Source organism: Mycobacterium sp. NGS67 (assembly GCF_059812185.1).
Window position 1 is genome coordinate 1 of record NZ_JCALCF010000010.1, and the last position, 213,273, is coordinate 213,273.

Annotated in this window: 171 protein-coding genes, 1 tRNA gene, 1 other RNA gene, 3 pseudogenes and 1 riboswitch; of the genes and pseudogenes, 72 read left to right on the forward strand and 104 right to left on the reverse strand. The window is 66.5% G+C overall.

All coding sequences use genetic code 11. The annotated features are described in order from the left end of the window. Window positions 1-176 precede the first annotated feature (176 nt). Together AC5Y4D_RS11440 and AC5Y4D_RS11445 are read right to left on the reverse strand one after the other, a co-directional pair. Window positions 177-1,565: a class II 3-deoxy-7-phosphoheptulonate synthase gene (locus AC5Y4D_RS11440; RefSeq protein WP_500037173.1), complete on the reverse strand. Its 1,389-nt coding sequence runs from the start codon at window positions 1,563-1,565 to the stop codon at window positions 177-179. A gap of 49 nt (window positions 1,566-1,614) precedes the next feature. Then, the gene (locus AC5Y4D_RS11445) at window positions 1,615-2,094 is read right to left on the reverse strand and encodes a polyadenylate-specific 3'-exoribonuclease AS (RefSeq protein ID WP_499944996.1); all 480 of its coding nucleotides are present in this window, start codon (window positions 2,092-2,094) and stop codon (window positions 1,615-1,617) included. A gap of 158 nt (window positions 2,095-2,252) precedes the next feature. On the opposite strand from AC5Y4D_RS11445, the gene AC5Y4D_RS11450 reads away from it, so the two are divergent. Beyond that, on the forward strand, window positions 2,253-3,530 hold the full coding sequence (locus AC5Y4D_RS11450) for a glycosyltransferase 87 family protein (protein WP_500037174.1): 1,278 nt from the start codon (window positions 2,253-2,255) through the stop codon (window positions 3,528-3,530). A 6-nt stretch (window positions 3,531-3,536) separates the two neighbouring features. Here AC5Y4D_RS11450 and AC5Y4D_RS11455 read toward each other — a convergent pair whose 3' ends face one another. From AC5Y4D_RS11455 to AC5Y4D_RS11475, 5 genes and pseudogenes are all read right to left on the reverse strand, one after another. Then, window positions 3,537-4,286, reverse strand: coding sequence for a lysophospholipid acyltransferase family protein (locus tag AC5Y4D_RS11455; protein WP_499990300.1), 750 nt, complete (start codon window positions 4,284-4,286; stop codon window positions 3,537-3,539). A gap of 214 nt (window positions 4,287-4,500) precedes the next feature. Then, window positions 4,501-4,762 (reverse strand): annotated as a pseudogene (locus tag AC5Y4D_RS11460) (hypothetical protein); the annotation flags it as partial. Next, on the reverse strand, window positions 4,759-6,021 hold the full coding sequence (locus tag AC5Y4D_RS11465; RefSeq protein ID WP_499990476.1) for an ArsA family ATPase: 1,263 nt from the start codon (window positions 6,019-6,021) through the stop codon (window positions 4,759-4,761). The gene AC5Y4D_RS11465 and the pseudogene AC5Y4D_RS11460, both read right to left, overlap by 4 nt. Next, the gene (locus tag AC5Y4D_RS11470) at window positions 6,018-6,452 is read right to left on the reverse strand and encodes an SRPBCC family protein (protein ID WP_499990301.1); all 435 of its coding nucleotides are present in this window, start codon (window positions 6,450-6,452) and stop codon (window positions 6,018-6,020) included. The genes AC5Y4D_RS11465 and AC5Y4D_RS11470 overlap by 4 nt, the downstream gene beginning before the upstream one ends. Before the next feature lie 114 nt (window positions 6,453-6,566). Continuing rightward, entirely contained in the window at window positions 6,567-6,956 is a 390-nt protein-coding gene (locus AC5Y4D_RS11475) for a polyketide cyclase / dehydrase and lipid transport (RefSeq protein ID WP_500037175.1), read from the reverse strand. 130 nt (window positions 6,957-7,086) lie between these two features. Here AC5Y4D_RS11475 and AC5Y4D_RS11480 point away from each other — a divergent pair, with 130 nt between their 5' ends. After that, the gene (locus AC5Y4D_RS11480) at window positions 7,087-8,889 is read left to right on the forward strand and encodes an AMP-dependent synthetase/ligase (RefSeq protein ID WP_499990304.1); all 1,803 of its coding nucleotides are present in this window, start codon (window positions 7,087-7,089) and stop codon (window positions 8,887-8,889) included. 111 nt (window positions 8,890-9,000) lie between these two features. On the opposite strand, the gene pimB is transcribed toward AC5Y4D_RS11480, so the two are convergent. From pimB to AC5Y4D_RS11500, 4 genes are all read right to left on the reverse strand, one after another. After that, on the reverse strand, window positions 9,001-10,131 hold the full coding sequence (gene pimB, locus AC5Y4D_RS11485) for a GDP-mannose-dependent alpha-(1-6)-phosphatidylinositol monomannoside mannosyltransferase (protein WP_500037176.1): 1,131 nt from the start codon (window positions 10,129-10,131) through the stop codon (window positions 9,001-9,003). 48 nt (window positions 10,132-10,179) lie between these two features. Beyond that, window positions 10,180-10,890: a gluzincin family metallopeptidase gene (locus AC5Y4D_RS11490; RefSeq protein WP_499945760.1), complete on the reverse strand. Its 711-nt coding sequence runs from the start codon at window positions 10,888-10,890 to the stop codon at window positions 10,180-10,182. An 85-nt stretch (window positions 10,891-10,975) separates the two neighbouring features. Beyond that, window positions 10,976-12,139 (reverse strand): peptidoglycan hydrolase RipC, encoded by a 1,164-nt coding sequence (ripC, locus tag AC5Y4D_RS11495; protein WP_500037177.1) that lies wholly within the window; start codon window positions 12,137-12,139, stop codon window positions 10,976-10,978. 172 nt (window positions 12,140-12,311) lie between these two features. Further along, window positions 12,312-12,578, reverse strand: a complete 267-nt coding sequence (locus AC5Y4D_RS11500) for a hypothetical protein (RefSeq protein WP_500037178.1) — start codon at window positions 12,576-12,578, stop codon at window positions 12,312-12,314. Between the two features lie 126 nt (window positions 12,579-12,704). Between AC5Y4D_RS11500 and AC5Y4D_RS11505 the strand changes: the two are divergent. Next, window positions 12,705-14,525 (forward strand): annotated as a pseudogene (locus AC5Y4D_RS11505) (DEDD exonuclease domain-containing protein); the annotation flags it as partial. On the opposite strand, the gene trpD reads toward AC5Y4D_RS11505, so the two are convergent. Then, complete coding sequence (trpD, locus tag AC5Y4D_RS11510) at window positions 14,463-15,554, reverse strand: anthranilate phosphoribosyltransferase (RefSeq protein ID WP_500037179.1); 1,092 nt, start codon at window positions 15,552-15,554, stop codon at window positions 14,463-14,465. The pseudogene AC5Y4D_RS11505 and the gene trpD sit on opposite strands and share 63 nt — an antisense overlap. A gap of 113 nt (window positions 15,555-15,667) precedes the next feature. On the opposite strand from trpD, the gene ctaE reads away from it, so the two are divergent. The 4 genes from ctaE (at window position 15,668) to qcrB (ending at window position 20,052) form a co-directional block, all read left to right on the forward strand. After that, complete coding sequence (gene ctaE, locus AC5Y4D_RS11515; protein ID WP_499945745.1) at window positions 15,668-16,279, forward strand: aa3-type cytochrome oxidase subunit III; 612 nt, start codon at window positions 15,668-15,670, stop codon at window positions 16,277-16,279. Between the two features lie 37 nt (window positions 16,280-16,316). Then, window positions 16,317-17,162 (forward strand): cytochrome bc1 complex diheme cytochrome c subunit, encoded by an 846-nt coding sequence (qcrC, locus tag AC5Y4D_RS11520; protein ID WP_499945744.1) that lies wholly within the window; start codon window positions 16,317-16,319, stop codon window positions 17,160-17,162. 68 nt (window positions 17,163-17,230) lie between these two features. Continuing rightward, on the forward strand, window positions 17,231-18,391 hold the full coding sequence (gene qcrA / locus AC5Y4D_RS11525; RefSeq protein WP_499945759.1) for a cytochrome bc1 complex Rieske iron-sulfur subunit: 1,161 nt from the start codon (window positions 17,231-17,233) through the stop codon (window positions 18,389-18,391). Next, window positions 18,388-20,052: a cytochrome bc1 complex cytochrome b subunit gene (qcrB, locus tag AC5Y4D_RS11530; protein WP_500037180.1), complete on the forward strand. Its 1,665-nt coding sequence runs from the start codon at window positions 18,388-18,390 to the stop codon at window positions 20,050-20,052. The genes qcrA and qcrB overlap by 4 nt, the downstream gene beginning before the upstream one ends. Before the next feature lie 104 nt (window positions 20,053-20,156). Here the strand turns inward: qcrB and AC5Y4D_RS11535 are convergent, their stop codons facing one another. The 4 genes from AC5Y4D_RS11535 to ctaC form a co-directional block, all read right to left on the reverse strand. Then, complete coding sequence (locus AC5Y4D_RS11535) at window positions 20,157-20,807, reverse strand: DUF2561 family protein (RefSeq protein ID WP_500037181.1); 651 nt, start codon at window positions 20,805-20,807, stop codon at window positions 20,157-20,159. Further along, window positions 20,808-21,758 (reverse strand): MmpS family transport accessory protein, encoded by a 951-nt coding sequence (locus tag AC5Y4D_RS11540; protein ID WP_500037182.1) that lies wholly within the window; start codon window positions 21,756-21,758, stop codon window positions 20,808-20,810. A gap of 181 nt (window positions 21,759-21,939) precedes the next feature. After that, window positions 21,940-22,359 (reverse strand): cytochrome c oxidase subunit 4, encoded by a 420-nt coding sequence (locus AC5Y4D_RS11545; protein ID WP_499945737.1) that lies wholly within the window; start codon window positions 22,357-22,359, stop codon window positions 21,940-21,942. Window positions 22,360-22,367: 8 nt separating this feature from the next. Next, window positions 22,368-23,456 carry an aa3-type cytochrome oxidase subunit II gene (gene ctaC / locus AC5Y4D_RS11550; RefSeq protein WP_500037183.1) on the reverse strand — a complete coding sequence of 363 codons (1,089 nt, stop codon included), beginning with the start codon at window positions 23,454-23,456 and terminating at the stop codon, window positions 22,368-22,370. 191 nt (window positions 23,457-23,647) lie between these two features. Here ctaC and asnB point away from each other — a divergent pair, with 191 nt between their 5' ends. Continuing rightward, window positions 23,648-25,630, forward strand: coding sequence for an asparagine synthase (glutamine-hydrolyzing) (gene asnB / locus AC5Y4D_RS11555; protein WP_500037184.1), 1,983 nt, complete (start codon window positions 23,648-23,650; stop codon window positions 25,628-25,630). A gap of 73 nt (window positions 25,631-25,703) precedes the next feature. Here asnB and AC5Y4D_RS11560 read toward each other — a convergent pair whose 3' ends face one another. Continuing rightward, window positions 25,704-26,678 (reverse strand): carbohydrate kinase family protein, encoded by a 975-nt coding sequence (locus tag AC5Y4D_RS11560; protein WP_500037185.1) that lies wholly within the window; start codon window positions 26,676-26,678, stop codon window positions 25,704-25,706. 179 nt (window positions 26,679-26,857) lie between these two features. Between AC5Y4D_RS11560 and AC5Y4D_RS11565 the strand changes: the two genes are divergently transcribed. Then, window positions 26,858-27,514 carry an Rv0361 family membrane protein gene (locus AC5Y4D_RS11565; protein ID WP_500037186.1) on the forward strand — a complete coding sequence of 219 codons (657 nt, stop codon included), beginning with the start codon at window positions 26,858-26,860 and terminating at the stop codon, window positions 27,512-27,514. A 1-nt stretch (window position 27,515) separates the two neighbouring features. Here AC5Y4D_RS11565 and AC5Y4D_RS11570 read toward each other — a convergent pair whose 3' ends face one another. Together AC5Y4D_RS11570 and AC5Y4D_RS11575 are read right to left on the reverse strand one after the other, a co-directional pair. Next, window positions 27,516-27,872: a HesB/IscA family protein gene (locus AC5Y4D_RS11570; protein WP_499945730.1), complete on the reverse strand. Its 357-nt coding sequence runs from the start codon at window positions 27,870-27,872 to the stop codon at window positions 27,516-27,518. Between the two features lie 91 nt (window positions 27,873-27,963). After that, complete coding sequence (locus tag AC5Y4D_RS11575) at window positions 27,964-29,040, reverse strand: glycerate kinase family protein (RefSeq protein WP_500037262.1); 1,077 nt, start codon at window positions 29,038-29,040, stop codon at window positions 27,964-27,966. 157 nt (window positions 29,041-29,197) lie between these two features. On the opposite strand from AC5Y4D_RS11575, the gene AC5Y4D_RS11580 reads away from it, so the two are divergent. The 4 genes from AC5Y4D_RS11580 to AC5Y4D_RS11595 are packed head-to-tail and all read left to right on the forward strand — an operon-like array spanning window position 29,198 to window position 32,207. Beyond that, complete coding sequence (locus AC5Y4D_RS11580) at window positions 29,198-29,899, forward strand: DUF3043 domain-containing protein (RefSeq protein ID WP_500037187.1); 702 nt, start codon at window positions 29,198-29,200, stop codon at window positions 29,897-29,899. Between the two features lie 6 nt (window positions 29,900-29,905). Next, entirely contained in the window at window positions 29,906-30,436 is a 531-nt protein-coding gene (locus AC5Y4D_RS11585) for a bifunctional adenosylcobinamide kinase/adenosylcobinamide-phosphate guanylyltransferase (RefSeq protein ID WP_500037188.1), read from the forward strand. Continuing rightward, window positions 30,433-31,479, forward strand: coding sequence for a nicotinate-nucleotide--dimethylbenzimidazole phosphoribosyltransferase (gene cobT / locus AC5Y4D_RS11590; protein ID WP_500037189.1), 1,047 nt, complete (start codon window positions 30,433-30,435; stop codon window positions 31,477-31,479). The genes AC5Y4D_RS11585 and cobT overlap by 4 nt, the downstream gene beginning before the upstream one ends. Beyond that, window positions 31,476-32,207, forward strand: a complete 732-nt coding sequence (locus AC5Y4D_RS11595; RefSeq protein WP_500037190.1) for an adenosylcobinamide-GDP ribazoletransferase — start codon at window positions 31,476-31,478, stop codon at window positions 32,205-32,207. Before cobT ends, AC5Y4D_RS11595 begins: the two co-directional genes overlap by 4 nt. Before the next feature lie 65 nt (window positions 32,208-32,272). Here the strand turns inward: AC5Y4D_RS11595 and AC5Y4D_RS11600 are convergent, their stop codons facing one another. Both AC5Y4D_RS11600 and gcvT read right to left on the reverse strand, forming a co-directional pair. After that, window positions 32,273-33,379 (reverse strand): branched-chain amino acid aminotransferase, encoded by a 1,107-nt coding sequence (locus AC5Y4D_RS11600; protein WP_500037191.1) that lies wholly within the window; start codon window positions 33,377-33,379, stop codon window positions 32,273-32,275. Window positions 33,380-33,434: 55 nt separating this feature from the next. After that, window positions 33,435-34,538: a glycine cleavage system aminomethyltransferase GcvT gene (gene gcvT / locus AC5Y4D_RS11605; RefSeq protein WP_500037192.1), complete on the reverse strand. Its 1,104-nt coding sequence runs from the start codon at window positions 34,536-34,538 to the stop codon at window positions 33,435-33,437. Between the two features lie 14 nt (window positions 34,539-34,552). Here gcvT and AC5Y4D_RS11610 point away from each other — a divergent pair, with 14 nt between their 5' ends. Continuing rightward, window positions 34,553-35,683: an adenylate/guanylate cyclase domain-containing protein gene (locus AC5Y4D_RS11610; protein WP_500037193.1), complete on the forward strand. Its 1,131-nt coding sequence runs from the start codon at window positions 34,553-34,555 to the stop codon at window positions 35,681-35,683. Between the two features lie 25 nt (window positions 35,684-35,708). Next, window positions 35,709-37,253, forward strand: a complete 1,545-nt coding sequence (locus AC5Y4D_RS11615) for a leucyl aminopeptidase (protein ID WP_500037194.1) — start codon at window positions 35,709-35,711, stop codon at window positions 37,251-37,253. A gap of 106 nt (window positions 37,254-37,359) precedes the next feature. Here the strand turns inward: AC5Y4D_RS11615 and AC5Y4D_RS11620 are convergent, their stop codons facing one another. Continuing rightward, complete coding sequence (locus AC5Y4D_RS11620) at window positions 37,360-38,946, reverse strand: phytoene desaturase family protein (RefSeq protein ID WP_500037195.1); 1,587 nt, start codon at window positions 38,944-38,946, stop codon at window positions 37,360-37,362. Window positions 38,947-39,206: 260 nt separating this feature from the next. Between AC5Y4D_RS11620 and AC5Y4D_RS11625 the strand changes: the two genes are divergently transcribed. After that, window positions 39,207-39,557 (forward strand): aminopeptidase, encoded by a 351-nt coding sequence (locus AC5Y4D_RS11625; RefSeq protein ID WP_500037196.1) that lies wholly within the window; start codon window positions 39,207-39,209, stop codon window positions 39,555-39,557. Here the strand turns inward: AC5Y4D_RS11625 and AC5Y4D_RS11630 are convergent. Beyond that, complete coding sequence (locus AC5Y4D_RS11630) at window positions 39,554-41,338, reverse strand: SDR family oxidoreductase (RefSeq protein ID WP_500037197.1); 1,785 nt, start codon at window positions 41,336-41,338, stop codon at window positions 39,554-39,556. The genes AC5Y4D_RS11625 and AC5Y4D_RS11630 overlap by 4 nt on opposite strands. Before the next feature lie 223 nt (window positions 41,339-41,561). On the opposite strand from AC5Y4D_RS11630, the gene sucB reads away from it, so the two are divergent. From sucB to AC5Y4D_RS11655, 5 genes are all read left to right on the forward strand, one after another. Further along, window positions 41,562-43,460 (forward strand): 2-oxoglutarate dehydrogenase, E2 component, dihydrolipoamide succinyltransferase, encoded by a 1,899-nt coding sequence (gene sucB / locus AC5Y4D_RS11635; protein WP_500037198.1) that lies wholly within the window; start codon window positions 41,562-41,564, stop codon window positions 43,458-43,460. 15 nt (window positions 43,461-43,475) lie between these two features. Then, a complete protein-coding gene (locus tag AC5Y4D_RS11640; protein WP_499945714.1) occupies window positions 43,476-44,387 on the forward strand; it encodes a TIGR01777 family oxidoreductase in 912 nt (303 codons plus the stop codon). Between the two features lie 315 nt (window positions 44,388-44,702). After that, on the forward strand, window positions 44,703-45,392 hold the full coding sequence (gene lipB / locus AC5Y4D_RS11645; protein ID WP_500037263.1) for a lipoyl(octanoyl) transferase LipB: 690 nt from the start codon (window positions 44,703-44,705) through the stop codon (window positions 45,390-45,392). Continuing rightward, a complete protein-coding gene (lipA, locus tag AC5Y4D_RS11650; RefSeq protein WP_500037199.1) occupies window positions 45,389-46,324 on the forward strand; it encodes a lipoyl synthase in 936 nt (311 codons plus the stop codon). The genes lipB and lipA overlap by 4 nt, the downstream gene beginning before the upstream one ends. Window positions 46,325-46,350: 26 nt before the next feature. Beyond that, entirely contained in the window at window positions 46,351-47,103 is a 753-nt protein-coding gene (locus AC5Y4D_RS11655) for a DUF4191 domain-containing protein (RefSeq protein WP_499945710.1), read from the forward strand. A gap of 10 nt (window positions 47,104-47,113) precedes the next feature. On the opposite strand, the gene AC5Y4D_RS11660 is transcribed toward AC5Y4D_RS11655, so the two are convergent. Continuing rightward, window positions 47,114-47,536: an RDD family protein gene (locus AC5Y4D_RS11660; protein ID WP_499945709.1), complete on the reverse strand. Its 423-nt coding sequence runs from the start codon at window positions 47,534-47,536 to the stop codon at window positions 47,114-47,116. A gap of 228 nt (window positions 47,537-47,764) precedes the next feature. Between AC5Y4D_RS11660 and glnA (AC5Y4D_RS11665) the strand changes: the two genes are divergently transcribed. After that, window positions 47,765-49,201 (forward strand): type I glutamate--ammonia ligase, encoded by a 1,437-nt coding sequence (glnA, locus tag AC5Y4D_RS11665; RefSeq protein ID WP_499945707.1) that lies wholly within the window; start codon window positions 47,765-47,767, stop codon window positions 49,199-49,201. Window positions 49,202-49,437: 236 nt separating this feature from the next. Continuing rightward, a complete protein-coding gene (locus tag AC5Y4D_RS11670) occupies window positions 49,438-51,033 on the forward strand; it encodes a protein kinase family protein (protein WP_500037200.1) in 1,596 nt (531 codons plus the stop codon). A gap of 37 nt (window positions 51,034-51,070) precedes the next feature. On the opposite strand, the gene AC5Y4D_RS11675 is transcribed toward AC5Y4D_RS11670, so the two are convergent. The 6 genes from AC5Y4D_RS11675 to AC5Y4D_RS11700 form a co-directional block, all read right to left on the reverse strand. Next, window positions 51,071-51,931 (reverse strand): TIGR03619 family F420-dependent LLM class oxidoreductase, encoded by an 861-nt coding sequence (locus AC5Y4D_RS11675; protein ID WP_500037201.1) that lies wholly within the window; start codon window positions 51,929-51,931, stop codon window positions 51,071-51,073. Then, on the reverse strand, window positions 51,928-52,575 hold the full coding sequence (locus AC5Y4D_RS11680; RefSeq protein ID WP_500037202.1) for a PaaI family thioesterase: 648 nt from the start codon (window positions 52,573-52,575) through the stop codon (window positions 51,928-51,930). Before AC5Y4D_RS11680 ends, AC5Y4D_RS11675 begins: the two co-directional genes overlap by 4 nt. Continuing rightward, window positions 52,572-55,571, reverse strand: a complete 3,000-nt coding sequence (locus AC5Y4D_RS11685; RefSeq protein ID WP_500037203.1) for a bifunctional [glutamine synthetase] adenylyltransferase/[glutamine synthetase]-adenylyl-L-tyrosine phosphorylase — start codon at window positions 55,569-55,571, stop codon at window positions 52,572-52,574. The genes AC5Y4D_RS11680 and AC5Y4D_RS11685 overlap by 4 nt, the downstream gene beginning before the upstream one ends. Window positions 55,572-55,645: 74 nt before the next feature. Then, window positions 55,646-56,986 carry a type I glutamate--ammonia ligase gene (gene glnA / locus AC5Y4D_RS11690; protein ID WP_499945700.1) on the reverse strand — a complete coding sequence of 447 codons (1,341 nt, stop codon included), beginning with the start codon at window positions 56,984-56,986 and terminating at the stop codon, window positions 55,646-55,648. A 66-nt stretch (window positions 56,987-57,052) separates the two neighbouring features. Beyond that, window positions 57,053-58,606: an alpha/beta hydrolase gene (locus AC5Y4D_RS11695; protein ID WP_499945755.1), complete on the reverse strand. Its 1,554-nt coding sequence runs from the start codon at window positions 58,604-58,606 to the stop codon at window positions 57,053-57,055. A gap of 141 nt (window positions 58,607-58,747) precedes the next feature. Further along, a complete protein-coding gene (locus tag AC5Y4D_RS11700; RefSeq protein WP_500037204.1) occupies window positions 58,748-60,307 on the reverse strand; it encodes an alpha/beta hydrolase in 1,560 nt (519 codons plus the stop codon). A 291-nt stretch (window positions 60,308-60,598) separates the two neighbouring features. On the opposite strand from AC5Y4D_RS11700, the gene panB reads away from it, so the two are divergent. Beyond that, window positions 60,599-61,441 carry a 3-methyl-2-oxobutanoate hydroxymethyltransferase gene (gene panB / locus AC5Y4D_RS11705; RefSeq protein WP_500037205.1) on the forward strand — a complete coding sequence of 281 codons (843 nt, stop codon included), beginning with the start codon at window positions 60,599-60,601 and terminating at the stop codon, window positions 61,439-61,441. 6 nt (window positions 61,442-61,447) lie between these two features. Here the strand turns inward: panB and AC5Y4D_RS11710 are convergent, their stop codons facing one another. Beyond that, a complete protein-coding gene (locus AC5Y4D_RS11710; RefSeq protein WP_499945696.1) occupies window positions 61,448-61,669 on the reverse strand; it encodes a hypothetical protein in 222 nt (73 codons plus the stop codon). An 84-nt stretch (window positions 61,670-61,753) separates the two neighbouring features. Between AC5Y4D_RS11710 and AC5Y4D_RS11715 the strand changes: the two genes are divergently transcribed. Then, on the forward strand, window positions 61,754-63,304 hold the full coding sequence (locus AC5Y4D_RS11715; RefSeq protein WP_500037206.1) for a CYTH and CHAD domain-containing protein: 1,551 nt from the start codon (window positions 61,754-61,756) through the stop codon (window positions 63,302-63,304). A gap of 8 nt (window positions 63,305-63,312) precedes the next feature. Here AC5Y4D_RS11715 and AC5Y4D_RS11720 read toward each other — a convergent pair whose 3' ends face one another. From AC5Y4D_RS11720 to cobC, 8 genes are all read right to left on the reverse strand, one after another. Then, window positions 63,313-63,696: a type II toxin-antitoxin system VapC family toxin gene (locus AC5Y4D_RS11720; protein WP_500037207.1), complete on the reverse strand. Its 384-nt coding sequence runs from the start codon at window positions 63,694-63,696 to the stop codon at window positions 63,313-63,315. Beyond that, the gene (locus tag AC5Y4D_RS11725; protein WP_500037208.1) at window positions 63,693-63,923 is read right to left on the reverse strand and encodes a type II toxin-antitoxin system Phd/YefM family antitoxin; all 231 of its coding nucleotides are present in this window, start codon (window positions 63,921-63,923) and stop codon (window positions 63,693-63,695) included. The genes AC5Y4D_RS11720 and AC5Y4D_RS11725 overlap by 4 nt, the downstream gene beginning before the upstream one ends. A 44-nt stretch (window positions 63,924-63,967) precedes the next feature. Next, window positions 63,968-64,588 carry a DsbA family protein gene (locus AC5Y4D_RS11730; protein ID WP_500037264.1) on the reverse strand — a complete coding sequence of 207 codons (621 nt, stop codon included), beginning with the start codon at window positions 64,586-64,588 and terminating at the stop codon, window positions 63,968-63,970. A gap of 94 nt (window positions 64,589-64,682) precedes the next feature. Next, window positions 64,683-65,091, reverse strand: an RNA gene (rnpB, locus tag AC5Y4D_RS11735) — RNase P RNA component class A. Between the two features lie 283 nt (window positions 65,092-65,374). Beyond that, window positions 65,375-66,502, reverse strand: a complete 1,128-nt coding sequence (locus AC5Y4D_RS11740) for a bifunctional RNase H/acid phosphatase (protein ID WP_499945692.1) — start codon at window positions 66,500-66,502, stop codon at window positions 65,375-65,377. Then, window positions 66,499-67,236, reverse strand: coding sequence for a zinc ribbon domain-containing protein (locus AC5Y4D_RS11745; protein WP_499945691.1), 738 nt, complete (start codon window positions 67,234-67,236; stop codon window positions 66,499-66,501). The genes AC5Y4D_RS11740 and AC5Y4D_RS11745 overlap by 4 nt, the downstream gene beginning before the upstream one ends. A 22-nt stretch (window positions 67,237-67,258) precedes the next feature. After that, window positions 67,259-68,392: a Nif3-like dinuclear metal center hexameric protein gene (locus AC5Y4D_RS11750; protein WP_499945690.1), complete on the reverse strand. Its 1,134-nt coding sequence runs from the start codon at window positions 68,390-68,392 to the stop codon at window positions 67,259-67,261. Next, window positions 68,389-69,465, reverse strand: a complete 1,077-nt coding sequence (gene cobC / locus AC5Y4D_RS11755) for an Rv2231c family histidinol phosphate aminotransferase CobC (protein WP_499945689.1) — start codon at window positions 69,463-69,465, stop codon at window positions 68,389-68,391. Before cobC ends, AC5Y4D_RS11750 begins: the two co-directional genes overlap by 4 nt. A gap of 115 nt (window positions 69,466-69,580) precedes the next feature. On the opposite strand from cobC, the gene AC5Y4D_RS11760 reads away from it, so the two are divergent. Genes AC5Y4D_RS11760 through AC5Y4D_RS11780 form a run of 5 tightly spaced genes read left to right on the forward strand, consistent with a single transcriptional unit; the run spans window position 69,581 to window position 74,683 of the window. Beyond that, complete coding sequence (locus tag AC5Y4D_RS11760) at window positions 69,581-70,213, forward strand: HAD-IA family hydrolase (protein ID WP_499945752.1); 633 nt, start codon at window positions 69,581-69,583, stop codon at window positions 70,211-70,213. Then, a complete protein-coding gene (locus tag AC5Y4D_RS11765) occupies window positions 70,206-70,700 on the forward strand; it encodes a low molecular weight protein-tyrosine-phosphatase (protein ID WP_499945688.1) in 495 nt (164 codons plus the stop codon). The genes AC5Y4D_RS11760 and AC5Y4D_RS11765 overlap by 8 nt, the downstream gene beginning before the upstream one ends. After that, window positions 70,700-71,563: an SURF1 family cytochrome oxidase biogenesis protein gene (locus tag AC5Y4D_RS11770; protein WP_499945687.1), complete on the forward strand. Its 864-nt coding sequence runs from the start codon at window positions 70,700-70,702 to the stop codon at window positions 71,561-71,563. The genes AC5Y4D_RS11765 and AC5Y4D_RS11770 overlap by 1 nt, the downstream gene beginning before the upstream one ends. 25 nt (window positions 71,564-71,588) lie before the next feature. Beyond that, window positions 71,589-72,350: an ABC transporter ATP-binding protein gene (locus tag AC5Y4D_RS11775; RefSeq protein ID WP_500037209.1), complete on the forward strand. Its 762-nt coding sequence runs from the start codon at window positions 71,589-71,591 to the stop codon at window positions 72,348-72,350. Continuing rightward, complete coding sequence (locus AC5Y4D_RS11780; RefSeq protein WP_500037210.1) at window positions 72,347-74,683, forward strand: ABC transporter permease; 2,337 nt, start codon at window positions 72,347-72,349, stop codon at window positions 74,681-74,683. Before AC5Y4D_RS11775 ends, AC5Y4D_RS11780 begins: the two co-directional genes overlap by 4 nt. 15 nt (window positions 74,684-74,698) lie before the next feature. Here the strand turns inward: AC5Y4D_RS11780 and AC5Y4D_RS11785 are convergent, their stop codons facing one another. From AC5Y4D_RS11785 to AC5Y4D_RS11800, 4 genes are read right to left on the reverse strand one after another with little or no spacing between them, the layout of a single operon-like run. Continuing rightward, the gene (locus AC5Y4D_RS11785) at window positions 74,699-75,727 is read right to left on the reverse strand and encodes a Gfo/Idh/MocA family oxidoreductase (RefSeq protein WP_500037211.1); all 1,029 of its coding nucleotides are present in this window, start codon (window positions 75,725-75,727) and stop codon (window positions 74,699-74,701) included. After that, window positions 75,724-76,755, reverse strand: coding sequence for a saccharopine dehydrogenase NADP-binding domain-containing protein (locus tag AC5Y4D_RS11790; protein WP_500037212.1), 1,032 nt, complete (start codon window positions 76,753-76,755; stop codon window positions 75,724-75,726). Before AC5Y4D_RS11790 ends, AC5Y4D_RS11785 begins: the two co-directional genes overlap by 4 nt. Then, window positions 76,752-82,187: a non-ribosomal peptide synthetase gene (locus tag AC5Y4D_RS11795; RefSeq protein ID WP_500037213.1), complete on the reverse strand. Its 5,436-nt coding sequence runs from the start codon at window positions 82,185-82,187 to the stop codon at window positions 76,752-76,754. Before AC5Y4D_RS11795 ends, AC5Y4D_RS11790 begins: the two co-directional genes overlap by 4 nt. Next, the gene (locus tag AC5Y4D_RS11800; protein ID WP_499945681.1) at window positions 82,184-91,090 is read right to left on the reverse strand and encodes an amino acid adenylation domain-containing protein; all 8,907 of its coding nucleotides are present in this window, start codon (window positions 91,088-91,090) and stop codon (window positions 82,184-82,186) included. Before AC5Y4D_RS11800 ends, AC5Y4D_RS11795 begins: the two co-directional genes overlap by 4 nt. Before the next feature lie 300 nt (window positions 91,091-91,390). Between AC5Y4D_RS11800 and gjpA the strand changes: the two genes are divergently transcribed. Together gjpA and AC5Y4D_RS11810 are read left to right on the forward strand one after the other, a co-directional pair. After that, window positions 91,391-92,587, forward strand: a complete 1,197-nt coding sequence (gjpA, locus tag AC5Y4D_RS11805) for an outer membrane porin GjpA (protein ID WP_499945680.1) — start codon at window positions 91,391-91,393, stop codon at window positions 92,585-92,587. A 31-nt stretch (window positions 92,588-92,618) separates the two neighbouring features. Then, window positions 92,619-93,434: a class I SAM-dependent methyltransferase gene (locus AC5Y4D_RS11810; protein ID WP_499945679.1), complete on the forward strand. Its 816-nt coding sequence runs from the start codon at window positions 92,619-92,621 to the stop codon at window positions 93,432-93,434. On the opposite strand, the gene AC5Y4D_RS11815 is transcribed toward AC5Y4D_RS11810, so the two are convergent. Beyond that, entirely contained in the window at window positions 93,423-95,165 is a 1,743-nt protein-coding gene (locus tag AC5Y4D_RS11815) for an ABC transporter ATP-binding protein (RefSeq protein ID WP_500037214.1), read from the reverse strand. The genes AC5Y4D_RS11810 and AC5Y4D_RS11815 overlap by 12 nt on opposite strands. Continuing rightward, on the reverse strand, window positions 95,162-96,934 hold the full coding sequence (locus AC5Y4D_RS11820) for an ABC transporter ATP-binding protein (RefSeq protein WP_500037215.1): 1,773 nt from the start codon (window positions 96,932-96,934) through the stop codon (window positions 95,162-95,164). Before AC5Y4D_RS11820 ends, AC5Y4D_RS11815 begins: the two co-directional genes overlap by 4 nt. Before the next feature lie 204 nt (window positions 96,935-97,138). Beyond that, a riboswitch (cobalamin riboswitch) is annotated at window positions 97,139-97,318 on the forward strand. Between the two features lie 83 nt (window positions 97,319-97,401). On the opposite strand from AC5Y4D_RS11820, the gene AC5Y4D_RS11825 reads away from it, so the two are divergent. Together AC5Y4D_RS11825 and AC5Y4D_RS11830 are read left to right on the forward strand one after the other, a co-directional pair. Continuing rightward, a complete protein-coding gene (locus tag AC5Y4D_RS11825) occupies window positions 97,402-98,988 on the forward strand; it encodes a PPE family protein (RefSeq protein ID WP_500037216.1) in 1,587 nt (528 codons plus the stop codon). After that, entirely contained in the window at window positions 98,976-100,391 is a 1,416-nt protein-coding gene (locus AC5Y4D_RS11830) for a PE-PPE domain-containing protein (protein WP_500037217.1), read from the forward strand. The genes AC5Y4D_RS11825 and AC5Y4D_RS11830 overlap by 13 nt, the downstream gene beginning before the upstream one ends. Here the strand turns inward: AC5Y4D_RS11830 and AC5Y4D_RS11835 are convergent. Beyond that, on the reverse strand, window positions 100,312-101,310 hold the full coding sequence (locus tag AC5Y4D_RS11835) for a cobalamin biosynthesis protein (protein ID WP_500037218.1): 999 nt from the start codon (window positions 101,308-101,310) through the stop codon (window positions 100,312-100,314). The two genes, AC5Y4D_RS11830 and AC5Y4D_RS11835, sit on opposite strands and share 80 nt — an antisense overlap. A gap of 169 nt (window positions 101,311-101,479) precedes the next feature. Here AC5Y4D_RS11835 and AC5Y4D_RS11840 point away from each other — a divergent pair, with 169 nt between their 5' ends. Continuing rightward, window positions 101,480-102,295, forward strand: coding sequence for an oxygenase MpaB family protein (locus AC5Y4D_RS11840; RefSeq protein ID WP_499945414.1), 816 nt, complete (start codon window positions 101,480-101,482; stop codon window positions 102,293-102,295). 5 nt (window positions 102,296-102,300) lie between these two features. Here the strand turns inward: AC5Y4D_RS11840 and AC5Y4D_RS11845 are convergent, their stop codons facing one another. The 6 genes from AC5Y4D_RS11845 to AC5Y4D_RS11870 all read right to left on the reverse strand — a co-directional run bounded on the left by AC5Y4D_RS11845 (window position 102,301) and on the right by AC5Y4D_RS11870 (window position 107,246). Next, window positions 102,301-103,425, reverse strand: coding sequence for an epoxide hydrolase family protein (locus AC5Y4D_RS11845; protein WP_499990372.1), 1,125 nt, complete (start codon window positions 103,423-103,425; stop codon window positions 102,301-102,303). Then, window positions 103,426-103,608: a hypothetical protein gene (locus AC5Y4D_RS11850; protein ID WP_499945412.1), complete on the reverse strand. Its 183-nt coding sequence runs from the start codon at window positions 103,606-103,608 to the stop codon at window positions 103,426-103,428. A 41-nt stretch (window positions 103,609-103,649) separates the two neighbouring features. Next, on the reverse strand, window positions 103,650-105,161 hold the full coding sequence (locus AC5Y4D_RS11855; RefSeq protein WP_499990373.1) for a GMC family oxidoreductase: 1,512 nt from the start codon (window positions 105,159-105,161) through the stop codon (window positions 103,650-103,652). Between the two features lie 118 nt (window positions 105,162-105,279). Continuing rightward, window positions 105,280-105,531 carry a hypothetical protein gene (locus tag AC5Y4D_RS11860; RefSeq protein WP_499945410.1) on the reverse strand — a complete coding sequence of 84 codons (252 nt, stop codon included), beginning with the start codon at window positions 105,529-105,531 and terminating at the stop codon, window positions 105,280-105,282. A 37-nt stretch (window positions 105,532-105,568) separates the two neighbouring features. After that, window positions 105,569-106,738 (reverse strand): zinc-dependent alcohol dehydrogenase, encoded by a 1,170-nt coding sequence (locus AC5Y4D_RS11865; RefSeq protein WP_499990376.1) that lies wholly within the window; start codon window positions 106,736-106,738, stop codon window positions 105,569-105,571. A gap of 13 nt (window positions 106,739-106,751) precedes the next feature. After that, a complete protein-coding gene (locus tag AC5Y4D_RS11870) occupies window positions 106,752-107,246 on the reverse strand; it encodes an SRPBCC family protein (RefSeq protein ID WP_499990377.1) in 495 nt (164 codons plus the stop codon). A gap of 154 nt (window positions 107,247-107,400) precedes the next feature. Here AC5Y4D_RS11870 and AC5Y4D_RS11875 point away from each other — a divergent pair, with 154 nt between their 5' ends. Continuing rightward, a complete protein-coding gene (locus AC5Y4D_RS11875) occupies window positions 107,401-107,718 on the forward strand; it encodes a hypothetical protein (protein ID WP_500037219.1) in 318 nt (105 codons plus the stop codon). Window positions 107,719-107,748: 30 nt separating this feature from the next. On the opposite strand, the gene AC5Y4D_RS11880 is transcribed toward AC5Y4D_RS11875, so the two are convergent. The 3 genes from AC5Y4D_RS11880 to AC5Y4D_RS11890 all read right to left on the reverse strand — a co-directional run bounded on the left by AC5Y4D_RS11880 (window position 107,749) and on the right by AC5Y4D_RS11890 (window position 110,017). Continuing rightward, window positions 107,749-108,081: a hypothetical protein gene (locus tag AC5Y4D_RS11880; protein ID WP_500037220.1), complete on the reverse strand. Its 333-nt coding sequence runs from the start codon at window positions 108,079-108,081 to the stop codon at window positions 107,749-107,751. A gap of 184 nt (window positions 108,082-108,265) precedes the next feature. Next, a complete protein-coding gene (locus tag AC5Y4D_RS11885) occupies window positions 108,266-109,321 on the reverse strand; it encodes an IS630 family transposase (protein WP_500037221.1) in 1,056 nt (351 codons plus the stop codon). A 24-nt stretch (window positions 109,322-109,345) separates the two neighbouring features. Continuing rightward, window positions 109,346-110,017 (reverse strand): TSUP family transporter, encoded by a 672-nt coding sequence (locus AC5Y4D_RS11890; RefSeq protein ID WP_500037222.1) that lies wholly within the window; start codon window positions 110,015-110,017, stop codon window positions 109,346-109,348. A 130-nt stretch (window positions 110,018-110,147) separates the two neighbouring features. Here AC5Y4D_RS11890 and AC5Y4D_RS11895 point away from each other — a divergent pair, with 130 nt between their 5' ends. After that, a complete protein-coding gene (locus AC5Y4D_RS11895) occupies window positions 110,148-110,897 on the forward strand; it encodes an adenosylcobinamide amidohydrolase (RefSeq protein ID WP_500037223.1) in 750 nt (249 codons plus the stop codon). 59 nt (window positions 110,898-110,956) lie between these two features. On the opposite strand, the gene AC5Y4D_RS11900 is transcribed toward AC5Y4D_RS11895, so the two are convergent. Both AC5Y4D_RS11900 and AC5Y4D_RS11905 read right to left on the reverse strand, forming a co-directional pair. Beyond that, window positions 110,957-111,979 carry a DUF429 domain-containing protein gene (locus AC5Y4D_RS11900; RefSeq protein ID WP_500037224.1) on the reverse strand — a complete coding sequence of 341 codons (1,023 nt, stop codon included), beginning with the start codon at window positions 111,977-111,979 and terminating at the stop codon, window positions 110,957-110,959. Window positions 111,980-112,022: 43 nt separating this feature from the next. Then, entirely contained in the window at window positions 112,023-112,766 is a 744-nt protein-coding gene (locus AC5Y4D_RS11905; RefSeq protein WP_500037225.1) for a vWA domain-containing protein, read from the reverse strand. Window positions 112,767-112,852: 86 nt separating this feature from the next. Here AC5Y4D_RS11905 and AC5Y4D_RS11910 point away from each other — a divergent pair, with 86 nt between their 5' ends. Next, window positions 112,853-113,626 carry an NUDIX hydrolase gene (locus AC5Y4D_RS11910; protein ID WP_500037226.1) on the forward strand — a complete coding sequence of 258 codons (774 nt, stop codon included), beginning with the start codon at window positions 112,853-112,855 and terminating at the stop codon, window positions 113,624-113,626. Window positions 113,627-113,823: 197 nt separating this feature from the next. Here AC5Y4D_RS11910 and AC5Y4D_RS11915 read toward each other — a convergent pair. The 4 genes from AC5Y4D_RS11915 to AC5Y4D_RS11930 all read right to left on the reverse strand — a co-directional run bounded on the left by AC5Y4D_RS11915 (window position 113,824) and on the right by AC5Y4D_RS11930 (window position 115,534). Next, window positions 113,824-113,895 (reverse strand) — tRNA-Val (locus AC5Y4D_RS11915). A 39-nt stretch (window positions 113,896-113,934) separates the two neighbouring features. Further along, on the reverse strand, window positions 113,935-114,396 hold the full coding sequence (locus tag AC5Y4D_RS11920) for a peroxiredoxin (RefSeq protein ID WP_500037227.1): 462 nt from the start codon (window positions 114,394-114,396) through the stop codon (window positions 113,935-113,937). After that, a complete protein-coding gene (locus AC5Y4D_RS11925; RefSeq protein ID WP_499945397.1) occupies window positions 114,396-114,818 on the reverse strand; it encodes a DUF3052 domain-containing protein in 423 nt (140 codons plus the stop codon). Before AC5Y4D_RS11925 ends, AC5Y4D_RS11920 begins: the two co-directional genes overlap by 1 nt. Window positions 114,819-114,949: 131 nt before the next feature. Continuing rightward, on the reverse strand, window positions 114,950-115,534 hold the full coding sequence (locus AC5Y4D_RS11930; protein WP_499945396.1) for an Rv2240c family protein: 585 nt from the start codon (window positions 115,532-115,534) through the stop codon (window positions 114,950-114,952). A gap of 150 nt (window positions 115,535-115,684) precedes the next feature. Here AC5Y4D_RS11930 and aceE point away from each other — a divergent pair, with 150 nt between their 5' ends. Beyond that, window positions 115,685-118,471: a pyruvate dehydrogenase (acetyl-transferring), homodimeric type gene (gene aceE, locus AC5Y4D_RS11935; RefSeq protein WP_500037228.1), complete on the forward strand. Its 2,787-nt coding sequence runs from the start codon at window positions 115,685-115,687 to the stop codon at window positions 118,469-118,471. Here aceE and AC5Y4D_RS11940 read toward each other — a convergent pair. Beyond that, window positions 118,451-118,591: a hypothetical protein gene (locus AC5Y4D_RS11940; protein ID WP_500037229.1), complete on the reverse strand. Its 141-nt coding sequence runs from the start codon at window positions 118,589-118,591 to the stop codon at window positions 118,451-118,453. The two genes, aceE and AC5Y4D_RS11940, sit on opposite strands and share 21 nt — an antisense overlap. Window positions 118,592-118,643: 52 nt before the next feature. Between AC5Y4D_RS11940 and AC5Y4D_RS11945 the strand changes: the two genes are divergently transcribed. The 6 genes from AC5Y4D_RS11945 (at window position 118,644) to AC5Y4D_RS11970 (ending at window position 125,491) form a co-directional block, all read left to right on the forward strand. After that, window positions 118,644-119,951 (forward strand): PucR family transcriptional regulator, encoded by a 1,308-nt coding sequence (locus tag AC5Y4D_RS11945; protein ID WP_500037230.1) that lies wholly within the window; start codon window positions 118,644-118,646, stop codon window positions 119,949-119,951. Window positions 119,952-120,091: 140 nt separating this feature from the next. Further along, window positions 120,092-121,000, forward strand: a complete 909-nt coding sequence (locus AC5Y4D_RS11950; RefSeq protein WP_500037231.1) for an ACP S-malonyltransferase — start codon at window positions 120,092-120,094, stop codon at window positions 120,998-121,000. Between the two features lie 72 nt (window positions 121,001-121,072). After that, window positions 121,073-121,420, forward strand: coding sequence for a meromycolate extension acyl carrier protein AcpM (acpM, locus tag AC5Y4D_RS11955; RefSeq protein ID WP_500037232.1), 348 nt, complete (start codon window positions 121,073-121,075; stop codon window positions 121,418-121,420). Continuing rightward, a complete protein-coding gene (gene kasA / locus AC5Y4D_RS11960; protein WP_499945392.1) occupies window positions 121,417-122,667 on the forward strand; it encodes a 3-oxoacyl-ACP synthase KasA in 1,251 nt (416 codons plus the stop codon). The genes acpM and kasA overlap by 4 nt, the downstream gene beginning before the upstream one ends. A 79-nt stretch (window positions 122,668-122,746) precedes the next feature. Then, entirely contained in the window at window positions 122,747-124,000 is a 1,254-nt protein-coding gene (kasB, locus tag AC5Y4D_RS11965; RefSeq protein ID WP_499945391.1) for a 3-oxoacyl-ACP synthase KasB, read from the forward strand. Window positions 124,001-124,069: 69 nt separating this feature from the next. Continuing rightward, complete coding sequence (locus tag AC5Y4D_RS11970) at window positions 124,070-125,491, forward strand: acyl-CoA carboxylase subunit beta (protein WP_500037233.1); 1,422 nt, start codon at window positions 124,070-124,072, stop codon at window positions 125,489-125,491. Window positions 125,492-125,561: 70 nt separating this feature from the next. Here AC5Y4D_RS11970 and AC5Y4D_RS11975 read toward each other — a convergent pair whose 3' ends face one another. The 3 genes from AC5Y4D_RS11975 to AC5Y4D_RS11985 all read right to left on the reverse strand — a co-directional run bounded on the left by AC5Y4D_RS11975 (window position 125,562) and on the right by AC5Y4D_RS11985 (window position 129,095). Beyond that, window positions 125,562-126,878 (reverse strand): MFS transporter, encoded by a 1,317-nt coding sequence (locus AC5Y4D_RS11975; RefSeq protein ID WP_500037265.1) that lies wholly within the window; start codon window positions 126,876-126,878, stop codon window positions 125,562-125,564. Window positions 126,879-126,984: 106 nt separating this feature from the next. Next, window positions 126,985-128,523, reverse strand: a complete 1,539-nt coding sequence (locus AC5Y4D_RS11980) for a glycerol-3-phosphate dehydrogenase/oxidase (protein WP_499945388.1) — start codon at window positions 128,521-128,523, stop codon at window positions 126,985-126,987. After that, complete coding sequence (locus tag AC5Y4D_RS11985) at window positions 128,523-129,095, reverse strand: TetR/AcrR family transcriptional regulator (protein WP_499945387.1); 573 nt, start codon at window positions 129,093-129,095, stop codon at window positions 128,523-128,525. Before AC5Y4D_RS11985 ends, AC5Y4D_RS11980 begins: the two co-directional genes overlap by 1 nt. A 47-nt stretch (window positions 129,096-129,142) precedes the next feature. Here AC5Y4D_RS11985 and AC5Y4D_RS11990 point away from each other — a divergent pair, with 47 nt between their 5' ends. The 3 genes from AC5Y4D_RS11990 to AC5Y4D_RS12000 are packed head-to-tail and all read left to right on the forward strand — an operon-like array spanning window position 129,143 to window position 132,196. Continuing rightward, window positions 129,143-130,723 (forward strand): FAD-binding oxidoreductase, encoded by a 1,581-nt coding sequence (locus AC5Y4D_RS11990; RefSeq protein WP_499945419.1) that lies wholly within the window; start codon window positions 129,143-129,145, stop codon window positions 130,721-130,723. Continuing rightward, entirely contained in the window at window positions 130,720-131,664 is a 945-nt protein-coding gene (locus AC5Y4D_RS11995) for a diacylglycerol kinase (protein WP_499945386.1), read from the forward strand. Before AC5Y4D_RS11990 ends, AC5Y4D_RS11995 begins: the two co-directional genes overlap by 4 nt. 31 nt (window positions 131,665-131,695) lie before the next feature. Further along, window positions 131,696-132,196 carry an Rv2253 family sensor-like surface protein gene (locus AC5Y4D_RS12000; RefSeq protein ID WP_499945385.1) on the forward strand — a complete coding sequence of 167 codons (501 nt, stop codon included), beginning with the start codon at window positions 131,696-131,698 and terminating at the stop codon, window positions 132,194-132,196. A 72-nt stretch (window positions 132,197-132,268) separates the two neighbouring features. Here AC5Y4D_RS12000 and AC5Y4D_RS12005 read toward each other — a convergent pair whose 3' ends face one another. From AC5Y4D_RS12005 to AC5Y4D_RS12015, 3 genes are all read right to left on the reverse strand, one after another. Beyond that, window positions 132,269-132,781, reverse strand: a complete 513-nt coding sequence (locus tag AC5Y4D_RS12005; RefSeq protein ID WP_499945384.1) for a DUF3145 domain-containing protein — start codon at window positions 132,779-132,781, stop codon at window positions 132,269-132,271. A gap of 114 nt (window positions 132,782-132,895) precedes the next feature. Continuing rightward, entirely contained in the window at window positions 132,896-133,720 is an 825-nt protein-coding gene (locus AC5Y4D_RS12010) for a serine hydrolase domain-containing protein (RefSeq protein ID WP_500037234.1), read from the reverse strand. Then, a complete protein-coding gene (locus AC5Y4D_RS12015) occupies window positions 133,717-134,781 on the reverse strand; it encodes a class I SAM-dependent methyltransferase (protein ID WP_500037235.1) in 1,065 nt (354 codons plus the stop codon). The genes AC5Y4D_RS12010 and AC5Y4D_RS12015 overlap by 4 nt, the downstream gene beginning before the upstream one ends. Window positions 134,782-134,858: 77 nt before the next feature. Here AC5Y4D_RS12015 and AC5Y4D_RS12020 point away from each other — a divergent pair, with 77 nt between their 5' ends. Both AC5Y4D_RS12020 and AC5Y4D_RS12025 read left to right on the forward strand, forming a co-directional pair. Next, on the forward strand, window positions 134,859-135,944 hold the full coding sequence (locus tag AC5Y4D_RS12020; protein WP_499945380.1) for an S-(hydroxymethyl)mycothiol dehydrogenase: 1,086 nt from the start codon (window positions 134,859-134,861) through the stop codon (window positions 135,942-135,944). Further along, window positions 135,944-136,567, forward strand: a complete 624-nt coding sequence (locus AC5Y4D_RS12025; protein WP_499945379.1) for an MBL fold metallo-hydrolase — start codon at window positions 135,944-135,946, stop codon at window positions 136,565-136,567. Before AC5Y4D_RS12020 ends, AC5Y4D_RS12025 begins: the two co-directional genes overlap by 1 nt. Before the next feature lie 112 nt (window positions 136,568-136,679). Here the strand turns inward: AC5Y4D_RS12025 and AC5Y4D_RS12030 are convergent, their stop codons facing one another. Continuing rightward, window positions 136,680-137,393 carry an SHOCT domain-containing protein gene (locus AC5Y4D_RS12030; RefSeq protein WP_499945378.1) on the reverse strand — a complete coding sequence of 238 codons (714 nt, stop codon included), beginning with the start codon at window positions 137,391-137,393 and terminating at the stop codon, window positions 136,680-136,682. Window positions 137,394-137,507: 114 nt separating this feature from the next. On the opposite strand from AC5Y4D_RS12030, the gene AC5Y4D_RS12035 reads away from it, so the two are divergent. The 3 genes from AC5Y4D_RS12035 to AC5Y4D_RS12045 all read left to right on the forward strand — a co-directional run bounded on the left by AC5Y4D_RS12035 (window position 137,508) and on the right by AC5Y4D_RS12045 (window position 140,526). Then, on the forward strand, window positions 137,508-138,461 hold the full coding sequence (locus tag AC5Y4D_RS12035; RefSeq protein WP_499945376.1) for an SDR family oxidoreductase: 954 nt from the start codon (window positions 137,508-137,510) through the stop codon (window positions 138,459-138,461). Between the two features lies 1 nt (window position 138,462). Beyond that, a complete protein-coding gene (locus AC5Y4D_RS12040) occupies window positions 138,463-139,566 on the forward strand; it encodes a class I SAM-dependent methyltransferase (RefSeq protein ID WP_499945375.1) in 1,104 nt (367 codons plus the stop codon). Between the two features lie 78 nt (window positions 139,567-139,644). Next, window positions 139,645-140,526, forward strand: a complete 882-nt coding sequence (locus tag AC5Y4D_RS12045) for a hypothetical protein (protein WP_499945373.1) — start codon at window positions 139,645-139,647, stop codon at window positions 140,524-140,526. Window positions 140,527-140,739: 213 nt separating this feature from the next. On the opposite strand, the gene AC5Y4D_RS12050 is transcribed toward AC5Y4D_RS12045, so the two are convergent. Beyond that, window positions 140,740-142,551 (reverse strand): Hsp70 family protein, encoded by a 1,812-nt coding sequence (locus AC5Y4D_RS12050; protein WP_499945371.1) that lies wholly within the window; start codon window positions 142,549-142,551, stop codon window positions 140,740-140,742. 121 nt (window positions 142,552-142,672) lie between these two features. Continuing rightward, window positions 142,673-143,758, reverse strand: a complete 1,086-nt coding sequence (locus AC5Y4D_RS12055; protein WP_499945369.1) for an NAD(P)H-dependent amine dehydrogenase family protein — start codon at window positions 143,756-143,758, stop codon at window positions 142,673-142,675. Between the two features lie 95 nt (window positions 143,759-143,853). On the opposite strand from AC5Y4D_RS12055, the gene AC5Y4D_RS12060 reads away from it, so the two are divergent. Together AC5Y4D_RS12060 and AC5Y4D_RS12065 are read left to right on the forward strand one after the other, a co-directional pair. Continuing rightward, window positions 143,854-144,204, forward strand: a complete 351-nt coding sequence (locus tag AC5Y4D_RS12060; protein WP_499945367.1) for an MmpS family transport accessory protein — start codon at window positions 143,854-143,856, stop codon at window positions 144,202-144,204. Between the two features lie 93 nt (window positions 144,205-144,297). Next, entirely contained in the window at window positions 144,298-145,608 is a 1,311-nt protein-coding gene (locus tag AC5Y4D_RS12065) for a cytochrome P450 (RefSeq protein ID WP_499945365.1), read from the forward strand. A 49-nt stretch (window positions 145,609-145,657) separates the two neighbouring features. On the opposite strand, the gene AC5Y4D_RS12070 is transcribed toward AC5Y4D_RS12065, so the two are convergent. After that, the gene (locus AC5Y4D_RS12070) at window positions 145,658-146,245 is read right to left on the reverse strand and encodes a class I SAM-dependent methyltransferase (RefSeq protein ID WP_499945363.1); all 588 of its coding nucleotides are present in this window, start codon (window positions 146,243-146,245) and stop codon (window positions 145,658-145,660) included. 92 nt (window positions 146,246-146,337) lie between these two features. On the opposite strand from AC5Y4D_RS12070, the gene AC5Y4D_RS12075 reads away from it, so the two are divergent. Continuing rightward, window positions 146,338-147,606 carry an MFS transporter gene (locus tag AC5Y4D_RS12075; protein WP_499945418.1) on the forward strand — a complete coding sequence of 423 codons (1,269 nt, stop codon included), beginning with the start codon at window positions 146,338-146,340 and terminating at the stop codon, window positions 147,604-147,606. Here AC5Y4D_RS12075 and AC5Y4D_RS12080 read toward each other — a convergent pair. The 4 genes from AC5Y4D_RS12080 to AC5Y4D_RS12095 form a co-directional block, all read right to left on the reverse strand. Then, the gene (locus AC5Y4D_RS12080) at window positions 147,585-148,163 is read right to left on the reverse strand and encodes a rhodanese-like domain-containing protein (protein WP_499945361.1); all 579 of its coding nucleotides are present in this window, start codon (window positions 148,161-148,163) and stop codon (window positions 147,585-147,587) included. The genes AC5Y4D_RS12075 and AC5Y4D_RS12080 overlap by 22 nt on opposite strands. Before the next feature lie 118 nt (window positions 148,164-148,281). Beyond that, window positions 148,282-149,838 (reverse strand): serine/threonine-protein kinase, encoded by a 1,557-nt coding sequence (locus AC5Y4D_RS12085; protein ID WP_499945359.1) that lies wholly within the window; start codon window positions 149,836-149,838, stop codon window positions 148,282-148,284. Between the two features lie 47 nt (window positions 149,839-149,885). Further along, a complete protein-coding gene (locus AC5Y4D_RS12090; RefSeq protein ID WP_499945357.1) occupies window positions 149,886-150,767 on the reverse strand; it encodes a hypothetical protein in 882 nt (293 codons plus the stop codon). Window positions 150,768-150,780: 13 nt separating this feature from the next. Beyond that, window positions 150,781-151,530: an Rv3717 family N-acetylmuramoyl-L-alanine amidase gene (locus tag AC5Y4D_RS12095; protein ID WP_499945355.1), complete on the reverse strand. Its 750-nt coding sequence runs from the start codon at window positions 151,528-151,530 to the stop codon at window positions 150,781-150,783. A gap of 171 nt (window positions 151,531-151,701) precedes the next feature. On the opposite strand from AC5Y4D_RS12095, the gene AC5Y4D_RS12100 reads away from it, so the two are divergent. Next, window positions 151,702-152,124 (forward strand): DUF6636 domain-containing protein, encoded by a 423-nt coding sequence (locus AC5Y4D_RS12100; RefSeq protein ID WP_499945353.1) that lies wholly within the window; start codon window positions 151,702-151,704, stop codon window positions 152,122-152,124. A 275-nt stretch (window positions 152,125-152,399) separates the two neighbouring features. On the opposite strand, the gene AC5Y4D_RS12105 is transcribed toward AC5Y4D_RS12100, so the two are convergent. Next, window positions 152,400-153,203 (reverse strand): hypothetical protein, encoded by an 804-nt coding sequence (locus AC5Y4D_RS12105; protein ID WP_500037236.1) that lies wholly within the window; start codon window positions 153,201-153,203, stop codon window positions 152,400-152,402. A gap of 534 nt (window positions 153,204-153,737) precedes the next feature. Between AC5Y4D_RS12105 and AC5Y4D_RS12110 the strand changes: the two genes are divergently transcribed. Next, a complete protein-coding gene (locus tag AC5Y4D_RS12110) occupies window positions 153,738-155,684 on the forward strand; it encodes a serine/threonine-protein kinase PknD (RefSeq protein WP_500037237.1) in 1,947 nt (648 codons plus the stop codon). A gap of 395 nt (window positions 155,685-156,079) precedes the next feature. Next, window positions 156,080-157,654 carry a serine/threonine-protein kinase gene (locus tag AC5Y4D_RS12115; RefSeq protein ID WP_499945347.1) on the forward strand — a complete coding sequence of 525 codons (1,575 nt, stop codon included), beginning with the start codon at window positions 156,080-156,082 and terminating at the stop codon, window positions 157,652-157,654. A 177-nt stretch (window positions 157,655-157,831) separates the two neighbouring features. On the opposite strand, the gene AC5Y4D_RS12120 is transcribed toward AC5Y4D_RS12115, so the two are convergent. From AC5Y4D_RS12120 to AC5Y4D_RS12185, 14 genes are all read right to left on the reverse strand, one after another. Further along, window positions 157,832-158,392, reverse strand: a complete 561-nt coding sequence (locus tag AC5Y4D_RS12120) for a TerD family protein (RefSeq protein ID WP_499945344.1) — start codon at window positions 158,390-158,392, stop codon at window positions 157,832-157,834. Window positions 158,393-158,745: 353 nt separating this feature from the next. Beyond that, window positions 158,746-159,897, reverse strand: coding sequence for a TRAFAC clade GTPase domain-containing protein (locus tag AC5Y4D_RS12125; protein WP_499945342.1), 1,152 nt, complete (start codon window positions 159,895-159,897; stop codon window positions 158,746-158,748). Between the two features lie 5 nt (window positions 159,898-159,902). Continuing rightward, entirely contained in the window at window positions 159,903-160,736 is an 834-nt protein-coding gene (locus AC5Y4D_RS12130) for a hypothetical protein (RefSeq protein WP_499945340.1), read from the reverse strand. Between the two features lie 173 nt (window positions 160,737-160,909). Continuing rightward, the gene (locus AC5Y4D_RS12135; RefSeq protein WP_499945338.1) at window positions 160,910-163,594 is read right to left on the reverse strand and encodes a GAP1-N2 domain-containing protein; all 2,685 of its coding nucleotides are present in this window, start codon (window positions 163,592-163,594) and stop codon (window positions 160,910-160,912) included. Then, window positions 163,591-165,978: a SaeA-related protein gene (locus AC5Y4D_RS12140; RefSeq protein ID WP_499945336.1), complete on the reverse strand. Its 2,388-nt coding sequence runs from the start codon at window positions 165,976-165,978 to the stop codon at window positions 163,591-163,593. Before AC5Y4D_RS12140 ends, AC5Y4D_RS12135 begins: the two co-directional genes overlap by 4 nt. 1 nt (window position 165,979) lies before the next feature. Continuing rightward, a complete protein-coding gene (locus AC5Y4D_RS12145; protein ID WP_499945334.1) occupies window positions 165,980-168,295 on the reverse strand; it encodes a hypothetical protein in 2,316 nt (771 codons plus the stop codon). 385 nt (window positions 168,296-168,680) lie between these two features. Next, on the reverse strand, window positions 168,681-172,259 hold the full coding sequence (locus AC5Y4D_RS12150; RefSeq protein ID WP_500037238.1) for a tubulin-like doman-containing protein: 3,579 nt from the start codon (window positions 172,257-172,259) through the stop codon (window positions 168,681-168,683). 66 nt (window positions 172,260-172,325) lie between these two features. Further along, the gene (locus AC5Y4D_RS12155; RefSeq protein WP_499945329.1) at window positions 172,326-175,169 is read right to left on the reverse strand and encodes a vWA domain-containing protein; all 2,844 of its coding nucleotides are present in this window, start codon (window positions 175,167-175,169) and stop codon (window positions 172,326-172,328) included. A 5-nt stretch (window positions 175,170-175,174) separates the two neighbouring features. Then, window positions 175,175-175,588, reverse strand: a complete 414-nt coding sequence (locus tag AC5Y4D_RS12160) for a hypothetical protein (RefSeq protein ID WP_499945327.1) — start codon at window positions 175,586-175,588, stop codon at window positions 175,175-175,177. Window positions 175,589-175,752: 164 nt separating this feature from the next. Further along, the gene (locus tag AC5Y4D_RS12165; protein WP_500037239.1) at window positions 175,753-176,556 is read right to left on the reverse strand and encodes an HAD family hydrolase; all 804 of its coding nucleotides are present in this window, start codon (window positions 176,554-176,556) and stop codon (window positions 175,753-175,755) included. Continuing rightward, a complete protein-coding gene (locus AC5Y4D_RS12170) occupies window positions 176,553-177,662 on the reverse strand; it encodes a cysteine protease StiP family protein (RefSeq protein ID WP_500037240.1) in 1,110 nt (369 codons plus the stop codon). Before AC5Y4D_RS12170 ends, AC5Y4D_RS12165 begins: the two co-directional genes overlap by 4 nt. Continuing rightward, complete coding sequence (locus tag AC5Y4D_RS12175; RefSeq protein WP_500037241.1) at window positions 177,659-178,867, reverse strand: phosphoribosyltransferase family protein; 1,209 nt, start codon at window positions 178,865-178,867, stop codon at window positions 177,659-177,661. Before AC5Y4D_RS12175 ends, AC5Y4D_RS12170 begins: the two co-directional genes overlap by 4 nt. Beyond that, window positions 178,864-180,051 carry an HpcH/HpaI aldolase/citrate lyase family protein gene (locus tag AC5Y4D_RS12180; RefSeq protein ID WP_500037242.1) on the reverse strand — a complete coding sequence of 396 codons (1,188 nt, stop codon included), beginning with the start codon at window positions 180,049-180,051 and terminating at the stop codon, window positions 178,864-178,866. The genes AC5Y4D_RS12175 and AC5Y4D_RS12180 overlap by 4 nt, the downstream gene beginning before the upstream one ends. Beyond that, complete coding sequence (locus AC5Y4D_RS12185; protein ID WP_500037243.1) at window positions 180,048-181,169, reverse strand: hypothetical protein; 1,122 nt, start codon at window positions 181,167-181,169, stop codon at window positions 180,048-180,050. Before AC5Y4D_RS12185 ends, AC5Y4D_RS12180 begins: the two co-directional genes overlap by 4 nt. A 235-nt stretch (window positions 181,170-181,404) precedes the next feature. On the opposite strand from AC5Y4D_RS12185, the gene AC5Y4D_RS12190 reads away from it, so the two are divergent. The 3 genes from AC5Y4D_RS12190 to AC5Y4D_RS12200 are packed head-to-tail and all read left to right on the forward strand — an operon-like array spanning window position 181,405 to window position 183,849. Continuing rightward, complete coding sequence (locus AC5Y4D_RS12190) at window positions 181,405-181,980, forward strand: TerD family protein (protein WP_499945316.1); 576 nt, start codon at window positions 181,405-181,407, stop codon at window positions 181,978-181,980. Window position 181,981: 1 nt separating this feature from the next. Beyond that, a complete protein-coding gene (locus AC5Y4D_RS12195) occupies window positions 181,982-183,118 on the forward strand; it encodes a DUF475 domain-containing protein (protein ID WP_500037244.1) in 1,137 nt (378 codons plus the stop codon). A 29-nt stretch (window positions 183,119-183,147) separates the two neighbouring features. Beyond that, a complete protein-coding gene (locus tag AC5Y4D_RS12200) occupies window positions 183,148-183,849 on the forward strand; it encodes a TerD family protein (protein WP_500037245.1) in 702 nt (233 codons plus the stop codon). Between the two features lie 2 nt (window positions 183,850-183,851). On the opposite strand, the gene AC5Y4D_RS12205 is transcribed toward AC5Y4D_RS12200, so the two are convergent. From AC5Y4D_RS12205 to AC5Y4D_RS12215, 3 genes are read right to left on the reverse strand one after another with little or no spacing between them, the layout of a single operon-like run. Further along, the gene (locus AC5Y4D_RS12205; RefSeq protein ID WP_499945309.1) at window positions 183,852-184,622 is read right to left on the reverse strand and encodes an AIM24 family protein; all 771 of its coding nucleotides are present in this window, start codon (window positions 184,620-184,622) and stop codon (window positions 183,852-183,854) included. Further along, window positions 184,619-185,317: an AIM24 family protein gene (locus AC5Y4D_RS12210; protein ID WP_500037246.1), complete on the reverse strand. Its 699-nt coding sequence runs from the start codon at window positions 185,315-185,317 to the stop codon at window positions 184,619-184,621. Before AC5Y4D_RS12210 ends, AC5Y4D_RS12205 begins: the two co-directional genes overlap by 4 nt. A 9-nt stretch (window positions 185,318-185,326) precedes the next feature. Further along, a complete protein-coding gene (locus AC5Y4D_RS12215) occupies window positions 185,327-185,950 on the reverse strand; it encodes an AIM24 family protein (protein WP_499945305.1) in 624 nt (207 codons plus the stop codon). Between the two features lie 212 nt (window positions 185,951-186,162). On the opposite strand from AC5Y4D_RS12215, the pseudogene AC5Y4D_RS12220 reads away from it, so the two are divergent. The 7 genes and pseudogenes from AC5Y4D_RS12220 to AC5Y4D_RS12250 form a co-directional block, all read left to right on the forward strand. After that, window positions 186,163-187,347, forward strand: a pseudogene (locus AC5Y4D_RS12220) (3'-5' exonuclease); the annotation flags it as partial. Between the two features lie 339 nt (window positions 187,348-187,686). Next, entirely contained in the window at window positions 187,687-191,397 is a 3,711-nt protein-coding gene (locus tag AC5Y4D_RS12225) for a RecQ family ATP-dependent DNA helicase (RefSeq protein ID WP_500037266.1), read from the forward strand. Next, window positions 191,390-197,818 (forward strand): SNF2-related protein, encoded by a 6,429-nt coding sequence (locus AC5Y4D_RS12230; RefSeq protein ID WP_500037247.1) that lies wholly within the window; start codon window positions 191,390-191,392, stop codon window positions 197,816-197,818. The genes AC5Y4D_RS12225 and AC5Y4D_RS12230 overlap by 8 nt, the downstream gene beginning before the upstream one ends. Window positions 197,819-197,835: 17 nt before the next feature. Continuing rightward, window positions 197,836-199,155 (forward strand): hypothetical protein, encoded by a 1,320-nt coding sequence (locus tag AC5Y4D_RS12235; protein ID WP_500037248.1) that lies wholly within the window; start codon window positions 197,836-197,838, stop codon window positions 199,153-199,155. A gap of 135 nt (window positions 199,156-199,290) precedes the next feature. Next, the gene (locus tag AC5Y4D_RS12240; protein ID WP_499945304.1) at window positions 199,291-199,869 is read left to right on the forward strand and encodes a TerD family protein; all 579 of its coding nucleotides are present in this window, start codon (window positions 199,291-199,293) and stop codon (window positions 199,867-199,869) included. A 112-nt stretch (window positions 199,870-199,981) separates the two neighbouring features. Then, window positions 199,982-200,251 (forward strand): hypothetical protein, encoded by a 270-nt coding sequence (locus tag AC5Y4D_RS12245; protein ID WP_499945303.1) that lies wholly within the window; start codon window positions 199,982-199,984, stop codon window positions 200,249-200,251. Then, entirely contained in the window at window positions 200,248-200,634 is a 387-nt protein-coding gene (locus AC5Y4D_RS12250) for a type II toxin-antitoxin system VapC family toxin (RefSeq protein WP_500037249.1), read from the forward strand. The genes AC5Y4D_RS12245 and AC5Y4D_RS12250 overlap by 4 nt, the downstream gene beginning before the upstream one ends. A gap of 48 nt (window positions 200,635-200,682) precedes the next feature. Here the strand turns inward: AC5Y4D_RS12250 and AC5Y4D_RS12255 are convergent, their stop codons facing one another. Continuing rightward, the gene (locus AC5Y4D_RS12255; RefSeq protein ID WP_500037250.1) at window positions 200,683-201,117 is read right to left on the reverse strand and encodes a hypothetical protein; all 435 of its coding nucleotides are present in this window, start codon (window positions 201,115-201,117) and stop codon (window positions 200,683-200,685) included. A gap of 87 nt (window positions 201,118-201,204) precedes the next feature. Here AC5Y4D_RS12255 and AC5Y4D_RS12260 point away from each other — a divergent pair, with 87 nt between their 5' ends. Continuing rightward, window positions 201,205-202,248 carry an ERCC4 domain-containing protein gene (locus AC5Y4D_RS12260; RefSeq protein ID WP_500037251.1) on the forward strand — a complete coding sequence of 348 codons (1,044 nt, stop codon included), beginning with the start codon at window positions 201,205-201,207 and terminating at the stop codon, window positions 202,246-202,248. Here AC5Y4D_RS12260 and AC5Y4D_RS12265 read toward each other — a convergent pair. Beyond that, entirely contained in the window at window positions 202,190-203,872 is a 1,683-nt protein-coding gene (locus tag AC5Y4D_RS12265) for a nuclease-related domain-containing DEAD/DEAH box helicase (RefSeq protein ID WP_500037252.1), read from the reverse strand. The two genes, AC5Y4D_RS12260 and AC5Y4D_RS12265, sit on opposite strands and share 59 nt — an antisense overlap. 22 nt (window positions 203,873-203,894) lie before the next feature. Between AC5Y4D_RS12265 and AC5Y4D_RS12270 the strand changes: the two genes are divergently transcribed. Beyond that, entirely contained in the window at window positions 203,895-204,209 is a 315-nt protein-coding gene (locus AC5Y4D_RS12270; RefSeq protein WP_500037253.1) for a hypothetical protein, read from the forward strand. Between the two features lie 75 nt (window positions 204,210-204,284). Here the strand turns inward: AC5Y4D_RS12270 and AC5Y4D_RS12275 are convergent, their stop codons facing one another. Further along, entirely contained in the window at window positions 204,285-205,748 is a 1,464-nt protein-coding gene (locus AC5Y4D_RS12275; RefSeq protein ID WP_500037254.1) for an ADP-ribosylglycohydrolase family protein, read from the reverse strand. A 47-nt stretch (window positions 205,749-205,795) separates the two neighbouring features. Continuing rightward, window positions 205,796-206,485, reverse strand: a complete 690-nt coding sequence (locus tag AC5Y4D_RS12280; protein WP_500037255.1) for an ankyrin repeat domain-containing protein — start codon at window positions 206,483-206,485, stop codon at window positions 205,796-205,798. Between the two features lie 268 nt (window positions 206,486-206,753). Between AC5Y4D_RS12280 and AC5Y4D_RS12285 the strand changes: the two genes are divergently transcribed. After that, on the forward strand, window positions 206,754-207,377 hold the full coding sequence (locus tag AC5Y4D_RS12285; protein WP_500037256.1) for a helix-turn-helix transcriptional regulator: 624 nt from the start codon (window positions 206,754-206,756) through the stop codon (window positions 207,375-207,377). 5 nt (window positions 207,378-207,382) lie between these two features. Here AC5Y4D_RS12285 and AC5Y4D_RS12290 read toward each other — a convergent pair whose 3' ends face one another. The 6 genes from AC5Y4D_RS12290 to AC5Y4D_RS12315 form a co-directional block, all read right to left on the reverse strand. Then, window positions 207,383-207,745 carry a hypothetical protein gene (locus tag AC5Y4D_RS12290; protein WP_500037257.1) on the reverse strand — a complete coding sequence of 121 codons (363 nt, stop codon included), beginning with the start codon at window positions 207,743-207,745 and terminating at the stop codon, window positions 207,383-207,385. Next, window positions 207,742-208,716, reverse strand: a complete 975-nt coding sequence (locus tag AC5Y4D_RS12295) for an AAA family ATPase (protein WP_500037258.1) — start codon at window positions 208,714-208,716, stop codon at window positions 207,742-207,744. Before AC5Y4D_RS12295 ends, AC5Y4D_RS12290 begins: the two co-directional genes overlap by 4 nt. A gap of 690 nt (window positions 208,717-209,406) precedes the next feature. Next, window positions 209,407-210,225: an IS21-like element helper ATPase IstB gene (istB, locus tag AC5Y4D_RS12300; protein WP_500037259.1), complete on the reverse strand. Its 819-nt coding sequence runs from the start codon at window positions 210,223-210,225 to the stop codon at window positions 209,407-209,409. After that, the gene (gene istA, locus AC5Y4D_RS12305; RefSeq protein ID WP_500037267.1) at window positions 210,222-211,817 is read right to left on the reverse strand and encodes an IS21 family transposase; all 1,596 of its coding nucleotides are present in this window, start codon (window positions 211,815-211,817) and stop codon (window positions 210,222-210,224) included. Before istA ends, istB begins: the two co-directional genes overlap by 4 nt. 125 nt (window positions 211,818-211,942) lie before the next feature. Next, window positions 211,943-212,809: an AAA family ATPase gene (locus tag AC5Y4D_RS12310; RefSeq protein WP_500037260.1), complete on the reverse strand. Its 867-nt coding sequence runs from the start codon at window positions 212,807-212,809 to the stop codon at window positions 211,943-211,945. A gap of 63 nt (window positions 212,810-212,872) precedes the next feature. After that, on the reverse strand, window positions 212,873-213,273 hold a 401-nt coding region (locus tag AC5Y4D_RS12315), incomplete at its 5' end, for a DUF3427 domain-containing protein (protein ID WP_500037261.1).

The following is a 213,273-nucleotide window of genomic DNA, read 5'->3' on the forward strand; positions in this document are numbered from 1 at the left end:
GGGGTACGACGTCACTCTCGAACCACGCACCACCGTCGCCTAACCATCACCACCTAGCCACTCACCAGCCGTGGTCACCTCTATTTTCGAGTGAGACGCAAAAGCCCCCATTTCGTGCCGAAATCGGGGGCTTTTGCGTCTGCTCGCCCCGGGCTGCGGCCGGGCTGCGGGTGCGGCTAGTCGCGCAGCATCTCCGCGACCAGGAAGGCCAGCTCGAGGGACTGCTGGGTGTTCAGCCGCGGGTCGCACGCTGTCTCGTAGCGACCGGCCAGATCGTGGTCGGAGATGTCCTGCGCGCCGCCCAGGCATTCGGTCACGTTCTCGCCGGTGATCTCGACGTGGATGCCACCCGGATGGGTGCCCAAGGCGCGATGCACCTCGAAGAAGCCCTGCACCTCGTCCACGATCCGATCGAAGTGCCGGGTCTTGTACCCCGTCGACGACTCGTGGGTGTTGCCGTGCATCGGATCACACTGCCAGATCACCTGGTGACCGGCGGCCTGGACCTTCTCGATGATCGGCGGCAGCACGTCGCGCACCTTGTTGTTGCCCAGCCGGCTGACCAGGGTCAGCCTGCCCGGCTTGTTGTGCGGGTCGAGTCGCTCGACGTATTCGACGGCCAGTTCCGGCGTCATCGTCGGGCCGATCTTGACGCCGATCGGATTGGCGATCACCTCCGCGAAGGCGATGTGCGCGCCGTCGAGCTGACGGGTGCGCTCCCCGATCCACACGGTGTGCGCCGACAGGTCATAGAGCTGCGGTTGGCCGTTCTCGCCCTCGGAAAGCCGCAGCATGGACCGCTCGTAGTCGAGCACCAACGCCTCGTGGCTGGCGTAGATCTCGGCGGTCTGCAGGTTGCGGTCGGCCACCCCGCAGGCGCTCATGAACCGCAGCGCGCGGTCGATCTCGGCGGCCAGCGCCTCGTAGCGGGCTCCGGCCGGCGAGGTACGCACGAATTCGCGGTTCCAGTCGTGCGCCAGGTGCAGCGACGAGAACCCCGACGAGGTGAGCGCACGCACCAGGTTCATCGCGGCGCTGGCGTTGGCGTAGGCGCGGACCAGCCGCGACGGATCGTGGTCACGGACCGCGGCGTCGGGGGCGAAGCCGTTGATCATGTCGCCCCGGTAGGACTTCAGGCCGAGGGCGTCGATGTCGGCCGACCGGGGTTTGGCGTACTGACCGGCGATGCGGGCCACCTTGACCACCGGCATGCTGGCGCCGTAGGTCAGGACCACGGCCATCTGCAGCAGGGTGCGGATGTTGCCCCGAATATGCGGTTCGGTGTTGTCGGTGAAGGTCTCCGCGCAGTCGCCGCCCTGCAGCAGGAACGCCTCACCCCGGGCGACCTGGGCAAGTTGTTCCTGCAACCGGACGATCTCCGAGGACACCGTCACCGGCGGCACGCTCTCGAGCACCGTGCGCATCGCCGCCGCCTGGTCCTCGTCCCAGCTGGGCTGCTGCACGGCCGGCTTGGCCAGCGCCGCGTCCAGCCGGGCCCGCAGATCCGCGGGCAACGGCGGCAACGGCGGCAGCTGGTCGATCGGAATGTCGACGGTCCAGTTCATCGGTCCATCGTAACCGTGGCCGCCTGCACCCGGCTGATCAGGGCGAACGCTACTCCCCGCTGATAATTCGGAAGCGCCGCAACTGATCCCGCGCGTCCACCAGCGCGTCGTGCACGTCGCGGGAACGCGGTGGCAACCGCGGACAACCGCGGTCTTCCCACAACTGGCGCAGCTCTCGGGTGAATCGGGGTATCGCCTTCGGCAGCGCCGGCATCGCACCCCACAACTGGCACAGCGCGACGTGGTCGTAGGCGGCCACCCAGGCCCACAGCTCGATCGGGTCCGGGCCGTCGACGCGGAGGAACTCTTCCAGGTCAGCACGGATCCGACTGCGCGAACGCCACAGCTGGGAGGCCGGTGACGGCAGCTTGGGCAGGACGTTCTCCCGCACCCAGGTCCCGGCCCGCCCCGGATCGAATTCGGTGGACACCGCGTAATACTCGCGGCCGTCTTCGGCGGCCACGCCGATCGAGATCAGCTCGATGGTGCGGCCGTCCTCGATGAACTCGGTGTCGTAGAAGTACCGCACCGCCGCAGCCTAACCGCCGAGCCGGGGCACCTCCCGCTGGCGAGCAGACGCAAAAGCCCCCAAACCGGCCGGTTTGGGGGCGCTTTTGCGTCTGGTCGCGCAATCAAGTGACGCGCGCGGGCCGGAGTTGGCGCGACAACGATTAGGCTGTCCTCGACATGAGTAGATGGCGGTCGCCCGACGTGGGCAGTCGAGTCGGGCGGGCCTCGCTGTGGTGCCTGGCCTGGTTAGTGGCTGCGCTGGGGTTGGCCAGGGCGTGCCGTCAGCTGTTCACAAACGTCCCGTACCGCATCGACATCGACGTCTATCAGATGGGCGCGCAAGCCTGGCTGGACGGCCGTCCGCTCTACGACGGGAATGTGTTGTTCCACACACCGATCGTGGATCTGCCGTTCACCTATCCCCCGCTGGCCGCGATCGTGTTCAGCCCGTTCGCCTGGCTGGGCATGCCGGTCGCCAGCCACGTGATCACGGCGCTGAATCTGGTGGTGTTGCCGGTGGCGACCATGATCGTGTTGACCCGGCTGGACGTGTGGGCGGAGTCCCGCTGGTTGCCAGGTCCGGCCTGGCTGCGCCGACTGTGGCTGGCCGTGCTGGTAATCGCCCCGGCGGTGATCTGGCTGGAACCCACCAGTTCGAACTTCGCCTACGGCCAGATCAACGCGGTGCTGATGGCCCTGGTGATCGCCGACTGCTTGCCACGGCGCACGCCGTGGCCTCGGGGCCTGTTGCTGGGCGCGGGCATCGCGCTCAAACTGACCCCCGCGGTGTTCCTGCTGTATTTCCTGTTACGCAAGGACAACCGGGCCGCCCTGACCGCGCTGGCGACCTTCGCCAGCGCCACGCTGGTGGGTTTCGCGCTGGCCTGGAGCGATTCCTGGGACTACTGGACGCACACCCTGCACCACACCGACCGCATCGGCTCGGCCGCGCTGAACACCGATCAGAACATCGTCGGCTCACTGGCCCGGTTGGGACTTGATCAGCACGAACGCTTCCCGCTGTGGGTGCTGGCCAGCCTGCTGGTGCTGGGCTCGACGATCTGGGCCATGCGCCGGGTGCTGCGCGCCGACGAGCCGACTCTGGCCGTCATCTGCGTCGCCCTGTTCGGGCTGGTCGTCTCGCCGGTGTCGTGGTCGCATCACTGGGTCTGGATGTTGCCTGCGGTACTGGTCACCGGAGTGCTGGCGTGGCGCCGCCGCAACATCGCGCTGGCCGTCGTCAGCCTCACCGGCGTGGCGCTGATGAAGTGGACGCCGATCGACCTGATGCCCAAGCACCACGAGACGACGGCATCCCTGTGGCGACAGCTGGTCGGGATGTCTTACGTGTGGTGGGCGCTGGCGGTGCTCGTCGTGGCCGGCGCCACCGTCACCGCGAAGGTGACGACGGAGCGGACCGCCACGCGCGAACGCACGCCGGTCCCGGCCGCCTAACGTCCGTCAGCCGACTGCCGTCTCGGGGATTCGGGTGGCATCCGAGGAACCCCTTTTGGATCCCTCCGCATCGTCTTTGTCGGCGCTGCCGTCCTTGACGCTGGCAGCGTAGATGTCGACGTACTCCTGCTCGGACAGTCCCATCAGCTCGTACATCACCTCATCGATGACGGCGCGCTCGATGAAGTGGTTGCCGGCCAGGCCGTCGAACCGGGAGAAGTCCATCGGTTCGCCGAACCGGACGGTCACTCGGCCGAACCGCAACCGGCTGGTGCCGGGTGGGTTGACTTTGTGGGTCCCGATCATCGCCACCGGGATCACCGGGACGCCGGTCTGCAGGGCCAGGCGGGCCAGCCCGGTCTTGCCCTTGTAGAGCCGGCCGTCCGGCGACCGGGTGCCTTCGGGATACATCCCGAGCAGCTTGCCCTGACCCAATACCTGGCTTGCGGTGTCCAACGCGGCCTGCGCGGCCTCGGAATCGCTGCGGTCGATCGGCACCTGCCCGACGGCGGTGTAGAACCAGCGATTGAACCAGCCCTTGAACCCGGTACCGGTGAAGTATTCGGCCTTGGCCAGGAACGTGATTCGGCGTCGGACCACCAGCGGGAGGAAGAAGCTGTCCATCACCGCCAGGTGGTTACTGGCCAGGATCGCCGGACCGGAACTCGGAACGTGTTCCAGCCCTTCGACTTTCGGGCGGCCGAGCAGAGACAGCAAGGGGCCTAACAGGACGTACTTGAACAGGTAGTACCACATGGTTCTCCCTCATGCCCCGCACCGGACGGTGTCTGCGCCAACTGTACCCACCGAACGATGGCTCCGACCACCTCGCACCAGCCGGCTCAATCCTGCAGCGTAACCGGGATGGGCTGGTAGCGCGTTTTCGCGTTGCCATTGGTGCTCACCGGGTCCTGGCCGACGCCGGCCCCGTCGACGGACTGATCGGTATCCGACGAGTCGGTTGCCACCGTTTGGTCGATGTCGTCGACGATGGCCCGCACCACTTCCAGTAGGGCCACGCTGTGGTTGGCGATGACCGTCACCAACGGGTGCTGTTCGCCGGAGACCACCGCGGCCAGCGCGCACACCGGGCACCACACCTGCTGGCACTGGCCGGCTCCGGCACTGATCGCCATCGTGGCCGCCGCGCGCACGCCCGGGTCGATCCCGTCCAGAATCGCCTGCGCGAGCCGGCGCAGTTCGGGGCCGATATCGGTATGAGCCCTACTCACCTTGGCCATACCTCCGGATCTGGTCGAAATCGAACTGTCAGCTCACTGGACCGCAACTGGGCGTCAAGCACCGTACACCGCCGCAACACCGAGGCCAGTCGAACCCGCCTCCGCACTCCGCCCGCACTGATGACCAGGTCGTCGTCCGACCGGCCCAACGTCAGGGATCCGGGATCGAGTTGGGGCAACGCTAGCCGCAGTCGGTACACCGATTCCAGTCCCGACCCCGATTCGAGGTCGACGACGGGGCGCAGCGGGCCGGGCGGGGCATCGCCGCGCCGGTGCCGGGCGCTGTCGAGCAGTCCCGCCAGGGCCTTGGGACCGATCGGCTCACCGGCCTGGTGCGGCACCAGGACCAGCGCCACGTCCCCGATGGTGGCGTCGAGTTCTTCCAGGACGGCGCGTTGCTCCGAGATGCGCTCGGCGTACCAATAGAACGCCGGATGGTCGGGCAGGCTGCTGTACTCGTAGTTCTCGTCGCGGACGAGGACCTGGTTGACGAGCAGTTCTTCGACGCGCACTCCCATCAGGGCCAGCGACCCCAGGGTGCGGGCCGCCTCGGCGGCGACCACCCGCTCGGGGGTGAGCACCAGGTGGGCGCTGACCAGGTCACCGTCGGACAGCAACGTGCTGAGCTGATCGACGCTGTCGCTGATGCGTTCCAGCAGATCGACCACCGCCCCCGAACGGCTGTCGTCGGCGCCGACGCTGAGCCGGCGGTGCCGCGGCCAAGCGCGTTCGACGTACAGGCCGAAGGTGGCCGGCAGGGTCAGCATCCGCAACGCGTCGGCAGTGGAGGCACAGTCGACGACGATGCGGTCCCATCGTCCCGACGCGGCGAGCTCGCCCACCGCGTGCAGGCCGAGTACTTCCTGGATACCGGGCAGGGCCGAAAGTTCTTCGGGGGCAAGGCTGGTCAGGTCGGAGCCGGGAAGCTGGGCGTCGAGTGCCGCCACCACGTCGCGCCACCGGTTCTCCAGCAGCGCCAGCGTGTCCAGGGCCAGCGCGTCCAGGAAACCGCCACCGGTCTCCGGGTCGTCGGCGATGACGCGGACGGCCTCGTCGGTACCGGTCGGCGGGACGGGCACACCCAGCACGTCGCCCAGCGAGTGGGCCTGGTCGGTGGACACGATCAGCACGCGCTGACCACCGCTGGCATCGCTGACCGCGGTCGCGGATGCCAGGGTGGATTTCCCTACCCCGCCTTTGCCGACGAAAAGACTGATCCGGGCCGGGGTGAGGGCGACGGAATCACTCAGCCCTCGACTCGTTTCTTCAGATCTTTCAACGCGCCGTCGATCAGCCTGCGTTCGGCCTTGCGCTTGAGCATGCCGATCATCGGCACGGCCAGATCGACCGCCAGCTGATAAGTGACGTCAGTACCAGAACCATTGGGCGCCAAGAGGTATGAGCCTTCCAGCGACTTGAGTAGCGAGCTGGATTCCAGGGTCCAGCTCAGCGACTTCCGGTCCGCCGGCCACTGGTAGTTCATGATCAGGGTGTCTTTGAAGATGGTCGCGTCCATCAGCATCCGCGCCTTCTTCGGGTAGCCGTCGTCGTCGGCTTCGAGGACATCGACCTTCTTGTACTCGTTGATCCAGTCCGGGTAGGACTCGAGGTCGGCGATGGCCTTCATCACCTCAGCCGGATCCGCATCGATGTAGATCGTCTGCTCGGTCTTGTCCGCCACCTGGTTACTTCCCTTTCCCCGCCCGATCGTTTGCCGGAGCGCCCCAATTCTCCTGCAAAACGGTACTCTTCCATGCCGAGTTTCCAGACCGTATCGAGGCAAACCTCGACCCGGTCAAACTACCGGAGAAACGCCGACCGGACGCGACTCTTCCAGCGTCGTCTTCACTTCGAACGCCATCTTCTTGCCCGCCACCCGGCGCCGGTGCGTCACTTTCGCCAGGTTCAGCTTGGCCAGCTCCGCAGCCGAAACGCCGGTGGGCTCCGCGTGCAGGAAGTAGTGCAGCACCACCCCGTCCAGGGACGGTTCCAGCCAGACCTCCATCGTGCCCGTCAAGGCCCCGGCGACCATCCATCGGATGCCTTTCTCGGCGCGATCCTCGGTGACCTGCAGCCGCAGGTCAGGCCACCAGCGACGCCATTTGGACGGATCGGCGATGGCAGCCCCGACCAGTGCTCCGTCGGCGGCGACATATGTTTGGTCAGCGATCTGGATGCTGTTCATCGCCACAGCTTCACATACCCGCCCACGTCGAACCGGTTCGGCTCCGAAGTGCCGCAGGGACCGCACTAGGCTGGGTTACGACAAGCCGACCACCGTCAACCGCCACGTCAGGTCAAGCGAGGTAAATAGAGTGCGTCAGTACAGTGTCCCGGCCCGCTTTTCCGTCGACGAGCACGACAACGTCGCGGCCGTGGTCTTCGAACACGAACGTAACGACCCCGACTACGTGATCTACCAGCGGCAGGTCGACGGCGAGTGGACCGACGTCACCTGCGCGCAGGCCGCCGCCGAAATCCGCGCTGCCGCACTGGGTTTGATCGCTCTGGGAGTAGAGGCCGGGGACCGGGTGTCGATCTTCTCGGCCACCCGCTACGAGTGGGCGATCCTGGATCTGGCGATCCTGGCGGTGGGCGCGGTGACCGTGCCGATCTACGAGACGTCCTCGGCAGAGCAAGTGCGGTGGGTGCTGCAGAACTCCGAGGCGGTGCTGGCGTTCGCCGAAACCGATGCGCACGCCGCGACCGTCACCGAGCTCACCGGTGAACTGCCCGCGTTGCGCCGCGTGCTGCACATCGACGGATCCGGCCCCAAAGCACTCGAGCAGCTGGTGGAGGCAGGCGAATCCGTCGACGCCGCCGAGCTGACCGCGCGCCAGGAAGCACTGCGCTCCGAAGACCCCGCGACGCTGATCTACACCTCGGGCACCACCGGACGGCCCAAAGGCTGCCAACTCACCCACTCCAACCTGCTGTACGAGATTCGCGGCACCCGCGAGTGCCTGCCGACGCTGCTGTGTGAGGGGCAGAGGTTGCTGGTCTTCTTGCCGCTGGCGCACGTGCTGGCTCGGGCGCTGACGCTGTCGGCGTTCACCAGCAAAGTCACCGTAGGCTTCACCAGCGACATCAAGAATCTGCTGCCTTTGTTCGCGGAGTTCAAACCGACTGTGGTGGTGTCGGTTCCGCGTGTCTTCGAGAAGGTGTACAACACCGCCTCGCAGAACGCCTCCAACGACGGCAAAGGCGCCGTATTCAAGGCCGCGGTGCAGACGGCGGTGGACTGGAGCCGCGCCTACGACGACGGCAAGCCCGGGCTGGTGCTGCGCGCCAAGCATGCGCTGTTCGACCGGCTCGTCTACCACAAGCTGCGCGCTGCGTTGGGTGGCGACTGCCACGCCGCGGTTTCCGGCGGTGCACCGCTCGGCGCGCGGCTGGGCCACTTCTACCGCGGGGTCGGACTGACCATCTACGAGGGCTACGGCTTGACCGAGACCAGTGCCGCGATCACGGTCAACCAGATCAACGGCCTGAAGATCGGGACCGTCGGCAGCTTGCTGCCCGGCAACAGCCTCAAGATCGCCGACGACAAGGAACTGCTGGTGCGCGGCGGCGTGGTGTTCAGCGGCTACTGGCAGAACGAGCAGGCCACCGAGGAGGCATTCACCGACGGCTGGTTCCGCACCGGCGACCTGGGCTCGATCGACGAGGACGGCTTCTTGAGCATCACCGGCCGCAAGAAGGAGCTGATCGTCACCGCCGGCGGCAAGAACGTCGCACCCGCGGTGCTCGAGGACCAGTTGCGGTCGCACCCGCTGATCAGTCAGGCCATGGTGGTCGGCGACAACAAGCCGTTCATCGGCGCGCTGATCACCATCGACCCGGAGGCGTTCGACGGCTGGAAGAGCCGCAACAGCAAATCCGACGGTGCCTCGGTGGGCGACCTGGCCACCGACCCCGACCTGGTCGCCGAGGTGGACACTGCCGTCAAGCAGGCCAACCTGCAGGTGTCGAATGCCGAGTCGATCCGCAAGTTCCGGATCCTGCCGGTCGACTTCACCGAGGACACCGGTGAGTTGACGCCGACGATGAAGGTCAAGCGCAACGTGGTCGCCGAGAAGTTCGCTTCCGACATCGAGGCGATCTACGACAAGGAGTAGCCGCCTCCCCGCGCGAGCAGACGCAAAAGCCCCCATTTCGGCACGAAAATGGGGGCTTTTGCGTCTGCTCGGCACACCGAACTGCTCGCCACACCGAACTGCTCGGCACGCCTAACGCAGCAGGTCGGTGAGGCGCGCGGCCAGCGTGTCCCAGCGCCACTGTGCCGTCACCCACTCCCGGCCGGCGGCGCCCATCGCCGCCGCCCGGTCGCGGTCGGTCAGCAACCCGGTGATCGCTTCGGCGATCTGGTTCACCGAGTTGCCGTCCACCACCAATCCAGTCTCGTTGTGCTGCACCGTTTCCGGCGCGCCACCGGAGTCGCCGGCGACCACCGGCACCCCCGTCGCCGACGCCTCGAGGAAGACGATGCCCAAACCCTCCACGTCCATCCCCGCTCCGCGGGTCCGGCACGGCATCGCGAACACGTCGGCCATCGCATGGTGGGCGGGCAGGGCGTCGCCAGGGATGCCACCGGTGAACGTTACGTCGTCGGCCACGCCGTTCTCCCGGGCCAGCTTGCGCAGCGTCTCCAGGTACGGACCGCCGCCGACGATCACCAGAGCGGCACCGTCGACCTGGCGCCGGATCGACGGCAATGCACGGATCAGCATGTCCTGGCCCTTGCGCGGCACCAGCCGCGACACGCACACCACCGTCGGCCGATCACCCAGCCGATACCGCGCGCGCAATTCGGCGCGGGCAGCCGGATCCGGCCGGAACCGGTCGCTGTCCACCCCGGGTGGCAGGTATTCCAGCGAGGCCCCCGGCCCGAAGGCGGGCGCGAACCTGGATCTGGTGTAACGACTGACGAAGGTCACCACATCGGTCCCGTCACCGATCCGGCGCAGCACCGACCGCGCGACCGGCAGCATCGACCACCCCACTTCGTGACCGTGGGTACTGGCCAGCACCCTCGCCACCCCGGCCTGGCGGGCCCGCGGCGCCAACAACGCCAGTGGCGCGGCAGCACCGAACCAGACTGTGTCGATGTCGTGCTCGGCAATCAGCCGGCGCATCCGCATGTCCACCGTCGGGACCGGCAGCATCAGTGTGGTGGGATGGCGCACCACCCGGTAGCCCGCGGCTTCGTCAAACTCCCCGGCGCCCTTCCACTTTGGCGCATACACCGTGATGGTGTGCGAACCGGAGTCGACCAGGCGGTCCACGAATTCCCCCAGATACGACTGGATGCCGCCACGTCGCGGGGGAAAGTCGTTGGTTACCAGCAAGACCCGGCTCACCACGTCACGTTAGCGCGGCAGGCACGCGCGACCCGGTAGCGGCGCGGATCAGGCGCGACTGGCCATCCACTGCTGCCAGTGCGTCAGCACGCCGGGCAGATCCAGGCCGAGGACCGCGCGGACGGCGCCGGGCACATCCGCGTGCCCGACACCGCACGCCGCCACGTACAGTTCGCGCAGTTTCAAGGCCCCATAGGTATCGGCGACGAATCGCGCGAACCACCAGGACCGGTCGTATGCCAGCGAGCGCAGCGGGCCGGGGGCGTCCAGATCGTCGTCTGACGGCAATGACGTGGCAGAGCCGGCCGGCACCGCGGGCTGGGGTCGGGCGACGTAGTCGGCCACCCCTTCGGTCAGCCAGCGTGGGGCGTCCAGCGCGGTGTCGGCCCGCGCCGCGTAATGAAACAGCTCGTGGGACAGCACAATTCGCAGTGCGCTGTCGCTCATGCCGGCTGCGCCGGGGGCGAACACGATCCGGGCGTTGGCCACCGTGCGGTGCGCCGGGTCGACACGATCGGCCACCGTCACCGCCGCGATGTCCGTCCACTGTGCGGCCGGACCGCCGCCGGCCGCGACTCGGAACTGCTCGTCCGAACCGGTGGTCACCACCGGGATCTCGGGTGGCCAATCGGCACCCCAGAAGTCCACGACTGCATCCACCGCGGAACGCATGTGCACCGACACCCGCGACAGCAGACGGTCCGCGTCAGGTCCGCCGAGGTTGACCGCCCGCACCACCCGATCGTGCGTGGCCGTCATCGGATGAACCGGGAGGACGAGCGCCGCGATCAACTCAGCGAGCAGTACGCCTGCCAGCAGCAGGCGCGGCACTGCCACGCGAATCTCAGTAGCGCCGGGCGTCGTAGATCGGGCCGGAGGAGTTCATCGGCACCACCCGAACCGGCTGGCCGAAGGTGGAGGAATGCACCATCATCCCGTCGCCGATGTAGATGCCGGCGTGCGATGCGTCGGAGTAGAACGTCAGCACGTCACCGGGTTGCAGCTCGCCGAGCGACACCGGCTGGCCGCCGTGTGCCAGCGCCTGACTCGAGTGCGGCAGCGAGATGCCCGCCTGCTGGAACGCCCACATGACCAGCCCGGAGCAGTCGAACCCGCCGGGCGCAGCGCCACCCCACACGTACGGCGATCCGATCTGGGTCAACGCGGCCTGCACGACCACCGCACGGTCCCCGCCACCACCACCGCCACCGGGTTCGGTGAACGGCGCTCCGGTGAAACCGCCGGGCGGCGGCACCTGACCGGGAGCCGGCGCACCGTCTGGCGCGGGCGGCGCGCCGGGCGGCAACGCCTCGGGGGCCGGCGCACCCGGCACACCCTCCGGCGCCGGTCCGGGATTGGCCATGGCGGTGCGCTGTTCGGGCGTCAACGCCATGTATTGGGACTTCACCACGGCGATCTGCACCTGCAACTGGCTCTGCTTGTGCTGCAGGTTGGCCCGCACCGCGGCGGCCTGCTCGGCGGCGGCCTTGGCGTCGGCCGCCGATTTCGCAGACACCTGCTCGGCCTTGGCGGCCTGCTCGCCAGCGGCCTTGAAATTGGCCATCTGAGTTGACATTTGACGGGCCATCACCCGCTGTACGGCCAGACCGTCGATCAGCAGCTGCGGCGACTCCGCGGTCAGCATGGCGTCCAGCCCGTCGGTGCGACCACCCATGTAGGCGGCTGCGGCAACCTTGTTGACCGCGGTCTGGAACGAGGCCAATCGCGCCTTCGCGGCGTCCGCGGCGGCCTGGTCGTCGGCCAGCTTCCGCTCCGCGGCCTGCAAGGCGCCCAACTTGTCGTTCAAGTCGAGTTGTGCGCTGTGCATCGCCTCGGTGGTCTGCTCAGCCCGCCGGGACAGCTCGTTGAGTTTTGCCAGCGCGTCCTCGGCGGGATCGGCCATCACACCCGCGGCCGAAATGCCGGACAACACGACGAAGCTCGCTAACGAACCGAGGGCAGACCTCTTGATGACGCGCACGGTCGAATGCCAAAAGTCGAGCCTCAAGATTTGCTTCCTTAAACTGCCATCGACGCCAATGCGTCGAGCGGGTTTAGGTCTCAAACAGGTTACGAAACGATATCGGCGTTTGTCCAAAGGGAGGGCTTAAGAAATTAGGAAGATTTCTGTCATTTCTATGTGGTGCAGGGATCTTGCCGTCGTCGACCATACACGAGCCTCACGCGACCCCGGGCTCACGTCCGCGCCGGATCGGGACCAGCCGCAACCGCGGCGCCAATCCCACCTCGGCGAGCGCCTGCAACGCGACTTGTTCGTCGTAGGAAAGGGATTCGGGCACGCCGAGTAATACGCTGACCACGCACTCGCGACACCCCGGCCCGCGGACCGCGCAATCGTCGCAGTCGATGACCACCGACTCCCCGGGCCGGAGCGCCCCGGCGTCGACGGGACGGCGCTCCCTTTCAGCTCCGCTGCTGAGTGCCATCTGAGTCCTTTCGTCCGAGCTCTCATCCATAAATCGAGCTGATCCGCACGGTAACGGTCGGCACCGACAACACCGTTCGGCGTGGCAACGCCAACGGTGTCGGTGCCCCTGCTTAACGTCACGCCCATGAGTGCTACCGGTGGGAGTCAACTCAGCTTCGCCGGACTGGACGGGTGGGACGCCGGCGAAGAGCCTTCGCTGCGCGAGACCACCTTTGTGGTGGTCGACCTGGAGACCACCGGCGGGCGCGCGGTCGGGCACCCCGGCGTCGTACCCGACGCGATCACCGAGATAGGCGCGGTCAAGGTGCGCGGCGGTGTCGTGCTGGGTGAGTTCGCCACCCTGGTCGACCCGCAGCGCAGCATCCCGCCGCAGATCGTCCAGCTGACCGGGATCACCACGGCAATGGTGTGCGACGCCCCGCCCATCGACGCGGTGCTGCCGATGTTCTTCGAGTTCGCCGCCGACTCGGTGCTGGTGGCCCACAACGCCGGCTTCGACATCGGGTTCCTGCGCGCCGCCGCCGAGCGCTGTCAGCTGAACTGGCCCCGCCCCAAGGTGCTGTGCACGGTGCGGTTGGCGCGGCGGGTGCTGAGCCGCGAGGAAGCCCCCAGCGTGCGACTGGCGGAGTTGGCCCGGCTGTTCGCGGTGGCAACCCAGCCCACTCACCGCGCCCTCGACGACGCCCGCGCCACCGTGGACGTCCTGCACGCGCTCATCGAACGAGTCGGCAACCAGGGCATCCACACCTACACCGAACTGCGCTCGTATCTGCCCGACGTCACGCCCGCTCAGCGGCGCAAGCGGGTGCTGGCCGACGGACTGCCGCGCCGCCCCGGTGTCTACCTGTTCCGCGGACCGGCGTCGGAGGTGCTCTACATCGGCACCGCCGTCGACCTGCGACGTCGCGTCAGCCAATACTTCAACGGCGCCGATCCGCGGGGCCGGATGAAGGAGATGGTCGCCCTGGCCGGCGCGATCGACCACGTGGAGTGCGCGCACGCGCTGGAAGCCGGCGTGCGTGAGCTCCGGTTGCTGGTCGCTCACGGCCCGCCCTACAACCGTCGGTCGCGCTTCCCGCACCGCTGGTGGTGGCTGGTGCTCACCGACGAGGCGTTCCCGCGGTTCTCGGTGGTCCGCAACCCCGGGCATGACCGCGCCGTCGGACCGTTCCGGTCCCGCACCGAGGCCGCGGACACCGCCGCCCTGCTTGCCCGGTTCACCGGGGTACGGACCTGCACCAAAAGGCTGGCCCGGTCGGCCCGGCACGGTCCGGCGTGTGCCGAAGTCGAGATATCGCCGTGCCCGGCAGCCCGGGACGTAACCGCCGAGCACTACGCCGAGGCGGTGCGTCGTGCGACGGGGTTGATCGAGGGCACCGACAACAGCCCGCTGGCCGCGGCTGCGGCCGCGGTCACCGCGCTGGCCGAACGGCATCATTACGAGAGCGCGGCACGCCTGCGCGACCACATCGCCACCGCCGTTGAGGTGCTGTGGCGAGGCCAGCGGTTGCGGACCCTGACCGCGCTGCCCGAGTTGATCGTCGCCAAGCCGGACGGCCCCGACGGCAAGGACGGCTACCAGCTGGCCGTCATCCGGCACGGCCAACTGGCCGCCGCGGGGACCGCCGCGCGCGGTGTGCCGCCGATGCCCGTCGTCGAGACCCTTGTCGCCGGCGCCCAGGCGGTCCTGCCGGCGCCGGCACCGCTCGGCGGCGCGCTGGTCGAAGAGACCGCACTGATCGCCCGGTGGCTGGCCACGCCGGGAGTGCGGATCGTGCGCGTCAGCGGTGACGGTTGGGCCTCGCCACTGCGGGCGGCGGGCGCCTGGGCGGCGTGGGCGGCCACGGCCCGCTCGGCGCGCCTGGCCGGTGAGCAGGCCGATTCACACCTGCTGACCGAACCGCACCCAACGCGCGAGCAACTGTTCGGCCGCCCCGGTGTCGATCGTGTCGGCGGCGCGGCGCAACCCGTCTTCCCACGCCGGCAGCCATTCAGCGCGGCTGGATAATCCCGCGTGGGCCACCAGTGCCCCCGCCGCGTTGAGCACGACGGCGTCGCGCACCGGACCCTTCTCCCCGGCCAGCACGGCCCGCACCTCCGCGGCGTTGACCTGGGCGTCGCCACCGCGCAACTCGTCGATGTCGGCGCGGGCGAAACCGAACCCCGCGGGATCGAACTTCAGCTTGTCCACGGTGCCCGCCTGCACCCGCCAGATGGTGCTCGTCGTGGTGGTGGTCAGTTCGTCGAGCCCGTCGTCGCCGTGCACCACCAACACACTCGACCGGCGCGCGGCAAACACCCCGGCCATCACCTCGGCCAGATCGGCGAACGCGCAACCGATCAGGCCGGCCCGCGGCCGGGCCGGATTGGTAAGCGGCCCAAGGAGATTAAATACGGTGGGTACTCCGATTTCGCGCCGCACCGCTGACGCGTGCCGGTAGGAGGGATGGAACTGCGGCGCGAAGCAGAACCCGATCCCCAGCTCTTGAAGGCTGCGGGCGACCTGTTCGGGTTCCAGGTCGATGCGCACCCCGAGAGCTTCCAGCGTGTCGGCGCCGCCGGACAGCGACGAGGCCGCGCGGTTGCCGTGTTTGACGACGGGGACGCCGGCCGCCGCCACCACGATCGAGGCCATGGTGGACAGGTTGACGGTGTTGAACCCGTCACCTCCGGTACCGACGACATCCACAGCGTCCTCGGGCAGCGCGTCGACAGGCATGGGGCGGGCGTGGTCGAGCATGACACCGGCCAGCTCGCTGACTTCGTCGGCCGTGGGACCCTTCATCTTCAGCGCCACCGCGAACGCCGCGATCTGAGCCGGCTGCGCGTCTCCGCCCATGATCTGGTCCATGGCCCAGGCGGCATCCCCCCGCGTCAGATTCCGCCGCTCGGTCAGTCGCCCCAGCACCCGCGGCCAGGACGGTGCCGCACCGGGAAGACCCGCGGACGGAACAGCCTCAGACGACGCAGCCACGCGCCGATGGTCCCACGCGTACCCGACCGCCACCCAACCGCCGCCACGCCGAATTACGCGAAAAATGTCACCCGGGTAGTGCTCGACAACTACAAAGCGTCATACTTGCGGATGTGACGAGTGCTGTAGGGACCTCGGGTACTGCGATTACGTCGCGAGTGCATTCGCTGAACCGGCCCAATATGGTCAGTGTTGGCACCATAGTGTGGCTTTCCAGCGAGCTCATGTTCTTTGCTGGCCTGTTCGCGTTCTACTTCACGGCGCGAGCGCAGGCAGCCGGGAACTGGCCGCCGCCGCCGACCGAGCTGAACCTGTATCAGGCGGTGCCGGTGACGCTGGTGCTGATCGCTTCGTCGTTCACCTGCCAGATGGGTGTTTTCGCCGCGGAACGGGGCGACGTCTTCGGGCTGCGCCGCTGGTATCTACTCACCTTCGGGATGGGGTTGTTCTTCATCCTGGGCCAGGCCTACGAGTACGTTCACCTGGTTCAACACGGCACCACCATCCCCGGCAGCGCCTACGGCAGCGTCTTCTACCTGGCGACCGGGTTTCACGGCCTGCACGTCACCGGCGGTCTGATCGCGTTCATCTTCCTGCTGATCCGCACCAGGATGAGTAAGTTCACCCCGGCTCAGGCGACCGCCAGCATCGTCGTCTCGTACTACTGGCACTTCGTCGACATCGTGTGGATCGCGCTGTTCGCGGTCATTTATTTCATCCGATGAGCCCGCGGCTACGAATCCAGCAAAAGAGGAGTGTCGGTTGAGGAAATTGGGGTCTACCCGATCTGGTAGCGGTGAGCGTAAGGCCCGGTCCCGCCGGCGTCTGCGCCGTCGCCTGTCCGGCGGCCTGTTGCTGCTGATCGCGCTGACCATCGCCGGTGGCCTGGCAGCGGTGCTGACGCCGACGCCGCAGGTGGCCGTGGCCGACGAATCGGGCTCGGCGCTGCAGCGGACCGGCAAGCAGCTCTTCGAGACGTCCTGCGTGTCCTGCCACGGCGCCAACCTGCAGGGGGTGCCCGACCACGGGCCCAGCCTGATCGGTGTCGGCGAGGCGGCCATCTATTTCCAGGTGTCGACCGGACGCATGCCGGCGATGCGCGGTGAGGCGCAGGCCCAGCGCAAGGAACCGGTCTTCGACGAACACCAGATCGACGCGATCGGCGCCTACGTGCAAGCCAGGGGTGGCGGCCCGACCGTGCTGCGCAACCCCGACGGCAGCCTGCAGATGGAGTCGCTGCGCGGCACCGACCTCGGGCGCGGCGGCGACCTCTTCCGGCTGAACTGCGCGTCGTGCCACAACTTCACCGGCAAGGGCGGCGCGCTGTCGTCCGGGAAATACGCGCCGGACCTGGGACCGGCCAACGAGCAGCAGATCCTCACCGCCATGCTGACCGGTCCGCAGAACATGCCGAAGTTCTCCGACCGGCAGCTGTCGCTGGAAGCGAAGAAGGACATCATCGCCTACGTGCGGACCACGGCTGAGGAGCCGTCGCCGGGCGGCTACGGACTGGGCGGGTTCGGACCCGCACCCGAGGGCATGGCCGCTTGGATCATCGGCATGGTCGCTGCTATCGGGCTGGCACTGTGGATTGGGGCACGGACGTGAGCGAGGGTTCTGACGTGACGCACGACGCCGGCCGCAAGGCCAGCTCGGACACCGACACCGACACCCACCTGGGTCGCAAGGAGCCGGACGACGGCGCGCTGGCCAACATGTCGCGGCAGGAACTGCTGGACCTGGGCAGCGAGATGGACGGCGTCCAGATCGTCTACAAAGAGTCCCGCTGGCCCGTTGAGGGCACCAAAGCCGAGAAGCGTGCGGAGCGCTCGGTGGCACGCTGGCTTTTGCTGGGCGGTGGACTGGGGCTTGCCCTGCTGGTGGTTTTCCTGTTCTGGCCGTGGGAGTACAAACCGAGCGGGACGCCGGGCAACTTCTGGTACTCGCTGGCCACCCCGCTCTATGGGCTGACCTTCGGCGGCTCCATTCTGGCGATCGCCATCGGCGCGGTGCTGTACCAGAAACGCTTTATCCCACAAGAGATCACGATCCAGGACCGTCACGACGGGGCATCCCGCGAGATCGACCGCAAGACGGTGGTGGCGAACCTGGCCGACGCTTATGAAGGGTCGACGGTCGGACGCCGCAAGCTGATCGGACTTTCGTTCGGCATCGGCCTGGGTGCGTTCGGTCTGGGCACCCTGGTCGCGTTTGCCGGCGGCCTGATCAAGAACCCGTGGAAGCCGGTCGTTCCCACCGCCGAGGGCATGAAGGCGGAACTGTGGACGTCGGGCTGGACACCACGGTTCAAGGGCGAGACCATCTTCCTGGCCCGGGCCACGGGCGCCCACGACGGCCCGCCGTTCGTGAAGATGCGTCCCGAGGACATCGACGCCGGCGGGATGGAGACCGTCTTCCCCTGGCGCGAATCCGACGGCGACGGAACCACGGTGGAATCGCACGAGAAACTGTCGGAAATCGCCATGGGCATCCGTAACCCGGTGATGCTCATCCGGATCAAACCCAGCGACGTGGACCGGGTGGTCAAGCGCAAGGGTCAGGAAAGCTTCAACTTCGGGGAGTTCTTCGCCTACACGAAGGTCTGCTCGCACCTGGGCTGCCCGGCCTCGCTGTACGAGCAGCAGTCCTACCGCATCTTGTGCCCGTGCCATCAGTCGCAGTTCGACGCCCTGCACTTCGCCAAGCCGATCTTCGGTCCCGCGGCCCGTGCACTGGCGCAGCTGCCGATCACAATCGACAAGAACGGGTATCTCGTCGCCAACGGCGACTTCGTCGAACCCGTAGGACCGGCATTCTGGGAGCGCACAACCTCATGAGTCCTAAACTGAGCCCTCCGAAAATCGGTGACGTCCTGGCCGGCCAGGGCGACGCGGTCGACACTCGCTACCACCCGTCGGCGGCGGTGCGTCGTCAGCTCAACAAGGTGTTCCCGACCCACTGGTCGTTCCTGCTCGGCGAGATCGCCCTGTACAGCTTCATCGTGCTGCTGATCACAGGCGTGTACCTGACGCTGTTCTTCGACCCGTCCATGGCCGAAGTCACCTACAACGGCGTCTACCAGCCGCTGCGCGGCGTGGAGATGTCGCGCGCCTACGAGTCGGCGCTGCACATCTCCTTCGAGGTCCGCGGTGGCCTGTTCGTCCGCCAGGTCCACCACTGGGCCGCGCTGATCTTCGCGGCGGCGATCATGGTGCACCTGGCGCGCATCTTCTTCACCGCCGCATACCGCAGGCCGCGCGAGGCCAACTGGGTCATCGGTTCGCTGCTGCTGATCCTGGCCATGTTCGAGGGTTATTTCGGCTACTCGTTGCCCGACGACCTGCTCTCCGGGATCGGTCTGCGGGCGGCGCTCTCCTCGATCACGCTGGGCATGCCGGTGATCGGAACCTGGCTGCACTGGGCACTGTTCGGCGGCGACTTCCCCGGCACCATCCTGATCCCGCGGCTGTATGCCCTGCACATCCTGCTGCTGCCGGGGATCATCCTGGCCCTGATCGGCGTCCACATGGCGTTGGTGTGGTTCCAGAAGCACACCCAGTTCCCCGGTCCCGGCCGCACCGAGCACAACGTCGTCGGCGTCCGGGTCATGCCGGTGTTCGCCGTCAAATCCGGTGCGTACTTCGCCGCCATCGTCGGCGTGCTCGGCCTGATGGGCGGGCTGCTGACGATCAACCCGATCTGGAACCTCGGACCCTACAAGCCATCTCAGGTCTCCGCCGGTTCGCAGCCGGACTTCTACATGATGTGGACCGAAGGCCTGGCCCGTATCTGGCCGCCATGGGAGTTCTACTTCTTCCACCACACCATTCCGGCTTCGGTGTGGGTGGCGTTGATCATGGGCCTGATCTTCGTGCTGCTGACCATTTACCCGTTCCTGGAGAAGCGCTTCACCGGGGATTACGAGCACCACAACCTGCTGGTGCGGCCGCGGGACGCACCGGTGCGCACCGCCGTCGGCTCCATGGCGATCTCCTTTTACATGGTGCTGACGCTGGCGGCCATGAACGACATCATCGCGTTCAAGTTCCATATCTCGCTGAACGCGACCACGTGGATCGCCCGCATCGGCATGGTGATCCTGCCGCCGCTGGTCTACTTCGTCGCCTACCGCTGGGCGGTCGGCCTGCAGCGCAGCGACCGCGAGGTGCTCGAGCACGGCGTGGAGACCGGCATCATCAAGCGGCTGCCCCATGGCGCCTACATCGAGTTGCATCAGCCACTGGGCCCCGTCGACGACCACGGCCACCCGCTGCCGTTGGAGTACCAGGGTGCTCCGCTGCCCAAGAAGATGAACAAGCTGGGCTCGGCCGGCACACCCGGTAGCGGCAGTTTCCTGCGCGCGGACCCGACGACGGAAGACTCGGCGCTGCGGGAGGCGAGCCACGCTGCCGAACACCGTGTCCTCACGGCGTTGCGGGAGCACCAGGAAGGCATCAACGGCTCCGGTAACGGTTCTTCCAACGGCGAGCACCACTAGAGGCACGATCAGCGGGGCCGGGCCGGCGGCGGTGACGCGCCGCTAGTGGCCGGCGGCGGTGACGCGCCGCCAGTGGCGGGCGGCGGTGACGCGCCGCTAGGGGCCTAGTGGCCGGCTTGCCCGCTACGCAGCTGTCGCACGTAGGCCCATTCGATCGCCGGCATGCCCGCGGCGATCAGTCCGGCGAACGTGTAGCTGACCCACGAAGCCCCTTCGTGACCCGCGGCCATCAGGTAGGTCGCCAACGCGACGCCGGTCAGTGCGGCGCCGATGGCACTGGTCAGGGCGAGCGTGCCGCGCAACCAGAGCCGGTCGACGGCCTCACCGGACCACTCGTCAACGCCCCCATAGGCTTTCACCGCGTCCCGGCGCGTCGGCTCGGCCAACGCGCGCGATCCGGGGCGCCCACCCACCCGGACCGGCTGCCTGGCGGGCCCACGCCCCTGCAGCGCCCTCGACCGGACCACCGGCTCGGCCTGCGTCGTCCGCCGGGCCCGCAGCAACACCGGGATGGCGCCCGCGATGACCAGCGCGGAGACGATGATGACCGCATACAGCACCCACGTGGTGTGGGGGCTCCGCGCCATTTTGTGGAAGCCGCGGCCCAAATCCGTCAAGGCGACGGCGGCTGCCACGCTGACGCCCACCAAGACCAGCCAGATCGCGGCGCAGGCACCGATCATGACGCGGTCGATGATGTCAGGATTGACCACCGGATCCGGCCCGCGCCGGTACGCGGAATATCTGCCGACCATTCAGCAGCTCGTCTGCGGTGAGTCGTTGGTGTTGGCGGACAATACCGTCCCATCGCTAGTGATGATCGAACAGTTCAGTTTGCTGACGTGGAACAGACTGGAGGCCTCCAGCGAACCGACATCGGATTGCGAGATCGGCGTGACCGTCATCGACCACGGGATATAGACGTTGTGCTGGGTCCGGCGCCGGCCGGAGGAATCGACGTAGGTGACCGAGATGATGTCGCCCGGAGCCTTGCTGCCGGTCACCGAATAGGTGACCTGTCGCGGACCGGTCAGGGTCGTGGTCGGCGCCGGTGGCGGTGCCGCCGCGCTCGGGCTGGGTGCCGCAGGCGGCGGCGCAGTGGCCGAAGGTGACGGCGGCGGCGCAGTGGTCGAAGGTGGCGGTGGCGGCGGTGGCTCCGACGACGACGGTGGCGGCGGCGGCGGCTCCGACGACGACGGCGGCGGTGGCGGCGGTTCGGAGGACGACGGCGGCGGCTTGGTGGTGGTGATCTGGTCCTGCACCGGCGATGTCGACGACGAAGTGGTGGTATCGGGGTTGGCGAGTTGGCGGGAATCGGAATGCGTCACGAGCAGTGACACCGACGTGACCAGCGCGATCGCGGCCACGATCGCCGCGACGCCGACCACCCAGGGCCAGCGCGGAGCGGAGTCCTCGTCTCGGTCGAAGGCGTCGTAACTGTCGTAGTCGTAGAGCGCCAGATCGGCCGGGATGTACGGGCCGCTGAGGAATTGCTCGGACTCCGGCGCCGAGTACGCCCGGGAGTGGGTGTCGGTTTCTGCGGGGTCTGCTGGAACGTCCACGGCATCAAGCGAATCCGGCCCGTCACCGTGGTCTGGGTCTGACAGTTCGTAGTCGAGTGCGTCGCCACCGGAGTCCAGATCGGTGGGCTCACCGGCACGGTCGGATTCGTCAGGTTCCCATCCCGGCGGATACGGCCCGCTCATGTCTGCCTACCCTGTCCAACTACCCGACCGGCGCGCGTGACTGGGCGACTGGATCCGCGCACACGCGCTCGGTGATTTCTCATGCTGCCTCGGAAACCCTACCCAACCGGTTGGGACACAACCGCCGCGGCAAACTGGCACCGATCAACTGATGCCCTGATTGTGACCTTCTGGGCAGCGCTCAGTGCTTCTCGGGACCAACGTAGTACTCGAAGACCAGTCCGGCTACCGAGGCGAGGATGAACACCACGCCCGCGACGATCAGCCAGGGCAACCACAAGGCCATTCCAGTGGCCGTGACGGACCCGGACAGCGCGATCATGATCGGCCACCAGCTGTGCGGGCTGAAGAAACCCAATTCCCCTGCCCCGTCGCTGATCTCGGCGCCCTCGTAGTCCTCGGGCCGGGTGTCCAGACGACGGGCGACGAACCGGAAGAAGGTGGCGACGATCAACGCCAGCCCGCCCGTCAGCGCCAACGCGGTGGTGCCGGCCCACTCCACACCGCCGACGGCGAAGATGGCGGTCAGCACTCCGTAGAGGATCGTCACCACCACGAAGAACGCGGCGACGAACTCGAACAGCCTGGCTTCGATGTGCATGAGTTGTCCTAACCTCTTGGGCTCGGGGCCAATTCGCCGCGGCGGGTGTCGAACGGACGGGTCTTGATCGCCAGCGGCGGCTGGTTGATCGCCTGCAGAGCCTCGGCGTTGGTCTTACCGGCGATGCGCTGCTGCAGGAAGGCCACGAAGTCGTTGGGTTCGACCACGCGGATCTCGAAGTTCATCATCGCGTGGTAGGTGCCGCACATCTCCGCGCAGTGACCGACGAACGCGCCGGTCCGGACGATCTCGTCGACCTGGAACCGGTTGACGCTGTTGTTCGCGACCGGGTTGGGCATCACGTCGCGCTTGAACAGGAACTCCGGCACCCACCAGGCGTGGATAACATCGGCCGAAGCCTGTTGGAATTCGATGCGCTTGTGAGCCGGCAGCACCAGGACCGGGATCTCGGTGCTGGTCCCCAGGATCTCGACCTTGTCGAAGTTCAGATAGGTGCGGTCCTCGGTGTTGAGTCCGTGGACCGGTCCGACGAGCTCCTCGCCGTGCCTGTCCTTACCCTCCGGTTTGGACGTCATCGCCCGCTTCTTCGCCTCGTCGAGACCGTCGTACTTGAAGGTCTTGTCCTTGAAGTTGACGCTCTGGTAGCCGAACTTCCAGTTCCACTGGAAACCGGTGATGTCGATCACGACCTCGGGGTCGTCGGCCAGGTGGGTCATCTTCTCCTGCACCACGACCGTGAAGTAGAACAGCACCGAGATGATCAGGAACGGCGTGACGGTGAGCACCAGCTCCAACGGCATGTTGTAGCCGAACTGCCGAGGTAGCTCGGTGTCGGTCTTCTTGTGCCGGTGGAAGGCCGAAGCCCAGAAGATCAGGCCCCACACGATGATCCCGACGACGAAAGAAGCGATCACCGCGCCGATCCACAGTTGCCTGTTGGCGTGGGCCTGGGGGGTGATGCCTTCGGGCCAGCCGAGCGCCAGCGCGTCCTGCCAGGTGCAGCCACTGAGGGCGAACGCCAGCAGACCCAGAGTCGCGACCAGCAACACCGGACGCAGACGGCGGGCCAAGCCGCCAGCGCGTCCAGAACTGCACTGCGACAGGCTTTGCGAACGGTCGAGCCCGCGACGTGTCACGTTGGCGCCTCCTGTATCACAAGCTGGGCCGACCGGCCTGTCAGCCGACTCGGCTCACTCGGATGTCGAATACTACGCAGCGTAGACCACGCCCACCCGGCAGGCGACTGCCTGGTCACCCCGACCCGCCGGACGGGGCCCGGCCAGCGGCATCGCGCAGGTATCGGCCGCGTGCGGCATACTGGGGCGCCGTGTGTGGACTGCTGGCCTTCGTCGCCGCTCCGGCCGGTCAACCAGGCGCTACGGGTGCGGCCGACCCGGGGCACATCGACCGGGCCGACGACGCGATCGGCGGCGCATCGCACCTGATGCGGCACCGCGGTCCGGACGAATCCGGCACCTGGGCGGACCCGGATGCCGACGGTTCGGTGATCTTCGGGTTCAACCGGCTGTCCATCATCGACATCGCCCATTCCCATCAGCCACTGCGTTGGGGGCCGCCGGACGCGCCGGATCGCTACGTGCTGGTCTTCAACGGGGAGATCTACAACTACCTGGAACTGCGTGACGAACTGCGCGCCGAACACGGCGACGTATTCACCACCGACGGCGACGGGGAGGCGATCGTCGCCGGATTCCACTTCTGGGGCCCCGAGGTGCTCACCCGCCTGCGCGGCATGTTCGCGTTCGCCCTGTGGGACACCGTCACCCGGGAGCTGTTCTGCGCCCGCGACCCGTTCGGCATCAAACCGCTGTTCATGGCGACCGGCACCGGCGGCACCGCGGTGGCCAGCGAGAAGAAGTGCTTACTGGACCTGGCGGAATTGGTCGGCTTCGACGCTGCGGGTTCTGGGATCGACGAGCGCGCGGTGCAGCACTACACCGTGCTGCAGTACGTGCCGGAGCCCGAGACGCTGCACCGTGGGGTGCGCCGGCTCGAATCGGGCTGCTATGCCGTCATCCGCCCCGGCGCGGAACCGGACGTCACCCGTTACTTCGCGCCGCGCTTCAGGGCGGTGCCGATCACGTCGGACACCGAGCAGGCCCGCTACGACGAGATCACCGCGGTACTCGAGGATTCGGTGGCCAAGCACATGCGCGCCGACGTCACGGTCGGGTCGTTCCTGTCCGGCGGCATCGACTCCACGGCGATCGCGGCGCTGGCGATCCGGCACAACCCGCGGCTGATCACCTTCACCACCGGTTTCGAGCGCGAGGGCTTTTCCGAACTCGACGTGGCGGTGGCTTCGGCGGAGGCGATCGGCGCGCGGCACATCGCCAAGGTGGTCAGCGCCGAAGAGTTCGTCGGCGCGTTGCCCGAAATCGTCTGGTACCTCGACGAGCCGGTCGCCGACCCGGCGTTGGTCCCGCTGTTCTTCGTCGCCCGCGAGGCCCGCAAACACGTCAAGGTGGTGTTGTCCGGGGAGGGCGCCGACGAGCTGTTCGGTGGTTACACGATCTACCGGGAACCGTTGTCGCTCAAGCCTTTCGACTATCTGCCGCGGCCGCTGCGCCGGTCCATGGGCCGGGTGTCCAAGCCGCTGCCGGAAGGCATGCGCGGCAAAAGCCTGTTGCACCGTGGCTCGTTGACCCTCGAAGAGCGCTACTACGGCAACGCCCGCAGCTTCTCCGACGCGCAGTTGCGCGACGTGCTGCCCGGATTTCGGGCGGAGTGGACCCACACCGACGTCACCGCCCCGATCTATGCCGAGTCGGCCGGCTGGGATCCGGTGGCCCGGATGCAGCACCTCGACCTGTTCACCTGGCTGCGCGGCGACATCCTGGTCAAGGCCGACAAGATGACGATGGCCAACTCGCTGGAGTTGCGGGTGCCGTTCCTGGATCCCGAGGTGTTCGCCGTCGCGTCGCGGCTGCCCTATCAGGCCAAGATCACCCGCACCACCACCAAGTACGCGTTGCGGCGCGCGCTGGAGCCGATCGTGCCCGCGCACGTGCTACACCGGCCCAAATTGGGCTTTCCGGTGCCCATCCGGCACTGGCTGCGCGCCGGTGAACTGCTGGAATGGGCCTACGAGATGGTCGAGTCGTCGCAGGCCGGCCACCTGATCGACGTCGCCGCGGTACGTCGCATGCTCGACGAGCACCGTCTCGGCGCCGCCGACCACAGCCGACGACTGTGGACGCTGCTGATCTTCATGCTGTGGCACGCGATCTTCGTCGAGCACAGCGTGGTGCCCCAGATCAGCGAACCGGTCTACCCGGTCGAGCTCTGAGCGCGAACAGACACAAAAGCACCCATTTTCGGCGAGAAATGGGTGCTTTTGCGTCTCCTCGCGGGCTAACGACTCAGGCGAGCACCGCGGCGATCTCGGAGGCCGCCTCGTCGCCGAAAGCGCTGGTCAGCCTCGCGGCCGCGATCGACCGGTCCCACTCCCAGTTCTGGGTTCCGGTCGATTCCAGTACCAGCACCGCGACCAGCGAACCGAGCTGCGCCGACCGTTCCAGGCTCAGTCCGGCGCTGCGGCCGGTCAGGAACCCGGCGCGGAAGGCGTCGCCGACGCCGGTCGGGTCGGTGCGGCTGGTCTCGGGCACCACTCCGACGTGCAGCGACGTGCCGTCGCGTTCGACGATGTCGACACCCTTGGCGCCCAGCGTCGTCACCCGCAGATCGACCTGCGCCATCACGTCGGCCTCCGACCAGCCGGTCTTGGACAGCAGCAGATCCCATTCGTAGTCGTTGGTGAACAGGATCGCTGCACCGTCGATGAGCTGCTTGATCTCATCGCCCGAGAGCCGGGCCAGCTGCTGCGAGGGGTCCGCGGCGAACGCCAGCCCCAACTTGCGGCACTCGTCGGTGTGCACGACCATCGCCGCCGGGTCGTTGGCGCCGATGATCACCAACTCGGGGGTGCCGATGTTCTGCACCACCTCGGCCAGCTTGATGTCGCGGGCCTCCGACATCGCTCCGGGGTAGAACGACGCGATCTGGGCCATCTCGGTATCGGTGGTGCAGACGAACCGCGCGGTGTGGGCGGTGTTGGAAATGAGCACGTTGTCGCAGTTCACGCCGTGCGACTGCAGCCAGTCCCGGTAGTCGGCGAAGTCGTTGCCGGCCGCACCGACCAGCGCGGCGCTGCCCCCGAGCACGCCGATGGCGAAGGCGATGTTTCCGGCCACTCCCCCGCGATGCACCACCAGGTCGTCGACCAGGAAGCTCAGCGACACCTTGCTCAGGTGTTCTGGCAGCAACTGCTCGGAAAACCGACCGGGAAACCGCATCAAATGGTCGGTGGCAATGGAACCGGTTACCGCGATGGTCACTAAATCTCCGCCCTTCGTTTCTAAGGTCGTCTAGCCTCTCATGAACGCCGGCCGGACAACCAACGCTGCTGCCCGCAGCCGTTGCGCTAGCCTGCCTAGAGAACTCACCCGGTTGCCGGACTCCGGACTCGGACGGCAACCCGCTCATTCCTCTCACCCCACAGCGTAGGAGAACAACGATGGCCGGTCCGCACCCGCCGAACCTCCCGGTCGGCGACCAAGGACCTCAGCAGAGCCAGCCGTACCCCGAGACCGGCCCCAACCAGCCTGAAACCCTCGATTTCCCGCCCGACGGGGGAGGAGCGGCGCCTTATCATCCCGGGCCGCCGGCACCGGTCCCCTACCCGAAACGACGGCGTCGCCGGCTACTGCTGGGCATCCTGCTGACGATCGCACTGATAGCGGGCCTGACCACGGCCATCGTCTACGGGGTCCGCACCAACGGGTCCAACACCAGGACCACGTTCTCCGAGGCGTCCGCCAAGTCGGTCATCCAGACCTACCTCAACGCCCTGGCGCACAAAGACACCGACGTCATCGTCCGCAACGCAATGTGCGGCATCTACGACGCGGTCAAGGACAAGCGCTCCGACCAGGCGCTGGCCAAGCTCAGCAGCGACGCGTTCCGCAAGCAGTTCGCCGAGGTGGAAGTCACCTCGATCGACAAGATCGTCTACCTGTCGCAGTACCAGGCTCAGGCGCTGTTCAGCATGAACGCGACACCCAGCACCGGCGGACCGGCGCGCAAAGAGGTGCAAGGCATCGCGCAGTTGCTCTTCCAGCGCGGTCAGATCCTGGTGTGCTCCTACGTGCTGCGCACCGGTGGGCAGTACTAGCTCAGTTGAACGAGTCGCCGCACGCGCACGAACCCGTGGCGTTCGGGTTGTCGATGGTGAAGCCCTGCTTCTCGATGGTGTCGACGAAGTCGATCGAGGCACCCTGCACATAGGGCGCGCTCATCCGGTCCACCGTCAGGGTCACCCCGCCGAACTCCACGGTCAGGTCGCCATCCAGCGTCCGGTCGTCGAAGAACAGGTTGTAACGAAGGCCCGCACACCCGCCCGGCTGCACCGCGATACGCAGCGCCAGGTCGTCGCGTCCCTCCTGATCCAGCAGGGATTTCGCCTTGGCGGCGGCGGCGTCCGTCAGGATCACCCCGTGGGCCGTGGCGGTCGGCTCGTTCTGCACCGTCATTGCTTCTCCTACATGCCTGATATGTCGGGTGGATTCCGCCCGGCTCTCCCGCTCGATGTCCGGGGGACTGTTCGGGTGAAAACCCACTGGTTCAACGGTACCCCGGCGGGCCGCTATTCCCGAGTCGCGCGGCCACCTCGGACGCCAACCCCATCAGTTGATTCGCCGCGTCGGCCAGTGCCAACCGCACCGAACCTGCGTATTCGGACATCGCCAGGGCCGACATGATGCCCGACACGCGGGTGGTGGCCTTGTCCACCGACACCTGCCCGGCCAGCACGATCACCGGTATGCCCAGCGGGCGGGCGGCGGCCGCGATCTCCCCGACGACCTTGCCGTGCAGGGACTGCTCGTCGAAATGCCCCTCGCCCGTGACGATCATGTCGGCGTCTTCGAGGTCGTCGGCGAAATGGGTGAGTTCGGCCACAATGGCCGCCCCGGACTCGCAGCGACCGCCCAGCGCGAGCAGTCCGGCCCCGATGCCGCCGGCGGCACCCGCGCCGGGCTCCGCGCTCACGTCGCGTCCGGCGACGGTGTCCAACACCAGCGCCCAGGCCTCCAGCCGTACCTCCAACCTGGCGACGGTCGCCGTGTCGGCTCCCTTCTGGGGGGCGAACACGCGGGCCGCACCCCACGGGCCCAGCAGCGGGTATTCGACGTCCGACGCGGCGATCAGCTCGACACCGGCCAACCGTTTGCGCGCCAGGTCCAGCCCGCCGAGTTCGTCGACCATGCCCTGGCCGCCGTCGGTGCAGGCACTGCCGCCCAAACCGACCACGATCCGCCGGGCGCCGGACTGCAGCGCGGCGGCGATCAATTGGCCGACGCCCTTGCTGTGGGCGGTCATCGCGGTCTCCGGCGTGGGGGGACCGTCCAGTAACGCCAGCCCGCAAGCCTGCGCGCACTCCAGATAGGCGGTCGCCGAGCGTTCGTCGAACACCCAGTCGGCGACGACGTCGGTGTCCAACGGGCCACACACCCGCAGTCGACGCAGTCCGCCCATCCGGCTGGTCAATACTTCGACGAAGCCCGGCCCCCCGTCGGATTGCGGGGCGACGATGAACGAGTCGCCCGGACGTGAGCGCGTCCAGCCGGTGGCGATGGCGGCGGCCGCTTCCACCGCGGACAGACTGTCCCCGTAGCAATCGGGGGCCACCAACACCCGCATGGCGGGCAGCTGGAGGCGGCCGGGCCCGAAGTCACCGGCAGCATCATCCGACGCCTGCGAGCCGTTCATTACTGGCAGCGTAGGTCTAACCCGCCCGCCGCCGCAGGCATAACAGGCGCATTCAGCGGGCCGGGCGCGGCGAAGTAACCTGGCGGTCGTGAAGTTGTTGGGCCGCAATAGAGGCTCCGGAAAAAGCGGGGCCGAAGGTGACGACACGCCGGACTCGACCGAGCAGGAAGCCGGTTCGGCCCAGGCGCCGTCTCGCGCGTCACGCACCACCGGCCCCAAGGGACGGCCGACGCCCAAGCGCGACGAGGCCCGGCGGCAGGGCCGCAAGGGTCCGGTCGCGCCCGCGCCGATGACCGCCGCCGAGGCGCGCGCGCGGCGCAAGTCGCTGGCCGGCCCGAAGCTCAGCCGCGAGGAGCGCCGCGCCGAACGGGACGCCCGGCGAGCCCGGATGACCGAGCGTCAGGAACGCATGAAGGCCGGTGAGGAGGCCTACCTGCTGCCGCGCGACCAGGGGCCGGTCCGCCGCTACGTCCGCGACGTGGTGGACGCCCGACGCAACGTGCTCGGCCTGTTCATGCCGTCGGCGCTGTTCCTGTTGGCCGTCATGTTCGCCGTGCCACAGTTGCAGTACTACATCTCGCCGGCAATGTTGCTGCTGATGGCGTTGATGATGATCGATGGGATCGTGTTGGGCCGCAAGGTCGGCAAGCTGGTCGACGCGAAATTCCCGGACAACACCGAAAGCCATTGGAAGCTCGGTATTTACGCGGCCGGGCGGGCCTCGCAGATGCGGCGCATGCGGATGCCCCGGCCCCAGGTCGAGCGCGGCAGCCGCCCGAAAGCCGACTGACTCCCGGTGCGCACGCTGGTACTCGGCGGCATCAGATCGGGCAAGTCCCGGTGGGCGGAGCAAGCCATCGCTGAAGCACTGGCACCCGACGAGGCGGTCCGCTATCTGGCGGCGGGTCCGGTCGACGGGTCCGATCCGGAGTGGTCGCGGCGCGTCGCCGACCACCGCGATCGTCGCCCCGCTCATTGGACGACGGTGGAAACCGGCGATCTGGCCGGCGCGTTGCGTCAGTCCCCCACTACTCCGACTCTCGTCGACGACCTGGGTACCTGGTTGACCAGCACCCTGGACCGCCACGGCTGGGACGGCGGATCGGTGAACGCGCCACTCGACGAGTTGCTGTGCGCGGTCGGCACGTTCGCCTCGACACTGGTGCTGGTGAGCCCGGAGGTGGGGTTGACGGTGGTGCCGGCCAGCGCGTCCGGCCGCCGGTTCGCCGACGAACTGGGCACGCTCAACCAACGCACCGCGGCGCTGTGTGAGCGGGTGGTGCTGGTGGTGGCCGGACAGGCGCTGACGGTCAAGGCGCCGGTGTGATCGGGTTCGCGCCGGTGTCACCGCCCGACCCGGGCGCCGCGGTGGCTGCCCGCGCCCGCCAGGACACGCTGACCAAGCCGCGGGGCGCGCTGGGGCGGTTGGAGGAGCTGTCGGTGTGGGTGGCGTCCTGCCAAGGCGCTTGTCCGCCAAGGCAATTCGAGCGGGCCCGGGTGGTGGTGTTCGCCGGTGACCACGGCGTGGCGCGGTCGGGGGTGTCGGCCTATCCGCCGGAGGTGACCGCCCAGATGGTCTCCAACATCGAAGCCGGCGGGGCCGCGATCAACGCGCTGGCGCGGGTCGCCGGCGCGACGGTGCGTATCGCCGATATGGCGGTGGACTGTGCCGACGTGTTGGGCATGACCAAACAGGTCAGCGATAAGGTCCGCCGCGGCAGCGGCGACATCGCCGTCGAGGACGCCCTGACCCAGGACGAGGTCGACCGGGCGCTCGCCTCCGGTCAGCAGATCGCCGACGAGGAGGTGGACGCCGGCGCCGACCTGCTGATCGCGGGTGACATGGGCATCGGCAACACCACCCCGGCCGCGGTGCTGGTGGCGGCGCTGACCAACAGCGAGCCGGTCGCCGTGGTCGGCTCCGGCACCGGGATCGACGACGCCGCCTGGTCCCGCAAGACGGCGGCCGTCCGCGACGCCCTGTTCCGAGCCGGCTCCGACGACCCCGTCGAATTGTTGCGCCGTTGTGGCGGTGCGGATTTCGCGGCCATGGCCGGCTTCTGCGCGCAGGCCGCGATCCGGCGTACCCCGTTGTTGCTGGACGGCATGGCGGTGACGGCAGCGGCACTGGTCGCCGAGCGGTTGGCGCCCGGGGCTCGGCAGTGGTGGCAGGCCGGGCATCGGTCCACCGAACCGGGTCACACGCTGGCCCTGACGGCGCTGGAGCTGGAACCGATCGTCGACCTGCGCATGCGGCTGGGCGAGGGCACCGGCGCCGCGGTCGCGTTGCCTGTGCTGCGCGCCGCGGTGGCGGCGCTGGGCTCGATGGCGACGTTCACCGACGCGGGAGTCACCGGACCTACATCGTGATCCGTTCGGTGGCAACGGCTTTCGCGTTCGGAACGGTGCTGCCGGTCCCGGGGTCACAGGCCGCGGCGATGGGTCGCGGGGCGATGACGGCGCTACCGGTGGTCGGTGTTGCGCTGGGCGGGTTGGCGGCGGCGGTGGCCTGGGCCGGGGCCGCTGCGTTCGGTTCGGCCAGCCCGTTGTCCGGGTTGCTCGCCGTCGGAATCCTGCTGTTGGTGACGCGAGGCCTGCACATCGACGGTGTCGCCGACACGGCCGACGGGCTGGGCTGCTACGGCGAGGCGCAGCGTGCGCTCGCGGTGATGCGCGACGGGTCGACGGGGCCGTTCGGGGTGGCGGCGGTGGTCATGGTCATGGGGTTGCAGGGCTTTGCTTTTTGCGCGCTGGGCGCGGGAGCGATCGTCCTGGCCGTCTTCGCCGGTCGATGCACCGCGGTGTTGACGTGCCGACGCTCGGTGCCCGCGGCCGAGGGCAGCGCGTTGGGCGTGCAGGTCGCGGGCACCCAGCCGGTCTGGGTGGCGCTGGCCTGGCTGCTGGTTCTGCTGATCGCCGCGGTCCCGGTGGGGGCGCGGCCCTGGCAGGGGCCGATCGCGGTGCTGCTGGCGGTCGGGTGCGGGGCGCTGCTCGTTGCGCATTGCGTGCGGCGGTTCGGCGGCATCACCGGTGACGTGCTGGGCGCCGCTATCGAAGTGACCACGACGGTCACCGCGGTGGCGCTGGTCGCCTTCTGAGCGCGAGCAGACGCAGAATCGCACGCGGGAGACCCGCGGAATGCGGTTCTGCGTCTGCTCGCGCCCTAATCGAGCCGCGCCATCCAGCCGTGGGTGTCGGCGAAGGTGCCCCGCTGGATCCCCGTCAACGTGTCGCGCAGGGCCATCGTGACCTCGCCCGGCGTGCCGTCGGCGATGGTGAACTCGTCCTCGCCGTACTTGACCTGCGCCACCGGGGTGATGACGGCGGCGGTGCCGCACGCGAACACCTCGGTGATCTCACCGGACGCTGCCTTCTTCTCCCATTCGTCGACGTCGATCTTGCGTTCCTCGACCGCGAAACCGGCGTCAAGAGCCAACTGCAGCAACGAGTCTCGCGTGATGCCGGGCAGCAGCGAACCCGACAGCTCGGGGGTGACCAGTCGCGCCGACCCGCCCTTGCCGAGCACGAAGAACAGGTTCATCCCGCCCATCTCCTCGACGTAGCGGCGTTCCACGCCGTCCAGCCACACCACCTGGTCGCAGCCGTGTTCGGCGGCCTCGGCCTGCGCCAGCAACGAGGCGGCGTAGTTGCCGCCGAACTTGGCCGCACCTGTGCCGCCCGGGCTGGCCCGCACGTACTCCGTGGAAATCCAGACGGTGACCGGGCTGATGCCACCCTTGAAGTAGGCGCCGGCGGGTGAAGCGATCAGCAGATAGCGGTACTCCTTGGCCGGGCGCACCCCGAGGCCGGGTTCGGTGGCGATGATGAACGGCCGCAGGTACAGCGCCTCTTCGCCGCCGGCCTTGGGCACCCAGTCGTTGTCGACCGCGATGAGCTGGCACAGCGATTCGATGAAGAGCTCTTCGGGCAGTTCCGGGATCGCCAGTCGCCGCGCCGACGAGCGCAGCCGGGCGGCGTTGGCGTCGGGCCGGAAGGAGACCACGGAGCCGTCGGTCCAGCGGTAGGCCTTGAGTCCTTCGAACACTTCCTGCGCGTAGTGCAGCACGATCGCCGACGGATCCAGCTCGATCGGGCCGTAGCCGAGCACGCGGGCGTTGTGCCAGCCCCGACCCTCGACGTAGTCGATCGAAACCATGTGGTCGGTGTGGTACCGGCCGAAACCGGGGTCGGCCAGGATCGCCGCCCGCTCGGTCTCGCTGGCCGGGTTGGCCGCGCGCGAAACCGTGAACTCGAGGGGGGCGCCGGTCATGGGGCCGATTGTATAACCGTGCGCCAACGCATTTTCGGCACGCGAATCGCCCCGGCTACCGCGTTTTCAGCTCGACGAACGGTGGCCGCACCACCTCGCAGTCGACCGCTCGGCCGCGCACGTCGACGGTGACCTGGCCGCCGTCCTGCACCCCGGCGTCGGTGTCGATCAGCGCCAGCGCGATGCCGCGCTGCAAGGTCGGCGAGAACGTTCCCGACGTGGTGGTCCCGATCGTCGACCCGCCGTCGAGCACGTTGAGCCCGGGGCGCAGCACGCCGCGGCCGAGCATCTTCAGCCCGCGCAGCTGCCGCCGCGGACCTGCCTGCTTCTCGGCCAGCAGCGCGTCGCGGCCGAAGAAGGCGTCCTTCTTCCAGCCGATCGCCCACCCGCACCGCGCCTGCAGCGGCGAGATGTCGGGCGACAGCTCGTGCCCGTGCAGCGGATAGCCCATCTCGGTACGCAAGGTGTCGCGGGCGCCCAGACCCGCCGGCTGGCCACCGGCGTCGGAGACCGCGGCCACCAGGGCGTCGAACACGACCCCCGCGGACTCCCACGGCGGCAGCAGTTCGTAGCCGTGTTCGCCGGTGTATCCGGTGCGGCAAACCCGTACCGGCACACCGGAATACGACGAGTCCGCGTAGCCCATGTAGTCCATCTCGGTCGGCAAACCGAGCGCAGCCAGCACGTCGGAGGACTTCGGCCCCTGCACGGCGAGCACCGCGTAGTCGCGATGCAGGTTGGTGATCGTCAGCTCCGCGGGCGCGGCGGCCTGCAGCGCGTCGACGACGGCGGCGGTGTTCGCGGCGTTGGGTACCAGGAAGATCTCGTCGTCGTCGACGTAATAGGCGATCAGGTCGTCGATGACGCCACCGGATTCGTTGCAGCACAACGTGTATTGCGCCTTGCCCGGACCGACCCGGGTCAGGTCGTTGGTCAGCGCGGCGTTGACGAACTGCGCCGCGCCGGGACCGCGCACCAGCGCCTTGCCGAGATGGCTGACGTCGAACAGGCCGACCGCGGTGCGGGTCGCGTTGTGTTCGCCGACGGTCCCGGCGTACGAGACCGGCATCGACCAGCCGCCGAACTCGGCGAACGTGGCGCCCAGCTCACGATGCCGTTCTTCCAATGGGCCTTGCTGCAGATCCCGCGCCTCGCTCACGCTGTCTCACCCTAATGTCCGCCGCTGGTGGCAAACTTGGGCAGGTGTTCGATTGGGATGGCCTGGAAGCCGCCGGAATCGCGAACGCACGCGAGCGCGCCGACCTGATCAAGTATCTGGACGAGCTCGGTTTCACTGTCGAGGAGATGGCCGAAGCTGAGCGGCGCGGGCGGCTGTTCGGGCTGGCCGGGGACGTCCTGGGCTGGTCGGGACGCCCGATCTACACCGTGGCGGCCGCCGCCGAGCAGCTCGGTTTGTCGGCCGGCGAGGTGGCGCATGCCTGGGGGTTGCTGGGGCTGACCATCGCCGGTTCCGACGTGCCCGCGCTGAGCCAGGCCGACGTCGAGGCGCTCCAGACGTGGGTCGCGCTCAAGGGTGTGGTGGGCGAGGACGGCGCGTTCGGGCTGCTGCGGGTGCTGGGCGCCGCAATGGCCCGGCTCGCCGAAGCCGAGTCGACGATGATCCGCCTCGGCGCCCCCGACATCCAGATGACCCACACCCACGACGAGTTCGCCACCGCCCAGGCCTACCGCGCGATCGCCGAGTTCGTGCCGCGGATCGGGGCGTTGATCGACATCGTGCACCGTCATCACCTGACCAGTGCTCGCACCCACTTCGAGGGCGTCATCCGTGACACGTCGTCAAGCGTGGTGTGCGGCATCGGTTTTGCCGATCTCTCCGGGTTCACCGCGCTCACCCAGGCGCTGACCCCCGGGCAGTTGTCGGAACTGCTCAACGAGTTCGCCGCAGCGGTGTCGGACGTGGTGCACGCCGACGGCGGCCGGGTGGTCAAGTTCATCGGTGACGAAGTGATGTGGGTGTGCGGGTCACCCGAACAGCTCGCCACGGCGGCGCTCGATCTCGTCAACCATCCCAAGGCACGCGAGGAAGGACTGCAGGTGCGGGCCGGGCTGGCGCACGGCACGGTGCTGGCCATCAACGGCGATTACTTCGGCAACCCGGTGAACCTCGCCGCGCGACTCGTCTCGGCGGCCGTACCGGGGCAGATCCTGGTCGATTCGGCGCTGCACGGCGCATTGCCAGAGTGGCGCGGCGCCCCCGTCGGACCCTTGACGCTCAAGGGTTTCGACGCTCCGGTGCCGGCCTACGAACTGCTCGACAACCCGGCGGAGAAGCCAACCTAGGCCGCAGTGACTAGGGTGGTTGCCCGTGGCTACCACCGGTTACCAACCCCCGTCCGTCACCGTCGCGACCGCGCTGCCCAAACGCGGGGTCGGGTCCGCGGTGTTACTGGTCCCGGTCGTCTCGTCCGGTGACGACGAACAGACCGGCGCTCAGGTAGCGGCGGCCGAGACGTTGCTGCCGGCCGAGGCGGTCACCGAGATCGAGGCGGGCCTGCAGGCGCTGGGCGCCACCGGGGGCACCGAGCAGACCCACCGGCTGGTGGTGTCGTCGTTGCCGGTGGCCAGCGTGCTGACCGTCGGCTTGGGCAAGGCCCGCACCGAATGGCCGGCCGACGTGGTGCGCCGCGCGGCCGGTGTGGCCGCGCGTTCGCTGGGCAAAGCCGAGGCGGTGATCACGACGCTGGGTGAGCTGCCCGGTCAGGACGTGACGTCGGCGGTGGTCGAGGGTTTGATCCTGGGGGGTTACCGGTTCAGCGCTTTCCGCAGCGCCAAGACGGCACCGAAAGACCCTGGGCTGCGCAGGATCACCGTGCTGTCTACGGCGAAGGACGCCAAACGGCAAAGCGCGCACGGTGCGGCCGTGGCGGCCGCCGTGGCCACCGCGCGCGACTTCGTCAACACTCCGCCCAGCCACCTGTTTCCTGCCGAATTCGCCAGACGCGCCAAAGAACTCGGCGAATCGGCGGGCCTGGAGGTGGAGATCCTCGACGACAAGCAGCTGAAGAAGGCCGGGTACGGAGGGCTGATCGGTGTCGGTCAGGGTTCCTCGCGCCTGCCGCGGTTGGTGCGGCTGACCCATCGCGGCTCGCGGCTGGCCAAGAACGCCAGACAGGCCAAGAAGGTCGCGCTGGTCGGCAAGGGCGTCACGTTCGACACCGGCGGCATCTCCATCAAGCCGGCCGCCTCGATGCACCACATGACCTCGGACATGGGCGGAGCGGCCGCGGTGATCGCCACCGTGATTCTGGCCGCGCAGCGGGAGCTCCCGATCGACGTCATCGCGACCGTTCCGATGGCCGAGAACATGCCGTCGGCGACCGCGCAGCGGCCTGGGGATGTGCTGACCCAGTACGGCGGCATCACCGTCGAGGTGCAGAACACCGACGCCGAGGGCCGGCTCATCCTGGCCGACGCGATCGTGCGGGCGTGTGAGGACAACCCGGATTATCTGATCGAGACGTCCACGTTGACCGGTGCGCAGACGGTAGCGCTGGGAGCGCGCATTCCCGGGGTGATGGGCAGCGACGACTTCCGGGACCGGGTCGCCGAGATCTCGCAGCGCGTCGGCGAGAACGGCTGGCCGATGCCGCTGCCCGACGAACTCAAGGACGATTTGAAGTCCAACGTGGCCGACCTGTCCAACATCAGCGGGCAGCGGTTCGCCGGGATGCTGGTGGCGGGGGTGTTCCTGCGGGAATTCGTCGCCGACTCGGTGCAATGGGCACACATCGACGTCGCCGGCCCGGCCTACAACACCGGCAGCGCCTGGGGTTACTCACCCAAGGGCGGCACCGGCGTCCCGACCCGCACCATGTTCGCGGTGCTGGAAGACATCTGCGAAAAGGGCTGACGAGCGCCTGTCCCCGCTCTCTACGCGCCGAGCGTCAAGCTGGCGTGGCGCTCGACGGCGAATGCCGCGCCAGCGTGACGCTCGGCGACGGCTGCGCGATAAGGCGTCATTTCGTCAGCAGCGAGATCACCGCCCGGCTCAGCTTCCGCCGCGGCCAGCCGGTCACCCCGTCGGCAGCCAGCGCGGCCTTGGCCGCGTTGCGCCCGCAGGCGCCGTTCACCGAACCGCCCGGCGATGCCGACGCGCTGCCCAGGTAGAGCCGCTCGATCGGCGTCTCGGCCCGGCCCATTCCCGGCGCGGGACGAAAGATCAGCATCTGCTGCAACTGCGACGTCCCGCCGTTGACCGCGCCGCGATACAGGTTCGCGTCACTGGCTTCCAGATCCGAGGGTCGCTGCAGGTGGCGGTGGATCACCCCGGCGCAGAATCCCGGCGCATGTTCCTCGATGACCTGATCCATCGACTCGGCCAGCCGCTCCGCCGACTCATCATCGTAGATATCCCGCGGCAAATGCGTGTACGCCCAGACACTTTCGGTGCCCTCCGGTGATCTCGTCGGATCCGCCGTCGTGGTCTGACCGAGCAGCATGAACGGACGCTCGGGCACTACCCGCGTGTTCAGGTCCGCCATCCAGCGCACCAACCCGTCGCCGTCGGCGCCCAGATGGACCGTGCCGACGCTGCGCAATTGCTCCGCACGCCAGGGCACGCGGCGGTCCAACGCATAGTTGACCTTGACCACCGGCGGATCCCACTCGAAGTGCTCGAGGTCCTGTAACAGGCTGTCCGGCAACGTGTCCGGCGGCAGCATCTGGCAGAACAGTTGCGGCGCAGTCACATCGGCCACCACCGCGCGCCGCGCCCGAACCGTGCGGCCGGACGCTGTCGTCACTCCGACCGCCCGGCCGCCCTGCACCTGGATGCGGGCGACGTTCTGGTTGCACTCGACGCGTGCGCCCGCCGACGATGCGCGCTTGACCAGCGCTGCCGTCAGTTGCCCCGAGCCGCCAACGGGCACCGGCCAGCCGACGTCCTGACCAAGCATCGTCATCAGGAAGCCCATGACGCCGCTGCCCGGGGCGTCGGGCGGGATGTCGGCGTGCATTGCATTGCCCAGCAGCATGATTCGCGGCGCCTCGCCGTCGAACATCCGCTGGGCCATCGAATTAGCCGGCTGGACAAGAAGATTGGCGAGGCGTATCGCTTCGGAAGTGCCGAGCTTGCGCAGCAACTGCAGCAGAGCACCAGTCGGTGGAAACGGTGAGAGCATCGCATTGAGCAGTGGGTCTTTGACCTTGTCCCACAACTCCACTACCCGCAACCAGTTGTCGGCGTCGGCGGGCTCACGACGGCCGAACTCCGCAGCCGTCCGTGCCGGGTCAGGGTAGAGCACCGGCGGGTCGTCGTCCGCGCCGTCGCGCGGGTGTCCCACCACAGCCGGCGCGTACGACCAGCGCAGGCCGTGCTCCTCCAGCCGCAGCGCGGTGATCGCCGGCGACGCCACTGTCATCGGGTAGTAGGAACTGAACAGATCGGTGATGTAACCCGGCGTCAGTTCGGCGCTGCGCACCGCCCCACCCGGTTCGGGTTGAGCCTCCAGCACCAGCACGTCCCAGCCGGCGTCGGCCAACATCGCCGCCGCGACCAAACCGTGGTGTCCGGCCCCGATGACGACGGCGTCGACGGCTTCCATGCCTAGGCGACCTGAGCCGGGTCGAGCCGTTCGGCGAGGGCACCCAGTACGGAGGCCTCGACGTCCCGGTTCCTCGCCAGCTCCTCGGTCAACGTCATCGGCAAGTCCCTTCCTCGTTCGTCGCCTGCCGGATACCCCGACCACGCCGAATTACCGCCCCTCGGGCATCCTCGACCGAACCGATCCCGCACGCGTTTAGCGGTAGTCGAACGCGGCTAAACATCTTTTCGACGGAAAACCCTGCGCGGGAAGGGCCGATGATGACGGTGCGACGGTTGATAATCGCAGTAAGTGCTGCACTTTTGCTGGCAGGCGTGATCGGCCTGCTTGTCCCGGTGACGGTGTCCAACAGCAACGGCGGAACGATTAGCTGTGGCAATGGAATAGCCAGCGACCTGAGCGGCGCGCGGGCCGCCAACGACAGGAACGGCGCCAACATCCCGATCCTCAACCAGATCATCCCGCACACCGATTTCGTGAGCGCGTGTCAGTCGTCGGTGTCGAGCCGTCGGATGTGGATGATCCCGTTGACGGTGATCGGCATGGCCGGCATCGCCGCTGCGTTCGCCCTTCGGCGCACCGAGGGCGCACCGGTCGGCACGCAGCCTTAAATCACCTTCACGCGTGCGGTGCTGCGCAGTGCCTGCGGCAGCACCCGCGAGACGCCGTAAAGCGCATAGGCCTCGAAGGTGACCGGCCGGATCGGCTTGTTCTTCTTGACCGCGGACAGGATCGCGTTGGCCACCTTGTCCGGACCGTAGCGGCGGATGTCGAACATCTTGTCCAACTGGCCGCGCCGGCCGTCGACCCGCTCGTCGTCGATCCCGACCAACGTGTCGAACCGGGTCGTAGCGATGATGTTGGTGTCGATCACGCCCGGGCAGATGGTGGTCAGCCCGACGTCGGCGGCGTCGAGCTCGGCGCGCAGGCAGTCGGAGAACATGAATGTCGCCGCTTTCGAGGTGCAATACGCGTTCAGCGAGCCGAGCGGTGCGTAGGCGGCCATCGACGACACGTTGACAATGTGCCCGCCGGTGCCGCGCTCGGCCAGGCGGCGCCCGAAGGCCCGGCAACCGTTGACCACGCCGCCGAGATTGACGTCCAGCACCCGGTCGAACTGCTCGGCCGGGGTATGCAGGAACGCCCCGGCCTGCCCGACCCCGGCGTTGTTGACGACGATGTCGGGCAGCCCGTGCTCGGCGCACACCCGCTCGGCGAACGCCTCGACCGCGTCGGCGTCCGACACGTCCAGCACATAGGCGTGCGCGACCCCGCCGCGGTCCGCGACCAGCGCGGCGGTCTCTTTCACGGTGGCCTCGTCGATGTCGCTGATCACGATCTCGGCGCCCTCCTGGGCGAACGCGAGCGCGGTCTCGCGCCCGATGCCGCTGCCGGCGCCGGTGATCGACACCAGCGTGTCGCCGAAGTCGCCGCGCGGACGGCCCACCTGGGCGCGCAGCAGCGCGCGGCTGGCCGGCTTGCCGTCGGCGAGATCGGCGAAGTCCTGCACCGCGGCGGCCATCACCTGTGGGTGCGACATCGGGGAGAAGTGCCCAGCCCGGATGTCGCGTCGCCACAACCGCGGCACCCAGCGAGCGGTCTCGTCGTACCCGTGCGGCCGCACATACTTGTCGCGCGTGTTGACGATGAGCTGCACCGGTACGTCGACCACATGCACACCGCGGCGGCGGAAGCTGCCGGAATACGAGCGCCAGTAGTTGGCCGGGTACACCTTGACCGAGTTCGCCGCGTCGCTGGCGATGTTGTCGGAATGACGGATCTGCTCGACCGGGATGTTGTCGACGACGGCGCGCCGCACCGCCGCACTGCGAAACGCCAACCGCAGCAGCAGCGGCGCCAGCACCGGAATCGAGAAGAACGCCATGTAGGTCAGCCGCACGGCCTGGCTGACCGCTTGGGCGAATCTGCGCGGACGCCACGGTTGCCGCAGACCGCCGAAGATGAACTGGACCAGCTGGTCGTGCGCCGGCCCGGACACCGAAGTGAAGGTCGCGACCCGGTCGCCCGCGCCGGGCCGAGTCAGGTACTCCCACACCCCGACCGAACCCCAGTCGTGAGCCAGCACGTGCACCGGTTGCCCGGGACTCAACTGGCCGATGACCGCGGCGAAGTCGTCGGCGAATCGGGCCATCGTGTAGGCGGAGACCGGTTTGGGAGCCGAGGACAATCCGACGCCGCGGTTGTCGTAGCGAATGATCCGGAATCGTTGCGCCAGCAGCGGTACGACCCCGTCCCATAACACGTGCGAGTCCGGCCAGCCGTGTACCAGGACCACCGTCGGCCCTTCCCGGTTGCCCTCTTCGTACACGGCGATCCGGGTGCCGTCGACGCTATCGACGAACTGTTGTGGTGCGTGTTGTGTTGCCGGCATCGAACCTCCGCCACCTGCGACTTGCTGTCTGTACCAGTGGCCCACCGTAGCAGCGGCGCGGCGCCGGTCGGTGGATCAGTCACGCGCCCTGCATGTGCTGCGACGACCGCACGTGACAGGATGAGTTTTGACATCCACGCGGGTTTCGTACCCGGTGCACGACCATGTGGTAAGCCAGAGGTCGAGCTGTGCCGACCGACGACCGATCGAGGAGTCAACAAAGATGGCCTTCTCCGTTGAGATGCCGGCACTTGGTGAAAGCGTCACCGAGGGAACCGTGACCCGCTGGCTCAAGCAGGAAGGCGACACGGTCGAGGTCGACGAGCCCCTGGTCGAGGTCTCGACCGACAAGGTCGACACCGAGATCCCGTCGCCGGCCGCGGGCGTGCTGACCAAGATCATCGCCCAGGAAGACGACACGGTCGAGGTCGGCGGCGAGCTTGCCGTCATCGGTGACTCCGAGGATGACACCGACAGCGACGACAGCGACGACACCCAAGACAGCGCCGACACCCAAGACGACACCGACGACGGCGACGACGAGGACAGCGCGCCCGCCCAGCAGGAATCGGTTGCCGAAGAGGAAGAGCCTGCGCAGGACGACGACGAGCCCGAGCCCGAGCCGGCGAAAGACGAATCCGGTGAGGATTCCGGCGACGGGGATTCGACCCCGGTGTTGATGCCCGAACTCGGCGAGTCGGTCACCGAAGGCACCGTGACGCGCTGGCTGAAGAGCGTCGGCGACTCGGTGCAGGTCGACGACCCGCTGGTGGAGGTGTCCACCGACAAGGTCGACACCGAGATCCCGTCGCCGGTGGCCGGTGTCCTGGTCAGCATCACCGCCGAAGAGGACGACGTCGTTGAGGTCGGCGGTGAGTTGGCGCGCGTCGGCAGCAAGGACTCGGGCTCGAAACCCAAGAAGTCCGAGCCCAAGGAAGAGGCGAAGAAAGAGTCCGAGCCGAAGCAGAAGAAAGAGCCCGAGTCCGAGGAAGACGCCCAGCAAGCGCCCCCGGAAGAGGCCAAAGAAGAAGAAGCCAAGGAAGAGCCGAAAAAAGAGCCCAAAAAGGAACCGAAAAAAGAGCCGGAGGACGAATCCCAAGCGGAACCCAAGGGAAAGGCCAACGAGCCGCTCAAGGCCGAACCCGCGTCGACTCACAAAGAGCCCACCGAATCGGACGGCACCCCGTATGTCACTCCGTTAGTGCGAAAGTTGGCTTCGGAGAACAACATCGACCTGTCCGAGGTGACCGGCACGGGCGTGGGCGGCCGCATCCGCAAACAGGATGTGCTGGCGCTTGCCGAGAAGAAGACAGCGAAGAAAGACGCGCCCGCCGCCGAAGCGCCCACAGCCGCGCCGGAGAAGAAAGCCCCTGCCGCCGCGACGTCCTCGTTGGCGCACCTGCGCGGCACCACGCAGAAGGCCAGCCGGATCCGTCAGATCACCGCCAAGAAGACCCGCGAATCACTGCAACTCACGGCCCAGCTCACCCAGACCCACGAGGTCGACATGACCAGGATCGTGGCGCTGCGCGCGCGGGCCAAAGCGGCGTTCGCCGAACGCGAGGGCGTGAACCTGACCTATCTGCCGTTCATCGCACGCGCGGTCATCGACGCCCTCAAGGCACACCCCAACGTCAACGCCAGCTACAACGAAGAGAGCAAGGAGATCACCTACTACGACGCCGAGCACCTCGGGTTCGCCGTCGACACCGAGCAGGGGCTGCTCTCCCCCGTCATCCACAACGCCGGCGACCTGTCGCTGGCCGGGCTGGCCCGCGCCATCGCCGACATCGCCTCCCGGGCACGCTCGAACAAACTCAAGCCCGACGAGCTTTCCGGGGGCACGTTCACCATCACCAACATCGGCAGCCAGGGCGCGCTGTTCGACACCCCGATCCTGGTGCCGCCGCAGGCCGCCATGCTGGGCACCGGCGCCATCGTCAAGCGGCCCCGGGTGATCGTCGACGACCTGGGCAACGAGTCGATCGGGGTCCGCTCGATCAGTTATCTGCCGCTGACCTACGATCATCGCCTCATCGACGGTGCCGACGCCGGGCGCTTCCTCACCACCGTCAAGCACCGGCTCGAAGAGGGTGCCTTCGAGGCCGATCTAGGACTGTAGGGAAGCTTCCGTACTGTGGCCAAAGCCGTTGTCGCCATAGCGGGTTCATCTGGGTTGATCGGCTCGGCGTTGCGCGCGGCGCTGCGCGCGGCCGACCATGACGTGCTGCGGATCGTGCGGCGTGCGCCGGCCAATTCCGAAGAGCTGCACTGGGATCCAGAGGGCGGCGAGTTCGACCCCGACGCCCTCGTCGACGTCGACGTGGTGGTCAACCTGTGTGGCGTCAACGTCGGCCAGCGGCGGTGGTCGGGAGCGTTCAAGCAGAGCCTGCGGGACAGCCGGATCGCACCGACCGAAGTGCTGGCCGCCGCCGTCGCCGACGCGGGCGTGGGCACCCTGATCAACGCCAGCGCGGTCGGCTACTACGGCGACACCAAGGACCGCGTGGTCGACGAAAACGCCCCGGCCGGAAGGGGATTCCTGGCTCAGCTGTGTGTGGATTGGGAAGCGGCCACGCTGCCGGCCCAGTACGAGGGCACCCGGGTGGTGTTGGCCCGCACCGGCGTGGTGGTCGCTCCGTCGGGCGGCGCGCTGCGGATGATGCGGCCGGTGTTCTCGATCGGTCTGGGCGCCCGGCTCGGCAGCGGCCGCCAGTACATGTCCTGGATCAGCCTCGAAGACCAGGTGCGCGCCCTGCTGTTCGCCATCTCGCACCCCACGTTGTCCGGCCCGGTCAACATGACCGGGCCCGCGCCCGTCACCAACGCCGAGTTCACCACCGCGTTCGGGCGCGCGATCAACCGCCCGACTCCGTTGGTGCTGCCCGGCTTCGCGGTGCGCGCGGCCCTCGGTGAATTCGCCGACGAGGGACTGCTCACCGGTCAGCGGGCCATTCCGACGGCCTTGGAGCGGGCCGGTTTTCAGTTCCACCACAACACGATCGGTGAGGCGCTGCATTACGCCACCGCCCGCCGCGACGGGGATTAGCGCGCGTCTGAGCAAGGTTCGGCGGGGCTTTCTTGCAACATGCCACGAAACTTTCACAGGCACGGTTCACGCGGCAGCTTGCTCGAGCCGGTCCACGGCCTTGAGCGTGAATCCTCGGCGTTGGTTGTGAAATGACGGCTTTCGGAGTGAACCCACGGTGGGAAAATCGGCGCGATTCCGCCCAGGCTTCACTCGCGAAGCCCACGATTCACACTGAACGCCCACGATTCACACTGAACGCGACAGTGACCAAAGCCGACGCCGCGCCGTGACGCTCGGGCGGTTCCGGCCGGTAGCGTGGCGTTCGTGACCAAGGTGACGGAGTCGATCCGCGCCGCCACCAGCGCGATCGACATCCGCCAGCTGGGCAGCGTCGACTACGGTGCCGCCTGGCAGCTGCAGCGCGAGTTGGCCGACTCCCGGGTCGCCGGTGGCGCCGACACGCTGTTACTGCTGGAACACCCCGCCGTCTACACCGCCGGACGTCGCACCGAACCGCAGGAACGCCCGCTGGACGGCACTCCCGTCGTGGACACCGATCGCGGCGGCAAGATCACCTGGCATGGCCCCGGCCAGCTGGTCGGCTACCCGGTCATCGGGCTGGCCGAGCCGCTGGACGTGGTGAATTACGTGCGGCGTCTGGAAGAAGCCCTCATCCGGGTGTGCCGCGAGGTCGGGGTGGAAGCCGGGCGGGTCGAAGGACGCTCGGGGGTGTGGATCCCCGGCCGGCCGGCGCGCAAAGTCGCCGCCATCGGGGTCCGGGTGGCACGCGCGACGACGCTGCACGGGTTCGCGCTCAACTGCGACTGCGACCTGGCTGCGTTCACCGCGATCGTGCCGTGCGGCATCAGCGACGCCGGCGTGACGTCGTTGTCTGCCGAACTGCAGCGCACGGTCACCGTCGAGGAGGTACGCGGCGCCGTCGCCGACGCCGTCTGCGCCGCACTCGACGGGCTGCTTCCGGTCCGGGAACACGACATCACCCGCGTAACATCGACGTCGTGACTGTCGCACCCGAAGGCCGCAAATTGCTGCGTCTGGAGGTGCGCAACGCCCAGACACCCATCGAGCGCAAACCGCCGTGGATCAAGACGCGGGTCCGGATGGGGCCGGAGTACACCGAGCTCAAGAGCCTGGTCCGGCGCGAGGGTCTGCACACGGTCTGCGAGGAAGCCGGCTGCCCCAACATCTTCGAATGCTGGGAGGACCGGGAAGCCACCTTCCTGATCGGCGGCGACCAGTGCACCCGCCGGTGCGACTTCTGTCAGATCGACACCGGAAAGCCCGCCGACCTCGACCGCGACGAACCCCGCCGGGTCGCCGAGAGCGTCCAGACCATGGGGTTGCGGTATGCCACCGTCACCGGAGTCGCCCGCGACGACCTGCCCGACGGCGGGGCCTGGCTGTATGCGCAGACGGTGCGCGCCATCAAGGAGCTGAACCCCGACACCGGTGTCGAACTGCTGGTCCCCGACTTCAACGGCGAACCCGCCCGGCTCGCCGAGGTCTTCGAATCAAATCCAGAAGTGTTGGCGCACAACGTCGAAACCGTGCCACGCATCTTCAAGCGGATCCGGCCGGCGTTCACTTACCAGCGCAGCCTGGACGTTCTGGGCGCGGCGCGCGAGGCCGGCCTGGTCACCAAGAGCAATCTCATCCTCGGCCTGGGCGAAACTCCCGACGAGGTGCGCATCGCGCTGGCCGATCTGCACGCGGCGGGTTGCGACATCGTCACCATCACCCAGTACCTGCGCCCGTCGGCCCGACACCATCCCGTCGAACGGTGGGTCACTCCCGAGGAGTTCGTCGGCTTCGCGCAATACGCCGAGGGGTTGGGCTTCGCCGGCGTGTTGGCCGGGCCGCTGGTGCGCTCTTCGTATCGGGCCGGGCGGCTCTACGAACAGGCCCGCACCGCGCGCACCTCGACGCCCGGCTAACCGGCGCGTACGTATCCTTGGTGACTATGGCCAAACCCCGAACTGTTGCCGAGAACAAGGCCGCCAAGGCCGAGGCGACGGCCGCCCGCAAGGCGGCGTCCAGAGACCGTCGCAAGCAGCTGTGGCAGGCGTTCAACATCCAGCGCAAGCAGGACAAGCGGCTGTTGCCGTACATGATCGTCGCTTTCGTGCTGATCGCCGGCACGTCGGTGGGGGTCGGGATTTGGGCCGGCGGTCTCACCGCAATCATGATGCCGGTGTTCGGCCTGGTGCTGGGCGCGCTGGTGGCGTTCATCATCTTCGGACGCCGCGCCCAGAAGAGCATCTACCGCCAAGCCGAGGGCCAGGCCGGGGCGGCGGCATGGGTGCTGGACAACATGCGCGGGAAATGGCGGGTGACCCCCGGGGTGGCGCAGACCGGTCATTTCGACGCGGTACACCGGGTGATCGGCCGGCCGGGTGTCATCTTCGTCGGGGAAGGGTCGACGGGCCGCGTCAAGCCGCTGCTGGCGCAGGAGAAGAAGCGCACGGCGCGCATCGTGGGCGACATTCCGATCTACGACATCATCGTCGGCAACGGCGAGGGCGAGATTCCGCTGGCCAAGCTGGAGCGCCACCTGACCCGGCTGCCGGCCAACATCTCCGCCAAGCAGATGGACTCATTGGAGTCGCGGTTGGCCGCGCTGGGATCGCGGGCCGGGACCGGCATGCTGCCGAAGGGGCCGCTGCCGAACTCGGGCAAGATGCGCGGCGTCCAGCGCACCGTGCGCCGCAAATAGCCCGCGCCCGTCAGCGTCGCAGTATCGCGGTGTTGGTCAGCCTGTCCTGCAGCCCCCGCCCGTCGGCATCGGTGAACAGCGGTGGGACCACCAGGAAGATCAGCACGCCACGTGCCAAGGACCGTCCGATGCCGATCGGCAGCCGACCGTCCACGGCCGCCACTTGCAGTCCCAGCACCAGCTGACCGGGACTGACACCGAACAGTCGCACCGACACCGCACCCAGCACCAGCCAGACGACCAACTGCATCGTGGACAAGACCGTGTCCGGAATCGCACCGAGCGTCAGAGCCAGCAGCGCAAGCCCGCCCGCGATCAGCCAGTCGACCAGCAGGGCCAGCAACCGGCGCCCCATCGGGGCCAGCGAACCCGACCCGGACTGCGGCAAGCCCAGCGCCTGACCCGGATAACCGGCAGTCGATTCCTGCGTCACCGTGTTCGTCCGGTCACCACATGTCCGGGTGCCGGTACAGCGCAGTGCCGCACTGACACGTGACCGGTTACGATCTTGCGGGCCATGGCTTCAACAATAGGGCTCCGGACTTGCCCGAGCTCTGCTGCGGTGCCGTGGTACGTAACGCCCGCGCAATACGGGGTTGACGGACTTGTAACAACACGTCCCTAGCGTCGGCCGCGAATCACCGAGTAAAAGGAGCCTTCTGTGACGGATAAGACGCCCGACGACGTCTTCAAACTTGCCAAAGACGAAAACGTCGAGTTTGTCGACGTCCGTTTCTGCGACCTGCCGGGAATCATGCAGCACTTCACGATCCCGATTTCGTTCTTCGACGAGAGCGTGTTCGAGGACGGCCTGGCCTTCGACGGCTCGTCCATCCGCGGTTTCCAGTCGATCCACGAGTCCGACATGCTGCTGCTCCCGGACCCCGTCACGGCGAAGATCGACCAGTTCCGCGAAGCCAAGACGCTGAACCTGAACTTCTTCGTGCACGACCCGTTCACCCTCGAGCCCTATTCCCGCGATCCCCGTAACGTCGCCCGCAAGGCCGAGAACTATCTGATCAGCACCGGCATCGCCGACACCGCCTACTTCGGCGCCGAGGCCGAGTTCTACATCTTCGACTCGGTGAGCTTCGACTCACGCACCAACGGTTCGTTCTACGAGGTGGACGCTATCTCGGGCTGGTGGAACACCGGCGCCCCGAACGAGGCCGACGGCAGCCCCAACCGCGGGTACAAGGTCCGCCCCAAGGGTGGGTACTTCCCGGTGGCGCCCGTCGACCACTACGTCGACCTGCGCGACAAGATGCTCACCAACCTGATCAACGCCGGGTTCAGCCTGGAGAAGGGCCACCACGAGGTCGGCACCGGCGGTCAGGCCGAGATCAACTACAAGTTCAACACGCTGCTGCACGCCGCCGACGACATGCAGCTGTACAAGTACATCGTCAAGAACACCGCGTGGCAGAACGGCAAGACCGTCACGTTCATGCCCAAGCCGCTGTTCGGTGACAACGGTTCGGGCATGCACACCCACCAGTCGCTGTGGAAGGACGGCACCCCGCTGATGTACGACGAGACCGGGTACGCCGGCCTGTCGGACACCGCACGCCACTACATCGGCGGTCTGCTGCACCACGCGCCGTCGCTGTTGGCGTTCACCAACCCGACGGTGAACTCCTACAAGCGCCTGGTGCCGGGCTACGAAGCCCCGATCAACCTGGTGTACAGCCAGCGCAACCGCTCGGCGTGTGTCCGCATCCCGATCACCGGCAGCAACCCGAAGGCCAAGCGGCTGGAGTTCCGCTGCCCCGACTCGTCGGGCAACCCGTACCTGGCGTTCTCGGCCATGCTGATGGCCGGCCTGGACGGCATCAAGAACAAGATCGAGCCGCAGGCGCCGGTCGACAAGGACCTCTACGAGCTGCCGCCGGAGGAGGCCGCCAACATCCCGCAGGCTCCGACCCAGCTGTCGGCGGTGATCGACCGGCTCGAGGAGGACCACGAGTACCTCACCGAGGGTGGGGTGTTCACGACGGACCTGATCGAGACGTGGATCAACTTCAAGCGGGAGAACGAGATCCTGCCGGTCCAGATCCGGCCGACCCCGTACGAGTTCGCGCTGTACTACGACGTGTAACCCGTATCACCCCCTGCTGGACCCCTTTTTCGACGAAGCCACCCGCGCCGCAATCCGTTGCGGCAAGGGTGGTTTCGTCTTTGTCGGTCGCGGTCGGCGGCAACGAGGCAATCGGCGAGCAGCCGCGTAGGGGTTTGGGACGGCACAGGCGCGGCTATGTGAATGAGCAACCATTCACAGCATCGGTTCGCGTCCCGGGCGATGCGATCGATGCCTTGCGGGAACGAGACGAAGCGATGACCGGCAGCCAGCCCTTTGCGCCGGAGGCGACGACACGGATCTCCTATCTGTGGACCGAACCGCGTTCGCCCAGTGGAGAGCGGAACCCCCTGGTCGCGGGCGCCACCATCGCAAGCGGCCGGATCCGGTTGATGCTGTTCTACGGCGAGTCGCCGCATCTGCAATTTTGGCAAGCCGCCGACACGGTCACCGGGCAACATCTGGCGGTCACGATCGTCGATCCGGAGAATGCCCTGCCCAAAGCGGCTGTCGATGCGATCCTTGCCCGCACCGCGAGTCTGCGGGGTATCGACTCGCCCCACCTGGCAACGGTGATCGACGTGGGTCGCGACTACTGCGGCGGGGTGGTGGTCTCCGCATGGCTACGCGGTGCCACCTTGAGAGAGGTAGCCGATATCGGCCTGTCGCCCACCCGCGTCGCCGATGCCGTGTCATCTCTTGCCGAAGCCGCGGACGCCGCGCATCGGGCTGGATTGATGTTGTCCATCGACCATCCGGCTCGGATCCGGGTCAGTAGGGACGGGAGTGCCGCGTTGGCCTTTCCGGCGACGATGCCGGACGCGACCGCACGTGACGACCTCCGCGGCATCGGTGCGGTCATGTATGCCCTGCTGGTCAACCGCTGGCCCTCCAAAACCGAAGGCGTGAGCCAGGATTGGCGTCACGCCGAACTGGATGCCGAAGGTCGCATCAAGGAACCCGCAGCCTTCGACCCGCGTGTTCCGTTCCTCATCTCGTCCACCGCCGCCGGCCTGGTTCGTGACGGAGAGGGTATCCGCAGCGCCAAGACACTCACGACGTTGCTGCGCGAAGCCAGTGCCGAAGCCAAACACGCCGCGGATCCCGCCACGACTCAGGAGCTGCTTGCGGTACCCGCCCCGGGTAGCTATGCCGGCTTCCGCAATTTCGGGCCGGCCGAGCGGGCCGAACACGCGCGCCGTCAGCTCGTCAAGACGTGCCTCGGGACGGCGGCGGCGATCGTCCTGGTGCTGTTGCTCAGCTTCGCCACCACACTCAGCCGGGTGGTGGGCGTCTTGGACACCGACGTCGCGATGGACGGGCACAAGCTGGGGCTCCAGGCGACCCAGACGTCCCAGCCCTCGCCCGTGCCGACTCTGGTGGCAGCCGGCCCGGGACCGCTCAAACCGCTTCAGGCAGTGGTGTTCTCCCCCGGCGGTGCGCCGGACAGCCCGGATTCCGCAGGCCTGGCGATCGACGGCAACCCCGGCACCGCCTGGTCGACCGACACCTACTTCGACCCGCAGCCGTTCCCCAGGTTCAAAGACGGTGTGGGACTGCTTCTGCAGCTTCCGCAACCGACATCGCTCAGCAATGTCACCGTCGACCTGAACAGCACCGGCACCGTGATACAGATCCGGTCATCGGCGACGGCAACGCCCGCGAAGCTCTCCGACACCGCCGAACTCAGTCCCCCCACCGCCGTGCATCCCGGCCACAACGTCATTCCGGTAACCGCCTCCGCGCCAACGACATTCGTGTTGGTTTGGATAAGCACTCTGGGCGCCACCGGCGGCCGGAGCCATTCCGATATCGCCGAAGTCAGTCTCGAGACCGCCGTTCAGGTCAGGTGACCGACACCTCAGAGCTTCGGGCGGCGCCCGATGATCATCACCCGTCGAGACCCAGATCCTTGCGGAAGCGCCGCATGCCGTCGATCTTGTCCGACAGCGACGCATCCGGGCCGCTGTAGAACATCCACGGCATGGTGATGATGCCGGTGATGCCGGCCTCCTCGGCGCGCCGGTAGTCGGCGGCGGTGAACGCGTCGGTCAGCGGGGTCAGGACCGTGAAACCGTCCATGGACAAACCGTTTTCGGTCCGCAGCTGGCGCAGCCGGACGACGGCTTCCACGGCACGCTCGGTCTTGATCAGATCCCCGATCCAACCGTCGTGGCGGGCGGCACGGCGCAGCGCGATGTCGCTGAGGCCGCCGACGTACACCGGTATCGGCGGCGGCGTCGGCTGCATCTCCAGGCGCGGCGCCTGGTAGAACCGGCCCTCGAATTCGGTCCAGCCCGGTTGCCACAACGCCCGCATCAACTCGATCATCTCGTCGGTGCGTTTGCCGCGCGCCTCGAACTGCTCCCCCATCAGCGTGAACTCTTCGCGGCACCAGCCCACGCCGATACCCAACTCCACCCGGCCGGAGGCCAAAACGGCCGCGGTGCCAATGGCTTTGGCCGCCGAATAGGGATTGCGCATCGCCGGGATGTAGACCGTGTTGACGAATTTCAGCCGCGTGGTGACCTGTGCGAGCGCACCGATGAGAACCCAGGGATCGGGCCAGTCGGTGAACGGCTGCCAGCGTCGTTGCCCGTCCTTGGTGTACGGGTACGGGGTCTCCAGCGTCTCCAGGTTGACGACGTGGTCGGGGATGCCGATGCCGTCGTAGCCGAGTTCGTCTGCGGCCTTGGCTATTTCGATGATCTGCGGGGTGTTCAGGAACGCGCTGCTGACGTAGAACGTCACTGCCCGTTCCTCACCCAAGAAGGCTCGATGAAGACACCGTCGGCTTCGACCGTGACACCCGCGGCATCCGAAATGGTGCCCCGCGCAAACACTTTGACGCCCTCTTTGCGCTCGATCCAGGCGTCGCAACGCAGCGGCCCCAGCGGAGTGCCGCGCAGATACTTCACCGTGATGGTCCCGGTGAAGCGCGGCTTGGAGAGTCCCTCGCTGGCCGCCTCTCCGAGCATGTGGTCGAGCACCAACGCGCTGACACCGCCGTGCACCAGTGTGGGTGGACCCTCGTAGGCGCAGCCGAGGACGAATTCGGACCAGCACCTCCCACCGCCTTCGTGCTGCACGACGATCGGTGGCGCGATCGGATTGCACACGCCCACAACGGCATTGCCCAACGGCAGGGGACGGTCGCCGACGCGGTAGCTGACCCTGCCGGGCCGGGTTCGTTGCCGCAGCGACTCGGTGACCTCCGCGATCGTGGCCGTCGCCGCAGCGACGGCGTCGTCGTCTGCCTCGGTGCGGATGGTCGCGTCCAGGAGTTCCCGGACGGCCTGCGCCAGCGGCGCATACAAGGCGGTCACCCGGCCCGCCTCCGCGGCGCTCAACTCCTCGAAGTCGACGCCGCCCAGCGCCCCCATCTCCTGACTCAACTGCCGAACACCTTGCGCACCACCGCTTTCGCCCGTCGCGTCACCCGAAGATAGTTGTCCAAGAACTCTCCGCCGTCGTCGTTGTGCCACCCGGCGGCGACCGCCACGGCGTTGAGCTGACGTCCCGGTCCGGGCAGCTGGTCGGTGGGCTTGCCCCGGACCAGCACCAGCGCGTTGCGGGCGGCGGTGGCGGTCAGCCACGCCTGCCGCAACAGGTCGACCTCGTCGTGGTCGACCAGACCGGTCTCGGCGATCACGTCCAGCGACTGCAACGTCGAAGTGTTGTGCAGGGCTTCGATCTCGTGGGCGTGCTGCAGCTGCAGCAGCTGCACGGTCCACTCGATGTCGGCCAGGCCGCCGCGGCCCAGCTTGGTGTGGGTGTTCGGGTCGGCGCCGCGCGGCAACCGCTCGGACTCCACGCGCGCCTTGATCCGGCGGATCTCGTGCACCGTCTCGGCCGACACCCCGTGCGCGGGATAGCGAGTCTTGTCGATCATCAGCAGGAACCGTCTGCCCAGCTCCGGGTCGCCGGCCACCGCGTGCGCGCGCAGCAAGGCCTGCACCTCCCACGGCTGCGCCCACTGCGCGTAGTAGGCCTCGTACGAGGCCAGGGTGCGCACCAGCGGGCCGTTGCGGCCCTCCGGCCGCAGGTTGGCGTCGACCTCCAGCGGCGGATCCACGCTGGGTGTCCCCAAATGCTTGCGGACCTGCTCGGCGACCGTCGTCGCCCACTTCACCGCCTGGGAGTCCGGCACGCCCTCGGTCGGCTCGCAGACGAACATCACGTCGGCATCCGAGCCGTAGCCCAGCTCCGCGCCACCCAGCCGACCCATCCCGATGACCGCAAGCGCCGCCGGCGCGCGCCCGTCCTCGGGCAGGTTGGCGCGCACCACCGCATTGAGCGCGGCCTGCAGCACGGCGACCCAGATCGAGGTCAGCGCTGCGCACACCTCCCGGACTTCGAGCATCCCGAACAGGTCCGCCGAGCCGATGCGGGCCAGCTCGCGACGGCGCAGCGTCCGCGCGGAGCTGACGGCACGCGCCGGGTCGCTGTAGCGTCCCGCCGAGGCGACCAGCGCGCGCGCCACCGCCACCGGCTCGGTCTCGAGCAGCTTGGGCCCGGACGCGCCGTCCCCGTAGGACTGGATGACCTCCGGTGCGCGCATCAACAGGTCGGGCACGAACGCCGACGTGCCGAGCACATGCATCAGACGCCGGCCCACGGTCGGTTTGTCGCGCAGCGTCGCCAGGTACCACGTCTGGGCGGCCAGCGCCTCGCTGAGTTTGCGGTAGGCCAGCAGCCCGCCGTCGGGGTCGGGCGCGTAGGACAGCCAGTCCAGCAGTCGCGGCATCAGCACCGACTGCACCCGGCCGCGCCGGCCGCTGAGGTTGACCAGCGCCGACATGTGCTTCAGCGCGATCTGCGGCGCCTCGTAGCCCAGCGCGCCCAATTGACGCGCCGCGGCCTCCGGGGTCATGCGGCCGCCGGCGATCTCCAGTCCGGCCGGGCCGACGGACTCCAGCAGCGGCTGATAGAACAACTTGGCGTGCAGCCGGGAGACCCGGACGTTCTGGTGCTTGAGTTCCTCGCGCAACACCCCGGCCGCGTCGTGGCGTCCGTCGGGGCGGATGTGCGCCGCGCGGGCCAGCCAGCGCACCGCCTCGTCGTCGTCGGACTCGGGCAGCAGGTGGGTGCGCTTGAGCCGCTGCAGTTGCAACCGGTGCTCGAGCAGTCGCAGGAACTCGTAGGAGGCGATCATGTTCGCCGTATCCTCGCGCCCGATGTAGCCGCCCTCACCCAACGCCGTGAGCGCGTCCACCGTGGAGGCGACGTGCAGCGAGTCGTCGCTGCGGCCGTGCACCAACTGCAGCAGCTGCGCGGCGAACTCCACGTCACGCAACCCGCCGCTGCCCAGTTTGAGCTCACGGCCGCGGATGTCGGCGGGCACCAGCTGTTCCACCCGGCGCCGCATGGCCTGCACCTCGGGCACGAAATCCTCGCGCTCGCAGGCGGTCCACACCATCGGCATCAACGCTTCGAGGTATCGCTCGCCGAGTTCGGGGTCCCCGGCCGCGGGCCGGGCTTTCATCAACGCCTGGAACTCCCAGGTCTTGGCCCAACGCTGGTAGTACGCGACGTGCGACTCCAGCGTCCGGACCAGCTCACCGCTGCGACCCTCCGGGCGTAGCCCCGCGTCGACTTCGAAGAACGCCTCCGACGCCAGCCGCATCATCTCCCCGGCGACGCGGTTGCTGATCGGGTCGGCACGCTCGCCGACGAAGATCACGTCCACATCGCTGACGTAATTCAGTTCGCGCGCACCGCATTTGCCCATCGCGATGACGGCCAGTCGCGGTGATGCGCGATCGCCGCACACCGCATTCTCGGCGACGCGCAACGCGGCCGCCAGGGCGGCGTCGGCAGTGTCGGAGAGCTGCGCGGCGACCGTGGTGAACGGCAGCACCGGCTCGTCCTCCACCGTCGCGGCCAAATCCAGCGCGGCCAGCACCAACAGCTGATCGCGGTACTTCGCCCGCAACCGGTGCACGACCGTACCGGGCGCGCCCGAGGATTCCTCGGCGCATTCCAGGAACGACGCGCGCAACTCGGCGCGGGACGGCAGTTCGACCTTGCCCCGCAACAGTTTCCACGACTGCGCGTTGGCGATCAGATGATCTCCCAGCGCCAGTGAGGAACCCAGCACCGCGAACAACCGACCGCGCAGGCCGAGCTCGGTCAGCAGTGCCGCGTTCAGTTCGTCCCAGTCGGCGTCGGGATTCTCCGAGAGCCGGATCAGCGCACGCAACGCGGCGTCGGCGTCCGGCGCGCGGGACAACGACCAGAGCAGATCGACGTGCGCCTGGTCGTCGTGGCGGTCCCACCCCAGTTGGGACAGCTGGGCACCGGCTCGCGGGTCCACCAGTCCGAGGCGGCCGACGCTGGGCAGCTTGGGTCGCTGCGTCGTCGGCTTGGTCACGACACGCGCCGACGACAATGCAGGGCGAAGCGATGAGGAGTGGCGCCCACGACAATGACGGTAGCGCAGTGGGCCTGTCGGTCGCCGATCAGCTACAGCGACAGGTAGGAGCGCAGCTCGAACGGCGTGACGTGGCTGCGGTAGTTGGCCCACTCCGCGCGCTTGTTGCGCAAGAAGAAGTCAAATACGTGCTCCCCCAACGCCTCCGCGACCAGCTCGGAGGATTCCATGGCACGCAACGCGTTGTCCAGACTGGACGGCAGTTCGCGGTAGCCCATGGTGCGGCGTTCCTCGGGTGTGAGGTCCCAGACGTTGTCCTCGGCCTGCGGGCCCAGCACGTAACCCTTCTCCACGCCGCGCAGTCCGGCGGCCAGCAGCACCGCAAACGTCAGGTAGGGGTTGCACGCCGAGTCGGGGCTGCGCACCTCGACCCGCCGCGACGACGTCTTGTGCGGGGTGTACATCGGAACCCGCACCAGCGCGGAGCGGTTGGCCGCGCCCCAGGACGCCGCGGTCGGCGCCTCACCGCCGTGCACCAGCCGCTTGTAGGAGTTCACCCACTGGTTGGTGACGGCGCTGATCTCCGAGGCGTGTTCGAGTATCCCGGCGATGAAGGACTTTCCGACTTCGGACAGTTGCAGCGGGTCGTCGTCACTGTGGAAAGCGTTCACGTCGCCTTCGAACAGGCTCATGTGGGTGTGCATCGCCGAACCCGCGTGCTGTCCGAACGGCTTGGGCATGAACGACGCGCGCACGCCTTCGTCCAGCGCCACCTCTTTGATGACGTAGCGGAAGGTCATCACGTTGTCGGCCATCGACAGCGCATCGGCGAACCGCAGGTCGATCTCCTGCTGTCCGGGCGCACCTTCGTGATGGCTGAATTCCACCGAGATGCCCATGAATTCCAGCGCGTCGATCGCGTGGCGACGGAACTTCGACGCGGACTCGTGCACCGCCTGGTCGAAGTATCCGGCGTTGTCGATAGGCACCGGCTCCGACCCGTCCTCCGGACCGGGCTGCAGCAGGAAGAACTCGATCTCGGGGTGCACGTAGCAGGAGAACCCGAGGTCGTTGGCCTTCTGCAACTGGCGCCGCAGCACGTGGCGCGGGTCCGCCCAGGACGGCGAGCCGTCCGGCATGGTGATGTCGCAGAACATCCGGGCCGAGTGGTAGTGGTCGGTTTTGTCGGCCCACGGCAGCACCTGGAAGGTCGACGGGTCGGGGTGCGCGACCGTGTCGGATTCCGACACCCGGGCGAAGCCTTCGATCGACGATCCGTCGAAGCCGATGCCTTCTTCGAAGGCCCCTTCGAGTTCGGCCGGCGCTATCGCAACCGACTTGAGATACCCGAGCACGTCGGTGAACCACAGCCGGACGAAACGGATGTCGCGCTCTTCCAGCGTGCGGAGGACGAACTCCTTCTGCCGATCCATACCCGCACCCTAGGCATGCTCTGTTAAATCCGTGTTACCGATGCCTCGCCAGACGCGTTGCGGTGCTCATCCCTGGCAGCGCAAATTGGGTGGCGGCAGCGTCAGATCGAGGAAGTAGCGGACCACGGCCGCGTCCACGCAATTGTTGCCGTCGAACACCGCGGTGTGCTGGGTTCCGTCGTAGGTGATCAGTGTGCCGCCCAATTGCCGGGCCAGGTCGACGCCGGCCTGGTAGGGGGTGGCCGGGTCGTGCGTGGTCGAGACGACGACGACCTTGCCCGGCGGGGCCGGTGCCGCAGTGTGCGGCGTGGAGGTCGCCGGCACCGGCCACAACGCGCAGATGTCGCGGGGAGCGGCACCGGTGAACTGGCCGTAGCTCAAAAAGGGGGCCACCTCGCGGAGGCGCCGATCGGCCGAGACCCAGGACGCGGCGTCGGTCGGTGTCGGCGCGTCGACACATCGGATCGCGTTGAACGCATCCTGGCCGTTGTCGTAGTGCCCCTGCTTGTCCCGGCCGTTGTAGTCGTCGGCCAGCAGCAGCAGGTCTCCCGCGTCGGTGCCGCGCTGCAGTCCCAGCAGGCCGCTGGTCAGATACTTCCAGTGCTGGGGCGTGTAGAGCGCGTTGATGGTGCCGGTGGTCGCGTCGGCGTAGCTCAACCCACGCGGATCCGAAGTCTTGCCCGGCTTGGCGACGAGCGGGTCGATCAGAGCGTGGTAGCGGCTCACCCATTGGGCTGGATCGGTGCCCAACGGGCAGGCGGTCGACTTCGCGCAGTCCGCGGCGTAGTCGTTGAACGCGGTCTGAAAGCCCGCCATCTGGTTGACGGTCTGGTCGATCGGGCCGATCATCGGGTCGATGGCGCCGTCGAGCACCATCGCCCGCACGTGCGGTGCGAACCTTTCGATATAGGCGGTGCCCAGTTGGGTCCCGTAGCTGTAGCCGAGATAGTTGATCTGCTCGTCGCCCAGCGCCTGACGCACCAGGTCCATGTCGCGCGCGGCCGACGCCGTGCCGATGTTGGCCAGGAATGCCTGACCCAGCCGGTCTGCGCAGTGCTGGGCGATTTCCCGGTACAGCTGCTCGATGTGCGCGACTCCGGCGGGACTGTAGTCCACCATCGGATCACGCCGGTAGGCGTCGAACTCGGCGTCGGTGCGGCAGCGCAGTTCCGGCGTCGAGTGGCCCACCCCGCGCGGGTCGAATCCGACCAGGTCGAAATGCCGGGCGATGTCGGTGTCTTGAAGGTTGGGCGCCATGCCGGCGACCATGTCCACCGCGGACGCGCCGGGCCCGCCCGGGTTGACCAACAGCGATCCGATCCGCTGCCCGGAAGCCGGGATTCGAATCACCGCCAGTTTCGCTTGCGCCCCGGCCGGTTTGTCGTAGTCGACGGGCACCGCCACCGTGGCGCACTGCGCGGTGGGTATGTCGGTGGTGTCTCCGACGAGGTCGCGGCAGGAGCCCCAGCTCTGTTGTGGCGTCGCGGCGGGCGCCGCCGGGACCGGGGTCTGCCCGCTGTCGGGCTCGGGAGTCGCGCCGGCGACCGACTGTCCGCAGCACACCAGTCCGAACGACAACAGCGCCGAGCTCACCGTTCTCAGGCGCAACATGGCCGAAATCGTCTCACCTTCGGATACCGCGGCAGGACGCGGAATGGTCACGCCTTGATCACTTGTCGGCCTTGTGCCGAGTGGGAATCACACGACGCGACACACCGCTGTACCGTCGCGCGATTCACGCTCGCGGGGTCGGGAGAGGACTCAGCAGGTCGCGCCGCTCGGTGGTGTGGTGCCGTTGATCAGGTAGGCGGTGACGTGGTCGTCGACGCAGTTGTCGCCCTGGAACACCACCGTGTGCTGGGTCCCGTTGAAGGTCAGCAGCGCGCCTTTGAGCTGCGCGGCCAGGTCGACTCCGGCCTGGTAGGGCGTGGCCGGGTCGTGGGTGGTCGACACGACGATGGTCGGCGGCAGCCCGGGGGCCGAGACGGGGTGCGGCCGGCTGGTCGGGGGCACCGGCCAGAACGCGCAGGTGCCCAGCGGCGCGAAGCCGGTGAACTTCCCGTAGCTCATGAACGGAGCGAGCTCGCGGGCGCGGCGATCTTCTTCGACGATCTTGGCGCGGTCGGTGATCGGCGGTTGGTCGACGCAATTGATGGCCACCCGCGCGTCCGTCGAGTTGTTGTAGTGACCGTGTGAGTCGCGACGCATGTACATGTCGGCCAACGCCAGCATGGTGTCGCCGCGGTGTTCGTCGGCCAGTTCGGTCAGGCCGTCGTTGAGGTGGTGCCACAGGTTGGGCGAATACAGCGCCATGATGGTGCCGACGATGGCGTCGCTGTAGCTCAGTCCGCGTGGGTCTTTCGTCTTCGCCGGCCTACTCACGGTCAGGTTGTCCGGATCGATCAGCGGGTTCACCAGATCGTGGTAGACGTCCACGGCCTTGGCCGGGTCGTTGCCCAGCGGGCAGCCCGCATCCTTGGCGCAGTCGGCGGCGAAGTCGTCGAACGCATCTTGAAAGCCCTTGGCCTGGCGCAGATCCGCCTCGATCGGGTCGGCGTTGGGGTCCACGGCGCCGTCCAAGATCATCGCCCGCACATTCTGCGGGAACGCCTCGGCGTAGGCCGCGCCGATCCGGGTGCCATAGGAATAGCCGAGGTAGGTCAGTTTGGCGTCACCCAGCGCTTTGCGGATCGCGTCGAGGTCCTTGGCCACATCGACCGTCCCGACGTTGGCCAGAAAGCCCTTGCCCATCTTGTCCACGCAGCGCTGCACGAACTGTTTGGTCTCGTTCTCCATGCGTTCCACGCCGGCCTGGCTGTAGTCGACCTGGGGCTCGGCCCGGAGCCGGTCGTTGTCGGCGTCGGAGTTGCACCAGATCGCGGGCCGCGATCCCGCTACGCCCCGAGGGTCGAAGCCCACCAGGTCGAATCGTTCGTGGACCCGTTTGGGCAGTGTCTGGAAGATGCCCAGCGCGGCCTCGATGCCTGACTCCCCGGGCCCACCGGGATTGATCACCAGCGAGCCGATCCTGTCCCCGGTCGCCGGGAAGCGAATCAGGCCCAGCGCCGCCACCTCACCGTCGGGGTGGGCGTAGTCGACGGGCACGGCGAGCTTCCCGCACATCGCGTTGCCGGGGATCTTGGCCGCGGGATTGGAGCTACGGCACGGTGTCCACACCACCGGCTGGCCCAACCGCGGCTCCGCCATGCGTGCGCGCCCGGCGACCACGTGGACGCAGCCGGCCAGAGTCAGCACCGCGGTGGCCAGAGCGGTCCAGACCAGCAGCAGGCGCGCGAGATGGGCGCGGCGACTCAGGCACATGGCTCCCCATGCTGCCAGAGGGCATCCACGGTCCTGGTCAGCGGCCAATTGCGGGGCTCGCCTTCTGCCCCGCGAACGTGCGCAGGTGTACCGCGACACTCCGCTGGCGTTGGCGATGTGTGCATCCTCGCGCGGTGGTACCGGCGGTGCACGCAGCTCGCGCGATGGCGCTTCTCACACGCTCCGGTCGGTGCATCCGCAGGTCCCAGATGGCAGAATGGCAGGGTCAGACGAACCCGGGGACCCTGATCTGGGCCACGAGGATCGACCCGACCACCTTTTAGGACAACGATGTCTGAGAACGTCTACGGTTCGAACGCTGCCGCCGCTTCGGCGCCCCGGCCCAAGATTCGCACCGTTCACCTGCAGAAATGGAAGTCCGAAGGCCACCGCTGGGGCATGCTCACGGCCTACGACTACTCCACCGCCCGGATTTTCGACGAGGCCGGCATCCCGGTGCTGCTGGTCGGCGACTCCGCCGCCAACGTCGTGTACGGCTACGACACCACGGTGCCGATCTCGATCGACGAACTGATCCCACTGGTCCGCGGTGTGGTGCGCGGCGCCCCGCACGCCCTGGTCGTCGCCGACCTACCGTTCGGCAGCTACGAGGCCGGCCCGGCGGCGGCACTGGCCTCGGCCACCCGGTTCATGAAGGAGGGCGGCGCGCACGCCGTCAAACTCGAGGGCGGTGAGCGGGTCGCCGAGCAGATCGCGTGCCTGACCGCCGCCGGCATCCCGGTGATGGCGCACATCGGTTTCACCCCGCAAAGCGTCAACACCCTGGGCGGGTTCAAGGTCCAGGGCCGCGGTGACGCCGCCGAACAGACCGTCGCCGACGCGATCGCCGTCGCCGAGGCCGGCGCGTTCGCCGTGGTGATGGAGATGGTGCCGGCGGAGTTGGCCACCCAGATCACCGGCAAGCTGACCATCCCGACCGTCGGGATCGGCGCCGGTCCCAACTGCGACGGCCAGGTGCTGGTGTGGCAGGACATGGCCGGCATGAGCGTCGGCAAGGCCGTGCGCTTCGTCAAGCGATTCGCCGACGTCGGTGGCGAATTACGGCGCGCCGCAACGCAATACGCCGAAGAGGTGGCCAGCGGCACGTTCCCGGCGGAAGAGCACTGCTTCTAGGCGCGGTTACCCGACGGCGGGCGGAGTGCCCCACAGGTCGACGACTTCGCCGATGTTGCGCAGCATCACATAGCGGTATCCCGATGCCTCCGCTTTCGCGGTGAACTCGTCGTAGGCAGCGCGCGCACCGGCCTCGTCGCCTTCGTACACAGTGGTCGGCACCGGCGGCACGCCCGTGCTCTGCTCGTCGGCTTCGCCGATCACGACGTTCCACGACTGCTCAGTCATGGCACCCACGCTAACCTGCCGCGTAACCCCGGTGTGGCACTCTATGGTTGCCCGTCCCGCCCCGATCCTCTTACTGGAGAACAAATGCCCGGTAAAGCGCCCAAGTCGGCGCGACATCTGGAGGTCGAGCGCAAGTTCGACGTGGTGGAGTCGACGGTGTCGCCGTCCTTCGAGGGCATCGCGGCGGTGGCGCGGGTGGAGAAGTCGCCGGTCCAGGAACTGGATGCGGTCTACTTCGACACCCCGGCGCAGGACTTGGCGCGCCACAAGATCACGCTGCGCCGCCGCACCGGCGGAACTGACGCCGGCTGGCATCTGAAGTTGCCCGCCGGACCCGATTCACGCACCGAGATCCACGCCTCGTTGGACTCATCCGACGACGACACGGTGCCGCCCGAGTTGCTGGACGTGGTGCTGGCCATCGTGCGTGACCGTCCGGTCGAGCCGGTCGCGCGCATCACCACGCGACGCGAACGCCAAGTCCTCTACGACGGCGAGGGTGCGGCGCTGGCCGAGTTCAGCGACGACCACGTCACCGCCTGGTCTGCCCCTGAACGCTCCGACGGCTCGGACGACACTGAGCCCGACGAGCAGCATTGGCACGAATGGGAACTTGAGATTCTCGACACCGACGAGGCCGCCGACCAGACCGCGAACCACGAGCTACTCCACCGGCTGAGCAATCGGCTGCTGGACGCCGGGGCAGCGCCGGCCGGGCACGGGTCGAAGCTGGCGCGGGTGCTCGACAAGACTGCGCAACCGGCCAGCGCCCCGCCGCCCTCCGATCCGGTGCATAGGGCGGTTGCCAAGCACGTCGAGGAGCTGGTCGCCTGGGATCGTGCCGTGCGTGACGACGTCTACGACTCCGTGCACCAGATGCGGGTGATCACCCGCAAGATCCGCAGTCTGCTCAAGGATTCCCAGGAATTGTTCGGATTGGCCGACGGCGCATGGGTTCTCGACGAACTGCGCGAACTCGCCGGTGTGCTGGGAGTAGCACGTGACGCCGAGGTGCTCGGTGAGCGGTACGAGCAGGCGCTCAACGATTTCGATGAGTCGTTGGTGCGCGGTCCGGTGTGGGAGCGTCTCGTCGAGGGGGCCCGGCGCCGCTACCAGATCGGGCTGCGGCGCTCGCTGGTGGCGATGCGGTCCAAGAGGTACTTCCGGTTGCTCGACGCGCTCGACGCGTTGGTGGCCAAGCGGCCGGTCACCCCGTTCGGCGAGGAACCGGCGCCCGTCACCATCGACGCGGCGTACAAGCGGGTGCGCAAAGCGGTGAAGAAGGCCGAAGCCGCGGAGAAAGCCGAAGACGACGCCGGCCAGGATGCGGACGAGGCGCTGCATGTCATCCGCAAGCGCGCCAAGCGGCTGCGCTATACCGCCGCGGCCACCGGGGACGACGAGGTCGCCGCGCAGGCCAAGGCGATCCAGGCGTTGCTCGGCGACCATCAAGACAGCGCGGTCAGCCGGGAACACCTGTTAGCCCAGGCCGACGCCGCGCACGCCGCTGGCGAAGACACCTTCACCTACGGTCTGCTGTATCAGCGGGAGAGCGATCTGGCCGAGAGCAGCACCGCGCAGCTGGACCCCGCGCTGCGCAAGCTGGACCAGGCGGTGAAGCGCGCCCGGCGCTGAGCGGCTCATCAGATCCTGGCGTCGATCGCGTCGGGTACCGCCGTAAGGAGTTTCGCGTCGGCAGTCAGCAAAGTGAGCCGCTCCACGGACGCCTGGGCGACCAGGATGGCGTCGAACGGATCCTGGTGCGGTAGCCCGGTCAGCTCGCAGGCGAGGGTGTGGCGACGCGTGATGGCAAGGTCCTGTAGTCCGGAGCGGCTGATCGCCTCGTCGAGGTGGTCGGGCAGCGTCAGCTTGCCGAGCGCCGACTTGATGGCCAGCTCCCAGGTGCACGCGGCGGAGACGAAAACCGCCGGGCTTTCGGTGATGTGTTCGCGCGCGCCGATTCCCAGCCGCGGGTTGTCTTCGAGAAGCCAGATCAGGACGTGAGTGTCCAGCAAGAGCCCGGTCATTCGATGCCGAACAAGGCGTTGAGGTCGCTGTCGGTGTCATCGAAGTGGTCTGTGTCGTAACGGAATTGGCCGGTGAGCCCGCCGAAGGCGATGTCGGCACGGTAGTGAGGCACCAGATCGGCCACTGGTTTACCGGCCCGCGCGATGGTGATCTTCTCGCCGTTTTCGACGCGAGTGAGCAGCTGCGACAGATGTGTCTTCGCGTCGTGGATGTTGACCGTCGCCATGAAGACCAGCCTAGTCGACTTAGTCTAGTCGGACTAGGCTGAGCTCAGTGCGGGAGTCGGTCCAGCCAGTTGGAGTTGCCGTCGACCGATTCACCGTCGATGACGACCATGGGCACGCCGGGATGGGGCAGAGCGCGCAGCAACACGAGGTTGTTCGCGGCGATGGAGCGCGGGTCGTAGGGGACCGGCAACCCGAGCTTGATCATTGCCTGCGCTGACGGCGGCGCGCCGGCTCGTTCGGCGAGGCCGGCGAGTTGATCGTTGCTCAGATCCGTCGGACCTTCTTCTTCCGGTTGCTGATCGGCGGAGAAGATCTGCTCGATGAACCGCCAGGTGATGTCGCTCGACTGTGAGTGATCGGCGACGACGTAGGACGCGTAGATCGCGCGGCTGTCGTAAGTGCCGCTGGCCGAGTACTTTTCGAGGAAATCGACGAATCGCAGATTGACGTGGAGACGGCCGGCCTCGATGCGGCGACCGATCTCGCTGCCCTGCTCGCGGATCATCTTCCCGCTGTGGGGGCACAGCGGATCCAGATACAACTCGATCTGGCCCGGCGCTGCCGGGTCGCCGATCGACAGGATGTCACCGGCCGAGGAGGCGTCGGCCGCGTATGCGCGTCCGGGGTTGGACACCAGCAGCGCGGCCAGCAGTCCGAGCGTCATCGCGACGGCAATCGATGTTCGGGCGGGCCGACTCACGGAAGCGCTCGCTGTCATAAGCACCATCATGTCGGAAGGATCGGCGGGTGATTCTGCGCGGACGAGTTGGCCTGTAAGCCGGATTCTGTTCCCCGCCGCCGCGGGGGTAACCAACGGCGGCGCGGCGGCGACCATCCATCTGGACACACCGTTGCCGGGTGCCTCGAGCGGCCTACCCGCAGACTCGGGCGAGCAGCCCTCGAACGTCTGCGCAGCCGCACTTTCGGTGCGGCCTTCTTGGCCTTGCTTCGGGTGGGGTTTGCCTAGCCATTCCGGTCACCCGGGATGCTGGTGCGCTCTTACCGCACCGTTTCACCCTTACCATCGCGAGGATGGCGGTCTGTTCTCTGTGGCACTTTCCCGCGAGTTGCCTCGGATTGCCGTTAGCAATCACCCTGCTCTGTGAAGTCCGGACTTTCCTCGACTCGCTACCACAAGGCACGAGCCGCGGCCGCCCGGCCAACTCGTCCGCGACGAACACGGTACTCCCTTGCCGTGAAATGTGTCAGCTGTCGCCACCCGCTCTCAACACGCCGAGCGTGTCGCCACTGCGAAAAACGGGCCCCCATTGTCAAGTGGTCAAGACAACATGGCGTGGTGGTGAGCGCCGAGCGTGTCGCTGTTGCGAAATTTCGGCCTGGATTTGGCAGTGGTTACACGTTCGGCGAAGGGGACCACGGGCAGGTTCGCCGAGCGTGTCGTCACTGCGAAAAACGGGCTCGATTTTGACAGTGGCTACACGCTCGGCGACTACAGGTAGGCCGTTTGGTTGACCAGGCGCACCGAAGAGGCGCCGTCGGGGTAGAACTCGGCGATGCTCAACGACGCCAGGTCCAGATGCATGCGGTACAACATGCCCGAACCCGCGTCCAACGCCATGCGCAGCAGCAACTTGATGGGGGTGACATGGGAGACCACCAACACGTTCTCGCCACCATAGGTGGCAAGGATGCGGTCGCGTCCCCGACGGACGCGCCGCAGCACGTCGTCGAAGCTCTCCCCGCCCGGCGGGACGGTGCCGGTGTCGTAGAGCCACCGACGGTGCAACTCGGGATCGCGTTCGGCGGCCTCGGTGAAGGTCAGACCCTCCCAGACTCCGAAGTCGGTTTCGATGAGGTCGTTGTCGACGATGACCTCCACCCCCAGCGCCCTGGCCGCCGTCGTCGCGGTGTCATGTGCGCGCTGCAGCGGCGAGGAGATGACGGCGGCGATCCCGCGCCGCTGGCTGAGATACCGCGCCGCCAAACCCGCTTGACGCCAACCAACTTCGTTCAGCGGTGGATTGCCGCGTCCTGAATAGCGGCGTTGCGCCGACATCTCGGTCTGCCCGTGCCGCAACAGCAGCAGCCGGGTGGGGACGCCGCGCGCACCGGTCCATCCCGGTCCTGTGGTGATTTCGTTGGGGGTTTCCGTCGTACCTTTGCGGGCCGCTTCGGTAACGGGCACCGCGACCTTGTCGACGCGACGGTCGGTCTGGGCCGCGGCGTCCATCGCGTCGTTGGCCAGCCGGTCGGCGTAGGCGTTCTGTTCCCGCGGAATCCACGAGTAGCTGATCCGGCGGAACTGCGACGCCAGCGACCGCGCCTCGGCGTGCAGTTCCACCAGGTCGGGGTGCTTGACCTTCCACCGCCCCGACATCTGTTCGACCACCAGCTTGGAGTCCATCAGCACCGAGGCTTCGGTGGCACCCATCTTCACGGCGTCGTCCAAACCGGCGATCAGACCGCGGTATTCGGCGACGTTGTTGGTCGCGCGGCCGATGGCGTGCTTGGACTCGGCCAGCACCGTCTGGTGATCGGCGGTCCACACCACCGCGCCGTACCCGGCGGGCCCCGGGTTGCCCCGCGATCCGCCGTCCGCTTCGATGACCACCTTCATCGCTCAAAACCTTTGACTCGCAACAGGATCGCACCGCATTCCGGGCAGCGCAGCACCTCGTCTTCGGAGGCGGCCGTGATGCGGGCCAATTCGCCGCGGCCGATCTCGATCCGGCAGGCGCCGCACCGATGTCCCTGCAGCGGTCCGGCGCCCGGTCCTCCCCCGGCCCGCAACCGTTCGTAGAGTGCCGAAAGCTCGGAGTCCAGCGACGCTTTCAACACTTCGCGCCGCGATGACTGTTCGCCGCGGGTCTGGTCGATCTCGGCCACCGCCGCGTCGAGGGCCTGCTGGGCGCCGGCCAGATCAGCCTGCAGTCCCTCGATGGTCATCGCCTCGGCGGCCTGCTGCGCCTGTAACTCTTCGCGGCTTTCCATGATTTCCAGCAGCGTGTCCTCCAGGCTGGCCTGACGACGCTGCAGAGTCTCCAGCTCGTGCTGCAGGTCGGAAAGCTGCTTGACGTCGGTGGCGCCGGAGGCGAGCAATGAGCGGTCGCGGTCTTCACGTTTGCGCACCGCGTCGATCTCCGATTCCAGACGCGACACTTCGGCGTCCAGGTCCTCGATCGCAATCTGCAGCGCGGCCAGTCGGTCACTGGCCGCGGTGTGCTCGCCGTGCACCCGCTCGTAGGCCTCGCGTTGCGGCAGATGGGCGGCGCGGTGCGCGATGCGGGACAGCTCGGCATCCAACGTCGCCAGTTCCAGCAGCGAACGCTGCTGTGCCACTTCGGCTTTCATGACGGGTCTCCTGGTCTCGTTCTCAGCATTCGCCCCCACTTGCACTCAGGTTCCACGGGTCGGTGCGCAGGGTGGACACCCGCACCGGCAGCGAAGCCCCGAACCGCGACCGCAACACCGCAGCCGCCTGAGCGCACCACGGGAATTCACTTGCCCAGTGCGCGACGTCGATCAGCGCCACCGGCGAATCCCGACGGTGTTCGTCGGCCGGATGGTGTCGCAGGTCGGCCGTGACGTAAGCCTGCACATCGGCCGCGGCTACCGCGCTCAACAACGAGTCCCCCGCTCCCCCGCAGACCGCCACCCGCGACACCGGCAGGTCGGGGTCGCCCGCCGCCCGCACCCCCCACGACGTCTGCGGCAGCGCCGCGCCGACGCGGGCGACGAAGTCGCGCAGCGATTCCGGTTGTGCCAGCGTGCCGATCCGGCCCAGTCCGGTGCCGGCGGGCGGCGGCGCCAGGGCGAAGATGTCGAAGGCCGGCTCCTCGTAGGGATGCGCGGCCCGCATCGCCGCCAGCACGGCGCCGCGCGACTTGCTGGGCGCGATGACTTCAACCCTGTCCTCGGGCACCCGTTCGACGGTGCCGACGCTGCCGATCGCCGGATTGGCCCCGTCGTGCGGCAGGAACTGGCCGATGCCGGTGACGCTCCAGCTGCAATGCGAGTAGTCCCCGATGTGTCCGGCGCCGGCACCGAAGACCGCGTCGCGCACCGCGTCTGAGTTCTCCTGCGGCACGTAGATGACCCATTTGTCGAGGTCACCGACCGCCGGCGAGCGCTCCAGCACAGCCTCCACGGTGAGGCCGAGCGCGTCGGCCAGCGCGTCGGAAACCCCGGGGGCGGCCGAGTCGGCGTTGGTGTGCGCGGTGAACAACGAGCGGCCCGAGCGGATCAACCGGTGGATCAGCGCACCTTTGGGCGTGTTGGCCGCGACCGTGTCAACGCCGCGCAACAGCAGCGGATGGTGAGCCAGCAGCAGGCCCGCCTCGGGCACTTCGTCGACGACGGCCGGGGTCGCGTCGATCGCAACGGTCACCGACTCCACCGGGTCGGCCGGGTCACCGCATACCAGGCCGACGGAATCCCACGACTCGGCCAGCCGCGGCGGATACGCCTCGTCGAGCACGCCGATCACGTCGGCCAACTGCACGCTCACCGAGTACCTCCGCTGTGCGCGCAGACCGGTAGTTCGGACATGGATTCGACCAGTCTGTCGACCAAGACGGGCCATTCGGCACGCACCGCCGCCCGGAGATACGTGTCGTCCAGACCGACGAAAGTGTCGCAGCGTCGCACCGCGATTCCCTTGTCGCGCAAACTATTTCGTATCGCCTTCGCGGCGGGGCTGCGGAACAGCACAAACGGTGCCGAACCGTCGACCACCGCCACACCTGCCGACTCCAACCCGGCTACCATCGCAGCGCGCAACATCATCAGTCGCGTGGCATCGGCGGCCGCCTCGGCGACGGCCTGGGGCGCGCAGCACGCCGTGATCGCCGCCAGCTGCAGGGTGCCGACCGGCCAGTGCGGGCGCGCGGCGGTCAGCCGGGCCAGCACGTCCGGCGCGCCGAGCGCGTAGCCCACTCGCAGCCCGGCCAGCGCCCACGTCTTGGTCAGGCTGCGAAACACCAGCACGTCGGGCAGTGAGTCGCCGGCCAACGAGTGCGGCTCGTCGGGAACCGAGTCCGCGAAAGCCTCGTCGACCACCAAGATCCGTCCGGGCCGGCGCAACGCCCGCAGCTGCTCGCGGGTGTGCAGCACCGACGTCGGGTTGGTGGGGTTGCCGACCACCACCAGATCGGCGTCCTCCGGCACCCGAGCGGCGTCCAGGGTGTACGGCGGCGGTAGGACGACGTGGCGCACCGGTACACCGGCCGCGCTCAGGGCGACCTCCGGCTCGGTGAACGAGGGCGCGATCAGCGCCGCCAGGCGCGGGCGCAGGTTGGCCAGTAACGCGAACCCTTCGGCCGCGCCGGACAGCGGCAGCACCTCGTCCCGGGCCCGGCGGTGCCGCGCGGCGGCGGCGTCCTGGGCGGCGTGGAGCTCCGCGGAGCCGGGATAGCGGGCCAGGTCGGCCAGTCGCGCGCTCAACCGCTGCACCAGCCACGCCGGCGGCTGCGCGTGCCGGACATTGACGGCGAAATCCAGCATGCCCGGCACGACGTCTTGATCACCGTGATAACGCGCCAGCGCAAGCCGGCTCGACGCGCTCGGATCTGGACGTGCCATCACTGAAACCTTAGTGCGCGATCGGCCAGGCCAGACATCCGGCGCAGCCCTGCGCCACCCATCTAGGACAATGAGGGGCGTGACACGCTCGATCGCGGACGAGGCGCCGCAGCTGGTGATCTTCGATTTGGACGGCACCCTGACCGATTCGGCACTGGGCATCGTGTCCAGCTTCCGCCACGCCCTCACCCACATCGGCGCCCCCATCCCGGACGGCGACCTGGCGGCCCGCATCGTCGGGCCGCCGATGGACGAGACGTTTCACGCCATGGAACTCGACGGGCGGGCCGACGAGGCGATCGCCGCGTTTCGGGCCGAGTACGGCGCGCGGGGCTGGTCGATGAACACCCTGTTCGACGGCATCGCGGCACTGCTGGCCGACCTGCAGACAGCCGGGATCCGGCTGGCGGTGGCCACCTCCAAACTGGAGCCGACGGCTCGGCGCATCCTCGCCCATTTCGGCGTGGAGCAGCACTTCGAGATCATTGCCGGCGCCACCGCGGACGGCTCCCGCAAGTCCAAGACCGAGGTCCTGGCGCACGCCATCACCCAGTTAGAGCCGCTGCCCGAGCGGGTGCTGATGGTCGGCGACCGAAGTCACGACGTCGACGGCGCCGCCGCGCACGGCATCGACACCGTGGTGGTCGGCTGGGGTTATGGACGTGCCGACTTCCCCGACCGGATCGGTGTCACCGGCGTGACGCACGTCGCGACGGTCGACGAGTTGCGCAGGGCGCTCGGTGTCTGAGCACGAACTGCACGTGACGTTCGTGTGCACCGGCAACATCTGCCGCTCCCCGATGGCGGAGAAGATGTTCGCCCACCAGATCCAGGAGCGCGGACTGGGCGACGTCGTCCGGGTGTCCAGCGCCGGCACCGGCAACTGGCACGTCGGTGAGGGAGCCGACCGGCGGGCCAAGCGCGTACTGCGCGACCACGGCTATCCCACCGCTCACCGCGCAGCCCAAGTCGACGACGAGCATCTGCAGGCCGATCTGGTGGTGGCGTTGGGCCGCAACCATGTCCGACTGCTGCGCGATCTGGGAGTGGAGGACCAGCGGCTGCGGATGCTGCGTTCGTTCGACCCGCGGTCGGGGGCTTACGCGCTCGACGTCGAGGACCCCTACTACGGCGACCACAGCGACTTCGAGGAGGCGTTCGTGGTCATCGAGTCCGCGCTGCCCGGTCTGCACGATTGGGTCGACGAGAGACTCGCGCAGAACGGATCCGGTTGATGTCCCGCAGAGTTCCCAGCCTCGGGTTCCTGCTGCGGCCGGGATGGGTGGCGCTGTGGCTGGTGTGCATCGCATTCACCTACCTGTGCTTCACCGTGCTGGCACCGTGGCAGCTGGGCAAGAACACCAGGACGTCGCGGGAGAACCAGCAGATCGCCGATTCGCTGAACACGCCGCCAGCACCGCTGAAAACACTGTTGCCGCAACAGGATTCGTCGGCCCCCGATGCGCAGTGGCGTCAGGTGACGGCCACCGGCCATTACCTGCCGGACGTACGGGTGCTGGCCCGGCTCCGCGTCGTGGACGGCGACCAGGCGTTCGAGGTGCTGGCGCCGTTCGTCGTCGACGACGGGCCGACGGTTCTGGTCAACCGTGGTTACGTGCGGCCCGAGAGCGGCTCGCACGTGCCGCCGATTCCGCGGCCACCCGATCACACGGTGACCATCACCGCGCGCCTGCGCGATTCGGAGGCGACCCTGCCGGGCAAGGAGCCGTTCACCAGAGACGGCTACCAGCAGGTGTATTCGATCAGCACCGGCCAGGTGTCGGCGTTGACTGGGGTGCCGTTGGCCGGGTCGTATCTGCAGTTGGTGGAGGGCCAGCCCGGCGGGCTCGGCGTGATCGGGGTACCGCACCTGGATGCCGGCCCGTTTCTGTCCTACGGCATCCAGTGGATCCTGTTCGGCGTCGTGGCCCCGTCCGCGCTGGCATATTTCGTCTATGCCGAGGTCCGCGCTCGGCGCCGGGAGAGACAGGTCCGTCCGGCTCAGCCCCACGACGCACCCACCGGCGGTCCCGCGCCACCGGACCAGTCGATGACCGTCGAGCAGAAGCTCGCCGATCGGTACGGACGCCGACGCTAGCGCGGCCGGATGCCATAGTGAGCAGATGAGCGCTGGGTCAGACGTCGGCGACGCACCCGCGGCGCGCAGTTCTGCCAGACCGTTCGCGTTGCGGCTGACCGATGTCGGCAAGACCTACGGCGCCGAGCCCACCCGGGTCGTCGCCCTGCACGGGGTGAACCTGGAAATCCGGGCCGGTGAATTCGTGGTGCTGCTCGGGCCGTCCGGATCGGGAAAGACGACCCTGCTCAACATCATTGGCGGAATCGACCAGCCGACGCAGGGTCAGGTCGAGGTCGGTGGCGCCGATGTCACAAGCCTGAACCGCAAGTCGCGCACCCGGTACCGCCGCGAGCAGGTCGGGTTCGTCTTCCAGTTCTTCAACCTGGTACCCACCTTGACCGCGCGGGAGAACGTCGAATTACTCGCCGAACTGACCGGGCCCGACGCCCCCTCGCGCAGTCGCGCCGCGCTGGAACGGGTGGGTGTCGGAGACGTTGCAGATCGCTTTCCCGCTCAGCTCTCCGGCGGTCAGCAACAGCGGGTGGCCATCGCCCGGGCCATCGTCAAACAACCCCCGCTGCTGTTGTGCGACGAACCCACCGGAAGCCTGGATCTGGTCACCGGACGACACGTCCTGGCCGCGCTGGGTGACCTGGCCCGTGACGGTGGGCAGACAGTCATCGTGGTGACCCACAACTCCGAGATCGCGCGCATGGCCGACCGGGTGCTGTGGTTACACGCGGGCGCGATCAGCAAGACACAGATCGTCGAAAACCCGGTGGACGCAACGGACTTGGACTGGTGAGTCGCGCACTGCGCCGCAAACTGCGCCGGGACGTGTGGCGGGAACGATGGCGATTCGCCGCTATCGCGGTCGTGATGGCAATCGGTGTGGCCGTATTCGTCGCCGCCACCGACAGTTACCGCAATCTCGATCAATCCTTCGACCGGTCCTATTCCAGTCAACGGCTGCCGGACGCGGTCTTGTCCGGATCGGGGGCCTTTCACCTGCGCGACGCCGTCGCCGCACTGCCGGGCGGCCCGCTGGTCGAGGCGCGCCATCAAGCCGACGTCGGGATCCGGGTGGACCGGCACGCGCTCTACGGCCGCGCCGTCGGGGTACCCGAGGCGAAGCAGCCGAGCGTGTCGCTGCTCGACGTGCGGGCGGGTGCACTGCCTCGCGACGGGCATGTGCTGGTCGAACAGCATCTGGCCGACCACTATCACCTCGATCCGGGCGGAACCGTCGAGCTGCTGGGAAGTCAAGGCTGGCAGCGCTTTACCGTCTCGGGCACCGGGTTGTCGACCGAATATCTGTGGCCGGCACGCTCGGCCCAGGAAGTGCTCACCACTCCGGAGGATTTCGGTGTGGTGTTTCTGCCCGACGAGGAGTTGCAGCGCGTGCTGCCGAATGCCACCGATCAGTTGGCCGTCTACGCACGTGACCGCTCGACTGCCGCAGCCCTGACCGAGTCGGTGCGCCGGCTTGCCGGAGACGCCGGGCTGCAGTTCGTCGCACGCGAGGATCAGCCGTCCTTTCACACCTTGCGCGACGACGTCATGCAGTTCGGCAGCCTCGCCGGGATTCTGCCGTGGCTGTTCCTCGCGGCTGTCGCGCTGGGCACCTATGTGCTGCTCTTCCGTATCGTCGCCGCACAGCGGGCCGTCATCGGAACCCTGATCGCCAACGGCCTGTCCGCGGGCGCCGTGCGCCGGCACTATCTTGCCTACGGGGTGGCATGTGCGGCGATCGGCGTGCCACCCGGGCTGCTCGGCGGTTACCTGTTGGCACAGTGGATTACGTCGAAGTACACGACCGCCATCGCGCTGCCGATGCGTCTCACCGCGATTCATCCAGTGACCTACCTGGTCGCTGCCGTCGCCGCGTGCGCCGTCGCGTTGCTGGCCGCGTCGGCACCGGCCCGTGCGGCCGCGCGGATGTCACCCGCCGAAGCCATGCGGGTGGCCCCACCGCTGCAGCGTGGCCCGAGGATCAGGATCGGCTCAGGCCTTTTACTGGGACGGATACCGGCGCGGTGGCGAATGATGTTGCGGGCCATCGGTCGGAACCGTCGGCGGACGGTGCTCACCGTAACGGGTGTTGCCGTCGCGGTCGTCTTGGTGATGGTGTTCGCCGGCATGCGCGACACCCTGCCCGGCATGGTCAATCGGCAGTTCGGTCAAATCGCCAAGCAGGACGGGGAAGTCGTGCTGTCCGGGCCGGCCGATGCGGTGGTAGACGGGTTGCGCACGGACCCCGAGGTGACCGCCGCGGAGCCTTACAGCGCGCACGGTGTCACGGTCACCGCCGGCGCACACCGTTATGAAACCCAGCTGATCGGGCTGGCGCCGCAGCCCCAGATGCACACGTTCCCGGCGGAATCCGGCGCCGACCGGCTGCCGCAAGACGGGGTTCTGCTGGGGGTCGGGTTGCGCGACCTGTTGTCCACCTCGCTCGGCGACCGCATCGACATCGCGGTCCCGCAGTACGGGCTGCGATTCACCGAGCGGGTAGCGGGCTTCGTCGACGAGCCGTTCTCACCCGTCGTCTACATCTCGCTGAATCGGCTACGAGCACAAGCCGATCGGCTTCCGGTCAACGGCGTGCTGGTCAAACTCCAGCCCGGTGCCGACCAGCGCTCATTCGGGGACCGGATGGCCGCGGTACCCGGAGTCGTCGCGTACCGTTCGACGACATCGCTGGCATCGACCATGCGGAAAGCCTTCAGTCTCTACGACACCCTGGTCAGCATCATGCTCGTCTTCGCGGCCGTCATGGCGGCCGCGCTGTTGTACAACGCCATGTCCGCCAACATATCCGAGCGACTCGGCGAGCTCGGAGCGTTGCATGCCCAAGGGATGGGTGCCGGCATGTTGTCCCGGCTGATCGCCGTGGAGAATTTCAGCCTCGCTTTGCTCGCGGTCCCGTTCGGCGTGGTCGGCGGCGCGCTGCTCGCCGACGGCCTGCTGTCCACCTATCACAGTCTGGGTTACCACCTACGACTCGAGATGCGCGCGACCACGCCGGTGGTGGTGGCGGGCGTCATTCTCGTGGCCGCGGCGTTGGCCCAACTGCCGGTGGCGCGACGGGTTTACGGAATCGATCTGGCGCGGATCGGGCGCGAACGCGCGCTGTGAGCGTCAACGGCACTGTCACGGGGCCGTCAACTCCGACGCCGTGATCTCTCGCGGTGGCGTCGGATCCAGTGCGGCCGCCGGTCCGATGGCGGAGGTGAAGTCCGACCACAACCGGGCCGCGCGAATGAAGCGCTGCGAGATCAGGCCGCGAGAACGCCGGATCGACTCGATGAAGTCAGTGGCCGCCAGCCGGATTGCGTCCGGCCACAACTCGTTTCGCACCCACGCGGCGGTGGGCTGGTATGCGGTGCCGACGAGTTGGGCGATCGGCACCTCGGCCGCGCCCGCGTCGGCATGCGGGCGTCGATGCCAGTGGGTGGATCCATGGGTATGGGCCAGGACCAGTTCGCCGGCATCGGATCCGGCGGTGATGGTGTGCATCAGCCGCGCGTAGTTGTCGGGGTCATCGGCGCACAGTTCGTTCTGGATCAGCACGTCCACTGTGACGTCGCCGAGGACGACGCGGCCCGCGACGAAGGCGCTGGGCGGGCCTTCCGTGCGTTGCGGCACCGCGATCCGTGCCGGAGTGAGCGGGCCGAGGAAGGCGCTCAGGATGGTGAACAGCGGATAGGCGACGTGAACCGACGATCGGGCATGCACGTAGCGGATGGGCGACAGCCCGTCGAGACGCTGTGCCGCGGCGACGAATTGGCGCATCGGCGCGATGCGGCTGTAGAAGTCGTTGACGGCGTAGGTCGTCGAGTGCGCTTTGGCGACCCGCAGCAGCGACAGCATCTCGTCGGCGTGCACCGGTTGTTCCTGCATCACGTGGATGCCTCGGGTGAGCAATTGCGCACTGATCCGGGTGCCGTCGCCGCCCACCACACCGGCGCGCACCACCACGAACGCGACGTCGACCGGCGGCAGACTGTCCAGATCCGTATACAGACGCAGTCCCAGGCCGTCCGCCACTCGTGCGGAGCCCCCAGAGCCGTTGGACACCAAGCCGATCAGCTCGACCGGTGAACTCGGCGCCGTCAAGGCTTCGGCGTAGACCGCACCGAAGGTCGCTCCGACGACGAGTGCCCGCGGCCGCTGCGTCACAGGCAACCCTCCTCAATCAGCGGCGGTGCCCCGGCCGAGGTCAATTCCGCCTGCGGCACGGTGTCCATCATGAAATTCAGTGCCTGCCAGGGCTCCTCGATACGCCAGAACGCGCGTGCACCCGCCGGCATGTCTGCGACCCGCAGGGCCGCGAAGGCCGTCAGCGCACCCGTCACGCGGTAGCTGTCCGGACAGCTGAAGGCGACGGTGGTGGGGCCTGCGGTCGCGACGATCGCGAAATACGGTCGGCGCCCGAACAGATCCAATCTGGCCGCCGACAGCACCTCCGCCGGGCCGCATGATCGTTGGTCGTCCAGGGCCAGCAACTGCATCGCACGCGTGGTGTGCACCCCGTCGAACACGTTCAGCCAACACAGATTGCCGATGTCGAGATGCGCTGCCACGGCTAGTGTTTCGGCATCCAGATGCGGGTGGACGCTGGCCGAACCCGGAAAGAACCGCGCTGGGGCGGGCTCGCACTCGCTACGGCCGATCCGGCGGACCGCCCCGCCGCAGAGTGCGGCGCCGGGGTGGCTGTCCGTGTCGTGCAGGCTGGCCAGATATTCGAGCACCGACGCCTCGGTCAGCGGTTGCAGTCCGCCGCACCAGACGGTGACCGGTTGTCGTCCGTCGAGCAACCGCAACAACAATCCGGATAACCCGGGCTGCACACCGGTCTGCAGGAGGATGGGAACCGTTGCCGTCGTGAGCCGGTCGATCAGCGCTGAGTCACCACCCGGGTCGACATAAGGCACCCCGGCTGCGACGGCGACAGCGGCCACCTGAGCGCTGAGTTGTCGTGACGGCCCGGCGCAGTTGATCACGACATCGCACCCCGCGACGACGTCCGCCACCGCCGACAGGTCAGTGAGGTCGACCACGGCCGCGTCGACATCGGATCCCGCCTCGCGCAGCCGTCCCTCGTCTCTACCGGCGAGCAGCACCGAGGTGTCGCTGTCCCGCTTGAGGACCTTCAGGCAACTGCGGCCGACCGCGCCGGTACTGCCGAACAGCAGGACCCGTTTCACGGGCCGGGCATCGACGAGTCCACCAACATCGCGGCGACGGACCGCGCGTTGTCGCCAGTCAGACAATCGAAGTGGTTACCGTCGATGTCGCTGATGGTCAACTCGCCCAGGCAGTAGTCCGTCCAGAACGCGGTCATGTCTTCCTGCAGTGTCGGCAGGAAGTGGATGTCGCCGCGCTGCCGCAGGAAATGGATGTCGCCGAGGAACGGCTCGGCCGCTCCGTGCACGACGGCCCGCAGGCTGTGCACGAAGCTCGAGCGCAGTTCGCGCAGAGACTCGACGTCCCAGGACTCACCCAGCACGCCGGATTCGGCCAGCAGCTCGAGCCTCGGGTCACCGGCTTGCGCGCTGCGCTGCAGGCATTCCGCGAGCACGGGTTCGGCGACGCTGCGCAGGGCGCCGGCTGGTATCACGTCGACGTAGCGGGCACGGGCGCGGGCGAATGCGCCGCGGACCGCATCGTCGTCGACTTGCAGACCGAGGACTTCCGGCGCCACGCCGAGGATTTGCGCAAAACAGTAATCGAGGACGTCATCGTCCTCGACGTCCATCGGGACGCGGTAGGAGCTGACCACGGTCACGGTGCCGACGTCGATGCCCGACTCCTCCAGGCACTTGGCGATCTCGGCGGCCAGCAGCCCCCCCATGCAGTAGCCGAGCAGATGAACCTTGCGGGGTGCCAACGCGACGATCGGCGCGCAGTATCGCGCGGCCAACGTGGTGAACAACTCCGCAGGTTCGATCCTGCAGTAACCGTCCCCCGGAACCCGTTGCAGCCCATACAGATCGGTGATCCCGGCCGCGCTCAGGTGTGGAATCAGATCCTGGTAGGGGGCCAGTCCCCCGCTGCCGTCGTGCACGCACACCACCAGCTCGGTACCGCGGATGAGTCCTTGGCCCGCACCGAGGTACACCAGGGGCGAGACGGGCGACGGCTGCTCCGACGGGCTCGGCGCCAACCGCGGTGCGCGCACCGCGTCGGCGGCCGCGGCGAGGGTGGAGTCGGAGACCATCGCCCGCAGCAGATCGTCCCAGGCCAACCCGGAAGCTTCGGGGACCTCGCGACGGATCCGCGCGATCGCCTGCGCCATCAGCAGTGAGTCACCGCCCAACAGGAAGAAGTCCGAGGCCGGCGTCAGAGCTTGACGTTCCAGTCCAAGCACCGATCCCCAGATCTCCGCGATGCGAGATTGCATGCCGTCCAGGTCTTCTGGTCGTCCCGCAGTCGCCAGCCCACCGGCGCGACCCGCGGATCGAAGGGTCTCGAGTTCTGCCGTCACTGCCGTCCGGTCGATCTTCCCGTTGGCCGTGAGGGGCAATGCGGGTAGGCAGATGATCTGTTGCGGCACCAGGTAACTCGGCAGCACCTGCCTTGCCCGCTCGGTCACGTCTACCGCCCGCAGCGCGTGCGCGGTGGAGGCGGTTTCGCACCAGAAGACGTGTTGACCCAGCCAGCCGAGCGGGTGTTCCGGGGGCGGGAAGGTCTGCACTTCGCCGAACGGCGACCGGTCGAGAGCGTTGCGCCACTGCGTATATGACAGAAATGCGGCGTTGGTCCCGGCTCGCGCGTCGGTGAAGCCGTGCAGGCCCTCCTTGAATTCCATCGAGATCATCAGCGGGTGGTTGGCAGCCGTGGCGTCGATGAAGACCAGCGCTCCCCCGGGTGCCAGTAGCAGGTCGAGCCGGGCGAGAGTGTCGTCGATGTTTGTCGCGTTGTGCAGCACGTTGGCAGCGACGATGACGTCGAACGAACCGAGCGGAAAGCCTTGCTCTGCGGCCGAACGGTTGACGTCGAACATCCGGTAGTCGATGAAGTCGTGCTCGGCGAACTGCTGACCGGCGCGGACGAGGAAGAAGTTCGACACGTCGGTGAAGGTGTAGCGCACGGGGTAGGGCGCGAGCGCGGTCACCAGTCCCGCGCTGGTGCCGCCGACACCGGCCCCGACTTCCAGTACCCGCAACGGTCGCTCCGGCGTTGCACGGCTCGCGCGGCTTGCGACGCCGGACACCACCAGGCTGTTGGTGTACCGGCTGAGCAGGTTGTCGCGGTAGGCGGCCGTCGCGGTGTCAACCGTCCCCTCGCGGAACAGCAACCCGAGCGGATCGACGGTGCCCGCGAGCAACCCGGGAAGGTTCTCGACGCATTCGCCCACATATGCCAGCAGGTCGTCGCCGTAGTCCACCGCCGCACCCAACTCGCGTGCCCGCTGCCAGGCCACAGCACAGTCCGAAAGTTCTTGGAAATCTTCGAGTTCCAGGATGCATCCCGGGTGTCGCGTCACGCGTCTCTCGTCGGCGAGCGCGTCCAGCCAGCGATGGAACAGCCGCTGCAGCCGGTCGGGCACCGAGAGCCGGCGCGCCAGTTCGTCGACGGTGACCCGTTCGCGCGGGCTCATTGCGGTGGCCAGCACCGCGCACATGCTGTCCAGTGCGGCCGCTCGGGCCGACGCAGCGAACCGCAGGATCGCCCCGGTGTCCAGGTCGGCGACCTGGTGGTGGTGCGCCTTTTCCATGTCGCGCCGGATCGCCGCTGCGCGGCAACGGCGTTCGGACAACTCGTCGTCGGTTGCGGCGTCGGGGACCACTGCGGCCGCGAGGATCCGATCCTGCGGTGCCTGACCGAGCGCCGCGCTCATCGCGGTCCGCACTCCCGGCAGGTTGCACAGCGCCGAGTCCACCTCCGCCAGTTCGATGCGGTGGCCGCGAATCTTGACTTGATTGTCGCGTCGGCCGAGCAGTTCGATCACGCCGTCGTCGATGAGCCTGCCGTAGTCGCCGGTCCGGTACAGTCGCTCGCCGCTGACCGGGTGTGTGACGAACGCTGCCGCGGTGCGGGCCGGATCGCCGAGGTAGCCCTGCGCGAGACCCGTTCCGCCAATGTGTATCTCACCGACCTGCCAGAGTGCGGCCGGCTCGCCGCGGTGGGTCAGCACATGCACACTCTGGTTGCGCAGGGCGGTACCGTACGGGACGCTGCGCGCGTACCGTCGTGCCTGCATCGGGTGGCAGATCGACCAGATCGCCGCCTCGGTCGCCCCGCCGAGGCTGAGCATCGCCGCCCGCGGCGCCAACGCGGCGATCTGTTTGGGCTGGGACACCGGGATCCAGTCCCCCGACAGCATGACGTGGCGCAGCGACGGCAACGTCGTCCGCCGGTCGACGTGGTCCACTAGCAGTTGCATCTGCGCGGGAACCGAATTCCACACGGTGACACCGTGTGCCGAGATCGCGTCGAGCCAGGCTTGCGGATCGTTACCGCCGGCCGCGAACACCAGGGTGCCCCCGGCGCCCAGTATCCCGAAGATGTTGTAGACGGACAGGTCGAAGGTGTGCTGCGACACCGCGAGCACCGCATCGGTCGCGCAGATGCCCAGCCGATCGTTGACGTCGGCCACGGTGTTGAGTGCGGCGCGGTGACTCACCATGACGCCCTTGGGGATTCCGGTCGATCCCGACGTGAAGATGACGTAGGCAGTGTCGTCCGGTTGCGCCCGATCCGGTGGGGGCGCCGTCCGGGCCAGCCAGGTTGCCGGGTCGGCCAGCAACCGCTCGATCGGTCCGCCGGGTTCGCACACCACAGCGGGTGAACACTGTTCGCTGAGCTGCGCGATCCGGTGCTCCGGCCACGTCACGTCCAGCGGGACGTAGGCGGCGCCGGCCAGCATGGTGCCCAGGATCGCCGCCACCTGAGTTCGCCCTTCCGGCAAGCGGATTGCGACATGATCACCGGAGTCCACACCGGCCGCCGACAATTCGGCGGCGACCGACGAAGCGGCGGATAGCAATTGTGCGTAGGTGGTGGACTGATCCCCGTGCCTGATCGCCACCGCCTGCGGAGTCCGGGCCGCGTGCTGCAGAAACCCCGAGTGCAGCAGGGCGTTCGGCGCAGCCCGCACTGAGGTGGGCGCCGGCGCGGTTGCGGGCAGCACCGGCCGGTCCCAGGCCGGCGGGTCGGTGCTCAGGGTTTCCAGCACGGTGCGAAGGTCGGCGAACGCGCGGTCGAGCACCTCGGGGGCGATCCCGTCGTCGCGGGTGTCCCAGTTGATCTCGCAGGCACCGTCGAGCGCGAAAACCTGGCAATCCAACAGCACTTGGGGGGTCTGGCTCAGTCCCCGGCCCGGTATGGGACGCAGGAACGACGATTCGGCGCTCACGCCGGCACCCAGCGTGGAGGTGAGCACGACGGGCGAGAGTTCGCCGCGGGTTTCGTCACCGTGCGCCAGCATGCGCGCGACGTCCACCCCGCTGACACCGGCATGATCCATATCGTCGAACAACCGGCCGCCGATCACGCGCAGCAATTCGGCGAACGTGCGCTGCCCGCCGACGTCGACTTCCAGCATGCTGGTGCCGGTGAAATCCCCGACCAGTCGGCCGACCTCGGGGGTGAAGAGCTGACGAGTCATGGTCGTCAGGGTCAGCGAGAAGTGGTCGCGGTCACCGTAGCGGCCCAGCACCGAGCTGAACGCGGCGGCGATCGCGACGCTGGCGGTGCCGCCGTGTGCGGTCGCGTGCCGGGTGAAGGCAGCGAATTCGTCTGCCGGCAACCGCATCGACCGTCGCGAAAAGCTCGGCGCTACTTCGGCCTCGGGCGCGGACGGCAACAGCGGCAACGTAATCGGCGGCGGCAGCTGGTCGAGCCGGGCCCGCCAGTAGTCCAGGTCTCGTTGCCGCCGGTGCGATCCGGCGGCCGACTCACGGTAACGGATCACATTGAGCAGGTAGTCGCGGAAGCTGAAACCTGCTGCGGGGGGAGTGTATTCCGGGTCCAGCAGACAGTGCCCGAAGTCGGTCATCAAGAGGAAGATGCTGACGAAGTCGGCGATCAACAGGTCCACCGACACGTGCAGCACGGTGTCTTCCGGGCCGATCGTGACCACGACGTCATACATCGGGCCCATACCCAGCGGGTAGGTGCGCTGCGCGAGTTCGTCGGCGACACGGGCGCGTTCGCCGGCGATGTGCCGACTGTCGGTGCTCTCACGGATGGCGATGCCGTCGGCCAGGTCCGGCTGGATGACCTGGTAGCCGTCGGGGTGCACGACGCAGCGCAACATGTCGTGGGCCTCGACGACCTTGCGCCACGCGGTCCGATAGGACTCGGCGCTCGGTGTCGCGACACTGCGGTCCACGGTGAACTCCGCATAGCCGTGACAGCCGACACCACCCCACCGGAACGCCGACGTGCGGCCGACCGCATAGGCCGCCTGCACGTCGGTCAGCGGGAACGGCTCGAACCTGTCCTGCGGCGCCCGAACCACTTCCGTCTCGCTCGTCAGCGCCGCGATGACGTCGGCTTTGGCCGCGGACAGTTGCGCCTTCAGATCCGCGCCGAGGACCCCCTGGGGCGCCCGGAAACGCAGGTTCTCGCCGTCGACCCAGAGCTGTACGCCGACGCGGCGCACCCGGTCGATCAGCTCGGCAACGCTCACAGCACGCCCTCTTCGAAGTCCGCCTCGGCTGCGCTCGCCGCCAGAGCCGTCCTGAGACTGCGGGCGAAGTCCCCGATCACCGGATGCTCGAACAGCAGCCGTAGCGTCGCCGTGCCGGACACCTCCCGGCTCAACTGCTCGACCACTCGCGTGGCGGCAACCGAGTCACCGCCGAGCTGAAAGAAGTTGTCGCGCGAATCGACCCGCGGCCTGCCCAGCGCCGCAGCGCAAATCGTCAACACGCGTTCGTCGAACTCGTCGCCCGGGTCGTTCGGCGCCGACACGCCGTAGGCGCCGGCGGCCACCATGGCGCTGACCATCGCCTCGAGGTTGCGCCGCGCCACCTCCGCGGGGATCGCCTGCGTGACGAAGTCCCACGACAGTGCCAGCGATCCGGCCTTCTCCCACATCTGGAAGTCGAGCACCGTCTGCGGTGTCTGAGAGAGGCCGAATGTCATTGCGCCGAAATCGAATCCCGATGCGGCGACCGTATCGAGCAGGCCCAGTCCACTGGTGAACACGACCGGGAAGACCGCGTCCGACGGCCGGCCGTGGTGGCGCAGCAGTTCGCGCTGCAGCCATATCCCGTCCGCAACCCGGTGCGACAGATCGGTGATCAGTTGCCGCTGCAGCCGACGGGCTTGCTCCCAGATCGACAGGGTCGCATCGACATTGCATTCCACCAGCAGTAGCGAGGTGAAGTCACCGATGACGTCCTCGATCCCGGGAACACCCGGGTCGCGGTCGAACAAGGTGACGTTGACGCAGAAGTGGGTGGTGGCCGTCCACTGCGCGAGCACTCGGGCGTAATTGGCCAGCAGGAACGAGGCCGGGGTGACCTGTTCACTCCGGCAAGCCGCACCGATGCGCTGCCAGTCCGGCGCGGCCACAACGGCTTCCACTCGTTCGAACACCGGTGTGCCGACGTCGAAGAGCACCGACATGGGCGCCAAGGGGGGCGCGGGCGGCAGCGTCGGCAACCGCGCCCGCCAGTAGTCACGGCTTGCGGCCAGCTGCGGCAACGCGGTTTCGTCCGCGTCGGGCGACAACTCGGGATGGGTGCGCAGGTAGTCGGCGAAAGTCGTCTTCAACGCCGGCAATTGGTCGCTGGTGCCGCCGCGGTAGAGATAATCCAGCTGCGCAAGCGCGATCATCATGCTGGTCCCGTCGAGCATGACGTTGTCCATGCTGATACCCACGATGCTGCGCCCGCCGTTGCCCACCTGCACGCCGAAGTCGATCCCGGGTCGCGTCATTATGTCGATCACCTGGTCACGCATTCGTGCCCGCACGTCGTCGTAGTCGTGCACGACGGGTTCGATCGGCGCCGCGTGCACGATCGCCGTCGTCGCGGTTGCCACCGTGGTGCGCAGTCCGGGGTGGTGCGCGACGAGTCGACGTGCGGCGACGTCGAATCTCGGCCGGTCGAACCCGGTTGTCTCGAACTCGAAGTAACAGTGCGCCGCTACCCCGCTGAGCATGAACCCGCCCTGCCGTCCGGCCAGATATGCCCGCTGCACGGCGGTCAGCGGAAACTCGGCACCCTGGTCGGCCTGGGGCCGGGGTGTCTGCCGCACCGGTTGCGGCGCTGCGGGTACGCCGGCGTGCGCGGCGAGTTCACCGAGTACCGGGTAGTTGAACAGGTCGACGAGGGCCAGCCTTGTGAACCCGGCGGCGCGTAGCTCGGCATAGACCCGGGTCGCCACCAGGCTGTCGCCGCCGAGCAGGAAGAAGTCGTCGGTGGCGGCGGGCACCGCGGCAATGTGCAAGTGCCGCTGCCAGACCCCGGCTATCTGGGCCAGCACGGCTTCGTCAGCGCCAGTGACGGTCTTCGTGACGGCCCTTGGCTGTACCCGGTGGGCAAGGTCCGCGGCTTGCGGTCGAGGCAGCCGCGGCTGCTGGTCGGCGACGAGCGTCAGCCCCGGGCCGTCCTGCACCATTTGCGTTGGCCGCCAACGGCTTTGGGCGATGAACCGCCACCACTGGTCCGGGGCGTGCAACGAGCCCCGCGTGAGCAGCGTCGGGTTGAGCACGGCGGCGCCGGCCAGCGTCGCGGGGGTGACTTCGCAGACCTCGGCCACCCACAGCCAGCCGCCCTCGGTCACCGTGAGCGCATCGAGGATCGTCGCGGGTTCGGGCAGTTGGTGCAACGAGCCGCAGCAGAGCACGACGTCCACGGCGGGCGCGCTGCTCGGTGACGTGACGGGCACGGTCTGCAGTTCTCGGCCGGCAGCGATCTCGGCCAGCACCGGATTCGGTTCGTAGCAGAAGTATTCGTCGGCGACCGCACCGACCGACGCTGTGATTCGTCGGGTGATCAGCCCGGTCCGAGAGCCGATTTCCAGGAGGCGTAGCCGGCGGCCGAGTCGGCGGGCATGCCCGAAGATGCGTTCGGTCAGCTCGTCGAGGGCCCGTTGCAGCCGCTCGTCGGCCAGCAGCATCACCTCGGGGGCGAGTTGCGGGTCGCCGATCAGCGTCTGCGGTGACGCCGCTCCGGTGACGATATCGGCCAGTCGCCGCGACGCCCGCCGCACGTCGTGCGCCGGGTTCGGCGCGTATTCCCGCCAGCGTCGCACCAACTGCGCATACTCCGGGCGGATCCGCTCGGAGTCACACAGACCCGCTGCTTCGGCAATCACCGCAGCGGCCCAGCAGGATTCGGCGACGGCCTCTTCGACCTGACCGGCATGCCGGCGCACCGCGCGCTCGAAATGTGCAAACGCCGCCGCCAGCGGTTGATCGGCCACCATACCGGCCGCGATGTCCCAGCTGATCCGGGCACCACCCTGGTCGTCCTCGACCTGACAGTCCAACCAGATCCCGGGTGTCTGGGTCAACGAGCGGACACTCACCAGCTCTGCCCGCCCAGCCGGGATGAGGCCCAGCGTGCTGGTGAACACGACCGGATAACCGGTCGAATCGGCCGAGCGCAGCGCGGCCAGCTGGCCGGTGGCATCCGTGCTGTTGCCGACCGCACGCCACAGCTGTTGCTGCGCGGCGCTTACCGCTTCCGGCGAGCCCGGCTGAACGACGCGATAATCGGTGTCGCACAGCGCCAATCGGGTGAAGTTGCCGAGCACCTCGCGATCGGTCGGCGCATAGTCGGGTCGGTGTGAGACCGGGACGACAACGGCGAACTGCTCGCCCGCGCCGATCGAATGCAGCGCGTCGGTGAACGCTTCGAAGATCAGCGCGGTGGGGGTCACGCCCTGTTGCGCTGCCTGATCACGCAGCTCGGCGAACTCCCGCGGGCGCAGGTTGAAGCTGCGACGTTCGAAACGGGTCGCCGTGGCGGCGTCACGGCCGGTAAGCGGCAGCACCGGCGGCGCACTGAATTCCTCGGCCACAGGCATGGTTTCGGTGACGAAGCGCGCGAAGACGTCGACGGACGGATCGACCGGTCGCGGCCGCTGATCCTGTTGATAGTCGGCGACGATCGTCGCGATCACGGTGGCCAGGCTGCGGGCGTCCAGGCTCAGGTAGTTGACCAGCAGACCGACATGGCGCGACGAGCCGGACAGCGCGTAAGACCGGATCGCCGGGACCGCCCGGGGATCGGACGACTCGTCCGCCATGTGGCGCAGCAACGCGTCCGGGTCGGACCCGGCGACCGTGACCAGGGCCGCCGGTCCGACGTCGGCGTGTACGCGTTGGCTGGTGTCGGACTCCAATGCGCAGCGCAGCACCGCGAATTCGTCGATGCAGCGGCTGACGGCGGCGGCGAAGCGATCCAGCTCGACGCGGTCGGTCTCCAGAACGACGGCGAAAGAGGTTGGTGCGCGGGTACTCCCCCGCAGCCCGGCGCTGCCCAGCACATACGCCTGCTGCAGTCGGGTCAGCGGGAATTCGCTTCGGCTCGCCGCCACGTGGTCTCGGATCGGCCGTTGACCGAGAACACAGATCGAGCTGAACTCACCGAGGGTCTGCCGGCCGAGCAGCTGGGCCACGTCTGCGCCGAGCACCCCTCGTCGGCGCAGCTGCGCGGCGACTTGGGTGGCGCGCAGGCTGTCGCCGCCGCGGGCGAAGAAGTTGTCATCACGCCGGGTGATCGGGGTGCCGAGCACCTCGGACCACACGTCGGCCACCTGCTGTTCGACCGCGCTCAACCCGCTGCCCGTCGGGTCGGTCGACACCGCTGCGAAGGTCTCGACTTCCAGTGCGGCGCAACGACGGTCGACCTTGCCGTTGTCGCTGAGGGGAAGTGCGGCCCGGCAGACGAAGGACTTGGGGATCATGTACTGCGGCAGCTGGGACGCGAGGTACCGGCGCAGCGCCGCCACTTCCGCATCGGTGAATTCGGCGCTGCAGACCAGCACGGCGCCCAGCGCGGTGTTGGTGTGAATCGGCACCACCGCGGCCGCCTCGATCTGCGGGTATCCGCGCAGCACGTGCTCGATCTCGCCGCATTCCACGCGGTGGCCGTTGATCTTGACCTGTGCGTCGATGCGGCCCAGGAATTGCAATGTGCCGTCGTGCCAATAGCAGCCGAGATCACCGGTGCGGTACCAGCGCTGTCCCGCCTCGTCGGCCACGAACCGCTCGGCGGTCATTTCGGGCGCATGGTGATAGCCGCGCGCGAGACCCGCCCCGCCGATCCACAATTCTCCTGCGACGTAGTCGGGTCTGTCGCCACCCGATTCGTCGACCACCCGGAATCTCTGATTGGACAACGGATATCCGTAAGGTACGGAAACCCAGTCGGGGTCGACGTCGGACACGACGAATTCGTTCGACCAGATCGAGGCCTCGGTCGCACCGCCCATCGCGACCAGGCGGGTATCCGGCGCCGCCCGGCGCAACCGGTCCGGCATGTCCAGCGGGATCCAGTCGCCGGACAACAACACCGTCCGCAAACCGGGCATCGCCGCGGCGCGGTCCCCCGCCGCGATCAGCAGCATGTCGAGTAGGGCGGGCACGGAATTCCACACGGTGACGCCGAATTCCGTCAGCATCGCGTTCCAGCGGAACGCGTCGCGGCGGGACTTCTCCGAGATGACCACGACGGCGCCGCCACAGCTGAGCGGGCCGAAGATGTCGTAGACACTGAGGTCGAAGTCCAGCGCCGACACCGCAAGCAGTGTGTCGGTGTCCCCGATCCTGTTGCGGCGGTTGACGTCGACGACGGTGTTCAGCGCCGACGCATGCGAGATCAGCACGCCTTTGGGTGCACCGGTGGAGCCCGATGTGTAGATGACGTAGGCCGTGTCGTCCGGGTGCACGGTAACCGGCTGCACCGGAGCGGAGCGGAGCATCGACTCGATGTCCTCGGACCGAATCAGCCCCGACATACCCGACAGCGAACGGATCCGGGAGAACCTTTCGGCGGGCTGCTCCACACCGACCGGTAGGTAGCTGCAGCCGGCCATCAACACTCCGAGCACGGCGACCACCTGGGCGGGGCCCTTGGGTAATTGAATGCCGATGACGTCCCCGGGCGCGTGCCGGACGGCCAGCGCCCCGGCGACCCGTCGCGCCTGTTCGTCGAGCGCACCGTAGGACATACAGGTGGACGAGCGGGCGATCGGATCGTCGTCTGTGTCGAATTCTTCTGCGGCCCAGCGCAATGCGACCCGGTCCGGATCCCGCTCGGCCTGTTGCCGGAAGGCGTCGTGGAGCAGGCCCGGTGGCCGCGGCGCGGCGGTGGCGTTGCGTCGTCGGCGGACCAGTCGGGACCGTTGCGGCAGATCGATGGTGACCCGCGCGGACCAGTCGCGGGTGCCGAGACTTCGGAGCAGGCCGACGTAAGCGTCGAACATGTCGTCGACGACATGGGGTGGGAAGCAGCCCGCGCGGTAGTCCCACGACACGATCAGGTCCCCGCCCAGCGCGCCGATCTGGTTGTCGATGATCACCTGTGGAGTCATCGAGGTCACTTCGCCCACGGATCCCAATGTCGCCATGTCGCTTTGGCGCAGCACGGTGGTGTCGGCGGCATAGGTGAACACGACGGGTGCCAGGCCGCTGTGGCCGGTTCCCGCCCGCAGTTGAGCCTCCAGCAGTGCGGTGGATTCGGCTGCGCGCAGTGCCGCGCGCAGGCCGTGCTGGGCGCCTCGCGCGGCGGCGGCGAATGCGGTCGGCCGATCCGGTCCCGTGCGATAGAGGTGGGTCTTGGTGAAATCGCCGACCACATCGGGGATGTCGGCGGGGCGGCCGAATGTCGTCACGTTGATCAGGAAGTCGTCGGTGGCGCTCCAGTGTCCCAGCACTGTTGCATAGGCGGCCAGGAACGCCGCGGCACGGGTCACGTCGTGCCGCACGCAGGCCCGGTCGAGGGCCGCGATCTCGTCGGCGGGCACCAGGTGTTGCCGGCGGCGGAAGGAGATTGCGCGTTCGTCGGCCCGGGGCAGCTGCGGCCCCTCCGGGAGCGGCTCGACGGCACCCGACAACGCCGGCGCCGATGTTGGCACACCGAAACCGAAAGGGACGAGCGGTAATTCGTCGCCGCGGTACAGGGCCGCCAGATCGCGCAACAGAATACCGATGCTGGTCAGGTCGGCGATGATGAGATCGACGGCGAAGTGCAGGATGCACCCGTCAGGCAGGCGGGTCAGTTCCACCCGCCAGGTGTCTCCGCGCTCGACGTCGAACTTGTGGCTGCGCAATCGGTCTCGGATCTCGGCCAGCTGCGTGGCATCGGTGAGTTCGTGTACCCGCAGTGGTGGGTGGATGATGTCGGGCGCGATGCGGCATCGGGAGGCATCGGGAAAGCTGCTGCGCAGCATCGGATGCCGGCGTGCCAGTGCGCTCAGTGCGGTGTCGAGCCGGCCCGGGTCGATGGTCGCGCCGCTGAGTTCGAAGTAGGTCTGGCAGCCGACCCCGCCGAGGGGCTGCTGCGCGCCGCGGCCGATCCAGTAGGCGCGTTGCAGCGCCGTGGTAGCGAGGGTGTCGGATGCGGCAGATCGCGGCGGGGGCAAGGTGGGGGCGGTGTCGTAGATCCGTTGCCAGCTGCCCAACTTCGGTTCGGCGTACAGGGCGGCGAAGTCCAGCTGCCGGGACCGGGTCGCCGCCCATTCGACAACCTGAGCGGTCATCATCGAGGTCAGCCCCAGCCCGATCAGATCGACATCGGCGCCAAGGGTCTGCACACCAAGCAATCCCGCCACAAACCCGGCCAATTCGGACACCGGACGTTCGGCTTCCGACGACACCGAAAGCTCTTGCACGATCTCGAATTCGCCGGCGTCAAGCATGTCCAGCGTCTTGCGGCGCCTGATCTTCCCCGACGTCGTCCTGGGCAAGACGCGGGAGTGCACCCAGATGATGCGCTCCGGCGCGGTCTGGTGCACCGCGAGAATCCTGCGTCGCAGCACCCGGCTGAAATCTGCGAGATCTGCTGCGGGAACGTCGGGTTCCGCCACCAGCCACCAGTGCTCGGAGCCTTCGGGCTGTACGGCGCAGGCGCCGCCGCTCGCGATGCCGCAACGCGCCTGTTCGGCGGTCGACTCGAGGTCGTTCGGGAAGTAGTTACCGCCACCGACGATGATCAGATCCCGGTAGCGTCCGCAGATGTACAGTTCGTCGCCGCTGCGGAATCCCGCGTCACCGGTGCGCAGGTATGGCCCGCGGCCGTCGGTGGTTGTGGCGCCGAACGTTTCCGCGGTTTGTCGCGGCCGGCGCCAGTAGCCGTCCGGCAGTCCGGTGCCACTCACCCAGACTTCGCCGACTGCGCCGTCGGGCAGGACGGCGCGGCGGTCGGGGTCGACGATGCGCACCTCCCAGCCCAATGTGCTGTTGCCGCAACTGATCAGGGTGTGGGTGCGCTGGTCCGGCGCGGGCGCGGTGACCTCGACCGCCCGGCCCCGGTTCAGTTGCTCGGCATCGAAATCGGCTTGTACCCATGGACGGCGGTGGTGTGTCCCGGATACGGCCAGACCGGCCTCGGCGAGTCCGTACTGGGGCGACAGCACGTCATCGCGCAGGCCCGCCGGGCGAAACTTGGCGGCGAAGTCACGCAACGTGGCGGCACGGACGGGCTCCGCACCGCTGATCGCCAACCGCAGGCAGGACAAGTCGAGGGACTCGATCGTCGTTTCGTCGAACGCGTCCAGGCACAGCCGGTATCCGAAATCCGGTGCGGCGATCCAGTTTCCGCGTACCTCGTGGACGGTCTGCAACCAGATGCGGGGGTTGCGCACGAATTCCACCGGCGGGATCAGCGTCGCGGTCCCACCGGTGGCCAGCGCCAACAGCGTGCCCCAGAAGATGCCGAGATCGTGGTACAGCGGTAGCCAGCTGACCGTGTGGATGTCCTCGGGGTGGTTCCACAGCAGCCGCGCGATGTCGAGCTGATGCAGCATCGACTCGTGGGTGTTGACGATCCCCTTCGGCTCTCCGGTGGACCCGGACGAGTACTGCAGGAACGCGACCCGTCCGGGTCCGTCGGGCGCGCGCCTCTTGGCGTCGACGGCGGAGTCCGGAGTCCGCAGCGCCAGCCCGTCCAGCAGCGGATCGCCGGTCAGCACATCGACGAGTTCGGCGCTGGTGTAGACGGCCGAGGGCGCGCAGTCACGCAGAATGTGCCGGGCGCGCTGCAGAAACCGTTCGGGCGCGTCGACCGTCGGCAGATACAGCGGCACCGGTACCAGCCCGGCGTCCATTGCGGCCAGAAACCCGGCCACGTAGTCGGCGTCACCGGCTTGGGCCATCACCACCCGTGACCCGGCCGGAAGATCGGCGAATGCACCGTCGCGGATCCGCCGGACACGGTCCCACAGCCGCCGGTATGTCCAGACGTCGCGTCCGGTCGCGTCGACCATCCGAAGCGCGACCGCATCGGGCCGTCGCGCCGCAATGTCGGCCATCACCTCGTTCGCGCGTCGGGCCACCCCGGGGGCGCTGGACATCGGTCCGGAGGGGTCGACCGCGGTTGCCGACTGCGGGGGTCCCGTCGCCGCGAACGCCACTGTTGCACTCCTCTGGTCAGCCTCGAAGACAGACGAGCCGGCCGATTTCGGACACGTTCAGCCCTACCACACGACACCCCGCGACGCGCCTCGCGAGAGTTGACAAGCGGTAACCCTGGGTGCAAATTACTACATGCAAATCATGCGCAGGACGGGTTTCTGGGTGGCGCTGGCGACAAGTTCGAAGTTGGGCCCCACCCGGGGTGCGCTACTTCGTTGTCAGACTCGGCTCGAGCACCCCGAACACGCAGACTCGCAGTCCCGCTCTTGCCGTCCTGAGTACCCGAGGAGATCTGCCTCATGTCGTTTGTGACCGCAACAACGGAGTTGCTGCACGGCGCAACTCAGCACCTGGCAGGTCTCGGGTCGGCCCTGTCCGATGCCGCCGCGAGCGTGTCGGGTCCGACCACCGGGATCGCCGCGGCCGCCGAGGACGAGATTTCGGTGGCGATCTCTTCCTTGTTCGGCAGCTTCGGCCGGGAGTTCCAGGCCGTCAGCGTTACGGCGCAAGCCTTCCACAGCGAGTTCGTCAGGTTGCTCGGCGCGAGCGCCGGCAGCTACGCCGCGGCCGAGGCCGCCAACGCCGCGGCCGTCGCCGGCATCGACCCGCTCGCGCCGTGGCGACAGACGTTCACCACCACTGCTCGAAATGCCTTGACACTGGTCGACGCATCCCGGGAGAGCCTGAGCACCTTCGCCGGCGGTGCCGCGACTGGGTTGCGGCAGCTGACGACCAACCCCGCGGCGTTCTTCGGCAACCTGACGACCGCGGCCCAATCGGTCTTCTTGGTCGGCTCACCCCAGGACGTCGCGGAGGCGGTCATCCGCCACACCCTCGGCGGCGTCACGACCGCTACCAACGGGACCGTCATACCCCCGGAAATCGTCCCGGTCGACGATGCGCACGTCCAGGTGTACACCGGGCTGCTCGGCGACGGCTACATCCCGTCGGGTCCGGACGGTCTGTTGCTCTCGACCGTGCTCAATTTCGCCTCGTCCCCGTTCAGCGGTGTGCTGCTCGGTGCGGTCAGCCCGTTCGTCAGCCCGGGTGTGGCGTTGTGGAACAGCGCGGGCAGCATCTTCGCCGACCTCACCAACGGCAACGCGACCGCCGCCCTCGGCCACTTGATCGACACACCCGCCGGCGTCGTCAACGCCTTCTTCAACGGCGCCACCCTCAACCTCGACCCGCTGGCGCCGATCTTCAACCCGTTCGTCGAAAGCGGCTCCGCCGGTGCCGAAAAGCTCAGCGGCCTCAGCGTCGCCTTCGGCGGATTGTTCAGCCCCGGTCAGGTGGTCGACGGTCCCGGCGGACCGCTGTATCACGGGACCGGCGGCTCAGCGTTCAACGCTCTGGGACTGGATTTGGACTTCTTCCCGCCCGACGACTTCGCCGGCGGCAGAATCGAGATCCCCGCCATCGGCATCGGTCCGATCGGTGCCGCCGCGGGGTTCCTCGACCTCCTCGGACACGCCCTGGGCGGTAGCCTCCGGTAGGCGCGACGAAACGTTCACGGAAGGCGGCGCGATGAGTAAGACCGCTCCCGGCCTGGGCGACATCCAAGAGACACTGCTGATTCCGCTGTACGCGCGAGCGTGCGACGCGGCGTCGCGTCGTCCGGTGCTCGGTGACCAGCGGGCGCGCGAACTCGTCGCCGCGATCGACTACGACTTCAGCGGATTCGGCGGATCGTCGCTGTCCGGATCGGTGTATCGATCCTCGATCTTCGACGGTTGGGTGGCCCAATTCCTGCGCGAGCACCCGGCGGGCACCGTGGTCGAACTGGGCACCGGGCTGAACACCAGGTTCGACCGCCTCGACAACGGCAGCGTCCACTGGTTCGACATCGACCTTCCCGACAGCATCGCGTTGCGCCGCAGATTTTTTCGCGACAGCGACCGCTACCGGATGCTGGCCGGTTCGGTGCTCGACAGCGACTGGTTCGACACGGTCGCCGCCGCTGCGGGACCCTACCTGTTCCTGAGCGAAGCCGTGTTGATCTACCTCGACGGCGACGAGGTGCGTCGCGCTGTTGCCGAACTGTCCCAACGGTTTCCGGGCGCGCAGTTGGCTTTCGACACCGCGGGCGAACGCATGGTCGGCAACCAGGACCGCAACAAGTCGCTGGCGCAGGTGAAGGCGCGGCTGCAATGGGTCTGTGACGACCCCGGCGGCATCGAGGGTCTCGAACTGCTCGACACGCGAACACTGGCCAAACCCCAGCCCGCCGTCGCCCAAACCTGGCCCCCGCTACGGCGTTACGGGATGCCGGTCCTGGCCCGGCTGATCCCTGCGATGGTCGACACTTATAAGTTCAACCTGTTCCGGCTCTCACCGCGTTAGTTGCCAACCGCGGGCGCGCAATCGTTGCGCCCAGAACCGGGCATAGGTGCCGCCGGCGGACAGCAACTCCTCGTGGCGGCCGCGCGCGGTGATGCGGCCGTCTTCGAGGACCAGGATCTGGTCGGCGTCCATCACCGTCGAAAGTCGATGTGCGACAACGACAATTGTCCGGTCCCGAGCCAATTCCCGGATCGCCGCCGCGACCGCGGCTTCGTTGACCGCGTCGAGCGCGGCAGTGGCCTCGTCCAGCAGCACGATGGGCGCGCTCTTCAGCAGCGCACGCGCCAGGGCCGCCCGCTGCCGCTCCCCGCCCGACAGTGCCGATCCCGCCTCGCCGACGCGCGCCTCCCAGCCACCGGGCAACCGCAGGATCACCTCGTCCAGGCGCGCGATCGCGGCCACGCGATCCAACTCGGCCGCGCTGGCTTCTGGATCGGCCATCCGCAGGTTCTCGGCGATGGTGGCGTCGAACAGGTAGGCGTCTTCGAAGACGTGTGCGGTCAGGTGGGCGACCGTACCGGTGCCCAGTTCACGCACGTCGCGGCCGCCGATCGAAATGCTGCCGTCGTCGACGTCGAAGAAGCGGCCGATCAACCGCAGCAGCGTGGTCTTTCCGGCCCCGGACGGCCCGACGATCGCGGTGAGGCTGCCCGCGGGAATGCGGGCGTTCACACCACGAATCACCTCGACACCGTCGTAGCCGAAACGGACGTCCCGCAATTCGATGCCGGTGCCGGCAGGTGCCGCACCTTGCTCGGGTTCGGGCAGCGGCCGCACCGCCAGCAAGTCGCGCACCCGGACGATCGCGTCGGCGGTGACCTGGACATGGCCGGCAAGGTCGCCAAGCTGAGACAACGGGTCGATCATCCGCAGCGTGACGATCAGCAGACCGATCATGGTGGGCAGGGCGACGTCGCCGCGCAGCGTCAGAACGACGGTCAGCGCCACCACCGCGGTGACGACCAGTTGCATGGTGCCGAAGCACCCGATCAGACCCCACGCTCCGCGGATCGTGAGCCGGGATTGCGAGCGTTGTTGCCGGACAAGGGAATCCTCGATCGTGCCGAGTTCGCGGTGGCTCAACACGCCGTAGGCGCGCAGCGTGGGTTGCAGCCGGGCGTATTCGACGATCCGGGACGCGGTGACGCCGATGTCGTGCTCGTACTGGTCGTCGTTGCGGTGCACGACCGACATGAACATCCGCAACGACAGCACACACAGCACCGCGCCGAGCGTCAATGCCAACCCGATCCGCCAGTCGCTCAGGTAACTACCGAGGATCAGCGTGACCGGCGCACTCACGCCGACGACCAGGTACCGCAGCAGGTGTGCCGGGAAATCGGCGAGATCCGTCGCATCCTTGGCGACCAGACGCCCGATGGGCCCGGTCCGGTCGGCACCGAACCAGCCGATCGGCAACGCGGCCAGATGGTTTCCGATCCGATCGTGGAAATTGGTCAGCACGTCGGTGCCGACGCGATAGCCCAGCGAAGTGCTCCAGGCCAGCAACCCGTGATGGGCGACCACGGTCACGCAGATGGCCGCGATCCAGAACCACAGATCGCCCCCGCGCACCGGTCGTTCGAAGAGGACGCCGAGCAACGGAACCACGAACAGGAAACCCAGACCTTGCAGCACTCCCTGCACGGCTTGCACGACGAGCATGGTGCGCAGCTGCCGGCGGCCGCGGTCATCGAGCAGGTCGAACAGGTAACGGATGATCGTGCTCATCGCCGCGCCTCCAACTGCTCGGCGACACCACGTTCTGCCTCGCGTTCCCGTCTCCACAGTTGTGCATAGATTCCGTTGTGCCCCAACAATTCCGGGTGGCTGCCGGTTTCGGCAATGCGGCCGCCGTCGAGGACGACGATGGTGTCGGCGCCTCGGACGGTGCTGAGCCGGTGCGCGATCACCAGCACCGTCCGGTCCGCGGCGACCGCGCTCAGCGCGTCTTGGATCCGGGCCTCGTTTTCCGGGTCGGCGCTGGCGGTGGCTTCGTCGAGGACCAGGATCGGGCGGTCGGCCAGGATCGCGCGGGCGATACAGACGCGCTGCCGTTCACCACCCGAGAGCGCAGCGTCCTCGCCGACCACCGAATCGAATCCGCGCGGCAACATCTCGATCCTGGACAAGATCTGCGCCCGGCGGGCGGCCTCCCGCACGGCTTGATCGTCGGCGTCGGGACGGCCCAACCGGATATTGTCGCGAATACTCATGGCCGACAACAGGTGCGAGTCCTGAAAGACAAACGCGACGTGCCGATACAACGTCGCCGGGTCGATCCGGCGCAGGTCGACCCCGTACAGCTCGACCGCCCCGTCGCACGGATCGTCGAACCGCGGCAACAGCTTGGCCAGGGTGGACTTTCCGGAACCGGACGGACCCACCAGCGCGGTGATCGTGCCCCGCTCGAGACAGAGATCGATCCCGCTCAAGGCGACCGTGTCGCCGTAGGTGACGCGCACCCCGCGCAGCCGCACCACCGGGCCCGGTGTCGCGGGATCGAGTTCGGCCGGGCGGTGCGGCACCGGAAGTTCCGCAGTCCCAAGCATTTCCCGGATCTCGCGGGACACCTGCAACCCGGTGACCAACGGGTGTATCGACATCAGCAACGTCATCCAGTTCGACGTGATGACGGTGCCGAAGACGGCGAATGCGATGAAGTTCTGCAGCGGGAGGTCGCCGTTGGCGGTCAAGATCCCGCCGGTCGTCGCGACCGCGAGCAGGATGCTGGGCGGTGACAGCAGGATTTCGGCGGTGACGCTGGCCACGCTGGTGGATTTGGCCCAGTCGAGGAAGAAGTGCGCGAACGCGCGGGACACTTCCTGGAACCGACGACTTGCCGCGCCCGGCGTGCCGAAGGCTTTCACCACACCGATGCCGTTCACGAACTCCACGGCCGCGCTGTTGAGCCGCCTCAACCAGTCCATGTACTCCGGATACTTGGTTCCCGCACTGGCCGCCGCGCGCTGATACGCCGCCAGCCCGGCGCACACCGGTAGCAGCGTTACCAGCGCCATCCGCCAGTCCACGACGAACAGGTACCCGAAGGCCACCACGGGCGGCACCGCCGCCGCACTGACTTCCACGATCGAATGGGCCACGAGCCGATGCAGGGCCGCGACGTCGTCCTCGACGGCCTTCTTGACGATCCCGGAGTTGCGCTCGCCGAACCAGCCGAGCGGCACCCGACTCAACTTGGCCAGCAACTCCCGACGGATCCGGAACGACACCCGGATGTCGGCCAGATGTGTCATCACCCCGGCGGCCAGGACACCCAATTGCTTTGCCGCCAGCGCGATGACCGCCACCACCACGATCGGCCAGACGTCGGTGTTCCCCGCGAGGAGACGCCGGCTCACCTCTACGACGACGAACAGTGGTGCCATGCCGGCCAGTGCGCTGATCGCCGCCAGTAGCGCGCACGCGACAAGTGTTGGCCGAGCCGACCGCAGGATCGCCGGAGGGCGCCCGGGCCCCGCTGGACTGTCTCGTCGCACGCTTTTCCTCCGTCGCAAACTCTCGTGCTGCCGACCCGCGCAATACTGCTACGCCGAACACCAGCACCGAGCGGCGGCCGACTACATGCAAATTATTCGCAGGATTGTGGCAAATTGCCCGCCAAGCTGGCCCGCCAGGTTTATGGTCGGGGGAACAGGTGCTCTGCGGGGGTGACTTTGATTCTGCGAAGTGCGATCCGCCGGCCGACTCAAGTGCGACAATGTCGCCTGTACGGCGATGATGATGCAGGAAGCCGGTGCGAATCCGGCGCGGTCCCGCCACTGTCATCGGGGAGCGACCCTCACAAGCCACGGCCATTGGCTGGAAGGCGAGGCGAGCGGTGATCCGAGAGCCAGGACACTCACGTCATCGCATCCTGCTAACCCGGGGCGGAGCACCCCGGAGAGAGCTGGTGCCTCATGATGCGGCACGCCTGCGGTCGGTCCAGCGCTCGGCCTAGCCGCCGATGACGGTCTGGATGGGTTCCCCGCCGGAACTGCACTCGACGTTGCTGTCGAGCGGTCCGGGGCCGGGTCCACTCTTGGCTGCGGCCGCGGCGTGGAGCACGCTGAGCACCGAGTACGCCCAAGTGGCCGACGAGTTGACCGCGCTGTTGAGCGGGGTGCGCGGCGGCGCCTGGGAGGGCCAGAGCGCCGAGTCGTATGTGGCCGCCCACGCGCCCTACCTGGCCTGGCTGGTGCAGGCCGGCGCGGACAGCGCCGCGACCGCCGCCCGGCACGAGGCCGCGGCTACCGCCTACACCGCGGCCCTGGCCGCCATGCCTACGCTGGGCGAATTGGCAGCCAACCATGCCGTCCACGGCGTATTGGTGGCGACGAACTTCTTCGGGATCAACACCATCCCGATCACGCTGAACGAGGCCGACTACGTGCGAATGTGGATTCAGGCCGCCACCACCATGAGCGCTTATGAAGGGGTCTCGGCTGCGGCGGTGGCCGCGTCGCCGGACGCGACCGCGGCACCACAGATCGTCAAAGCAGAACCGGCCGCAGCAGCCGGAGATCCTTTTTCGACGATCACAGATTTCCTTGCCGCCGTGGAGCGAGTCTTCAACACCGTCGGCGGCGACAGTGGCGACCTGGTCTCGTATATCTTCAGCGTCCCCCCGGGCACCGACCCGATGACGTGGTTCGTCACCAAGATCGCCGACCTGTCGTCGCCGGTGAGCGGCTATCCCGCGCTGATGCAGGGACTGCTCAATGCGGCCGGTGACAACCCGCTGTTGCTGCTCGCGGCCTACGCCTTCGGTGGTGTGGCGATCGGCTACGACCTGTCCATCCAGGTCATCCAGTTTCTGGTCACCTTCCCACTGCTGGCGGCCGGACTGAGTCCGCTGCTGGTCGGCCCCACCCTCCTCGGCACCGGTGGCGCGCTGGGTATCGCCGAGGTAGCCCTCCATGTGCACGCGGGCATGGAATCAGTCCCGGGTCCCACCGACGTGCTTGCCGCGAACCCCGCCACCATGCCGGGTCCGGTTGCGACGGTGGCCGTTTCGAGCCCGGCCGTACCGGCGCAGGTTGTCGCGCCGGCCGCCCCGGTACCGGCTGCGGCTCCGATCGCATCGAGCGTTGCGGGCGCATCGCCACCGCCGGGTGCCGGTCCCGGGCAGTTTCCCTATCTCAGCGGCACGGGCAGGATGGATTCCGCGGCCGGCACCCGAACTGTCGTCAAGAAGAGGGCTTCGCGGCCGGACGTCGCGGCGGCCCCGGCCGCGGCAGCGGCTTCCGCAGCGGACAAAGCGCGGGAACGCCGTAAGCGGCGTGCCAAGGTCGACGTGAAGGGTCGCGGCTACGAATACATGGACCTCGAGCCCGTTTCCGACCCCGACGCCGCCGTCAGCTCCGATCGCGGCGCAGGTCCGCTGGGGTTCGTGGGAGCCACCCGGCGGACGGCCGGTGGTGAAGCCGCGGGGCTGGCCACGCTCACCGGTGACGCGTTCGGTGGCGGTCCGCGCGAGCCACTGATGCCCAGCACCTGGGCGCCGGACGAGTCGGGGTGCGCCGAGAAACAGGAGGGCATGTGTCAGCGCTGACCGTCGAACCCGACCTCTTGCGTTCGGCGGCAATGAATCTGGCGAGGATTCAGTCGTCGCTGGCGGAGGTGCAGGCGGCCGCCGCCAGTCCCACCACCGGATTGATTGCTGCCGCCGCCGACGAGGTGTCGACCCGGGTCGCGGCACTGTTCGCCGAGTTCGGCCAGCAGTATCAGGCGCTCAGCGCTGAGATCGCCGGGGTGCACCAACTGTTCGTTCGAACCTTGAGCACGGCGGCCGGCTCCTACCTGGCCGTCGAGGCATGGAACGCATCGGCACTCAACAGCGTTGCGCCGGAAGCTATTTCGGCACTCGCAGGCGTGAACACCCTGATCATGGGCGGCACCGGCAACCCGGTTCCGAATCCCGCTTACGTGATGAACATCTACCACACCTACATCGCGCCCATTGCTCCCACCGCCATCCCGACGGGTTTGACCACCCCGGAGCAGGGGTGGCCCCTGACCGGGCTGGGCAGCCTCACCTTCGACACGTCGATCGCGCGCGGTGTCGAGATATTGCGGCAGGCCGTCGCCGCTCAACCGCCGGGCACCCAGACCATCGTGTTCGGCTTTTCCCAAAGCGCCACCGTCGTGACCAATTACCTCAACGGCATCGCCGACGGTTCCATACCGGCACCCAACCCGGCCGATCTGAGGTTCGTCCTGGCCGGCAACCCCAACAATCCCAACGGTGGTCTCTACGAGCGCTTCACCGGTCTGTACATTCCGGGCTTCAACCAGACCTTCGGCGGAGCGACGCCGAACCTGGCCTACCCCACCGACATCCACACCATCCAGTACGACGGCTTCGCCCACTTCCCGCGCTACCCGCTGAACCTGTTGGCGTCCGCCAATGCCATCGCCGGCCTGTACTACGGGCACTTGAGCCCCACGCCCGCATACGAATACCTGACGCCGGCACAGCTCGCGTCGGCGATCGTCGCGCCGGTTTCCCCCGGGTCCACCGGCAGCACAACGTATTACCTGATTCCCAGCCAGGACCTACCGCTGCTGAGGCCGCTGAACTTGCCGCAGCCGCTGCTCAACCTGATCCAGCCGAATCTGCGGGTACTGGTAGATCTCGGCTACGGCGACATCGGCGGAGTGCACTCCGAATACGCGGATCTCCCCACCCCGGCGAGCCTGTTCCCGCTAATCGATCCGTTCGCCGTCGGGACCTATCTGCTGCAGGGCACCGCGCAAGGCGTGCAGGCCAACCTGGTGTGGGCCGGGTTGCTTCCGCCCTCGGCCATGCCGAACGCCTACCCGTTCGTGCCGTCGCCGGATCCGGGGCTCACGCTCAACTGGGGCCAGCCCAGTGTCACCGGAATCTCGTTGCTGACCAATGGGATCGGCTCGTTGCTGCGCGCTCTCCCCATCCCGCCACTCGGGGGTGGATGAGCGCGGCAACGCCGACCGCGACCAGGGTGGCCACCGCCTGCACTGCCCGCGACAGGGTCACCGCGCGGCGCAGGTCGGCCACGGTGGGTGGGCGGCCGTCGCCCAGCGTTGGCCGGATCTGCAGCTCGTGGTGGTACTGGGTGGGTCCGCCCAGCCGCACCCCCAGCGCACCGGCGAACGCCGCCTCGACGACGCCGGCGTTCGGACTGGGATGGCTGGCGGCGTCGCGCCGCCAGGCGCGCAACGCACCGAGCGCAGATCCGCCTACCAAGGGCGCGCAGATCATCACCGATCCGGCCGTCACCCGGGCGCCCACGACGTTGACGATGTCGTCCAATCGGGCTGCGGCCCAACCGAATCGGATATACCGCGGGGAGCGGTAGCCGATCATCGCGTCCAGAGTGTTCGCCGCGCGATAACCCAGCACCGCCGGAGCGCCGCCGGCCGCCGCCCACAGCAGCGGCGCAACCTGCGCGTCGGAAGTGTTCTCGGCCACCGATTCCAGCGCCGCGCGGGCCAGACCGTCCCGGTCCAGCACAGCCGGATCGCGACCGCACAACGAGGGAAGCAACGCGCGTGCGGACGCCATGTCACCGGACTCCAGCAGATCTGCCATCCGAGAACCGGTGTGCGCCAACGAAGATCCACCCAGGGAAACCCAGGTAGCCACTGCGGTCGCCGCGACCGGGCCGGTCCTGCGCTGCAGCACCACGCCCAGTAACACCGCCGCGCCCACCAGCACCCCGACATGCACTGCCCCGGCTGCCCGCGCGTCGCGGTAAGTGAGCCGTTCCAGGTTCGCAGCGGCCGTGCCGAACAGCGCCACCGGGTGTCCCCGCCGCGGGTCGCCCACCGCCAGATCGGCCAGATAACCCGTCAACACGCCGACGCTTCGAGCCGAATTCGGTGACACGAACACCTCGGCAGCGTCTCACACGACCCGGCCGGCGCTGCTAAAGCGAAGCGATCAGATCAGCCATGCCTCAACAAGCGCCCGCTATGACTCGCTCTAACCTCCGCCGCGCCGAGATTCTCGGCGCACCAAGCACCCGAACATGATGTACTCGACTCATGGGTAAGGATCCGCGATGAAGCGGCCCGTAACCAGGGTCGCCGACCTGTTGAACCCGGCGGCGACGTTGCTGCCCGCCGCGAACGTCATCATGCAGTTGTCGTTGCCGGGTGTCGGCTACGGCGTGCTGGAAAGCCCGGTAGACAGCGGCAATGTCTACAAGCACCCGTTCAAACGGGCGCGGACCACCGGCACCTACCTCGCCGTGGCGACCATCGGGACCGAATCCGACCGCAAGCTGATCCGCGACGCCGTGGACACCGCGCACCGGCAGGTTCGTTCGACGGCGTCCAGCCCGGTGTCCTACAACGCCTTCGACCCCAAATTGCAGCTCTGGGTCGCCGCCTGTCTGTACCGCTATTTCGTCGAGCAGCACGAGTACCTGCACGGCCCGCTCGACGACGCGAGCTCGGACGTGGTGTTCCAGGACGCCAAGCGGCTGGCCACCACACTGCAGGTGCCCGAGCGCATGTGGCCCGCCGACCGGGTCGCGTTCGACGAATACTGGAAGCGTTCCCTCGACGAACTGCGCATCGACCCGCCGGTGCGCGAGCACCTGCGCGGGGTGGCTTCGATGGCGTTCATGCCGTGGCCGGTGCGGATGCTGGCCGGACCGTTCAATCTGTTCGCGACGACGGGATTCCTGGCGCCGGAGTTCCGGGCGATGATGCGGCTGGACTGGTCGGAATCTCAACAGCGGCGATTCGAATGGCTGCTGGCGGCGCTGCGGTTGGCCGACCGGCTGATCCCGCACCGCGTCTGGATCCTGGGATACGAGCTGTATCTGTGGGACATGAGATCTCGGGCGCGACGGGGTCGCAGGATCGTCTGATCCCGTCAGCGCACCGTCGCGAAGAACTTCCGGAGGTCTTCGACGAACAACTCCGGCTGTTCGAACGCGGCGAAATGCCCGCCGCGCGGCATCGTCGTCCAGTGCGTCAGGTTGAAGTTCGGCTCACACCACGAGCGCGGCGCGCGCAGCACTTCTTTCGGGAAAGCCGCTACGCCCGTAGGCAATTCGACCCGCGAATTGTCCCCCCACACTTTGTAGCTCTCCCAGTACAGCCGCGCCGAGGACGCGCCGCTGCCGGTCACCCAATACATCATCACGTTGTCCAGCAACTCATCCCGCGTCAACACGTTCTCGGGGTGTCCGTCGCAGTCCATCCACGCCCAGAACTTCTCGACAATCCAGGCGAGTTGGCCCACCGGCGAATCCACCAGCCCGTAGCCCAGCGTTTGCGGTCGGGTGGACTGCTGCTTGGAATAGCCGGTCCCCGATTTGCGGTGCTCGGCAAGCGCGGCCATCGCCGCCTGCTCCTCCGGTGTCGGGTTGGCCAGCGTTTCCTTCGTCGGCGTGCCGAGCGGCATGTTCAGATGGATCCCCGCGCAGTTCCCGCCGTTGCGGCCGATCTGGGTGGTGACCGCCGCGCCCCAGTCGCCGCCTTGGGCGCCGTAACGGTCATAGCCCAGGCGACCCATCAGCTCCTCCCACACCTGCGCGATCTTCTGCACGCCCCAGCCCGTGCGGCCCGGCTTCCCGGAGAAGCCGTACCCCGGCAGCGACGGGCACACCACGTGGAAGGCGTCCTCGGCGCGGCCGCCGTGCGCGGTGGGATCGGTCAGCGGCTCGATCACCTTGTGGAACTCCACGACCGAGCCCGGCCAGCCGTGGGTGATCACCAACGGGAAAGCATCATCGTGAGGCGAGCGCTGATGGATGAAATGAATGTCCAGACCGTCGAACTGGTCGACGAACTGGTCGAACCGGTTCAGCGCCGCCTCCCGGACGCGCCAGTCGTAGTCAGCGGCCCAGTAGGCGGCCAGGTCGCGGGTGTAGCGCAACGGGACGCCCTGGCTCCAGTCGTCCACGCATTCGGCGTCCGGCCATCTGGTGCGCGCCAGCCGCGACTGCAGATCCTCCAGGACGTCGTCGGGCACGTCGATGCGAAACGGCTTCACCTACTTCTGCGCGTCCTTGATCAGCGTGCTGATCTGCTCGAGCAGCTGACGCATGTCGGCGCGCATGGCGTCCACCGCCGCGTAGAGGTCCGCCTTCGTCGCCGGTTGCTGGTCGGCCGACAACGGCCGCACCGGCGGCCCCGAGGTCTGCCTGTTGCTCTGAGAGCCAGAGAGGTCGCTCACGCCCACGACCTTGCCACACCGCGTCAGACGCGTCCAAGACATCAAGCGGGGGCGAGCAGAAAATCGGCACACCGTTCACCGATCATGATCGACGGCGCGTTGGTGTTGGCCCGCGGAATCCGCGGCAGCGCTGACGCATCGGCGACCCGTAACCCCGCCACACCCCGCACCCGCAACTGCTCGTCGAGCGCGCTGTCGGGCTCAGAACCCATCGCGACGCTGCAGGCCGGGTGCGCGGTGGTGATCACGGTCTGTCTGATGCACGCTTCGAGGTCCGCGGCCGGTCCGGGTAACACCTCCCGGTCGACGGCGGAGGCGAGCGGCTCGGTGGAGACGATCTCCCGCGACCGCTGCACCGCCCGGATCATCGCCTCCATGTCAGCGCGCTCGCGGAGCAGGTTGAGCCGGATAGCCGGCGGCCGGTCCGGATCGGCGGAGCGGATCAGCACGCTGCCGCGGCTCTGCGGGGTCCAGTAGGAGTGGATCACCGTCAACGACGGCGGGAAGGCGGCGGTCTTGATGTCGGCCAGCGCGTCGCCCGGGGTGATCACCAACTGAAAGTCGCAGGCCGGCAGATCGGGCATGGACCGGATGTGGGCGACCGCCTCGCACCCGTTGCTCGACAGCTTGCCTGTCCGGTGTAACAGCCACTGCAGCAACCACTTTGGATTGGCCGCGTCGGCCAGCCCGATATATCCGGGGGCCAGCCGCCAAATGCCGAACATGTTGGGATGGTCGGACAGGCCTTGCCCGACGTTCGGGCTGTCCACCTGTGGTGTGATCCCGACGGCACGCAGGTGATCGGCGGGTCCGATGCCCGAAAGTTGCAGCAATTGCGGGGTGCCGAATGCCCCCGCGCTCAGCACGACCTCTTGATCGGCGAAAACCTGCTGCACTCGCCGATTGCAACGGAACTCGACACCGACCGCGCGTCCGTTGCGGATGATCAACCGAAGGACGGTGGCCTTCTTCGCGATACTCAGATTCCGCTGCCCCCGCAGATATGCCCGTGCCGTCGTCCAGCGCTGCCCGTTGTAGATGGTGACCGGGCTGATGGTCGCCCCGTCGAGACCCGGTCCGCTCACGTCGTCATCCGCGGCGACGCCCGCCGCCCGCGCCGCAGCGACAAACCGGCGGGACACTTCGTCGGGCTCGGTCACCCGGGTGACGCGCATCGGCCCGTGCTCGATGCGAGCGAAGACCGGCGCCACGTCGTCCCACGTCCAGCCCGGAAGTTGCCACCCGTCGTAGTCGAGGTCGCTGCCCTTGACCCACAACATCGCGTTCATCGCGCTGGTGCCACCGAGCACCCGGCCGCGGGGTTGCTGGATGCGCCGGTCCGCGCACGCCGGCTCCGGCTCGGTTTCGTACGCCCAGTCCAGTGCGGTGCCCATCTGCCGCGGAAACGCCAGGGGCGCACGCACTGTCAGCTTCCGGTCCGAGCCGCCGGCCTCGATGAGCAGCACGGTCGCCGAGGATTCATCGGCGAGGCGTCCGGCGACCGCGCACCCGGCCGATCCGGCTCCGACCACGATGAAGTCATACGCGGCCATGCAGGAACGCCCGATTGCCGTACCGATCCAGCGACACGAACTCTTCGAGTGGCTCAGTGGTTCCTGCTGAGTCATGCCCTGATCTCAGCAACGCGCCGGCGAACAGGCAACCCCCCTGTCAGCCGCCCAAGTTGCGCACCGCCGTGTCGAGTTCCTCAGCCCGCTCAGCGAGTTCGCGGTCCGACAACTCCGCATCGCCCACGCCCTGCAGCACCTCGGCGCGCGTCGCGACCTGCAACGCGCCGCGGTAATCCGGCGATTCCAGTTCGGCCGGTGTCTTCACTTCGACCCGACCTTCGATGAGAACCAGTGCAGCGTCTGCGTCCTCGGCGTCGAGCAGGCGCCGGACGTCGTCAGCCTCGATTGTCATGCCACCAGCTATGCCCGCTGCGTAGCGCTCTAACCCCCTACGGCCGCATCGCCACCCGGATGCAGTTGTCCTCTTTGTTCTTGAACAGGTCGTAGGCGCGCACCCCTTCTTCGAGGGGCAGGTCATGGGTGATCAGCTTGGCGGGATCCAGATCACCCTGTTCGACGTAGTCGAACAACCGAGCGATGTAGCGCTGGCCGTGTTGCTGCGAGGTCTTCAGGGTCAGGCCCTTGTTGGTCAGCACACCCATCGGGAACTTGTCGGTCACTCCGTACACCCCGAGCACCGAGACCACCCCACCCTTGCGGCAGGCCAGGATCGCCTGCCGCAAGGCGGTGGCGCGGTCGGTCTCCAGCCGCAGCAGTTGCTTGGCCTTGTCGTAGAGCTGCTGGACCCCGGTGCCGTGTCCTTCCATGCCGACCGCGTCGATGCACGCATCCGGACCCCGCCCACCGGTCATCTCCCGCAGCGTCTCGTGCACGCTGTCCACGGCGGTGTAGTCGATGGTCTCCAGTTCGAATCCGTTGCGCGCCAATTGGAGTCGTTCCGGGATCCGGTCGATCACGATCGCCCGGTCGGCGCCGAGCAGCAGCGCACTGCGGGCCGCCATCAGACCCACTCCCCCGGCGCCGAAGACCGCGACGGTGTCACCGCCGGAGATGTCGCAGAAGTCCGCGCCCATGAAACCGGTAGGGACGGCGTCGGACAGGAACAGCGCCTGCTCGTCGGTGATGTCCCCGGGGATGGCAAAGCAGTTCGCGTCGCCGAACGGCACCCGCACGTACTGGGCATGCGAACCGGCGTAACCGCCGAACGGGTGCGTGTAGCCATAGATTCCGCCCGACGGGTAGCCGAGCAGCGGCTGTTGCAGTTCGGCGTTCGGGTTGGTGGTGTCGCAGCAGGCATACAACTCGTGCTCGCAGTACCAGCATCTGTCGCAGGCGATGAACGACGGCACCACCACCCGCTCACCCACTTTGGTGTCGCGCACCTCCGAGCCCGTCTCGACCACCACTCCCATGAATTCGTGGCCGAAGACGTCGCCCTGGCGCATGCCGGGCAGGTAGCCGTCGATGAAATGCAGGTCCGAGCCGCATGTGGTCGTCAGCCGGACCTGGACGATCACGTCGTGTGGGTTGAGGATCTTGGGATCGTCGACCGTCTCCACCGACAGGTCGTTGACGCCGTTCCAGCACAGTGCGCGCACGATGAACCTTTCCTTACCGCGCGGAGTTCCGCGCGCTGGGGTTGGACTGGAGGGTCGGCACCTCGCCGGTCTGCAGCAGGGCGCGCACCCGGTAGAGGACCTTGTATGCCGCCGCCCCGGACAGCAGGCCCGGCGCCGGCGTCTTGACTCGCAGCGTGACCTCGGTGCCCAGATCCCGTGGCGCGGCTTGCCAGCTCACCACGAGTTCGTTGTCGTCGGCGGTACCGACGTAGCGGATCCGGCCGGGCTCGACGACCAGCCGGGATTCCCAGCTGACGTCCGGCTGGTCCTGCAGACGCCAGCGGTAGCGATCTTCTCCCCCGGGTTCGACGTCCGCGATGTCACCGAGCACGACGGACAGCTGGTCGGTGTCACGCCAGAAGTGTTCGACACGTTCGACGGGTGCCGCGATGGTCACCGTCTGCGCCGTCGCTTTGGGTTGCTGCATGTCGACAACCTTGCTGACTGCGCTCAGCACTTGGTTTTTTGCACTGTCCAGATAACTCACGGGGCGCTCCTTCGTCGGGCCTGCGATACCCGCCTTTGCGGTCGGCAAACGCCGACGAGATGAGTCATTCCTGAAATGAGGCGCGCTGCGCTTGCCGCTGCACCAGCGCTGATCCCGCGCTGCGGGACCGGTTGCGGGAACTTATCGTTGGGTGATGCGGATTCTGGCGCCGACAGCGATGTCCCTACTGCTGTTCGGCCTCATCGGCTGTCCGGTTGCCGAAGCGGACGCGACGTTCGGGCCGGGCACCTACGCGGTGCCCGGGCAGGTTCCGCACGGCGTCTACACCGCCCGCGTCGAGGTGCGCGATCCCGCGGTGCAGCAGTGCACGTTCAGCACGTGGACCGGCGACTGGACGTTTCTCACCGGAGACAGCGTGGGGCCGGGACAAACGCTGACCGCGGACCTCTCGGCGCCTGCGGTCGGGCACTTCATCACGCATGGCTGCACCCCTTGGACCAAAGGGCGCTAAGCGCCGCCAGAACCCCGGTCGGGTCCCGGGTTATTCCTCGTCCGCGGCCTGTCGGTCCTCGGCCGCGGCGGCACGGTCGGCCGCGGCCGCCTGGCGGTGCCGCTCGGCTGCCGCGTGATGCTTGTCGGGATCTCCCACACCGGCGTGCGCGGCGTCCTCGTGGACCTGCGCGGCTCGTTCGTGCACCTGCGCCGACTCGTCGTGTCGTTCGGCCGTTTTGCGGTGCGCGAGGGCGGCCCGCTCATGGGCCTCGTCGGCCCGCTGCGCGGCCTGCTCGACGTCACGTTCGGTGACAGGTTGGTTGTGCTCCAACTGGAAATGCCGCTGGCGTAGCTCTTGGGCCCGGTCTGCCGCGTCTGCCATCTGGTCAATGTACGACCGGGAGGGTCGATATGGAGAGTTGCACGTTTGGTTCACCGGGAGCTTTGAACGACGTACAGCACCGCTGCACCGACAGCCAACGTTCCCAACAGACGTCGGAGCGCACCTTCGGATACCCACGGTTGCAACCGGGCACCGGCGTACCCGCCCAGCAGTCCACCTAGTGTCACGCGTCTGAATTTGGTTTACGGGTGTGGGGCATGATTTCGTCTGCGGTCTTGGTCCACACGAATGGGTGGCAGCGTTGGTTCCAGCCGTCGATGAATGCACCGATGGCTGCGGTGAGTTCTTTGACGCTGTTAAATGAGCCGCGGCGGATCGCCTGGCGGGTGATGATCGAGAAGAACACCTCGACCAGGTTCAGCCAGGACCCCGACGTCGGGGTGAAATGCAGTGTCACACGCGGATTCTTGGCCAACCATGCGTTGATGTCGGCGTGCTTGTGGGTGTGGTAGTTGTCGCACACCACATGCAACCGCCGCCGCGGGTAGGCCCGCGCTACCGCCTTGAGGAAGTCGAGAAACTCGGCTTTGCCGTGCCGCTCATAGCAGCGGTCGGTCACTTTTCCCGTCGCGATCTCCAAGGCGGCGAACAAGGTGGCGGTGCCGTTGCGCTGATAGTCATGGGTCGCCTTCTCTGGCAGTCCCGGACGCATCGGCAGGATCGGCTGGGTCCGATTGAGTGCTTGAATCTGGCTCTTTTCATCCACGCACAACACGATCGCGTTGTCCGGCGGGTTCAGATACAGGCCCACCACGTCACCGACCTTGGCCTCCAGTTCGGGGTCGGTGGAGAACTTGAACGTCTCCCGGCGCCATGGCTTGACCCCGTAACGTCGCCACGCCCGGGCCACCGTGGCATCCCCGACGCCAAGGTGCTTACCCAACAGTCGACTCGACCAGTGCGTTACCGCCAACGATTCCGGTGGCGGATCCAGTGTGGCCGCTAGAATCGCCGCGTCATCGACGGTCTTGGGCCGCCCACTACGCGGCTCGTCGGCAAGGCCGTCCATGCCGAACGCCGCGAACCGATCCCGCCACTTGATCACCGTCGGCCGCGACACTCTCATCTGCCGCGCCGCACCCGAGGTGCCCGCGCCATCAGCCACCGCCAACACGATCCGCGCCCGCTCGACACGCCCCGCGGACACCGTCGAGGACCGAGTCCACGACTCCAACGTCATGCGGTCTTCAGGGCTGATCACCAGTACGGATGAGGGCATACACCGATCATCCCACACTGTAAACTAATTAATGACGCACGACACTAGGCCTGCGGCGATGCCGAGGGTCCAGTCGGGAGCGATGTCGTGTCCCGGGGCGATCACGGACAACACGGTGTAGGTGGCGGCACCCGCTATCGACGTGACGAACGTCGAAACCAGTGCGGCCGGGGCAACTTCGGCAAGGGGCGCGCCGCGGCCCACCAGGATGGGGCTGAGCAACGAGCCTCCGCCGATACCGTAGATGCCGCCGACGACGCCCACACCGAGTGCGAGCGTGACGACGAAATTGTTCGACGGCCCCGGGCGCGCCCCCACGGGTAGAGACGAAGCGCGCTGCAGCCACAACCACACCCCTAACGGGAAGAGCAGCGCGGCGGCGAACAGTCTGAACGTCTGCTGGTCTGGAACCAACAACACCCGCAACACGGCGCCAACGACGACACCGGGCAGCGTACCGAGCAGCATCAAACGGGTCAGCGAACTACCCAGCGGCGCCACCCGCGCATACCGGGCCAGCGCTCCCGGGATGGAGATGACGTTGAACAGAAGGTTCGTCGGGGTCACGGCGGGATTGGGCACACCGAGGGGGCTCATCTGCAATGGCAGTAGAAACACTGCGCCTGACACTCCGACGGGTGTGGTCAAGACTGCGACGACGACGCCCGCGCCGAACCCGACGAGCGCCTCATCCACCGGCCAACTATGACAAGCGTCCGTCCGAAATGCGCACGCGGTGGGCCGACGATGTGTTGACGTCGCGCTGGGCCGATCCGACGAGGTGCCCGACGTTCGCGACGTTGCACCCCCACACGAGGATGGGACCATGCATCCCAAGTTGACGGCGCGGGTGGAACAAGCTCGGCAGATCCCGGTCCTGCTGTGGCAATTTGCCGAGCCTCGACTGTGCATCTCTTCCGGACCGCTCGGCGGCGGCATCAGCGCCCGGGACTGGGTGGTGAACGCCACCGTCCCGCTGGATTACGACCGGACCGATCCGGACGGTCACCTCACCGAGATCGGTACCGCGCTGGGCCTCGTCGGGACGGGCTGCGGGTTGCTCACCGCCGTCGACGTGACCCGCCACCACCTCGCCGCGGACGGCGGAGTGCATGCCTCCGCAACCGTCGGGCTCTCCAACCCGGCCTGGGCGGCCGCGCCCGACGGGGACTTCCGCCGCGAATTACCGTCCGGCGTGCAAACGACGCTGTTCCCCGACTACCAGTCCGTCGAGTACCGACCATTCACCAACGGCTACCAGGTGGGCACGATCAACATCGTGGTCGCGGTGCCGGCACGGCTGTCGACGGCCGCCCTGGTCAACGCGGTGGCCACCGCCACCGAAGCGAAGGTGCAGGCGTTGTACGAGACCGGGGTACGGGCCACCGGAACCGCCTCGGACGCGATCGTCGTGCATTGCCCGACGGACGGGGCTGCGGAGGCATACGGCGGACCGCGCTCGACATTCGGCGCCCGGATCGCACGAGCGGTGCACGCTGCGGTACGTGCCGGCGCCCGGTCCTGGATCTCAGAACCGCCCGGGCGGCACCGTGATCCGTGGACTCTGATGCCGTAGCGCTGGCGTCAAGGACCGTGCCGACTCGCGTTCATGTCGCGGCGTCGGCTGTCTGTCGCTCATTGCGGAGTGAATCCGTATGTCGCATCGAACCATTCGATGAAACCGAGAGTATTCCCCCATTGCTGAGCGATTCGTTGATGGAGTGCCTTTGCATCGTGACCAGGGACGAATTTGTTGGGTTTGCTGACGGGCTGCCCACATCCGCAGGGGCAAGTTGGCAGCACTGGTTTGGCCGCGTCCGAGCCGTCGATGTCGTCGGAGCGGTGAGCTTGTGATTGCGCGGCCGCGCCGGTCTCGTCGCGCGGACTCTGTCGGCGGTCGGCTTTCAGGTCGGGCGGAAGAGCCGGCGTGACGATGTAGCCGTTGTCGGGAAAGTTGCCGAACGTGGCGACTTGGTCACGTCGGCGGTTGCACAGCATCGCCACGTAAGCGCACATGACCGAGTCGAGCTGGTCTTCCGCACGATCCAATTGGATTGGCCGAGTGGCCATCTCGACGGAACGACGTAAAGTCATCCAACTGCTGTGACCGATTACCTGCATCGGCAGCGGCGCGCTAGCCAAACTCTCGATGTGATCGATCAGTCTGAGCATTTCGCTCCGCCGAGCAAGGGTTCGCTCCACGGCATTCGCCCCGCGACCGCGCTTGTATTTCAAGGTGCATCCCAACCTGAACAACACCACAATCGCGGGGTGTGGGTAGACCTCGATTGCGCGTCGCGGCGCGCTCGACATCGGATCGATGTCGAGCTTCAGCTTTTGAGTCAGCACGGCGCCACGAGGCGGATCGAACATGCCAGACGGGTGCGACTTATACGCCGGGCGCGGGCCGGCCTGGAACGCCCGAAACTGCTTGTCTAATTCGGCCTCCGCGAGTCGACGGCCGAATTCGTTGGTGACCAGCAAGGGTGCATCGATGGCAACCAAGCAGTCGCCCACAACGTAAGGCGCTACGGCAGAAAGGATTTGGTCGTCCGTTACCACTGAGGTGAGTAATTGCAGCTGGCCCGCGTCGTTGACAACCGCGATACCGGTGCGGCTGACAGCACCCCATGCGAGGTCCAAACCTACGAAATACACAGCGACAGCATGCCTTTTGCGTTGCCCTGCAAGCGCTTCAAGGTCATCGACGGGCGCCCTCTTCCTCACCTTCCTTGACTCCGCCCCAGAAGTCGTCGGCGTCGGCGAGCCGGGTACTGCGGGACTTGCCGCGCCATTCCCGCACCGACCGGTTCAACCCACGATGGGTGGTCAGCACGCCCGTCGGTGAGGCGGTGTAGTTGGACGTGTTGCCCGCACCCACGCCGATCGCCGAACCGGTGGCGTAACTGTCCTGATTGGCGCCCAGGAAGACGAAGGTCCATCCGGCCTTCCGCAGACCCGCGATGCGTTTGTGGATCGCCCGGTCCGTCCAGCGCCGGCTGGCGTTCTCAAGGCCGTCGGTGAAGATGACCACGAGTTGATCGGCCGGATCGGCGCCCGAACGCTTCAGGTGCGCCTCGGCACGGTCCAGCAACAACGCGACCGCATCGTATAGCGGCGTCATCCCACGCGGGCTGAACCGTCCGGCGATCGACTCGACCCGGTCGAGTGGTTGGGCGTCGACAAGCACGTCGTGGATGTCCTCGCCGTCGAACTGGACCAGCGTCATCGTCGCTTCGCCCTTCTCTTTGCGCTGCTCGGCGATGAACTCGTCGTAGCCCTGCACGACGTATTCGGCGATCGTGTTCATCGATCCGGACCGGTCCAGCAGGAACCAGATGTCCGCGCGTGAGGCTTCTTCCGCCGACTGCTGCGCAAGCAGGGCCTCCAATTTCGCGATCCGCGCAAGCAGTTCGTTTACGTCTGTGTCTGCGTGATTTGTCATGGCGCTCCCCTCGTCGGTCCGGTATTTGTCTGCATGACTATAACAGTTAATTGTCATTCTGACAAATATCTGCCTACGATGCCTACATGGACAGACCAGAGCACCGCGCACCGGAGGGCTACGACACCTCGGCCTACCCGTCCTTCGCGGTGACTGTCGACATCGTGATCCTGACCATGCGGGAAGGCCGTCTGCACGTGCTGTTGGTGCAGCGCGGCGGCGAGCCGTATGCCGGCATGTGGGCGCTGCCCGGCGGGTTCAAACGGCCCGGCGAGACTCTCGACGACGCGGCGTGGCGGGAATTGCGTGAAGAGACCGGTGTGATCGCACCCAAACACCTGGCGCAGTTCGGCGCCTACGGCGATCCCGGGCGCGACCCGCGCACCAATGTGGTCACCGTGGCGTACCTCGCGGTGACGCCGGACCCGGGCGAGCTGCGCGCCGGCACCGATGCGGCTGCGGCCCGCTTATGGCCGGTCACCGACGCGGTGCGGAATCTCCCGCTGGCCTTCGACCATCACCGGATCCTGTCCGACGCGGTAGACCGGGCGGCTGAACAGCTCGAGCAGACCAACTTGGCGACGGCGTTCGTCGGCGAGACGTTCGCGCTGTCGGAACTGCAGAACGTGTACGAGGAGCTGTGGCAGACCGAGATCGATCCGGCCAATTTCCGTCGCAGCCTTACCACTTCGTCGCCGACGGTCGCGAACCCGGACAACTACGTCGAGCCGACCGGTGAGCGGGCCAAAGCGAGCCCGCGCGGCGGCCGGCCACCGGAATTGTTCCGCGCCGGTGGCGCGTGGCACAGTCAGCCGCCGGTGCGGCGTCCGCGCCGACCACGAGACCTCCCTGACGCTTGAGAGTCGGCCCCGCCGAAAAGCTTTGTGTCTGAGTCGCTATCGACGGCAGATCTGCGAGACATCCTCCGGCTGAGCGCAATTAAGCGCGGAAGCCGTCCAATCCGCTTGCCTGGGACAAGCGAAGCCGCGAGCAAGCGCGTCGAAGCCAACCTGATCGAAGGTCTCGTGCAGACCGACTGATCGAGCGACTCGGAAAGTGGGCGCGGACGGTATCGAACCGCCGACCGCTGGTGTGTAAAACCAGAGCTCTACCACTGAGCTACGCGCCCTATGCCCCGGCGCAGGTTACACGCCCACACCCGAAGCACTCAAAACGACAACGCCGCCAGCGCATCCGTCCACAGTCGCCGATCGCGTGCCTCTCCGGGCTGCTTCATCTCGGCGAACCGGATAATCCCCGAGCGGTCGACCACGAAGGTGCCGCGGTTGGAGATGCCGGCCTGTTCGTTGAACACCCCGTAGGCCTGGCTGACCTCGCCGTGCGGCCAGAAGTCGGACAACACCGGAAACGTGAATCCGCTCTGCACCGCCCAGATCTTGTGGGTCGGCGGCGGCCCCACCGAGATGGCCAGCACCGCGGTGTCGTCGTTCTCGAAATCGGGCAGGTTGTCGCGCACCGCGTCCAACTCGCCCTGGCAGATCCCGGTGAAGGCCAGCGGGAAGAAGACCAAGAGCACGTTCTTGCTGTCGCGGAAGCTGCTGAGCGTGACGGGCTGGTTGTTCTGGTCGCGCAAGGTGAAGTCGGGGGCGGTGGCTCCGACGTCGAGCATCAACGCTTCCCGGTCCGCGACTTCGGCTGAACCAGGCGAGACGCACTCCAATTACCCAAATTGACCGACGAGGTCGGCATCAGGCCCGCGGTCGGCGCCGCCTCGGCGATGTCGGCGGGCAGCACGTGCCCGGGACGGCCGGTCTTAGGGGTCAGCACCCAGATCACGCCGTCTTCGGCGAGCGGGCTGATCGCGTCCATCAGGATGTCCACCAGGTCGCTGTCACCGTTGCGGTACCACAGCAGCACGACGTCGACGACCTCGTCGGTGTCCTCGTCGAGCAACTCGCTGCCGCACGCATCCTCGACGTCGGCGCGGATGTCGTCGTCGGTGTCCTCGTCCCAGCCCCACTCCTGGACGACCTGGTCCGGTTGGATGCCCAGTTTGCGAGCGTAGCTCGGGGCGTGATCCGCCGCGACCACCGTGAAACCTCCCTCAACCAACCGCACGACAAAGCCGGATGGTGGCGACCCGCTGCGCCGGCTTCGCCGCGCTTGCGATCGCCACCGCGATGGACGTTATCGTCGCACAGGCACCACCGGAGTTCATACGGCTAACCCGTGCACATTTTCAGTGCCTTGGTCTTGGTGTCATTGAGCCGATCCACCCGCCGGTTGAACTCGCCGGTCGAGGCGTGCGTGCCGATCGCGTTGGCCACCTGCCGGGCTGCGTCGTTGTAAGCGTTGAACGCGTCGCGCATCTGGCCGGGCAGGGCGTCGCTGTAGCTGTTCTCCACCGCGGTGGCGCTGGCGTTGAGTGCGTCGATGGCCGGGCCTTCGGTCGGGCCGGTGTTCTTGCCCGCATTGAACGCGGCCACGAAAGCGTTGACCTTGTCGATCGCCTCTTTGCTGGTGGTCGCGAGCGCGTCGCACGACGTGCGCATCGCCCGCGTGGTCACCGACTGCAGCCGTTGGGATTCCCTGGCGCTGGAGGACACCGCGGACTCCGAGAGCGATGCCGACACCGACGACCGGTAGGCAGGAGCGAGGTTGGTGTCGGCCGCGCCGTTGCCGTCGGTGACCTTGGTACAGCCGACGATCCCTATCGTCACCAGCGCAATACAGCCCAGAGCCAGGGCGCCTCGCCTGGGGAACTCCCCCACGTGCCTGCGAGGGACGGCACGCCATCCGATGAGCACGGCATGTGACGTTACCGCGTGGCTATCCCAATTGCCCCATGAGCATCGACTTAGGAGTGGCGGGCGGTGGGTACCCGCCAGGGACGCAAGTGCGGCACGATAGGGGGAGATCGATCAAGTAGCTACGCCGCCAACTACAGGAGTAGTGCGTTGACAACCGAGTTCGCCCGCAACGATCTGGCCAAAACATCAAGCAGCACAAGCGAACCCGATCGCGTTCGGGTCATCCGCGAGGGTGTGGCGTCCTACCTGCCCGACATCGACCCCGAGGAGACCGCGGAGTGGCTGGAGTCATTTGACGCGTTACTGGAACGTTCCGGTCCGGCCCGCGCGCGTTATCTGATGCTGCGAATGCTGGAGCGGGCCGGCGAGCAACGGGTCTCCATCCCGGCGCTCACCTCGACCGACTACGTCAACACCATCCCGACCGAGCTGGAACCTTGGTTTCCCGGCGACGAGGACGTCGAACGCCGGTATCGGACCTGGATCAGGTGGAACGCCGCGATCATGGTGCACCGCGCGCAACGGCCCGGCGTCGGTGTAGGCGGCCACATCTCGACCTATGCGTCTTCGGCCGCGCTCTACGAGGTCGGGTTCAACCACTTCTTCCGCGGCAAGTCGCACCCCGGCGGCGGCGATCACGTCTACATCCAGGGCCACGCCTCCCCCGGCATCTACGCCCGCGCGTACCTCGAAGGCCGGCTCAGCGAAGACCGCCTGGACGGCTTCCGCCAGGAACACAGCCATGCCGGCGGTGGGTTGCCGTCCTATCCGCACCCGCGATTGATGCCTGATTTCTGGGAGTTTCCCACCGTGTCGATGGGCCTGGGCCCGCTCAACGCCATCTACCAGGCACGGTTCAACCATTACCTGCACGACCGTGGCATCAAAGACACCTCCAATCAGCATGTGTGGTGCTTTCTGGGCGACGGCGAGATGGACGAGCCGGAAAGCCGCGGGCTGGCCCACGTCGGCGCGCTCGAGGGCCTGGACAACCTGACCTTCGTGATCAACTGCAACCTGCAGCGCCTGGACGGCCCCGTGCGCGGCAACGGCAAGATCATCCAGGAGCTGGAGTCGTTCTTCCGCGGTGCCGGCTGGAACGTGATCAAGGTGGTGTGGGGTCGCGAGTGGGACGCACTGCTGCACGCCGACCGGGACGGCGCGCTGGTGAACCTGATGAACAGCACCCCGGACGGCGACTACCAGACCTACAAGGCCAACGACGGCGCCTACGTGCGCGACCACTTCTTCGGCCGCGACCCGCGCACCAAGGCGTTGGTCGAGAACATGAGTGACTCCGAAATCTGGAATCTCAAGCGCGGTGGGCACGACTACCGCAAGGTCTACGCCGCCTATCACGCCGCGATGGCGCACAAGGGACAGCCCACGGTCATCCTGGCCAAGACCATCAAGGGCTATTCACTGGGCGCGCACTTCCAGGGCCGCAACGCCACCCATCAGATGAAAAAGCTTGCGCTGGAAGACCTCAAGCGTTTCCGCGACTCGATGCGGATCCCGATCAGCGACGACAAGCTGGAAGAAGACCCGTACCTGCCGCCGTACTACCACCCCGGCCCGGACGCACCCGAAATCCGTTACCTGCTGGACCGTCGCCGCACCCTGGGCGGATTCGTCCCGGAGCGCCGCACCAAGGCCAAAGCGCTGACGCTGCCCGGCCGCGACACCTACAAAGCGCTCAAGAAGGGCTCCGGCAAACAAGAGGTCGCCACCACCATGGCGCTGGTCCGGACCTTCAAAGAGTTGTTGCGCGACAAAGAGATCGGCAAGCGGATCGTGCCGATCATTCCCGACGAGGCCCGCACGTTCGGGATGGACTCGTGGTTCCCGTCGCTCAAGATCTACAACCGCAACGGCCAGCTCTACACCGCTGTGGACGCTGAACTGATGCTGGCCTATAAGGAAAGCGAAGTCGGGCAGATCCTGCACGAAGGCATCAACGAAGCCGGATCAGTGGGGTCCTTCACCGCGGCCGGCACTTCGTATGCCACCCACAACGAGCCGATGATCCCGGTCTACATCTTCTATTCGATGTTCGGGTTCCAGCGCACCGGCGACGGACTGTGGGCCGCGGCCGACCAGATGACCCGCGGGTTCGCGCTGGGCGCCACCGCCGGGCGCACCACGCTCGTCGGTGAGGGCCTGCAGCACGCTGACGGGCATTCGTTGCTGCTGGCCGCCACCAACCCCGCGGTGGTGTCCTACGACCCGGCGTTCGCCTACGAGATCGCCTACATCGTGGAGAGCGGCCTGGCGCGGATGTTCGGCGAGAACCCGGAGAACGTCTACTTCTACATCACTCTCTACAACGAGCCCTACGCGCAGCCGCCCGAGCCGGAAGACTTCGATCCCGACGGCCTGCTGCGCGGCATCTACCGTTACCGCGCCGCCAAAGAGGAGCGCGGCCATTCCGCGCACATCCTGGTGTCCGGAGTGTCGATGCCGGCCGCGCTCAAGGCGGCCGAGATGCTCGAAGAGTGGGACGTGGCCGCCGACGTGTGGTCGGTGACCAGCTGGGGCGAGTTGAACCGCGACGGTGTGGCCGTGGAGAAGGAACGGCTGCGCAACCCGGACCAGGCGCCGCGCGAGGCCTATGTCACCAAGGTGCTCGCCGGCTGCCGCGGCCCGGTGGTCGCGGTCTCGGACTGGATGCGCGCGGTGCCCGAACAGATCCGGCCGTGGGTGCCCGGCACCTACGTCACCCTCGGCACCGACGGGTTCGGGTTCTCCGACACCCGGCCCGCCGCGCGGCGTTACTTCAACACCGACGCCGAATCCCAGGTGGTGGCGGTACTCGAGGCGCTAGCCCGCGACGGGGAGATCGACCAGTCGGTGGCCGTCAAGGCGGCCCGGCAGTACAAGATCGACGACGTGCTGGCCGCGCCCGAGCAGACCTCAGACCCAGGCGTGGCCTAGCTGCTCGCCCCACGCCGCCGAGCGCGCGGCCAGCCGCACGTCGGGAGTCGAGGCCCCCACGCCGCCGAGCGTCACGCTGGAGTGGCATTCGTCGGCGAACGTCACGCCAGCGTGACCCACCCCAGCGGAGACTTTGGCGAAACCTTCCAGAAAACGGGCGTAGCTTTTAGGTGTGAACGACAACCAGTTTGCGCAGCGTGAACGCCTCCGGTCGCCGCTGGAGATGCTGGACACCGTGCCCGACTCGCTGTTGCGGAGGCTCAAGCAGTATTCCGGCCGGCTCTCCACCGAGGCCGTCTCCGCCATGCAGGAACGGTTGCCGTTCTTCGCCGACCTGGAAGCCTCGCAGCGCGCCAGCGTGGCACTGGTGGTGCAGACGGCGGTGGTCAACTTCGTGGAGTGGATGCAGGACCCGCACAGCAACGTCAGCTACACCGCCCAGGCCTTCGAACTCGTCCCCCAGGACCTGACCCGGCGCATCGCGCTGCGCCACACCGTGGACATGGTCCGGGTGACCATGGAGTTCTTCGAAGAGGTGGTGCCGTTGCTGGCCCGCTCGGAAGAGCAGTTGACCGCCCTGACAGTCGGGATCCTCAAGTACAGCCGGGATCTGGCGTTCACCGCCGCCACCGCCTACGCCGATGCCGCCGAGGCCCGCGGCGCGTGGGACAGCCGGATGGAGGCCAGCGTCGTCGACGCCGTCGTACGCGGCGACACCGGGGCCGAACTGCTGTCCCGGGCGGCCGCGCTGAACTGGGATACCACCGCGCCGGCCACCGTTGTGGTGGGCACGCCGGCACCCGGACGGGACAGCGCCGACAGCGGCCGCGCCAGCCAGGACGTCCGCGACATCGCCGCCCGACACGGTCGCGCAGCCCTCACCGACGTGCACGGCACCTGGCTGGTTGCCATCGTCTCCGGCCACCTGTCACCGACCGACAAGTTCTTGAAGGAACTGCTAACGGCCTTTTCCGACGACCCGGTGGTGATCGGCCCTACCGCGCCGATGCTCACGGCCGCGTACCACAGCGCCAGCGAAGCGATCTCCGGGATGAACGCCGTCGCCGGGTGGCGCGGGGCGCCGCGCCCCGTCCTGGCCCGCGAATTGCTGCCGGAGCGGGCCTTGATGGGGGACGCCTCGGCAATCGTGGCGCTGCATACCGACGTCATGCGCCCCCTGGCCGACGCCGGCCCGACCCTGGTCGAAACCTTGGACGCTTTCTTAGATTCTGGCGGCGCGATTGAGGCCTGTGCCAGGAAGTTGTTCGTTCATCCAAACACCGTCCGCTACCGGCTCAAGCGGATCACCGACTTCACCGGGCGCGATCCCACTCAGCCGCGTGACGCATATGTGCTGCGCGTGGCGGCGACGGTTGGTCAGCTCAACTACCCAACGCATCCCGCGAACGCCGCCAACATTGCTATCCCGCAGCTTCCGTCCCCGGTCAGAGGGGGTATCGGAGCCCCCTCGGGGAGATAGTGACTCAGATGACAGATCGCGACCCGGTATCAAACATGTAGCTTACGAGGCTATTTTGTAGAAGGTATACAAAAACCTAAGACGAGGTTCATAATCTGTTACACCCCGCAAAACCGTCTTCACAGTGTTCTCTTAGACACGTGATCGCATTGCTTGCGCCCGGACAGGGCTCCCAGAGTGAAGGAATGCTGTCGCCGTGGCTGGAACTGCCGGGTGCAGCAGACCAGATCGCCGCATGGTCACAGGCCAGCGGCCTGGACTTGGCCCGATTGGGCACCACCGCGTCGACGGAAGAGATCACTGACACCGCGATCGCCCAGCCGCTGATCGTGGCCACCACCCTGCTCGCCCACCAGGAGCTGACCAGGCGCGGCCTGCTGGCGGACCGGGACACGATCGTGGCCGGTCACTCCGTCGGCGAGATCGCCGCCTACGCGATCGCCGGGGTGCTCGCCGCCGACGACGCCGTCATGCTTGCCGCCACCCGCGGCGCCGAGATGGCCAAGGCCTGCGCCGCCGAGCCCACCGGCATGTCCGCGGTCCTGGGCGGCGACGAGGCCGAGGTCCTGACTCGTCTCGAGCAGCTCGACCTGGTCCCGGCCAACCGCAACGCCGCCGGCCAGATCGTCGCCGCCGGCCGGCTGACCGCCCTGGAGAAGCTCGCCGAGGACCCGCCGGCCAAGGCCCGGGTGCGCGCGCTGGGTGTCGCCGGGGCGTTCCACACCGAGTTCATGGCACCCGCCCTGGACGGCTACGCGGCGGCCGCGGCCGGCATCACCACCGCCGAGCCCACCACCACACTGCTGTCCAACTACGACGGGAAGCCGGTCGCCGATGCGGCCGCGGCGATGACCGCCCTGGTTTCTCAGCTGACCCGGCCGGTGCGCTGGGATCTGTGCACAGCGTTCATCCGCGAGCACACAGTCACGGCGATCGTGGAGTTCCCGCCCGCGGGCACTCTGAGCGGTATCGCCAAACGCGAACTTCGGGGGATTCCGGCGCGCGCCGTCAAGTCACCCGCAGATCTGGACGAGTTGGCGAATCTGTAACCGCCGCTGATCCAGAACCCACAAAAGTACGTCAAATCGGTTTACACACAACACATCACGAAGGGAACTACTGTGGCCGTCAGTCAGGAAGAAATCATCGCCGGTATTGCCGAGATCATCGAAGAGGTCACCGGCATCGAGCCCTCCGAGGTCACCCCGGAGAAGTCGTTCGTCGACGACCTGGACATCGACTCGCTGTCGATGGTCGAGATCGCCGTGCAGACCGAGGACAAGTACGGCGTGAAGATCCCCGACGAGGACCTGGCCGGTCTGCGCACCGTCGGTGACGTCGTCGCCTACATCCAGAAGCTCGAGGAAGAGAACCCCGAGGCCGCCGAGGCGCTGCGCGCCAAGCTGGAGACCGAGAACCCCGAGGCTGTCGCCAACGCCAAGTCCAGGCTGGAAGCGGACAGCAAGTGACCAAGCCTTCCACTGCTAATGGCGGTTACCCCAGCGTTGTGGTAACCGCCGTCGCGGCGACGACTTCGATCGCGCCGGACGTCGAGAGCACGTGGAAGGGCTTGTTGGCCGGCGAAAGCGGCATCCGCGTCCTCGAAGACGAGTTCGTCACCAAATGGGACCTACCAGCCAAGATCGGTGGGCACCTGAAGGAACCCGTCGACAACCACATGGGCCGACTGGACCTGCGGCGTATGTCCTACGTCCAGCGGCTGGCCAAGTTGCTCAGCGGGCAACTGTGGGAGACCGCAGGCGCCCCCGAGGTCGATCCCGACCGCTTCAGCGTCGTGGTCGGCACCGGACTGGGTGGCGCAGAGCGCATCGTGGAGAGCTATGACCTGATGAACGAGGGCGGCCCCCGCAAGGTGTCTCCGCTCGCCGTTCAGATGATCATGCCCAACGGCGCCGCGGCGGTGGTGGGCTTGCAGCTCGGCGCCCGCGGCGGTGTCATCACACCGGTTTCGGCCTGTTCGTCGGGCTCGGAGGCCATCGCGCACGCGTGGCGACAGATCGTCATGGGCGATGCTGACTTCGCCGTCTGCGGTGGGGTCGAAGGGCCCATCGAAGCGCTGCCGATCGCGGCGTTCTCGATGATGCGGGCCATGTCGACACGCAACGACGAGCCCGAGCGTGCGTCACGTCCGTTCGACAAGGACCGGGACGGCTTCGTGTTCGGTGAGGCCGGGGCGATGATGATCATCGAGACCGAAGAGCACGCCAAGGCCCGCGGCGCCAAGCCGTTGGCCCGGCTGATGGGCGCCGGTATCACCTCGGATGCCTTCCACATGGTGGCGCCGGACCCCAACGGCGAACGCGCCGGCAAGGCCATGACCCGTTCGATGGAGCTGGCCGGCCTGTCCCCCGGTGACATCGACCACGTCAACGCACACGGGACCGCGACGCCGATCGGCGACGCGGCCGAAGCCAACGCGATCCGGGCGGCCGGGTGCGAATCCGCCGCCGTTTATGCGCCGAAGTCGGCGCTCGGGCACTCGATCGGCGCTGTTGGCGCGCTGGAATCAGTGCTGACGGTGTTGACCCTTCGGGACGGAGTCATTCCACCGACGCTGAACTATGAGACCCCCGATCCAGAGATCGACCTCGATGTGGTCGCGGGCGAACCTCGTTCCGGCGAGTACCGCTATGCGATCAACAACTCGTTCGGTTTCGGTGGTCACAACGTGGCGCTTGCTTTCGGGCGCTACTGAGCACGGCGTCCGGCGAGACGCGGGCCCGCACACGGCCCGGTACGAGCCGGACAAGTAGGAAGGAACGTTGGCAACAACCATGACAGAGTTGGTTACCGGGAAGGCTTTCCCGAACATCGTCGTTACCGGCATTGCCATGACGACCGCTCTGGCAACCGACGCCGAGAACACATGGAAGTGCCTGCTCGACGGCCAAAGTGGAATCCGGACTCTCGAGGACGACTTCGTCGAGGAGTTCGATCTGCCGGTCAAGATCGGCGGCCATCTGTTGGAGGAGTTCGACGACCAGCTCACGCGCGTCGAGCTGCGCCGGACCGGTTATCTGCAGCGGATGTCGACCATCCTCGGCCGTCGGGTCTGGGAGAACGCCGGCTCGCCGGAGGTCGACACCAACAGGTTGATGGTGTCCGTCGGCACCGGCTTGGGGTCTGCCGAAGAGCTGGTCTTCGGCTACGACGACATGCGGGTGCGTGGCTTCCGCGCCATCTCCCCGTTGACCGTGCAGAAGTACATGCCCAACGGTGCGGCCGCGGCGATCGGCCTGGAACGGCACGCCAAAGCCGGTGTCATGACCCCGATTTCGGCGTGCGCGTCCGGTGCCGAGGGTATCGCCCACGCCTGGCAGCAGATCGCGCTCGGTGAAGCCGACATGGCGATCTGCGGTGGCGTGGAGACCAAGATCGAGGCCGTGCCGATCGCCGGTTTTGCCAACATGCGAATTGTCATGTCCACCAACAACGACGACCCCGCCGGTGCCTGTCGCCCGTTCGACAAGGACCGGGACGGGTTCGTCTTCGGTGAGGCCGCGGCGTTGATGACGATCGAAACCGAGGAGCACGCCAAGGCCCGGGGCGCCAACATCCTGGCGCGCATCATGGGTGCCAGCATCACCTCCGACGGCTTCCACATGGTTGCTCCCGACCCCAACGGAATCCGCGCCGGGCACGCGATCTCGCGGGCGATCCAGCTCGCGGGTCTGTCCCCCGACGACATCGACCACGTCAACGCCCACGCCACCGGCACTCAGGTGGGCGACGTGGCCGAGGGCCGGGCCATCAACAACGCGCTGGGCGGCAACAATCCGGCGGTGTACGCACCTAAGGGCGCCCTCGGGCACTCGGTCGGCGCGGTCGGCGCGGTGGAGTCCATCCTGACCGTGCTCGCGTTGCGCGACCAGGTGATTCCGCCGACTCTGAACCTGGTCAACCAGGACCCGGAGATCGATCTGGACGTGGTGCACGGCAAGCCGCGGAACGGCAACTACAACTACGCGATCAACAACTCGTTCGGATTCGGCGGCCACAACGTGGCCATCGCGTTCGGGCGTTACTGACGGAGCACCAAGAAAAAGCCAAGGTCCGTCGGATAAACCAGAGCAACACCCGGAACTAGGAGACCTGCGATGACAATCATGGCCCCGGAGACGGTTGGCGAGTCGCTCGACCCACGCGATCCGCTGTTGCGTCTGAACACGTTCTTCGACGACGGCAGTGTCGAGCTGCTGCACGAGCGGGACCGTTCCGGTCTGCTCGCCGCAGCCGGCACCGTCAACGGCGTGCGCACGATCGCCTTCTGCACCGACGGCACCGTGATGGGTGGCGCCATGGGCACCGAGGGTTGCCAGCACATCGTCGACGCCTACGACCTCGCCATCGAGGAGCAGAGCCCCATCGTGGGCATCTGGCACTCCGGCGGTGCCCGGCTCGCCGAGGGTGTGCGGGCACTGCACGCGGTGGGCACGGTGTTCGAGGCGATGATCCGCGCGTCGGGCTACATTCCGCAGATCTCGGTGGTCGTCGGCTTCGCGGCCGGCGGCGCCGCCTACGGTCCGGCGCTGACCGACGTCATCGTGATGGCCCCGGAGAGCCGGGTCTTCGTCACCGGTCCCGACGTGGTGCGCAGCGTCACCGGCGAGGACGTGGACATGGCCTCGCTGGGCGGTCCGGAAACACACCACAAGAAGTCCGGTGTGTGCCACATCGTTGCCGACGACGAGCTCGACGCCTACCAGCGTGGCCGCGAGTTGGTCGGATTGTTCTGCCAGCAAGGGCATTTCGACCGCAGCAAGGCCGAGGCCGGCGACACCGACATCAAGGCGCTGCTGCCCGAGTCGGCCCGCCGCGCCTACGACGTGCACCCGATCGTGACCGCGATCCTGGACGACAACGCGCCGTTCGCCGAATTCCAGGCCAAGTGGGCGCCGTCGATGGTGGTCGGGTTGGGCCGGCTCTCGGGTCGCACGGTCGGCGTGCTGGCCAACAACCCGCTGCGCCTGGGTGGCTGCCTGAACTCCGAAAGTGCCGAGAAGGCAGCACGTTTCGTGCGGTTGTGCGACGCGTTCGGTATCCCGCTGGTGGTCATCGTCGACGTGCCGGGTTACCTGCCCGGTGTCGACCAGGAGTGGGGCGGCGTGGTGCGACGCGGCGCCAAACTGCTGCACGCGTTCGGTGAGTGCACCGTTCCGCGGGTCACCCTGGTGACGCGAAAGATCTACGGCGGGGCCTACATTGCGATGAACTCCCGCTCGCTGAACGCGACCAAGGTGTTCGCCTGGCCGGACGCCGAGGTTGCGGTGATGGGCGCCAAGGCCGCGGTCGGCATCCTGCACAAGCGCAAGCTGGCCGCCGCGCCAGAGCACGAGCGCGAGGCGCTGCACAACGAGCTGGCCGCCGAGCACGAGCGCATTGCCGGTGGCGTGGACAGCGCTATCGACATCGGTGTGGTGGACGAGAAGATCGACCCGTCGCACACCCGCAGCAAGCTGACCGAGGCGCTGGCTCAGGCGCCCGCCCGCCGCGGCCGCCACAAGAACATCCCGCTGTAGGTCACCTTTGTCCCGCGAGCAGACGCAAAAGCCCCCGAAATCGTAGGATTTTGGGGGCTTTTGCGTCTGCTCACCGATCCTGGGCGGACAGTGCGTCCGCCTCTTCTTCGGTCTCGACCGAGGGACCCGACCCCGGCAGCGGCTTGCCGGCGACTTCCGGTGTGAACAGCAGTGTCACCACGCCCACCACGCCGGCGACCATCAGCATGTAGGCGGGCACCATGGTGTTGCCGGTGCTCGAAATCAGCGCTTGCGCGATCAGCGGAGTGATACCGCCGACGGTGGAAATCGACAGGTTGTAGGAGATGGCCAGCGCCCCGTAGCGCACCCGGGTCGGAAACAGCGCCGGCAACGCAGAAGGCGTCGTGCTGTCGAAGCACAGTTCCATCAGCCCGACCAGCAGCACACCGCCGAAGACCACCAGGTAAGCCCCGCCGGATCGCATCAGCAGGAACGCCGGTATCGAAGCCACGATCAGCAGAGCGCATCCCGTCCGCATGATCGGCTTCACGCCAACCCGGTCCGACAACCGCGCGACGAACACGATTGTCGCCATCAGCACGGCCAAGGTGGCCACGATCATCACCAGCGCCGCTGTCTCGCTCACTCGCACAACGGTTTTCAGATAGGTCGGCAGATATCCGGTGACCATGAAATCGGCGACCTGCGAGGTCAGCACCAGGGCAGCGCAGATCAGCATCGGCCGCCACTGCTCGACGACCGTGCGCCGAAACTGCCCACCTTCCTCAGCGGTCTCGCTCATCTGCTTGAACGCCGGTGACTCGTCGAGTCGCAGCCGCATGTACAGCGCGATCAGACCCATCGGCGCCGCCAACAGCAACGGCACCCGCCACCCCCACGCCAACCAGTCCTCCGAGGGCAGCCACGCCTGCAAACCCGTCACGAAGAATCCGGCGACGACGAATCCGATCAGATTGCCCAACGGGAGAAATCCGACGAGCATGCCGCGCTTACGATCTGGCGCCTGTTCCACCAGATACGTCATGGCCCCCACAAACTCGCCGCCGGTGGACAGGCCCTGGAACACTCGCGCGAGGACCAACAGGATCGGCGCCCACATCCCGATCGCGCTGTACCCGGGCAGCAAGCCGCTCATCGTCGTCCCGGCCGTCATCATCAGGATCGTGATCACCAGCACCCGTTTGCGTCCGATGCGGTCACCGAGCGGTCCGAAGATCATGCCGCCGAGCGGACGCACCACGAACGCCGCGGCCAGCGTGCCGAAGGTGGCGATGAGGTGGACGGCGCTGGCGCTGTTGCCGGGGTAGAACACCTGCGCGAGCGTGGTAGCGATAAAGCCGTAGATGCCGAAGTCGTACCACTCCATGATGTTTCCGATCGCGGTGCCCGCGATCGCCTGGCGCATGGCGCTGGGATCGGTGACGGTGATCTCGTCGCGCGCCCACTTCTGCGGTGAGCAGTCGGTGTTCATCGTGAGGATTCGTACCCGCACCCGGCCGAGTCGAACCGGATCACCCCACGCCCGCCAGGAACTCCGAGGCCACTGCAACCACTTGAAGGCGGTCACGCTGCACCAGACCGATGCGGGTCCGGCGATCCAGGATGTCGTCGACACTCAGGGCACCCTCGTGGGTCACTGCGTACTCGAACTCCGCCCGGGTGACGTCGATACCGTCGGCGACCGGTTCCGTCGGCCGCTCGCAGGACGCGTTGGCGACGACGGCGGACGCCTCGGATCCGTAGCGTGCCACCAGCGACTCCGGCAGCCCAGCACGCGGCGCCGACGTCGAACCCGGGTTGCCCGGCGCCCCGATCAACGGAAGGTTGCGGGTGCGGCACTCAGCGGCGCGCAACTGGCGTACTGCGACGGCGCGGTTCAGCACATCCTCGGCCATGTAGCGGTATTCGGTCAGTTTGCCGCCCACCACGCTGATGACTCCGGTCGGAGACTCGAAAACAGCGTGATCACGCGAAACGTCGGCGGTCTTGCCCCCGCCGGCATCGATGAGCGGCCGCAATCCGGCGTAGGCGCCGATCACATCCGACGGCCCGACCTTGGTCCCCAACGCGGTGTTCACCGTGTCCAACAGGAACGAGATTTCTTGCGAAGTGGGTTCTGGCACATCGGGAATCGGTCCCGGCGCGTCTTCGTCGGTCAACCCGAGGTAGATTCGGCCGAGCTGTTCGGGCATGGCGAACACAAAGCGGTTGAGCTCGCCTGGAATCGGAATCGTCAGGGCCGCAACAGGATTACCGAATGCGCTGGCGTCGAATACCAAATGTGTTCCCCGGCTTGGCCGTAACTTCAGCGCCGGATCGATGTCACCGGCCCACACCCCGGCGGCATTGATGACCGCGCCGGCCGACACGTCGAACGACTCACCGGTGCGCAGGTCGGTCAACCGCACCGAGGTGGCGGTGGCGTCGGAGGCCGCGACATAGGTGAGGATGCGGGCGCCGTGCTGGGCGGCGGTGCGGGCCACGGCGGTGACCAGTCGGGCGTCGTCGATCAACTGCCCGTCGTAGTTGAGGAATCCGCCCGCCAGTCCGTCCGGCGAAACCGTCGGGGCCATCTCCATGACGCGACGTGCCGAGATCCGGCGCGATCGGGGCAGTGTCGACGACGACGTGCCCGCCAGCACCCGTAACGCATCCCCGGCGAGAAAGCCGGCGCGCACCAGTGCGCGCTTCCCGTGATTCATCGACGGCAACAGCGGCACGAGTTGCGGCATCGCGTGCACCAGATGAGGAGCGTTGCGCGACATGAGGATTCCGCGTTCGACGGCACTGCGCCGGGCGATGCCCACGTTACCGCTCGCCAGGTAGCGCAGGCCCCCGTGCACCAGCTTCGAACTCCACCGGCTGGTGCCGAAGGCCAGATCGTGCTTCTCCACCAGCGCCGTCCGCAACCCGCGCGACGCAGCATCCAGCGCGATGCCGACGCCCGTGATACCGCCGCCGATCACTACGACGTCCAACGGCTCCCCGTCGGCCAGAGCCTCGAGGTCTGCGGTGCGGCGCGCGGCGTTCAGAGCGGTCGAGACAGCCATCAGGACAGGTATCCGTTCAGTGTGTAGGTGAGTTGAGTCGCGAGCGCTTCGTCGTCCAGGATCGGTTTGACGATGTCGGCGGATTGGATGGTGGACTGGGCAATCAACAGGATCATCGTCGCCAGCTGACGTGGATCGCCGGCCCGCACCGTGCCGGACCGTTGCGCCATCTCCAACCGCGACGCCAGTCCCTCGATCAGAAACAGCTGGCTGGTGCCCAACCGCTCGGTGATGTAGACGCGGGCCAGCTCGGAGTGCATCACCGACATGATCACGTCGTCACGCCGCAACCGGTCGGCCACCGACACCACCTGTCTGACCACGGCCTCGCGATCATTGCCGTCAAATGGCACCTCCCGCATCACGTTTCGGATGTGGTTGGTCAGCATTGTCGACATGATCGACTGTGTGTCGGGCCAGCGCCGGTAGACCGTCGGGCGGCTTACACCGGCACGACGGGCGATCTCGGCGAGCGTCACCCGATCGGCACCGTAATCCACCACGCAGCTCGCTGCCGCCGCCAGGATGCGATCCCCGGCATCCACATTCGCATCGTTACTGATTGACAGCATGTGTAATACTGTAACGCATGACGCACACCGAGGAATACCTTCCGCCGATGAAATGGAACGCGTGGGGAGATCCCGCTGCGGCCAAACCACTCTCCGACGGAATCCGTTCCCTGCTCAAACAAGTTGTGGGGCTCGAAGAATCCGACGAGGCCGAGCTCAGTCTCGACGAGGTGAAGGTGCGTCCCTCGAGTCTGTCGAAACAGGATCACGACGGGCTGGCCAAGATCGTCGGCGCCCAGTACTTCCGCACCGCCGACCGCGACCGGGTGCTGCGTGCCGGGGGCAAGTCCACTCCGGACATGCTGCGCCGCAAGGACCGCGGCGTCCAAGATGCGCCGGACGCGGTGCTACTGCCCGGCGATGACGAGACGTTGCTCGAAATATTGCGCTACTGCTCCGACCACGGCATCGCGGTCGTCCCGTTCGGCGGGGGCACCAATGTCACCGGCGGCCTGGATCCCACCCGCGGCCAGTTCAAGGCGGTGATCTCGTTGGATCTGCGCCGCTTCGACGAGTTGCATTCCCTCGACGAGATATCGGGGATCGCCGAACTGGGCGCCGGCGTCACCGGCCCGGAAGCCGAACGCCTGCTGGGCGAACACGGGTTCTCGTTGGGTCATTTCCCGCAGAGTTTCGAGTACGCCACCATCGGCGGCTTCGCCGCGACCCGGTCCTCGGGCCAGGATTCGGCGGGTTACGGCCGATTCAACGAGATGATCCTCGGCCTTCGCATGGTCACCCCGGTGGGGATCTGGGATCTGGGCCGGGTGGCCGCTTCGGCGGCGGGGCCGGACCTGCGGCAGGTCGCGATCGGCTCCGAAGGCACCCTGGGCGTCATCACCAAAGTCCGCCTCCGGGTGCACCGGGTCCCCGAGACCACCCGTTACGAGGCGTGGTCCTTCCCCGACTTCGCCACCGGTGTCGAAGCCTTGCGCGCCATCACCCAGACCGGCACCGGATCGACCATCGTGCGGCTTTCCGACGAAGCCGAGACGGGAATCAGCCTGGCCACCCACGAGACGATCGGCGAGAAGCAAGACACCGGCGGCTGCCTGGGCCTGACCCTGTTCGAGGGAACCCCGGAGCACACCGAAAGCCGGCACGCCGAGACCCGCGCCGTGCTGGAAGCTCACGGCGGCAAGTCACTTGGCGAAGAACCCGCCAAGACCTGGGAACACGGCCGGTTCAGCGCGCCCTACCTGCGCGACTCGCTGCTGGCCGCCGGTGCGCTCTGTGAGACTCTGGAGACCGCCACCGACTGGTCCAACATCCCGGCGCTCAAAGCCGCTGTCACCGAAGCACTTACGACGTCGCTGGGTGAGTCGGGTACCCCGGCGTTGGTGATGTGTCACGTGTCGCACGTCTACCCGACCGGCGCTTCGCTGTACTTCACCGTCGTCGCCGGACAGCGCGGAAACCCGCTCGAGCAGTGGTGGGCCGCGAAGAAGGCCGCGTGCGACGCGATCATGGCCACCGGCGGAACCATCACCCATCACCACGCTGTCGGCGCCGACCACCGGGCCTGGATGCGCGACGAGGTGGGCGATCTGGGCGTCGAAGTGTTGCGCGCAGTGAAAGCGACGCTCGACCCCGGCGGAATCCTCAACCCCGGCAAGCTGATTCCGTGACGCGACAGCAGCCGGCAACCGGACAGCTGGGTCGGCGCGAGATCGCGAAAGTCACCGCCCTGACCAATCCGTTGTCAGGGCACGGCGCTGCGGTCGAGGCATCGCAGCGGGCCGTCGCCCGGCTTCACCAGCGCGGTGTGGACGTCATCGAGATCGTCGGCGAGAACGCCGAGGGCGCCCGATATCTGCTCGGCGCCGCCGTCGAAAAGGGCACCGACGCAGTCATGGTCACCGGTGGCGACGGCGTCATCACCAACGCGCTGCAGGTGCTGGCGGGTACCGACGTGCCGTTGGGGATCATCCCGGCCGGCACCGGCAACGACCACGCGCGCGAATTCGGTATTCCCACAAAGGATCCCGAAGCCGCCGCGGATGTCGTTGTGGACGGGTGGGCGGAAACCATCGACCTGGGCCGCATCAAGGACACCGACGGTGTCGAAAAATGGTTCGGCACCGTGGCGGCAACCGGATTCGACTCGCTGGTCACCGACCGGGCCAACCGGATGAGGTGGCCTCATGGCCGGCTCCGGTATTACCTCGCGATGTTCGCCGAGCTTTCTCAGCTGCGCATGTTGCCGTTCCGGCTGGTGCTCGACGGAAAGCAGGAAATCGAAACAGATCTGACGATGACGGCTTTCGGCAACACTCGCAGCTACGGCGGCGGGATGCTGATCTGCCCCAACGCCGATCGCACCGACGGATTGCTCGACCTGACCATGGTCAAGTCGGAATCGCGGATGGAATTGGTCCGCTTCTTCCCTACCGCACTCAAGGGAACGCACGTGGAGCTCGATGCGGTGACCACCGCGCGAGCCAAGACGGTCGCAGTCGAATGTCCCGGCATCAACGTGTACGCCGACGGCGACTTCGCCTGCCCGTTGCCCGCCGAGATCTCCGCCGTGCCGGCGGCATTGCAGGTGTTGCGCCCCAAAAAGGTGTAACGAAAGGGTCGCTGGCCGCGACATTTCGGGCATGCCGGGTTTCCGCAGCCCCGCCTTGGTTGGGTCCGCCGCTCTCGTTGCTCTGCTGTGCCAGGTGCCGACGGCCTATGCGAGTGAAGTCGCGTCCTGGAACGGCGAGTACCTCGTCACGCTGTCGGCCAACGCAAAGAGCGGCACCAGCGTGGCGGCCAGTCAGAACGAATTCGCGCACCGCAGCAATGTCACCATCAGTTCGACCTGCGCGGCGGGTGTCTGCGTCGCCACCGTGACGAACCCGTCGCCACCCAAAAACGAATCCATGCCGCCGACAATCGAATTCACCTGGAACGGTGCGCAGTGGGTGCGGGAGATGACGTGGCAGTGGGACTGCCTGCTGCCCGACGGCACCGTCGAGTACGCGCCCGCGAAATCGATAACCGTCTACACGCCGGGGCAGTACGGGATTCTCACCGGCGTCTTCCACACCGACATCGCCAGTGGGACATGCAAAGGCAACGTCGACATTCCCGTCTCCGCGAAACCGGTCACCTAACCCGCCGAGCAGACGCAAAAGCCCCTCAATTCGGCACGAATTGGGGGCTTTTGCGTCTGCTCGCGGGGGGAACTAACCCACGCCCCGGCTGAGCCAGGTCACCTCGCCGGTGTCACCACCGTCGCGGTAGGGCTCGAGTGCGTCGTCCCACGCGGTACCCAGCACCGAATCCATCTCGGCGGCCAGGGTGTCGGCGCCTTGCGCCATCAGCATGCGCAGCCGATTCTCCCCCACCATGATGTCGCCGTTCGCGCTCATCGCCCCACTCCACAACCCGAGCTGCGGGGTGTGGCTGAACCGGTGGCCGTCGACACCGGGACTCGGGTCCTCGGTGACCTCGAACCGCAAGACCGACCAGGAGCGCAACGCGTTCGCCAACCGGGCACCGGTCCCGACCGGCCCCACCCAGTTGGTGACCGCGCGCAACTGTCCGGGCATGGCCGGTTGCGGAGTCCACACCAAGTTCGCCTTGGCCTGCAGGGTCGACGACAACGCCCACTCCACATGCGGGCACACCGCCGCTGGGGAGGCGTGCACGTACACCACACCGGCCGTCACGTCGGCAAACTGATTCGACGCACGCATCTCTTGCTCCTTCGGTTCCACGAGGGACGTCTTCCCCAACGACCTGGTGAACCCGAGCAAGCAATTTTTCGTGTGTCGTGCGTGTCTATTGTGCCCTGTGATGCCTGTGTTGCGCTAGTGTGCATTTTCCTGCTGCAGCACCGCATCGGCGAGCGCGGGCCACGGCTCCAAAGCCCAGTCGCCGAAATCGCGGTCGGTGAGCACCACCAGCGCCAGGTCCGCGTCCGGGTCCACCCAGATGAATCCACCCGACTGCCCGAAATGGCCGTAGGTGCGTGCCGAGTTGCGCGAACCGGTCCAGTGCGGCGACTTGGAGTCCCGGATCTCGAAGCCCAGCCCCCAATCGTTGGGCCGTTGGGCGCCGTACCCCGGCAACACCCCGTTCAGACCCGGGAACTGCACGCTGGTCGCGTCGCCGTGCATCTGCTCGGACACCAACGCCGGACGCAGCAGGTCGCCGGCGAACAGCGCCAGGTCGTCGACCGTCGAGGTCGCCCCGAACCCCGCCTCGGCCGCGCCGCCATCCAGCCGGGTCGATGTCATGCCCAGCGGCTCGCACACCGCCTCGACCAGGTAATCGGCGAAGCCGATCTCGGACTCCCGCTCGATCGTCTCGGCCAGCACGGCGAAGCCGTGATTGGAATAGATGCGCCGGGCGCCCGGCTTGGCCAGCACGTCACCGGAGAGCATCGCCAGTCCCGACGCATGCGCCAGCAGGTGCCGGATGGTGGATCCCGGCGGGCCTGCCGGAGTGTCGAGGTCGACCACCCCTTCTTCGACGGCGATCTGCGCGGCACGCGCGACGACCGGTTTGGTGACGGACGCCAGCGCGAACTCGCGGGCGGTGTCGCCGTGGGTGGCCAGCACGCCATCCGGGCCGACGACGGCGGCGGCGGCGTTGGAGACGGGCCAGTCGCCGAGCGCTTCGAGAGCGGTCATTTGTGCGCGATGTAGTAGTTGTTGAGCGGGTCCCCGTCGATCTCGGCCACAGTGACGTCGGCGAACCCCGCGTCCTGCAGCATCGAAACCGCCAGCTGCGTTCCCCACGCGGTGCCCAGCCCGGCGCCGTCCAGAGCCAGCGACACCGTCATGCAATGCATCAGGGATGTCGTGTAGAGGTAGACGCTCATCGGCCGGCCGATGTTCTCCTCGAGCCGGCTCGACGCCTTGATGTCGGCCATCAGCAGGACGCCGCCCGGCCGCAGCGCCCGGTGGATGTTCTCCAGCACCCGCGCCGGCTGCGCCTGGTCGTGGATGGCGTCGAAGACGGTGATCAGGTCGAACAAGGCAGAGTCATCCAGCTGCGCCAGATTGCGACTTTCGAACGCGGCGTTGGTCAGACCCAGCCGGGCCGCTTCGTCCTTGCCGACGGTGATGGCTTCGTCCGAGAAATCGATGCCGGTGAAGCGGCTCGCCGGGAACGCCTGCGCCATCACGTTGATCGCATGTCCGCTGCCGCAACCGAAGTCGGCGACGTCGATCCCGTCGCGCAACCGCTCGACGAGACCGTCGACCAGGGGCAGCACCACGTCGACCAGAGTGGCGTCGAATACGGCTCCGCTCTCCTCGGCCATCAGCTTGTGGAAGCGCGGGAACTCGCTGTAGGGCACGCCGCCGCCGTCCCGGAAGCAGCCGATGATCTGCTGCTCGACGTTGCTCAGCAGCGGCAGGAATTGCGCCACTCCGGCCAGATTGTTCGGCCCCGCCGCGCGCGTCAGTGCTTGGGCCCGGTGGTCGGGCAGCGAGTAGGTGGAAGTCGCGGGGTCGTAGTCGACGACGTGCCCAGTGGTCATGCCGCCCAACCATTCCCGGACATAGCGCTCGTCGAGTCCGGCTGCCTCGGCGATTTGCGCGCTGGTGGCGGCCGGCCGGCCGGCCATGGTGTCGAACAGGCCGGTCTGATGTCCGATGCTCAACAACAACGCGAGGCTGGCGCTGTCGATGGCGGCGACTATTCGCTCACTGAACGCCTCGCCGGTTTCGGTTTGAGAGACCGTCACGCGGGCGACGCTACACCGTGACGACCGACTAGACGGGCGGCCGCGCGATGTATGGCGACCAACAGTAGGTTGAACCCATGAGTCAGACAGTGCGAGGCGTGATTTCACGAGCCAAAGGCCAGCCCGTCGAGTTGGTCGACATCGTCATCCCCGACCCGGGACCCGGTGAAGTCGTCGTCGACATCACCGCCTGCGGCGTCTGCCATACCGACCTGACCTATCGCGAGGGCGGCATCAACGACGAATACCCGTTCCTGCTCGGACACGAGGCCGCGGGCACGGTCGAGGCGGTCGGCCCGGGCGTGACGGCCGTCGAGCCGGGTGACTTCGTCGTGCTGAACTGGCGCGCGGTCTGCGGACAGTGCCGGGCCTGCAAGCGCGGCCGGCCTCATCTGTGCTTCGACACCTTCAACGCCGAGCAGAAGATGACACTGACCGACGGCACCGAACTGACGCCCGCGCTGGGCATCGGAGCCTTCGCCGACAAGACGCTCGTCGCCGCCGGCCAATGCACGAAGGTCAAGCCCGAGGCCGATCCCGCCGTCGCCGGGTTGCTGGGCTGCGGAGTGATGGCCGGCATCGGCGCGGCCATCAACACCGGGGCCGTCATCCGCGATGACACCGTCGCGGTGATCGGCTGCGGCGGTGTCGGTGACGCCGCGATCGCCGGAGCCGCGCTCGTCGGGGCCCGCACGATCATCGCCGTCGACACCGACAACACGAAGTTGGACTGGGCCCGCAAGTTCGGCGCCACCCACACCGTCAACGCGCGCGAACTCGATGTCGTCGAGACCATCCAGGACCTGACCGACGGCTTCGGCGCCAACGTGGTGATCGACGCCGTCGGCCGACCCGAGACGTGGAAGCAGGCGTTCTACGCCCGCGACCTCGGCGGAACCGTGGTGCTGGTGGGCGTCCCGACACCCGACATGCGCCTGGACATGCCGCTGGTCGACTTCTTCTCCCGCGGCGGCTCGCTGAAGTCGTCGTGGTACGGCGACTGCCTGCCCGAGCGCGACTTCCCCACCCTGATCGACCTGTACCTGCAGGGCCGGTTGCCGTTGGAGGAGTTTGTCTCCGAGCGGATCGGGTTAGACGACATCGAGGAGGCTTTCCACAAGATGCACGACGGCAAGGTATTGCGCTCGGTGGTGATGCTGTAATGGTGGCGATCGATCGCGTGGTGACGCACGGCACCTTCGAACTCGACGGCGGCAGTTGGGAAGTCGACAACAACATCTGGCTGGTCGGCGACAACTCCAACGTCATCGTGTTCGACGCCGCTCACGACGCCGAGCCGATTATCGAAGCGGTCGGTGGTCGTCATGTGATTGCGGTGGTGTGCACGCACGGGCACAACGACCACGTGACCGTGGCACCCGAACTCGGCCGAGCGCTCGACGCGCCGGTGTTGCTTCATCCCGCCGACGAGGTGTTGTGGCGAATGACGCACCCGGACAGCGACTTTCGCGCCATTGCCGACGACGAGACAGTGAAGATCGCGGGGACTGAACTGCGCGCCCTGCACACGCCCGGCCACTCCCCCGGCTCGGTGTGCTGGTACGCCCACGATCTCGGCGTCGTGTTCAGCGGCGACACCTTGTTCTCCGGCGGCCCCGGCGCCACCGGGCGCTCCTACTCGAGTTTCCCGACCATCCTGCAGTCGATCTCGGAGCAACTCGGCAAACTGCCCGGCGACACCGTCGTGCACACCGGCCACGGTGACGACACGACGATCGGCGACGAGATCGTCAACTACGAGCAGTGGGTCAAGCGCGGACACTGAGCAGCCTCCAGCGCGACCGTCTGCCGAGGGCCCTCTGCCTTTGGCGAGCGCGCGCAAAATGCCAGTCGTAGCGGCGTGTCGGCGTACATCTGCGGACCCTCGCGCGGGAGGCCTAGAACCCGTCCAGAATGCGCCGCTTCTCGGCCTGGAACTCGTCCTCGGTCAGCGCACCCGAATCCCGCAACGCGGCAAGTGTCTTGAGCCGTTCGACTCGCACCCCCTCCCCAGAGGGCTCGTACGGCTGGAGCGCCGGAACAGAAAGAAACGGTTGACTCACCGGCAGCACCCGCCGACTCCGGCTCAGCCAGGCGATGGACACCGCCAGGTCGATCAGCCCGATCACGAAAATCGCGACGAACACCCACACCAGATACCCGTATGAACTCTGATGCCCGAAGGCCAGACGCGGGTTGATGTATCCGCCGACCTTACCGTCAGTCACCACCTGATAGGTGCCCTCCGCGGGCACCCGCACGTTCCACACCCGCACGTGTGCATCGTTGTTGATTGTTGTTGTGCTGCCGATACTTTCGGTTACTTGCGGCTGCGCCACGCCCTCGGGCGGCCGGATGGTAATGCCTAGCGGCGGTACCGGTAGGCCGCCTCCCCTTCCACCACCGGCTACCAGGGCGTGCAGGCTGACGGTCACGTCGCCGGCCGGCAGCTGCACGCTGCCGCCGCCGGGGACGGGCACCTCACCGTAGGCGTCGAAATCGTCGAGGACGAACGCGTTGAGCACCAGGGTGGTGACAAACCCGACCACCGACACCACCAACATCACGATGGCCATCACCAGCGTGATCTTGGCGACCCGTCTGCTGTTCATCCACGCAGTGTGTCACCGCGACAAGGCAACAGAAAGCAGGGTCCCGCGCGCGAACCCGACCCAGGAGGGGACACTGGTTGCACGCCCGATCCGACAACGAAAAGGAGCCCTCCGATGGCCAGCGATCTCGTCGCCTCGGTGCCCGATCTGTCCGGCAAGTTGGCGGTAGTCACCGGAGCCAACAGCGGCCTGGGGTTCGGCCTGGCCAAGCGGTTGTCGGCGGCCGGGGCCGACGTGGTGATGGCCATCCGCAACCAAGCCAAGGGTGAGGCCGCCATCGAGGAGATCCGCAGCGTGGTACCCGATGCCAAGCTGACCATCAAATCGCTCGACCTGTCGTCACTGTCCTCGGTCGCGGCCCTGGGCGAGCACCTGACCGCACTGGGCCGACCCATCGACATCCTGATCAACAACGCCGGCGTCATGACCCCACCGGAACGCGACACCACCTCGGACGGCTTCGAATTGCAGTTCGGCAGTAACCATCTGGGCCACTTCGCGCTCACCGGCCATCTGTTGCCGCTGTTGCGTGCCGCCGCCAACGCTCGGGTGGTGTCGCTGAGCAGTCTCGCCGCACGCCGGGGCCGCATCCACTTCGACGATCTGCAGTTCGAAAAGTCATACGCTCCGATGACTGCCTACGGTCAGTCCAAGCTGGCGGTCCTGATGTTCGCCCGGGAACTCGACAAGCGCAGTCGCGCCGGCGGGTGGGGCATCGTCTCCAACGCCGCGCACCCGGGATTGACCAAGACGAACCTGCAGATCAGCGGTCCCTCACGCGGTCGCGAGAAGCCTTCGCTGATGCAGCGCCTGTACACGACGTCCTGGCGCTATGCGCCGTTTATGTGGCAGGAGATCGACGAAGGGATCCTGCCGGCCCTTTACGCCGCCGCCACCCCGGCGGCCGAGGGCGGCGTGTTCTACGGGCCGCGCGGTGTGTACGAGGCGGCCGGCGGCGGTGTGACCGAGGCCAAGATCCCCGCTCGCGCCGCCGATGACGCTGACTGTCAACGACTTTGGGACATCTCCGAACGGCTCACCGGGGTGAGCTACCCGACGCAAGGCTGATATGGAACTGCCTGAGTCCAGCATCGTCGTGCGGCCAGAGCCGATGGAGAGCGCGACGTACTCGCAATCGTCGCGCCTGCAGGCGGCCGGGCTGTTGCCGGCCGTGGCGCTGTTCGAGCAGGCCGCCCACCAGGTGCCGCTGCCCAGACCTCCCCAGCCGATCGTCGTCGCCGACTACGGTGCCGCCACCGGCTACAACTCACTGAAGCCGATGGGCGCCGCGATCAAGGTGTTGCGCGCCCGCACCACCCGTCACGACCACCCAATCCTGGTGACGCACACCGATGTGCCGCAAAACGACTTCACCGCCCTGTTCCAGACACTCTCCGAAGACCCGGACAGCTATCTGCACCACGACGCGGCCAGCTTCACCTCCGCCATCGGCCGATCCTTCTACGACCAGATCCTGCCGACCTGCGCGGTCAACCTCGGCTGGACATCGTGGGCGGTCCAATGGCTGAGCCGGGTCCCAGAAGGCGCCCCGGAATTCGACGACCACGTACAGGTCGCCTTCAGCAAGAACGTCGACGCCCGCAAGGCCTTCGAGCACCAGTCCGCGGTCGACTGGAACAACTTCGTGGCGTTCCGGGGACGCGAACTGAGTCCGGGCGGACGACTGGTGGTGCTCACGATGGCCCTCGACGACGACGGCGAATTCGGCTATCGCCCGTTGAACGAGGCTCTCATGACGGCTCTGCACGAGTTGACCGATGACCACCTGCTGCGACCCGAGGAGCTACGGCGCATGGTGATTCCGGTGGTTGCCCGGACCGAGAAGGACTTTCGGGCTCCGTTCGCGCCGCGGGGTTGGTTCGAGGGCCTGCGGATCGACCAGCTCGAGATGTTCAACGCCGAGGACCGCTTCTGGGCCCGGTACCGAACCGACTCCGACGCAGAGGCTTTCGGCGCTCAGTGGGCGGCGTTCGCCCGGGCAGCCCTGTTCCCGACGTTGACGGCCGGCCTCGACGGCGGCACCGGCGACCCGCGAGCCGGCGAATTCGTCACGCAACTCGAGACCGCCGTCGCTGAGCAGTTGACCCGTGCGCCCGAGCCGATGCGCATTCCGCTGGCCTCGATCGTGCTGGTCAAGCGCGGTTCGCGGTAACGGCGCGTTTTGGTGTGACGCCGTAGTGGGTAACCCCCCAGAGCATCGGTCGCAAACGCAACTCAAAGGGGCATCAGCATGAGCGCACACGACGACGACTCGGCGGACAAGGACAGCGAGGACACCACCGACGGCGGCGGCGTGGACACTGCTGAGGAGCCGAAGGACGAAAAGAAGTCTGACGAAAAAGGCGAAAGCGGCAAGAACAGCGACGACGACGGTGGCGGGGTCGACACGTCCGGCGCACCCGAACCCGATGACGAAGCAAAGGAAAAGGCCGCCGAGATGCGGGAGGCCTACAAGTACCAGCCGACGCTGGTGCTGCCCGGGTCCGGCGGAACCATCACCGGCACGGCCGTCAACGAATGGCTCGACGACGACGGCAATCCCAAGTACGCCGACGACGAGGATTCCCCGGCCAAGAAGGCAGAAGCCGAACGCGACAAGTCGGACTCCGACGACGACGACGACTCATCGGCGAAAGACGAAGCCTCCAAGGATGATTCGGACAAAACCGAAAACGCGAAGGGCGACGGCGGCGGCAAGGAAGAAAACGCGAAGGGTGACGGCGGCGGCAAGGAAGAAAACTCGAAGGGTGACGACGGCGGCAAGGAAAAGGACCTGAACGACACCAGCGAGCGGGGCGCCGAGGCCGACCAGACCGCGGAGCTCGCGGACAAGTCCGACGAGGAGTTGCTAGAGGACGCCAAGAAAACCGCCGAAGAAAACATCGATCGCGACAAAGAGTTCAACGAAGAGATCATCAAGGTCGCGAAGGAAGACGGCAAGTTCGACGAGGACGATGAGGACGAAGGCGACTCGGACGAGGCGAAAGACAAGTCAGACGAGGCGAAAGACGAGTCCGATGAGTCCAAGGACAAGTCAGAAGAGTCCAAAGACAAGTCAGAAGAGTCCAAAGACAAGCAAGACAAGGAAGAGAAAGAAGCCGCGAACACCTGACTTGGGCTGGTCGGTCAACCGCACATTAGCGGACTTTCCATTCCACACTTCGGTGTGAATCCTTGGCTTTCATTGTGAAGAGGCGGCGTTCGGTGTGCGCCCACGGTGGGAAAATCGGCCGAAAAACCCGCCCAGGCTGCACCCGCAAAGCCAACATTTCACCCTGGAAACCAGGGACCCACACTGGAAACCCGACGGAACGCCGGGGAGCAACTAGCCCGGGCCCTGCGGCGCTCCTGGCAGCCCGGGAATCTGCGGTAACCCGGGAATCTGCGGTAACTGCGGCAGTTGCGGCGCCGCCGGAGGGGTGGTCGGCGGCGTCGGCGGCGCCGGCGGCTGAGTGGTGGCCGGCGGCTGAGTTGGAGCCGGCGGCTGTGTCGTCTGGGGAGGCGCCTGGGTAGTCGGTGGCGGAGCCTGTCGAGTCGGTTGCCGCGTCGGTTGGGGTTGCGGTGTCTCCGTCTGCGGTGCCGGTTCCGGGGTCGGGGTCTCCGACGACGGAGACGGCGTCGGCGAAGGCGACGGCGAAGACGGCGGCGGCGCCGACGAACTCGGAGCGACCGACGTTGTGCTCGCCGGCGGGGTGGTGCGCTGGTCATGAGAGTTCAGCGCGATCGTCACCGCCGCCCCCACGATCAGCACCGCCACGATTGCGCCGACGATCAGCACAGCAGGCAACCGATACCAGGGAATCGGCGACTTCTTGGCTTCCGGCTGCGGCTTGCTTTCCTGCTCGAACGCCATCTGCGGTCGCGCGGAAGTCAGCCTGGAACCGCGTGCCTCGTCTGAGGCCACCGGCATCACCCGCGATTCGTCGTCGGCGGCTTCCGACCACGCCAGCGCCGGCTGCATCAACGAGACCGGCGCGTCGGAGTTCAGTTCTGATCCGCCGTCGACGGGGCTGTCCTGAGATCGGGCCGCCAGCGCGGCGGCGGCGGCGGACGCGGCTGGGGTCAACACCGTCGCGCTGGTGTCTGCGGGACCGCGCGCTGCCCGCAACGCGCCGCCGATGGCGGCGGTCAGGTGTGGGCGAGGTGTGGTGATCACCGGCACCCCGAACCGCCCGGACAATGACGTGGTCACCGCCGGGATGGCGGCACCGCCCCCGACCGTCGCGATCGCGACCAAGTTGGATATGTGAATCCCGTTGCGGCTCAACGTTTGTCCGACAGCATCGACGAATCCATCGAGGGCGCCCCGAATGGTTTCCTCGAGTTCGTTGCGGGTCAACCGGACCTCGCCGCGCATCCCGGGAACATTGTGGGCGAGGGTGGTCACCGTGGTGGACGAGAGCCGTTCCTTGGCGTTGCGGCATTCGGTCCGCAACTGGCTCAGCGAACCGATCGCCGAGGTGGCGGCCGGATCGAACGAACCGGTCGCGGGCAACTCCGACATCACGTACGTCAACAGCGACTGGTCGATCAGGTCCCCGGACAGGTCGTGGTGCCGCAAGGTCGGGGCCACCGGCTGATAGTCGCCACCGGCGTCGACCAGCGTGATGCTGGTGCCGCTGCCGCCGAGATCGCACACCGCGACGATCCCGCGGGCCGGTATACCGGGATTGGCGCGGACCGCGAACAGTGCCGCCGCGGCATCGGGAATCAACGTCAACGGCTTGCCGGACTGCGACCACTCCGACACCCTGCTCAACGCGGCGCCCAAGGCGTCGATCGCCGAGGCGCTCCAGTGGGCCGGGTAGGTCACCGCAACGTTCTCGGGCAACGCGCGCCCACCGGTGGCGGCATAGGCCAGCGCGCGCAACCCGTCGGCCACCAGGGCTTCGCTGCGGTGCGTCGATCCGTCGGCAGCTACGATCCCCACCCGGTCGCCGACCCGATCCACGAAGTCGCTGATCACCAGGCCGGGCTGATCCAGCCTCGGATTCTCCGACGGCACCCCGACTTCGGGTGCCCGCTGCCGGAACAGGGTGAGCACGGGTTTGCGGGTGATGGCGTGGTCCGGCGTCACGGCGGCCAGGTTGGTGGCGCCGATCGACAGACCCAGCGCGAGCCTAATTCCGTCTGCCATCTGGTCCAATCCCCGTGTGCGGTGGAACGCTCTGCATTCTCACCTAACCTCAACTTTTGCGGTAAGGCCTATAGCCAATCTTTGTGTCGGCTATGCGCAAGCTGTACGGCGGCCGGGCCGGCTAGCGGATGGTGCCCGCGCCCGGTATCAGCGGCAGGTCGAGGGCGGTGACCCAGCCCGGGGAGAGTTCGTTGAGTGCGGGCACGGCGTTCAGGGCCCGCAATCCGGTGGCCAGGCAGCCGGCCGCGGCCGCGTCCCGGCCCGAGCCGTCGGTGAACCGAAACGCGGTCTCCTGAACGATGCTCGGGGTGCCTTCGATCTCGACGCGGTAGACGTCGTTGTCGTTGCCCGTCGGCCAGTCCGGCGCCGCGTCCAACCCGATGCGATTGACGTGCTCGAGTTGGATGCGCGTCTCCCCCTGGTAGATCCCGTTGATGGTGAACCGGACGGCGGCGACGTGACCGGCCTTGATCACCCCCTTGGCGGATTCACGGTCGTTGGGGGTCACCCACTTGTCCCAGGTGGTGGTCATCTCGTCGAGCATGATGCCGGCGGCGTGGGCGATCATCGGCACGGTGGCACCCCACGCGAAGATCAGCACGTCGCTGTTTTCCAGCATCGGGCTGTACTCGGGTTCGCGTCCGATGCCCATCTCCCGCTCGTAGTCACCCTCGTAGTTGGTGTAGTCCAGCAACTCCGAGGCCCGCACCTTGCGCACCTCCGAACACAACCCCATTAGGGTCATCGGGAACAGATCGTTGGCGAATCCCGGATCGATGCCGGTGGTGAAGCAGGACGACTCTCCGAGTTCACAGGAATGCGTGATCGGTTCGATCCAGTTCGGCGGGTTCTGCGGCATGGTCGGCCAGATCCACGGCGTCATCGCCGTGGAGGACACGTCGATGCCGGCCCGCAGGAATCGGCTGATCAACGAGATGTTGTCCTTGGCGTGCATCGCGGTGGGTCCGTAGTGCACCAGCGCGTCGGGCTCGAGCGCGATCAGTGCGTCGACGTCATCGGTGGCGGTGACGCCGATCGATTCGGGCAACCCGCAGATGTCGCCGACGTCGCGACCGACCTTGTCCGGGTTGCTGACCCCGACGCCGACCAACTCGAACAGCGGATGCTTGACGATTTCCGGGATCACCATCCGGCCCACGAAACCGGTGCCCCACACGACGACCCGTTTCGCGCTCTGCTTCGACATCAGCACCTCCACGTCACCCCGTCTCGGGATTCACCCTAAGTTCTGCGTCCAAAGGGTCTCGTATTCACCCCTCGGTGATGACAACATGGACAACCATGACCAGTCGTCGTGCAGCTTCGATCGTGTTCGCCGTCGGTACCGCATTCGCGGCCACCTGTGGAGTCGCCAACGCCACCCCCAAGCCGGGCGAATTTCCGCAGATTCGCTACGAGGTCAGCGGACCGGGCGTCGCCGAATACATTTCCTGGCAGTCCCGAAGCGGTCAGCAGCGCGCGGTGAACGTCGCGCTGCCGTGGTCGACAGAATTCCAGGCTTTCGGTGGGCAGGTCTTCGTGCTCAGCGCCCAGGGTCAGGGCACGATCGCCTGCAAGATCATGGTCGACGGCAATGTGGTCAACGATGCGCATTCCACCGGGACGCCCGGGCGGGCGATCTGTTCGCACTGACGGGCTGAGGAAAGCGGGCGCACCGGATCGGCCCGGAGGTCTAGGCTCGCGAGTGTGACCCCTTCAACGGCGAAGGGGGCCAAGGAGGATCGCATGGACCTCAAAGTCAGGCCGGGCTCGGCGTCGCACGGCAACCTGGTTCCGCGGGTGAACGGGACGCGACCGCCCGAGATTCCGATTTCCGAGATCGCGCTGGGTTCACTGGATTTCTGGGCCCGCGACGACGACTACCGCGACGGCGCCTTCGCCACGCTGCGACGCGAGGCGCCGATCTCGTTCTGGCCCGCGGTCGAAATGGACGGTTTCGATGCCGGCAACGGGCACTGGGCGTTGACCAGGCTGGACGATATCTTCTTCGCCAGTCGACACCCGGAGGTGTTCAGCTCGAGTCCCAGCATCACCATCAACGATCAGACACCGGAGTTGGCCGAGTATTTCGGATCGATGATCGTGATGGACGACCCGCGTCATCAACGGTTGCGTTCGATCGTCAGCCGGGCGTTCACCCCGAAGGTCGTTGCCCGCATCGAGGCCTCCGTCCGCGACCGCGCGCACCAGTTGGTGACCTCGATGATCGCCGACCATCCCGACGGGCAAGCCGACCTGGTCAGCGAACTCGCCGGGCCGCTGCCGTTGCAGATCATCTGCGACATGATGGGCATCCCCGAGGCAGACCACCAACGGATATTCCATTGGACCAACGTGATTCTCGGCTTCGGCGACCCCGACCTGACCACCGACTACGAAGAGTTCATCCAGGTGTCGATGGACATCGGCGCCTACGCCGCCGCTCTGGCTGAAGATCGCCGGGTCAACCACCACGACGACCTGACCACCGCGCTGGTCGAAGCCGAGGTGAGCGGCGAGCGGCTGTCGTCGTCGGAGATCGCGATGTTCTTCATCCTGTTGGTGGTGGCCGGCAACGAGACGACCCGCAACGCGATCAGTCACGGCGTGCTGGCGCTGTCCCGCTACCCCGAGCAGCGGGAGAAGTGGTGGGCGGACTACGAGGGACTGGAACATACCGCGGTAGAGGAGATCGTGCGCTGGGCCTCGCCGGTGATCTACATGCGCCGCACGCTGACCCGCGACTTCGAGCTCAGCGGCACCAAAATGGCTGCGGGCGACAAGGTTTCGCTGTGGTACTGCTCGGCCAACCGGGACGAGTCCAAGTTCGCCGACCCGTGGACGTTCGATGTGGCTCGCCACCCCAATCCGCACGTCGGCTTCGGCGGCGGCGGCGCGCACTTCTGCCTGGGCGCGAACCTGGCGCGCCGCGAGATCCGGGTGGTATTCGACGAACTGCGACGCGAGATACCCGACATCGTCGCCATCGAGGAACCGGCGCGGCTGCTGTCGCAGTTCATTCACGGCATCAAGAGCTTGCCGGTCGCGTGGTCCTGACCCGACCGCCGGTGATGCCGGCCTGCGCCGTCGAAACGATCCGCGGCGATCAGGGCGTCAGTTCGTAGACGAACAAGACCCGCGGGTACACGGTCAACCATTCGGGCGGCTGCGGGATGCGGGCGACGCTGATCGCGGTCGTCCGAAGCCAGGCCAGCGCCTTACGGTATTCGTCGAACCCGGCCGGGGCGAACGGGTAGCGGTGAAATCGCGCAAACGCGTGCACGTGGGCGTACAGGGCGATCTTGCCGAGCGGACCGTCGGGCATGTCCTCGAACACGATGATGCGGCGGCGCGCGACCCGTCGGCATTCGGCGGCCAAGCCGACGGGGTCGTGGCTGTGGTGCAGTACCTCGCTGAGGACGACGATGTCAAATGAGTTGTCGCCGAACGGAATCGAGGTCCCGTCGAATTCGACGAACGCGACGTCGGCCACCCGGGAATCCTTGACGTCGATGCCGGTGGGCACCGCCCCGTACATGTCGCGCAGATACGCCGAGAGGTGGCCGGTACCGCAGCCGACGTCGAGAACGCTCTCGCCCCGGCTCACCAGCCCGGCCAGCGCCTCTGCCTGGTCGCGCAGCCGCACGGCAGGTTGCATGACGTGCTGCGCTTCGGACAGTTTGCGGCGAAACATCTGAGCCGAACGTAGCAGAGGACACGGCACCCCCTGGCCGAATACGCTGACCCTCCGTGGCCCGCTACCCCAAACGCATTGCGCTGGCGTGCATGGTGGGCACGACGGTCGAGTTCTACGACTTCTACATCTACGGCGCCGCGGCGGCATTGACGTTCCCGACGGTGTTCTTTCCGGAGCTGAGCCCCGCGATGGCAACCGTTGCCTCGATGAGCGCGTTCGCGGCCGCGTTCGTGTCCAGGCCGTTGGGTGGTGCGGTGTTCGGGCACTTCGGGGACCGGCTCGGCCGCAAAGCCACGCTGGTCGCCACGATGCTGATCATGGGCGTGGCCACCGTCGCGGTGGGGCTGACGCCGAGCGCCGCGTCGATCGGTCTCGCCGCACCAGTGATCGTGTTGACGTTGCGACTGTTGCAAGGGTTCGCCGCCGGCGGCGAATGGGCGGGTTCGGCATTGTTGGCCGCCGAGTACGCGCCGGCTGACCTGCGCGGCCGCTACGGCATGTTCACCGCGCTGGGCGCCGGGGTCGCCATGTTGTTGACCAGCCTGACGTTCCTGGCGGTGAATCTCACTATCGGAGAGACGAGTTCGGCGTTCACGAGTTGGGGCTGGCGGGTGCCGTTCCTGCTCAGCGGGCTGCTGATCGCGGTGGCGCTGTACGTCCGGATCAACGTCGCCGAGACCCCGGTGTTCACCGAACAGCAAGCGCGAGCGGTCAATCGGGCTCCGTTGCGCGAGGTGCTGGGCAGGCAGTCCGGGGTCGTCGCGCTCTCGTCGGGCAGTTTCGTGGCCGTCTTCGCGTTCGTCTTCATGGCCGGCAGCTACCTGATGACCTACGCGCACAGCAATATCGGCTTGTCCCGCAGTGTGATCCTGTTCGCCGGGGTGCTGGGCGGCCTGGCCTGGATCGCGGTTGTGCCGTTGTCGGCCGCCATGAGTGACCGGGTGGGACGGCGGCCGGTCGTCCTGTGCGGGTGGGCGGTGGGGTTGCCGTGGACTTTCGCGTTGATTCCGTTGGTGGACAGCCGGAATCCCGTGCTGTTCGCGGCGGCGATCGTAGGGACGTACGCGATTGCCGGTTCGGCCTACGCGCCGATGACCTCTTTCGTGCCAGAGCTGTTCGCCACCGAGTACCGCTACACCGGTGCCGGACTGGCGCTGAACATCGCCGGCATTCTGGGTGGCGCGGTGCCACCGCTGATCGCCGGACCACTGCTGAGCGGCTACGGAGTCTGGGCGATCGGGCTGATGCTGGCGGCCCTGGTCGTCATCAGCCTGGTCTGCACCTACCTGCTGCCGGAGACGAAAGGTCGCTCATTGACCGCGGTGCCGGATCGCGATCAGCCGTTGTCCCTGAGCTGAGCCACGATCGTGTCGACGTCGGAGTTCGCGCCTCGGTTGTACGGCAATTTGGACAGCGCAGCGGCCATCCCGCAGGTGTTGGAGAGGGCGGCGTAGGTCAGTCCGCCTCCGATCGCGGCGGCCAACCACTTGAGTTGCGGCACGACCACACTGCCGACCACCGAGGACAGCACGACGGATCCCGCCACGAGCCGCACCTGGCGCTCGAGGTCCCACCGTTCGGTGCCGCGCTCGACGTCGAGATCCCGGTTTTCCCAACCGGTGAAACCCTTGTCGAGGACCCGGCCGGAACTCACCCCTGCCTTGCTCAGCAGGTCATTGGCCTGGGATGCGCGTTGACCCGACTTGCAGACCAGCACAACATCTTCGGGGAGGTGTCGGATGATCTCGCCGTGGTGTTGACGCAATATGTCGAGCGGCACGTTGTAAGACCCGGCGATGTGGGCGGTCTCGAACTCCGCCGGGGTCCGCACGTCGACCACGCGCGGCGGGTGTGCCGAATTGAGTTGTTCGTCCAGTTCCAGCGCATCGATCGTGGATGTCACGGGTGCATTCATTCCGTACTCCCTCCGGGATGGTTCACCTAGCGATACCCCGCAGGTCGGTGTCGTGCAGGTTTGCACTCGCGGCGGTTTTAAGGCGACGCGCCCCTATACCCCCGCAACATCGCAGGAGCTACCAGAGGTAGACCACCGCCTCCTTGCCGCCGGCGCACCTGATCCAGGGGTTCGGACCGTCACCGACGCAGTGCATCACGAAGTTCCCCCCATCGCATTCCGCGCCCGGGACCGTCGAGCAGGAAACGGCTCCGCGCGCCGAAACCGTTCGCGGCGCGTTGGTGAGATTGCCGTAGGCGGACAAATACGCCTGCAGCACTGACTCGGCGAAATAGCACGACGTCTGCGGCGAACCCCGCCCGCCGCGGGACCCGTTCAGCTGCACACCCTGGTCGCAGGTCTGTCGATTGGCACTCTGGTCCGGGCCGGTCACCAGCGGCGGCGCGACATTGGCGGGGCGTGACGGGCTGGGCTGCGGCGGACTCGACGATGTTGGGTCCCCCGTGTACGGCGGAATCGTCGGCGGAACCGTCGCCGCCGACGACGCGGCCGGGGCCCGCGGCGAATCCCGTTGGGCCAGCAGTCCGATGATCATGCCGAGCGCGCCGAGAACCAACACCACGCAGCCCCCGATGACGGCGGGAACCACCCAGCCCCGCGCGTCGCGCTCCGGCGTTCGGCTCGCAACCATCGGTTGCGGCTCCGACGACCGAAACGCTTGCGGGTGGACCTGCTGATACTGCGGTTGTGGTTGGTACGGCAACTGCTGTGGCGGCGGCGCGGGCGGCCGGGTCGCGGCCTGTGTCGTCGGTTGTTCGATCGGGCCGGTAGCGGTGCGCGCGCCCGCGTGCAGCGCCCGCTCGGCGCCGCGGCCCAGTGCCCCGGCGCTCCCGTAACGGTCGTCGGGTTCCTTGGCCATGCCGCGGGCGATCACGTCGTCGAGTGCCGGCGGCACCCTCGGATTCGTCAGGCTCGGCCGCGGCGGCGGCGACGACAGATGGGCCGCGACCAGACCGCCCTGCGTCAAACCCGGAAATGGCAACTGGCCGGTCAGTGCTTCGTACAAGACGCAAGCCAGCGAGTAGACGTCGGCCGCGGGTGTGATGTCGGAGCTGGCGAAGCGTTCGGGCGCCATGTACGCCCACGAACCGATACGCATATCGGTAGCGGTCAGTCGGGTGTTCTCACCTACCGACTCGGCAATCCCGAAGTCGACCAGGTAGGCGAAATCGGCCGGGGTGACGAGGATGTTCTGCGGTTTGACGTCGCGGTGAACGAGGCCGTCGGCGTGCGCGGCGTCGAGGGCGGCGGCGATCTGGTTGACGATCATCACGGCCCGCGCCGGTTCGAGCGGACCCTTCGCCAACAGGCTCTCCAGATCTTTGCCGCGAACCAGGCGCATGTCGATGAAGAGCGAGCCGTCGATCTCACCGAAGCCGTGGATGGGGATGACGTGCGGTTCCTGCAATGTCGCCGCGGAGTGCGACTCCCGCTCGAAGCGGGTGCGGTATTTGCGGTCGTTGGCGTACTGACTCTTGATGATCTTCAGGGCGACGGTCCTGCCGATCTGGTTGTCGTACGCCTCGTAGACCTCCCCCATGCCGCCCTTGCCGAGCACGCCGGTGATCGTGTATTTGCCGAAGGTCGTGCCTACACGCTGATCTGCCGCTGACACCGTTATCGCCTCCCGTAGGGATTATGCGGCACGGCGCCCCGGATTTCTTAACCGCTCTCCTGGCATTGGCCGGCGGGCAGCTGGTCGAGGTGGCTGGTCAGCCACGTGGCGGCGGCGTCGAGGGCATGCCTGCCGTCCTCGAACGTTCCCGACGCCGGCTCTGCGGCGATTGCGACCGCGACCTTGCCGGTGGAGTTGCCGACGATTCCGAGCTGGCGCACCAGGTATTTGCCGGCCGGCGACGGACCCCAGCCACCCTTGAACTGCGCCCCGGGCATGGTGCCGATTCCCCAGCTCTGCTGCGGCTCGATTTCGCCCATCAACGCGAATACGGGTGCGTTGGCCCGGTTGCAGAAGGCGTTGGCGGTGAATCGCACCTGATCGGACAGCGACCAGATCGTCTGCCCGAACGCCGTGAATTCCTTTCGCAGCCTTCGGGATTCAACGGTCGTCGGATCGCCGGTCTCCCGCAGGACCTGCTCGACTTTCAGCGCCGCGGCGCCCGGATCGCCCAGGTGCTCCCAGAGCGCTTCGGCGGCGGCGTTGTCGGATGCGACGATGGCGGCTCTCATCTGCTCGGTGACTCTGCCCTGTTGCCGGTAGGCGGCGATCACCAGCGGCACCTTGATGGTCGACCAGGCCGGGCCCGAGTGCCAGTCGCCGAATGTGGTCACCGGCTGCGCGGCGCCGACCGGGGTGACCGCCAGGCCCATGGTGGCGTTCAGCGTGCGGGCCATCTCGACGAATTCCGCGGCCAGATCGACCGCTTGCGGGGGCGACGGCCTTGGTGGTGCCGACGAGCCGGGCGGCATCGTCGCCGTCGCCGGAGCCGGAGCGGGAGTCGGAGTCGGAGACGGCGCGGTCCGGTAGGTGTAGACGGCGGTGACGGTCACGACCGCGGCGGCCGCGACCAGCGCGGCGACCACCACGATCGCACGACGGCTACCGCGCTTTGGCTTGGAGATAAGCGACTATCCCTTGGGTGACCGCGGCGGCGTACCTGGCGCGCCCGTCGGCGCTTTCCATGGTGGCGACGTCGTCGGCGTTCTTCATGTTGCCGAGTTCGACCAGCACGGCCGGGTATTCGGCGAAGTTCAGGCCGGCGAGGTCGGCCCGCCCGTACAAGCCGTCGGAGCCGATGTAGTTGGACGGGGAGAAGCCGGCGGCGAGCAGGGCGCTGCGCATCGCGTTGGCGAGCTGAATCGACGGGCCTTCCTGGGACGGCTGCAGCGGGGGTGCCGAGTAGTTGACGTGAAAGCCGTGCCCGGACGCGGGGCCGCCGTCGGCGTGGATGCTGACGATCGCGTCGGGGTGCGCGGCGTTGGCGCGGGCGGCGCGGTCGTCGATGCAGGGACCGGCGGAGGCGTCGTCACCGCGGGAGAGCGGGGTATTGACGCCCATCCCGTTCAGGTTGGCCGCGACCATGGTGGTGACGTCCCAGGTGAAGGCGTGTTCGGGATAACCGTCGCCGGCGGCGGTGCCCGAGGTGTTGCACGGCTTGGTGCCATTTCGACCGTTGGGGACTTGCCGGTTGATCGACGCGTCGGCGACAGCATTGTGGCCCGGGTCGAGGAAGACGGTCATTCCGGCGATACCGGCCGCCGCGGCGGGCGGCCCGGTGACCAGACCAGCCAGGACCAGTGGTGCCCCGGCCGCGTATTTCAGCACGTCACGCCTGGATACTCGGCTCACCGCGCGATGGTAACAACCGCTACCGGTGATGCGCCCTTCACCCGAGACGCCGCAACCTGCGTATCACTTCGGCGCCGGCTTAGAACAACGCACCAAACCGGCCGCCTGATCTCTGCATGGTTCGCAGGGTAACGGCACCCACCGACATCCCCGGGCGGCTAGGCTTCGGCGATGCGGATCTGGTGGATAACGTCGATGGCTGCGGTGTCGGCAGGGACTGCACTGGCCTTGCCGGCCGCCGCACACGCGGAGTCGAAGTACTTCCAGTCGCCGTCGGGGAACATCACCTGCGCGCTGGACGCCCAGCTCGTCCAATGCGACATCAGCGACTACACCTACACACCGCCGCCGCCTCCCGAATGCGCCAAACACATCAGCTGGGGGGACAGATTCACGTTGACCCCGGGCCGGCGGGGGGCTATCGAATGCCACGGTGACACAACGAAATTGCCCGGTGAGCCGACGCTGAACTATGGCCAGAGCATCACCGCCGGCACGTTCACCTGTGTCAGCGAGCAGTCCGGCGTGCAATGCACCGACACCAACAGCAAGCATTTCTTCCGGGTCTCGCGAGACTCTTTCGAGCTGGGTTAGTCGATTTCGTTGCCGCCCAAGCGCGTTCGCACGACGGCGGACTGGTACCGGAATCTGCGTACCGCTCAACGCGGCACACTCACCTGGAGAGCTCGCACGTATCAGGTGGAACGGCCCGAGATCGTGTGCGGCGCCGAGCCGTTGCGGGCGTGGCCGGCCGGGTCTCGAATAATGTTGCGCGCAGCCGGTATTCGGCAGTTCGTATGGGTGCACCAGACCCCCCGGCGGGATCGATGCTGCTGATGCCTGAACGGCACAGGCCGAAATGCGTGGCCTTACGCGCCAATGCGGCCGATCGCCAATTGTGCCAATAGCCGTAGCCTGTCGCAGGACCCGTAGCCCTGGGTCACTCGCAGCAGGCGGCCGCCGTCCAGCAGGACGAGCAGCGTGGTGGCCGGCGGAGTGGTCGTGAGTTCTTCCAGGCAGTCCGCCCTGATCCCGATCCCGTCGACAACGGTCCCGGGGCCCGTCGCAGTCGTCAGTGCGAACTGCGCGGCGGCGTCGACCGGGAAAGCGCCGGGCAGCTGCAGGTCGATCTCCACATCGGCTACCTCGTCGCCCGGTTTGTCATAGAGGCAGGCGATGTCGACCGACCCGGTGTCGGTGCCCAGCGGCTCCGCGCGGACCGGACCGCCCATGATGCCGGCAGCCTCGACGGTCGTAACCCAATCGCACGGCCGAAACGCGGGCGGCGATGCGGGGTCGACCTCGGCGAGTTCGAGCGTCACGGGGCCATGGCGACCGGTCGGGGCGCCGACCGCCGGCGACACGGCGACGATCCGATACGTCTTCTCCCCGGCGCGGGCCGGGTTGTGCAGCGGGTCGTGCCCGTCGGAAGCGACCGCACGAAGGTTGTCCCAGCACCCCAGTGCTCCGTTTTTGGCCTGGTAGAGCAGCCCGCCGACGACGTCCGGCAGCGGCCGTGGCCACGATTGGGAGTCGCACAGCTGTTGCACCGTCGTCGGCCCGGGGCTCGCGGTGATGGTCGGCGACGGCCGCGCTTCACGATGGGCCGGCGAACACCCCGCAGACACCGCGACGGCAACGACGCCGAGCCCGGTCGTGAGTCTCGCTCGCACTGACGTCCCCTCTCCTGGGCTTGCGCGCCAGTTAATGCTGCTCGCGCCGCTACCAGTCCCAACTACGCGCTCCAGATGCGAAGATCTGCGCGGTTGCGCCGATGTTCTGCGCTGCGGCTGCGGCGATGCTGGCTGTCATGAGCAACCAACCGGACGTTCGGGTGCGCCGAACCGGTAGAACCGGCGCGCTGACGGCCCGTGTGTCCGTGATCGCGGCCAACGGGAAGTGCTGCGCGAGAACAGGATTGGCCCGTCCCGGGCCGGATCTTCGGCGCTGCGCATCGGACGGGCGGCTTCGGAAAGTATGGGCAACAAAGATATTGGCGAGTGGTCAGCCGTCTCGCCACGGATCATGCAGTCGCATGGGTACGCCACAGCGCATTTCGTCTCGCGAGTGCAGTGAGTTCAGGAGGTAGAGCAATGCAGACAAGCTATGTCGAAGACGCTGCTAGGCAGGGCCAGCCTAGCGATCCACCCCAAAGTGGGAGCATTATGGTTTGGCCGGATGCTGGCGGAAATGGATGGAGGGGTTCGTTGGAGGGAACTCCGTTCGGTAAGTACCAGTTGATCGAGTTGCTGGGGCGTGGCGGCATGGGCGAGGTGTGGCGGGCCTATGACACCGGCACCGAGCGGGTCGTCGCGCTCAAGATCCTGCCCTCCGAAATCTCCAACGATCCGGTCTTCCAGCAACGGTTCCGACGCGAAGCGCACTCGACCGCACGGCTGAACAATCCACACCTGATTCCCATCCACACCTACGGCGAAATCAACGGACGCTTGTTCGTCGACATGCGGCTGATCGAGGGCCGCGACCTCCAGGCCGAGCTCAACACCGGCCCGCTGGCTCCGGTTCGGGCGGTGGGCATCATCGATCAGGTTGCCAAGGCGCTCACCGCCGCGCACCGCGACGGGTTGCTGCACCGGGACGTCAAACCGTCCAACATCTTGCTCGACCACGACGATTTCGCCTACCTCATCGACTTCGGAATCGCTCGCGCGGCAGGCGATTTGGCCTTGACCAAAGCCGGGGACTTCGTCGGGACGTGGCACTACATGGCCCCTGAGCGGTTCAGTACCGCCACCGTCGACGCGCGCTCGGACGTCTATTCCCTGTCTTGTGTGCTTTACGAGTGCCTGACCGCGCAGCACCCCTTTCCCGGCACCACCCTGCAGCAACAAGTCACCAGTCACCTCACCGCACCTCCCCCGCGACCGTCGAGCACGAATCCTGGCCTGCCGGGCGGGCTGGACGTCGTCGTCGCGAAAGGGATGGCCAAGCACCCCGACGATCGCTACGACACCGCCGTGGAGTTGGCCCGCGCCGCCAGCCAGGCCCTCACGTCGCCGCACGAGTCGCCCACCCAGATGCGGCCGGTTGTGGTCGACCACGCGCACTACGGAGCCCGTTCCGACGCCCGTTCACCGGCATTCGCGCCGGTTCAGACTCCCCCGCCGCAGCCGCCGCCCCCGCGGGCACCGGCCCCGCGGACGCCACCACCACAGCAGAACCCGGGCCCACCCACCATGGCGCGTCCGGTGACGTCTCCGCCCCCGTCCCCGGTGCGAACCCCGACCGCGGGGCGGCCGCCGGAGGTACAGCGTCCACCGTCGCAGCCGTGGTGGCGCCGCAAGGCCGTCGCGGTCTCGGGCGCTCTGGTCGCCGTGGTCGCTGTCGTGGCGGGACTGGTCGCCTTCGGCGGCAACTCCGGACCCGCTACCGAAGAGTTCGAACAGGTGACACTGCCGTTCACCGGCTTGACCGAACCGCAAGGCCTGTCGGTGGACTACGCCGGTACGGTCTATGTCGCCGACAGCCCACACAACCGGATCCTGGCGCTGTACGTGGGCTCGGATACCCCGCACGTGCTGCCGTTCGACGGGCTGAACTACCCGACCGGGGTGACAGCCGACCACGGCGGCTCGGTTTACGTCAACGACTCCGGCAACAGGCGGGTGCTGGTGCTTCACGCGAGCTCACAGAAGCAAGAAGTGCTGCCGTTCAAGGACCTGGAGAATCCGACCGGCCTCTCGGTGGATGGCAGCGGGACCGTCTATGTCGCCGACACCGCAACGAACCGGGTCGTGATGCTGCGCAACGGTTCGAACCAGCAGGAGGAGGTGCCGTTCACCGGCCTCAGCAGTCCGACCGGTCTGGTGGTGAACAGCGGCGGAACGGTTTATGTGGGCGACGGAGGCAACAATCGAGTGCCGATGTTGCCCGCGGGCTCGAAAGATCAACAGGAGCTGAAGTTCCAGGGTCTGAAGAAACCCGGCGGTGTCACGTTGGACAGCGACGGCGCGGTGTACGTCAACGACACCGGGAACGATCGGGTCCTCAAACTGCCCGCGAAGTCGACGACCCAGGTCGAGCTGCACTTCACCGGCCTCGACAACCCGTGGGGTTTGGCGGTGGACAGGAACGGCACCGTCTACGTCGGTGGTCGCAACAACAAGATCGTGGCGCTCAAGCCGAAGAAGTGAGCGGACCCCTCGCGTGGGTCAGGTCGGCTGTGTCTGCGTGAGTAGCAAACCTCCGGTCCGATGTGTCCGCACTTGCCGAACGATACGACTATTGGTGTAGCGAGCCTGCTGGCGCCTTTGCCACATCGGCACCGGGGGGCGGCACTAATCAGGTGAGTTGCGGTGCCCGTCGTCCCGCTTCGAGCTGCCCGAATACCACAAACGTCACATCAGCAACATCGGGCTCAGGGGCACAGCGCGTCGGCACAACTCAGTCGCCAGTCATCAAACACATACCCTCAGCGCCGCTCCGCCTCGCGTTGCCACTAGATGACATCATCCGTTCTTGGCAAACTTCGCGTTTATGTCAGACCTCTGCCGGATACTGGCCATAAAGAGGAGAGGTAGGGGTTTTCGTGAGGTCACTCGTGGGCGGAACCTTTGGCAAGTACGAGATCAATCGGCTGCTCGGCAAAGGCGGCATGGGTGAGGTCTACGAGGCGTTCGACACCGACAAGCGCAGAAGAATCGCGTTGAAGGTGCTGCCCGAGGAATATGCGGACGACGAAACCTTTCGCATCCGGTTCCTGCGCGAGTCGCGTGCCGCGGCGATCCTCGATGAACCGCACGTCATCCCGATTCACGACTGGGGCGAGATCGACCGGACCCTCTACATCGATATGCGCCTGGTCCAGGGCCCTACCTTGCACGAGTTGCTGCGCGCGGAGCCGCTCGACCCGGAGCGCGCGGTCGACATCATCCAACAGGTGGCCGCGGCGTTGGATGCGGCGCATGCACAGGGACTGATCCACCGCGACGTCAAACCGCAGAACATCATCGTCACGCCCAACGACTTCGCCTACCTGGTCGACTTCGGCATTGCCGAGGCTCCGGGTGACACGCACCTGACCGTGGCGGGATACAAAGTGGGCAGCTTCGCCTACATGTCTCCCGAACGGTTCGACGACGAGGAGACGACGTCCGCGGTCGACGTCTACTCACTGGCCTGCGTGCTGTACGAGACGTTGACCGGCAGACCGCCGTTCTCCGGCAACAGCCACCAAGTGATGGCCGCGCATATGTCGTCGCCCCCGCCCCGGCCCAGCGCGGTGAATCCGCGGGTGCCGGCGGCGCTTGACGCCGTCGTTGCCCGCGGTATGGCGAAGGAAGCCGATGACCGGTACGGCAGTGCGGGAGCGTTGGCGCGCGCGGCGAAACGTGCCTTGACGGCTCCGAAGATCAACCTGAACAAGACGGCTTTCGCAGAATCGCAGGCCCCGACGCAGCAGGCGCAATACTGGCCACCCCCCAGGGTCGCCGACGTTGCATTCCCCCCGCAGGATCGGGACGACAGCGCGAACCGCTACCTCGTCCCCACCCTGGTGGTGATCGCCGCCGCGTTGGTCGTTGCGGTCGTAGTTCTGACGGTAGGCATTGTGGCCAACCGGAAGTCCGACTCGAATGACTACTCGCCGGCCATCGCCTATCCGACTTCTGGGCAGCCAACCTACCAACCCTCCTACCAAACGACGACGGAACCGACGACGAAGTCGCCGACTTACCCGACGACGACGCGGTCGACGGATGCTCCGACCCACGCACCGTCCGGGGCTAGGTCAGCCGAGCAACAACTCGCGCAGATCGCCGACGCTGACCGTCCTTACGTGTACAGCCGACTCACCGAGAGCTGGGTCCCGCAGTTGAGTTCCAAGCGGCCCGGCACTGTCGACAACGGAGTGACGTGGGATCTCGCCATGGCGCTGAACGAGCATCAACGGTTGCGGCAGGTGTACGGCGCCAGACTGTTGTGGTCGGGCCAGTGGTCGACGTTCTCGACGTCGGATTATTGGGTGACGATCGCCGATGTCGGTTACACCGGCAAGCAAGGCGCCTTGGCATGGTGCCGGAGTCACGGGTTCGACCGTGACCACTGCATCGCCAAACTGATCAGCACGACGCATGGCGTGGACGGAAGCACCGGCTACAACTGAGCCATTTTGGGTCAAATGCCTTGTACGCCAGCGCGTTCGGCCAGCCAAACCAGCATCTCGTCCGCCGCGCGGGTGTCCACTCAATCCTTGGCGAACTCGCCGTAAAACCTCGGTTCGGAGCGGACACCTTTCGCCAGGCAACGTCCGATGTCTCCTCCACAGCTACTCGAGTGGCGCCTACTCGACATTCACACCGTAATCGAGAGCAATGCCTCGCAAACCCGACGCATATCCCTGCCCGATAGCGCGAAATTTCCATTCTCCGGCACGCCGGTACAATTCGCCAAAGATCATCGCAGTTTCGTTTGAAGCATCTTCGTACAGGTCGTAGCGTGCCAGTTCAGTACCGGTCGTACTGTCGACAACACGGATGTACGCGTCGCGCACTTGTCCGAACGTGTGTCCTTGATTGCTTTCGTCATAGATAGATACCGAAAAATAGATATTCGTGACATCGATCGGCACCGCAGGTAGGTTGACGTTGATCATCTCGTCCTCACCCTCGCCCGATCCCTCGCGTTTGTCGCCCTCGTGTTCAATCGAGCCGTCCGGTGAATGCAGATTGCCGTAAAAAACGAAATGCTTGTCAGAGAGCACTTGGTGATTCTCACCGCAGGCGAGCGCGCTGGCATCCAGGTCGTAGCTGCTGTTCCAGCCCAACTCCACGGTCACCTTGGTCAGATCAGGGGCCAGCTTCTTCAGAGAGACGTTGCCGCCTTTATTCAGTGTGACACCCATACCGTTCGCCTTTCACCCGTGTGATGAAGTTGCTTCCCGCTAAGACCGATGGTGGACACGTTAGTACATAGAGTTCCTGGCATCGGTGCGCTCATCAGGGCCGGCACCGATCACCGCGGTCGACTCCGCATCAATAGCTTTCATAGATCGCCTCGCGTACGTAATCCCCAGCAACAATGGCATTGCCCGCGTCAAGCGCCCTCAATTCCGCGCGCTCATTCATGGCCAGCGCATAGTTCCTCGTGTTAGTGATCCTCGGTCACTTCACCGCAAGGGCTCACGCGATGGACCTTCACATCAGCGACCAACACACCACCACTTACAAAACACCACGGGACGCAACCTGTGTTGCTTCACGCCAGCACCCCGCGGTCTGCGTAAACCCACCTCACCGGGTCCATGCATCGGAACGGGCAAATGCCACTAGCACTGATCTGTTGGCCGTGCGGAGCGCCGCCCAGAGCGGACACTGCAAAGAAGCGATGGTTGTACTGGCGTCCGTTGTGCGGGTTTACCATCGCGCGCAGCATTGGACCGGCATCAAGTCGTTGCAGCAGGCTGTGAACTTCGGCGTGCAGTAGCCACCCATCGTCGTCGTTGTAGCGACCCGCGACCAGACCAGGATCCCGCGCGAAGGCGGCACCTGTGTTGGACATGATTTGGCCGAAGTAGCTGCTGCGTACCTTTCGAAGCTCCTGTAGCGCATCGAATTTCGACAGAATCACCGCCAGTCGGGGATTACCGTCACCGATGAGGCGCATCACCGTGCGCAATACCTCACGAGGGTCGCCCCCGGTCGCGGCGTCGGTCGGTATCAGGTCGCGGAGGTGGTCGCGAACCTCCTCCACCCGCATGGGGTCGAAGAGGAACAAGACGGCGTCCGCCGCTGAAAAGAACTCCCAAGGTCGTCCACCGACGTTGTGGTTCTCCAGGTCCTCCCCCGCCACGTCGCGAATGACCAGGAATTCCCGCGTGCCGTTCCACAACCCGAGACTGAAGATCAACGGCTCGTGGTGATTTCCCCCCGTTTCCGCCTTCGGGGTCGGCGGAAGAATGCCGCGCTCTTCGTAGAGAGGCTTCTCATAGTTCTCTCTATATCGTTCGCGCGTATCGCTGTTGGCGAAATCCATCTCTCGATGATCCCGTTCCAGATGGCGCTGGAGCTGTTTGATCATCACCGCGATATACACCGTCTTGCCGGTCGTACGGGCACCGGCCATGGCGACGCAGGTGGCATTGCCGAAACGCCAATGTGGCGGCAAATGGTAATGGCATACCGGACAGATTTCGATGACCGGCCCGTCTAACTCGCGTTCAGCCTGCTGGAGCGGACCGTCGGGCGGAGAACCGGGCGGAAGATGGTATTCGACAATTTTGCCCATCGACACCGACCGGCCACGAAAGTCGCTTGCCACCTCATCGGGTGCGGGGTCGCGTGGTTGAGCCTCGGCCCACACCGAACGGTTTTCGGGAACCGCATTGAAGCATCGCGGGCACTTGGTCATACGGGTCAATCCCGTCCGCATAAGGGCGCCACGATCGCTGCGACCGCCTGGTCGATGAGGTGCGGATTGGCGTCGTAGAACGAGTCGGCGCGAACGCCGGCGGGCGGCGGAGGCAACACAGCACCCGAGAAACCGGGATAGCGCCGGGCAGACTCCGAGAGCACCAGCAGACTAACCGGAAACGTCTGCTGGGCGGGCCGAATCGCCACATCAGTGATCACCACCGCCAGCCCGGTAGATCCGGCGATGCGTCCTACCGCCGCATCGAGATTCGCGCCGATGCCGTAGCCGGATCGGTCCAGCGCCGCTATTGCCCGCGCTCCAAGCTCACCGACCGATTCCGTGGAAATCTCGGTGTAGCAGCCATCGGCCAGGCACGTGCGCAGCGGCTGTGATCCCCCTACTACCGCCGCAATGCCCGCCACAAGATCAGTTGCAGCAGAGAGAGTTCCGTTAGCAACAAGTGACGCCACCGACGTCGAGGCATCGATAACACAACCCACTGTTACCTGGCGCTCAGGGGGCAGCGAATCCATGCCGAGCGCACCCCGGCACGCCACCCGAGCGCGGCTGGCCAACGCGGGCAGCGGTGCATCCGCAGCAGTAAGCCGCGTTGTTACGGTCACCTGATCAGGGCTTGCCGGCGCGATGGTGGCCAATTCGATCGAAGCCAGGCCGGATACCTCGCGCGGTGCAAGTTCGGCGTAGTCCGCATCCAAGTCCTGGGTGCTGTCCGGCCCGATTGTCACATGCAGGACGGTGTCCTCATCGAACTGCGATCGTGACTCAGGCACAGCGGCGATGACGATCTCTTCGTCGATACGCGGCACGATGATCATCCCCGCCGAATACGTGCGTACCGGAGCTTCGGCGCCACTGAGCAGGCGTGCCACCAGGCGCACGCTGGAGGTGTGCGAGCCGACGACCGCCAGTGTCACCGACAACGGTCGCCGCGGCAGCCGAGCGGACCCGGCGCCGTCGAGCAGGTAGGTTGCCACAGCTGTGTTTCCTCTCAGCTCGTCCAGCGAAACGCTGATCGCTGCTGAACTTTGGTGATATTTCTGTCCTGCAACCACTCGCGAGCGGCGCGTTGGTAGCCGTCGAAAAAGATTTCGGCCTGATCAGCACTCAGTCCGCGAACCACGGACCACACACCATCACGAATGGCAGCCGCGTCCGTCGGGCCGCTGTACACACCGCGCCGGACCAAAGTGTCGACCACCACATCTGCCCACGATGGGCGCCCATTCGAGTAGTCGGTGGCAGTGGTCAGCAAAGTCGGCAGTTCGAGTTCTCTTCCGATACAGCGCAATATCGCGTGCGCCACGATCCACTCGACATCGATGAGACGAATCTCCACCAGGTCGGCGACTAGCTCGACGACCTCGTCGGCACGGTCCGACAGCCCCCGACGAAGTTCCCGCGCGGCGGGATTTTCGATGTCCCATGCCGCCTCTCCGCGGGATTGACCCAGGGTGAACAGCACCGCAACAGTTTTCACCAAGTCATCGGCCAGCTCGGCGACATGGTCGGGAGGCAGGTTGTCCAAGACGGTCGAAACGCATTCCCGCAGGGCTTGTTCGACACGCTCCGCGGGCCACGGCCGCGGTGTGTGGTACAGCGCGCGCAGTCGCGCGGTCGCCACCGCGCAGAAGTCCCACACACCAGGCGATGGCGGCAGTATCGTGCCGGCGATTCTTTCGATCAACTCAATCGGCAGCGGCTCGTAGTACAGAGCGAAAATCGCGATAGCGGGCCCGACCCGTCGGGGCCACCGGTTGAAGATGTCGGGGAGTTCGTGCGTCAAGGGGCCCCGGACGCTCAGTTCGGTCACCAATTCGCGACACTGGTCATCCGGCAGGTCTTCGGCGGCTAGGGCGAAGTGGATCGCGTCCCTCGCCAGTCGCGCGGCGGCGCTCGCGGTGAGGGCATGCTTTTCTGGATTGCGAACCGCAGCAGCGATATAGCGTGGCAGCAGCACGCAATCGTAAGCATGCGGATTGGGCGGAATACCTGGGGCGCTGTGGTCACCGAACAGCCACTGCCATACGTCGTGATCGATGGCGTTCAGCACGGAAGCGGACTGGCCTGCGACCACGGGCCGCAGGACCAGTTCGCGTGTAGAGAGGCTGATCGCGACATCTTCGAGCAAGGGGCGAGCCGCGACGCAATCGGTCAGCGTGCTGACCGATGCAGGACTGATCAACGCAATCAGGTTCGCGGTCTTGCGTGCAGGATCAGGGTCGGCGCGACCAAGCCGGTCGAGCACTTCGACAACGCGCAGCTGTCCGCGCAACGACTGCATCGGATTCGCCGACGATGACGTCAATCGGTCCAGCGCATCGACGATCTCTTGCCGCAGCGCCTCGATGTCGACGACCGGCTCGCGGGGAACATCGGCGAGGGACCCGCTGAGAATCCAGTCGGGGTCTTTCAGGATGTTTTGCAGCAGATTATTTGCCGCCCAAGCCAATCCATTGCGACGCTGACGCGCCCGCAGGAACCGAACGTAGGCGTCGGCTACATTCGTAGGGGCTGTTGCCGCCAATGCTGCAGCTACCGTGGAGCCGATCCACTCAACGCTGTAGGCGTGGCCCGGTGCGTTGTCGGCAATCACGCAGTCGGCGTCGTTATGAAACTCGCTGAGTTCTCGGTCGTGACGCACCGCAATAGCAAGCGGCCACTCGGGAGCCAAATCGTAATCACCCAGTTCGCTTGCGATCGAATCCTGTTGCGCCAACAGCCTTGCCGCCGAAACTTCGTCGGCAAGCACTCCTTCGGCCAGCACTGACCAACCAGTGACGCTCACTGTCCCGGTGCTGCTGCGGTGACTTGCCCCAAACTGACCGATACTCGGTTCTTCATACTCGTCGATCGCAATCCAGTCGCCGGTCGGTGCATCGGCTGCGCGTTCGTTCGCGACTACGACGAGATGGATGCCACGACTGAGATTCGTTGTCGCCAGCGCAACGTCGTCGTGGGTGGACCAGCTGAACCTGCGGGCCGTCCCCGGTGACATGAAATAGCTCAGGGCTGCGATCCACAGCGGGCCGCTTTCGATGTCATCCGTCATCAGCATCACGCCCGGGCCTCCGGCCATGGCTGCGTGAACGGCATCCAGCAATACCCGGAACACGCTCTGGCGGTCCACGGTGGTGCCGGTAAGAAACCCAATGACGGCCGCCGCGGTGATGTGTTCACTGGGCTCGGGAGCGCTGTCACCGTCAAGGGTGGCAGCAGCGACTTCTGCGGCACCGTACGGCTGCAGCCACTGCGCAGACCGCCAGAGTTGGATCGGCCGAAGCGTCGAGGCGGCGGAAATGTCACGGTCGAGTAATACATGGGCGAACACGTTGCCGGGACGTCCCGTCGCATCCCTGCCCGCATCCACGGTGTGCCAATAAGCGGCGGTGCGAACGTCGAAGGGCGCGTACACCAATCGGGCCGGCCGAGCGGCGATCTCATCAGGCGTGGGATAGGTCGGCAACGGCGTGCCGACGTTGAAACTGGTGGCGATTCGCGCCGTCAAAGCCTGTCGTTCCACGACGGTGAGGTCACCGTCTTCATCCTTGACCTGCCAACCACCCCCGGTACCAGAGCCGTCGTCGAACGAGGTGTAGATCAGTTGCGCGTAGCGCGGCGCATAGCTGTCGAGCGGGACGCTGCGCGAAACATTTTGCGGCGAGGGGGCGCTCATTGTGCCGCTCCCGGCACAGGGTCAAACCAGCGCAGATTTTGCAGCGGCGGATCGGTCAAGGCATAGCGCTTGGTCCGATCGGCCACCGATGCGATGAAGAGGCGGAAAAAGCCTCGGTGCCATGCCCAGTCAACCTGCCAACCGGTGCGGTAATCGCCCCGCGGAATTGCGTCAAGCGAGCATTGCGGCGTGAGTTCACCACCGCGCGGCGGCCTGAAGTAGACGTGTTCACCGTCGTTTGGACTCAACGGAAATCGGTCGCGATTATTCACCATTACCAACGCCACCGGTGACTCGATGGCATGGTCACTTCGTAACAAGACATCCCTGACGTGCGGCGGCGAATCATTTCGCGATTCGAGCGCGTAATGCAGTCGGTGCAATCCCGCATAATGCAACGCCGTTATCTGTCCACGCACCTGTTCCCCCCGCGAGAAAGCCACTGGGACAAGGCAAACGGCGCAACCCTTCGGTTCCAGCCGCCGTGGCAGGATGATCGCCCCGTCGCGGCGGTACTGACTTTTGCTGATTTCAGTCAGTGGTTGACTGCGCTCACAGATCTCCTCGGGGCTGAGCGTGGCGCTACCCACGTAAACCAGCACCGCCGCTGCGTGATTGGGCCAACCGAAAGTGATGATCTCGGTATCGAAGCGCTCGATGATCTCGACGTCACTGACCGGTGGAAGCGGACGGGTCTTGACCTTAGTGGTGCCGATACGGGCCTTGCCACCCAACAGGGTGACGGGCGTCAGGTACGCACGATCCCAGGATGCAGGCCATGGCACGCCGGCGATGCGGGAACGGCCGGTATCGGCCGCGACAACGGGATCTTTGATCAGCGCCTCGTCGTCAAAGCCCTGCACCTGTAGCGCGGCCTCGGGCATTTCACTACCGGCCAACCCCGGCGGCGGCGGTGTGTTGACGCGGTACACCCGCACCTGCCCGGCTTCCGGTGTCGACCACGTCAAGTCTAAACGTGAATTATCTTCGCTGATAACGACTTCCATATCATCGACCCTGCCAAGGACGACCGACACCAGAATCTCCTGCTGACGCGGTCGCGACAATCGCACCGACGTACCAACGGTGACCTCGGCCAGTGCTCGGTACAGATAGCGCATGCCGCGGCTCGCCTCGTTGTCGACGAAGCCGGTCAAGTTGGTTTGGCCGGCGCAAATCTGGTTGCGCGGGTCGTCGCGCACGGGTGCGCTGCCCTCCAACGGAATACGGTATACCCGCACTGACCGGGTACCGGGGTAGGTCGTCCACCGGCCTATCACCCGACCCTCGTCCTCGGTGACATTGAAATCGTCTACCGGACTTACCTCTTGACCCTCGGCAATAAGGAAGGGTTGATTGTGTCGGGCATCTTCATTGTCGATGCCGACGTGGCACCACACCTGGTAGTGGCGTACCGCGCAAGTCAGGAAGCGGTTGTCGTGCACATGCAGAGAGGTCGTTACTGCCACCAGATCGCCGGCTTCCGGCTTGAACGGTGCCGCCGCATCATCGCCGGAGACGACGCGATAAATGACCATCTTGCCGGCTTCGGGTAGGAACGGCTCGTAGGCCAGCCGCAAGCCATCTTGCGTCCCTTTGATCGTGACGGGTCCGACCTTGACGTCGGACTCGCCGTACTCGTAGTCGCAGAAGTCTCGGTGCGTGAGGTCCCGGAGAATGCCCTCGACTTGCTCGTGTCGCGGCGGTACGGCCCGAGGTTGCGGTTGCCGCTTGACCGGTGGCCCGGCCGGGACAGGGGGTGTTGACGCTCGGGGTGGCGGGGCGACCGGCGGCGACGACGCAGTCCCGGATGCGGGATCAGCGAATTCCGCTATCACAGCCGCGATTTCACGACCAAGGTAGGCCGCCGGCCCGGGCAGCTTACGGCCGATCTGGTCAGCATCAGTGTGTCCGAACTTGACCAGATTTCGCAAAGTGACGTCTTTGATCAAGACCGCGCCTTCGGCTCCCTCCGAGATGCGACGGGCACGCCACTGCATCAGCGCCGCCACAACCTCAGCGTTGCGGTCCGGTGGCGTCACCTCGGAGTCGGGCGCAGAACCGATGTCTGACGGCGGCGGTTCGACTGAGGAGGTCGTCGCTTCGGGAGTCGGCAGGTCGTTGGTGGGGCTCATGAGTTCATCCGGCAACTGGTCGAACGCGATAGCTGGACTCACACCGAACTTGACCTGTTGCAGCAGGAACTCGATCGTCGGCACCCATGCTGCCAACACCGGTGAAGCGACACGCTCTGTCCACTCCGCGGGATGCGCGGCGACGGACGCCAATTCGTCCGCCGTCGGGGGTGCGACACCAGCGGCGGCAAGTCGCTCGGCAAAGATGGTCAATACCTCAAGACGCTTCGATTCCTTCGCATCGGCCATGTCAGAACTTGAACCCTCCCCCAGGCTCGGGCGGGGCGTAGCCCTGGCTGGACTCGGACACTTCTTCGGCGTTGGGCCATGTCGATGACGGTCCCGGGGCGGGTGTCGCTTCGTTCCACATCGGCTGCGCGACTTCGCCCACTCCCACGCGGATGTAGTCGACAGGTATTGCGTCACTGAACTGTGTTGCCACACAGACGATTCCGACACCCACCACGTTGTCGGTGCGGAAGTCCTGCACCACCGCGCCCGCGCCGCTGGTGATCGCGATATCAGTCAGCAGTGACGTGTCAAAACGGAACGGGTTCCCCGGTGGCGCCGGACGGTCGATCTCTGCGAGGAACTCGCGTCGAGGCAATGCGGGGCCGCCGGGTTCCTCGACGTGACTAACCAGGGTGTCGATCAGTTGTCTCAGTGAACTCGTCAGGTTGTGCAGGGCGCGCCGCCAGGTCACCTCGGCACCTGTGGAGGTCAGCGACCCGGCGAACAGCGCGCTAGCCCAATTGTCCAGGACCGAGCCGCTTCCCCGACCGGGATACATCCACAGCGGTGAACTGTCCGCCGTGACGTCGCGGGCGCCCGGTTGTGGTGGTAGCGCAGAAATGACGAGATGCTCCCATGCGCCGCTGAGCCAACCGAGATTGAACAGATCGCGGTGTAAATAGCCCACGGTCGTTGCGACGTCTGCATCCGCGGGCGCGGCGTAACCCACCGCGGTAGACAAGGGAAGACCCCACGACACCCGTAGTGTTTCACGGCTCTGCTGATAGTCCGGGCCGAGCGGTGCGGCCAGAAATGCGCCCAAAGCGCGGCTCCACGAAAGGTATTCGCCGTACCCTTGGGATAGACGATTGAGGTCACGCAAAGCCGTGCGCAGATTCTCCTCGTCGACCACGCGTTCGTCGAGTACCGCCTTGCGCTTGTTCAGTAGATGGAATAGTTCCTGCTGATTGCGGATAAAGGCTCGCACGCACAACATCAGGCTGATCAGAGAAGTGGCCAGCGCGATGGCCACGGCGTACCACCATTTCAAATGGCCGGTCGCCGACAGGTAGGTGACCACCGCCGTGACGAGCAGCATCAACACGACAGTGAACTGGATCCAGTGGGCGAGCCGTTTGCTGCTTGTGTCGGGCGCGGGCGGCAATCCGGCTGCATTGTTGAGCTTTTGTAGGAGAGCTTGGACCTCACTGTAGACAGACGCGAAGGCATCTGCGAGGCGGCGGCCCACTGCAACGCCGAAACTGCTCTGGTGTTGCCGCTGCCAGTTGTCCAGGCTGTTGCGGGTCTCTCGCGCCTCCAGGCCGTGGTCGGGAGCGCGCTCGAGGTCGTTGAGCTTGTGCCGCAAGGTCATTAGTCCGAGCGAGTCGGTGGCATCGATGCTATCGACCTCGACGCTGGCCGCGATAGCGCCAGGGATATTGCTGAACTTCTCAGCGGGTCCGGGCACGATTTCGGCTGCCCTGCCGATGATCGCTCTATTCACACCGATCTGCACCGGCGGAAGTTCTTTATTGCGTGCGCCCGCATCGGCCAATGTCATCGCCGCGCGGCTGTAGTCCTGCCAGAGTGCAGACAGGTCGGCGCGCGCGCTGTGCTGAGCCCCGACCGGCTGGCCCGCGAGCACGCCACTGAGCTGGCTGGACGCAGCTGCGATATCGGACCATTCGACGCGTCTGCCGCGCGCGGTACGACCGTTGACCACCACCTCGTAAGCAGAGCTCGCGCCGCCGAAGACGGTGCTATTGACCGTCGCCGCAATGCCGGCGGAGACGCTGTCGACCATCGCGGCATACCAGGCGGCGGGTGCGTTCTTTATCGCCGCCCACATGAATCCGAAGAACATCTTCAATGCGGCGCCCAAACCGATCTTCTCCGCTGCGGGCGCGCGCTCGTAGCTGCGTCGCGGACCTCTGAGCACGGCCGAGTGCTTGTGCCAGAGCCGATCCGCCATGTTCGTCGCGGCCAGGGCGACGTCGGTCACGTAAACGACTTGGCCGCGTTGATCACTGGGCAGGGGCAGGGTCCCGTTCTGGGCCAGCAACTGTTGACGCAGCATTGCTTCGGTTTGTCCGGTGTCGATCTTGCGGTAGAAGGACCTGGTCAAGCGCACCACTTCGCCGGGCATCACCGGTGCACGATCGAGTGGGGCGTGAGAGAGCCCGCTCCACAGACCGAGGGCGCCGGCGAGAACGGGCGCGGCGTAGCGGCCGAGCTCTACCGGGCTGTCGTCGGCTGGCAGCGGGACATGACCCAGTCCCGGACCGGGTCGATCTTCGGGCGCGATCAGCAGGTTGTGCCAGCCGTCGACGGCCATCCGCGTACCCGCCGGCACCGCAGCATTGGGACGGGCCAGCAAGGCCCGCACCCGAATCGTCTGTGCGCCAGCGACAGCCGAAGCCAGCAGGTCGGTGATGAAGCGTTCCTGGCCCAGGGTCAACGGTGCATCCGGCCCCACCATCGGCACGATGACACATACCCGGACCACGCCGATGTTTCGAGCGGTGACGACCTGCCTCATCGTCACATCGCTGAAGTGACCACCTTCGACCCGCGTCAGCAGCTGCGGTGGCGCGCTATCGCTGGGATCGGTGATCCAGTAGAACGGGTCGACCAGTCCAGCGGCGGACAGGTCCGTGAGCACCGAGAGCACGCCGTCGGCGACGCCGGTCGGCGCGAGCACCACGGTGGCGGCAGGCATGTCAGAAATTACCTCCGGTCGGAACCTCGAACACATTGCCGCCCGGACCCGACGGCGGCTGCTGAGCGCCGTCGCCTGGCGTCTCGGGTTTCAGTGCCGCTTCTGCGCATTCGGCGACAATGTCAATCAGTCGTCGGGTGGCCATGAAGACATCCGGGGCCAGGTCCCGGAATATCGGCGCTTTGGCGGCCTGCTCACGCATGCGGATGATCGAGAACGACCCACCGCCCGCCGCGCCTGGGCTACCCGGCTCCGCGCCCTCACCGGGAGCCATGTAGTGGTGACCGGTGAAGTCATGGAACTCGGTGAAATAGCCTTCGATCAACCGCGCCCGTTCGTCGACGCTGACCTCTGGCCCGGTTCCGGGCACCACCGAATCAACGCCGGTTCCGGTGAGGCCGGTTCGCAGGAACTGCGTCAAGTGCTTCTTCGCGGCCAACGAATGGATCCCCGATAACGGGTCCTCCGGTGACTCGTCGTAAATCCGGCGCAGGGCGACATAGGGCGCCAACGACGACATCACCGGCGGCTGGTGCGACTGGGCGATCGCAAGCAGAAAGGACTCCAGGATCGCCGGGAGCCAGTCGTACGGCGCCCGGAAGTCCGACGGCGGGGTGAGCAGGGGATTGGGGAAGGGCAACCATCGCCGCTCCTCGGTGCTCCACACCTGCACCGGTTCGGTGTAGGGCTCGCTTGGAACATGAATAAATCCGATGGCGCGCCCGAGGATCCACCCGGCCACACAGGCCTGCCGTTCGGCGGGGTGCATGGGTAGCGCGGCAGGCAGCGGCCGTGCGCGCCGCCTGGTCCAGAACGCCTGGCGCTGGGATGGCGAGGCTGATAGCCATTGTTGCGAAGCCTCTTCGACGACCGCGGTGTAAGCCAGTGGCGAGTAGTTCGGATAGGAGCCGAAAATGTTTATCCGCTTGAGCTTTCCTTCGTCATTGAGTGCGCGCTCGAGCGCGTCCGAGCTGGACTTGTCGATCCGCGGTTGCTCGCGCAGCGCCGCGGCCAGATCCTGGGCGACATGATTGCCCTTGAACGGGATCGCCGAGAATTTGTACTGGTACTCCATCTGAGCGGCGCCATGGATCGCCTGCATCGCCTTCTCGTTGACGCTGGCCAACGGACGGGCCAGATTCAGTGCCTCGACAAATTTGATCACGATGTCTCGCTGGCGATCGACCATCTCCGATTCGGGCGGGTGATCGGCGCCCAGCACGAATTCACGCAGTGAGACCGAACAGAATCGGTCGAATGACTCACCGATGCGGGCAACGAATTTCCGTGCCCGGTCCAGTAATTCGGGCGGTCGGGTGTGGACGTCGTAGCGAGCGCGCTGAGCGATGAGCGCCTCGCCCGTCTCGGGATCACGGGGAAACACACTGGACCGCCACGCCGCGGTGCGCTCCACCGTCGGCTGGTCGTCGGCGGGCGCCCGGGTACCGCCCACCGTCGTCCAGCTACCGGTGATGACGTGTGCGACCGCTCGGCGGACTCCCTCCTCGAATCCGCGGCGCCCACCCGCGTCGGCGCCCACCGATTGCGGGAGATCGTTTTCGTACCGTTGCTTGAACTGCGACGAACTGGTCAGCATCACTTCGTTGTTCGCCTCGGAGAAGCGGGCCGCGACGGCGTCGTCGGTCTCCGACGGCCAGGCGGCGTACTCGTCGGTTTGCAGATAGGCCAATCCCCGCTCGCGGGCCGGCTCGGCCGCGGCACGGCGCAGCAGCGTTTGCGCTTCATCCAACGCCGACAACAGCTGGTCGATCACTTCCGTGGTCAGTGCGGCGGACGCCTTGCCCACTTGATCGGCCAATTGCGCGTAGATCTGCGTCTGTACCTGGTCGGCCGTGCCAGCCAGGACTCGCTCCAGTACCTCCGAGGTATTCGCTAAGTTGCCTTTCAGGGCGGCGAGGACCGGTTTGGCATCTTCGGACACCTCGCCCACGCGGGCACCCGGTGCGTGGCGCAGAAGGTCGGCACCACTGGGTACGACGACATCCTGCAGCTGTCGGCGCACCCGCTTAACCAGGCCGGTGGCATAGGGTAATCCCTTGTCCCCCAAGGCCGCCACTGTTGCGGCTTCCAGCCGGGCAACGAAATGGTCCTGCCAACGGAATGCCACGAGTTCGGCGACCTGCTGTGCCCCGTTGAGCAGTTGACCGCGGCGTTCGGCGAGCACCATCCGGACCCGTTCGGTCCACTGCGCGGCCGGCACCCCGACGCTGGTGTCGATGTTCGGGCGCACCGATCCGTCGACGATGGCGGTCGCTTGCTGGACGGCATCGTGCCGCTGCAGGACGGCGCTCATTAACCACGACGCGACCGTCCCGGCGCCGGCCAACGGCAGACCGAGTTGTGCGCAGATGTTAGGCCACTGGTTGTCCAGTATCGCGTTGACCTGCTCTTCGTCGGAGGCCAGATTGTCCGCCTGCAAATGTCCGCGCAGTAATCGGTCCACGCTGCTTCGCGCCAGGCGCTGCGCCGAATATTCCTTGTAGCGGTCGCGGCCCATGCTGAGGCTGGCGAAACCGAAAGCGCCCCAGGGCAAATTGTTCCACTGCTTGTTGCCCCAACCGAGATAGTGCCGGTTGCCGGCCACACCGGCGCCGTTGGTCAGGTCCCATTCGACGAACTGCTGCGTGGCCCGGCCCGACATCATCAGCGCCGACAAGCCGCGGCCCAAACCGCGGTATACGGCATCGGGTGAGCCGTCACCGAAGATCACCCCTTTTGCGCCGACGTGGCGGCCGACGGGGAACACCCGGGCGAACGGGATCAGCTCACCTTCACCGTGCTCGTGCCCCAACGCACGCAGCAATGCGACGTCATGCTCGCGGGCGGCACCGATCTGACTGGCCACGATCTCGCCGAGCATGGCCAGGGCGTTGGCGCGCACACCGGTGACTGCCGAGTCGGGCAGGCTGCCGAAAATGTCTGGGGCGACCATGAATACGCCCATCAGTCGTGGGTCCAGCCCGGAGACCATCGTCAGCACCCGGCAGATGTCGAGCGCCATCGACGCGCCTGCCCCGCCGGCCATCGATGACACCACCAGCACGATCGGCTGGTCGTTCGGATCGAACGCACCGGCCCCGGGCACCGACAGGGCCCGCATTTCGGAGTCTGTCGAGATCAATAACAGTCTGTCCCAAGCGCGTTGCAGTTCCTCGCGTACCCGCCCCACCTGACTGAGCGTGATGATCCGGCCGAGAGCCCGGTACTGACCGGCGCCGGTGCTCAGCGGCACGTGCACCGACTCCGGGTCGCGAGGCGCCCATGTGGCTACGGTGTCCAGAGCCTGCCGACTGATCAACTTCTGCGACAGTGCGCCGTCGAGGACCCGGTAGCTATCGCTTTGCGGCCCGGTCCCCACATAGCTGCCACCCTGATCTCGCACGGTGCCGATGTTGCGGACCGGCGTCGGCGAGGAAGGCACGTCGAGGTGAACGAACTGCCAGCCCTGCGGGATCTGGCCGATGCCGTACTCGGCAAGATCGGAGTGCAGTTGGTCCATCATGTACGCCAGCGTGGCGCCACCGGAACCGCCACATCCAACGACGAGGAACTTGCGCATCGTTGCTAATCCTCCTACGGTCGCGCACCCAGATTTTCGATGCGCCGCCACAAGCGTTGTGGCCGATTATCTGAACGGGTTAGTTGGGTCACCACCGGGAGGCGGCGAAGGCGCGGGTGAAGAACTGCCGGGGCCAAACGGGTGGGGAGAAGCACTGGGCCCGAACGGATTACCCGGTCCCGGAGCATGCGGCCCAGACGGGTATGCGCCGCCCGGCCGCGATGGCGGGGGTGGGAATGCACTGCCGCCCGGACCGAACGGCCCGCCACCCGGCGCCGGCTGGGGCGGGCCGTATGGCGTTCCACCGCCCGCGGCAAACGGATTGTCACCCACCGTCGTCGGCGACCCTCCGCCCCCGAAAGGATTGTCACCCGACTGCGACGACGGCGGCGCAGTGCCGGTCTTAGTACGGGCCGCGAGGTCTGCCAGAACCCGCGGCAGCGACGTGGTGATCTCGGTGGTGAGTCGGTCAACCACCTGGGTACCCGCGTCACCGCCGACCAGCAGCACCACCGTCGCAACGTCGGGCGGAGCCGCTGGATCCCGCAGCACGAACCAGGTGTTATGCACGGCCAGCGGCAGTTTCGCATCCGGTGTCTTGCCGTGTGTGGCGCCCGATTTGCCACCGGCGCCCGCGCGCCCGGGTGCGGACGCGACCACAAAGCCCGCACCGAACGGAGAAAGCCCGATGTGGGTGCGCAAGGTGATACCACCCAGATCCAGCCGGCGCGCCGGCTTGCCGAGTCCTTGTACGAGACTGACCAGTTCACCGTCTCGCACCGCAAAGGTGCTGTTGTCCCGCAGGACTGAACCGCCCGACACCCGGACTGGAATCTGTTGGGAGCGGAGGGATTTGGCGGGGATCCGGGTGATCAACCACTTCGAGAGGTACAAGAGCAGCAGTGGTATGCCGGGGCCCAGAATCATGGCCAACGCGAACGCGTAGCCAAACTTGGCTTTGTCCAAGGGCTTGTGCAATGAAGCGGTGAATGGCACCTCGACGGCGACCGGGTCTCGGCTACCGTCGGCCGGCGCGACCATCACCGTCACGGTGCCGTTGACCACTCCGTTGGCCTTGGCCGGGATTTTGATCGAGATGGGCAGGGATTCTTGTTTGTTCTCACCCGGCTTGAGGCAACTACCCGCCGACTCCGCAGGCGACTCCAGCGTTACCTTGCCGAGCCCGTCGGGTGCTGCGACGACCTTCGTGCCGTCGCTGGACAGCCACGCACACCCCGGTCCGGTCACGTCAACTTTCCCCTCGAAGGTGCCGTCGCCTTCGAGAGAACCGAAATCGATCCTGCCACCGACTTTCGGATACCCGACCGGTGGTTCGATGGTGACTGGCATGTCCACCCGTTGGGTGGCCAGTGGAGTGCCGCGCACCGGCATCCCACTGGAATCCACTGCATCTGCTGTGGTGACGTCCAAGGTCAGCTTCAGCGTCGCAGCACCGGGCGGCACCTGCGAAAGATCCACCCCCTGCGGCGAACGAATGCGATCTTTCGGAACATCCACTGCAATAACGTGTTCAGAGCCCTTCACGTCCACCAACACCGCGGACATTTTCGCCTGGCCGGGCAACGTCGTGGGGTCGACGGCCGTCTGGCGGCCATCCACCAGTCCGAACGTCAACGAGACGTTCGTGTCGCCGTTGTGCAAAGTGGTCTTTCCCGCTCCCGGCCACGCGGGGTACAGGTCACCCGAGATGTGGATGCGCGAGCGAGTTTTGGCCGTCCCATCGCCGACGGGGTCGACGAAGACCAGCGCCCAGACACCCTGCCATTGCGGCGCTTGGGGATTCGACATGTGAATCGAGACCGACTTCGAACCCTCGGGTTGGTAGTCGATTTTGACGCCACCCGCGTCGAGCGTGGCGGGCCCGTTCTTTAACTCGATCGGAGCGCCGTTCGGGGGCACCAGGTAGGCGACGAGTCCGGGATGGTCGGCCCCGGCCAGTACGCTGACCGCGCGCACCGAACGATCCAGCACGAACTTGTGTTTGGCTTCCTCGCAGATTACCCGTGCACAAACACCTCTGTTGTCGTACTCCATCGGTGGTTGCCCCGGAGTGGTCAACTTGTCGAACACAAACAAGAGGTCGTCGATGTTTTGTACCAAGTAGAAGTCGCCGGGGACGGGGCTACGGATCGCTCCGCACGACGGCACCGCTGCAGTCGGTTGACCGGTCGCGATCGCTTTGAGTAGGTCGAAATCCGAGGTTAGTTCGGCGTTGGGCGCCAGTCCGATGGCCAGGGTGACGATGCCGGAGGAACGCAGTTGATCGGCCAATCCCCCGCCGCGGCAAATGCTTTCTTGCGCGGCTTTGATAGTCGCCTCTTCGCCGGCATCAGAGTTCAGGTTGATGCCGGGGGCATATGGTTTGGTGGCGTCGCGCTTGGTGAACTCCAACTTTCCGTCGGTGAACCACGCCAGCGCCTGGCACTTTTCACCTTCTCCCGGTTTCGAGGCTTTTCCCAGCGCGGTTCGAGCGCCGTCGAGGGCCAACCAGTAGTCGGTGTCCGGTCCGGTGTTCTTGTTCTTGAAGGCTTCGATTCCCGCCTCCACGGTCGGCAGGCTTGCGGCATCGAGTCTGGTCCAACTCAACGCCGGGTGGTAGTCGTCGGAGAATCCGGCAATCGCGATCTCCAGACTGATGCCCGCGTCGGTGGAGAACTGAGAGAGCTTACGGGCCAGATACTTTGCGGCGTTGACCCGGTTGGCCTGCGGGTCGGTGGATTGCAGACTCCCGGATTCGTCGATCATGAGCAGGATCTGCCCGGACTTCTGAGCCGACAGGCAGCCGCCGAACCGGTCGGCCCCCGGGGTCTCGCTGGTCTTAGCTGGGCCAGGCGCGGCGAGGAGAACAGGAAGCAGCAAAACCGCCAGCGCAGCGGCGAAATTGCGCATCCGGGTCACTGTTGACCTACCCACCAGGCGAAACTCGCCGACGACACCATGATTCCGATCACCACGAGCGCGGCCACCGCCGCGTAGGCCATGTTGAGCCAGTCAGGACGTAGGTACACCGGTTCGGCGCGCCGTGCGGTGTCGCGAGCGACGTAGAGGGCCAGTACGCCGACGGCGACAGGTCCGGTCAGTGTCCAACCGACGAGCGCAAGCTCGTCAGCCCACCAGGCTGTCGCCAAGACCGCGCCGATGACAGCAATAGCGGCACTGACCGCAAGCAGAGCGGTCGGCGGCTTTGCGATGGTGAGCGGCCGGGTGCTGCTGGACGTTGCTGCCCCGAAAGGCGGCTGACCGCCCGGTCCCGGTCCGCCGGCATTCGCCGTAGTGCCCGGGTCGAACGGGTTATATGGTGAGCCCACAGCACACTTCCCCTGGCCTCCCTTACAGGTTTGCGGCCCTCGGTCCTTTGCCTATCCTGTCACAGCCACAATCGGCTCGGCAGAAGTGCCGCCAATTGTTGTCCCAGGCACCGACAAGTCCCGGAAGCGGAGCGCATATCGCACAGAATCGCTGGTCAAAGTGGTCAGCCGACATGTTCGGCCAGCCAAGCTAGCATCTCCTCGGCCGCGCGGGCCCCACTCGAGGAAGTCACCACCGTGCGCGGCGAACGCCAGTCGAGTGCGTGCAGCTCGCCATGCGCCGGGCGGATGGACTCGTCAGCGTAGCTAAGTAAATCGGCGTCCAACGCCCCGTCGCCGGCAGCCAACAGCGGCGCCGCATCGGACAAGGCACCGTCCTCGACGAGACGTCGGCGCACCTCGGCGACCGCATGCGACTTACGCAGCGCCTCGGGGACCGCATAGATCTTGCGGCCCTGCCGGGAAACCACCCAGCCGCGGCCCGCGCACCAGGCGGTCCAGTCGTCGAGGAAGCCGACGGGCATCTTGTCCTCGTCGACCACCAGGTAGCAGAACAAATCTTCGGCGATGCGGAGGTTGTGCACCCACTCGTCGCTGATCCGGGCCCGCAGCGCGGCGACGACCTCTTCCAGTGGCGGCCCGCCGTCCCGGATCCGGGCGGCCATCGCCGCGCTCCACGCTCCATCGGCCGCGGAGTCGACCAGGATGTTGCCGCCGTTGCTGGTCACCGCATAGCGAAATGGTCTGCCCGGCAGCTTTATTCGTTGATATTGAGCGATGGTGCGGGTGGTGGCCGGCACGAACGGGACCCGAATGGCCAGTGCGCGCAAACGCTCGACCGCCTCGAGCGTCATGAACGACACCGGCGACCCGTTGTAGATCTCCACACAGGCACGGTCCTCGCCAGCGAAGTGCCGATCCGAATAGATCAGGGTGCGGTCCAGGTCGCAGGCGATCAGGACACTCATGTGCTGACGTCCTTGATCAACCCGACACAGGAAAATGCCAAGTCGGGATCGTGCACGATCGGCACGTTGCGCGCCTGCGCCAACATCCTGATGTGCCGGTGCTCTGGCCCGTCGAGGTCACGCAGCAGAATGCGCCACGGCACCCGCCGCAGCAGGACGCGCGTGGTCTCGCCAATGCCAGGCTTGACGAAATTGGCGGTGGTGATGCCGTATTGGTGCTGAATCCGTTCGACCGTCGCCCAGCCCGACCACGTCGGCTCGCGGTCGCCGGCCTGAACGTCTGCGACACCGCGCCGTACGTCGTCGACCACGGTTTCGAAGTGGGCAGACACCGAGTCGAGGAATGTCGCGGATTGGTCGTCGTCGGCGAGTTCTCGGTAGAACTTGGCACCGTGGAATTGCCCCGGCGCCAGCAGGCGGCGGTTGAGGACGGTGCGGGACACCAGCCCGGAGACAGTGGAATTCAGGCAGGCCGAGGCGATCAGGAAATCATCCCTAGTCCCATACGTGCGCACGCAGTGTCCCGGGTCGGCGAGCACCGCGAGATCTTCGTTGAAGGCGACGTCCGTCTGCCGGCGATATTCGCTCAACGCCGCGCTGAGTTCGCGGGTGATCGCCCCTTTGCCGGTCCAGCCGTCGACGAACACCACTTTCTTCGGATCATGTTCGCCGACAAGGTAATCCAGTGCGACGGTGTCGATACCCCGATCCCGGACGATCGAGATCGCGTAGTGCGGCACCGTGTCGCCGTGATGGCACAGCATCCAGCGGCGCATCAGAATCCCGATGGGGGTTCCGGCCCGGGCCAGCGACACCAGCACCACGTCGCGGCCGCGTTCGGCCGAGACGAGTTCGGTGACCACCCCGACAGCGACGGCCAGCCGCCGGGAGCTTTCGGCCAGCACATCGCTGAACAAATCTTGGTAGTCCTGGTCAGGCTGGTACTCGATCGGCAAGGACTCGGCGTAATGTGCGCGGCCACTTTGAATCGCCCGCTCGCGCTCGGCGGTGTCCGCCTCGAGGGCCACCGCGGACAGATCGGTGAGCAGCCAGCTGACCTCCTCGGGCGCATAGGAACCGAACCCCGGCCCGTGCAGCGGCTTCACGCGCCGGCACCGTACACGGCAGCGACTAACACGTCATAGCCGGCTTCGGTCAAAACGTCGACAATGCCGCCGGATTCGTTGAGGCGCACCGTGTCCGCGCCGGCGTCGACCATCAAGACCAGGACCGGCTCGGCATCGGGCCAGCCGTTGTACAAGAAACGAGGCGCCTCGTCGCCCGGCTCGCAGGCACTGAAGCGGTAGCCGCGTCGCAACGGATAGTCGGGTACGTCGTGCACATAGGCCGGCGAGCGGGTGCTGGACTGGTAGCGCACCGCACGACCGGCCTCGGCGAGCCCGTCGGCAACCCGCAGCGGCAGATACATGAACTCCTCATGGCCGACCACCAGTACGGGCCGACCCGGATCGAGATGCTCGTCGAGTCGGCCCACCAGCGGGTCCAGCGCGCTGTTCAGCGCCGAGCGGTCCGCGCGGGTGAAGCCGTGCCGGCCGCCTTCCGGAATCGACAGCGGCACCTCGACACGCCGGACGGAGCCACGCCGGGCCCGAAGCGGGATATTGAGCTCGGGTGCGGGTAGCGCGTTGACTTCGCCAAGAAGGCCCTCCGGCAACGTAACCCGGCCAACTGCGAGGCTCACATAGTCTATTTGCACGCCGAGTTCCCCGGCAGTCTGGGTGACCGCATCCTCGTGGTGTGGCTCGCGGACATCCACCAGCGAGGCGACCACATAGCGGGACCGGGGCATCAGCGGATGCAGCGCCCGGATAGCCGCTAGAGCCGTTGTTCCAGTGGATATTTCGTCGTCGGCGATCACTAATGGGCGTTGCGCGGCGAGCAGGCCGGCTCTGGGTTGCAGTGTGTGATCGGTGGCGTGCGAATGACCTTCCTGGAAGCCGGCATAAACATGTTCGGCGGGCCGTCGCGTCGTGTGCAGGTACACGGCGGCATCGAGTCGGTCGGCAACGCAATGCCCCAATCCCGTTGCTGTTTCCGCCATCCCGAGCACATCGACGTCGCCGTCGGCCACCGCCATGATCCGCTCACCCAGCTGGTGCCCAGCCTGAATCACCGAGGCCGGCTCGGCAGCGATGTGCTTGCCCAGCACCGTCGACACCAACAGGTGCGCGCGGCGCGGATTGCGGCGCAGGCCGGGCAACACGAGATCGGTCACCGAAACCGGGCCCGCCGCATCGCGGTCGGAGATCGCGATGCCGAATGTTCGTGTCGCCCACGACGACGAGGTCATCGGCCGGCGAGCACCGTCAGCAGGTCTACGAAAGACACCCCCTGGCGCGCGACACCGAACACACGCGCGCGCCGCAGCACCTGCTCTGCCCAAATCCTATGGGGCCGTGGCTCGTTCATCTTGTTGCGATACTCCGAGCGACGCACCCCGCTTTCCTCGGCGGCGGTTACGTCGAGCGCGTCACGGTATTCCTCGTGGGTCACCACCGCCAGCGCGTGCACGGCCGGCACATGCGAGGGATGGATGACCGTCTTGCCGTGCATGCCGTTGGCCCGGTCCAGACTCAACTCCCGCAGCAGGGCGTCGAAGTCGCGGCTCACCAACTGGTCGCGAAACCGCACCGCGTCGTGCTCGGCGAACGGCGTGGTCCGCAGCATGGGACGAAACAGTCGCTCGTGATCGGCGAAGTACTCCCACACCGGTCCGGTGATCACGTACCCGGTGCCGTCGGCCCGGCCGAAATAGTTGACGATGTCGCTGATCGCGTCAGCGATGACGCGTACGTCGTAGATCGTCAGATCGCGGTCCCGCCGGATCCCGAACACTCCGCACATGTCGGTGGCCCCGATGCGCAGCGCCAACACCGAATCGCGGTAGCCGGCAAGCACATCGGCGATGGCCGTCAGTTCGGCGTCCCGGCTCTCGCAGTACGCCAACGCGGCGGACTCCAGCACCGGCATGGAGTAGAGATGTTTGCCCAGACAGCGACCGGCTTCGGCGGTCTCGTGCAGGAATTGCTTACCGGTGTCCGCGGCGAATTTCGGAATCACGAAGCCACTCAACACGTCCCGGCCGCCGCGCAGCGCTCCCGCAATCCGGCCGATGCATTCGGCGCTACGGACCCGGACGAAAAGCATGGCCGGTACGGCTCGGCGCGTTTCGGCCAGTTCGTCGAGGACGGCGACCACGGCGTTCAGTGCCGACTCCGCCGATCCGTGGTCGACGGCATCCTCGAGATCGAGCACCATCGAGCACACCCCGGTGTCGGCGCGCCGCGCCACCGTCGCGGCGAGATCGGGACGGTCAGCGGGGATGTAGAGGGTGGCACCCAAACCGACCGCCAGCAGATCTCGATCGGCGTCGGCGGGCAACTCCTCGGGTGCGAGGAAGAAGAGCCGTTCCTGATCGGCATCCGACAGATGATGGAAATGCCGGATCCCCGTTGCTGATGGGGAGCCTCTCATTGCGCGGCCCGCTGCCTGATGCGAGCAACGATCGTCGCGATGAAGTTGGATACGTCCTCCAGCCCGCGGTGGTAGCCCCAGTAGTCCGGGTGTGGGCGCTGCAGGCCCTCGACCAGCAGGTCGATGCGCGGGGACTGGGCGTCCAGCGCCGCACCCCATTCCTGGACCGCGCCCCGGTCGACCGCTAGTCGTTGAGCGTCGCGCAGCCGAAACCGCACTTCTTTTTCCTTGCGGGCCGGGTCGCTGCGCAGCTGACGCAGCATGGCAAGCCGGTCGCCCACGGCGTCGATGAGCTCCTCGGCCGCGGTCAACTCGGCGCGTGCCTGCACCCCCAGCTCCAAGGATTCCTCCGGTTGGCGCTGACGCTGGGCGGCCACGGCGCGCGTCAACAGCCCGTCAGCGCGGTCCAGATGACCGCGACTGGCCGGGCCGTTGTTCAACAGGTCGTTCGAGCTGTCGGCATGGAACTCCCGCAGCAGCGCCGACCTGTTGACATCGACGCTGTCCACCCGGTTGCGCAGCGCATCCAGCCGGGTGCGCAGGGAGGCCACCGTCTGGCGCGCGCGCTCGTCGCGCTGGGGCGCCGCGTCGAGAGCTTCGACGACTGACTGGACGGCCGCCCGGAGCTGACGACTGCGCTCGGCGACCGGCGCCAGGTCACGCTGCTGGCGCGCCGACTCCAGGTCGCGATACGCCACGCTCAACTGATCGTTGGCGCGCTGCACCGACGGGTAGGCCCGAAACGCGTCCGGGGTTTGCGACAACCTGCGCGCCACGTCGTCGGCTTCGGCGATCGCGGCCTCCGCGTCGGCGCCCACAGCAACTCCGCGAGCCGCCGCCGCGTCCAGGGTCGCACGATGTCGTTCGTGGAACTGGTCCAGGCTTCGCCGCGCCGAATCGAGAAGTTGCTGCGCTCGGTCTAGGGTTACCCTCCGATCGTACGAATTGCGGTAGCTGCCGGGGAAGTCACTACCGGATCCCGTTGCGGACAAATAGGCGGCCGTGGCGTCGTCGCAGGCGGTGCGGACCGCGTCGAACGCAGGCTCGAGCGCCCGCTGCGGCTCGACCGCCGTCGCGGCCTGAAAGAGGGATTCGACCACGTTCCGGCGGTTTTCCATGTCCAAAAACGCCGCCGTCAGGGCGGTTTGCGCCGAGTCGAACGATGCGTCTGTGCGGGGCTCGCGAGACCGTCTGAACCACCGACCACGCACACCGCGATCTTAGCGGGCACAAAGTCCTCGCCTGATAGTCGTCGCTTTATCCGTCGACGGTGTACTACGGTTGGCATCGGTTCCTGTGTTTGCAGATACCTAGTCCGACAAAGTTTTCTCACATCATCTGGAGGGGTGCTCGATGGGTGTCAGTCTGAGTAAGGGCGGCAATGTTTCGCTGACCAAGCAGGCGCCGAATCTGACGGCTGTCGCCGTCGGCTTGGGTTGGGACGTCCGGACCACCACAGGCACCGACTTCGACCTCGATGCCAGCGCCATCGCCTGCGGTGAGAACAAGAAAGTGCTATCCGACTCGCACTTCGTCTTCTTCAACAACCTGCGCTCGCCCGAAGGTTCGATCGAGCACACCGGAGACAACCTGACCGGTGAGGGCGAGGGTGACGACGAGGTGATCAACGTCGACCTGGCCAACACCCCGCCCAACATCACCAACATCTTCTTCCCGGTGTCGATCTATGACGCCGACTCGCGCAGCCAGAGCTTCGGGCAGGTCCAGAACGCCTACATCCGGGTCATCGACCGCTCCAACGGCAGCGAACTCGCTCGCTACGACCTGTCCGAGGACGCCTCCACCGAGACCGCGATGGTCTTCGGCGAGCTGTACCGCAATGGCGCCGAGTGGAAGTTCCGCGCCATCGGCCAGGGTTACGCGTCGGGGCTGGCGGGGATCGCCCGCGACTACGGCGTCAACGTCTAGCGTGGCTCCCAAGGTCGGCGCGCTACGGATCTTTTGGCCGTCACTACTCGTCACGGTCCTTTCGCTGGGCGTTGCCTTCTGGTATGGCAGCGTCCAGGCACTCATCCTGTGTGCGATTCTGGGCATCCTCGAGGTGTCGCTGTCGTTCGACAATGCGGTCATCAATGCCACCGTGCTGCGCCGCATGAACGAGTTCTGGCAGCGGATGTTCCTGACGATCGGGATCTTGGTCGCGGTGTTCGGCATGCGGCTGGTCTTTCCGCTCGCGGTGGTCTGGATTACCGCGGGTCTGAATCCGCAGCAGGCTTTCGACAAGGCACTCAATCCTCCGGCCAACGACGCCCCGTATTTCCCCGACGGCAGTCCTAGCTATGAGACCGCGCTCACCGGGGCGCACCCGCAGATCGCCGCGTTCGGCGGGGCGTTCCTGCTGTTGTTGTTCCTGAACTTCATCTTCAGTGAACGGGAGATCACCTGGCTGTCCTGGCTGGAGCGGCCGCTGGGTAAAGCCGGCAAGCTCGACCAACTCTCGGTGGCGGTCGCGGCGGTGGCGATCATCTTGTCCTCCCAACTCATCGCGAAGCCAGAAAATCAATCCACGGTGCTGTTGTCCGGATTGCTCGGCTTGATCGTCTACATCGTCGTGGACGGACTCGGGTCGATGTTCGAGGTGGACGACGAGATCACCGATCCCGAAACGCCGGTGGCCGGTGGACCTTCCGAAACCGCCAAGGCGGCGGGCAAGGCTGGCTTCTTCCTGTTCTTGTATCTGGAAGTCCTGGACGCGTCGTTCTCGTTCGACGGCGTGATCGGCGCGTTCGCGATCACCGCGGACCCCATCCTCATCGCGCTGGGTCTTGGCTTCATCGGGGCGATGTTCGTTCGGTCGATCACGATCTTCCTGGTGCGCAAGGGAACGCTCTCGGAGTACGTCTACCTCGAACACGGAGCGCACTGGGCGATCGGCGCTTTGGCGACGATCCTGCTGATAACCACCGGGACGATCGAGATCCCCGAGATCGTCACCGGCATGATCGGCGTGGTGCTCATCGGTGCGGCCTTCCTCACCAGTGTGGTGCGCAACCGTAGGGAACGTGCCGAAGAGGTGCCGGAGCGTCAGGCCGCCGAGGTCGATTAGCGCGCCGATTCCGCTACGAAAGGGTCCTCATGGGTATCGACTACAACAAGCGCCCGCAGTCCCAGCCCGGCCCTTCGGCGTCTCCGCCGCCACTGACCTACCCCGCCCCCGCGCGTCCGTCCTCGCTTGCGCCGTCGGCCGGCGGTGTGAGCCTGTCCAAGATCAAGCTGACCAAGGACGCCCCGCGGATCAGCTTGACCAAAGCCGGTGAGCGGCAAGGGGTTATGCGGGTCAACCTGAACTGGAACACCGGCGGCTACGGCGGTGCCGTCGACCTCGATCTGGGCTGTCTGTACGAGTTGTCGACGGGACGCAAGGGTGTCGTGCAGGCGCTGGGCAACTCCTACGGGTCGGAGTTCTCCGAGCCGTTCATCGCGCTGGACGCCGACGACCGCACCGGATCGGCAGCCGGCGGTGAGAACATGCGCATCAATCTCGAGCAGCCCGAACGGTTTCGGCGGATCCTGATCTTCGCGATGATCTACGAGGGCGCACCGAACTGGGCGGCGGTCGACGGTGTGGTGACCATGTTCCCGACGTCGGGTCCCCAGATCGAGGTGCGGATGGACTCACCGAACAACCAGGCGCGCATCTGCGCGATCGCCCAGGTCTACTACGCCCAGGGCGCGCTGCACGTCAACCGGGAAGTGCAGTACATCAACGGCGGTCAGCGGCTGTTGGATCAGGCGTACGGCTGGGGCCTGCAGTGGCAGTCCGGGCGTAAGGATTAGTTTCAGACGCGGTGCTGCTGGGCCATCTGCGCGGTGATCACCTGATTGAGGCGTTGCAGGCCGCCGCTGGACAGCCCGTACAGCTGAGATTCGATGGTGCGCACCACCGCTGAGTCGCTGAGCACCTTCTCGCTGGACTGGATCAGGATGGTGCCGGCGCCGGTGAAGTCGAACTGACGTTCCTCACCTGTGTTGATGCCGAACCGCGCCGCGCCGGCCGCGATGAAGCTGCCGATCCAGCGCTGGTCGTAGTGGTGGCTCGGTGACGGGCAGTCTGCCCAGCCGACCAGCGCTTCGGGATCGACGCGGGCCGGCGGTTCGACGAACATGACCGCCCCGTTGGAGGACGCCAGGAACTTGCCGGTGCCGATCAGCGTGACGAATCCGGGCACGATCGACTGGTTGAGAGACAAACCTGGTTGGAACGCAAGGAGATTCGCCGCGCGGATGGTCAGGTTGCCGTCGTCGAGGTCGTAGGAGTTGATGTCGTAGCCGCGGTCGCCGATGATCAGCTTGCCCTGGCCCTCGGCGACCGTGTAGTCGCCGAAATACAGTGGCGCCGAGAACTGTTGGGACACCATGTGCATCAGTCCGCCCTGCAGCCCGTGGGTCAGGGCGCGGAACTGCATCTGTCCGTAGTAGGCGATCATGGCGCCCTTGCGGATGAACCACGGGTTGAGCAGGTCGATGTTGAACGCGTACGGGTTGTCGGGGATGTTGTCGTCGCCGGGCAACGTGTTCGGGTTGAGTATCTGACCAAACGAGGGGCTCACAGCTTTTCCTCCGATGCCTGCACGTAAACGGTTCCCTGCCCATGGCATTTCAGTTGCATCGCTTCACCCGATCCTCGTCCGACGGCGTCGCGCCAACTCATCGCGGTCTTCAGTTCGGTCTGCACATTGCCGTAGACGCCGACGAAGGCCTGGGGGTCGACCACCACCGGATTGGGGCCTCCCACTTGAAGTTCCAGCACTCCGCCGTGGGCGAGCAGGACCGCGGCGCCGTGCCCGGACAGTTGCGTCGTCCACAGGCCTTGGCCGGTCAGGGCGCCGCTGGCCGCGCCGCGCAGCATGCCCATCATGCCGCCGCCGCCCCCGCCGCCGGTGCTGGCCACCGAGACCACACTCGACTGCAACCCCGCGGTGTTGGCCAACAGCCTCGATGCTTCGACTCGCAGGACCTGCCCGGGCTGGATCTCCACGACGTGCACTTCCAGTCCGGCGTAGCCGTAGTGCACTTCGCCGTTGCCCTGGGCCATCATGGTGCGTTCGTGTTCACCCTGCATCATCCGGCCGGCGAGGCGGGCGATGCCGCCCATGCCGCCCATCTGGCCGGCACCCGGGACCTGGTGCGGCGCGAACGCGACGTCGCCGGTGTAGAACAGCATCGCGCCGGTGCGGGCCACGACGCCGCCGGCCTGGGCGACGTTGACCTTGACGACTTTCGAGTTGACCTTGGCGAATACCACTGTGGTCCCCTACCGCTCGGCCGGCTGGATTGACACGACGCCCTGGCCATCCCAGCGCAGTGAGAAATTCTCACCACTGCCCTGGCCCATCGCCGTCCGCCACGACACGTCGGTGATGAACGACTGCTGCATCTGGCCTTTGGCGCACACGAACGCGTCGGGGTCGACGACGAGCGGGTACTGCGGGCTCACTTCCAGGTGGATCAAGGGACCGCCGGCGGAAAGAATCGCGACCTGGCCCTGGCCGGTGACCACCGTGGTGAACAGGCCTTGGCCGGAGGATGCGCCTCTGAGGCCGGTGAAAGTCACGTTGTTCTGCAGGTTGCCGGCCATGGCGAGCAGCTGGCGTGACTCGACCTGCAGCTGCTCGTTGTTCAGGTCGATGATCGTGACGTTCTGGGCGTTGACCGCGAGGAAGACCCGACCCTGGCCGGTGCACTCCATCAGGCTCAGCGCCTCGCCCGTGACGCGCTGTTTGAGGCCGGCCAGCACGCCCGAGCCGCCGCCGAAGCCGGCGTTCTTGAAGGTGATGTTGCCTTCGTAGGCGACCATCGAGCCGGTCAGCGCCCGGATGCTGGTGTTGTTCAGATGGGCTTCGATCACCTTTTTATGCTGCTGATACAACTGCGCCATATACGCTCCCCAGCCGGTTGAGTTGCCAGCGAGAACCTTAGCTGATCGGGGGGCTTGGGTCAGCTACCTGAAGCAACGGAGTCCAGTTCTTCAAACCTCCATTGGGCATCAGCTAGCTTTGTCATTGCCGCTGCGTATTGTTCGGCCATGCGCTCGAATCGACGACGAGTAGCCGGCTGCCCGACCATAGGCGCTGCACCCGAAAGAGATTGATGACTGAGTCACGCCGGCCGCTGCCGCCTGCTATTGAAGCCGCTCACCGGTTTCTTGCGGAGCGCGGGCCTCAGTCGGCGGCCACGCTTGTCGAGCTACTGCGGACGGCAGGATTTCACCAAAGAATCGAGCGGATAAACCAACTTCCGGATCTCTTCCCGAATCGCTTCCGACTCACCGAGCAGGGTCTGCTCTCGATCGCATCGACCGAGAGTGCCCACTCTCTCGAAGCCGATATCGACGACGAACAGGTCGAAGCCGACTGGTACCGAAAGACAAGTGTCCGTCGCGTTGCGACCGATCGCGTCGCCGTGCTGGATATCGAGACGACGGGCCTGGACGCAGCCAAGGATGACGTCCTGGAGATCGCGCTGGTTGGGTTGGACGGCACTGCGATTGTCGACCTCGCCGTCCAGTCACCTTCGAAAGAGCCCGTGGCCAACGAGGTTTCAGTAATCGAGGCGCTGCGGCTCATCAATGAAGCATTCGACGGGATCGATGTTCTCATCGGGCACAACCTGCTGGGTTTCGATCGACCATTCCTGGAGAAGGCCGCCGAGCGCGCCGATGTCGGAGATCTACGGTTTCCGGAGTGTGTCGACAGTCTGCATCTGGCGACGCTCGTCGATGTTTCGATGCCCAACCGGTCGCTTGCCGATCTCACTCATCGATACGGCGTCGTCAACCACAATCCTCACAACGCGTTGGCGGACGCAACGGCTACCGCCGAGGTTGTCCGGCGTCTGCTGCAGGAAATCGATTCAAGTCAACCGAGTTGGCAGCTCGTCGTTGCGGCCCTCGAGGCGTTCGATCACCCCTTGACGGCCCTGATGCCAGTGCTCACCGCGGCGCCTCAACTCACGTCGTTGGACCGCAAGCCCGATCCGTTGCTGACGCCGTCGGGGTCGCCCGCGCCGGACGCTTGGTCGGCGACGCGTGACGACCTGGCGCTGTTGCAGTCCCGGCGTGGTCTACGGACCAGGCCGGCGCAGCGCGAAATGGCGCAAGCCGTGGCCGAGGTGTTCGACAATGGCGGCCTGCTCGCGGTCGAAGCTCCCACCGGAACCGGGAAATCGCTCGCGTACCTGCTGCCTGCACTGGGTCGCGCATCTCGGCCGGAGCGACCTGTCGTCGTCGCCACCGCGACCAAGGCGTTGCAAGGCCAGCTACGTGAAGAAGCAGCGCGCATGCACGGCGAGGGTCTGCTCAGAGCTCCGTTTCGCCAGCTCCAAGGCGTCGCAAACTACGTCTGCGCACGGGAACTCGAAGATGCCCTGTCCGATCGCGAGTCGTCGGCGCTGGCGATCGCGGTTGCGATACGCGCAATCGCCGACTCCCCCACCGGAACTTGGGACGACGTCACCGACGACTTGATCCGGCGACGCGACGGGCGGTACGCGCGCACCCGGGCACGCCTGCGCACCACTTCCGGCGGATGCGATCGCGCGAAGTGCACCTGGGCGCAGGTGTGTCCGCTCATGCAACAGGTGCGGGGCGTCGAACAGACACCGGGAGTGGTGTCGGTGAATCACGCCCTCATCGCCAGCTGGGCGCGGATCGAGGCCGGGGGTGGCCGGGCTCCGGGCGACGTCCTCGCCGACGGCCGAGCCGATCTGGTTTTCGACGAAGCCCACGCACTGGAAGACAGTCTGACCGCGGCGTGGACGCAACGTGTCGACTCCCTGGAACTGCAGATTATCGCCAACAGCCTCTCGACGCGTTCGAAACTCGTGCGGGAAGTTCGGGCACGGGCGCGAGCCGACGAAACCGTCGCACGTGACCTTCAAGCGCTGGCCGCGGCCGGTGCCGAAATCCTCACCTGCCGAGACGAACTCGCTGCGGCCATCGGTACATACCTGCATGAGTATGCGGGCGATTCGGACTCCGCGGTACTGCGGAACGGCATCGTGACCGGACGACCGGAATTTCGAGACCTGCGACAGTCGGCGTCGAGTGCACGCTATTGGTTGATCCAATTGCGTAAAGCGGTTGGCGCGCTTAGTCAATCGCTTAGCGAGGTAACCGGGGCAGGCTCGGTGCGGCGACGCCTGCGCGGTTACTCCGAGCGCCTCGACAATGCGATTGAGATGCTGGGCACTCTGAACGGTTTACCCGACGATCACCGGTGGGTCTATCGAATCGCCGCCGAACCCGACGACCCGGCCACGTGGACGTATCAACGCATCCCTATTCACGTCTTTCCCGAGTTTCAGCAATCGATCGTCGACCAGACTCATTCGACCGTGCTGTGCTCGGCGACGCTGACGGTGCAACATCGTTTCGACTACCTCGCTTCGAGGTTGGGGATCCGCATCGACCCCGAACCAACTGGAAACAGCTTCAGAGCGCTGACCCTCAGATCACCGTTTGACTATGCGAAGCAATCACTGGTGATCCTGACCAACCACCTGCCGGTGCCGATTCCGTCGAATGAGCGCGAGTTCTGCGAGGAGATGGCGGCGGATCAGACCGGGTTCCTTTCTCTCTCGGGCGGCAAGACCCTTACCCTGTTCACGGCTCGCCGAAGAATGGAAAGTGTTGCCGCACAGGTGAAAGCACGGGCAGCCGAGCTGGCGGAGCGCGGCGTCGAGCTGCTCGTCCAGTATGAGCAAGGTCGGTCGCAGATCCTGCACAGGTTCCGATCCGAACCTGGAACCGTCCTGTACGGGTTGAGGTCATATTGGGAAGGCTTCGACGCGCCAGGAGAGACGCTTTCCTACTTGTTTCTGGAGAAGCCCCCCTATCCGCATCCGGATGACCCTCTGACGTCTGCGCGCCAGCGGGCCATCGCAGAGCGCGGCGGCGATCCGTTCCTCGACTACGTACTCCCAATGACCGCAATGCAATTCACGCAAGGTTTCGGCCGGCTCATCCGCCGCGAGGACGACAAGGGCGCTGCGCTGGTATGTGACCGGCGTCTGCACGCCCCCACCCAGGCTCAACACGTCATCCTCGGATCGTTGCCGGGTCCGGCCATTCATGAGGCCTTCGACCGCGACGATGCCTGGACTCGGGCAATCGAATTCGTCACCGGATCGCGGCCCGACCTTGCGACGGCCCTCACGTTCGGACGCGACGACGTCACCCAACTACTCGAAGACCTGCGGCTCCTACCGGGCGAAGATCCCACGGCGAAACTCGTCGAAGCCGCCGAAAAACTCTTCGGCATAACAGCACTCCACCCGAAGCAGCTTGACGTGATGCGCGCCTTCCTCGGCGGCAAAGATTTTCTGGCGGTGTTGCCTACCGGATTCGGCAAGTCATTGTGCTACCAGTTGCCCGCACTCCTGGCGTCCGAACCGCGCGCAACGGTTATCGTTTCCCCTCTTGTCGCACTGATCAAGGATCAGCTGAACGATCTGCGAGGCCGCCGCGGGATACGTCCGGTCCAGGGCATCACCGGCGCCACATCGAGGGTGGTGCAGACCGAGATTCTGCGTGACACCGCCGAAGGCCGGGTACGGCTTCTCTATGTCTCCCCGGAACGCCTGGCTCGCGACCCGGTACTGCGAGGCGCGTTGAGTCGCCAGGAACTCAACCGCGTGGTGGTCGACGAGGCGCACTGCATCTCGGTGTGGGGTCACGATTTCCGTCCGGAATTTCGGCAAGTCCCGTCATCCGTCGCGACCTTCGGCACCCGACCGCCGCGCGCCGGCCTCACCGCGACGGCGACCCGAGAGGTCGAGACCGACATCAACGCGTCTTTGCAGATGCAGGATCCGGTGCTGGTACGAGAGCCCAGCGATCGGCCGAATCTGCGGTTCCGGGTCACGTTGTGCAGCAGCGATCGTGAGCGGAGTCGCGAACTGCTGCGGTTTGTGACCTGGGCCGGTTCCAAGCCGGGGATTGTGTACGTCACCCGTCGGGCGCTCGCCGAAGAGATCGCCGCGCTACTACGACGTGCCGGTCACGCTGCACGGCCGTATCACGCGGGGATGGTCCCTGAGCAGCGCGATGCCGTTCAGGAGGACTTCGACTCCGACACCGCCCGAATCATCGTCGCCACCAAGGCTTTCGGCATGGGTATCAACAAACCGAACATCGGTTGGGTCGTCCATTACGACTTGCCGGACTCTCTCGACGGCTATGCGCAGGAAGCGGGACGGGCAGCGCGAAAACGGGAACTCACCGGCGATTGTCTGTTGCTGTATACCAAGCGCGACATAGGATTTCGCAAGGGACTGATCAGTTCCCACGAGTCGACGGCGGACGCCGAGGTCGCCCAACGTCTCCTCAGTGCCTTGTGGGCTTGTCCGGAACGCGGCAAAGGTCGAGTCTTCGACGTCGACGAGATGGCCGACGCGCTCGGCATCGATGACGATGACCTCAATGTCAATCTGGCCCGTCTCGAACGGGTGGGTGTGCTCAAACAGGGATTGGATTGTTCTGCGCGCGGGACGGTCGACGTCGGCTTCAAGGAACCAACGTCGCCGGCTGAATGCCGCCTGTTTCGCGAGCTTTTCTACCAGGCTAATCGCGCTCGCCCGAATGTTCGTGTCCTGCTGGACTTTCAGGAACTGAAGGATACGCGTGGCTATGACCCGGATGAGTTGGAGCAGAAGCTGATCGAGTGGAGCCTCGATCGCCTGGTCACCTTCTCCAGTTCACGCAGACTTCGCCGGGTCGAGTTGCTCGGCAAAGTTGCGCCTCGGCACGAGTTGGCCAGAGAGTCGGCGCGCTGGAACAGTTGGCAGCGACGCCGTCTGCAGGCAATGATCGATTACGCCACCGACGAGTCGGTGTGCCGGCGAGTAGTCGTTGCCAAGCATTTCGGCGATGACGTCAGCGATTGCGCAAGCCGCGGTATCACCCGTTGTGATGTTTGCAGCGGAGAGTCGGCACCATGGTCAGCGGTGCCGGATCATCTGGTCGCCGATCCCGAAATGCTGGTCAATGCTGAGCTGATCGTTCTGCAATCCGTGGCCTGGGCCACGAGTTACAAACGCGGCCACTACGGCGAGGCAAGCTTGCGGGCAGCAGTCTTGGGTCGGGAATCGCTCGGAGAGGGCCGTCCACTTGGACAAGGCGTGCTGAGCTGTCCGCAATTCGGCGCGCTACGACATGTCCGCAACGGCGAAAAGCGCTGGAATACCGCACTGGAGCATTGTCTGGCCAAGAACCTGATCGAGCGCCGCGCTGTCCAGCGCGACGGTTCGTCGAACTCCTACCAGACGATCGTTCTGACCGACCTCGGTGCCCAAACTCTCGGAGTCCCACTGCAGCACGATGATTGAGAAACGTATAACCCATCAGCTGCTGGACACCGGCGAACTCGTCCTGACTCCGAATGAGCGCACGGTGCTGCTGTTGCCCGAGCACAGCACGAACATCACCGTCGATCTCGAGGGCGAAGACTTCGTCGCTCAATGGAGTTCGCGCAGCCGCAAGCTCAGCGGTGAAGTTCTCCTCGAGCGGTTGCAGGACTACGGCCAGGAAGGCGGCCTATTACGGCTTCGGGTTGTCGACCAGACCTATCGCTTGGTGTTGCTGCCGCCAGGGACGCCGATGCAGTTCCGCGGCCCGGTCGATCCACCCATCACGAAGACGAAGACGAAGACGACGGAAGGCCGCAGTCGTAAGAAGACCGTCGACCGGCAGTTTCATCCGGACTCGGAATACGACTGGAGCGCGAAGGTAAACGGCGCAGTTGGTTTCTTGACGGTGGCGCGGGATCTACTCGACGAACAACTCGCGGGCGCCGGTTTCGACACGCTGGAATTGGTGAAGCTGCGACTGCAGGGTGAGAGGTTGGCGACGCTGGACAACTTCGTCGAGCTCCTCGCGGTCGACGTTGCCAATGTCGAACGCATGCCTCACCAGGAAGCCGTTGCGCGGCATGCCCTTTCACGGCTTCGTGGACGCGCCATACTGGCCGACGAAGTCGGACTCGGAAAGACCGTCGAAGCCGGGTTCGCCGTCAAAGAACTCACCCTGCGGGGCCTGGCGAAGAAGGTACTCATCCTTTGCCCCGCGACGCTTCGCGCGCAATGGCGTGAAGAGATGAGCAGTAAATTCGATCTGACCTTCGATGTGGCGCACAGCAGTCCACAAGTCCGTGACCAGGAAAAGCTCATCCTCAGTTTGGACTTGGGCGTGCGTACCTTGAAGACGCTCACCAAGAAGCCGTGGGACATCGTCATCGTCGACGAGGCACACCGCGCCGCGGGGTCCGGAGCCCGCAAGAGGCGCGAGCTCATCACGGCCTTGACGAACACCTGTCGGTACGCGTTTTTCCTTACCGCGACGCCGATTCAGAATGATCTGCTCGAGCTGTACCGCTTGATCGAGCTGCTGCGGCCCGGAACGTTCCGTTCAGTACGGGAATTCAAGCGACAGTACATGCGTGGCGGGGATCCGCGTACACCCAACGACCCAGCGGCGCTGCGCCGCCTGATCAGTAGTGCGATGGTCCGCACGACACGGGCTCAGGCCGGTGTGGATCGGGTCACCCGTCGACCTGTCGACGTACCAATCGATCTCGGGCCTCGCGAGCGTGAACTCTACGCATTGAGCACCGAACTGCTCAGAAACGTCATGCAGGATCCGGGCGACAGTATGCGCCGACGAAGCCTTGCGTTGCGGTTGACCGCAAGTCCGTTCTCGATGGGCACCACGGCCTTACGGATGGCTGACCGACACTCCGATTCGCGCGTGCGCGCAGCGTTACATGAAATCGGGCACCTCGCAATGGACATTCAACGCTCGGCCCGAGAAGACGCCGCGCTGCGGATCGCCGATGAATGGGTTCGCTCACACGGCCGGGTACTGATATTCACGCAGCACACAGACACTGTCACCGGTCTGTTGCGCCGCCTCGGCGCAGAAGGGCTGAATGCGCGCGCATTTCACGGATCCATGTCGAGCAGTGAGCGCGCCGCCACCGTCGCGGCGTTTCGATCCGGTGAGGCGCCGATCATGATCTCCACCGACGCCGGCGCCGAAGGCCAGAACCTGCAGTTCTGCAACTGTGTGCTCAACTACGACCTCCCGTGGAACCCGATGCGCATTGAACAACGCATCGGTCGGGTGGACCGTCTCACCCAACCCTGCGACGAGGTGTTCGTGGCAAATCTGTACGCGCGCAACACTATCGACGAACACGTCTATCGCCTACTCGCCGAGAAACTGCGTATGTTCGAGTTGTTGTTCGGCCAGGTCACCACCATCCTGGGCGAACTCGACGAATCGAAGTCCGCGACCTTCGAATCCCGCATCCTCGAAGCGTTGTTCGCCGAAGACGACGCTCGAATGGGCCGCCTCCTTTCACAGTTGGGTTCGGAGCTCGCGGATGCGCGACAACGCGCGTCGACCTTGATCGCCGCCGATACCGGACTCAGTAGCTGGATGGCGGCCGCGTTCGAGCATCGCAAAGAACTCACCAAAGCCGGCAGCAACGAACTGGCTCCGGAAGTCGCTGAACGCGCACGTATCCGGCAACGAAAGGTCCAGGAATGGGTGCGCAAGGTCTTCAACGCGCTTGATGCACGGATATTGCACGACACCGGTGAGGGCGAAGGCGCCTTCATGACGGTTCAATTCGACGAGAGTTTCGACGAGGAACTCGACGGTCGCACACTTCTTCATGTCGCGTTCGATCGGCTCGGCATGGACCATCACCCGGATGCCGAACTGTGCGCCGTCGGATCGCCCGTGTTCGACGAATTGCTCGATCTGCTCAAAGTGCGCGGCGATATGCACGCGACAGTCCCAGTGGTCCCCGACGACCCCGGGCCCAGTCCGCTGCGGCCCGGCACCGGCATGACACTGGTCAGCCGCCGCTTCGTCTCCCCCGGCACGTGGAGCGGCAAGGCAACCTTCCGCACCACTGTCGGCGAAGCAGAGTCAACGGAGTACGTCATCACGGCCGAGGTCAACGCGAACAAAAAGACTCACCTCCCACGTCGGTCCTTGCCGGACGGCGAGCCGCTGCCAGCAGTGTTCGGCAAACCCACCGAGGTGATCGCCGAGTTCGAGCGGGTAGCGGCCGACACCCTCGATGCACTCCGGGAAGACATGGTCGAGCAAGTGATCGACGAGCGGAAACGCGAGCTGGAGCGGATACAGATCGGATACAACGCGCAGATCAACGAGGCCGCCCCCGAGGACCAGCAGCGCCTACGAAGTGCGCTGAGTTCAGAGGAGCAACGGCTCAGCAGAATGCCCGACATCAGGGCCCGCGCCAAGATGCTTGCGTTCACCCTCGAGGAAAATGACTGGTTGATCGAAGAGACATGGGCCGGCCCACGCGGGAGCGAGGCATCGCTGACCTACGAGTGGGGCCTGCAGAAACCTCCGAAGATAAAGAGTCACGCTTCACGACGGACCATCAATATCCTTGCGCTGTGCTCCGGTTCGCACTGGATCGACGAATCGGAAGGCGTGCGGTGCGATTCGTGCGACAACGCGCTCTGCACGGCTTGCGGTGAAGACGGAGTCTTCGCGGACTGCGCTGTCTGCGACGTGTCGTGCTGCGGTTTGTGCCGAAAATACACCGGCGGACTGTGTCTCGGTTGCGGCGAACCCGAGCGGGCGCCCGAACTTGACGAGAAGTTCGCCCTCGCGTGGCGGCTCAACCGAGGCGCAATGCTTTTCGTCGGTGAACGGACGGCGAGGCTCACACGGCCGGGCCACGCGTTTCCGTCCTTGATCGTCCGCGACGAGGACGTCGACGATCCGGATCGAATTCGGCTGCGCGCGTACGCCGTTGCCAACGGCCTACCGGCAGACGCCGGACTGACGGTGCGCGACCTCACCGATGCGCCGCCGTCGCCGAGCGCCGTCAGCCTACTGTTACGCAGATCGGCCACGGTCGAAGTCGAGCTCTCAGTTGCTGAGCGTCTCGGATCGGAAATCGACCGCTTCGATGCCGGCGACCTGCCGGTTCATTCCGCCGTTGCCGCTGACGGTGAGACTTCGGCGGGGGTCGCAGTCCTACTCGCCAACCTTCGCTCCGAGGCGCCGCCACCAAATCCGCCACGCGTGCTGGTCACCCGGCGGTCAAAGTTCGTCGATATGTACTTCGAACCCAGCCGTCTCGTCGAACGGACAGCAATGGCCGTCGACGAAGGTGAACAAGTGGTCACCAGCGAACGTGCGGCTCCCATGCGGTGGCGAGCAGAGTCGGTCGAGAACGCGATCCTCGCGGAGGCAGAACTTGCCGAAACGCGGGTATCGATAGAACGCCGAAACGAAGCCGTACTGGTGGCCGTGCATGACGGCAGTGAATCGGTGCGCAACTGGGTTGCGGTGCCGGAATCTTTCTCTGCAGCACAGCAATTCGCGTGGTACGACGTTCTTTGTTCGGACGGTGCGCCTGGGGCTCGCGTCGGTCGACGTGCGGACGAGACACGCACCTCGATTACGCAATTTCCGACACCTTCGGAGTGTGAACTGGCCGATCGCCAGATCCGACCCGTTGCCGAACTCGGTTCGGTGGAGCGGGGTCTCGAGCTGGTACCCGCCGACCGCGCCGCCTTGGATGCCCTGGGAGTCCAAGTCACCGACGGCGGACTGCCGAACACCCAGGCGATGCCTCCTGAAATCGGCAGCGCGCTCTTGGAGCGCACACGTTGTGAGTTCACGACGTGTGTCTCCACAGGTTTCGAAATTGTCGAGACCTGGCGTGGACACGGGACCGCCACCCACACCTACCGAACCTTTGACGGGGTGTCCGTTGCACCCAAGCTCGACGATATCAAGTTCCGGCTCAACGACTTCGGTGTCTGTCGGGACGGACACTTCTACGCTCCCGGCACTTCGGCATTGTGCAGCGCATGTGAGACGTGGGCGTGTCGCGCGTGTGACCCCGTAGCCGATCCGGCGTCCCTCCCCTGCCCCTCGTGCTCAGCCGAAGTGTGCCGACGGTGTCTGTCGGCGACACATGCGGTATCGCAAGGCCAATGTGTGGTGTGTCGGCGCGCCGCCTGCTCCGATTGCGGGTGTGACCCGATGGTCCGGAAGTGCCCGATCTGCTCCCGTCAGGTGTGTAGTGATTGCGGGACAGGCGAATTGTGCACTGCCTGCGCGCATTTGTCCTCTGCCACCGCGCAAGAGTTGACTGGCCTGCCTTCGCATCTGGCCATATCCGGCGCGATGGTCCTCACCGGGGCCGACTCTGACGCTGTAACGGTTGTGCTCAACCGCGGTGATGCGGTCGAGCAGCTTGTCCTACGCGATGGTGGGATCGATCGATGGGTTACATTCGGTCCGAACGAAATTGACAGCTCATATCGGTTGCGCCTGGCGGCCAGCCGCGAGCTCGGCGCCCAAGTCCGTCCCGTGATCGAACCGCTCGACGCCGAAGTACCACTGGATGTCGCTCATTTGGTGGTGCACTCGAAGCGATTCTTCCGCGCGTCCTGGACGGCTGGTTCGGCCACCGGTCGGAGCGCACGATCGTTCGCCCATCCGGACGAGGATCTCGCGCGGTTGGTCGCCGACGAGTTTCCTGCGGTCGATGCGCTGCCGACCTACGCGGGCCCGGTACCAGCGGAAGTTCAACGCGCACTGCATGATACGCAGCCGGTGGATCCCACCGAATTCACGGTGAGATGGACCCGCACCGGTCAGGATGTCGTCGTCACCCAGTTCGGGCTGATCGACCGAACCATCGACGAGTCGGGCGCCAACGATGCCGTCAGCAACTGGGATGAGGCATCCACCGGTTGCGGCTGGGCAGTAGAGGGGTGGAAGCCGATCCCGCGCATCCGGGCGCACGCCGTCGCCGGGACCAGCGAGGCCGTCATCGTCGGCCTTGCTTCCTTGCTGGTCCTCGGGGTTCGCGTCGGAGGCAGCGCGACGTGGTACACGATCGTCGACTCACCGCAGGCCGTATCGGCCACCCTGTTGTCGCGGTATCTCGGAGTTGGCGACGCCGACGAGGTTGTAGAGTTCGTCGATCCGCACAGGCTGACTTACTCGTCGGTGCTCAATGCGGTTGACGTGACTCGCAAAGTGCGACCGGTCGGGGATGTTCAGTCGCGTGATAGCCAAAGTCCGCCAGATACCACGCGCAACGCGTTGCAGGCATGGATGCCGACGGTGCAGGTATCGGCGCCGCAATTCGGTTCGCTGCCAATCGCATTGGCGCAGGCACTCAAGCTTCGCTGGTCTAGCGAAAAGCTACGGACCGGGCTCGCCATCAGCGCCCAAGTTGACGAATTGATCACCGCCGACGGCGGTCGCGTCTGGCGACACGAGCTTTACCTGCCTCCCGGCCGAACCGATGCCCGCCATATCGATCCAGGCACAGGACTACCCCTCGACGCTGGAATCGTCGACAGAGAAGGGCACGTCGGCGCGGACGACACGCGATGTGCTTACTGCTCAGAACCAGTTTGTCCGCGCTGCGCGGACGGCTTGGTTGGGTGTCACTGTTGTCAGGCTGCAATCTGCAAACGATGCGGGATAGTTCCTTTCGCCGGCCTGTTCCTTTGCCCCGCGTGCTCGAGCATGCGACCACCCACTCGTGCCGAGGCGCGCCAGCATGGACGGGTGCTTTCGACCAAACGCATGCTCATCGGCTCCGATGCGCACCACATCGTGGTTGGCGAGCAATCCGGGCAACTCTGGAACTGCAAAGTGGCGGGGAACGAATCACTGGCCCCGGTGCCGCCATTGGTGTCAAAGTTCCTCGACGGACGTCTGACGGGATAGCTGGGAGGAGGTGTTGCATGCCCGGGTCTTATAGTCTCTGGACCGACGAGCGTTGGTGCGACTACGAATTGGATATCGAACCCGATTTCCTGTCCGCGGTCCGTAGTCTCTTCCCACCGGATTGGGCCGGCGACAGTGAAACACTGAATCCGGAAGTGGCGCTGGTTCCCGAACCGAGCGGGACACGTGGTACGTGGGCGATCTCAGTTCGCATAGACGGGCGAACCGTCGGCTATCTAGGCGCCGACGCCGAAATCGCTTGGGCTGGAGTCGTGCGTCGCGTGGTCGCATCCGGACTCATCCCAACCACAAAGGGGAGGGTCTGGGCACACGAATTCGACGGGTGGGACGGTCTCGAGTTCCGCACCGCAGTGCAGATCTCCTTGGGCGACCCCGGTAACGCGCTGCCGCGGAACAACCCGCCGGCAGAGCCATTCACCATGTTGCCGCGTTCCTCGATCGTTCAGGTCACGAAAGAAGACGAGTATTACGACGCCCTCCTCAAGTTCGTTCCCAGCAGCGGCCACGGCGTACTGTTCGTCACTTTGCGCGAACGCGGTCAAGAGGGCCGTAAGTCCCTGGTCGACGTCCGCATCGACAACGAGCGGATTGGTCAACTCACGCCGCAGATGAGTCAGCGCTATCTTCCGATGATCAGGCACTTGCGAGACCGCGGCCTACTGACCGTGTGTTGGGCCGACATCAACGGTTCGAAGGTGGCTGCCGAAGTCCGCATCTGCGCCATCAAAGCCAACGAGGCGACGCCGGAACTGTTAGACGGCAACCCCCGCACTATCCCTCGCTTGGTGCCTGAACTTGCAGATCCCTTGGGATATGACCTCACGATGATGCAGGCGCACCTGACTCCGCAGGCTATGCGTCCCTCTACTCGTGCGTTGCCGGCTGAACCGATGGACGGCTCGGTCGTGCGGTTCGAGAAAGGGGGCGGCCGTTACAACTACGTTGCAGTGCGCCGCGGCGATCACTGGGTGACGACGGCCACGGACGACTGGGGGTCGATCAACGAAGTGATGGCATGGCGCGACCTCGCTTCCAAAGTCCGGCAATTCAGCATCGCGACTGCCTGGGCGCCGGTGGATTCAGGTGTCGACCCCCGAGTGCTGCAGCAGCTAGCCGTCGTGCGGTTCACCATTCGTGGCCTCTATCTGGCTGCCATCAACGTCTGCAAGACCGGCGACTACTCCGGTGATTGGTACACGACCATCACAAATGACCTCGAAGAGCATCTGCCATTTGGCGACCGCGCGGAGTGGCTGGAGATTACTAGTCACGGTCAATACATTCAGGTCGCCACATCGTGGGCATCGTTGGCGTAAGGCGACGCCCGCTCGAGGGGTGTCGCCAGTCCCGGACATTCGCTCTCCGCGCCCGCCATTTCGGGGGTTGACTGCCGGTTACTAGTATCGAGCGCGAGGACTCGCCAACGACGATGTGTGTTCACGGAGGTATCGATGTCGGTCAAGCTGGCCAAAGGGGGCAACGTCTCGCTTGCCAAGCAGGCGCCTAATTTGACCGCAGTAGCGGTTGGCTTGGGATGGCACGCCCGCGCGACCGCCGGCGCCGATTTCGACCTCGATGCCAGCGCGTTCGCGACCGGCTCCGGCAAGAAGGTGCTTTCCGACAGCCATTTCGTCTTCTACAACAATCCCCGGACCCCGGAAGGCACGATCGAGCACACGGGTGACGATCTGGTCGGCGGTAGCGGCGGCGACGACGAGATCATCAACGTAGACCTCGCTAATACGCCGCCGACAATCACCAACATTTTCTTCTCCGTGTCCATCCACGAGGCCGACAACAGACGGCAGAACTTCGGTCAGGTCACGAACGCCTACATCCGAGTCGTCGATCAGGCGACCAGCATTGAACTCGCGCGCTTTGATCTCACCGAAGATGCCTCAACGGAAACCGCGATGATTTTCGGTGAGCTCTACCGGCATTCCGGGGAATGGAAATTCCGGGCGATCGGCCAGGGGTATGCCTCCGGTCTTCGCGGCATCGCGTTGGACTACGGCGTCAACGTCGAGTAGCGCTAGCGGCGCACCCTTCCGGATGACTCCGCGCCGTTGTATCTACCGACGAGCTGCACCGATGTGAGCACCAGCGGTGTCACACCTACCTCGGTAGTGTTACACTTCGGCGATGCCGACCGCTCACCGTCGCCATGCCATCACAGAGACCAACGACATCAGCGACGCACTGGAAGTCGCGCGCCGTGAGTGGCCCGATCTTGCCCATAAGCCGGGTGCGCTGTTGCGCCGGTTGATCCTCGTAGGACGAAATACGATCGCGCACAATGACTCTGCCGCCGTCAGCCAACGGGAGCGCGCAATAGAAGAAACGAGTGGCGCACTGGCCGGGGTCTACGGAAGTGACTATCTCAGGGAGCTTCGCGAGGACTGGCCGGAGTGATCATCCTCGACGCCAGCGTCCTGATCGGTCATTTCGAGCTGGCTGATGCGCACCATGTCGAGGCGACTGCTCTGCTCAGGGCGCACGCGTTGGACAGTTTCGCTGCTAGCGTCGTCACCCTCGCCGAGGTTTACGTCGGTCCCGCCCGAACCGGCAGCACCGAGCAGCTCGACCGACTGCTGACTCAGTTGCAGATCGAGAGCCTGGACCTCCCGGCCGGCGCCGCGCGCCGCCTAGGTGAGCTACGTGCCACCACCAAGCTGAGGATGCCCGACTGCTGCGTGCTGTACACCGCGTCGCAGTGCAACGCCACCATAGCCACGTTCGACGACAGGCTCGCGGCTCGAGCGGTCGACCTGGGATTGACTGTCGCAACGGTATGACGTTGCAGGCGAGGCAATTTCGCTTCAGCCCGGTTCCGCCGAGTGTCGCTACGGGACCGGCGTGAGCTGCATCTGCTGAGTCACCCGCGGCGGCCGACCTCCCGACCCGCATATCGGCGTATCTATACCCGAATCATCCTTGCCTGCAAGGGTTTCCGAATCCCAGGTGGCATAACTGACATACACCCCCGGCACCCGCGAACCGCCCGGACAGAACGCATCCGAATGCCAGACCAGTGACCATTGTCCGTCGGCCATCCGGGCGGTACCGAAGGCTGGGCCACCGGGTGAGCTGGCGACCGCAGCGCATCCCTCACCACACGGCGTGAAGTACCAATCGCTCGTAGTGATTTCGCCCGAGGCCGAGGTCACCGTCGCGAGGTAGTGGCCGTCCATAGTCGGCGCCGCCGATGCGGTACCAACGGACCCGACAGCTAACCCGGCGAGCATGACGATTGTGGCGATGCGTCGTGAAACGGTCATGATGCGGCGTCCTCCCTGTGGCGTTACCTCACAGATTTGCTATAGCACAAAGGCCACGCATTCACCCCAGTGGCAGACTGTGCGCCTGTGGTGGAGCTGTTGATCGCGGTCAACCCCGTCGAGGATTCGCGGCTGGGGTTTCTGCTCAGAGTCCCGCTTCCTGGCGGCGATCTGTTGTTCCGCACCTCGGGGACGTGGCCGCGGGAGAAGGCCTTGTTCGCCTACCCGGTACCGCTGGATGACTGGCCCGATAATCCGGTGATCGTCGAACGGGTGCCACTGCGGTCGTGCAGTCGGCGCGGTGCGGCGATCGACGTGATCGCCGACCGGTCCCGACACAACCGCTCCCAGCTCGTGTTCACCCAAGCTCGTGGGCGCGACGTGGTGTTCTGGCAGTCGCCGCGCACCCGCAAGCAGGCGCGCCCGAACGTCCGCACCCCGACCGCCCGCGCGCACGGCATCGAGGAGCTGCAGATCGTCGTCGACAGCCACGAGCAGTACGCCTATCGGTTCGCGACCCAGCAGGTCAGCACGGTCAAGCGCGCGCTGCCGTGCGGGGACTACGGGATCGTCGTCGACGATCAGTTGGTCGCCAGCGTGGAACGCAAGTCCTTGGCCGACCTGGTCGGCAGCCTCACCGGAGGCAAGCTGCGCTATCAGGTCGGCGACCTGGCCGCGCTCCCACGGGCAGCGGTTGTCGTCGAGGATCGCTACTCGCAGTTGTTCAGGCTAGAGCATGTCCGACCCGCAGTGGTCGCCGACGGACTCGCCGAACTCCAGATTCGCTGGCCGAACGTACCCATCGTGTTCTGCGAGACGCGACAGCTCGCCGAGGAATGGACCTACCGGTTCCTCGCCGCAGCCAGCGAGTGGGCCAAAACTGAACATGCTGTCGCGCAACGTATCTCACCGGCCAGGATTGATATCGCCCACCTTGACCAGGCGCCGGCGGCACCGACACCGTCCACCTCCGAAGTCCGCGCCTGGGCCCGCAGCACCGGCTTGGCGGTACCCGACCGTGGCCGCCTTCGCCCCGAGATCTGGGCCGCCTGGCACGACACGCATCGAACTTCTAGCTCGACGCAATGCCCAACCGTCGAGCCAGATCCGAACCACCCACGTCGCGAATGAAGCCGGGGTCACCGCAGACCACAAGTTGGTCGCGCGCCCGGGAGAGTCCGACATACAGGCGTTCGCGAGACCGCTCGAAGACGGACTTCTCGTTGACGACGAGCACAACGGCACGACGCTCCAGCCCCTTGAAACCCAGGACGTGCCCATAGAAGACCTGGTCGACATCCCAGAAGCTGTCCCAGTAGGCGGCATTGCCGGCCTGTTGGCGTTCCCGCTGCTCGGGATGCCGGGAACCGGTGGTCAGCAGGGCGACGTCCTCGGGGCGCCAGCCCTGGTCGAGTAGCAGTTCGACTTCGTCGTCGCCCACGTCCATGGCGTCGTCGGTCTGGCAGGCGACGAACTTGACGGCGGGGCCGTCGCCGCCGAGGAAACGCATCGGGTGGTCGACGAGCGGCTGGAAAGCGTTGGCGATCTGCCGGGTGTTGCGCAGGTTGTGGTCGAGGACCAACGGGACAAGCGGTACCGGCGGCGAGCCGTGCCGGCTGAAGACCCGCTGGCCTTCGTCGGAAAAGACGTAGAGTCCGCCGGTCTCGTCGTCCTTCAACGCCGCGAGCAGTGGGTCCCACCACGCGTCGGCGAAGTCTTGCGCCTCGTCGACCACGATCGAGTCGAAGCGTTGATTGGGAGCGAGTTGCGCTGCCAGATCGGTCATTTGGGCGGGGAGGTCGTGCTCCCAGAACTGCACCGTCTCCTCGGTCCGCAGCGACTCGTCCGGGCCCTTCGGCGCACCCCACCGCACCCCGAGATCGTGGAACTCACCGACATACGCCAGCTGGTGACGACGACGCCAATGCGCGGTGATCCGCTCCAGATACGAGGCCAGACCGTGGGAGTAGCAGACCAGGGCGACCCGCTGCCCCTTCGCTGACAGTCTTCTCGCCTGCTCCACCGCGAGGAACGTCTTGCCGCTGCCCGCGCCCCCGCGAATCTCGACTCGGTTCAGCAGCTGGATGGCGTTGAGGATGACGGACTGGTGCTCGGTGAGCGTGTCGGCGGCGTCCTCGTTCGCCAGTGCCCGGGCGACCACGTTGCGTTGCGGCAATCCCCTGCCGCTCAACGCAGTCGAGAGCTGCTCGATTCCCCTGGCCGTGAGCAGGGGACGGTCGAGCTGTTGGCTGCTCAAGATATAGGTGAGTTTGTCCACGAGCGTCGGAAGGTCGTTGCGGTCGACCACTTTCCAGCGCGGGCAGTCGGGCAATGCGAAATCGTCAGAGATTTCGGCATTCGGCAGGACGACGACATGGTCCCAGCGGAGTCGTCCTTGGGACCAGCGGTCGTCGCCTTCCACGAAGGCTCTCAGCGCATAGCAGGCGTCGCGGGCTTGCCGCACCGGGTTGATCTCATGATGGTCGTTGTTGCGGCGCTGTCGCCACGACCTGCCGTCGTGCCAGACCTCGCCGCCCTTGACCTCGACGCAGATGATGCCAGCGCCCTCGATCGCCACGACGAAGTCGACCTCGTGGTCCTTGAGGTGGTCGGTGACGCGTTGGTTCGGGATCACCTGGCTGCTCGGGTCGAGCTGGTCGAGGAGGGTTTGGTAGACCTTGCGCTCGGCGGGGTTGGCCAGGCGGGGCGCGGCGCTGGACGTCGTCGTCACCGACTGCGTTGGGTTATCCCCCATCACACGATTGAACACCGCGAGGGTGACAGATCTCCAAGGTGTGCTGAACCGCGTCGGCTACGTCCGTTTGACGCGGCTGATCGTGATGTCGGGCGTCGAGCACAGCCGACACGTCAGCGGACGGATTCTGAGCCGCATCTTCGACATCCGTAATGCCTTGTTGCAGAACGGATACGAGCACCCGCAGGACAGCGTGACCCACCAGTCCGCCGAATGGTCTGCCTCGTCGCAGAACTTCCGGCAGATGCACGGGATCTCGGTCTCGAAGTCCAGCTCCGACAGGACCTGGAACTCCGGCAGCAGTAAGCACTCCCCGACTGTCACGTTGGAAGGGTAAAGCTGTAGTTGAGACTTTTGGTGGAGGCGCGCTGCGTGCCGCGAGTCGGTTACCGCCTCCCGCCCGGCGCCACCGTCACCGCCCCGCGGCGACTGGCGGGTGCAATCGCCGCAGCGCAGCGCGGAAATCCCGGTTCGGAGATGCTCCCGGCAAGACCGCGACCACATCACGCAACGCCTCGTCGACGTCGACTCCGCTGCGCCGAGCCCCGTACAGCGCCCCGATGGTGGGCGTGCGGCTCTGCGCCTGGACGCAGTGGATAAGCACCGTCCGCCCCTCGGCGCGCAGCTGCTCTATCGCGCGCACCGTGTCCAGCAGGACGAAGTCGAGGTGGTCGTTCTCGGCGTCGCAGTCGATGAGTCGGACATCGAGGTGGTGCGCACCGGCCAGTAACTGAGCATCGGCGACTCGGCACAGCGACACGACCGCGTCGACTCCCGTCGGCAGATCTCGCAAGCCGGCGATCCCGCCGATCCAGACCTTGTCGTCGTAGGGATGCTGGACGGGCCCTCGGACCTCGGGGAACCCCTTGTAGGTGTAGTCGAACGTGTCGGGCTGGCCTTTGTCGACGATGTTCGTCGCCAACTGGACCAGACCACGCGTTCTCAACCCGGGCCAACCCTGCAACAGCAACCGCCATCGGGACGGAACCGCCGATGCCCCGTATGCCGCCCCCAGCAGGCTGCCTGCGATAGCCGCGACGGTATCGGTGTCGTGACCGCCGCGCACCGCAGCCTCCAACGCCAGGCGCAGGTGATCCACTCGGAATGTCTCCGCGGCGGGATTCTCTACCGGCACTTGGGTATTCACGATCGCCGACCAGGCGCCTTGCAGCGCAGCGACCACCCAGCCGTTCTTCGTGGCGAAATGCGACGGCGACGCTGCCTCGGCGTCGTCGAGCCGCGACGACCACAGGTCACGTCGCTCGGCGTCGATGCGGCCCAGACCTTTTCGCACGTCGAGTTTTCCGGTGAGGACGGCGCGCCGGATTGCCAGGCACCACAGCACACAGGCGTCGCCGGCGTCTGGGTCGTAATGCGTCAGCTCGCTCACCGCCCGCGCAGCCTCGACCAGTGCTTGCTCATCGTCGAGATAGGCCAGGGCGACCGGTGCGGTCCGCATCAGCGATCCATTGCCGGCCGTCTTCTTGGTGCGTTGGTGTAGAGCAGCGGACTCTTCCCGTGCGGTATCTGCAGAGATTCCGTGGGCCGCTGCGGCCGTCAACACTGAACGTGTCTGCATGCCCACGTCTGGCGCCGTCTTGGCCCATTCGCACCAGCGCCGCACGATGCGGTCTTGCGCATCCTGGTCTCGCAGATCCGTACCGGTGGCGGCGATCTCGGCGATCGCGATGGCCATCGACGTGTCGTCGGTCCACTCGCCGCGTTTGAAAGATCCCAGGCCACCGCCGATCATGTCTACCGGGGCGTCGGGAGCCAGCGTGGGCTGGCATTCGTAGCCGGCGCCCAGGGCGTCGCCGGCTGCCATGCCGAGCAGTGCGCCGCAGGCGCGATCACGTTGTGCAGTAGTCAAATTCATAGTTTCCTCCTCTAGTTCGGATGTATGGCGAGTCATCGCGCGGGTGGTCAGACGAATCCCTGATCGACCAGGACCGTTCCTTCCGGTGTGACCAGGTGGGTTTGTCCCGACCCTTCGACCAAGCCGCACCAGCTCTTCACTTCGAGTGCTCCGCGTTGCAACTCGATGTGGAAGCCGTATTTGGCGGGCAGCGGGAACCACAGTCGTTGACTGGGCAGCTCGTGCAGGATTTCGACCGGCGGATAGCGCAGAACTTTGCTCAAGTCGCCGTCGTAGATGCGTCCCTGGATGCGGCCGTCGATGAGCTCGGCGAGTCGCGCGTCGAGCGCTCGGATCTGCTGATCCGAAAGCGGTGACCGCGGCGGCTGCAACATCCGCCTCAAGGTCTGTGCCCGGTTGCGCGCGACCGCAACGTCGAACGCGGTGCGCCCTTTGGCGTCCCGCAGCGAGCGGCCTGCACCGCGGTCGAGCAATTCCTGGACCACCGCGGTGGGCGCGCCGTGCCAGGCCGCTTGGTGCAGGACGGTGAACCACGCGGTACCGCCCGGTCGCCACTGGTTGATCACCAGCCAGCTCCACTCGAGGTCGAGCACCTTGATCACCTCGGGCCAGTTGCCGACTTTCGCAGCATCGGCCAAGCGGTGTCCGGCACTGACCAGGTCGTCGGTCATGACGGAGGTGTCCAGCACGCCTTGCCACGGGCTGGCCCCCTGGATGATCTCGTTGTACGACGTCATGCGCACCTCCTTCGGGTTCTCCTCGCTAGGCGAGTTGCTGGTGCCGGCACCGGTTGATGTCGGCAGCTAGTGATTACCGCCGTGCTAGTGCGTGGCGATTGGTAGCAGCGTCAGTGTAGAGCGGGGCACCGACAAGTCGGCGCTGATCCGAATCACGTTCTGTAGAGCGACTACTGAAACTGTTGCTGCTCTGATGCATTTTCTACTGCAATACTACAGTAGCATAGCGCTGCCGACATTCTGCGGTTCAGCAGGATAGACTGCAGCGATGCAGACCGCGGATGACGACTTCGGAGGCACTTTCGCCGAACGCGCGAAGGCGGCGCGCCTACGGGCTGGCCTGACTCAACAACAACTGTCCGACAGATTGGGCCGCGAGACACCGGTCGAGCTCGACACGTCGGCGATAACCCGCATCGAGGCCGGTCAGCGAGAGCCGCGGCTCAGCGAGGCACTCGCCATCTCGCGGATTCTCGGATTCGGGCTGGACAACCTCGCGCCACGCGCAAACCTGCAGTTCTACCTGGACGATGTCGCAAGGTTGATGAAGGAAGGCCGCGCGGCGCTAGTGCAGATGATCCGTTCGGTCGACCCCGTCATGGACTTCGTCCGACGAAATCCGGACTGTCTCGGCGACGACCGGCTCGAGGACCGACTCAGCGCGGTGGTCGACCGGTTTCGCCAAGAGGTCGCGAAGGAGAGCGTCGCCATCACGCGAAGCCGGTCGGATCAGCGATTGAAGCGTCAACTGCTCCGTGCGGTCAGCGAAGGGATCCTCGTCGGAGTCGACGAGTTGCCGCCCGTGCACGAGAAATGGTTCAAAGACGACATCGGTGTGGAGCCTTCGCGGACCGGACGACGGGGCGGACGGCGTCAGGGGTGGCGTCGGTAGCGTTGCTACACCGTGACGTCGACGCCGTCTAATAGCGTTCGCGCCTGACCAACCAAGTGGCGAACCTCTGCCTGCGACGGCTGCAGCTCATACGCGTGGTGATGCACCGCCCGACTCAATGCGTGCCAAATTCTCCTGGCCCGTTCCCCGACCTCGTTTCCCTTCTTGTGCCCCAGCACAACAAGTTTCGACGTAGTCGTAGGTGGCTTCTGCCCCGGCGCGCACCAGGCTGCGCTTTCCTCATCGAGCCAATCCTCGAGCGCCATCCGGGTCAGCAGCGCCGCAGTGCGCGCGGCACGTGGTCCGAGCGCGATCTGGCCGCTCAACAGCTGCTCGGCATATTCGATCAGTTTGGTTCGGGCGATCACGCCGTGCCCTTTGCGAGGTCACCGACAGCGAGTCGCGCATCGTTCACCGCTGACTTATAGTCCGATACCCCTTGATGGACACCCTTGGTGACTACGGTCAACGTGTCTCGCCGGGCCTGCCCGCCGGCCTTCCACTTGTCAACGGCCAGTTGATCATCGGCATTACCAACTAAAGCCAGCGCCAAGCGACGCGTGGTCTTGGTGGCGCTCTCCCAAGTCAGTTCGACGTCTTCGCGAGATCGCCCGTTCGCGAAGGCTTTTGCCGAGTAGGTATCCCATGCAGTGGACTCCAATGCTTCGCGGCACAACGCTGGTATTGCGGACCGCTTGATGTCTTCGGGTACCGCTTCATCGGCCGCGATAGCGTAGGCATCCTCCAACAGGCGGGTTGCCGGCCGCGTCGAATCCACCACGCTTATCGCCGAATTCGTCGCTCGCGTCACTTCGACGATGCGCGCCGGAGCTCGGGAACTGCGGATAGCGGCCGGTAGTCGGTTGTCGTGGGTCATGACGATTACCTGGCGGGTTTCGGCTAGTTCTGTGAGCACATCGAGAAACCCGTCGATCTTGGACGGGTCCATGGCTTGGATCGGATCGTCGAATACCAGGAACCGGAAAGGACTTTCGGGCGACGTTGCGCGCGGAATGAAAATGGCCAGCGCCAGGGCCTGGAGTTCACCTTGGCTCATCACTCCGAAAGCTTCGGTCTCGGATCCGTCGACCTCGGCGTGTAGCACAACTCGCCGAGTCGTCTTCTGTCCTTCGAGCCTGATCGCGCCGAGGGCGACGTTGCTTTCCTGGCGCAGCGCGTCCCAGATCTGCTTCGATTTCTCGGTCAGCGGGTCCAATCGCTCGTTGCGTAGTTGACCGGCGTTGTCCTGCAACCATTTCAGTGCTTCCGCAGCGATTGCACGCTGGGTAGCCACCGCGGCGACTGCTTCGGCCTTGCTGAGCCATTCGGCAAGTTTCACTGCCGCCGGACCCCAGGCGTCCTCGCGAGCCTGAATGAGTTGGGCTGCCTCTTGGGCGAGTTCGGCGTACGCAGCCCGCAGCGGCGGCAGCGTCGTCTTCACATGGTCGACGAGCGCTTGATTGTCGTCGACGGGGAATTCCGCGAAGTCGTCATAGGCCGACCGCGCCGCCTCCAGCGTGCTCAAGTCCGGCGCAGTTAGCGGCGGCCGTGTCACTGAGCGCACCATGCTAAGTACCGCCGACCGAGCTTGCCGGCTCTCGGCCCGGGCTGCGGTCAGGTCTCGAGCGGCGCTCTCGGCACGCTCCAACGCGGCTCGGGCGGCGACGGCCCAATTTCCGTCGAGAACGCCTTGTCCGCAAACCGGGCAAGACTGGTCGCCGTGCTGTTCATGAAACTCCAGACCCGACTCCAAGAGCTGTGCGCGATCAGCGGCCACCGAGTCCGCACGGCTGGCCTCTTGCAGTTCCGCCTGCGCCGCGGACCGTAGGACGGCGAGCTTTGGTTCAGCTTCGTCAGCACTGGGCACGACCAACTGGCGCGCCTGTAACCACGGCGCCGGAAAGTCAGGCGCCGCACCCACGATCAGCGGCCGCACGACATCCAGGTTCGGTTTGCTCTTCTTGATTTGCGTGAGTGCGGTGGCGGCTCGAGAATCCTCGTGCGCACTCAGGATGGGCTTGTGGCAATGTCAACTTGAACTGGCCCCAGTGTGACGGCTCGAGTTGGCCCCACCTGGCGGTCGGGTCTTGCGGGCTTGGGCGAGTCGGTAGGAGGTGCTGCCGGTTTCGATGATCTGCCCGGCGAATGTCAATCGGTCGACGATGGCGGCGCATAGTCGTGGGTCGGTGAATGTCTTGGTCCAGGAGGAGAAGGGTTCGTTGGAGGCGATGGCGATGGCCGCGCGTTCCTCGCGCTCGGTGAGGACTTGGAACAACAGTTCTGCTCCGCGCCGGTCAAGTTGTAAGTAGCCCAATTCATCAACCAGGATCAGGTCGACTCGCCCGTAGTGGTTGATCAGTTTGGTCAGCTGCTTGTCGTCGGCAGCTTCGACGAGTTCGTTGACCAACTTGCTGGCCAGCGTGTAGCGGACCCGGTGGCCAGCTTCGGCGGCCAGGGTGCCCAACGCTATGAGCAGATGCGTTTTGCCGGTACCGGAGTCACCGATCAAACACAACGGGTTTCCTGCCTTCACCCAGGCGCAGGTGGCGAGTTGCCCGATGACGGCCGGGTTGATCGCTGGGTTGGCGTCAAAGGCGAACTCTTCTAGCCGTTTCGGGCGCGGGAACCCAGCATCACGCACACGACGTTGAGCGCGGCGGTGGCTGCGGTCATCGCATTCGGCGATCACCAGCTCGGAGAGAAACCCTAAGTAGGACAAGTGTTCACGCTCGGCGGCGGCGGCGATTTCGGCGAAGCGGTCTCGAATCGTTGGCAGGCGCAGCATCCGACAGCCCTGTTCGATCGCTGCAGTGGCGGCCTGATCGGTGACGCTGCGCCGCGCTGTCATGAGGTCTCTCGCCCGAGCAGGACGTCGTACTGGGCCACCGAGGGCAACGGTCGGGTATCAGCCGGCACAGCGACCGCACGATGCTCGGCCAGCACGACCACACGCGCGGCTCGGTCGGGGTCATCGGGGACAGCCTTGGCGGCCCGGCGTTCGGTGGCCTTGCGTGCTTCTAGCGCAACCACATCGGGGTTGGTGGACCCGACCGCCAGTGCCGCGGTGATGCCGGCGCGCACGTCGAGGCGATCCAGATGGCGGTGCAGCAGCAGCACTTCGACGAGCACTCGTGTACCCATCGCATCACCGTGGGCTTTGCGGGCGGCGACCCAGAATGCTTCGTGCTCGGCGGTGAACACCTTGGCCGCCCGGGCCTGGGCCAGTGCTGTGGCACCAGGCAGGGCGCCGGGCTTGCGTAGCAGGATTTCCAGGTAGTGGTCTAAATCAAGGACTTTGACGCCTTTGCCGACCGCACGCTGGTGGCGGGCCACCACCGTGGTGCGGTGATAGACGACCACTGCCGAGGCCGACAGTTTGACCCGAAGCCGATGGCCGATGAAGCGCGCCGGCACCGAATAGTGATTGCAGCGCACCGCCACTTGGGCATAACGGTCCACTCGGGGCGTCAACGTCAGTGCCGTATCGAAGGATTCGAGTGGCAGCGGGCCCAGCAGCGTCTGTTCGAACGCCCAGTCCTGACCCACACTGCTCGAGCGGTTACCGACCCGGCGGGCGTCATCGGCGTCATCGGCGGCGGCCAGCACTGCGTTGAGTTCGTCGATGGAGTCCACCACGGGCATGGGCACGCAGTGATTGCGACGAAACCGCCCACCCTCGCCTTCCACGCCGCCTTTTTCGTGGCTGCCTTCATGGCCGGGCTGGCAGTACCAGGCTTCGAAACCGTAGTGGCTGCGAAAGGCGATCCAGCGCTCATGCTCCTGCCGAGAGCGCCCGAACAGCACCTTTTTGACCGCGCTGTTGAGGTTGTCATAACGCACCTTGTCCACGGGCACCCCACCGAGGCGGTCAAACCCATACACGTGGCCTTCCAGGAAAGCCTCTTGTCCCTCGGTCAAAAACGCCCGATGCGCCGCGCGCGCCGAATACGACAAGCGCATGGTGAACAGGGTGGTCTTGGTCTTGACCCCGCCCAGGATCACCCACAGGTCATGAAAGTCCACTTCCGCCTCAGCTCCTGGCGGATGGGTCTGGGGCACATAACCCAACTCCACCGGCCGACCAGCCTCGGCCAAGATCTGCCGGCGGCGTTTGCCGACGTAATCGCGCACCGTCGAATACGACAAGTCCACTGCGCCATGCTCATCGACGAGCCGGGCCAAGATACGTCGGGCGGTGTGGCGTTGCTTTTTGGGTGCCTCCAGATCGCTGCGCAGCATCTCATCGATCGCGGACTTGAACCCCTCGAGCCGCGGCGCATTCCGTTCGGGCACTTTGCGTTCCGGCGGGATCGCCGACTCCAGCGCCTGGCGTACCGTGCGTCGGTGCACGTGGTGCTTATCAGCCAGCGCCCGAATCGACATCCCCTCCACCCGATGATCGCGGCGAATCGCCGCAAACTGCTCCACCCGCGCACTCACTTTCCAGTCACCACCCTCGTGATCCGCGATCCGGGCTATCCGGATGCCGACCACGCTGAGGTGGGGCCAAATCAAGCCGTCACAACCGTCGCGGCGTGTCGCAAAGGTGGGGCCAAATCAGACCGTCACACCAACACCCCGCTGCCCAACAGGTGGGGCCACTTCAAGCCGTCCCCCTGGGGCCAATTCAGACTGTCACGGCCACGCTTGAGTACGTCGCTGATCCTCTTCAATTCAATCGAAGGTTCCTTGAGCTTTTTGACCTCCGCATCCAAAAGGCCGATGGCAGTGGTCAATTGCTCAAGACCAAGAAGACGGTAGAGCTGGTCATAGAACTCGCTGGGCTTGCCCTCCAGGATGCTGCTGAGTTCGTCGTAGCTCAGCAGCGGTCGATACATGGTCAGGGCGGTTTCCCAGCCCAACGCAGTGACGGGTTCCTGTTTCTGGCCTTTGCGCTGAACCCATCGCTTCATCTGCTCGACCGGGACGTCACCGGCGGCCCAGTCGACACCGATGGTCGTCGCGCCCGAACCTTCTTCGGCGATGCCGATTCGGATCCGGGCAGGATCGCCGGCATGAAGGTTGCGCCAGTTCTGCGACCACACCACCGGCTTGTCTTTCCACCGCGAGTTGACACCGGTGAGCGCCAGTTCCAACGCTTCGGCAAGTGTCGACTTCCCTGAGCCGTTGCGTCCCGCGATCACCGTGAGGCCGGGACCCGGTTGGAGCGCGACGCTCACCTCCTGCCCGACGCCGCGGAATCCGGAAACCGTGATCGACGCTAGGTAAGCGCCGACCGGTTCTTCTGGTGAATCGTCTGCTGCCGTCAAGCTTTCCGCGATATGCGACGACGCGTCGGCTCCCCCGAGTGCCTCCGACAAGACGTCGGGATCTTCGAGCGCGGCCAGTACCGCGTATTGTGCCGCTTCACTGAGTGAATCGTCGGCGTCGGCCAGCGCCAGCACGTAATTCTTCAGTGTGTCTGTCCCCATGTGTCTCCTCCTTGGTCAGAGACTAGAAGTGCGGTTCGCGCGATCAGCGTCGGTGCGCGTCTGCTAGGCCACGGCTACTGTCGACGCCTGGTACACCTCTGTCGGCATCGGATGACGGAGCTGCCACGTGATCGCCATTGGGCGGTCCCCCTCGTGCGACACGTATTCAGCCGGTCCCAAGAACACATAGGGCGACGCGCCGAGAGCATTGCTCTTGTTTCGGCGCACGAAAAGCAGGATGTGGGAACCTCGCTCACGATGATGGATGTACCGCTGCCCCGTCGGCGACATTGAAGAGGTGGTCGATTGAGACTCCCAATGGAATAACTTCGGACTCAGGGCGAAGTCGCGGTACATCGTCGTCGGCGAATAATCACGATCTGATTTGTTCAAAGTGATCAAGAACGCATCGGCGTTGACCTCCTCACACCAGGCCACTCCTTCGCGCATCGTGCTGGGCGTGC

Bases quoted from the DNA above. Each gene is read 5' to 3' on its own strand.
- AC5Y4D_RS11440 (WP_500037173.1), bottom strand. From the start codon at position 1,565: ATGAACTGGACCGTCGACATTCCGATCGACCAGCTGCCGCCGTTGCCG.
- AC5Y4D_RS11450 (WP_500037174.1), top strand. From the start codon at position 2,253: ATGAGTAGATGGCGGTCGCCCGACGTGGGCAGTCGAGTCGGGCGGGCC.
- AC5Y4D_RS11455 (WP_499990300.1), bottom strand. From the start codon at position 4,286: ATGTGGTACTACCTGTTCAAGTACGTCCTGTTAGGCCCCTTGCTGTCT.
- AC5Y4D_RS11475 (WP_500037175.1), bottom strand. From the start codon at position 6,956: ATGAACAGCATCCAGATCGCTGACCAAACATATGTCGCCGCCGACGGA.
- AC5Y4D_RS11490 (WP_499945760.1), bottom strand. From the start codon at position 10,890: ATGACGGCCACGCACGATCGGGTGGTGCGGGCGGTCAACCTCGGCGGA.
- AC5Y4D_RS11500 (WP_500037178.1), bottom strand. From the start codon at position 12,578: ATGGCACTCAGCAGCGGAGCTGAAAGGGAGCGCCGTCCCGTCGACGCC.
- qcrB (WP_500037180.1), top strand. From the start codon at position 18,388: ATGAGTCCTAAACTGAGCCCTCCGAAAATCGGTGACGTCCTGGCCGGC.
- AC5Y4D_RS11535 (WP_500037181.1), bottom strand. From the start codon at position 20,807: ATGGTCGGCAGATATTCCGCGTACCGGCGCGGGCCGGATCCGGTGGTC.
- AC5Y4D_RS11540 (WP_500037182.1), bottom strand. From the start codon at position 21,758: ATGAGCGGGCCGTATCCGCCGGGATGGGAACCTGACGAATCCGACCGT.
- AC5Y4D_RS11545 (WP_499945737.1), bottom strand. From the start codon at position 22,359: ATGCACATCGAAGCCAGGCTGTTCGAGTTCGTCGCCGCGTTCTTCGTG.
- AC5Y4D_RS11565 (WP_500037186.1), top strand. From the start codon at position 26,858: ATGGCCGGTCCGCACCCGCCGAACCTCCCGGTCGGCGACCAAGGACCT.
- AC5Y4D_RS11570 (WP_499945730.1), bottom strand. From the start codon at position 27,872: ATGACGGTGCAGAACGAGCCGACCGCCACGGCCCACGGGGTGATCCTG.
- AC5Y4D_RS11575 (WP_500037262.1), bottom strand. From the start codon at position 29,040: ATGCGGGTGTTGGTGGCCCCCGATTGCTACGGGGACAGTCTGTCCGCG.
- AC5Y4D_RS11600 (WP_500037191.1), bottom strand. From the start codon at position 33,379: ATGACCGGCGCCCCCCTCGAGTTCACGGTTTCGCGCGCGGCCAACCCG.
- AC5Y4D_RS11610 (WP_500037193.1), top strand. From the start codon at position 34,553: ATGTCCGCCGCTGGTGGCAAACTTGGGCAGGTGTTCGATTGGGATGGC.
- AC5Y4D_RS11620 (WP_500037195.1), bottom strand. From the start codon at position 38,946: ATGGAAGCCGTCGACGCCGTCGTCATCGGGGCCGGACACCACGGTTTG.
- AC5Y4D_RS11625 (WP_500037196.1), top strand. From the start codon at position 39,207: ATGACGGTGCGACGGTTGATAATCGCAGTAAGTGCTGCACTTTTGCTG.
- AC5Y4D_RS11630 (WP_500037197.1), bottom strand. From the start codon at position 41,338: ATGCCGGCAACACAACACGCACCACAACAGTTCGTCGATAGCGTCGAC.
- sucB (WP_500037198.1), top strand. From the start codon at position 41,562: ATGGCCTTCTCCGTTGAGATGCCGGCACTTGGTGAAAGCGTCACCGAG.
- AC5Y4D_RS11655 (WP_499945710.1), top strand. From the start codon at position 46,351: ATGGCCAAACCCCGAACTGTTGCCGAGAACAAGGCCGCCAAGGCCGAG.
- AC5Y4D_RS11670 (WP_500037200.1), top strand. From the start codon at position 49,438: ATGACCGGCAGCCAGCCCTTTGCGCCGGAGGCGACGACACGGATCTCC.
- glnA (WP_499945700.1), bottom strand. From the start codon at position 56,986: ATGGATCGGCAGAAGGAGTTCGTCCTCCGCACGCTGGAAGAGCGCGAC.
- AC5Y4D_RS11700 (WP_500037204.1), bottom strand. From the start codon at position 60,307: ATGTGCCTGAGTCGCCGCGCCCATCTCGCGCGCCTGCTGCTGGTCTGG.
- panB (WP_500037205.1), top strand. From the start codon at position 60,599: ATGTCTGAGAACGTCTACGGTTCGAACGCTGCCGCCGCTTCGGCGCCC.
- AC5Y4D_RS11710 (WP_499945696.1), bottom strand. From the start codon at position 61,669: ATGACTGAGCAGTCGTGGAACGTCGTGATCGGCGAAGCCGACGAGCAG.
- AC5Y4D_RS11715 (WP_500037206.1), top strand. From the start codon at position 61,754: ATGCCCGGTAAAGCGCCCAAGTCGGCGCGACATCTGGAGGTCGAGCGC.
- AC5Y4D_RS11720 (WP_500037207.1), bottom strand. From the start codon at position 63,696: ATGACCGGGCTCTTGCTGGACACTCACGTCCTGATCTGGCTTCTCGAA.
- AC5Y4D_RS11725 (WP_500037208.1), bottom strand. From the start codon at position 63,923: ATGGCGACGGTCAACATCCACGACGCGAAGACACATCTGTCGCAGCTG.
- AC5Y4D_RS11730 (WP_500037264.1), bottom strand. From the start codon at position 64,588: ATGACGCTCGGACTGCTGGCCGCGCTGCTGGTGTCCAACCCCGGACGC.
- AC5Y4D_RS11740 (WP_499945692.1), bottom strand. From the start codon at position 66,502: ATGAAGGTGGTCATCGAAGCGGACGGCGGATCGCGGGGCAACCCGGGG.
- AC5Y4D_RS11745 (WP_499945691.1), bottom strand. From the start codon at position 67,236: ATGAAAGCCGAAGTGGCACAGCAGCGTTCGCTGCTGGAACTGGCGACG.
- cobC (WP_499945689.1), bottom strand. From the start codon at position 69,465: ATGGCACGTCCAGATCCGAGCGCGTCGAGCCGGCTTGCGCTGGCGCGT.
- AC5Y4D_RS11770 (WP_499945687.1), top strand. From the start codon at position 70,700: ATGTCCCGCAGAGTTCCCAGCCTCGGGTTCCTGCTGCGGCCGGGATGG.
- AC5Y4D_RS11775 (WP_500037209.1), top strand. From the start codon at position 71,589: ATGAGCGCTGGGTCAGACGTCGGCGACGCACCCGCGGCGCGCAGTTCT.
- gjpA (WP_499945680.1), top strand. From the start codon at position 91,391: ATGTCGTTTGTGACCGCAACAACGGAGTTGCTGCACGGCGCAACTCAG.
- AC5Y4D_RS11810 (WP_499945679.1), top strand. From the start codon at position 92,619: ATGAGTAAGACCGCTCCCGGCCTGGGCGACATCCAAGAGACACTGCTG.
- AC5Y4D_RS11815 (WP_500037214.1), bottom strand. From the start codon at position 95,165: ATGAGCACGATCATCCGTTACCTGTTCGACCTGCTCGATGACCGCGGC.
- AC5Y4D_RS11825 (WP_500037216.1), top strand. From the start codon at position 97,402: ATGACGGTCTGGATGGGTTCCCCGCCGGAACTGCACTCGACGTTGCTG.
- AC5Y4D_RS11840 (WP_499945414.1), top strand. From the start codon at position 101,480: ATGAAGCGGCCCGTAACCAGGGTCGCCGACCTGTTGAACCCGGCGGCG.
- AC5Y4D_RS11855 (WP_499990373.1), bottom strand. From the start codon at position 105,161: ATGGCCGCGTATGACTTCATCGTGGTCGGAGCCGGATCGGCCGGGTGC.
- AC5Y4D_RS11860 (WP_499945410.1), bottom strand. From the start codon at position 105,531: ATGACAATCGAGGCTGACGACGTCCGGCGCCTGCTCGACGCCGAGGAC.
- AC5Y4D_RS11875 (WP_500037219.1), top strand. From the start codon at position 107,401: ATGCGGATTCTGGCGCCGACAGCGATGTCCCTACTGCTGTTCGGCCTC.
- AC5Y4D_RS11880 (WP_500037220.1), bottom strand. From the start codon at position 108,081: ATGGCAGACGCGGCAGACCGGGCCCAAGAGCTACGCCAGCGGCATTTC.
- AC5Y4D_RS11885 (WP_500037221.1), bottom strand. From the start codon at position 109,321: ATGCCCTCATCCGTACTGGTGATCAGCCCTGAAGACCGCATGACGTTG.
- AC5Y4D_RS11895 (WP_500037223.1), top strand. From the start codon at position 110,148: ATGCATCCCAAGTTGACGGCGCGGGTGGAACAAGCTCGGCAGATCCCG.
- AC5Y4D_RS11905 (WP_500037225.1), bottom strand. From the start codon at position 112,766: ATGACAAATCACGCAGACACAGACGTAAACGAACTGCTTGCGCGGATC.
- AC5Y4D_RS11910 (WP_500037226.1), top strand. From the start codon at position 112,853: ATGGACAGACCAGAGCACCGCGCACCGGAGGGCTACGACACCTCGGCC.
- AC5Y4D_RS11920 (WP_500037227.1), bottom strand. From the start codon at position 114,396: ATGCTCGACGTCGGAGCCACCGCCCCCGACTTCACCTTGCGCGACCAG.
- kasB (WP_499945391.1), top strand. From the start codon at position 122,747: ATGACAGAGTTGGTTACCGGGAAGGCTTTCCCGAACATCGTCGTTACC.
- AC5Y4D_RS11970 (WP_500037233.1), top strand. From the start codon at position 124,070: ATGACAATCATGGCCCCGGAGACGGTTGGCGAGTCGCTCGACCCACGC.
- AC5Y4D_RS11975 (WP_500037265.1), bottom strand. From the start codon at position 126,878: ATGCGCCAGGCGATCGCGGGCACCGCGATCGGAAACATCATGGAGTGG.
- AC5Y4D_RS11980 (WP_499945388.1), bottom strand. From the start codon at position 128,523: ATGGCTGTCTCGACCGCTCTGAACGCCGCGCGCCGCACCGCAGACCTC.
- AC5Y4D_RS11985 (WP_499945387.1), bottom strand. From the start codon at position 129,095: ATGCTGTCAATCAGTAACGATGCGAATGTGGATGCCGGGGATCGCATC.
- AC5Y4D_RS11990 (WP_499945419.1), top strand. From the start codon at position 129,143: ATGAAATGGAACGCGTGGGGAGATCCCGCTGCGGCCAAACCACTCTCC.
- AC5Y4D_RS12000 (WP_499945385.1), top strand. From the start codon at position 131,696: ATGCCGGGTTTCCGCAGCCCCGCCTTGGTTGGGTCCGCCGCTCTCGTT.
- AC5Y4D_RS12005 (WP_499945384.1), bottom strand. From the start codon at position 132,781: ATGCGTGCGTCGAATCAGTTTGCCGACGTGACGGCCGGTGTGGTGTAC.
- AC5Y4D_RS12010 (WP_500037234.1), bottom strand. From the start codon at position 133,720: ATGACCGCTCTCGAAGCGCTCGGCGACTGGCCCGTCTCCAACGCCGCC.
- AC5Y4D_RS12020 (WP_499945380.1), top strand. From the start codon at position 134,859: ATGAGTCAGACAGTGCGAGGCGTGATTTCACGAGCCAAAGGCCAGCCC.
- AC5Y4D_RS12025 (WP_499945379.1), top strand. From the start codon at position 135,944: ATGGTGGCGATCGATCGCGTGGTGACGCACGGCACCTTCGAACTCGAC.
- AC5Y4D_RS12030 (WP_499945378.1), bottom strand. From the start codon at position 137,393: ATGAACAGCAGACGGGTCGCCAAGATCACGCTGGTGATGGCCATCGTG.
- AC5Y4D_RS12035 (WP_499945376.1), top strand. From the start codon at position 137,508: ATGGCCAGCGATCTCGTCGCCTCGGTGCCCGATCTGTCCGGCAAGTTG.
- AC5Y4D_RS12040 (WP_499945375.1), top strand. From the start codon at position 138,463: ATGGAACTGCCTGAGTCCAGCATCGTCGTGCGGCCAGAGCCGATGGAG.
- AC5Y4D_RS12045 (WP_499945373.1), top strand. From the start codon at position 139,645: ATGAGCGCACACGACGACGACTCGGCGGACAAGGACAGCGAGGACACC.
- AC5Y4D_RS12050 (WP_499945371.1), bottom strand. From the start codon at position 142,551: ATGGCAGACGGAATTAGGCTCGCGCTGGGTCTGTCGATCGGCGCCACC.
- AC5Y4D_RS12055 (WP_499945369.1), bottom strand. From the start codon at position 143,758: ATGTCGAAGCAGAGCGCGAAACGGGTCGTCGTGTGGGGCACCGGTTTC.
- AC5Y4D_RS12060 (WP_499945367.1), top strand. From the start codon at position 143,854: ATGACCAGTCGTCGTGCAGCTTCGATCGTGTTCGCCGTCGGTACCGCA.
- AC5Y4D_RS12065 (WP_499945365.1), top strand. From the start codon at position 144,298: ATGGACCTCAAAGTCAGGCCGGGCTCGGCGTCGCACGGCAACCTGGTT.
- AC5Y4D_RS12070 (WP_499945363.1), bottom strand. From the start codon at position 146,245: ATGTTTCGCCGCAAACTGTCCGAAGCGCAGCACGTCATGCAACCTGCC.
- AC5Y4D_RS12075 (WP_499945418.1), top strand. From the start codon at position 146,338: ATGGTGGGCACGACGGTCGAGTTCTACGACTTCTACATCTACGGCGCC.
- AC5Y4D_RS12080 (WP_499945361.1), bottom strand. From the start codon at position 148,163: ATGAATGCACCCGTGACATCCACGATCGATGCGCTGGAACTGGACGAA.
- AC5Y4D_RS12100 (WP_499945353.1), top strand. From the start codon at position 151,702: ATGCGGATCTGGTGGATAACGTCGATGGCTGCGGTGTCGGCAGGGACT.
- AC5Y4D_RS12120 (WP_499945344.1), bottom strand. From the start codon at position 158,392: ATGGGTGTCACACTGAATAAAGGCGGCAACGTCTCTCTGAAGAAGCTG.
- AC5Y4D_RS12125 (WP_499945342.1), bottom strand. From the start codon at position 159,897: ATGACCAAGTGCCCGCGATGCTTCAATGCGGTTCCCGAAAACCGTTCG.
- AC5Y4D_RS12130 (WP_499945340.1), bottom strand. From the start codon at position 160,736: ATGATCATCGTGCCGCGTATCGACGAAGAGATCGTCATCGCCGCTGTG.
- AC5Y4D_RS12135 (WP_499945338.1), bottom strand. From the start codon at position 163,594: ATGAGCGCCCCCTCGCCGCAAAATGTTTCGCGCAGCGTCCCGCTCGAC.
- AC5Y4D_RS12140 (WP_499945336.1), bottom strand. From the start codon at position 165,978: ATGGCCGATGCGAAGGAATCGAAGCGTCTTGAGGTATTGACCATCTTT.
- AC5Y4D_RS12145 (WP_499945334.1), bottom strand. From the start codon at position 168,295: ATGGCCGTCGACGGCTGGCACAACCTGCTGATCGCGCCCGAAGATCGA.
- AC5Y4D_RS12150 (WP_500037238.1), bottom strand. From the start codon at position 172,259: ATGCGCAAGTTCCTCGTCGTTGGATGTGGCGGTTCCGGTGGCGCCACG.
- AC5Y4D_RS12155 (WP_499945329.1), bottom strand. From the start codon at position 175,169: ATGCGCAATTTCGCCGCTGCGCTGGCGGTTTTGCTGCTTCCTGTTCTC.
- AC5Y4D_RS12165 (WP_500037239.1), bottom strand. From the start codon at position 176,556: ATGAGTGTCCTGATCGCCTGCGACCTGGACCGCACCCTGATCTATTCG.
- AC5Y4D_RS12175 (WP_500037241.1), bottom strand. From the start codon at position 178,867: ATGACCTCGTCGTCGTGGGCGACACGAACATTCGGCATCGCGATCTCC.
- AC5Y4D_RS12180 (WP_500037242.1), bottom strand. From the start codon at position 180,051: ATGAGAGGCTCCCCATCAGCAACGGGGATCCGGCATTTCCATCATCTG.
- AC5Y4D_RS12185 (WP_500037243.1), bottom strand. From the start codon at position 181,169: ATGGAAAACCGCCGGAACGTGGTCGAATCCCTCTTTCAGGCCGCGACG.
- AC5Y4D_RS12190 (WP_499945316.1), top strand. From the start codon at position 181,405: ATGGGTGTCAGTCTGAGTAAGGGCGGCAATGTTTCGCTGACCAAGCAG.
- AC5Y4D_RS12200 (WP_500037245.1), top strand. From the start codon at position 183,148: ATGGGTATCGACTACAACAAGCGCCCGCAGTCCCAGCCCGGCCCTTCG.
- AC5Y4D_RS12215 (WP_499945305.1), bottom strand. From the start codon at position 185,950: ATGGCGCAGTTGTATCAGCAGCATAAAAAGGTGATCGAAGCCCATCTG.
- AC5Y4D_RS12230 (WP_500037247.1), top strand. From the start codon at position 191,390: ATGATTGAGAAACGTATAACCCATCAGCTGCTGGACACCGGCGAACTC.
- AC5Y4D_RS12235 (WP_500037248.1), top strand. From the start codon at position 197,836: ATGCCCGGGTCTTATAGTCTCTGGACCGACGAGCGTTGGTGCGACTAC.
- AC5Y4D_RS12240 (WP_499945304.1), top strand. From the start codon at position 199,291: ATGTCGGTCAAGCTGGCCAAAGGGGGCAACGTCTCGCTTGCCAAGCAG.
- AC5Y4D_RS12245 (WP_499945303.1), top strand. From the start codon at position 199,982: ATGCCGACCGCTCACCGTCGCCATGCCATCACAGAGACCAACGACATC.
- AC5Y4D_RS12255 (WP_500037250.1), bottom strand. From the start codon at position 201,117: ATGACCGTTTCACGACGCATCGCCACAATCGTCATGCTCGCCGGGTTA.
- AC5Y4D_RS12265 (WP_500037252.1), bottom strand. From the start codon at position 203,872: ATGGGGGATAACCCAACGCAGTCGGTGACGACGACGTCCAGCGCCGCG.
- AC5Y4D_RS12275 (WP_500037254.1), bottom strand. From the start codon at position 205,748: ATGAATTTGACTACTGCACAACGTGATCGCGCCTGCGGCGCACTGCTC.
- AC5Y4D_RS12280 (WP_500037255.1), bottom strand. From the start codon at position 206,485: ATGACGTCGTACAACGAGATCATCCAGGGGGCCAGCCCGTGGCAAGGC.
- AC5Y4D_RS12285 (WP_500037256.1), top strand. From the start codon at position 206,754: ATGCAGACCGCGGATGACGACTTCGGAGGCACTTTCGCCGAACGCGCG.
- istB (WP_500037259.1), bottom strand. From the start codon at position 210,225: ATGACAGCGCGGCGCAGCGTCACCGATCAGGCCGCCACTGCAGCGATC.
- AC5Y4D_RS12310 (WP_500037260.1), bottom strand. From the start codon at position 212,809: ATGGGGACAGACACACTGAAGAATTACGTGCTGGCGCTGGCCGACGCC.